The organism is Niastella vici (assembly GCF_002077945.1).
Lineage (GTDB): Bacteria > Bacteroidota > Bacteroidia > Chitinophagales > Chitinophagaceae > Niastella > Niastella vici.
The window spans coordinates 57,672-288,357 of sequence record NZ_LVYD01000042.1 but is presented as its reverse complement, the minus strand read 5'-3'; the positions used below and the strand labels follow the sequence as shown (position 1 = coordinate 288,357).

Annotated in this window: 165 protein-coding genes (2 of these 165 only partly in view); 110 read left to right on the top strand and 55 right to left on the bottom strand. The window is 45.8% G+C overall.

Annotated features, from left to right (window positions below; all coding sequences use genetic code 11):
• Together A3860_RS12460 and A3860_RS12455 are read left to right on the top strand one after the other, a co-directional pair.
• Positions 1–34 carry the final stretch of an alpha-L-fucosidase gene (locus A3860_RS12460; protein ID WP_081147029.1) on the top strand. Its footprint begins 1,403 nt before the window's first position, so the window shows 34 of its 1,437 coding nt (coding positions 1,404–1,437); its start codon lies off the left edge, out of view; the stop codon is at positions 32–34.
• Between the two features lie 128 nt (positions 35–162).
• Entirely contained in the window at positions 163–777 is a 615-nt protein-coding gene (locus tag A3860_RS12455; RefSeq protein ID WP_158085218.1) for a YhcH/YjgK/YiaL family protein, read from the top strand.
• A gap of 153 nt (positions 778–930) precedes the next feature.
• On the opposite strand, the gene A3860_RS12450 is transcribed toward A3860_RS12455, so the two are convergent.
• On the bottom strand, positions 931–2,451 hold the full coding sequence (locus tag A3860_RS12450) for a hypothetical protein (RefSeq protein WP_173820205.1): 1,521 nt from the start codon (positions 2,449–2,451) through the stop codon (positions 931–933).
• 12 nt (positions 2,452–2,463) lie between these two features.
• On the bottom strand, positions 2,464–3,336 hold the full coding sequence (locus tag A3860_RS12445) for an AraC family transcriptional regulator (RefSeq protein WP_081147027.1): 873 nt from the start codon (positions 3,334–3,336) through the stop codon (positions 2,464–2,466).
• Between the two features lie 403 nt (positions 3,337–3,739).
• Between A3860_RS12445 and A3860_RS12440 the strand changes: the two genes are divergently transcribed.
• On the top strand, positions 3,740–5,392 hold the full coding sequence (locus A3860_RS12440; RefSeq protein ID WP_081147026.1) for a UxaA family hydrolase: 1,653 nt from the start codon (positions 3,740–3,742) through the stop codon (positions 5,390–5,392).
• 25 nt (positions 5,393–5,417) lie between these two features.
• On the opposite strand, the gene A3860_RS12435 is transcribed toward A3860_RS12440, so the two are convergent.
• The 3 genes from A3860_RS12435 to A3860_RS12425 all read right to left on the bottom strand — a co-directional run bounded on the left by A3860_RS12435 (position 5,418) and on the right by A3860_RS12425 (position 8,331).
• Entirely contained in the window at positions 5,418–6,371 is a 954-nt protein-coding gene (locus A3860_RS12435; protein WP_081147025.1) for an alpha/beta hydrolase, read from the bottom strand.
• Positions 6,372–6,407: 36 nt separating this feature from the next.
• Positions 6,408–7,238, bottom strand: coding sequence for a rhomboid family protein (locus tag A3860_RS12430; protein ID WP_081147024.1), 831 nt, complete (start codon positions 7,236–7,238; stop codon positions 6,408–6,410).
• 97 nt (positions 7,239–7,335) lie between these two features.
• Positions 7,336–8,331, bottom strand: a complete 996-nt coding sequence (locus A3860_RS12425) for a LacI family DNA-binding transcriptional regulator (protein ID WP_245843531.1) — start codon at positions 8,329–8,331, stop codon at positions 7,336–7,338.
• A 172-nt stretch (positions 8,332–8,503) separates the two neighbouring features.
• On the opposite strand from A3860_RS12425, the gene uxuA reads away from it, so the two are divergent.
• The 16 genes from uxuA (at position 8,504) to A3860_RS12345 (ending at position 28,114) form a co-directional block, all read left to right on the top strand.
• Complete coding sequence (gene uxuA, locus A3860_RS12420) at positions 8,504–9,673, top strand: mannonate dehydratase (RefSeq protein ID WP_081147022.1); 1,170 nt, start codon at positions 8,504–8,506, stop codon at positions 9,671–9,673.
• Positions 9,674–10,407: 734 nt separating this feature from the next.
• Positions 10,408–10,908: a transcription termination/antitermination protein NusG gene (gene nusG / locus A3860_RS12415; protein WP_081147021.1), complete on the top strand. Its 501-nt coding sequence runs from the start codon at positions 10,408–10,410 to the stop codon at positions 10,906–10,908.
• A gap of 28 nt (positions 10,909–10,936) precedes the next feature.
• Positions 10,937–12,235 (top strand): nucleotide sugar dehydrogenase, encoded by a 1,299-nt coding sequence (locus A3860_RS12410; RefSeq protein ID WP_081147020.1) that lies wholly within the window; start codon positions 10,937–10,939, stop codon positions 12,233–12,235.
• Positions 12,236–12,251: 16 nt separating this feature from the next.
• A complete protein-coding gene (locus A3860_RS12405; RefSeq protein WP_081147019.1) occupies positions 12,252–13,253 on the top strand; it encodes an SDR family oxidoreductase in 1,002 nt (333 codons plus the stop codon).
• A gap of 46 nt (positions 13,254–13,299) precedes the next feature.
• Positions 13,300–14,115: a polysaccharide biosynthesis/export family protein gene (locus tag A3860_RS12400; RefSeq protein WP_081147018.1), complete on the top strand. Its 816-nt coding sequence runs from the start codon at positions 13,300–13,302 to the stop codon at positions 14,113–14,115.
• Between the two features lie 11 nt (positions 14,116–14,126).
• Complete coding sequence (locus A3860_RS12395) at positions 14,127–16,484, top strand: GumC family protein (RefSeq protein WP_081147017.1); 2,358 nt, start codon at positions 14,127–14,129, stop codon at positions 16,482–16,484.
• A 127-nt stretch (positions 16,485–16,611) separates the two neighbouring features.
• Entirely contained in the window at positions 16,612–18,420 is a 1,809-nt protein-coding gene (locus tag A3860_RS12390; protein WP_081147016.1) for an ABC transporter ATP-binding protein, read from the top strand.
• Between the two features lie 165 nt (positions 18,421–18,585).
• On the top strand, positions 18,586–19,473 hold the full coding sequence (locus A3860_RS12385; RefSeq protein WP_081147015.1) for a glycosyltransferase family 2 protein: 888 nt from the start codon (positions 18,586–18,588) through the stop codon (positions 19,471–19,473).
• A 77-nt stretch (positions 19,474–19,550) separates the two neighbouring features.
• The gene (locus tag A3860_RS12380; protein WP_081147014.1) at positions 19,551–20,477 is read left to right on the top strand and encodes a glycosyltransferase; all 927 of its coding nucleotides are present in this window, start codon (positions 19,551–19,553) and stop codon (positions 20,475–20,477) included.
• Between the two features lie 26 nt (positions 20,478–20,503).
• Positions 20,504–21,373, top strand: coding sequence for a glycosyltransferase family 2 protein (locus tag A3860_RS12375; RefSeq protein ID WP_081147013.1), 870 nt, complete (start codon positions 20,504–20,506; stop codon positions 21,371–21,373).
• 10 nt (positions 21,374–21,383) lie between these two features.
• Positions 21,384–22,172, top strand: coding sequence for an FkbM family methyltransferase (locus A3860_RS12370; RefSeq protein ID WP_081147012.1), 789 nt, complete (start codon positions 21,384–21,386; stop codon positions 22,170–22,172).
• Positions 22,165–23,358, top strand: coding sequence for a glycosyltransferase family 4 protein (locus tag A3860_RS12365; RefSeq protein ID WP_081147011.1), 1,194 nt, complete (start codon positions 22,165–22,167; stop codon positions 23,356–23,358). The genes A3860_RS12370 and A3860_RS12365 overlap by 8 nt, the downstream gene beginning before the upstream one ends.
• The gene (locus A3860_RS12360; RefSeq protein WP_143774065.1) at positions 23,355–24,437 is read left to right on the top strand and encodes a glycosyltransferase family 4 protein; all 1,083 of its coding nucleotides are present in this window, start codon (positions 23,355–23,357) and stop codon (positions 24,435–24,437) included. Before A3860_RS12365 ends, A3860_RS12360 begins: the two co-directional genes overlap by 4 nt.
• Positions 24,438–24,471: 34 nt before the next feature.
• The gene (locus A3860_RS12355) at positions 24,472–25,635 is read left to right on the top strand and encodes a glycosyltransferase (protein ID WP_081147009.1); all 1,164 of its coding nucleotides are present in this window, start codon (positions 24,472–24,474) and stop codon (positions 25,633–25,635) included.
• Between the two features lie 74 nt (positions 25,636–25,709).
• On the top strand, positions 25,710–26,882 hold the full coding sequence (locus A3860_RS12350; protein ID WP_245843530.1) for a hypothetical protein: 1,173 nt from the start codon (positions 25,710–25,712) through the stop codon (positions 26,880–26,882).
• A 203-nt stretch (positions 26,883–27,085) separates the two neighbouring features.
• Positions 27,086–28,114 carry a polysaccharide deacetylase family protein gene (locus tag A3860_RS12345; protein WP_081147007.1) on the top strand — a complete coding sequence of 343 codons (1,029 nt, stop codon included), beginning with the start codon at positions 27,086–27,088 and terminating at the stop codon, positions 28,112–28,114.
• 153 nt (positions 28,115–28,267) lie between these two features.
• Here the strand turns inward: A3860_RS12345 and A3860_RS12340 are convergent, their stop codons facing one another.
• Complete coding sequence (locus A3860_RS12340) at positions 28,268–29,266, bottom strand: GNAT family N-acetyltransferase (protein ID WP_158085217.1); 999 nt, start codon at positions 29,264–29,266, stop codon at positions 28,268–28,270.
• A 159-nt stretch (positions 29,267–29,425) separates the two neighbouring features.
• Here A3860_RS12340 and A3860_RS12335 point away from each other — a divergent pair, with 159 nt between their 5' ends.
• From A3860_RS12335 to A3860_RS12285, 10 genes are all read left to right on the top strand, one after another.
• Positions 29,426–30,601, top strand: coding sequence for a glycosyltransferase family 4 protein (locus A3860_RS12335; protein WP_081147005.1), 1,176 nt, complete (start codon positions 29,426–29,428; stop codon positions 30,599–30,601).
• Positions 30,585–31,193, top strand: coding sequence for a sugar transferase (locus A3860_RS12330; protein WP_081147004.1), 609 nt, complete (start codon positions 30,585–30,587; stop codon positions 31,191–31,193). The genes A3860_RS12335 and A3860_RS12330 overlap by 17 nt, the downstream gene beginning before the upstream one ends.
• A 104-nt stretch (positions 31,194–31,297) precedes the next feature.
• Complete coding sequence (locus A3860_RS12325; RefSeq protein WP_081147003.1) at positions 31,298–32,668, top strand: DegT/DnrJ/EryC1/StrS family aminotransferase; 1,371 nt, start codon at positions 31,298–31,300, stop codon at positions 32,666–32,668.
• Between the two features lie 213 nt (positions 32,669–32,881).
• Positions 32,882–33,508 (top strand): acetyltransferase, encoded by a 627-nt coding sequence (locus tag A3860_RS12320; RefSeq protein WP_081147002.1) that lies wholly within the window; start codon positions 32,882–32,884, stop codon positions 33,506–33,508.
• Positions 33,509–33,608: 100 nt separating this feature from the next.
• Positions 33,609–34,748, top strand: coding sequence for a DegT/DnrJ/EryC1/StrS family aminotransferase (locus tag A3860_RS12315; protein WP_081147001.1), 1,140 nt, complete (start codon positions 33,609–33,611; stop codon positions 34,746–34,748).
• A 35-nt stretch (positions 34,749–34,783) separates the two neighbouring features.
• On the top strand, positions 34,784–35,821 hold the full coding sequence (locus A3860_RS12310) for a glycosyltransferase (RefSeq protein WP_081147000.1): 1,038 nt from the start codon (positions 34,784–34,786) through the stop codon (positions 35,819–35,821).
• Positions 35,822–36,419: 598 nt separating this feature from the next.
• Positions 36,420–38,405: a polysaccharide biosynthesis protein gene (locus A3860_RS12300; protein ID WP_143774064.1), complete on the top strand. Its 1,986-nt coding sequence runs from the start codon at positions 36,420–36,422 to the stop codon at positions 38,403–38,405.
• Positions 38,406–38,671: 266 nt separating this feature from the next.
• Complete coding sequence (locus A3860_RS12295) at positions 38,672–39,502, top strand: polysaccharide deacetylase family protein (protein ID WP_081146997.1); 831 nt, start codon at positions 38,672–38,674, stop codon at positions 39,500–39,502.
• A 37-nt stretch (positions 39,503–39,539) separates the two neighbouring features.
• Positions 39,540–40,361, top strand: a complete 822-nt coding sequence (locus tag A3860_RS12290) for a polysaccharide deacetylase family protein (protein ID WP_081146996.1) — start codon at positions 39,540–39,542, stop codon at positions 40,359–40,361.
• Positions 40,362–40,981: 620 nt separating this feature from the next.
• Positions 40,982–44,749 (top strand): PKD domain-containing protein, encoded by a 3,768-nt coding sequence (locus A3860_RS12285; RefSeq protein ID WP_081146995.1) that lies wholly within the window; start codon positions 40,982–40,984, stop codon positions 44,747–44,749.
• 157 nt (positions 44,750–44,906) lie between these two features.
• Here A3860_RS12285 and A3860_RS12280 read toward each other — a convergent pair whose 3' ends face one another.
• The 7 genes from A3860_RS12280 to A3860_RS12250 all read right to left on the bottom strand — a co-directional run bounded on the left by A3860_RS12280 (position 44,907) and on the right by A3860_RS12250 (position 49,343).
• Entirely contained in the window at positions 44,907–45,119 is a 213-nt protein-coding gene (locus tag A3860_RS12280) for a YtxH domain-containing protein (protein WP_081146994.1), read from the bottom strand.
• Positions 45,120–45,223: 104 nt separating this feature from the next.
• A complete protein-coding gene (locus tag A3860_RS12275; protein WP_081146993.1) occupies positions 45,224–45,439 on the bottom strand; it encodes a hypothetical protein in 216 nt (71 codons plus the stop codon).
• 26 nt (positions 45,440–45,465) lie between these two features.
• Complete coding sequence (locus tag A3860_RS41855; RefSeq protein WP_245843534.1) at positions 45,466–45,546, bottom strand: hypothetical protein; 81 nt, start codon at positions 45,544–45,546, stop codon at positions 45,466–45,468.
• A 181-nt stretch (positions 45,547–45,727) separates the two neighbouring features.
• Complete coding sequence (locus A3860_RS12265) at positions 45,728–46,192, bottom strand: hypothetical protein (protein WP_081146992.1); 465 nt, start codon at positions 46,190–46,192, stop codon at positions 45,728–45,730.
• Positions 46,193–46,897: 705 nt separating this feature from the next.
• Positions 46,898–47,509, bottom strand: coding sequence for a GNAT family N-acetyltransferase (locus tag A3860_RS12260; RefSeq protein ID WP_081146991.1), 612 nt, complete (start codon positions 47,507–47,509; stop codon positions 46,898–46,900).
• A 360-nt stretch (positions 47,510–47,869) separates the two neighbouring features.
• Positions 47,870–48,613 (bottom strand): uroporphyrinogen-III C-methyltransferase, encoded by a 744-nt coding sequence (cobA, locus tag A3860_RS12255; protein WP_081146990.1) that lies wholly within the window; start codon positions 48,611–48,613, stop codon positions 47,870–47,872.
• 40 nt (positions 48,614–48,653) lie between these two features.
• Entirely contained in the window at positions 48,654–49,343 is a 690-nt protein-coding gene (locus A3860_RS12250; protein WP_081147119.1) for a Crp/Fnr family transcriptional regulator, read from the bottom strand.
• A gap of 331 nt (positions 49,344–49,674) precedes the next feature.
• On the opposite strand from A3860_RS12250, the gene nirB reads away from it, so the two are divergent.
• From nirB to mobA, 11 genes are all read left to right on the top strand, one after another.
• Positions 49,675–52,176, top strand: a complete 2,502-nt coding sequence (gene nirB / locus A3860_RS12245) for a nitrite reductase large subunit NirB (protein ID WP_081146989.1) — start codon at positions 49,675–49,677, stop codon at positions 52,174–52,176.
• 252 nt (positions 52,177–52,428) lie between these two features.
• Entirely contained in the window at positions 52,429–52,779 is a 351-nt protein-coding gene (gene nirD, locus A3860_RS12240; RefSeq protein WP_081146988.1) for a nitrite reductase small subunit NirD, read from the top strand.
• A gap of 276 nt (positions 52,780–53,055) precedes the next feature.
• Positions 53,056–54,597 carry an alginate export family protein gene (locus tag A3860_RS12235; RefSeq protein WP_245843529.1) on the top strand — a complete coding sequence of 514 codons (1,542 nt, stop codon included), beginning with the start codon at positions 53,056–53,058 and terminating at the stop codon, positions 54,595–54,597.
• A 26-nt stretch (positions 54,598–54,623) separates the two neighbouring features.
• The gene (locus A3860_RS12230; protein WP_081146987.1) at positions 54,624–55,847 is read left to right on the top strand and encodes a CmpA/NrtA family ABC transporter substrate-binding protein; all 1,224 of its coding nucleotides are present in this window, start codon (positions 54,624–54,626) and stop codon (positions 55,845–55,847) included.
• 130 nt (positions 55,848–55,977) lie between these two features.
• Complete coding sequence (ntrB, locus tag A3860_RS12225) at positions 55,978–56,760, top strand: nitrate ABC transporter permease (RefSeq protein ID WP_081146986.1); 783 nt, start codon at positions 55,978–55,980, stop codon at positions 56,758–56,760.
• 36 nt (positions 56,761–56,796) lie between these two features.
• A complete protein-coding gene (locus tag A3860_RS12220) occupies positions 56,797–57,663 on the top strand; it encodes an ABC transporter ATP-binding protein (RefSeq protein ID WP_081146985.1) in 867 nt (288 codons plus the stop codon).
• 46 nt (positions 57,664–57,709) lie between these two features.
• On the top strand, positions 57,710–59,017 hold the full coding sequence (locus A3860_RS12215; RefSeq protein WP_081146984.1) for a NarK family nitrate/nitrite MFS transporter: 1,308 nt from the start codon (positions 57,710–57,712) through the stop codon (positions 59,015–59,017).
• 58 nt (positions 59,018–59,075) lie between these two features.
• Entirely contained in the window at positions 59,076–62,594 is a 3,519-nt protein-coding gene (locus A3860_RS12210) for a nitrate reductase (RefSeq protein ID WP_143774062.1), read from the top strand.
• A 22-nt stretch (positions 62,595–62,616) separates the two neighbouring features.
• Positions 62,617–64,104 carry a rubredoxin gene (locus A3860_RS12205; protein ID WP_081146982.1) on the top strand — a complete coding sequence of 496 codons (1,488 nt, stop codon included), beginning with the start codon at positions 62,617–62,619 and terminating at the stop codon, positions 64,102–64,104.
• Positions 64,105–64,268: 164 nt separating this feature from the next.
• Complete coding sequence (locus A3860_RS12200; RefSeq protein ID WP_081146981.1) at positions 64,269–64,556, top strand: SelT/SelW/SelH family protein; 288 nt, start codon at positions 64,269–64,271, stop codon at positions 64,554–64,556.
• Positions 64,557–64,591: 35 nt separating this feature from the next.
• Positions 64,592–65,191 (top strand): molybdenum cofactor guanylyltransferase, encoded by a 600-nt coding sequence (mobA, locus tag A3860_RS12195; protein WP_158085216.1) that lies wholly within the window; start codon positions 64,592–64,594, stop codon positions 65,189–65,191.
• 9 nt (positions 65,192–65,200) lie between these two features.
• Here the strand turns inward: mobA and A3860_RS12190 are convergent, their stop codons facing one another.
• From A3860_RS12190 to A3860_RS12180, 3 genes are all read right to left on the bottom strand, one after another.
• Positions 65,201–66,640 (bottom strand): aminotransferase-like domain-containing protein, encoded by a 1,440-nt coding sequence (locus tag A3860_RS12190; RefSeq protein WP_081146979.1) that lies wholly within the window; start codon positions 66,638–66,640, stop codon positions 65,201–65,203.
• Positions 66,641–67,047: 407 nt separating this feature from the next.
• Positions 67,048–67,731, bottom strand: a complete 684-nt coding sequence (gene rpiA, locus A3860_RS12185; RefSeq protein WP_081146978.1) for a ribose-5-phosphate isomerase RpiA — start codon at positions 67,729–67,731, stop codon at positions 67,048–67,050.
• A gap of 109 nt (positions 67,732–67,840) precedes the next feature.
• Positions 67,841–68,878, bottom strand: a complete 1,038-nt coding sequence (locus tag A3860_RS12180) for a LacI family DNA-binding transcriptional regulator (RefSeq protein ID WP_081146977.1) — start codon at positions 68,876–68,878, stop codon at positions 67,841–67,843.
• 219 nt (positions 68,879–69,097) lie between these two features.
• Here A3860_RS12180 and A3860_RS12175 point away from each other — a divergent pair, with 219 nt between their 5' ends.
• The 25 genes from A3860_RS12175 (at position 69,098) to A3860_RS12050 (ending at position 114,199) form a co-directional block, all read left to right on the top strand.
• Positions 69,098–69,424 carry a hypothetical protein gene (locus A3860_RS12175; protein ID WP_081146976.1) on the top strand — a complete coding sequence of 109 codons (327 nt, stop codon included), beginning with the start codon at positions 69,098–69,100 and terminating at the stop codon, positions 69,422–69,424.
• 330 nt (positions 69,425–69,754) lie between these two features.
• Positions 69,755–72,994 carry a SusC/RagA family TonB-linked outer membrane protein gene (locus A3860_RS12170; protein ID WP_081146975.1) on the top strand — a complete coding sequence of 1,080 codons (3,240 nt, stop codon included), beginning with the start codon at positions 69,755–69,757 and terminating at the stop codon, positions 72,992–72,994.
• A gap of 10 nt (positions 72,995–73,004) precedes the next feature.
• Positions 73,005–74,861 (top strand): RagB/SusD family nutrient uptake outer membrane protein, encoded by a 1,857-nt coding sequence (locus A3860_RS12165; RefSeq protein WP_081146974.1) that lies wholly within the window; start codon positions 73,005–73,007, stop codon positions 74,859–74,861.
• Positions 74,862–74,880: 19 nt separating this feature from the next.
• Entirely contained in the window at positions 74,881–76,521 is a 1,641-nt protein-coding gene (locus tag A3860_RS12160) for a DUF5123 domain-containing protein (protein WP_158085215.1), read from the top strand.
• A gap of 37 nt (positions 76,522–76,558) precedes the next feature.
• A complete protein-coding gene (locus tag A3860_RS12155) occupies positions 76,559–77,959 on the top strand; it encodes a pectate lyase family protein (RefSeq protein WP_216823423.1) in 1,401 nt (466 codons plus the stop codon).
• A 6-nt stretch (positions 77,960–77,965) separates the two neighbouring features.
• Positions 77,966–78,700: a rhamnogalacturonan acetylesterase gene (locus A3860_RS12150; RefSeq protein WP_081146972.1), complete on the top strand. Its 735-nt coding sequence runs from the start codon at positions 77,966–77,968 to the stop codon at positions 78,698–78,700.
• A gap of 167 nt (positions 78,701–78,867) precedes the next feature.
• Entirely contained in the window at positions 78,868–87,228 is an 8,361-nt protein-coding gene (locus A3860_RS12145; protein WP_081146971.1) for a pectinesterase family protein, read from the top strand.
• Positions 87,229–87,365: 137 nt separating this feature from the next.
• Positions 87,366–88,304, top strand: a complete 939-nt coding sequence (locus A3860_RS12140) for an alpha/beta hydrolase (protein WP_081146970.1) — start codon at positions 87,366–87,368, stop codon at positions 88,302–88,304.
• Positions 88,305–88,366: 62 nt separating this feature from the next.
• Positions 88,367–89,350 (top strand): pectinesterase family protein, encoded by a 984-nt coding sequence (locus A3860_RS12135; RefSeq protein WP_081146969.1) that lies wholly within the window; start codon positions 88,367–88,369, stop codon positions 89,348–89,350.
• A gap of 125 nt (positions 89,351–89,475) precedes the next feature.
• Positions 89,476–91,080: a glycoside hydrolase family 43 protein gene (locus A3860_RS12130; protein WP_081146968.1), complete on the top strand. Its 1,605-nt coding sequence runs from the start codon at positions 89,476–89,478 to the stop codon at positions 91,078–91,080.
• 108 nt (positions 91,081–91,188) lie between these two features.
• The gene (locus A3860_RS12125) at positions 91,189–91,779 is read left to right on the top strand and encodes an RNA polymerase sigma-70 factor (RefSeq protein ID WP_081146967.1); all 591 of its coding nucleotides are present in this window, start codon (positions 91,189–91,191) and stop codon (positions 91,777–91,779) included.
• 224 nt (positions 91,780–92,003) lie between these two features.
• A complete protein-coding gene (locus A3860_RS12120; protein ID WP_216823422.1) occupies positions 92,004–93,086 on the top strand; it encodes a FecR family protein in 1,083 nt (360 codons plus the stop codon).
• A 148-nt stretch (positions 93,087–93,234) separates the two neighbouring features.
• Positions 93,235–96,504 carry a TonB-dependent receptor gene (locus A3860_RS12115; protein WP_081146965.1) on the top strand — a complete coding sequence of 1,090 codons (3,270 nt, stop codon included), beginning with the start codon at positions 93,235–93,237 and terminating at the stop codon, positions 96,502–96,504.
• Positions 96,505–96,635: 131 nt separating this feature from the next.
• Positions 96,636–98,345 (top strand): RagB/SusD family nutrient uptake outer membrane protein, encoded by a 1,710-nt coding sequence (locus A3860_RS12110; RefSeq protein ID WP_081146964.1) that lies wholly within the window; start codon positions 96,636–96,638, stop codon positions 98,343–98,345.
• A gap of 685 nt (positions 98,346–99,030) precedes the next feature.
• Positions 99,031–100,677 carry a glycoside hydrolase family 28 protein gene (locus A3860_RS12100; protein WP_081146962.1) on the top strand — a complete coding sequence of 549 codons (1,647 nt, stop codon included), beginning with the start codon at positions 99,031–99,033 and terminating at the stop codon, positions 100,675–100,677.
• 109 nt (positions 100,678–100,786) lie between these two features.
• Complete coding sequence (locus tag A3860_RS12095) at positions 100,787–102,727, top strand: glycoside hydrolase family 88/105 protein (protein WP_081146961.1); 1,941 nt, start codon at positions 100,787–100,789, stop codon at positions 102,725–102,727.
• Positions 102,728–102,891: 164 nt separating this feature from the next.
• Positions 102,892–104,406: a tagaturonate reductase gene (locus A3860_RS12090; protein ID WP_081146960.1), complete on the top strand. Its 1,515-nt coding sequence runs from the start codon at positions 102,892–102,894 to the stop codon at positions 104,404–104,406.
• A complete protein-coding gene (locus A3860_RS12085) occupies positions 104,406–106,061 on the top strand; it encodes a UxaA family hydrolase (protein WP_081146959.1) in 1,656 nt (551 codons plus the stop codon). The genes A3860_RS12090 and A3860_RS12085 overlap by 1 nt, the downstream gene beginning before the upstream one ends.
• 139 nt (positions 106,062–106,200) lie before the next feature.
• Positions 106,201–107,604 carry a glucuronate isomerase gene (uxaC, locus tag A3860_RS12080; protein WP_081146958.1) on the top strand — a complete coding sequence of 468 codons (1,404 nt, stop codon included), beginning with the start codon at positions 106,201–106,203 and terminating at the stop codon, positions 107,602–107,604.
• A complete protein-coding gene (locus tag A3860_RS12075; protein WP_081146957.1) occupies positions 107,604–108,614 on the top strand; it encodes a sugar kinase in 1,011 nt (336 codons plus the stop codon). Before uxaC ends, A3860_RS12075 begins: the two co-directional genes overlap by 1 nt.
• The gene (locus A3860_RS12070) at positions 108,611–109,267 is read left to right on the top strand and encodes a bifunctional 4-hydroxy-2-oxoglutarate aldolase/2-dehydro-3-deoxy-phosphogluconate aldolase (protein WP_081146956.1); all 657 of its coding nucleotides are present in this window, start codon (positions 108,611–108,613) and stop codon (positions 109,265–109,267) included. Before A3860_RS12075 ends, A3860_RS12070 begins: the two co-directional genes overlap by 4 nt.
• A 63-nt stretch (positions 109,268–109,330) precedes the next feature.
• Positions 109,331–110,626, top strand: a complete 1,296-nt coding sequence (locus A3860_RS12065) for an MFS transporter (protein ID WP_081146955.1) — start codon at positions 109,331–109,333, stop codon at positions 110,624–110,626.
• 337 nt (positions 110,627–110,963) lie between these two features.
• Positions 110,964–111,239 (top strand): zinc ribbon domain-containing protein, encoded by a 276-nt coding sequence (locus A3860_RS12060; protein ID WP_081146954.1) that lies wholly within the window; start codon positions 110,964–110,966, stop codon positions 111,237–111,239.
• Between the two features lie 564 nt (positions 111,240–111,803).
• Entirely contained in the window at positions 111,804–112,532 is a 729-nt protein-coding gene (locus A3860_RS12055; RefSeq protein ID WP_081146953.1) for a hypothetical protein, read from the top strand.
• A 272-nt stretch (positions 112,533–112,804) separates the two neighbouring features.
• The gene (locus tag A3860_RS12050; RefSeq protein WP_081146952.1) at positions 112,805–114,199 is read left to right on the top strand and encodes a chloride channel protein; all 1,395 of its coding nucleotides are present in this window, start codon (positions 112,805–112,807) and stop codon (positions 114,197–114,199) included.
• A gap of 75 nt (positions 114,200–114,274) precedes the next feature.
• Here A3860_RS12050 and A3860_RS12045 read toward each other — a convergent pair whose 3' ends face one another.
• The 3 genes from A3860_RS12045 to A3860_RS12035 form a co-directional block, all read right to left on the bottom strand.
• A complete protein-coding gene (locus A3860_RS12045; protein WP_081146951.1) occupies positions 114,275–115,744 on the bottom strand; it encodes an MFS transporter in 1,470 nt (489 codons plus the stop codon).
• A 354-nt stretch (positions 115,745–116,098) separates the two neighbouring features.
• Positions 116,099–116,659, bottom strand: a complete 561-nt coding sequence (locus tag A3860_RS12040; RefSeq protein ID WP_081146950.1) for a YciE/YciF ferroxidase family protein — start codon at positions 116,657–116,659, stop codon at positions 116,099–116,101.
• Between the two features lie 135 nt (positions 116,660–116,794).
• Positions 116,795–117,394 carry a Crp/Fnr family transcriptional regulator gene (locus A3860_RS12035; protein ID WP_245843528.1) on the bottom strand — a complete coding sequence of 200 codons (600 nt, stop codon included), beginning with the start codon at positions 117,392–117,394 and terminating at the stop codon, positions 116,795–116,797.
• Between the two features lie 308 nt (positions 117,395–117,702).
• Between A3860_RS12035 and A3860_RS12030 the strand changes: the two genes are divergently transcribed.
• From A3860_RS12030 to A3860_RS11995, 8 genes are all read left to right on the top strand, one after another.
• Entirely contained in the window at positions 117,703–118,173 is a 471-nt protein-coding gene (locus tag A3860_RS12030; protein WP_081146949.1) for a c-type cytochrome, read from the top strand.
• 133 nt (positions 118,174–118,306) lie between these two features.
• Positions 118,307–120,286, top strand: coding sequence for a Sec-dependent nitrous-oxide reductase (gene nosZ, locus A3860_RS12025; protein ID WP_081146948.1), 1,980 nt, complete (start codon positions 118,307–118,309; stop codon positions 120,284–120,286).
• Positions 120,287–120,327: 41 nt separating this feature from the next.
• Complete coding sequence (locus A3860_RS12020) at positions 120,328–121,350, top strand: nitrous oxide reductase accessory protein NosL (RefSeq protein ID WP_081146947.1); 1,023 nt, start codon at positions 120,328–120,330, stop codon at positions 121,348–121,350.
• Between the two features lie 4 nt (positions 121,351–121,354).
• Complete coding sequence (locus A3860_RS12015; protein ID WP_081146946.1) at positions 121,355–122,599, top strand: nitrous oxide reductase family maturation protein NosD; 1,245 nt, start codon at positions 121,355–121,357, stop codon at positions 122,597–122,599.
• Complete coding sequence (locus A3860_RS12010; protein ID WP_081146945.1) at positions 122,596–123,300, top strand: ABC transporter ATP-binding protein; 705 nt, start codon at positions 122,596–122,598, stop codon at positions 123,298–123,300. Before A3860_RS12015 ends, A3860_RS12010 begins: the two co-directional genes overlap by 4 nt.
• Positions 123,301–123,385: 85 nt before the next feature.
• The gene (locus A3860_RS12005; RefSeq protein WP_081146944.1) at positions 123,386–124,153 is read left to right on the top strand and encodes an ABC transporter permease; all 768 of its coding nucleotides are present in this window, start codon (positions 123,386–123,388) and stop codon (positions 124,151–124,153) included.
• The gene (locus A3860_RS12000) at positions 124,150–124,545 is read left to right on the top strand and encodes a group III truncated hemoglobin (protein WP_081146943.1); all 396 of its coding nucleotides are present in this window, start codon (positions 124,150–124,152) and stop codon (positions 124,543–124,545) included. The genes A3860_RS12005 and A3860_RS12000 overlap by 4 nt, the downstream gene beginning before the upstream one ends.
• Positions 124,546–125,189: 644 nt before the next feature.
• On the top strand, positions 125,190–125,651 hold the full coding sequence (locus A3860_RS11995; RefSeq protein WP_081146942.1) for a hypothetical protein: 462 nt from the start codon (positions 125,190–125,192) through the stop codon (positions 125,649–125,651).
• A 206-nt stretch (positions 125,652–125,857) separates the two neighbouring features.
• Here A3860_RS11995 and A3860_RS11990 read toward each other — a convergent pair whose 3' ends face one another.
• Positions 125,858–128,431: a zinc-dependent metalloprotease gene (locus A3860_RS11990; protein WP_081146941.1), complete on the bottom strand. Its 2,574-nt coding sequence runs from the start codon at positions 128,429–128,431 to the stop codon at positions 125,858–125,860.
• Positions 128,432–128,624: 193 nt separating this feature from the next.
• On the opposite strand from A3860_RS11990, the gene A3860_RS41480 reads away from it, so the two are divergent.
• Positions 128,625–128,795, top strand: coding sequence for a DUF6728 family protein (locus tag A3860_RS41480; RefSeq protein WP_173820200.1), 171 nt, complete (start codon positions 128,625–128,627; stop codon positions 128,793–128,795).
• A gap of 96 nt (positions 128,796–128,891) precedes the next feature.
• Here A3860_RS41480 and lpxB read toward each other — a convergent pair whose 3' ends face one another.
• From lpxB to A3860_RS11970, 4 genes are all read right to left on the bottom strand, one after another.
• Positions 128,892–130,004 (bottom strand): lipid-A-disaccharide synthase, encoded by a 1,113-nt coding sequence (gene lpxB, locus A3860_RS11985; protein ID WP_081146940.1) that lies wholly within the window; start codon positions 130,002–130,004, stop codon positions 128,892–128,894.
• 165 nt (positions 130,005–130,169) lie between these two features.
• A complete protein-coding gene (locus tag A3860_RS11980; protein ID WP_081146939.1) occupies positions 130,170–130,466 on the bottom strand; it encodes a hypothetical protein in 297 nt (98 codons plus the stop codon).
• Positions 130,466–131,257: a 5'/3'-nucleotidase SurE gene (gene surE / locus A3860_RS11975; RefSeq protein WP_081146938.1), complete on the bottom strand. Its 792-nt coding sequence runs from the start codon at positions 131,255–131,257 to the stop codon at positions 130,466–130,468. Before surE ends, A3860_RS11980 begins: the two co-directional genes overlap by 1 nt.
• 112 nt (positions 131,258–131,369) lie before the next feature.
• Positions 131,370–132,020, bottom strand: a complete 651-nt coding sequence (locus A3860_RS11970; RefSeq protein ID WP_081147115.1) for an NAD-dependent epimerase/dehydratase family protein — start codon at positions 132,018–132,020, stop codon at positions 131,370–131,372.
• Positions 132,021–132,369: 349 nt separating this feature from the next.
• On the opposite strand from A3860_RS11970, the gene atpG reads away from it, so the two are divergent.
• From atpG to A3860_RS11945, 5 genes are all read left to right on the top strand, one after another.
• Complete coding sequence (gene atpG / locus A3860_RS11965) at positions 132,370–133,251, top strand: ATP synthase F1 subunit gamma (protein WP_081146937.1); 882 nt, start codon at positions 132,370–132,372, stop codon at positions 133,249–133,251.
• A gap of 70 nt (positions 133,252–133,321) precedes the next feature.
• Positions 133,322–134,476: an SMC-Scp complex subunit ScpB gene (gene scpB, locus A3860_RS11960; RefSeq protein WP_081146936.1), complete on the top strand. Its 1,155-nt coding sequence runs from the start codon at positions 133,322–133,324 to the stop codon at positions 134,474–134,476.
• A 167-nt stretch (positions 134,477–134,643) separates the two neighbouring features.
• Entirely contained in the window at positions 134,644–135,858 is a 1,215-nt protein-coding gene (gene lysA / locus A3860_RS11955; RefSeq protein ID WP_081146935.1) for a diaminopimelate decarboxylase, read from the top strand.
• Between the two features lie 74 nt (positions 135,859–135,932).
• Positions 135,933–136,409, top strand: a complete 477-nt coding sequence (locus A3860_RS11950) for a DUF4442 domain-containing protein (RefSeq protein WP_081146934.1) — start codon at positions 135,933–135,935, stop codon at positions 136,407–136,409.
• A gap of 167 nt (positions 136,410–136,576) precedes the next feature.
• The gene (locus A3860_RS11945; protein WP_081146933.1) at positions 136,577–137,980 is read left to right on the top strand and encodes an MBL fold metallo-hydrolase RNA specificity domain-containing protein; all 1,404 of its coding nucleotides are present in this window, start codon (positions 136,577–136,579) and stop codon (positions 137,978–137,980) included.
• A gap of 1,284 nt (positions 137,981–139,264) precedes the next feature.
• On the opposite strand, the gene A3860_RS11940 is transcribed toward A3860_RS11945, so the two are convergent.
• Positions 139,265–139,957, bottom strand: coding sequence for a LytR/AlgR family response regulator transcription factor (locus A3860_RS11940; RefSeq protein WP_081146932.1), 693 nt, complete (start codon positions 139,955–139,957; stop codon positions 139,265–139,267).
• On the bottom strand, positions 139,954–140,358 hold the full coding sequence (locus A3860_RS11935; RefSeq protein ID WP_081146931.1) for an Hpt domain-containing protein: 405 nt from the start codon (positions 140,356–140,358) through the stop codon (positions 139,954–139,956). The genes A3860_RS11940 and A3860_RS11935 overlap by 4 nt, the downstream gene beginning before the upstream one ends.
• Positions 140,359–140,435: 77 nt before the next feature.
• Between A3860_RS11935 and A3860_RS11930 the strand changes: the two genes are divergently transcribed.
• From A3860_RS11930 to A3860_RS11925, 3 genes are all read left to right on the top strand, one after another.
• Positions 140,436–142,571: a hybrid sensor histidine kinase/response regulator gene (locus A3860_RS11930; protein ID WP_081146930.1), complete on the top strand. Its 2,136-nt coding sequence runs from the start codon at positions 140,436–140,438 to the stop codon at positions 142,569–142,571.
• 246 nt (positions 142,572–142,817) lie between these two features.
• On the top strand, positions 142,818–142,976 hold the full coding sequence (locus A3860_RS41080) for a hypothetical protein (protein WP_158085214.1): 159 nt from the start codon (positions 142,818–142,820) through the stop codon (positions 142,974–142,976).
• A gap of 441 nt (positions 142,977–143,417) precedes the next feature.
• On the top strand, positions 143,418–143,999 hold the full coding sequence (locus A3860_RS11925; RefSeq protein WP_158085213.1) for a DUF4136 domain-containing protein: 582 nt from the start codon (positions 143,418–143,420) through the stop codon (positions 143,997–143,999).
• A 153-nt stretch (positions 144,000–144,152) separates the two neighbouring features.
• Here the strand turns inward: A3860_RS11925 and A3860_RS11920 are convergent, their stop codons facing one another.
• Positions 144,153–146,405 (bottom strand): DUF5723 family protein, encoded by a 2,253-nt coding sequence (locus A3860_RS11920; protein ID WP_081146928.1) that lies wholly within the window; start codon positions 146,403–146,405, stop codon positions 144,153–144,155.
• Positions 146,406–146,979: 574 nt separating this feature from the next.
• Here A3860_RS11920 and A3860_RS11910 point away from each other — a divergent pair.
• Positions 146,980–149,769: a T9SS type A sorting domain-containing protein gene (locus A3860_RS11910; RefSeq protein ID WP_081146926.1), complete on the top strand. Its 2,790-nt coding sequence runs from the start codon at positions 146,980–146,982 to the stop codon at positions 149,767–149,769.
• 632 nt (positions 149,770–150,401) lie between these two features.
• On the opposite strand, the gene A3860_RS11905 is transcribed toward A3860_RS11910, so the two are convergent.
• The 4 genes from A3860_RS11905 to A3860_RS11890 all read right to left on the bottom strand — a co-directional run bounded on the left by A3860_RS11905 (position 150,402) and on the right by A3860_RS11890 (position 164,047).
• A complete protein-coding gene (locus tag A3860_RS11905) occupies positions 150,402–152,315 on the bottom strand; it encodes a T9SS type A sorting domain-containing protein (RefSeq protein ID WP_081146925.1) in 1,914 nt (637 codons plus the stop codon).
• Between the two features lie 407 nt (positions 152,316–152,722).
• Positions 152,723–158,632, bottom strand: a complete 5,910-nt coding sequence (locus tag A3860_RS11900; protein WP_081146924.1) for a T9SS type A sorting domain-containing protein — start codon at positions 158,630–158,632, stop codon at positions 152,723–152,725.
• 462 nt (positions 158,633–159,094) lie between these two features.
• Positions 159,095–162,823 carry a T9SS type A sorting domain-containing protein gene (locus A3860_RS11895; protein ID WP_081146923.1) on the bottom strand — a complete coding sequence of 1,243 codons (3,729 nt, stop codon included), beginning with the start codon at positions 162,821–162,823 and terminating at the stop codon, positions 159,095–159,097.
• Positions 162,824–163,168: 345 nt separating this feature from the next.
• Positions 163,169–164,047, bottom strand: a complete 879-nt coding sequence (locus A3860_RS11890; protein WP_081146922.1) for an AraC family transcriptional regulator — start codon at positions 164,045–164,047, stop codon at positions 163,169–163,171.
• A gap of 322 nt (positions 164,048–164,369) precedes the next feature.
• Here A3860_RS11890 and A3860_RS11885 point away from each other — a divergent pair, with 322 nt between their 5' ends.
• The 4 genes from A3860_RS11885 to A3860_RS11865 all read left to right on the top strand — a co-directional run bounded on the left by A3860_RS11885 (position 164,370) and on the right by A3860_RS11865 (position 170,956).
• Positions 164,370–165,299 (top strand): dihydrodipicolinate synthase family protein, encoded by a 930-nt coding sequence (locus A3860_RS11885; protein ID WP_081146921.1) that lies wholly within the window; start codon positions 164,370–164,372, stop codon positions 165,297–165,299.
• A 200-nt stretch (positions 165,300–165,499) separates the two neighbouring features.
• Entirely contained in the window at positions 165,500–167,161 is a 1,662-nt protein-coding gene (locus A3860_RS11880; RefSeq protein ID WP_245843527.1) for a DUF885 family protein, read from the top strand.
• A gap of 66 nt (positions 167,162–167,227) precedes the next feature.
• On the top strand, positions 167,228–169,582 hold the full coding sequence (locus tag A3860_RS11875; protein ID WP_081146919.1) for a glycoside hydrolase family 127 protein: 2,355 nt from the start codon (positions 167,228–167,230) through the stop codon (positions 169,580–169,582).
• A 687-nt stretch (positions 169,583–170,269) separates the two neighbouring features.
• Positions 170,270–170,956, top strand: coding sequence for an SET domain-containing protein (locus A3860_RS11865; RefSeq protein WP_081146917.1), 687 nt, complete (start codon positions 170,270–170,272; stop codon positions 170,954–170,956).
• 10 nt (positions 170,957–170,966) lie between these two features.
• Here the strand turns inward: A3860_RS11865 and A3860_RS11860 are convergent, their stop codons facing one another.
• The gene (locus tag A3860_RS11860; protein WP_081146916.1) at positions 170,967–171,752 is read right to left on the bottom strand and encodes an RMD1 family protein; all 786 of its coding nucleotides are present in this window, start codon (positions 171,750–171,752) and stop codon (positions 170,967–170,969) included.
• Positions 171,753–172,023: 271 nt separating this feature from the next.
• Between A3860_RS11860 and A3860_RS11855 the strand changes: the two genes are divergently transcribed.
• The 4 genes from A3860_RS11855 to A3860_RS11840 are packed head-to-tail and all read left to right on the top strand — an operon-like array spanning position 172,024 to position 178,508.
• Entirely contained in the window at positions 172,024–175,158 is a 3,135-nt protein-coding gene (locus A3860_RS11855; RefSeq protein WP_081146915.1) for a SusC/RagA family TonB-linked outer membrane protein, read from the top strand.
• A 12-nt stretch (positions 175,159–175,170) separates the two neighbouring features.
• Positions 175,171–177,048, top strand: a complete 1,878-nt coding sequence (locus A3860_RS11850) for a RagB/SusD family nutrient uptake outer membrane protein (protein WP_081146914.1) — start codon at positions 175,171–175,173, stop codon at positions 177,046–177,048.
• Between the two features lie 44 nt (positions 177,049–177,092).
• Positions 177,093–177,491, top strand: coding sequence for a hypothetical protein (locus tag A3860_RS11845; RefSeq protein WP_081146913.1), 399 nt, complete (start codon positions 177,093–177,095; stop codon positions 177,489–177,491).
• Positions 177,492–177,515: 24 nt separating this feature from the next.
• Positions 177,516–178,508, top strand: a complete 993-nt coding sequence (locus A3860_RS11840) for a DUF4466 family protein (protein WP_081146912.1) — start codon at positions 177,516–177,518, stop codon at positions 178,506–178,508.
• A gap of 48 nt (positions 178,509–178,556) precedes the next feature.
• Here the strand turns inward: A3860_RS11840 and A3860_RS11835 are convergent, their stop codons facing one another.
• Positions 178,557–179,102 carry a DUF4199 domain-containing protein gene (locus A3860_RS11835; RefSeq protein WP_081146911.1) on the bottom strand — a complete coding sequence of 182 codons (546 nt, stop codon included), beginning with the start codon at positions 179,100–179,102 and terminating at the stop codon, positions 178,557–178,559.
• A 144-nt stretch (positions 179,103–179,246) separates the two neighbouring features.
• The gene (locus tag A3860_RS11830) at positions 179,247–179,720 is read right to left on the bottom strand and encodes a response regulator transcription factor (protein WP_081146910.1); all 474 of its coding nucleotides are present in this window, start codon (positions 179,718–179,720) and stop codon (positions 179,247–179,249) included.
• A 242-nt stretch (positions 179,721–179,962) separates the two neighbouring features.
• Here A3860_RS11830 and A3860_RS11825 point away from each other — a divergent pair, with 242 nt between their 5' ends.
• A complete protein-coding gene (locus A3860_RS11825; RefSeq protein ID WP_158085212.1) occupies positions 179,963–180,994 on the top strand; it encodes a Kelch repeat-containing protein in 1,032 nt (343 codons plus the stop codon).
• Between the two features lies 1 nt (position 180,995).
• Here A3860_RS11825 and A3860_RS11820 read toward each other — a convergent pair whose 3' ends face one another.
• Complete coding sequence (locus tag A3860_RS11820) at positions 180,996–182,942, bottom strand: heparinase II/III domain-containing protein (RefSeq protein ID WP_173820198.1); 1,947 nt, start codon at positions 182,940–182,942, stop codon at positions 180,996–180,998.
• Between the two features lie 227 nt (positions 182,943–183,169).
• On the opposite strand from A3860_RS11820, the gene A3860_RS11815 reads away from it, so the two are divergent.
• Positions 183,170–184,204: a LacI family DNA-binding transcriptional regulator gene (locus A3860_RS11815; protein WP_081146907.1), complete on the top strand. Its 1,035-nt coding sequence runs from the start codon at positions 183,170–183,172 to the stop codon at positions 184,202–184,204.
• A gap of 19 nt (positions 184,205–184,223) precedes the next feature.
• Here the strand turns inward: A3860_RS11815 and A3860_RS11810 are convergent, their stop codons facing one another.
• Both A3860_RS11810 and A3860_RS11805 read right to left on the bottom strand, forming a co-directional pair.
• Positions 184,224–185,234, bottom strand: a complete 1,011-nt coding sequence (locus A3860_RS11810; RefSeq protein ID WP_081146906.1) for a LacI family DNA-binding transcriptional regulator — start codon at positions 185,232–185,234, stop codon at positions 184,224–184,226.
• Between the two features lie 81 nt (positions 185,235–185,315).
• The gene (locus tag A3860_RS11805) at positions 185,316–185,786 is read right to left on the bottom strand and encodes a RidA family protein (RefSeq protein WP_081146905.1); all 471 of its coding nucleotides are present in this window, start codon (positions 185,784–185,786) and stop codon (positions 185,316–185,318) included.
• A gap of 96 nt (positions 185,787–185,882) precedes the next feature.
• On the opposite strand from A3860_RS11805, the gene A3860_RS11800 reads away from it, so the two are divergent.
• Complete coding sequence (locus A3860_RS11800) at positions 185,883–186,221, top strand: cupin domain-containing protein (protein ID WP_081147114.1); 339 nt, start codon at positions 185,883–185,885, stop codon at positions 186,219–186,221.
• A gap of 42 nt (positions 186,222–186,263) precedes the next feature.
• Here the strand turns inward: A3860_RS11800 and A3860_RS11795 are convergent, their stop codons facing one another.
• From A3860_RS11795 to A3860_RS11785, 3 genes are all read right to left on the bottom strand, one after another.
• The gene (locus tag A3860_RS11795; protein ID WP_081146904.1) at positions 186,264–187,400 is read right to left on the bottom strand and encodes a TIGR03118 family protein; all 1,137 of its coding nucleotides are present in this window, start codon (positions 187,398–187,400) and stop codon (positions 186,264–186,266) included.
• A gap of 180 nt (positions 187,401–187,580) precedes the next feature.
• Complete coding sequence (nrtS, locus tag A3860_RS11790; RefSeq protein ID WP_081147113.1) at positions 187,581–187,775, bottom strand: nitrate/nitrite transporter NrtS; 195 nt, start codon at positions 187,773–187,775, stop codon at positions 187,581–187,583.
• Between the two features lie 117 nt (positions 187,776–187,892).
• Entirely contained in the window at positions 187,893–188,519 is a 627-nt protein-coding gene (locus A3860_RS11785) for an RNA polymerase sigma-70 factor (protein WP_158085211.1), read from the bottom strand.
• 126 nt (positions 188,520–188,645) lie between these two features.
• Here A3860_RS11785 and A3860_RS11780 point away from each other — a divergent pair, with 126 nt between their 5' ends.
• From A3860_RS11780 to A3860_RS11760, 5 genes are all read left to right on the top strand, one after another.
• Positions 188,646–189,695, top strand: a complete 1,050-nt coding sequence (locus A3860_RS11780) for a FecR family protein (protein ID WP_081146902.1) — start codon at positions 188,646–188,648, stop codon at positions 189,693–189,695.
• 16 nt (positions 189,696–189,711) lie between these two features.
• Entirely contained in the window at positions 189,712–192,840 is a 3,129-nt protein-coding gene (locus tag A3860_RS11775; protein WP_245843526.1) for a SusC/RagA family TonB-linked outer membrane protein, read from the top strand.
• Positions 192,841–192,868: 28 nt separating this feature from the next.
• Positions 192,869–194,425, top strand: a complete 1,557-nt coding sequence (locus A3860_RS11770) for a RagB/SusD family nutrient uptake outer membrane protein (protein ID WP_081146901.1) — start codon at positions 192,869–192,871, stop codon at positions 194,423–194,425.
• 181 nt (positions 194,426–194,606) lie between these two features.
• Entirely contained in the window at positions 194,607–197,117 is a 2,511-nt protein-coding gene (locus tag A3860_RS11765) for a TonB-dependent receptor (protein ID WP_245843525.1), read from the top strand.
• A gap of 180 nt (positions 197,118–197,297) precedes the next feature.
• Positions 197,298–198,068, top strand: coding sequence for a rhomboid family intramembrane serine protease (locus A3860_RS11760; protein WP_081146899.1), 771 nt, complete (start codon positions 197,298–197,300; stop codon positions 198,066–198,068).
• Between the two features lie 6 nt (positions 198,069–198,074).
• Here the strand turns inward: A3860_RS11760 and A3860_RS11755 are convergent, their stop codons facing one another.
• Positions 198,075–198,743 carry an FAD-binding oxidoreductase gene (locus A3860_RS11755; RefSeq protein ID WP_081146898.1) on the bottom strand — a complete coding sequence of 223 codons (669 nt, stop codon included), beginning with the start codon at positions 198,741–198,743 and terminating at the stop codon, positions 198,075–198,077.
• A gap of 195 nt (positions 198,744–198,938) precedes the next feature.
• Here A3860_RS11755 and A3860_RS11750 point away from each other — a divergent pair, with 195 nt between their 5' ends.
• Complete coding sequence (locus A3860_RS11750) at positions 198,939–199,502, top strand: porin family protein (protein ID WP_081146897.1); 564 nt, start codon at positions 198,939–198,941, stop codon at positions 199,500–199,502.
• Positions 199,503–199,604: 102 nt separating this feature from the next.
• Here the strand turns inward: A3860_RS11750 and A3860_RS11745 are convergent, their stop codons facing one another.
• Entirely contained in the window at positions 199,605–202,766 is a 3,162-nt protein-coding gene (locus A3860_RS11745) for a TonB-dependent receptor (protein ID WP_081146896.1), read from the bottom strand.
• A gap of 503 nt (positions 202,767–203,269) precedes the next feature.
• Here A3860_RS11745 and A3860_RS11740 point away from each other — a divergent pair.
• A complete protein-coding gene (locus A3860_RS11740; RefSeq protein ID WP_081146895.1) occupies positions 203,270–205,279 on the top strand; it encodes a cellulase family glycosylhydrolase in 2,010 nt (669 codons plus the stop codon).
• Between the two features lie 69 nt (positions 205,280–205,348).
• On the opposite strand, the gene A3860_RS11735 is transcribed toward A3860_RS11740, so the two are convergent.
• Both A3860_RS11735 and A3860_RS11730 read right to left on the bottom strand, forming a co-directional pair.
• The gene (locus A3860_RS11735) at positions 205,349–206,242 is read right to left on the bottom strand and encodes an SDR family oxidoreductase (RefSeq protein WP_081146894.1); all 894 of its coding nucleotides are present in this window, start codon (positions 206,240–206,242) and stop codon (positions 205,349–205,351) included.
• Positions 206,243–206,401: 159 nt separating this feature from the next.
• Positions 206,402–207,658 carry a hypothetical protein gene (locus A3860_RS11730; protein ID WP_081146893.1) on the bottom strand — a complete coding sequence of 419 codons (1,257 nt, stop codon included), beginning with the start codon at positions 207,656–207,658 and terminating at the stop codon, positions 206,402–206,404.
• Positions 207,659–208,362: 704 nt separating this feature from the next.
• Here A3860_RS11730 and A3860_RS11725 point away from each other — a divergent pair.
• Complete coding sequence (locus A3860_RS11725) at positions 208,363–208,827, top strand: hypothetical protein (RefSeq protein ID WP_081146892.1); 465 nt, start codon at positions 208,363–208,365, stop codon at positions 208,825–208,827.
• Between the two features lie 96 nt (positions 208,828–208,923).
• Here A3860_RS11725 and A3860_RS11720 read toward each other — a convergent pair whose 3' ends face one another.
• Positions 208,924–210,369 (bottom strand): S41 family peptidase, encoded by a 1,446-nt coding sequence (locus A3860_RS11720; RefSeq protein ID WP_081146891.1) that lies wholly within the window; start codon positions 210,367–210,369, stop codon positions 208,924–208,926.
• 106 nt (positions 210,370–210,475) lie between these two features.
• Between A3860_RS11720 and A3860_RS11715 the strand changes: the two genes are divergently transcribed.
• The 4 genes from A3860_RS11715 to A3860_RS11700 all read left to right on the top strand — a co-directional run bounded on the left by A3860_RS11715 (position 210,476) and on the right by A3860_RS11700 (position 212,405).
• Positions 210,476–210,826 carry a TfoX/Sxy family protein gene (locus A3860_RS11715; RefSeq protein WP_081146890.1) on the top strand — a complete coding sequence of 117 codons (351 nt, stop codon included), beginning with the start codon at positions 210,476–210,478 and terminating at the stop codon, positions 210,824–210,826.
• A gap of 63 nt (positions 210,827–210,889) precedes the next feature.
• Entirely contained in the window at positions 210,890–211,489 is a 600-nt protein-coding gene (locus A3860_RS11710) for an RNA polymerase sigma factor (protein WP_081146889.1), read from the top strand.
• On the top strand, positions 211,486–211,929 hold the full coding sequence (locus A3860_RS11705; RefSeq protein WP_081146888.1) for an anti-sigma factor: 444 nt from the start codon (positions 211,486–211,488) through the stop codon (positions 211,927–211,929). Before A3860_RS11710 ends, A3860_RS11705 begins: the two co-directional genes overlap by 4 nt.
• Positions 211,930–211,979: 50 nt before the next feature.
• Entirely contained in the window at positions 211,980–212,405 is a 426-nt protein-coding gene (locus tag A3860_RS11700; RefSeq protein WP_081146887.1) for a hypothetical protein, read from the top strand.
• Positions 212,406–212,478: 73 nt separating this feature from the next.
• On the opposite strand, the gene A3860_RS11695 is transcribed toward A3860_RS11700, so the two are convergent.
• On the bottom strand, positions 212,479–213,507 hold the full coding sequence (locus A3860_RS11695) for a glycoside hydrolase family 43 protein (protein ID WP_081146886.1): 1,029 nt from the start codon (positions 213,505–213,507) through the stop codon (positions 212,479–212,481).
• Positions 213,508–213,715: 208 nt separating this feature from the next.
• On the opposite strand from A3860_RS11695, the gene A3860_RS11690 reads away from it, so the two are divergent.
• Positions 213,716–214,423 (top strand): sterol desaturase family protein, encoded by a 708-nt coding sequence (locus A3860_RS11690; RefSeq protein ID WP_081146885.1) that lies wholly within the window; start codon positions 213,716–213,718, stop codon positions 214,421–214,423.
• A 184-nt stretch (positions 214,424–214,607) separates the two neighbouring features.
• Positions 214,608–217,058: an ABC transporter permease gene (locus A3860_RS11685; protein WP_081146884.1), complete on the top strand. Its 2,451-nt coding sequence runs from the start codon at positions 214,608–214,610 to the stop codon at positions 217,056–217,058.
• Positions 217,059–217,071: 13 nt separating this feature from the next.
• Here A3860_RS11685 and A3860_RS11680 read toward each other — a convergent pair whose 3' ends face one another.
• Together A3860_RS11680 and A3860_RS11675 are read right to left on the bottom strand one after the other, a co-directional pair.
• On the bottom strand, positions 217,072–218,544 hold the full coding sequence (locus A3860_RS11680) for a gliding motility-associated C-terminal domain-containing protein (protein WP_081146883.1): 1,473 nt from the start codon (positions 218,542–218,544) through the stop codon (positions 217,072–217,074).
• Positions 218,545–218,727: 183 nt separating this feature from the next.
• On the bottom strand, positions 218,728–219,393 hold the full coding sequence (locus A3860_RS11675) for a hypothetical protein (RefSeq protein WP_081146882.1): 666 nt from the start codon (positions 219,391–219,393) through the stop codon (positions 218,728–218,730).
• 213 nt (positions 219,394–219,606) lie between these two features.
• Between A3860_RS11675 and A3860_RS11670 the strand changes: the two genes are divergently transcribed.
• Positions 219,607–222,024, top strand: a complete 2,418-nt coding sequence (locus A3860_RS11670) for an ABC transporter permease (RefSeq protein ID WP_081146881.1) — start codon at positions 219,607–219,609, stop codon at positions 222,022–222,024.
• Here the strand turns inward: A3860_RS11670 and A3860_RS11665 are convergent.
• The 4 genes from A3860_RS11665 to A3860_RS11650 all read right to left on the bottom strand — a co-directional run bounded on the left by A3860_RS11665 (position 222,021) and on the right by A3860_RS11650 (position 226,373).
• Positions 222,021–222,389 (bottom strand): DoxX family protein, encoded by a 369-nt coding sequence (locus tag A3860_RS11665; RefSeq protein WP_081146880.1) that lies wholly within the window; start codon positions 222,387–222,389, stop codon positions 222,021–222,023. The two genes, A3860_RS11670 and A3860_RS11665, sit on opposite strands and share 4 nt — an antisense overlap.
• Before the next feature lie 69 nt (positions 222,390–222,458).
• Positions 222,459–223,019 (bottom strand): Crp/Fnr family transcriptional regulator, encoded by a 561-nt coding sequence (locus A3860_RS11660; protein ID WP_081146879.1) that lies wholly within the window; start codon positions 223,017–223,019, stop codon positions 222,459–222,461.
• An 11-nt stretch (positions 223,020–223,030) separates the two neighbouring features.
• Positions 223,031–224,338 carry a glycoside hydrolase family 28 protein gene (locus tag A3860_RS11655; RefSeq protein ID WP_081146878.1) on the bottom strand — a complete coding sequence of 436 codons (1,308 nt, stop codon included), beginning with the start codon at positions 224,336–224,338 and terminating at the stop codon, positions 223,031–223,033.
• A gap of 130 nt (positions 224,339–224,468) precedes the next feature.
• The gene (locus A3860_RS11650) at positions 224,469–226,373 is read right to left on the bottom strand and encodes a S9 family peptidase (protein ID WP_081146877.1); all 1,905 of its coding nucleotides are present in this window, start codon (positions 226,371–226,373) and stop codon (positions 224,469–224,471) included.
• Positions 226,374–226,483: 110 nt separating this feature from the next.
• Between A3860_RS11650 and A3860_RS11645 the strand changes: the two genes are divergently transcribed.
• Positions 226,484–227,605: a hypothetical protein gene (locus tag A3860_RS11645; protein WP_081146876.1), complete on the top strand. Its 1,122-nt coding sequence runs from the start codon at positions 226,484–226,486 to the stop codon at positions 227,603–227,605.
• Between the two features lies 1 nt (position 227,606).
• Here the strand turns inward: A3860_RS11645 and A3860_RS11640 are convergent, their stop codons facing one another.
• From A3860_RS11640 to A3860_RS11630, 3 genes are all read right to left on the bottom strand, one after another.
• The gene (locus A3860_RS11640; RefSeq protein ID WP_081146875.1) at positions 227,607–230,129 is read right to left on the bottom strand and encodes an Hsp70 family protein; all 2,523 of its coding nucleotides are present in this window, start codon (positions 230,127–230,129) and stop codon (positions 227,607–227,609) included.
• A gap of 14 nt (positions 230,130–230,143) precedes the next feature.
• On the bottom strand, positions 230,144–230,461 hold the full coding sequence (locus A3860_RS11635; protein ID WP_081146874.1) for a hypothetical protein: 318 nt from the start codon (positions 230,459–230,461) through the stop codon (positions 230,144–230,146).
• Positions 230,462–230,531: 70 nt separating this feature from the next.
• Positions 230,532–230,686, bottom strand: partial view of a nuclear transport factor 2 family protein gene (locus tag A3860_RS11630; RefSeq protein ID WP_081146873.1) — the 3' end only. It continues 322 nt past the right edge of the window; the window shows 155 of its 477 coding nt (coding positions 323–477); its start codon lies beyond the right edge, outside the window; its stop codon occupies positions 230,532–230,534.

The following is a 230,686-nucleotide window of genomic DNA, read 5'->3' as shown; positions in this document are numbered from 1 at the left end:
CGGCGCCAGTGGACTTGGGAACATGAAGGAATAGGGTAAGACATCATTTTTAAAAATTTGATTAGTTAATTGGCGGCATGCTGCAAGGGCGGGATGCCGCCTTTTTAGTATAATGCCCTTATATTTACACCTATTTTAATTCCTGCAAACATGAATGCACGTATGAAAAAAGCAATGGTTCTATCGTTCCTGCTGGTTTTGGTTTCTTTTCTTTCTGTAAATGCGCAACCGGCTGCCGATTCCACGATCTCAAAATCAAAAGCGGCCAAATGGTTTAAGAAAAAAGAATGGTTGAATGGTGCGCCGCTGAAGCCGCATAAATCGATCAACCAGCAGGAATTTGCCCGCCAGTACCGCATCAACAAAACGTATTGGGACAAAGCCTTTGCCTGGTTAAAGGAGAACAACCTGCAAACAATAGCTAAGGGGAAATATCCCATTGACGGCGATAATGTATTTGCATCTGTGACCGAAGATCCCAGCAAGGATTTTGATAAAACAGGCTGGGAATCGCACAAGAAGTATATCGATTTGCAATGCGTAATTACCGGCGATGAAAAAATGGGTAAATGGCCGGTGGCAGAAGTTACTTCGGTTACCAAACCCTACGATGAAACAAAAGATGTAGCTAATTATACCGCTCCGGGAAAATTTTATGTTATTCCTGCGGGAACATTTATCATTTTCTTCCCCGGCGAAGCACACCGCCCGAACATTACACCTGGTGGAAATAAGGTGGTGAAGAAGATTGTGATTAAAATACGAGCAGCGAGTTAATAAGGTGCTGGTTGCTGGTTACAGGTTGCTAGTTTCAGGTTCCAGGTTACAAGTTACAGGGTCGGGAATCAGGTTGATTCAATAATTTTCTACTGCATCTGACTTGTATTTCCTTGCAACCTGCAACTTGTAACTGTTTTTTAAGTTTAATGTTTACTGTTTTCTGGCTTTTAGTTGCGCTAAATACAACGATCCCGGTTCTAACCCTTCCTTATTCTGTCCTTCCCATTCGCCATCGGGGCGGCCAGTTAACCGGCCGGCATATTTTCCGCCCTTTAACCCGATGCAATAATTTTTTCCATTGGCCCAGGGACTTTGAACGGCGGCCCGTTTGGCGGTGCAATTCCAAACGATCTGTGTAACGCCGGCCCAGCCATGACCACTGCCCCAATTGCCACGGTCCTGGATGTTTATTTCTCCATCAGTAACAATATTGTCGTACAGCGTACCCGAAGACCAGCGGTGGTGCGGGCCAATATCGGCATGGGTTTGTTTGGCGCTGCAATTATAAAATACATTCGGTCCGCATACCCGTGCGCCGGTTACATAATCATGACGGCCTTCTGTTGTTTGGCAATTCATGACCAGGTTCTGCTGCCCATCGTTGTTGAACGAATAGCGGCGGCCGCCGGTGATCTTTGATTTGGCATCCAGGCAACGGCTGTCGGTCACAGTGATCCATTTTGCCAGGTCATCCAGGTGAACACAGGCATAGCCAAAATAGCGGGCCGTTACATTGCGCACCCAGCCGTTCTCCATTTTATTCATCTGGATGGCCGTCCAGCCATGCTCTTCAGCCGTATCGCTGGTATATTCCGATTCGCAGCGCAATTGTTCGATCCCCACTTTTTCGATGCGGCCGTTGAAGCTGTATTTATATATATAACCGCCGCCATATTGTTTATCGAGCGACATTACCACTGGGTTGTCAATAAAGACCGTGTTTCCCTGAATGGCAATGATCACGCGTTCGTAGCGCAGATCGTATTCTTTGGCCCGCCATTGTTTGGTGCCGTCCCGTTCATCGATCACATCCATTTTCAGGTCTTTGATCCAGGCATCGGTACCCGGGCGGAATACAATTATTTTATCGCCTTTTTTAAAACCGGCAGCTGATTCAACATGGAAAGAGGCGGCGCCGGTAGGCACATAGGCATCGGTGATAGCTACCCGCGAACCGGTAGTTTCTTCTATATTACCTGTGCCTGAAATAGTAATTAAGGAGCGTTGGGTATTGCCGGTGGCAATAAGCCGGGTGTCCTGCCCGCCATCACCTTCACCGCGCAAAATAATGCCGCTGGTGGTAATGGAAATAATGCCGGGGATCCTGTAAACGCCTTTTTTCAAAAGAATAGCGCCACGGAACCCGTTCTTGTCAGGTGTTCTGTGGCTTACTTCATCAATTGCAGCCTGAATGGTTGCCTGGCTGTTCTCCTCACTGGCCGAAATGGTTTTTACAACCGGCACGTCGGGTATCGGTTGATCGCCCTGGTAATAACCTACCCGGCTGAAATCGGGGAGTATATTTCCTTTTTCATCGGGATGGTATTGTACTGTTCCATTGGGCGCTACGGTAAGGAACTTCGATTCCCATTTGCCGGCCGGTGGTTGAAAGCCAACTACAAGCATAACAATTCCGGCGGCAACTATATGTTGACGAAAGCGTGTGATCATATATTGGGGTAACTACTGTTTTTGGATAAATTCTTTCTGGTAATTCAGGGGACTTTTTCCGGTAATGAGTTTGAAATATTTATGAAAGCTGGTGAAATTGTTGAACCCGCTTTCAAAGCAAAGCTGTTTGATGCTCATTTTATTTTCGATCAGCAGCTTGCAGGCGTAGCCCACCCGTACTTCTATCAGGAATTGAGAAAAGGTCTTTCTTGTTTTTGATTTGAAATAACGGCAGAATGAGTTGGGGCTGATGTTGGCCACCGAAGCGATCTCATCTAACTGAATAGGCCGTTTGAAGTTCTTCAATGAAAAATCGTAAATGGCGTTGATGCGGTCATTTTCGTTATCGGGCAGCTCATGTTTAAAGCCGATAGATGATAATGGTTGAAGGTTGGGGCATTCGGCAATGGCCGTTAATGCCTGGGTAAGCAACAAAATGCGATGCGGCCCTTCGGTATGTAATAATACATCCAGGAACTCGGCAACAACTGTCCTGGTCTTACCTGTTATTTGTAAGCCACGTTTGGCTGCTTCCAGTACGTTTCTGATCTTAATGTTTTCAGGCAGTTGTAAAAATTGTTCTCCCCAGAAGGTCTCATTGAAATGACAAACCCGAACATCAGCGGTGGCAGCTTCATTTTCATCGAAAAACGTATCGTTGAACCGCCAGTAATGGGGTAGGCCTGAGCCAACCAGCACTACATCGCCTGTTTTAAACTGTTTGATGCTATCGCCGATGAACTGGGTTCCTTCCCCTTTTTGGAAATGGATCAGCTCTACTTCCTGGTGGTAGTGCCAGCGGTTATTGATATACGGAACAAGATCCTGACGCACGCTAAACGAGTGGCGGATTTCTTTGGTTACTTTTAATAGCTGGGGCCTCATGTTAAGCTATTTTTACTTCAAATGGCAAATTGGTTTGCAATCAGAGGTAAATTAGGTTAGTTTTTAGGGGTAACGTAAAAAAGTTACGCTAACGTTTCCGTAACAGTTTCCGGTCGGCGGCTTCACTTCATAATACTTTACCCTTAACCCGCATTACCATTCCAGTAAAGACACCGCCCCAATGCAGTGTGGGTTAGTCAGTATGGTAAAATTGATGAATAGTTGGACAATTGGCCGCAACCGGCATTGGGCATAACTTATTTATTTGCTTTTTAAACTGATTGATTCAGAAGGCATAGGTTAATTTTTGCTATTGTTCCTCCCTAAATATCATTTCCGTTGGCAAGCATAACCATAAAACAGGCCGGATGTATTAAATGATCAGATATTAAAACAAATCACCATGACTACAGCTGTCCGGAATCCTTTTCTTAAGATACACACCGATGATAATGTACTGGTTGCTTTGCAAGACCTTGCTGCTGGAACCATTATTTCTGCAGGCGGGCAAAATATGACGTTGCAACACGATGTGCCCGCAAAGCATAAGTTCTTTATAAATGATATGCAAACAGGCGATGAGGTTATAATGTATGGGTCGCTGGTAGGAAAAGTGCAATATGCATTACCGAAGGGAACACTGATGACAACGGCCAATACCCATCATGCGGCCGGCGAGTATGGGTACCGCAACGTAAAAGCATCGTGGCAACAACCCGATGTGTCGAAATTTGTAAATCGCACATTTAATGGATATAAAAGAGGAGATGGCCGGGTTGGAACCGCCAACTACTGGCTATTTATTCCCACCGTTTTTTGCGAGAACAGGAACCTCGATGTTATAAAAGAAGCATTGTGGAACGAGTTGGGGTATGCGGTCACTGATAAGTACCGGCGGTTTACAAAAGAAATGTTGAACGCTTATACAGCGGGTGAAGATGTTGATGACATTTCGTTGAACCCGGTTGCAGCCAATGATCAAACACGGTTCTTTAAAAATGTGGATGGCATAAAATTCCTGAATCACAGCGGCGGTTGCGGCGGAACCCGGCAGGATGCTTCTACTTTAAGCGCGCTGCTGGCCGCGTATGCCGATCATCCAAATGTGGGCGGTGTTACCCTGTTAAGCCTGGGTTGCCAACATTTGCAGGTAGCCGATTTTTTAACTGACCTCAAAAAAAGAAATCCGGCCTTTGATAAACCGCTATACATTTTTGAGCAACAGCAAACCGTGAGTGAAGAAGAATTGATCTGTGAAGCTATTCGCAAAACTTTTCTGGGAATGGCTGAGCTCAATAAGCTGGAACGCACGCCTGCTTCCCTGAGTAATTTATGTATTGGCGTCAAGTGTGGTGGCAGTGATGGATTCAGTGGTATTTCGGCCAACCCTGCCGTTGGGCATACGGCTGATCTGCTGGTTGCCCTGGGCGGTAAAATATTGCTGGCTGAATTTCCGGAGCTCTGCGGCGCCGAACAGGCGCTGGTCGATCGTTGTGTAAGTGAAGAAGTGGCCAATAAATTCATCCACCTGATGCAGGCGTACAACGGCGAGGCGATGAAAGTAGGCTCAGGGTTTCATATGAACCCATCGCCCGGTAATATCAAAGACGGCCTCATCACCGATGCCATTAAATCAACCGGCGCTGCCCGCAAGGGCGGAACATCGCCCGTTGTTGAGGTGCTCGATTATACCGAACGGGTCAACATGCCCGGCTTAAGTTTGGTTTGTACCCCGGGCAATGATGTGGAGGCCACTACCGGTAAAGCGGCCTCGGGCGCCACGTTAATATTATTTACCACAGGTTTGGGCACACCAACCGGTAACCCGGTGGCGCCTACTATAAAGATCGCCACCAATTCCCTGCTTGCCCGCCGCATGGGTGATATAATAGATATAGATACCGGAAGCATTATTACAGGAGAAAAGAATATAGAAGAAGTAGGGGAGGAGATCCTCGAATATTGCATACAGGTGGCCAGTGGCGAAGCCATCCCCAAAGCCGTACAGCTGGCGCAGGACGATTTTATTCCCTGGAAAAGAGGGGTGTCGTTGTAGATGTTGCTATAGGAAATTTAGCCGATTAATGTTGCTGCACAAAGGTTGAGATCGTGCTTACCAGTTCCTCGCTTATTGGTAAGGTGGGCGTAATATAGGCGGCCAGGTTTTCTTTTCTGTCGCCTTCTACTATTCTAAAAACATGATTCATGTTTTTTATAAGGGCCAGCTGCGCTTTTGTATTTGATTTGGCCAGCAAATTGGCGTCATCAACCGTAACCTGCAGGTCGTTGGTGCCTTGCAGTATCAACACCGGCATTTTCAGTTTCTTTATTTCTGTTTGCGGATCGTAATGGAACCACGAGATCATATAGGGTTGCACACTGGGCCTGAACAGGGCAAACAACATTTTAGGAACGTTTTCGACCGTTTTGCCCATCACCAGGCTGTCGATAATGGGGAAAGAAGAATCTTTTACCATGGCGGGTTGGGTGGCCAGTTGTTCTTTCAGTATTTTATCGGCCGAGCGGCCGGCGCCGGCAATGGAAACAAAACCATGGGCCTTGTCCAGGGCGGCGATCATGCCAATGAGCGATCCTTCGCTGTGGCCAATCACATATACTTTTGAGAAGCGCTTGTCTTTTTTCAGTAATTCTATCCAGCCTGCAGCATCATTGATGTAATCTTCGAACCGCAGGTCGGCCTCTTTTTTACCGGCATCCCTGCTTTCACCAATGCCGCGTTTATCGAACCGTAATGAGGCAATATTTGTCACGGCCAGGGCATGGGCCAGTTTCTGCAGGCTCTCGTTTTTCATCATGGGGTTATTGCCATTGCGGTCAGTTGGTCCCGAGCCGGCAATAATTAAAGCAACCGGTATATTACCCGGCCGCTCAGGAAGCGTTAATGTACCGGTGATATCTCCATTGGCCGTATGCAGTACTATGGTTTGTTCACTAAATGTGGTATCGTAATCTGCTGCCATCAGGGTAACATTCAATAGCAGAAAAACGATTGCCGGGAGCCATGCTTTCTTCATAATGCAGTTTGTAGCGGGTGTGTTCGTAAAGGTCGGTTATTTCTTACTGAAGTCTTTCAGCATTTGTTTTTCTTTCTGGCTCAGGCTGTTGATTCCCCGCTTGCTTATTTTATCGAGGATCTTATCGATGTCCTGTTGCTGACTGGTCTTTTTTTCGTTGTATTTGTGATCGATGGAGTAGTAGTCCTTATGCCTGTTGTAAAAGAGATTATCGATCAGTAAAATATGCGGCCGGGTTATGATGAGGTAAATAAATGCCAGCGTAGGAATGGCAATGATCAAAATGTAAATATAATTCTGCATCAGCGCATCCGGTTCCAGGCAAATGGCCAGCAGCATACCGATCATGGCGCCGCCAAGATGTGCTTCATGACCAATATTATCTCTTTTTGAACGCACGCCATAGATCGTGAAACCGATATAAAGCAAACCGAAGATCCAGCCCCGCATCGGAATTATGAAGAACATGATGGTGGAATTGGGGTCGAGCGCAATATTGGCGAATATTGCTCCGCACACCGCGCCTGATGCACCAACCGAAGTATAATCGCCCTGGTTTTTATAGATGAGCAGCGAAAGCAGGTTGCCGCCTATGAGGCTGGCGAAATAAATGAGCAGAAATTGAAATGGATCAAGGGCCCTAGAAAGTGAGCCGGCAAAAAAATACAGGGCCAGCATGTTGAAAATAAGATGCATCCAGTTCACATGCAAAAAGCCTGAGGTCACCAGTCGTTTATAATCCCTGTACAAACGCACTTTGTCGACACCAAATTCATATTTTTCAAAAAAGAAATGGTCTTTAAAACCTTTGTATGAAACAACAACGGTAACCAAAATAAGGATCAGAGTGATCATTCCTGCTGTCATGCGAATAAGTTCATTATAATAAACATACTAACGATAAGAGAAAGTTGCAAATATTTGTTAAATACGGATTGTTCGTTATACGAATGGCTGTATGTAATTATTTGCCTGTTACAGCTGTTGACGCCCGTTCAATTAGTTGTGATGGCAATACCATTTTTTTCTCATATGGCATCAGCATTTTCTTTTCTATGATCTTGAACAAAATATTGGCCGCTTCGCGACCTATATCGTAAGCCGGTTGAATAATGGTAGAAAGCGCGGGATCGAACAGGGCAGCCGCCTGCAGGTTCGAGAAGCTGATCACTTTTACATCCTGCGGAATATGCAGGTGCAGTTCTTTACAAACCTCGTACGCGTTCACGGCAAATTTTTCAATGGCTGCAAAGATGCCATCGGGGCGGGGTTGTTGCTCAAACAGTTGCTTCAATATATCGCGGTTGATATAATCCTTTGCGGTTAATTCAATGATCTGCGGTGGAGCAGGCACTTTATATTTTTCCAGTGCAGTGAGGTAGCCGGCCTTGCGCCGGTTCGAAATAGATAAATTACCCGTCATTCCCAGATACGCTATGTTTCTGCAACCTCTTTTCAGCAGATGTTCTGTTGCTTTAAAAGCCATTTCGGCATCATTGGTCATAATGTTGGGCACATCGAGGTCTTCGCTGGTACGGTCAAAAAGCACCAGCGGTATACCGGCTGCATGCCAGGCTTCAATATGGTCAAGGTTGGTAGTGGTGTTGGAAACCGAAACCATAATGCCATCGACCCGGCCATTGCGCAGCAGCTGTAAAATATCGCGTTCTTTATTATAATCCTCATGGGTAAGGTAAATGAGCACGTGATAACCCTTGTTGGGCGTTACCGATTCTATGCCATTGATGACCTGGGAAAAGAAATTATTTTCAATTTCAGGAATGATGACTGCAATGGTCTTGCTTTTGTTCTGGCGTAAGCTGCTGGCATGGGGGTTGGGTTGGAACCCCAGTTTCTCGGCCAGCTCACGCACCCGTTCCTTTGTTTGCGGACTAATTTCATGACTGTCTCGCAAAGCACGGCTAACCGTTGACACGGCCAGATTCAATTCTTTCGCCAATTTCTTTAAATTCACTTGATCCATAAAGGAGCGCCCCCCGCAAAGATTAGGAAATACACGCTATTTTTGCAACATTTTTCGAAATCGTTTGCAAAGAATTTGAAAAAGGAATTTGTGCATCCTATCCATACAAATTGTAACCTTGTAAAAAAGAGTCATAAACAATCATTTTATGTATCAATTTGAACAAACAATGCGCTGGTTCGGCCCTGCTGACCCGGTTAGCCTGTCAGATATCAGGCAGGCTGGTTGTACAGGTGTTGTGTCTGCGCTACATCACGTACCCAATGGCACCACCTGGACGAAAGAAGAGATCATGCAACGCAAACAGATCATTGAGGCTGCGGGATTAACCTGGTCGGTGGTGGAAAGCGTTCCGGTGCATGAAGATATTAAAACGCAACGAGGCAATTACAAACAATATATTGCGAATTACTGTGAAAGCATCCGCAACCTGGCTGCCTGCGGAATTTATGTGGTTACCTACAATTTTATGCCGGTGCTCGACTGGACGCGTACCGATTTGGCCTACACCTTAGAAGATGGCAGTAAAGCGCTGCGCTTTGAAAAAGCGGCCATGGTAGCCTTTGACGTATATATGTTGAAAAGACCGGGAGCCGAAAAAGACTATTCCCCCGAAGAACTGGCCAAAGCGCAGCAGCGCCTGGCGGCTATGACCGACGACGAGAAAAAATTATTACAACGTAATGTTATTGCGGGTTTACCCGGCAGTGAGGAAAGCTTTACCCTGCAGCAGTTTCAGGCTGCCCTTGATACCTATGCCGGTATTGATGCAAAAAAATTGCAACAACACCTGATCGAATTCTTACAGCAGGTGTCGCCGGTGGCCGATGAAGTGGGCGTAAAGCTGGTGGTTCACCCCGACGACCCCCCATATGCCATCTTTGGGTTACCCCGGGTAGTAAGCACTGCCCAACAGGTACAACAGTTGTTCGATGCGGTGCCCAATGCCAGCAATGGCCTTTGTTTTTGCACCGGTTCCTTTGGCGTACGGGCCGATAACGACCTGCCAGCCATGGTGCTGCAATTTGGAAAACGCATCAACTTTATACACCTGCGCAGCACCCAGCGCGATGCCGATGGCAATTTTTACGAAGCCAATCACCTCGAAGGCGATGTGGATATGTACAGTGTAGTAAAGAACCTGGTGCTGGTTATGCAGGAGCGCAAGCTCAACCTGGCCATGCGTCCTGACCATGGACACCAGATGCTCGATGACCTCAATAAAAAGACCAATCCCGGTTATTCAGCAATAGGCCGTTTGCGCGGACTGGCTGAATTGCGTGGTCTTGAATTGGGTATCGCGAGGTCGATGAAATAATAATCGTGAGTGGTCAATGGTCAATGGTCAATGGTCAATGGTCAATGGTCAATGGTCAATGGTCAATAAATTCAGGAGGCGCAAGATCGCTATTAATCTCAAAATTCGCGAGCTATTCACCATTCACCATTGGCCCTTCACAACACAACCTTTTTTAAAGTTCGGGCTTTGAAAAAGGTTGTTTTGTTTGTATTATGAATAAACGCTATATCACCCTTTACATATTGATAACATAACATCGTTTGCGGGGTAGGGATATGTAATTAATACGACATGATTTATAAGTAGTTATACCATTTTTAAGACAACTGGGTAATTTGTCTGTTACCACATTATGGTATATAAAATTCAACCGTACTTATTGCATAATATCAAATTTCTTTCTACTTTTGAGCGTCTTCATTAACCTCTGATCGTCCAAACATCCTTTGTAATCACCGATCGTTACCCGATTTTCCTTTCGAATCACCCCAAGTGGCCCGATTTCCTTCGAAAGCCTCTGAACCAATCCTTTCGAATAGCCTCTGGTTTACTATTTACTTGTGTACTGTTTTGCTTTTTATTGGACCTCAATGACCTGTTACGATCTGATATTCTCGTGTTGAACGAAGAAAAGATAGTGATTGGCTATTGAATTTAATGGAATTGAATTATTATAAATTTTTGATTCTCAGTGAAACATGTGACTGAGGGAAGCGGGAGCTTTGCATTGAGATGTGCATTAAACTGGTAACATGGATAATTTGCGTTGGTACGCCTTATATACAAAACCCAGGTGGGAAAAGAAAGTAGCCGATTTGCTGGAGTTAAAACAGATAGAGAATTATTGTCCATTGCAAAAGATTGAGCGAAACTGGAGCGACCGGAAAAAAGTAATCCTGGAACCTTTGTTCAAATCGTACGTAATGGTTCGCCTGGCGCCCAAAGCACATATCCCGGTTTTGCAAACTGATGGCGTTTTGGGGTTCGTAACTTTTCAGGGAAAACCCGCAGTGATACGAGATATAGAAATTGAAACAGTGAAACAGTTCCTGAAAGACTATGAACATATTCAGGTTGAAAGAATTGATGTTAATATAAACGATGAAGTGACCATAATAAACGGCCCCCTTATGCAACAAAAAGGACAGGTACAGGAAGTAGGTGGTAAAATGGTAAAAGTGATGTTACCTTCGCTGGGATTTGCCCTGGTTGCTATTGATAAAAGCAATCTTGCAAAGGGTTCATCACAATAAAACTTATAACAACAAATTGAATTATTGAATGGAAGAGAAAAAGCAGTATCATTTGACGGTAATCGGTTTAGGTTACGTAGGATTACCCTTAGCTGTTGAATTTGCTAAAAAATACCCTGTCGTAGGTTTCGATATCAATAAGGAACGTATAGCCGAATTGCGGTCGGGCAACGATCATACGCTGGAGATCACCAGCGATCATCTTACTTCGGTGCTTAAAAATAAACTGGATAATACAACCGGTTTATGGGTGAGCGCTGACCTGGAAGACCTCAAGCTCAGCAACGTTTATATTATTACTGTTCCAACTCCAGTTGATAAGTATAACAGACCCGACCTTACACCGTTGGTGAAAGCCAGCGAAACAGTAGGTAAAGTGCTCAGAAAAGGAGATATCGTAGTGTATGAATCTACTGTTTATCCCGGTGTTACAGAAGAGGAATGCGTACCCATTCTGGAAAAGGTCTCAGGTTTGAAGTTCAATACTGATTTCTATGCCGGTTATTCGCCCGAGCGTATCAATCCCGGTGATAAGGAACATACAGTTACAAAAATCAAGAAAGTAACTTCCGGTTCAACCCCTGAAGCGGCCAAAATAGTTAATGATATCTACAACAGCATTATTGTAGCAGGTACGCATCTGGCCCCTTCTATCAAGGTTGCCGAAGCAGCCAAGGTAATTGAGAATGCGCAACGCGATATCAACATTGCCTTTATCAATGAGCTGTCGAAAATTTTTAACCTGCTCAACATTGATACCCAGGAAGTGCTGGCAGCTGCAGCAACTAAATGGAACTTTTTACCCTTCAAACCAGGTTTGGTAGGCGGTCACTGTATAGGCGTTGACCCGTACTACCTGGCTCAAAAAGCCATGGAAGTAGGATACCATCCCGAAATAATCCTGGCCGGCCGCAGACTGAATGATGGCATGGGTGCCTATGTAGCCGGTGAGGTAATTAAATTGATGGTGAAAAAAAGTATACCTGTTTCAGGTAGCAAAGCCCTGGTTTTAGGGATTACCTTTAAAGAGAACTGTCCCGACGTTCGCAACACGAAGGTTATTGATATAATCAAACACCTGCAAAGCTACCATGTACAGGTTGATATATATGATCCCTGGGCCAACCCCGAAGAAGTGATGGAAGAGTATGGTGTTAAAACAGTTCAGGAATTACCTGCTTCACAAAGTAAATACAATGCCGTGGTACTGGCAGTAGCGCATAAGGAATTCAGTTACGACGCTATAAAGAAATTATGCAGCGAGCATTGCGTGTTGTTCGATGTGAAGTCGCTCCTGAATAAAGAACTGGTTGACGCACGTTTATAACATTTACTATTTAATTATGTACAGTCAGAAATACCATACCCTCGATATTAGCCAGGCCAGCTTTCTTGTTACCGGCGGCGCCGGCTTTATCGGATCGAATATTGTTGAGTATTTAATGAGCCATGGTGCGGGAAAAGTGAAGGTGCTTGATAATTTCAGTACCGGTTCCATGGAAAACATTGACCAATGGATGCCCCGTGCTGAATTTAGTTTGATCGAAGGCGATATTCGCGATCTGGATAGCTGCCGCCGTGCCGTTGAAGGGGTTGATTATGTGTTGCACCAGGCTGCCCTGGGTTCAGTGCCCCGCTCAATCAATGATCCCATTACGAGTAATGAAGTAAACGTAAGCGGCTTTTTAAATATGCTGGTGGCAGCTCGTGATGCCGGTGTAAAAAGAATGGTATATGCAGCCAGTTCAAGTACATACGGTGATCATCCCGGATTGCCTAAAGTAGAAGATAAAATAGGCTACCCGCTTTCGCCTTATGCGGTTACAAAATATGTAAACGAACTGTATGCACAGGTGTTCAGCCGCGTATACGATTTTCATACCATCGGGTTACGTTATTTCAACGTATTTGGCCCCAGGCAAAACCCGCGTGGTCCCTATGCCGCTGTGATACCTTTATTTGTTGAAAGCGCATTAAAAGCGGAAGCGCCGTTCATTAACGGCGATGGCGAAACCAGCCGCGATTTCACGTATGTTGAAAATGCCGTGCAGGCGAATATTAAAGCCTGTTTGGCCACTGATATCAACAAACATGAAGTAGTAAACATTGCAGTAGGAGAGGCCACTACCCTTAACCAGTTGTGGAAATACATCTGTGATTTTATAGGAACCGACCTGAAGCCGCAGTACCGTGAAGAGCGCAAAGGTGATGTTCGCCATAGTTTGGCCAACGTTAGCAAAGCGCAGCAACTGATCGGTTATCAACCTACAATAACCATTCAAAATGGATTGCAAACAACAGTGGAGTGGTACAGGCAAAGTGCTCATTCAAAAGTAACCCCATAAAATATCAGTATTACCAGCAACCGGCTAAAATATAAATTAACGTACAATGAATAGAAACCACATACATCCGGCCACCCTTATCCTCTGTTTTGCAGCGTTCATTCTGATGCTTACCACATCATGCAGTACCAGTAAAAAATTAAATTATTTTAATGATTTACCAAATGCAGAAACGTATGAATTAAAAGCAATGGCCATTCCCGAGCGTATTATAGAACGCGGCGACCGGCTCGATGTAACTTTTCTGGTGAAAGATCAGGAAAGTGCTGCATTTTTTAATAAACACAGTGGTGGCGCTGTTGCAGCAGCTGCTGCCGGCGCAGGTATAGGTGGCACTGCCTCCAGTTCAGATTACCTGGTCGATAATGATGGGGAAATAGAAGTACCGGTTGTTGGTAAAGTTAAGCTGGCTGGTTTAACCGCCAACCAGGCAAAACAAAAACTATTGGGCCTGGTTAGCCCGTTTTTGAAGGATCCCCTGGTTGAATTGAGTTTCAATACCTTCAAGGTTACTGTATTGGGTGAAGTAAAGAACCCCGGCTCCTTCATTATTTCGGCACAGCATTCAACCCTGTTTGCCGCATTGGCAGCAGCAGGCGACCTGCCACACAGCGCCAAACGGTACGATGTACGTATATATAGAGACTATAACGGCAAAAGAGAAATAAGAAAATTTGATTTAAGAAAAGCCAGTGTGTTGGAAGATCCGGATATTTTTCAAATGCGCCCGAATGATGTGATCTACGTACAGGCCCGTTCGGGTTCATTGTTCAAGGAGGATTTTGGTTTATTCGCCTCCGTGTTTACTGTACTGATCTCTGCCGTAACGCTTGGAGTTACGATTAATAATGCAAAAAAATAAAACTTTCCTTCATGGAGCAGAAGTATTTTGAAGAGCCAGAAGAAAGTAAAGGGTTTGATGCCAAACGACTTTTCTCAAAACTGGCAAAAGGCTATTATTGGCTTATTTTATCTGCCGGCGTTTGTTTAGCTGTTGCATTTGTGTACATACGATATACAACACCGCTGTACCAGGTATCTACATTCATTCAGGTGCAGTCGCCCGGTGAGGTAACCACAAATATCCTGGGTGGGTCGGCGTTTGGTGGCAATGGTAGCCCTGCTGCGCAGGCGCAACCTGATTTGAACAGCGAAATATTCAAACTGGAATCAGCAGCGCTTATTCATCAGATCGTTGACTCATTACACCTCGATATAGAAGTGATGACAAAGGGCCGGGTGCTCGATAAGCAACTTCATTTGGATTCTTTGCCATTCACGATCAACCTGAAACGCTGGGATGTTGATGAGGCTACCCCCGTGTATAAGCTCATGGTAACTGATGAAGGCTACAAGATCCAGCACGAAAAAGAACTGGTAAAAGGAGTATATAGTGTGCCACTGGTATTTCACCATGACACCATTACTATTGTGCCCAAACCCTTTATCACCATTCAAAAAGGAACATACCTGCTTCGTTTTCCCGGGAAGGATGGGGCCGTAGCAAAATATGCATCAAGGATCTCGGCCAGTGCGGTGCCCAAAGGTGGTATGGCCATGTTGCAGATTACGGTAAAGGATGAAATTCCTGAAAGGGCCAAACAGATCGTTGAAGTGCTGCTGTATAATTATGATGTGGCCAATTTCGAATTCAAAAGCAAGGCCCTGCGTACAGAGATCGAGTTCCTCGAGAACCGGTTGTCAACGGTATCATCCGAACTGGCGACACAGGCCAATAAAGTAAAAGACTTCAAATCGAACAACAAGGTAAACGATGTAGGTACATCAGCCAACCAGATACTCGGTAACCTGGTTACGCTCGATAGCAAGAAAAGTGAGAACCTGTTAAAAGACAACCTGTTAACCCAGGTTGAAAATAGTATTCAGCAAAGCGGCCAGGAGCAGATCATTCCTAATGTAACAGCTTTGCAGGACCCTGGTCTGAGTGGTTTTGTTGATCAGTTCAACAAACTGGTGTTAAGAAGAAAAGAGATCCTCGACCGTGGTACCCCGCAAGATATTCGCCTGCCCGATATCAATGCCGCCCTGGGTACATTAAAAAGCAGCATTTTTACCAGCATCAACAGTATTCGTCAGCAGTTGAGAACAAGCAATGACTTTATTGTAAACCAGGAACAAAGTGCCACTGGTCGCTTTCAGGGAATGACTGAAAAAGAGAAAGACCTCAATCAAACCAACAGGGTATTGGGTGTTAAAGATGCCCTGTACACCTTTCTGCAACAGAAGATCGAGGATAAGAAAATGGAATATGCATCGGCAGGCATTGCCGGTTCGCGCATCATTGACTGGAATATCAGCAAGAGTGTAAACCCCAAACCTTACATGGTGTATGCCATGGGGCTCATGCTGGGGCTGCTGATACCTGTTATGATCATCGTAGTGCAGTTTATGATGAATAACAAGGTGGAGACCCGGGAAGATGTTCAAAGCGTTACCTCGCTGCCAATTGCCGGAGAAATTATTCTTGATGACAGCAAGGCCGACCTGGTAATTGCCGAAGAAACAGTTTCGCCTATTGCCGAACAGTTCAGGACCCTGCGTACGAATATTTCTTACATGGGGTACGGGCCCGATCAGAAAGTGCTGATGGTTACCTCCAGCGTAAGTGGTGAAGGAAAAAGCTTTGTGAGTTTGAACCTGGCAAGTTCGCTGGCCATCAGTAGCAAGAAAGTGGTGCTGCTCGAATTTGACCTGCGCAATCCCAGCCTGTCAGAACGCCTTGGATTTAAAAAATCGCCAGGTATTACCAATTACCTGCGTGGTGAAATGCAGATTGATGATGTGGTGCAATTAGTGCCTGAAATGGAAAACCTGGTGTTCATCAGCGCCGGTACGCCTTTACCGCTGAACCCGGGCGAGATCATTCTGAATCCCCGCATGAAATCGTTATTCGATTACCTGAGAGCGCATTTTGATTATGTTATAATGGATACACCGCCGGTTGAAGCAGTATCAGATGCATTGTCACTTGGTAAAATGGCCGATATCTCCTTCTTTGTGCTGCGGCATAAGTATACGGTTCGTCCATCGATCAAGCTCATCAATCAATTGCACCTTGATCAAAAGTTACCGCATATATCCCTGATCATAAATGGTATAAAGCCAGGTTACGGATTCCAGCATGTATATGGCTACGGATACGAGTACGGTCAAATGGGCAAATCGAAAAAAAAGAAAAAAAGTTCCGACAGTAAATTGAAAATAGCGTAATAAGCTGAACACCGAATCCCGCCTTAGGCGGGATTTTATATAAATTCAGGACGGCCTTAAGCCCGTCCGAACGGTTCATCCGGGCGGACGTTAACGCTTGAGCCTGCCGCGAAAAATTAAACGAACGATGAAATTCCCTTTCTCTCAGAAAAATGGTTTCCTGACTCATTTCAAATACTACTACAGCATACTTGGCAGTAAAGTATTGTTATTTCTTTTCATGTGCGTGTGCGTAAGTTTTCTCGATGGTATTGGACTGGCCATGTTCATTCCGCTGCTAAAAGCAGTAGGAGATGGACATACACAGGCTACTGCTGATAACCATGAGTCGATGGGGCAAATACAGCACATTGTTACGCTCATTAAAAAAATGGGATTTGAATTAACGATTACCACGGTGCTGGTGGTATTGGTGATGCTGTTTTTGTTCAAAGGATTAATAAAGTATATCATGATGAAATACTACGCGGCTATACGCGAGCTATTCATCAAGAAAGTACGGTATAGACTGGTGAATAACCTGGAAGGCTTATCATACAGCGCATTTTTAAAGATCGATTCAGGAAAAATACAGAATACGCTTACGGTTGAAGTACAGCGGTTGTTTTCTTCGTTCCATTTTTATTTTATTGCGGCCCAGGCGGCAGTAATGTTGCTGACCTATATGTTCCTGGCATTTTTGGCCAATTACCAGTTTGCCGTACTGGTTTGTTTTGGCGCTGTGCTATCGAACCTGATCTACAACAAAGTATATAAGACCACTAAAAATGCGTCGAACGACCTGTCGAAAAAAGGAGCCGACTTCAACAGCTTCCTGATACAGACCACCCATCACTTTAAATACCTTAAGTCAACCAATACCTTTAACCGGTATTCTCTTAAATTAAAGACCGTTATTAACCAGGCCGAAGGGTTGAACAAGAAGATCGGTCATATGACAGCCCTTCTTACCAGTATAAAAGAGCCCATCATTATAGTAATAGTTGCGTTGGTAATATTTGCGCAGTTGAACTGGATGGGCGCCAGTTTGGGTAGCATTATCCTGAGCTTGTTGCTGTTTTACCGCGCGCTGAGCTTCCTGGTAATGACGCAGAATTACTGGCAGGGTTTCATTGAGAACAGTGGCGGTATCAATGCCGTAACTTCTCTTACCAATGAAATGGCTTCCTTACAGGAAGTACATGGCCCCATTGCCTTTAAAACTATGCAGGATAAAATTGAGCTCAAAGACGTTACCTTATCATACGATAGTTTAAAAGTGCTCGATGGTATCAGTATTGAGCTGGAGAAAAAATCAACGATAGCGCTGGTGGGTGAAAGCGGCGCCGGTAAAACAACCGTGGCCAATATGATCGCTGGGTTAATACGCCCCGATTCCGGTGGGCTGTATCTTGACGGCATTCCCATGGATCAATACAACCTCAACACGTACCGCGATAAGGTTGGTTATATTTCACAGGAGCCGGTTGTATTCAATGATACCATCTTTAATAATATCACTTTCTGGGACGAGCCAACGGCTGAAAACCAAAAGCGGTTTAAAGATGTGTTGCGGATGGCGTCACTGGGTGCTTTTGTAGATTCACTGCCTGAAAAAGAAGATACCCGCCTCGGTGATAATGGTATCCTTATCTCGGGTGGACAACGCCAGCGAATCTCCATCGCCCGCGAGTTATACAAAAAAGCTGAAGTGCTGATCTTTGATGAAGCTACCTCGGCGCTTGATTCTGAAACAGAAAAGATCATTCAGGAAAATATTGAACAGTTACATGGTACCTATACCATCATTTTGATCGCGCACCGTTTATCAACCATAAAAGAAGCAGATACCATTTACCTGCTCGAAAAGGGAAAAGTGACAGCTTCCGGTTCTTTCGACGAAATGGTAAATAAATCAACCCGTTTCCAAAAGATGGTTTCTTTGCAGGGTTTTTAGTTTTTGCCTGATTCATAGCTTATAAAACAACTTAAGGAGGCATCATTGACATGCCTGGCATGCTGCTGCCCTGAATTTACTGGGAGGCATATTAATATCAGCGATGCCATAGTCCTGCAGAACGCTTACAGTAATCAAATTCTCGATCTCAATTAACAATAAGTCATGAGTAACAAAAGATTCGCTGCATTTGTAGTAACATTCAATCGTGCAGAAATTTTGATGGATACCATTCAAAAAATCTTTTCGCAAACACTGCCACCCGAAAAGTTATTGATAGTAGATAATGGTGCAACAGATGAAACAAAGAAAAAGCTGGATGAACTTTATCCCCAGGTGGCGTATGTAAGAGTGGGTTATAATGCCGGTCCGGCCGGTGGCGATAAAATAGGGCTCGAGATCCTGTCAAAAGAAGGGTATGAGTGGATCTTCTGGGGCGATGACAATGACCCGCCACCCACGCCCGATACATTTGAGAAACTGATAGAACTGGGCGAATCATATGGCGCTGCATGCGGACAGGTAGGGATGGTTGGCTGCCGGTTCAATAAGTACACCGGCCTTATGCAACGTATAAAGAGTGAGGAGTTGCGCGAAAAGGCCTATGTAGAGGTTGACACAGTTGGGGGCGGGCAATGTAAGATCGTAAACGGCAGGAGCGTACTGGGTGGCATAATAACAGAAGAGAAGTTGTTCTTTGGGTTTGAAGATCTTGACTTTGATCTGTCGCAAAAAAAAGCCGGTTACAAAATTCTTGTGCATAGCGGTTTGTACCTGGCTGCCCGCGACCGCTGGGACCGCCACGAAGTTCCGAAAACCGTTGCCCGTAAAAAAGAGGAAAACGTTTTATGGCGCGATTATTACAGCATTCGCAACGCGTTGTTCATAATGAAAAAGCACCGGCTTCCTTTGGCCTGGCTCTCATTCCTGACTGTTTCATTTGCAAAAAGCCTGTTAAGTTATAAACACGGCTGGCGCTATGGCAACCTGGTAACGCGAAACACATGGAGAGCAGTACTTGATTATAGCATGAGCAGGTATTACAAAAGATAACCCTGCTTTACATATAATTCCTGAATAAAACCACCAAAAGAACCAGCCTCATAGCAGGTGCCTCAAACGTAACGCTTATGACCAACAAGAAGTTTGCTGCATTTATTGTGACGTACAATCGCCCGGATATTTTGATGGACACTATAGAAAAATGTCTCAATCAAACCATGCCGCCTGAAAAGTTGCTGATTGTTGATAATAACGACAATGAGGACACTAAAAATAAACTGGCCCAGTTGTATCCCAATGCAGCGCATATAATGGTTGGTCATAATTCAGGATTTGCCGGTGGTGGCAAAATTGGCCTGGAAACATTGGCAAAAGAAGGATATGAGTGGATACTTTGGGCAGATGATAATGATCCCCCTTATACAGAAGATACATTTGAAAAGCTGTTAAAAATGGCCGAATCGTATGGCGCTACATGCGGCCAGGTTGGGGTGGTAGGACATAAATTAAACAGGCGCACGGGGTTACTGATAAGAACTGCCAATGAAGAGCTGCAAAACTGCGAATACCTGGAAGTTGATACCATCGGCGGTGGTATGATAAAGATCATTAGAGGGGCAAGCGTATTGAAAGGCATTGTGCCGGAACCAAAATTGTTTTTCGGATTTGAAGACCTTGACTTTGATCTGTCGCAAAAAAGGGCCGGTTATAAAATAGTGGTGCATTCGGGTTTGTTCCTTGACCTGCGAAAAAAGTGGAACCGGATGAGTGTTAAGCACACACGCATTCGTAAAAAAGACGAAAGTGTTTTGTGGCGCGATTATTACAGCATTCGCAATTCGCTGTTTGTGATGGCTAAAAACCGGTATTATACGGCGTTTTTTTCTATCTTGTTTGTTTCAATTGGAAAAAGCCTCCTGAACTATAAACATGGCTTCAGGTATGGTTCCCTGGTTACAAGAAATACCTGCAGAGCGATCAGGGATTACGGATTAAGCAGGTGGTACGTAAGATATTTACCTGGTAAACCGACCCCGAAAACGAAAAAGAAATAATTAATCCTAACTCATTTTACCTCTTTATGAACGCAAAAGTGTGCGCGATACTGGTTACGTATAACAGACTCGATACCCTTAAACAGGCATTGGAACATGTATTGGCCCAGGAGCTGAAGCCTGCGACCGTTATAATTGTAGATAACAAAAGCACTGATGGTACGGTTGAATACCTGAAAACAATTGATGGCAGCGACAGTATCCATTGCATTTTTATGGAAAGCAATACCGGTTCGGCAGGCGCTATTGCAGCTGCTATGAAATACGGGTTAAGATCTAATGAGTACCAGTATTTCTGGGTGTTGGATGATGATACTATGTATGCACCCAATGCATTAATAGAGCTGGTAGAAAGTATTGAGCAAAGCGATTTTTCATTGATCGGGTTACATGGTGCCCATCTTAAGTTGGGAAAGAAATACCCGGTACGGGCCGATATTAAATTACAGGAAGCAGATTACGCCATGATCGATGGCGCACTTATAAAAGCAGACGTAGTTCGCAACGTAGGCCCCGTTTGCGAAGAGTTCTTTATGATGTGTGATGATCATGAATATTCGGTACGCATGCAGCGCCGGGGTTATAAAATAGGTGTTTTGAAAAACGGTGCAGATAACCGGTTATATCTTGGTGGCGGAGAGAAATTTTCCCGGGCTACTTTATGGCGGGGCTATTATTCAGCCCGCAATCATATGTTTATTGTAAAGAAACATTTCTCCCTGTTGAATTTAGTGGGATATTGCTGGCAGCAAACAAAATTGTTGATTACTGCTGCCGTTTACGCGCCAGACAGGTTTCAACGGGTAAGGTTAAGGTTAATTGGTATTTGGCATGGCATTACCGGAGTTGGCGGAAGAACTTTAGATCCTGGGACATTAAAATTCAATAAACATTAAATGTTGATCGATGAAGAGGGACAAACTAAACAAAAAGGTGTATGCTATCCTACGGTTTATTTCCCGTATTGGAATTATGAAGTCGCTGATCATTTGTATGGCGATGACAACTGCCGATGCTGAATATGAAGTGAAGTGGAAAGGGCGAAAGGTTCATATCAGAAAAGGCAGTTCCGATTTTAAGGTTTTTCAACAGGTAATGGTGTTCGACCAGTATAGTTATAGTGGTTTGAACGGGGACCCGGTTGAAACAATCATTGACCTGGGAGCAAATGTTGGTTTGTCGGCCATATATTTTAAAACAAAGTACCCCAATGCACAGGTAATTGCCGTTGAGCCCGAAAAACACAATTATGATCAGTTGGTAAAAAATATATCTGGGTTTAGTAATGTGTATCCGCTGAATAACGCCATATGGTACGAAAATAAAGAGCAGGAAATTTATGATGGCGGCCGCGGCGAATATGCGTTTAGAATAGTGGAGGCCACGGGCGAAAAGGTAGGTACAACCACCTGCATTACTATTAACGACCTTGTTAAAAAGTACAACCTTAAAAGGATCGATATACTAAAGGTTGACATTGAGGGCGCCGAAAAGGAGCTCTTTATGTACAACTATCAGAGCTGGTTGCCCATGGTGCGGTGTATAATGGTTGAATTACACGATGGAGATCACCCCGGTTGTACATCGGCATTTTTCAGGGCTATTGCCGACCGGGAGTTTACGATGTTTTGTAAAGGAGAGAACGTAACAATATCATTCATTGAGAATAAAAGCTCCGTTGCCCAGTATGGATAACAATACGCTGGCTGTTGCCGAAGAAATAAACAAGATGGCAGGCAGTAACGATCAATCCCGGCCTTACAAAGTGCTGTTTGTAATTGATACGTTACAAACCGGCGGCGCTGAGCAAAGTCTTTTGGCTAACGTGATCCGGTTTAAGAACATGAAACCTGTTGTTTGCCACTTATATGCCGGTGATCAGTTAAAGCAACGGTTCATTGAGCATGGCATAACAGTGCATTCGCTAGGCCTTAGGAAGAAATATGGATTTCCCCAGGCTTACAAACAATTAAAAGCAATCGTTCAAAAAGAGCAACCCGATATTATAGTAGCTTACTTAACCCGGTCAGAGCTGGTTGCCCGGTTAGTAGGCCGGTTCAGCCACATTCCGGTGATAGGAAACTTCGTAAGCGACCTGTATTCCGACGCTTACAATTCAACACTTTCCTGGAAGGCAAAAGTGCTGGTGCCCTTTTTTAAATGGGCGAATAAATCAACAGCGCGGTATTGTAAAGGGTTTATGGCAATCACCGACGCAGTAAAGCAATCGAACGGAAAGGCATTAGGCATCGATGCCAATAAAATTGTAGTCATACACAGAGGCCGCGATAGTAATATATTCCGGTTCCAGGTTCCACAAACCATTCCGGGAAAGCCACTCCGGTTCTTAAACGTAGGGCGGCTGGTGCCGGTAAAAGGCCAGCGCGACCTGATCCTGGCCTTCAACGAGTTTTTGCCGGCTTGTCCGCAGGCTGTTCTTCATATAGCCGGCGATGGTCCGGTGCGGGAATCATTATCGGCCCTTATAAATGAGCTTGGGTTGCAGAACAAGGTGGTTTTATTAGGAGGCAGAAACGATATACCCCAGCTTATTAATGAGTATGACTGTTTTGTTTTTCCCTCACACAGCGAAGGGTTTGGCGCCGCCACACTGGAAGCGATGTTCGCCGGTTTGCCGGTGCTGGTCAGTGATATTCCGGCTCACAAAGAACTGGTTACCCATATGGAAACGGGTTACTATTTTGAAACCGGATCTGTGCAAAGCATAACGCAGGCATTGTTGTGGTACAAGGATAATTTAGCTGTTGCCAATACGATGGCGGTAAAGGCAAATGAGTATGCCCGGCAACATTTTGAGTTGTCAAAGATCGCTGGCAAAATGGAAAATTATTTACTCAACATGATCATTACAAAAAATTGACAATACTTCATCTGGTTCAAAAACCCCAGTTGCGCGGGGCTGAAATGTTTGCTTCACAACTGGCTACCCACCTGAATGAAAAGGGCCATAAATGCATCCTGGTGTTTGTTTTTCCTGGCAGTGCGCCATTGCCTTTTACCGGCGAAACCAAACACCTGAATGGATCGCCCAAAAAACGTTTCTGGGATATTAAAGCCTGGCGCAACCTGGCGCAGCTTATCAAAGAAGAAAAGCCTGATATAATTCAGGCCAATGCAGGAGATACATTAAAGTACGCGGTGTTGTCGAAATTGTATTTCAAATGGAAACAACCCATTGTCTTTCGCAATGCAAGTACCATCAGCCTGTATATAAAAACCGCACCGGCTAAAATGCTGAACGGTTTCTTTTTCAAATATGCCAGCAAAATTGTTTCGGTGAGCAGCACTTCGGCAACAGATTTTGCAAAGTTGTTCCCGCAGTTCAAAGAACGTATTGTAAAAGTGCCCATTGGTATTGAGGAAACTGATTTCAAAGGAGAGGATCCAATGCAAGGCGCTTCGAAGCCGGTACTGGTACATGTTGGCGGGTTTACTTATGAAAAGAATCACACGCGGCTTATTGAGATCTTCGAGGCTGTACATAAAAAGCAACCCGGCGCCAGTTTGCATTTGGTTGGCAGTGGGCCGCTTCAAAATCAAATTGAAGAGTTGGTAAAACAAAAAGGACTTCAACAACAGGTTCGGTTCTATGGGTTCAGGAACGATGCGATGCAGTTCATTAAAAATGCCGATGTGTTACTGCTGCCCAGCATCATTGAAGGATTGCCTGGTGTTATACTCGAAGCCTTTTATTGCAAAACACCGGTAGTAGCGTATGATGTTGGTGGTATTGGCGAAGTGGTGATCAATAATAAAACCGGTTACCTGGTGCCTAAAGGAAATGAGGAAATGTTTGCAAACAGTGTTTTGGCAGCGCTCGATGAAACGCCTGCAAATGATCAACTGGTGCAAAACGCCTGGCAGCTGGTTATGACTGAATACCTGAACACCAGCATTGCCGGAAAATTTTTAGAAGTATACGAGTCAATAAAGAAATAATTATTGAACCCCCTAAATGACTGTAACTACTTAAATGGATACCTTGAATAAAACATATATCCGTCAAATCTGGCAGGGAAAAGAACCCATACCGGTTTTACATATCATTAAATCACTGGGCCGTGGTGGTGCAGAGATGTTATTGCCCGAAACATTACGTCAGCACGATAAACAAAAGTTCCAGTTTCATTATATCTATTTTCTTCCATGGAAGGATCAAATGGTATCGGCCATTGAACAGGAAGGGGGAAAAGTAGTTTGCATCGAGGCTAAGAACAATGCATCTATTTTATTCGCTGTACGCCGGATTGTAGCGTATGTGCGCAAGCATAATATTCAACTCATTCATTGCCATTTGCCCTGGGCTGGCATGGCTGGCCGGCTGGTAGGCAGGCTTACCGGCGTACCGGTTGTTTATACTGAGCATAATAAATGGGAGCGTTACCACAAGCTTACCTATCACCTGAACAAGCTCAGTTTTTCGAGCCAGCAAAAAGTGATAGCCGTTTCTGAAGAAGTAGCCAATTCTATTAAAATAAACTACCGAAAGGCTAAACCGCCCGTGCAGGTGGTTGCCAATGGAGCCGATACCGGCAAATACGCCCGTACGCAAACTGCTGATAATGAAATTAGAAAGCAGTTGAATATTCCCGAAACAGCCACGGTGATCGGTATTACCTGCGTTTTCAGGGTTCAAAAGCGCCTCGGCACCTGGCTCGAAATTGCCAAAGCACTACATGAGAAACATCCGGATACTTTTTTTATTATTGTGGGTGATGGTCCGTTGCGCGAAGAGATCCATGCAAAAGCAAAGGCCCTGGGAACTGATAAATATTTGTTTTTTGCAGGCCTGCAAGCCGAAACCCGGCCCTATTTTACAGCAATGGATCTGTTTATGATGAGTTCTGAATTTGAAGGATTGCCCATTGCACTGCTTGAAGCTATGAGTATGAATTGTGTACCTGCCTGTACTGCTGCAGGCGGTATACCTGAAGTAATAAAAGATGGCGAAAATGGTGTGCTGGTGCCGGTTGAACAACCCATGCAACTGGTAGAACGCATCTCGCAATTGATACAGCAGCCCGGTGAGGTTGCCAACCTGAAAAAGGCAGCCCGCGAAACAGTTATCAGTTCGTTCAGCATGAAAAAAATGGTGACTGAACTGGAAGATATCTATAACGATTTGATCAATAAATAAAAATCAGGATAGTGATAGGTGGAATACTTTTAGTGGTCCTGCTTTATGTAGCAACGATACCGATGCTGCAAATAATGAAACGGCGTATGCCCTGGTTTCAGGTTGGCATGATGAAAAACCTGTACTGGTTCCATACACTGTTTACGGTCATATACTATATATTTCAGCTGTTTTCCCGGTCCGACTCGCAGGACTATTTCCTGCGGCCGCAACAGAATTATGCCACCTGGTTCAGTGCCTATGATACGGGAACGCCCTTCATTGATTTTGTAGGTTACCCATTCATCAATTACCTCGGCTTTACTTTCGAAATGATGTTTGCGCTGTTTGCCTGGCTGGGCTACTGGGGATTCGTTTTCTTTTATGTTTACTTTAAAGAGAATACAAGATACTCGCATAAGTTCTGGGGCATGGACCTCATTGGTCTTTTGATCTTTTTGCCCAATATGCACTTCTGGACGGTATCGTTGGGTAAAGGATCGATCATCTTCTGGGGACTTGGCATGGTGATGTATGCCCTCAGCCAGTTGAAGACGCGGAAGATACATTTACTACTGGGGTTGCTGGTCATTTATCACGTACGGCCACACGTGTTTTTATTTATGGCAGTTGGTATTGTGGTGGGTTTGTTCACCGGGCGGCAAAAGGTACCAGTATGGCAAAAGCTGTTGGTGTTTGGCGCCAGCGTGGGCGCAATGGCCCTGTTGTACGATAAGATCATGGCGTTTTCAAAAATAGACGGTGATAACGTACTACAAAGTTTTAACCAGTTTTCGGCAGTGCGGTCATACGAGTTGGCAAAAAACGCCGGATCGGGTATCGATATCTCCAACTATCCCCTGGTGCTGAAATTGTTCACGTTCTGGTTCCGGCCATTGTTCGTTGATTCTCCAGGCGCCATGGGGCTCGTAGTTTCTTTTGAAAATTTGTTAACGCTGTCTTTAACAGCCCAACTGTTCCAGAAGGGATTTTTAAAGTTCCTGCGAAAGGGCTCGGCGCTGTTGAAAACAAGTGCAGTTGCATTTTTGGCAACTTCCTTCGCTTTGTCGAACACCATGTCGAACATGGGTATCATCATCAGGCAAAAAAGTATGATCATGTACTTTTTGTTTTTCGTGATTGTAATGTTTATAGATTATAAAAAGCATTTACAGGTAATGAAACGGCAACGGATGATGCAGGCGCGGGAAGAAACCCCACCGCCGCCCATAAAGGAAGTCAAACTGGTTATCGCTGGAAAGGCGTGAGACGGCAAATGTGAAACGTGAATCGGAAATCGGCAACCGGCAATGATTTTTTGCAGCGCCATATCGTTTAGTAATCTCAAAACCCGCGAGCACTTCACCATTGACCATTCACCATTGACGCTGATAACTAAAAACCAAGAACTCTAAATTTTAAACTCTATTCTCTCCGCCAGTTGGCGGACTGGGGGGTAAAACTAAATTATATGCAAGGGATCTTCACCATTTCACTGGATTTTGAATTACACTGGGGCGTATTGGATAAGAGAGACCGGCAGGCACGTGAAGCCTGTTATAAAAATACTTTACGCGCAGTTCCGCAAATGCTGGAATTGTTTGCTAAATACGATGTACATGTAACCTGGGCTACAGTGGGCAGTCTGTTTGCCGACAACGAGCAGGAGTGGAAAACGTTGCTTCCTGCTGTTGAGCCCAACTTTGCCGAAGAAAAACATTCAGCCTATATATGGGCGCAGAAGAATGGCCTGCAGTCGCAGTACAGATGGGCACATTTTGCGCCGGAAGAAGTGGCCATGATCATGAAGTACCCGGGGCAGGAACTGGCTTCGCATACTTTCAGCCATTATTATTGTCTGGAACAGCAAAGCGAGAAAATGGCTTTTGATGCCGATCTGAAAGCGGCCGTTAAAGCAGCCAAAAAGTTCAATGCGCCTATGCGTTCACTGGTATTTCCGCGCAATCAGATCAACCCCCAATGCATAAAGACCTGTTACGAAAATGGCATCCTGGCTGTTCGTACTAATCCTTCAGGCTGGTACTGGAAACCTGTTGCTGATGGTGGCGCTACCTGGTTGCGCAGGGCATTCCGTACCGCTGATGCGTATATACAGGTAGGTGGTGTAAGAACTTCTTACCCGTTAAGTGATATTAAAGTTATACCCGGCGAGCCGCTGCGGTTACCTGCCAGCCGGTTCTTACGGCCCTGGAGCCCCCAGTCGGAGTTGGCCAATAAAATGCGATTACGCAGATCGTGCCAGGAAATTCGTATTGCTGCAAAGCGTAATGAGGTTTACCATTTATGGTGGCACCCTGAAAATTTTGGCGATTATCCCGAACAGAATTTACAGAGTCTTGAAGTGGTGTTACAACAGTATAAAAAATGTAAGGAAATGTATGGGATGACGAGTTGGAACATGGGTGAGTATGTGGACCATTTCCTCGGTAAACAAACTGAAAGCCGGGAAGTGCGAAAAGCGGAAAAGATCTCACAATAGTTCCTTTACAGATCAGATTATTTTAAACCACATAGCCACATAGGGACATGGCAGTCAAAAGTTCTTTAATGGATCCTTTATGAAAGCTGTGTTTCTATGTGCCTATGTGGTACACTATACGATCAGGGTTCCTTTAAAGTAAAATTCAGGCGATTAAAATAATTCCATATCGCCCAAAGAATAGCCCCAGTTTTTAATGTCCAGTAATTTGGGAAATTGCTCATTCATATTAAGATCTCTGAGAGTAACTATGGGACCACGGTTTTGAACAGGTATGATACCCATAAAACCAAGAGCTGATCGATGTGATTGATACTGCTGACCCGAGAATGAAATGACCTTTATTTGATTTTGTTTGCAGTAGGGAAGAACTGCCTTACTTATCTGGGAGTTGATGCGCCTGTTCGTTGAGGCGTTGTTGAAAAGCATACAATCGACCAGGCGCAGCTCTCTGGTAAACGAATGTGATTTTATGCGGCCAATGAGCAGAAAGTTCTCAAAGTCGGTAAAGTAATTATAGTTGAATAAAGGATTATCGGCATAGCGCCACCGGATATACGCAGCCGACAATTCGGTATTTACCAATTCACTGTTGCTTTTGTAATTGTCCATCAAAGAAAATACTTTCGGGTCCCACAATTGGGTGGGCGTTGGGTCTTCGGTTCCCGAACTGGCCGGGCCTTTTTTGAATGCCAGTGCATATGCCAGCCCAATAGGATTGAGCACTTTTAGTTTTAATGGCATGCGGCCCTGTTGCACCCAGCCCATTTTTAAATATCCGGGCCGGCTTTGATCATTGGGAGTATTAAACACAAAATGTATGCCTTGTTGCTTGCATAGTTCCAGCTGCTTCAGGGTAAGCTTTTTAAAAATGCCTTTTCCCTGATGATCGGGATGGGTGGCGGTATCAACGGCGCGAATGGCTTTGTAAACGGTGTTATTCCACTTCCATTGCCATTGCATGAATGCCCTTAACCCTATCAGGGCGCCGTTTTCTTCTGCCAGCAATACAAATGAAGCACCAAAGGGATTTTGCTCGTGTTTCCAGGTCCATAATGCTTCTGATTTGGGTATCAATCCCTCGCCCAGTGATTTTTTCAACAACTCGATCATCGCGGGTTTGTCCTGGGAAGTAGCTGGTCGTATTTGCATGGTCATTATATTATAAGTGATTGAAACTATGTAAATGTATTACCGTTTGTGATGCCAATAAAATACAATTTTTTTTCATCACTGCAATATTGCTGTTATTAAATAATAAGCATTCTTAATAACGTATCCGAATAGCCCGGTTGCTACAAATTGTATAACATGAAATCATCTCATAAACTGGTGCGCATAACTACCGTGCCTGTGTCGTTAAGCGTGTTGCTTAAAGACCAGCTCCGGTATATGTCTGACCATTTTGAAGTGCTCGCGGTCTCATCACCTGATAAAATGCTTGAACAGGTTGGTATACGGGAAGGGGTACGAACGGCACCAATTGCCATGACGCGTGCCATTACCCCGGCTAAAGATCTGAAAGCACTATGGCAGTTGTACCGGTTCCTGAAAAAAGAAAAGCCCACCATTGTTCATACGCATACGCCAAAAGCCGGGTTACTGGGCATGATGGCAAGCCGCATGGCCGGTGTGCCCATTCGCATGCATACTGTTGCCGGTATGCCGTTGATGGAGAATACCGGTTTAAAAAGAAAACTGCTCGATTTTATTGAACGCCTTACATATAGTTGCGCTACGGGCATTTATCCAAACTCGAAAGACCTGGGAAGGTTCATTTTGCAGAACAGGTTCTGTAAAGAGAAGAAAATGAAGGTGCTGGGGAATGGAAGCAGTAACGGCATCAATACCCGTTTTTTTCAACCTGGTGAAGATTTGAATAAAGCGGCCTGTGAATGGAAAAAGAAGTTGGGATTAACCGAAAAGGATTTCGTGTTCGTATTTGTGGGCCGGCTGGTAAAAGACAAAGGCATTGAAGAGCTGGTAGAGGCCTTTGGCCAGTTGAAGGAAAAATACCCGCACGTTAAATTATTGCTGGTTGGCCCGTATGAGCCGGAGCGCGATCCGCTGGCACCGGCTACCAGAAAAGTTATAGAAGAAGATAAGTCGATTTTACATGCCGGGTTTCAACAGGACATCAGGCCGTTTTTAATGATCAGCCAGGCATTGGCTTTCCCTTCGTACCGCGAAGGATTTCCGAATGTGCCCATGCAGGCCGGTTGCTTTAATCTGCCTTCTGTAGTAACCGATATCAATGGCTGTAATGAGATCGTTGAAGATGGAAAGAACGGGCTCATCATTCCGGTAAAGAATGTACCCGAACTGTATAGGGCCATGGAGCGGCTCTTGACCGATCCGGCTTTATATCTAACTTTGCAGTCGAATGCACGGCAGATGATCGTTGACCGGTATGAACAAAAATACCTTTGGGAATTGTTATTAAAAGAATATCACGACCAGTTAAGAACTCATGCAATTATATCGTAATTTTTTAAAAAGAGTGATTGACCTGATAGTAAGCCTGATTGCCTTCTGTTTACTATTACCCTTTTTTATAGTTATTACCGCATTGCTTTTTATTGCGAACCAGGGAAGCCCTTTTTTCGTTCAGGCCCGTCCGGGTAAAAATGAACGCATCTTCAGGCTGGTTAAGTTCAAGACCATGAACGATAAAAAGGATGCAGCCGGGAATTTGTTACCTGATGGGGACCGCCTCACCGGAATTGGAAAATTTATCAGAAGAACTTCACTTGATGAAATTCCTCAATTGATCAATGTCATTAAAGGCGAAATGAGTTTGATAGGTCCAAGACCTTTGTTGGTAGAATATTTACCTTTATATAACGACACCCAAAAGCGGCGGCATCATGTACGGCCAGGGATAACCGGGTGGGCGCAGGTGAACGGCCGCAATGCCATTGGATGGAAAGAAAAGTTTGAGCTGGATGTTTGGTATGTTGATCATGTAAGTTTTTCTCTTGACTGTAAGATCGTTTTGTTGACTTTAATGAAGGTGGTAAAAAGTGAAGGCGTTAGCCAGCAGGGGCATGCAACCATGCCAAAGTTTGATGGCAGATAAGGTTCATTAAAGTTGTTGTAGTAATCGTTTCATACCCTTAAATAATCATGTCTCTAATTGCTCTGATTATATAGTTTGAACTTTTAAAACACCTTAAGAACCGTATGATTCGTTTTTCTCCACCTTACATTGATGATGACATCATCAGGGAGGTAACTTCTATCCTGCAAAGCGGCTGGCTAACCACAGGTCCTGCTACAAAACAGCTTGAAAAGGAAATGGCCACTTTTTGCAATATCGACCATGCGCTTGCTGTAAACTCCGCTACTTCAGGTATGATATTGATGTTGCACTGGTATGGCATTAAAAAAGGCGATGAGGTTATTGTTCCTGCCTATACCTACTGCGCCACTGCACTCGCAGTAATGCATGTAGGCGCCAAACCGGTTATGGTTGATATAGGCAATGATTTCAATATCGATTGCCAGAAGATCAAAGAAGCCATTACCGAAAATACAAAAGCAATTGTTGCTGTTGATTTCGCCGGCTGGCCTTGCGATTATGATAGCATAAACAGCATCGTAAACGACCCGGCCATAAAAGAGAAATTTCAACCTGCAACCAATGAGCAACAGCAGTTGGGAAGGATCCTGATCATGGATGATGCTGCTCATGCATTGGGGGCAACCTATAAAAATAAACCTATAGGCTCCTGTGCCGATATTACCGTTTTCTCGTTGCATGCAGTAAAGAACATAACTTCTGCCGAAGGCGGTGTTATATTGCTGAACCTGCCTGCGCCATTCAATAATGAAGAAGTGTATAATACGCTTCGAATATGGAGCCTGAATGGGCAAACAAAAGATGCCTTTACAAAAACAAAGGCGGGGGCCTGGCAGTATGATGTTATTTATCCGGGCTTCAAAATGAACATGCCCGATGTGCTGGCCGCCGTAGCGTTGGCGCAGTTCAAAAAATATGAGAACCTGTTGCTGATAGAGCGGAAACGGGTATTCGATTTTTATAACAATGTATTTTCAAAATACGATTGGGCTATTTGCCCGCCGTACCAGCAAACAGGCTGTTCTTCCTCGTACCATCTGTATCCATTACGAATTAAAGATATTGCCGAAGAAGAGCGGAACAAGATCATCGAAAGCATTGCCGGCAGGTCGGTAGCGGTGAATGTGCACTTTACACCATTGCCCATGCTCACCGTTTTTAAACAAGCGGGCTACGATATTAAGAACTATCCCAACGCGTATAATTCATATAGTAACGAGATCTCACTACCCATTTACCCGCAATTGACCAACGATCAATGCAAAACGGTCACTGAAGCGGTTATTGAATCGGTAAAGGAATTCAGGCCGGTAAAAATGCTGCTTTGTACCATTTTGTTCCCGGTTTTGATACTGATGGGAAGTTTCGATAGTGCGGTAGATAACGAAGAAACTGATAACGAAGAAACATACTCCTTTGCAGAAGGCTTTGTGAAACGGAAAACCGGACGTTTTTACAAATTGACGGGTTAAACCCCGTCTTTCGCATATTACTATTATATAAACCTATTCTTTATTGTAATTAATACATTTCAGACAGGGGCGTTTGCACAATTTTAATATGAACTTTAAGTAGAAGCATTTATTTTTGTGCGAATTGTCCATAATCCTGCTTTATTAGCTTGCCTGTTTTGTATTGATACATTAGTACTGCTAATATCCTTTTTTTGAAGGCCCAGTTTATTTATGTCGCATATCAACCGAATTTTTTTGTATGGGGCCAGTGGCCATGCGAAAGTGATCTGTGAAATACTGGAATCCCAACACCGCATTCCCTATGGGTTAATTGATGATAATCCGCTTGTAACATCCCTGCTGGACTATCCTGTTTATAATACATTACAACAGGCGGCCCTAACGGCGGATGACCGGTTTATTATTTCAATTGGAAATAATCGCATTCGTAAAGCAATAGCCGCAAAATTGAGTGAGGTAACATTTACCAGTGCCATTCATTCAGCTGCCATCATTTCTGTTCGCAGTGTTGTTGGTGAAGGAACAGTGGTGATGTCGAATGTTTCTGTGAACGTTCACAGCAATATCGGCAGGCATGTTATCTTAAATACGAATTGTTCCATTGATCATGATTGTGTGGTGGAAGATTTTGTACATATTTCGCCCAACGCCGCTTTAGCAGGAAACGTACAGGTGGGGGAGGGAACGCAAATTGGTATTGGGGCATGCGTTATGCAGAATATCAGGATCGGTAAATGGGCAACAATAGGCGCAGGAGCGGTGATCATACGGGATGTACCTGATTATGCGGTGGTGGTTGGAAATCCTGGAAGAGTAATAAAAATGAACCAGTTCTGAAAATTTTAGAAAAATAGTTGCCGGTAATTATAAGGCAATCTGGCCGGCAGCACTTGTTTTATCTGCAAAAGCGTTTTACTTTTAATTTAAGTTGTAATTCATGAAAGAGAAAATCTGGTTGTCGTCCCCGCATATGGGAGAAAAAGAAATAGTTTATGTTCAGGAAGCATTTGCGTCGAACTGGATTGCTCCTCTTGGTCCGAATGTGAATGGTTTCGAACATGATCTCGAAGCTTATTTAGGAAATAATGTGCATGTGGCTGCCCTGAGCTCGGGAACAGCGGCATTGCATATGGCATTGATAATTCTTGGCGTAAAAGCAGGCGATGAAGTTATTTGTCAGTCCATGACATTTGCAGCATCGGCTAACCCTATAGTTTATCAGGGAGCTACCCCTGTATTTGTTGACAGTGAGGAAAGCACCTGGAATATGTCGCCCGAATTCATGGAGCTGGCTATAAAGGACCGCATCCAGAAAGGGAAAAAGCCCAAAGCTATTATTGTAGTTCATTTATATGGAATGCCGGCGCGCATAGATGAAATTATGGCCATTGCCCATAAGTATGAAATTCCTGTTGTGGAAGATGCGGCCGAGGCATTGGGTTCTACCTTTAACGGTAAACCCGTTGGAACCTTTGGCGATATTGGTATTTTATCATTCAATGGGAATAAGATCATTACCACTTCAGGTGGCGGAGCGCTTATTTCAAAGAATCCTGAATTTGTTCACAAGGCCCGTTTTTTAGGTTCACAGGCGCTTGACCCTGCTCCCCATTATCAGCATTCGCAGATAGGTTATAATTACCGCATGAGTAATGTTTGTGCTGGTATTGGTCGTGGACAAATGGAAGTATTGCCATTACGTGTTCAGCAACGCCGCAACAATTATCAATTTTATAAAAAGGCATTTGCCGGTATCGAAGGCATTGAATTCCTGGAAGAACCGGGCAAAGGCTATTTTTCGAATCACTGGTTAACGGCTATTCTCGTTAAGGTTCCCAATTTTACCCGGGAAGACCTGCGTTTATGTTTAACTGGCAATAATATTGATTGCCGCCCGCTTTGGAAGCCCATGCATCTGCAATCAGTATTTGCCGATGCGCCTTATTATGGATCAGATATCAGTGAACGGCTTTTTGAGATTGGGTTATGCCTGCCATCGGGTTCTAACCTTACTGAAGCCGATCTGGAAAGAATAACTACCACTGTGTGCGATTGTGTTGGGGTGCCCGTTTCATAAAGCTGATCTTACATTCAATTTTAAAGCTGTAAAACATGGAAAAGAAGATATTAATGTGCCCTTTGTTCGATCCCTGGTATTATGAATTTTATATAAAAGGGTTGCATGATTTCTATAAAGATTATACCATTGAATTTTCATTCGAAGACAGATTCCTCCGGTTCAATGAATTTGTGAACGGACCGTACAGGAAGGAATTTTTCTATTACGAAATATGGGATAATGGCAACGTGTCGAAAATATGCATCGCCGCTAATGATAAATGTGACGTAAACGATACGGTTTATGAGTGGGTTGATGTGTATGCAAAGGTGAATGTAGATGAAGCCACCCTGCAAAAGTACCCGAAGGTGCTTCCTGTGGGCCCTAATTTTGGGATCAACTATTTCAGCCTTCCGGCCTATCTTAAATTATCCTGGAAGTTGTACCGGAAAGCCGGAATAAAAAATCCTTACTTCAGGGTGTATACACATCAGTCAATGAAAAGATGTTCATTTGATGTGTATGCCAACAGAAAGGCTTCCAGGGACAACTACCTGTTTTATTTGAACTATCCCTGGAAAAAACATACTACGGTAACAAACCTGAGGAAGGAAATAATTACCATCCTGAAAGGTCTTGATAGCGAGAAAGTGATCTCTTTTGAAGGCGGGTTTTCAAGACGGCGGTTAGGGCCATTTGAAGGGTTGGAAAATTATTCGGCCAGCAAACTGTATAACCACAAATCCTATCTTGAGCATTTGAAGTTATCTACAGTAGTGATAAATACGCCCGCCGTGCACGATTGCCTGGGATGGAAGCTGGGCGAATATTTTGCGCTTGGGAAAGCCATTGTTACTACCCCTATTAACAGGATACTGCCCGGTAATTTCATGGCCGGTACCCATTACCTTGAAATAAAAGATATTCATAGCGAATTAAAAGATGCCATTTCCTGGCTGGTTTCCCATAAAGAACAGCGAATGGAATTAGAGCAAAATGCGCTGGCTTATTTTGAAAAGTATTTGACGCCCGGCAAGGTTATTTCGGCCATTCATGCAACTGCTTCCAAAAAAGCATTGGTAGAGGCGTAGTTTTACCTATTCCTTTACAGAATGCAGTACCCGATTAGGGATTAATTCCCGGTCCGGGTTTAAAAATCTACCGGTTAGTGGTATATGGCAATTGGGGATTATTGGTTATGCGAATGTTATTAAGGTATTACACTTAAAAAATGATGCGAAAAATTTATTAAAAATCAAATTTCTTGTGTACCTTTCCCCCTGATTTCAGCCCCCTCTATAATCCTATGAATATCCAGCCTGATAAGCTGATTGTAGCAAATCCTTTCTGATATGTAACCGCGAACCAGGCACTGATTTAGCCTTGCTATATCCAATCGATAATCCTTTGAAATGTCTCCATTTTTCAAATCCATCTTTTGTCCTTTCCATATTTAGTCTCCAGTATCAATATCCTCATGTAAAAGCGTTTATATGTTGTTGTTGTGGTAATCCTTTGAACTTCCTGCTATTTACAATCCATTTTTCTGTGTATTAGGTAACCTTGTATCCATATTTCCTGCGCAATATCCATCGGCGTAATCAATAATTGATTATCGCATGGCAATTCCATTGTTTCCTGAAAATCCGCGTTCAGAACAACCAACATTGTAAACATATTGCTAATAGCATGAAGAAGTTTCTATCATTTTCAAGGCCTGTACCCAGGTGGGTTATCTTGCTTATCGATCTGGTCATAACCGTATTCTCCTTTACGTTGTCTTATTTCATCGTAAAGCAGTTTCAGTTTTCTGCAATTCTGCGCGGCCACTTTTTTGTATATACCACTTTATATTCTTTGATCTCGCTGCCGGTATTTTATTGCATGCGCATTCATACGGGCATGCTCCGCTTTTCGAATGTTTATGACATGATGCGGATCTCCCTGGCGGTATTGATCACCGGTGTTTTATTTCCCCTCGCAGTGGTATTTGTAGTGAACCGCGAATATCATATCAATAGCCTTAACATCCCCGGCGTATTGCTGATAAACTTTTTCATCAGCTGTACCCTGCATATGATGCTGCGCTCAATGGTGCGCGCGTTTTACTATTATGTAAAACATAATGCTATTGTTTTAAAAGAAAATGTATTGATCTATGGCAGTGATAGTGAAGCTATGTGTGTAAAGCAAGCCATTGAATCGAGCATTACCAACAAATTTGTAATTGCCGGTTTTGTTGAAACTGATATCAATAAGGCCAATGTTACCATTCAGCAAAAAAGGGTTTACCATATCAGGGAGCTGCCTTTACTTAAAACAAAGAAGAAAATAGATAAGCTGATCCTGATGAACGAACAGCTCGACAGCCGCGATAAAAAAGTGGTGATCGAAAAATGTTTGCAGTTCGGCATCAAGGTGCTTACGGTGCCGCCTTCTGATCAATGGACCTATGGCAAACTCAGCCTGAAGCAGATCCAGGAACTGCGTATTGAAGACCTGTTGCAACGGGAGCCTATTATCATTAATAATGAAAAGATCTCGAGCGAGCTTACCGGAAAACGCATTTTAATTACCGGTGCTGCCGGTTCAATTGGTTCCGAAATTGTACGCCAGGCATTGTCATTCGATCCTGAAATGGTGGTGCTGTGCGATCAGGCTGAATCACCTTTGCATGAGATGCAGCTTGAAATGGAGGAAAAATTCCCCGGCGCCAATATAAAGATCTTTATAGGTAACATTCGCGACCGTAACCGGATGCAGATACCTTTCCGCGAATACCGCCCGCATTTTGTTTTCCATGCTGCAGCTTACAAGCATGTGCCCATGATGGAACGCCATCCGTCTGAAGCCATTCTTACCAATGTAATGGGAACCAAGATCATCGCCGACCTGTCAGTTCTATACAACGTACATAAGTTTGTGATGATCTCAACCGATAAGGCCGTTAACCCCACCAATGTGATGGGTACTTCAAAACGGATCGCTGAAATGTATGTACAGTCGTTGAGCAGTGTGGCCGATAACCTCGTCGATCAAACCATTATGGGCCTTATCAACGGTGATAGCAAAGCCGGGGTGAATGCAAATGGAAGGACCAAATTCATCACTACCCGTTTTGGTAACGTGCTGGGTTCAAATGGTTCTGTGATCCCCAGGTTCCGCCAGCAGATCCAGAATGGTGGCCCGGTTACCGTAACACACCCTGAGATCACCCGCTATTTTATGACCATCCCCGAAGCGGTGCAACTGGTTATGGAAGCGGCGATCATGGGCAAAGGCGCCGAAATCTTTGTGTTCGATATGGGCAAACCGGTTAAGATCGTTGACCTGGCTTTAAAAATGATCAGGCTGGCCGGTTTAACACCCGATGAAGATATCAAGATCGTGTATTCCGGATTACGCCCGGGCGAGAAGTTGTATGAAGAGTTACTGAACGAACAGGAAAAAACACTTCCAACCCATCACGAAAAGATCAAGATCGCCAAAATAATACCCTGCTCGCATAAAGTGGTAAGAGAAATCGAAGAGCTGATAAGCATGAGCCGCCTCGAAGACAATTACGGCATTGTTAAGAAGATGAAAGAGCTCGTTCCTGAATTCAAAAGCAAGAACTCTCAATACGAGAAACTCGATTTACAACTTAATAAGGCCTATACAGCGGCCGCCGATTGAAACAACCACCAACGACAGGCAGCAACTATAGTATATTTGATGGGACCCGCTTGACAATGTATTATGTTAGTTGTTGCCTGTTTTATTTTTTTACCCCTGAACTTGCTATTTACCATATAAATTTCTTTCTTGCACCCGCACTGACTGATGAACTCCACTGGCCACATTATCTGAAGAAAACCTGAATAGCATCATATTTCCTGAAGACCCCGGTATACGGGGTGTGCTAATTATAAATAATTAACAATTAATCAAATGTCCCAGCCATGGTATATATAATAATACCAGTTGCATTCCTGGTAATATGCTTCATTCTGATGTACTTATATGCAGGACCCTTTTTAAAAGGGATGCCCGTGCTGGTTTATCACCGGTTCAGCAGTACAAAAAAGCCTGATTATTACACAGTTGCTACTTCCCAAATGCGCGAGCAATTGGAATACATCACTAAAAATGGATACACTACCATTTGGCTAAGTGACATGATCGATTACGTTGAAAACGGAAAACCTTTGCCGCCAAAACCGTTGATCATCGCATTGGAAGATGGTTTCAGGGATAATTATACCGAGCTGTATCCTTTATTAAAGGAGTTCAATTGCAAGGCGGTCATGTTCATTGTGGCCGGTTTTGTTCAAACGCCCGACAACCTGGGGCCCCGCGCCGAAGGGGAGTTTATGCTGGTAGAAGAGGTAAAGGATATGTGCAAAGAGCATGTTCAATGTGCCCTGCATTCAATGTACCACAAAAACTACCACGACCTTACTTTGGCCGAGATCGATGAAGATACACGGGCATCGAAACAAAGGCTCGATGACCTTGGAATATCATACCAGCCGGTATTTGCCTATCCATGGGCCTATCATTTTAAGGATGACCTGGTAAAACAGGCTGAAGTGTTCGGTATTTTTAAAAAGCATGGTGTTAGATATGCCTTTAAAGTGGGCGATAGGCTGAACCGCCTGCCTTTAAATCTGTCAAAAAGGTTCCTGCTTAACCGCTTACACATAAATGGCAACTATTCTATGTGGCAATTTAAAATGTCATTGATGGGATTTATAAGGATCACTCAACGGCTTAAAAAGATCCTGAAATAGGGAAGGGCAGCGTACTCAAAAGCTAAAGGAATAAAAGATGATCTATCTGTTAATCGGAATTATCGGGTTGCTTGCGCTTGTATTGATCTTTAAAATGGGCGCTGCGTTTAATGGCTTGCCGGTTTTAAATTATCATAAGATCAGTGCTGCTGAGGCCGATTTCCTTACAGTAAGTACCACACAGTTGCGCCAGCATTTTGAATACCTGAACAAAAATGGCTATACCACACTATTTATTAGTGAGGTGCTGGAGCATGTGGAGCAAAAAAAGCCCTTGCCAGCCAAACCGGTAATGATCACGCTCGATGATGGGTACCGCGATAATTATACCTGCCTGTATCCACTCCTGAAAGAATATAATATCAAGGCGAATATTTTCCTGGTGGCGGGTTTTATTCAGTCGCCAGACAATAACCATGTTTCTCCAAACCCCATGGGTGAATTCATGTCGGCAACCGAAGCCATTACAATGAGCAAAGACATGGTTCAGTTTGGGCTGCACACCTATACGCATCAAAGCTATTCAAAATTGAGCCTGCCCGAGATTGAAGCAGATCTCAAAAAAACAAGAGCCCGGTTGCAGGAACTGAACATCCCGGTTCAGCCCTGCCATGCTTATACTTTTGGCGCCTACAACCAAAAGGACGATCAAAAGCGCCAGGCCATGTTTGAGCTGCTTGCACAAAATGATGTAAGGCTCGCATTCAGGGTAAGTAACTGGGTCGATAAATTACCGGTGAAAAATAAATTCTTTATCAGCCGTATTCACGTGAGCGGACTGTTTCCCTTCTGGAAATTCAAAGTAGCCTTGTGGGGTTTCATTAAAATATTCAACCGGTTCGAAGCAATGCTGAAATAGGGCCGCCGCTGCAAACGGTTGCGAAGTATCCATAAAATATTTTTTGCGGCGATGCCGGTGAGGCGTTCAGTGAATTGTTGCGCTTACAATTAATCGCCACAAACGTTTGTTAGACATTTCTTCTTATAATAGTATATATACAAGCCAGTTTCATTAAGAATAATTCTTATGAAACTGGCTTTTTTGTTTTATTCCCTTCTCAACACATATTCTTTTTTCATACAAATTCCCTTTTTTTCACTTTTCTTATTCTGCTGCTAGCCAGCTGTTTTCCACATTTGGCTAAGAACAAATACTTACGTCAAAATAGTAATAACTCCATAACGAAATAGTACCTTTCTTCCGTAGATATACGAAACATTATTGCTTTTTGAAATCTAGAATTTTTTCTCACACTTTTTTTATGATCGTGCTGTTTATAGTAAAGACTAACACGGAAGCAGGTTCTATAAGAGAAAGAAGTTTGAAAAGGATGAAAAGTGAATTACATATTTCGATTCAGTAAAATGTGTTTGACTTTAGTCTATTTTTTTATGAATCTTTTATCGAACATGTTTTCAGGCACCATAATTGTTAGAAAACCGTGAAACTACTCTTTTAGAAAAACGTAAAATATCCCTATGATGAACACTAATACTCGAAGGAAATTCCTCCGGGATGCGTCGTTGACTGCAACCGGTATGTGTATCGCATCCCAATTGGGAGCAAAAAAGCAAGAAATCCGTGCCGAAGTGATTAAGTGCGCCCCCAGACAGACTTTTGCACTCGTAGGTACAATCTCCACTATTCAATCAGGTAAATGGTCTGATCCCGCCACATGGGGAGGTAAATTACCTGGACCCTCCGACATTCCGCTCATTTCATCTGGACATACAGTTACATACGATTTTACAACAGCGAGCTATGCTGGTGTAAGTGTTAGCAGCGGCGCCACCTTACAGTTCGACAGTAGCAAAAGCACTACACTGCAATCTTCAGGCAACGTTGTGGTTGAAGGAACTTTACAAATGACTCCCTCTTCGGCCAGTGTTATTCAATTATTACAATTCATTAATGTCGACATGACCAAATTTATTGGTGGTGGCATGGATGTTTTGTCAACAGACGTTGGCTTGTGGGTAATGGGATCAGGTGCGCTTAATTTAGTGGGTGCTACCAAAACTTCGTTTACCCGCGCTGCCGGCAGCATTGCATCGGGCACTACTTCTGTTTCATTAAGCAGTACGCCATCGGGCTGGCAGGCAGGTGATAACATCACCATTGCACCTACCCAGTCAACAAGTGTTGGTGACGCTTATCTTACCGGATTTGAAGACCGTACCATCAATAGCATTTCAGGATCGTCAATTTCATTGAACGCCGCAACTGTTCGTGTACATCCGCAGATCAATAATGTTTGGTCGCCCGAAGTTGTAAACCTTACGCGTAACGTACGTATTGAGGGAACAGCCAATGGCCGCATACATATTTTCATTCGCTCCTCAGTTCCCCAAACTGTTAAATATGTGCAGATCCGCTATGCAGGTCCCCGAATCCCGAGCGGCACTGCCTCCGAATTTGTATTGGGAAGATATGGTTTACACTTTCACCACTGCGATGATGGCAGTATAGGATCAATGGTTGAAGGATGTGTAATTCGCGATTGCGATAGCCATTCTTATGTACCGCATAGTTCAAATGGTGTTACCATGAAAGGTAATGTAGCATACAATGTTACCGAAATTGCCTTCTGGTGGGATGTACTGGACCCTGCCCATAGCATTACATTTGATGGCAACTTTGTAGGCATGACCAAATACTTACCAGGGTCAACCAATTCTTTAACTGTTAGCGCCTTCCTGCTGGGTGTTGGTGATGACAACACCTGTATCAATAATGTGGTAGTAGGCAATCCCGGCGATTTTCGTATAGGCGGCGCCTATTTGTGGGATGAAGGAACAGTTGAAAGTCCCTGGACGTTTAACAATAATATGGCCCACAACTGCTCAGGCGGTTTGGTGTCGTGGCAGAACAACGAACAACACCACGTAATTGAAGACTTTGTAGTATATAATTGCGAAGCAGGGATCTTTGGCGGTGCTTATGTGAATTCATACTGCTATCGCAGAGGACAGTTGTACAACGCCCCCGTTCTGATAAGGGCCGCTTCTTTAAGCAGTCAACGCGCGAAATATGAAAACCTCATCATAGATGCTGCCGGTCTTGATTATGCAGTAATAATGGATGAAGGTCCATTAGACGGACCATTCCCCGTATTCATGAGGAATTGCACTATTACCGGTTTTAAAAAAGCAGGTATTATTAACCAGTCGCCCTCCGGTGCCAAAAGACTGGATGTTATTGGATGCACAATAGCTGGTACTGCCGGTGGTACGTTGGTTGCACCTTCAAGCCCGGTTGATTGCTACCTGAGCTCAGATGCGGGTCCTAATGAGAATTTCAGGGTGCAGCCGGCAAGCGGCCAGCCCTGGTTGCTCACCCACTCAGGTAAAACAAATGTAGCCGCGTTTGCCTCCACTGTATGGGGCGACGGAAGTGGATTGAAAGGGGAATATTATAACGATGACAAGCTTTCGAACAAAATATTTGAAAGGGTCGATTGTAATATCTGTTTCCAGGATTGGATGCGCCTGGGTGTACACCATAAAATTTCCGGAAATGTTTATTCAATGCGTTGGACCGGTCAGGTAATGGCCCAGTTTTCTGAAGCCTATACCTTTAGGTTAAACGCAGGTGGCGGCCATCGCCTTTGGGTGAATGGTAATCTGGTCATCGATGGCTGGCAGGAAGATTATCCAAACTCATATTCTTCTTCGCCCATTTCAATGGTGGCCGGACAGAAATACGATATCAAGCTGGAATATTTTAACAATGATGATCGCAGTGTGCTGGAAATGTACTGGTCGAGCCCCAGCACCATTGAGGAGTATGTTCCCATGAGCCAGCTGTTTGCTTCAACAGTAAGCCAGCCACCAGCCAATCAGGCGCCTGTAGCCAATGCCGGTACTGATATAACTATTACGCTGCCTACAAACTCTGTTACGCTCGATGGTTCAGCCTCTAAAGATGCTGATGGCACCATTGCCACCTGGGCGTGGACAAAAATTGCTGGTCCTTCACAGTTCAGCATCACCAGCGCTGGTGTAGCCAATACAACCGTTACAGGTTTGGCAGTTGGTGTGTATGTGTTCAGGTTAACAGTGACTGATGATAAAGGTGCTACTGGTACTGATGATGTTACTGTAACAGTGCTTGCAGCCAACCTGGCACCTGTTGCCAACGCAGGGTCTGATATTAACATTACCCTGCCTACCAACAGCACAACCCTGAATGGTGGTTCTTCCAGCGATCCTGATGGAACTATTGTGAAGTACGCCTGGTCAAAAGTAAGCGGTCCTTCAACGTTTACAATTGCCAGTGCAAGCCAGATAACTACTGCATTGACTGGTTTGATTGCCGGTACATATGTTTTCAGATTGACAGTAACCGACGATAAAGGCGCTACTGCTACTGATGATGTAAATGTGATCGTAAATAATGTCAACACACCGGCTAATCAACCACCGGTTGCCATGGCGGGAACAGATGTTGTGATCACCCTGCCCACCAGTAGCGTTACATTGAATGGTTCCTCTTCTTACGATCCTGATGGTACTATTTCAAAATACGCCTGGTCAAAAGTGAGCGGACCCACACAATTCCTGATCGGTAGCTCTGGCTCTGCAATCACTACAGTTAGTAACCTTGCTGTTGGAACTTATGTGTTCCGTTTAACAGTAACCGATAATTATGGCGCAACCGCCAGTGATGATATTAATGTTATCGTAAATGATACGGCATCACCTGGTAACCAGGCTCCAATAGCCAATGCCGGCAACGACATCACCTTGCAGCTTCCTACGGCGGGCATAACCCTCGACGGATCGGCTTCTTATGATGTTGACGGCAAGATCGTTTCGTACAAATGGGTGAAAGTAAGCGGTCCTACCACCTTTACTTTATTAACACCGCTGGCTTCTACAACGGTGCTCAATAATCTGGTGGCCGGTACTTACGTATTCAAGCTCACTGTAACCGACGACCTGGGTGCAACCGCTACTGATACCGTAACTATAACTGCGCTTGAACTGAAGGCGCCGACCCTGGGAATTTTAACTGTAATTCCTTCTCCCAACCCAACAACCACTTGTTTCAAACTAAAGGTAACCAGTTCCAATACTGATCCGGTTTACATTTACATTTACGACGCTACAGGCGGGTTTATGAAGATGTATGAGGTTTCTAACAATTCAACTTTAACATTAGGGTTGAACTGGCCAAAGGGATATTATACAGCATTCTGTTTACAGGGATCTCAAAAAGTAACTCTTAAGCTGCTGAAGAATTAATGAGTATTTCGAGTTTAAATAAAAAAGGCTTCCCGCTGTATTGGGAAGCCTTTTCTTTTAGCGTACAAATTGTTATTGTTTTAGCAGGCATATGGGCAAAAAAAGAGCAGGCCTGAGGCCTGCCCGGATATGGTTTCGGAGCTTAAACCGGAATATTTTAAATTTCGGTTTGCATCCGTGAAGAGGCTTTTTCGGCAGTTTTTTTACCATTTTGCCACATGTCATTTAGTTTATCGCTCCATTTTCCAGCCTGATCTTTAATGTTCTTTCTAAGATCACTTCCTTTTTCCGGTGCTAATAACATTCCAACCGCAGCGCCAACTGCAGCTGCGCCTACCAGGCCCAGGATAACTTTAGTTGTTGTAGTCATGATTATAAATTTTAGAATAAGTAATAGATGTTTTAGTGAATTTAATTGTATCAAATCCTGTTCCGGGGGGACTGAGCATTAAAATCCCCATTGAGGGAATACCCTTAGGGCGCCGTTTTTCGCGATGCCAGTAATACCACCACCCCAATGACAGCTACGGCAATGCCGCCGTACAGTGGCCAGGCCACTGTTTTCTGTTCTTTTTTATTTAGTTCAATGGGGCCCAGGTCGGCCACTTTTTTTTCGGTGGTAAAGTTTATTTCCCTGACTATTATCATGGCAATGCCTATGACAATCAATATAATGCCGAGTGTTTTCATTGTTGTTGTTTTAAGTGTTAATGATCTCACCGCCATTGGGGGTGAAGAACCTGTTCGTTCATATAGGAAGCTTCATCAGAAGCCAGGAATACATAACAGCCTGCAATTTCAACCGGTTGCCCGGCGCGGCCTAACGGCGTGTTGGAACCGAACCCGGCAATACTCCCTTCTCGACCACGACCTTTACATTAAAGGTACCCAGTTTCAGATGGTGAAAACGGAAAGGAGGTGGGTATAATAAGGGGTGTCCACACCGCTCTGGGAGCCACGGCATTCACCCATGTTGTATTAATACATTGTTTTACCCTGTTCGGTTTTTTGGTCCTTCTTCACTGCGGTGGAACCAATTACAGCCGCAAGCGCCCCTAATACCGCATTAACCCCAATGGTGTTCGATAGGATGGTGAATAGTACATCGCCCCGGCCGCTTTGCGGCGGGTTGCTGGCATCGTTTAAACCGGTGACCATGGAATTGATCAATAATACTATTCCACAAAACAGCGAAGCCAATAAAATACCGTAGATGGTGATCTTGATCCCCATCATGGTCGATGACCGTAAACTGGCGGTGTCATGTACCCGGTGATAACCTCTGAATACCCCCATCAATACCACTGCACAGAATAAAAGGTTACCGATGTATAACCACCAGGCGTTTTCATAACGGCGGCTCAATAAATAAACAACAATGCTTGCCGTATTGAGTATGGCCGCCCATAAAGAATACTTCCAGTAGAATGCTTTCAGCGTCATATTCCTTTTTATGTAAGAGCTAAAAATTCGTGCCTGCACCCCTTCAGGGGGGTGTAGAGATTAATCTACAGCATTGCGAGTGAGCACATTAGCGAACGGGTGGTTTCAACGTGAGCAAAACATACGGCGTAGTGGAGAATGATTTAAATGAAAAGGGCGGGTGAAAACTTTGTAGTGACAATAAAATAATAAAGGAGGAGATCTATGGCCGATCCCCTCCTTTATAGGTTTAATAATTCATATGAATTCTGCTTCATAAACCCATGGCATTTACATGGGAGGACAAGGTATAGAGGATAAGGCAGCTTTTGAGAGTCTAGTACCAGGTGTTACATCGATAAGAAGCAAAGAGCGTTATCCGGAATTTCTCTTTACCATGCTTTATCAACGCTGTCGCCTGGGATTGCTAAGGACAAGGTTAATTGAAGCTAAGAGCGTCAGGGAATAAAAGAGTAGAAAGAGATTTATGGAAAGCGCTCAATACCGCTGTTATTCACTTTCTGCTCTTAGCTTTCAGGACAAGGTTAACAGTAATGGCTAAGAACATTAAAAGAAAGGATAAAGAACCGTGATGATCACTTCGTCCTTTACTTTTTTTGTACTCAGTTTTGTTGGACAAGGTTAATGGTGACACCAGAAATTGAAAGAAAACTTAAAAGAGGAGTGTGGTAGCTCTTACTAAATTCTCCTATCGGTTTCCTGGCTTTATTCTGAAATAAAGCTTTGCCGTGTACATACAAACAGGTTGCATAGTGTATATTGGTTATGGACCTGTTCTTCAAACTGAAATCCAGCCTTTAACAATATTTCATTGTAGGCTTTGTTATCGGTTTCGGGTTCTGCAATGATCTGTCGTATCTCGGGGAATAAAAAGAAATATTCCACACAGGTTTGTAAGGCTTTGAGGTGAAGCGGGCGAACGGTCTTCTTATTGGTATTCATCAAAAGACGGATGATGTAATCGCCTGAGGAAGTTGGATAAGCATCATAGAGTTCGTCTTTATCTGCTGCGCAGATATCAACCTGGCAAATAGCGAACCGGTTACTCAGCATTACCATAAATGAGCGGGCAAAATCGGAATTGCCGGCATACTGATAACTTGCTGCCAACGTTTTAGCCGCCCTGCCTGGTTTCCATGCCCAGCTGAATATCGCATGCATGTCGCGCGAAACGCTAAAGGGGCTTAAGGATAAGGTACACGTAGGATGTTGAAAGTGTTTTGCAAAAACTACTTCCTTTTTCATGTTCAGGCCGGTAGAAGCAATCAACCCATCCTTCAGGCCTGTTAATCCTGGTATAGAGCATAAAATTTCCATAATGAAAAATTTAAGCTCCCGGTTTTTTTATCCGGGAGCTCTTAGTGCCTAACCAGAGCCTTTGTGTTAACTTCAAGAAATTTGAGGCGCAGTAATCGTTAACCAGCTTTTACTGCTGCTATTAAAAGCAACACACGTTATAAACACCAAAACATTAAGAAAGGACAATAAAAAAAATGCGAAAGTTCTTAATATACGACCCAACCCGTATTGGGCGCTACATAGAATCACTTAGCATAGCTGTTGCAGCCAAAGCATCGGTAGGAATCCTTCAGTAAAGTACGATTTGTACTTTAATTTTATTGTAATATATAACGGTTTATGATATTCGCTAGTATATATTAAATGGATTTTTGCTGGCTATTCGGTTCCAATCAAATTATCGATATTGGTAACCGGGCCAATTATGATCAATGATGGATGCGTGATGTGTTGTTCTGTTGCCAGTAGCGGCAGGTCTTTGATCATACCCTTCGCAATTTTATGATAGGGGAGCGAAGCATAATGAATAATAGCTGCAGGCATATCGCCATATCCTTTATCAATATATATGTTTGCAATCTCGGTAAGTTTTTTCATTCCCATGTATATCACTACTGTTGCTTTGCTTTGTATGGCGAGTTGAAGATCGGCCGATAAAGAGCCATCTTTTTTTGTACCGGTTACTACCCAAATACTTTCACTGATATTGCGGAAGGTTAAGGGAATATCGTACAGCCCGCTCGCCTGCATACTGGTAATGCCGGGGATGAAAGTTGTTTTTATACCTTGTTGCCGTGCATACAGGATCTCTTCGAACCCTCTTCCAAAAATAAAAGGGTCGCCGCCTTTCAGGCGCAATACTTTTCCTTTTGCAAAGGCTTTCTCTTTGATGAGCGCATTTATTTGTTCCTGCGGGGTGTAATCACCATAAGGCAATTTGCCCACATAAATGTTTTCGCAATCCGGCTTTGTATATTCAAGCAAAGATTTATTGACGAGGTTGTCGTACAACACAACAGGAACTTCCTGCAAAAGGCGGTACGCTTTTAATGTGATCAGTTCAGGATCGCCGGCGCCGGCTCCTGCTACAATTAATTCAGGTTGAACAAATGATGCTGCCACTAATAGAAAATTTTATATAAAAACGGAACAGATGGGATGCCTATTCTTCACTCGCATGAGCATTCAACTTCCCCGCATCCAGTACACAAATATGTTTGCCCGATAAAGATATGCTGCCTTCCTGTACCAGTTCATTAATGGTACGGAATACCGTTTCATAAGTAGTGCCGGTATACGATGCCAGGTCCTGGCGGCTGAGGTTAATATCTATAAAACCTTCGGGGTTGGTCCCAAATTTTGCGTGCATGGATAATAAAGCCTGGGCAATTCTGCCCTTTACGGTCATATGGGCCAGGTTGCGCATCTTTTTTTCCGACTCCTTCAGCTCTCCGGCAAAGAACAGCATCAACTCGTACAGGAACTGGTAGTTCACTTTAAGGGTCGATTGAAAAAAGCCAAGGTCTATAAAACATACTTCCGAGGCTTCCAGGGCAGTGGCCGAAACCGGGTAATATATATCATTACCCAAACCGCGATGGCCCAAAATGGCGCCGTTCTTGGCCAGCCGAACGATCAGCTCCTTGTCATCGGCCCATTTTTTATGCACTTTAAAAGTTCCCTTATATATAAAATATATACCGGTTACCTCGCTGCCTTCGGTAAAAAGCAATTCACCCTTGTTCACGTGAAAGCTTTGGCGATGTATATCAATTGCCGGCAGCCATTCTTTTGAACAGAGTCTGCATAGAAAGCAGCTCTTTAAATCACATCCATTTTTGTTTCGTTTCACAAGAATAAATTTATATGTAAATAAAATTAATATTAATTCTCGTGGCAAGCTGACCGTGCAAAACCGCATTAGCTACAGAAATTGTTGATATGGTCTGATTCTGCCCTCAAAATTGAGAGAAAATCTTAAACAATTACGCATAAATAAAATAAATATATTACTCATATAGGAATACACTATAAAAATAATATTAAAAATGACTATTTTTATTACACAGATCACAAAACAGCGGTAAATTTTATAGCGAATTGCCATTTAGATATTATATGTGATTTTATTTAATGTTTAACGATTGCCTGCGATAAATTGATTGATCCAAAAAACGCAGTTTATGAAAATAGTAGTTATTGGCAATGGAATGGTTGGTTACAAGTTTTGTGAAAAACTGACAGCCAAAGCCCAGCCAGGGCAGTTTGAGATTGTTGTTTTTGGGGAAGAAACCCGTCCGGCCTACGACCGCGTACACCTTAGCGAATACTTTGCCGGAAAAACAGCCGATGACCTTACCATGGCCGGCCTCGATTGGTATGCTGAAAATAATATCAGAATTTATTTGGGAGATCCCATTTCTTATATAGACCGCGATCAAAAGACCGTTCGTTCTCACCACGGCATTAATGAGTCTTACGACTATCTGATCCTGGCTACCGGTTCAGCTGCTTTTGTGCCACCCATTCCCGGCGTTGAAAAAGAAGGCGTTTTTATCTACCGCACTATTGAAGACCTGGAAATGATGACCACTTATGCTAAAAAAGCTAAGACCGGTGCAGTAATAGGTGGTGGTTTGTTGGGTTTGGAAGCCGCCAAAGCCATGATCGACCTCGGCGTTACCAATACCCACGTAATTGAATTTGCTCCCCGCTTAATGCCCCGGCAAATTGATGAAGCCGGTTCCAACATATTAAAAGCAAAGCTCGAATCACTCGGGCTCTCCATTCATACCAGCAAGAACACTTCCGAGATCCTGGGCGACCAGTTCATTACCGGTATGCAGTTCAGTGACGATACCAAACTGGATATAGATATGCTAGTGATCTCGGCCGGTATTAAACCCCGCGATGAGTTGGCTAAACTGGCCGGACTGGAAACGGGTCACCGCGGCGGTATTGTCGTAAATGACCGCCTGGCCACTACCGATCCGTTCATTTTTGCCATTGGCGAATGCGCTTTGCATGGCGGAATGATCTATGGGCTGGTAGCGCCTGGTTATGAAATGGCCGAAGTAGTAGCCACCAACTTAATGGGCGGCGACAAGTCGTTCACCGGTTTCGATATGAGCACCAAGCTGAAACTGATTGGTGTTGATGTGGCCAGCTTTGGCGATCCTTTTGTGTCGGTTGATGAGGGCCGCAGCATTGTGCTGGAAGACCGCATGAAAGGTGTTTACAAACGCGTAAATATTTCACCCGACGGAAAATATTTATTAGGTGGCATTCTGGTAGGCGATGCAGAACAATACAATATGCTGCTGCAAACCACCAAGAACAAAGTGGTGTTACCGCCAAACCCCGAAGATGTGATCCTGGGCGCCCGTGGCGGCGCTGGTAATGAAGGTGGCGCCGGTGTGGCCAACCTGCCCGATGATGCGTTGATCTGCAGTTGCGAAAGCGTTTCAAAAGGCGATATCTGCAAAGCAGTTTGCGACGGAAATGAAACCATGGATTCAATTAAAAAATGCACCAAAGCCGGAACTGGTTGCGGCGGTTGCGTTCCCATGGTTAAAGACCTGATCACCCATACACTTAAATCGCAAGGTAAATATGTACGCAACGTACTTTGCGAACACTTTAATTACAGCCGCCAGGAGTTGTACGACCTGGTGAAGGTGCATAAGCTGCAAACATTTGACGAAGTGCTGAATAAACTGGGAACCGGCGATGGTTGCGAATTGTGTAAACCTCCGGTGGCCTCCATTCTCGCCAGTTTGTGGAATGATATGATCCTGGCAAAAGGAAATGATACCGCACAGGACAGCAACGACCGTTTTTTAGCCAATATTCAAAAAGGCGGAACCTATTCAGTAGTACCGCGTATACCTGGTGGTGAGATCACGCCCGAAAAACTGATCGTAATAGGTCAGGTTGCTCAGAAATACAATCTCTATACAAAAATAACCGGCGGTCAGCGTATCGATCTGTTCGGCGCGCACGTAAATGATCTGCCGGCCATCTGGAGCGAACTGATAGAAGCAGGTTTCGAAAGCGGTCATGCATACGGTAAAGCCCTGCGCACAGTGAAAAGCTGCGTGGGCAGCACCTGGTGCCGGTTTGGCCTGCACGACAGCGTTAGCTTCGCCATTCAGATAGAAGAAAGATACCGTGGCCTGCGCGCTCCGCATAAATTAAAGTCGGCTGTTTCGGGTTGTATACGCGAATGCGCCGAAGCACAAAGCAAGGATTTCGGTATAATAGCTACCGAAAAAGGCTGGAACCTGTATGTATGCGGAAACGGCGGTTCAAAACCACAGCATGCCTTACTGTTGGCAACTGACATCGATTCAGAAACCTGTATAAAATATATCGACCGCTTTTTGATGTTCTACATCAAAACAGCCGATCCATTAACCCGTACAGCTACCTGGCTGAACAAAATGGAAGGCGGCATCGATTACCTGCGTAATGTTGTAGTGAATGATAGCTTAGGTATTGCCGAACAACTGGAAGCAGAAATGCAAACGCTGGTTGATAATTACAAATGCGAATGGAAAGAAGCGGTGGAGAATCCTGAGATCCGCAAGCGGTTCACGCATTTTGTAAATGCACCTGAATCAAAAGATCCTTCGATACAATTTGAACCCATGCGGGAACAGAAAAAAGCGAAGGAGTGGAAATAAACTAAAACACAACAGGCAATACTCATGCATCACGTTGCCTGTTGTCTCTGATAATCTTCTGATACTAAAACACTCACACACATTTGCCATGTAGCTGACCGGCTATTGCCGGTACTGGCTGCGTATTTCTAACGATTGTTTGTCTGCATCAACCATGCAGCGGGTTTTTATTTCCCCCATTTTGAATGCCATTGGAAAAATGATCAGTGAAAGCTGAATAGGGAATTTTTTGTAAAACACAATGTTCATGTTATGATACAAGAAAAAGTACTTACCTGGTTTTTAGCCTGCCGTACTACAGATGTACCCGAAAACGGTGGCGTATGTGTAAAATACCACGACGAACAGATCGCCCTGTTCAATTTCAGTCGCCGCGGAGAGTGGTACGCATCACAGAATATGTGTCCGCACCGCCAGCAAATGGCCCTGAGCCGTGGGATGATCGGAACGCAAAACAATGAACCCAAAGTGGCCTGTCCGTTCCATAAAAAAACTTTTTCACTGGTTACGGGTCAGTGCCTGAGCGGCGATGATTGTGGTGATATCAAAACATATCCCGTAAAAATTGAAAATGAACTGGTTTATATAGGAATAGAAGAATAATTGAATGTAAGAGAGGCCCCGCCAGAGCAATGGCTCAGGGGCAAATGGTTTTAGAGAGATGATGCTAACGGTTGCCCGCTTATGAGTTCCAAACGATTGCCTGCCATGTATTAAACCAAATTGCTTAATAAAATTCACTGCATGGCTATATTAACAAGTAACCCAATCAATTAAAAAACCCCGGCAGATGGCAGTCTAACCGGGGTAAGCAAATTTTAAAATGAATCATCATCTTAAAAAAACCAAAACAAAAGTATGAGGAAAAAATTAATTTTCATGGCAGGAACCGGAATTGTGTGTTTTTTATGTAAACCGTTCAACAGCACCGCGCAATTTTCATTGCAGGGGCAACTGAGAACACGTACCGAATTACGTAACGGGTACGGAACACTCAATACAACTGGGTCCGACGCTGCTTTTTTCACCTCTCAACGGGCCCGTTTAACTTTTGGGTACAAATGGGACCGTTTAAACTTCAATTTCTCTGTTCAGGATGTACGGGTATGGGGGCAAGACGCTTCTACCATTAATAATGCCGACGGAAACAGGCTGATGGTGCACGAAGCCTGGGCAGAAGTTACCCTCATGAATTCGCTCGATACCACCATAAAAATGAAAGGTATCGACAATCTTTCCTTCAAGATCGGCCGTCAGGCTTTAATATATGATGATGTGCGTTTGCTGGGCGACCTCGACTGGTTGCAACAGGCCCGCCGTCACGACGCCTTACTGTTAAAAGCAATGCACCATGGCTGGCAGGTTGACCTTGGCGTTGGCTTTAATCAAAATTCCGATGGTGCCGGTGTAACAAATGCCTTCTATACACCCGGTAATGTACCGCCTTATGTTACCAATTCGCTCGGTAACCTGGTGGCAACACCAGCAGGTCTCATTCCACTTTCGGCCAATGGCACTATGGGTGCAAAAAGCAGCTTATCGGGTTCTCCGGTGCTGAACAACACTATAAGCACCAATGGCATGAACCAGCAATATAAATCCATGCAAATGGCGTACATCAGCCGCAAGTTCGGCCAAACGAAATTTGCAGGACTTTTCTTTAAAGACGATTTCTCAAAATACCGTCTCGATTCAGTAGGCGGCGCTTCAAGCGGTTATGTATTCGGTAGAAGATATGACGTAAAAGGCGTGAACCGCCGTCTTACTTACGGATTAATGATCAATGGAACCATTGGTAATGCTTCCGGTTTGAAAAAGTCATGGCAGGTAGGCGCTTATTTCCAAAGCGGAAAAGACCGGGATGGAAAGAACCTGAAGGCTTCTCATTATACCGCCTCGATCAATTTGCAAAAAGGCAAGATCAGCTTTGGTTTGGGATATGATTATTTATCAGGTAATGATTCTTCTACTGCAGCTACCGATAACCATCGCTTTGATCCCCTGTACGGAACACCGCATAAACATTGGGGATACATGGATTATTATTATGTAGGAACCGGTTCACCAGTAGGCGGTCTGCAGGATGCATACTTTAAAATAAAATACCAGTCGAACTTGTTCTCTTTGTCGGCCGATGTTCACAATTTCCAACTGGCTCAAAATATGGTGAACACGCTGGATGCTGACAAAAATTATCTTAAAAAAGATCTTGGATACGAATTTGATTTTATAGCCAACTATGCATTGAACAAGTTTACTACGCTGGAGCTTGGTTATGCTTTCATGCTCGCAAACAACAGTACCGAGTATGTTAAAAAATCAACGATGGACGCAACCAATCATCGGCCTACATGGGCTTACCTGATGATCAACATCCGTCCTGATTTCTTTTTCACCAAACCAGTGGCAATTAAACAATAATAAAGAGGTTATTAAAATCAAAAGACATGAAAGTTCTTAATATATTAAAAATAGGGATCGTTGCTCTGGCGGTTTTTGTGGTGTCAACATCATTTGTTCTGCATACAGCCAATAAACCAACACGCACCATAAAACTGGGTTTCATCCCATTGACCGATTGCGCTCCGCTCGTGATCGCCAAGGAAATGGGGTTCTTTCAAAAATATGGATTGGATGTACAGGTAACCAAAGAAGCATCCTGGGCCAATGTGCGCGACAAGATCCTGAATGGTGAGCTGGATGGGGCGCATTGTTTGTTTTCCATGCCTTTCTCGGTATATGAAGGCATTGGCGGCAAAGCCGGTTCTGAAATGCGTATCGCCATGGTATTAAGTAACAATGGCCAGGGTATTACACTTTCAAAAGATTTCTGTGGCCTGGTAGGTTTTAAAGAAATTAAAAAAGTAGCTGCTGCAATAAAATCAGTGCAATCGAGAAAAGAAGTGACGTTCGCCATGACCTTTCCCGGCGGTACACACGATATCTGGTTACGTACCTGGCTGGCAGCCTGTGGTGTAAGCTCCAAATCAGTGGGCATCATCACCATTCCGCCACCGCAAATGGTAGCCAACATGCGGGTCGATAACATGGAAGGCTATTGTGTTGGGGAGCCCTGGAATGGCGTGGCTGCTGCACAGAACGTTGGGTTCACCCATATTGCTACACAGGACATCTGGAAAAATCATCCTGAAAAAGCCCTGGTGGTTAACAAAGCGTTTGCCGAAGGCAGCCGCGAAGACCTGAAGAAAGTAATGATGGCCATACTGGAAGCCTGCAAGTGGCTCGATAATATGGGTAACCGCAAAAAAGCAGCACAGATCCTTTCGCGGCCCAATTACGTAAATGCACCGGTAACTGTGCTGGAAGCGCGCCTGATGGGCAGTAATGATCTGGGTTGCGAGCTGGGCGTGCAGAAATATAAAGATGATTACATGTTATTTCATAACAACGGCTTTGTAAATGCGCCGCGCCTGTCACATGGCGTCTGGTTCATGGCGCAATATGTTCGGTTTGGCTATATCCCTGCTTTGCCGGCTGATTACAAGGAGATCGTTAATAAAATAATAATGGACGACCTGTATGATGAAGTGGCAAAGAGCATGAACATTGGGGTTCCTACCGATGACATGAAGCCGTTCAAGTTGAACATAGAATCAGTACCGTTTGATCCGAATAACCCGAAAGCGTATATCGCTGCTTCGCCAAGGTAACCCAATTAACTAACCATTCAATTGTAAACAATGAAACGGAGCATGAAAAAATATTTTGCTTATTCGATATCTAAAGATTTTTTCATGCGGAGTTCCATCTGGCAATTTTAAAAAAATTAAAAATATTCAGATGAAAGCAAAAGCAATAAAGATAGGGTGGTCGGTATTGTATTTCGTGGCAGGCATGCTGTTGTTGCTGGGTATGTGGGATATGGTCTCGAAAATAACTAAAGGTGAGATCCCTTCTCCCCTGGCAACCTGGGACACCTTTAAAGAAGTAATGACCAATCCGTTCCAGAACGACCCCGATTATAAAGGCATCGGTACAAAATTAATAAGCTCTTTGGCACGTGTGGGTATTGGTTTTGGTTTGGGCAGTTTGATCGCCATACCATTAGGGTTTGTGCTGGGCAGCAACCGGATCATCATGAATATCTTCAACCCCATTGTACAGATCTTAAGGCCGGTGTCACCACTGGCCTGGTTTCCGCTGGGGTTGGCTATTTTTCAGGATTCGCCCAAGGCAAGCATCTTTATGATCTTCATTTGTTCATTGTGGCCCACGCTCATCAACACTTCGTTTGGCGTGTCACAAATACCGCAGGATCATAAAAATGTAGGCAAGGCATTCGGATTCTCCCTTTGGAAATACATTACCAAAATAATGATACCCTATAGCTTACCACATATTTTCACCGGATTGCGTTTGTCGATCGGTGTGGCCTGGATGGTGATCGTAGCCGGCGAAATGTTATCGGGTGGCATTGGGTTAGGGTATTTTGTTTGGGAAGAAGGCTTTAACGGCGGAAGTATAGGAAAGATACTGGTGGCAATTTTGATCATCGGAACGGTTGGGTTACTGCTCGACAAGTTTTTTACCGGTTTGCAAAAGCGGTTCACCTATGCGGTGTAATCAATTAATTTTTTAAACGCGTTAAAGCCGACAACAATGAACTCAACTACTAAAATAGCAACACAAACCATTGTCGATTCCATTTTGGAACCGGTATTAACACCAGCACCTGCAATAGGTATTAATAATGTTACGGTAAGTTTTAAAACACCGAAAGGAACCTATACCGCGGTGAAGGAAATTTCACTCACCGTACAAAAGGGAGAGATCATCTCTCTGATAGGTCACTCCGGTTGTGGTAAATCGACCCTGATGGGAACCATCAGCGGCATGGTAAAGCCCACCACCGGTGAAGTGATCGCCAATGGTAAAAAAGTAATGGGCCCTGGCCCCGACAGAGGCATTGTTTTTCAGAATTATTCCCTGCTACCCTGGCTAACCGTGTACAGGAATATTTATGAAGCCGTTGACTCTGCATTAAAAGATCTTTCAAAAAGCGAAAAAAGAGAACTCGTTGAACGCAATCTGAAGACCGTGCATTTGTGGGACCATAAGGACAAATTGCCCGGTCAATTATCAGGCGGCATGAAACAGCGGGTGGCCATTGCCCGTGCATTCGCCATCAACCCGTCGATTCTGTTGCTCGATGAACCGTTTGGCGCGCTCGATGCATTGACCAAAAGCAATATGCACGTTGAGCTGCTGAAATTATGGAACCTCGATAACCGCGAAAAAACGATCGTTATGGTAACCCATGATATTGAAGAAGCCATCTTTTTGAGCGACAGGGTAGTGGTGATGAATAACGGTCCGGAAGCAACGATAAAGGAGATCGTACCTGTTCCCCTGGAACGGCCGCGCAATAAAAAAGAGATCGTGCACGATCCGGTTTACATGAGCACACACGATAAATTATTGAACCTGTTGATAGATAAATTTTCTATTGACGACATCAAAGAATAAAAACAACCAACTAACAGCTATTAATAACAGATTTAATTTTTGAATCATGAATCAACCGCTTGCAAAGCTGAACATTTTCTCGGGTAAGGGCATACAGATGCGCACTTTTCACATTACCTGGCTTACTTTTTTCTTTTGCTTTTTTGGCTGGTTTGGCATTGCACCGCTGATGCCACTGGTACGCGAGCAATTGCATTTAAGTAAAGAACAGGTAGGTAATATTACCATTGCATCGGTTTCAGCTACCATTATTGCGCGGTTGATCATCGGCCGTTTATGCGATACACTGGGGCCCCGGTTATCATACACCATTTTGCTGGTGTTAGGCGCTATTCCCGTAATGTGTATCGGGTTTGCCAATAGTTATGAATCATTTTTGTTGTTCCGATTGATCATTGGCATCATTGGCGCTTCTTTCGTTATTACCCAGTTCCATACTTCAGTAATGTTTGCCCCCAATGTGGTAGGGACGGCCAATGCCGTTGCCGGTGGCTGGGGCAACCTGGGCGGCGGTGTTACGCAAATAGTAATGCCATTGATCGCAGCTGCTTTTGTAGGCGCCGGTTATATTGATAAAGGCAACTCCTGGCGCGTTGCCATGGTAGTGCCTGGCGCCATATTGCTGGTAATGGCATTTGTGTATTACCGTTTCACCAAAGACACACCAAACGGTAACTACAATGAGATCGTTCGCCAAACAAAAGAAAAGAAGAAAGGCACTTTCATCCTGGCGTTAAAAGACTACAGAACATGGATACTGGCAGTTGCCTATGCCGCCTGTTTTGGTGTTGAGATCACGGTTGATAACGTAGCTGCCACTTACTTCGTTGATAATTTCAAAGCTACCCTTATTATGGCGGGTGCATTGGCGAGCATATTCGGTTTTATGAACCTGTTTGCCCGGGCAATGGGTGGTATTATCAGTGATAAAGTTGGCAATGCGTACGGCTTGCGTGGTAAAGGATTGCTGCTGGCCGGCTTTTTACTGCTCGAGGGAATTGGCATTATGCTCTTTGCCAAAGCAGGCACTTTGCCCGTAGCAATTATTTCTATGTTACTGTTCGCCATGTTCCTGAAAATGGCCAATGGCGGAACCTATTCAATAGTGCCATTTGTGAACCGGGAGGCAATTGGTAGTGTGGCCGGTATCGTGGGCGCCGGTGGTAATATAGGCGCTATGTGCATTGGGTTTCTTTTCAAATCAAAGAACCTTACCTATTCGCAGGCCTTCCTGTACATTGGTATTGGAGTGGCCGTGGTAGGCTTGCTGGTGTTGCTGGCACATTTACGTGCATCACAAAAAGTTGAGTCAGCAACAAATATAAAAGACGAAGCGGCTTTGGCGAGAGCTTAGTATACTGAAGAGAAAGATCATAAGATAGTTAGCATAGAGATTTATCAAAAGCATGAACATGAATAATCAGCATCCCGAATCAGTGACCACCACCTGCAGCTACTGCGGCGTGGGCTGTGGCATCGTTGTAAATAAGGACAAAAGGGGGATCATAACTGTTGAAGGCGACAAGCAACATCCGGTAAACAAAGGCATGTTGTGTAGCAAAGGCATGAATCTGCATTATACTGTTAATGACAGAAGCGATCGCTTGTTGTACCCGCAAATGCGTTACAATAAGAATATGCCCTTGCAACGGGTTTCCTGGGACGATGCGCTGAATCGCACTGCTGCCGTATTCAAGACCTTTATTGATAAGTATGGGCCTGATTCCGTTGCTTTTTATGTATCGGGGCAATGTTTAACTGAAGAGTATTATGTTATCAATAAACTCATCAAAGGGTTTATTGGAAGCAATAACATCGACACCAATTCGCGCCTGTGTATGAGCAGCGCCGTGGTTGGTTACAAGATGTCGTTGGGTGAAGACAGTGTGCCCGGTTGCTATGATGATATTGAACTGGCTGATTGTTTTTTTATTACAGGCGCCAACCCCGCCTGGTGTCATCCCATTTTATGGCGCCGGATAGAAGCGCATAAAGCGGCCAATCCGCATGTAAAGATCATTGTGGCCGATCCGCGTAAAACAGATACCTGTTCCCTTGCCGATGTACACCTGCAGTTGAATCCCGGTACTGATATTACGCTGAACCATGCTATTGGCAGGTTGCTGATCGAGAATGGCGATGTTGATCTTGATTTTGTAAAGAACCATGCCGAAGGGTTTGAGCAATATAAAAAGATCGTTTTCCAACGCACGCTGGCCGAAGCGGCCGGGATCTGCGGTATAGATGTAATGAGCATCAAGCTGGCTGCCCAGCACATTGGCAATGCAAAAGGGTTTATGAGCCTGTGGACGATGGGGCTGAACCAAAGTGCTGTTGGCGTAAACAAGAACCTCAGTTTAATAAACCTGAACCTCATCACCGGACATATTGGCAAACCCGGTTCTGGCCCATTCTCTTTAACAGGGCAGCCGAATGCCATGGGTGGCCGCGAGGTAGGTGGTTTAGCGAACCTGTTGCCGGCGCATCGCAACCTCGCCAACCCTGAACATCGTGCAGAGGTGGAGAAATTCTGGGGCGGAACCAGTATATCGCCCAAACCCGGGCTTACTGCCACTGAAATGTTCGATGCACTGAACGATGGCCGGTTGAAAGCCATCTGGATCATTTGCACCAACCCGCTGGTTAGTTTGCCGAACGTACGGGTCGCAGAAGAGGGTTTGAAGAAAGCGAAGTTTGTAGTGGTACAGGAAATGAGCAACCAGCCCGAGACCCTGAAATATGCCGACGTTATTTTGCCCGCCGCCACCTGGACGGAAAAAGAGGGCACCATGACCAATTCGGAACGACGCATTTCTTACCTGAACAAGGTGGTGGATGCGCCCGGTGAAGCCCTGCCCGATGCAGAGATCATTTGCCGGTTTGCCCAAAAAATGGGTTACCATGGTTTCGATTATGCCGATGCATCGGCCATATACGATGAGCATGCAAAGCTCACCGAAGGAACCAATATTGATGTTAGCGGATTAAACTACTCAGTTCTGAAAAACAGGAGGTCAGTGCAATGGCCGTTTCCAAAAGAGGAAACAGGCCAGGGCACTGTACGCTTGTTTACAGACAAGACCTTCTATACACCTTCTACCAAAGCCATCATTCACCCGGTGCCCGATGACCTTACGAGTGAAAAACCCGATGGCGATTTCCCGTTCATTCTAACTACCGGCCGTATACGCGATCAATGGCATACGATGAGCAAAACCGGTAAGGTGAATAAGTTGAAGCAACATATTTCGCAGGCATACCTTGAAATTAATCCCGAAGATGCTCGCCGCCTGCATTTAAAAGACGGCGATATTGCCGTCGTGAGTTCGCGACGGGGCGAAGTGCGGGTAAAAGCATCGGTATCGAACACCATTAAGAAAGGCGTTGTATTTCTGCCCATGCACTGGGGAAAGATCCTGAACAACGACCTTAACCGGGCAAACAATGTGACCAGCCCCATGGTTGATCCCATTTCAAAAGAACCTGATTTCAAATTTTGTGCAGTACAGGTAGCGCCGTATAAAAAGCCAAGGCAGCGCATTGTGATCATTGGCGCCGGCGCCGGGGCGTTTGGTTTTGTGAAATCGTACCGCGAAATGAACAGTGAAGATGAACTGGTGATCTTCAGCAAAGAGAATTTTCCGTTTTACAACCGGGTGATGTTGCCCGATTATATCAGCGGCACCCAAAGTTGGGAGCAGCTGATCAAGATGAAAGAATCGGAAGAACCCAACTATAATATCAAATTGTATAAAGGAGTAAGTATTGAAAAAATAGACCGGGAGAATAAATATGTGATCGATTCTACCGGCCGTACAACTTATTACGATGTGCTGCTGATGGCTACAGGTAGCCGCGCAGCGGTTCCGCGCAACGTGCCTGCGTTAAAAGGTATTTTCACCATGCGCAGCCGTACCGATGCCGATGAGTTCAAGAACCACGTACCGCGCGATGGTCATGTAGTGATCGTAGGTGGTGGATTATTGGGGCTCGAGCTGGCCGCTTCCCTGCGCGAAGTAGATATAAAGGTTACCATTGTACAGCGCATTTCCCGCTTCCTCGATCGGCAGTTAGATCCGTTGGGAAGTCAGATGTTGCACGAAGAAATGGCCGATCAGCATTGCGATATTTATTACGACGATGAGGTGCAATTGTTCTATGGCCGCAGTGAGCTTACCGGCATCCGCCTCAAAAGCGGTGTGGTGATCGATTGTAATGCCCTCGTATTTGCTATTGGTACCGTGCCCAATATTGAGCTGGCCAAAGAAACCGGACTGCATTGCCAGCGTGGCGTTATTGTGAACGAGCGCCTGCAAACCAGCGATCCCAATGTTTTTGCAATAGGAGAGATTGCCGAGTTTGAAGGCACGCTGTATGGAATTACGGCCGCAGCTGAACAACAGGCGCATATTGTAGCCCGCTATTTAATGGGTGATATTGCCAGCCATTACAAAGGCAGCCTGTTCATGAACATTATCAAGATCCATGGCTTCGATCTGTGCAGTATTGGAATACCTGAATGTCCCAACGACGAATATGAAGAGATCATCTTCCTGGATAAAGCAAAACGCTATTACAAAAAATGTATCATTCACCAGGACCGCCTGGTGGGCGCCATATTGATCGGTGACAAAACTGAGTTCCAGGAATTCAGGGAGCTTATCGCCAATAAGATAGAGCTCAATGAAAAACGTTTACAATTGTTGCGCAGCGGCAAAAAAGCTGAACCGGTATTGGGTAAGCTGGTATGCAGCTGTAACAACGTGGGTAGTGAGAATCTGAAGAATAAAATAAACGAAGGCTGCACCGACTTTAAACAATTGTGCTCGTCAACAGGGGCCGGAACTGGTTGCGGTTCGTGCCGGCCAGAAGTGCAAAGGATCCTTGAGGAGACATTGGCTGGTGTAACAAATAGTCTGTTGGTGAAATAACTGATAATTAAGAACTGAAAACATGCGAAAGTATCATCATATAAAGATCAATCTTCCCGGCGGTATAGTAGCTGCCGGTGACCTGCATGCGTGGATGGAGGCTGCCGAACGTTGTGGAGTTGACCAGGTTCAATTTGGTAACCGGCAACAATTGTTTTGCCGTGCCGACAGCAATAATGAAAAAGAATTCCGCACAGCGTTGGACCAGCTGGGCGTTGTATATGAAGTGAACAGGGATGAGTATTCAAACATCCTTACCTCCTATGTGGCAGAAGATGTGTTTCAGAATTCCAACTGGTTAAGCGAAGGCGTATATAAAGATATTCTTGGCCTGTTCGATTATCGCCCGCGGTTGAAGCTGAACCTGGTTGATGCCAACCAGAGCTTTATTCCCTTCTTTACCGGGAATATCAATTTTATTTCATCACCGGTAAATAACTACTGGTATTTATACATCCGTTTTCCCAAAACCACGGTCATCTATTGCTGGAAAGGATTGATATATTCAGATGATATTCCGCGTATGACCCGGTTGCTCGAAGAAGCCATCATTGACAACAAAACGCTTACCGATGGCGATGTGTTGTATGAAATGGTGCATAAGAAGGAACAGTTCATAATGCAACCGGTTACTGCCGAACTGAGCATACCCAAATTTGCCCTGCCTTATTACGAAGGTTTTAACCGCTATGGCGAAAAGACCTGGCTGGGCATTTATCGCCGCGATGAATGTTTTCCGGTTTCGTTCCTGAAAGATATAGCCTCCATTTGTTTGAAGACCAAGGTAGGGCAGTTGTATGTTACACCCTGGAAATCGCTTATTGTAAAAGGTATTGCGCAAAACGACCGCACGGCCTGGGAATATGTGCTGAACACGTACCGCATCAATGTGCACCATGCGGCCAATGAGCTCAACTGGCAGGTAGAAGACCTGAGTGAAGAAGGCCTGAACCTGAAACGGTATATCATTCGTCAGTTCGATAAAGATGATGTACGTACGCACGGATTGAGCTTCGCTATTAAAACCAAACCCAAGAGCGGTTTATTTGGTTTGTTTGGTGCAGTAGTGATCGCAAAGCAAAACAATACAAGCCGTAACAAGAGCGCTTCAATGAACCGCTACGATATTATGTACACCAGGGATTTTAATCCCAATTCCCGGGAGTATATCTTATTTCGCAAGGCAGTGCAAAAGGAGGAACTGGGCGCTTACTTAATTTCGCTCTGCAAATATTTTTATGATCTCACTACCGAGGCCGATAAAATTTTGCACAGTGTTTACCGGCAGGAAGTGGTACAGGAGCCCACCGTTAAAACGGCGGTAAATGTGCCCGTTATTTATCAATGTAAGCATTGTTTTACCGTGTATGATGAACAGTATGGCGATAGTATAAATGATATTGCCGCGGGTACCTCATTCAGCCAGTTGCCCAATACGTATAGTTGCCCGGTATGTGAATCGTCAAAATCTGAGTTTCAGGCGGTAAAAGCAGAAGGGGCTAAGGTATAGGCAAACTTGCCAATAAATCATCATATTTAACATACTTTTTACCTGCAGGCCCTGAGGCCCGCCGCCGGAAGGCCGAAGTGTAGAAACGTTCACCTCCCCAAATTGTGACTTATACCAGGTTCCGGGTGCTTGTGCTATGGCCCCTGAACCCTTATCTTTGTCGCATGAAACCTACTATTACAATAGAATATTGTCCCAAATGCGGATGGTTGCTGCGTGCCGCGTATATGGCACAGGAGTTGTTGACAACCTTTGCCGATGAATTGCAGGGCGTGTTGTTGATGCCCAGTGAGGTTAGTGGCCGGTACACTATTTGCATCGGAGACCAGAAGGTTTTTGATCGAAAAGAAATAGGCGGTTTCCTTGAAATTAAAGAAGTTAAGCAGTTAGTGCGCGATGTGGTGGCGCCGGGCAAAAGCCTGGGACATGCCGATCGCAAAGTGCATGACTGATTGCTTTAATTGATCACCTTACCAGTATGTATATTATGGAAAACCTGTTAGGTGTAATATTATGTGGTGGCGAAAGCAAACGCATGGGTGCTGATAAAGGCCTGTTGCCAATTCGCAATACCATCTGGGCCAAACATATGCATGAGAAGCTGGCCATGTTCCATTTACCGGTGGTGTATTCGGTAAATACACAACAGGTACATACGTATTGCGAAGAGGTTTCTCCCGAATTACTCGTGGTTGATAATGCTGAGGTGGAAGGCCCGTTGAAGGGGCTGCTCAGTGTTCATCAACAATTTCCCGATAAAGACCTGCTGTTACTGGCTTGCGATATGCTCGATCTGGATGCCGGTTCCATCGATCACCTGTTGCAGGAATATATGCGCGATAACCAGTACGATTTTTATGTATACCAGGACGTTGATTTTGCACAACCATTTTGTGGTATCTACACACGTACCGGTTTGGAAAAAGTGGCGGGCCGTATTATGATCGGCCGCCTGAAGAATTACAGTCTGCAGGCCATATTTGATGAAGGTTGTACGCAACGTTTGCAAATGCGCACCCAGCATGTATTCCGCAATTATAATTCAAACGCCGATATAGAAGCGTATTTTGAGCACCCACCGGCCTGAAGTCTCACCTCAGCCCATTTTTTTTACCAATCCGCCTAATATTCGTAATCCCCGTTCAACCCCATCATTCCACGGCTGCCCATAGCCGATGCGCATATAATTGCTGTACCGATCGCGCATGGAGAATATTCTGCCCGGTGCTACCGATACCTGGTATTTCATAGCTTCCTGGTACAATTGGAACGTGTTCACCTTTTTATTCAGCTCGAGCCACAGCACAAAACCACCCTGCGGCCGCGATACCTTGGTATTTTCAGGAAAATGATCGAGTATGCCCTGTACATACCGCAGTTGTTGGGTATGCAGGGCGGTACGTAATTTTTTCAAATGATAATCGAACCGGCCTATGCTAAGAAAGTGCGCCATGGCCTGCTGCGTAATGGTAACCCCCGTAATGGTATGCCGCATTTTTAACCGCGTTAGTTGTTCCCTGAACCGGCCGGGAATGCACCACCCGATGCGATAACCCGGCGCCAGTGATTTGCTGATGGAAGCGCAATACAGTACCCAGCCTTCGGTGTCATAAGTTTTGCAGCAGCGCGGCCGGTGTTGACCGAAATACAATTCGCCATAAATATCATCTTCTATAAGGGGAATGCGGTGTTTAGTGATGAGCTCAACCAGCGCCTTTTTATTTTCATCGGGCATACAACAGCCGAGCGGGTTGTTAAAGCTGGGCACAAACACACAGGCTTTTATGTTCGATGTTTTAATGGCCTGCTCCAGGTAGTTGAGATCTATACCGGTTACCGCATCGGTGGGTATTTCAATAACGTGTAAGCCAAGGGTTTCCATCACCTGAAAAATGCCAAAGAAAGTAGGCGTTTCAATGGCTACCGTATCACCTGGGCGGGTAACTGCCTGCAAAGAAAGAGACAGCGCTTCCATACAACCGGCGGTGATCACCACATCATTGGCGCTGATCTTTCCGCCCCAGTTAAAAGCCATGCGGGCTACCTGTTTGCGCAGTTCCAGGTTTCCCTGGGTGTCTTCATATTGTATACAACTGGTTGGCGAATGGCGGAATGCATGCACAATGCTTTTATTCAATTTGGCTGTAGGCAATAGTTCCTTGGCCGGGGCCGCAATGGCCAGGTTGGTGATGTCGGAGGCGCTCAGTTTTTTAAAAACGGCTGCTACCATTTCATCAACACTGATTGTGCCGGCAAGGGTTTCGGGTTTGGGCGCCGCGGGCAGGGCGGGGAACCGCTTTTGGTTAAAGCGAACATAATAACCCGATTTGGGGCGGCTCTCGATCAGTCCTTTTCCTTCGAGGTAATAATAGGCCTGAAAGGCCGTACCCATGCTGATGCCGTACTCATCGCTCAGCATGCGTACCGAAGGCAGCTTGTCGCCGATCTTCAGGATCTCATTGTGGATCATCTGTTCAAGGCTGCCGGCGATCTGCAGGTACAGGTGATCGGTGCCGTTCAGTTTGTTCTTTTGCATCTGTGGTTGGGATCTGATATAGTTAAAGTTACAAAAACCGTATCTGATACACAAATGGGTGTGATTCGGAGGCTACTCCTCCAACGGCTGGCGGTGGCCGGGGGCACTTCGGTTAGGTTGTGGTTTGGTTGTGGTCGTATTGTGGTAATATTAGGTTAACCTTTTGTTTACCCCTTAGGTAAAAAAAAGGAAATGAAAAGGTAAAGGCAATATTACCCTAACATAGAGGGTACCTGAAGAAGGGAGAAGAAAAGCCAACCAGGGGGTAATGAAAAGGAGAAGCGGGGGTAACCGGGAGGTAAAGAATACCTAAGCAGGAGGTAACCAGGGGGTGAAGAAATGATTTTGCTGATGTTGAAAATCAGCTGGTTGCGAAGCGGCGAGGTAACCAGGAGGTAAAGAAACCCCTATCGGTGCATCGTTTCCGTTTTGCCATCAGGATAACCTATCAACGCCAGGTCGGCCATGTTTACGAAGAGGCCATTATCAACAACCCCGGGAATGGCATTGAGCTCATAGGTTAATACATCGGGCTGTTCAATACGTTCAAAGTGGCAATCCAGCATGTAATGATTATGATCAGAAATAAAAGGCTGGTTATCCTGCATGCGAAGGATGGCTTCCACATTATAGGTTTCCCTGATGTTGCGTTGAACCTGTTTCCACCCGAAGGGGATCACTTCAACCGGTAAGGGGTATTTACCCAGTTGGGGTACCAGTTTTGACTGGTCGGCCAGAATAAGCAGTTCGCGCGAAGCCGCGGCCACCATTTTTTCCTGCAGCAGGGCGCCACCGCCGCCTTTTATCAATTGCAGTTGCGTATCAATTTCATCGGCGCCATCGATGGTAATGTCTATACGGTCAATATCGTTTAGTTCGGCCAGGGCAATATTCTGTTGGGCGGCCAGTGAAGCCGTATGTTTTGAAGTGGGAATGGCCCTGAAGAAAAGTCCTTTCTTTACGCGTTTACCGAGCTCCATAATAAGCCAGTAAACCGTAGAGCCGGAACCAATACCAACGGTCATATTGTTTTGAACCAGTTGAGCTGCTTGTTGGGCTACCAGTTGTTTGATCTCATCCTGCGTAAGCATAGAATGAAGATAATTTGAAAATTTGTTAATTGAGCAATCGTGAAAAATATTATGATTCACTGGTTTTACCAATGGAAAAAATCATTGTAAGGAGTAATTAAAAATTACTTTAGTGGCTGGGGGGCGTCGAACTCTCCCTGGTAAACAACTCCGTATCCAGTATCCGGGTCTCAAACTCAGTAACGGGGCGTTTGCTTTCAATGATAGAAATAAGCAATTCCGTAGCGGCCTGTCCCATGTCAAAAGCCGGCTGGCGCACGGCAGAAAGCGGCGGGTTAAACAGCTCGGCTATATTGGTATTGGTAAATCCGATAATAGAAATGTCATCGGGGATCTTTTTGCCGGCGGCTTTCAGGGCTGTGAGGCAGGAAGTAGTAATGCGGTCGCTGGCCGTTACAATGGCATCGGGCTTTTGGCGGCCGCTGAACATTTTCTGGATCTCGCCTTCAATTTCCTCATAGATCATACCCCCATGCAGGGTATAATGCACCAGCTTTTCATCATAAGGCAGGTTATTCTTTTTCAGGGCTTCTTTATAGCCCTGCAATCTTTCCCTGGTAATTGACAAATTAGGCGAATTGGTGATATGCGCAATACGCGTAAAACCCTTGTTGATGAGGTGCTGGGTAGCGTCAAAAGCGCCTTTTACGTTATTGGCTGTGACCTTATGGGTATTTATTTCATCGGTGATGCGGTCGAAGAAAACAATGGGCAGTCCTTTATCGTGCAACTGTTTCAGATGCGAAAGGTCTATCGTTTCGTTCGAGAGGGATACCAGCAACCCATCAACCGAGCGCGAGGCCAGGTGTTGAATGGTAACTTTCTCCCGTTCGTACGATTCGTGGCTCTGGGAAATAATAACATGGTACCCCCGGTTGTAGGCAATAGATTCAATCCCGTTGATCGCCTGCGAAAAAAACGTATTAGCAATCTCGCTGACGACCACCCCGATCGACCGGCTTTTGCGCTCTTTCAGGCTTAAAGCGATCGGATTGGGCCGGTAATTTATCTTTTCGGCATACTCGAGTACCAGTTTTTTTGTTTCAGGACTTATCTCATAGCTTCCGCGCAATGCACGCGAAACCGTAGAAGTTGAAAGTCCCAGTGCCCTGGCAATATCTTTTATGGTTACAGTCTCAAATTTCACAGTGTGTCAGCAAAGTACAACTAAAAATAGTCTTTTTTCTATAAGGGTGATATATACCTTTTTAAAAATATGGTGGGGCGCCGAAAACCGGTAACTATGAAGAAAGTGCTATGAACTGCAAACTGTAAAACTATTGGTAGGGAACCGGCAACTATGAACTGTAAACTTTGAACTGAAAACTTTGAACTGAAAAACTGAGAACTAAGAAACTGTATTCTTTTGACGGTTCCAGCCTGGGCAACAACTCCCCTTACGGCCGACGGTATCATTATACTGCCTGATTATTTTTATGCCTTTGATTCGGTTAATACCCGCCGTGATATTACAGTTACCTGGTGCAAGGTAACTTCGGCCACGAACGTTAAATCAATGCGCTGCCTCGCTGAATTGAATACCGGCGCTACTGGCGACCCTTATTGCCCGGCCATGCGTGCCGGAATGGCCTCGTATTTCGTAACAGGTAAAAGCGAATTGTTCCCCTTCGGCCAGGCAACCATTGATTCGTGCCAGGGCAATCTGATACAGAACCCGGGTATCAATAAATAATGTGTGTCAAACACTTATCCCGATGCATCGGAACGTTTTTTATTTTATGTGCTACATCTTGCTTCCTGTTTTTCATTTCATGCATTGGTTTCAACCCGGTAATCACAACATACTCATACGCTGCACTTTACCTTAAATATTTTTCTGACCTCGTTGCCGGGAACGATTGCATAGAAAAATGCATACGGATTGTCTGATTTTAGCAAATAACTCTCTAAAATTGACATTGGATTATAGTTAAAGACGATTGCAAAAAAAAATGTGTACGAGGTTTCTGGCCCTTCATCAGGTATCCGGAATCTATTAGAACCCCCAAAATTGAACTGCCATATGAGTAGAATTACTTTGGTGATCCTTCTATGTGTGTCCCCATTCTTTCTATTTGCCCAATCCCGAATAATCAAAGGAACTATTACCGATGAAAAAGGTTTACCGATGGCCGGTGTAAGTGTGTTGCTCAAGAACACACAGAGCGCGACAAACGGTACCCAAACAGATGCTGCAGGTAAATTTACCCTCACAGTAAATGCTGCCGGCAAAGTAACCTTGGTGTTTAGTTACCTGGGCTATAAAAAAACCGAAGCATCGACAGATGGTTCCAAACCACTGGAAATTCAGCTGGATAAAGAAGACAACAATCTCGATGATGTTGTCGTGATAGGTTATGGTAAAGCCAAAAAAAGAGACCTCACCGGTGCGGTGGGAATCGTTAGCGGTAAAGACCTCATGAAGACGCCGGTAGCCAATGCTGCCGAAGCGCTTACCGGTAAAGTGGCCGGTTTACAGATCACTACTACCGAAGGTTCGCCCGATGCAGAAATAAAAGTTCGGTTGCGTGGCGGTACTTCCATCTCACAGGATAACTCGCCCTTATATATTGTGGATGGGTTCCCGGTAAGCAACATCAATAACATTGCTGCTTCCAGCATCGAGACCCTAACCTTTTTAAAAGATGCGGCTTCTACCGCTATTTACGGTTCACGCGCCAGTAACGGGGTATTCCTGATCACTACGAAGGAAGGTAAGGCCGGAAAATTAACGGTTTCAGCCAATGCCTATGGCGGGTTCCGGAAAATAACCAAAGAATTGAATGTACTGAACCCATATGAGTATGTTAAATACCAGTATGAAGTAGATCCCGATCCGGCTTCCACTACTTTCGAAAACTATTACGGTGAATTCAAAGACCTGGATATTTATAAATCAATAAAAGGCACCGACTGGCAAAAAGAAGTATTCGGCCGCAGTGCTCAGCAACGGTATTACAATGTGAATTTGAATGGCGGTTCTAAAACAACGCGTTTTAACCTGGGCCTTACCCGCAATAAAGAAGAAAGTATCATGTTGGGCTCAGGGTACGAACGCAATAACCTCGACTTTAAACTCAATGGTGAAATAACGCCAAAGCTCACCTTCGATTTTAATACCCGCCTCGGCTATATGAAGATCGATGGCGCCGGTGTGAACGTAGGGGCAGGGTCAGTTACCCGTTTGCGTAACTCTATCAAGTATGCGCCAACCCGTGGGTTGAGTGAGTTTGATCAAAGTGCGGTTGATGATAATACCGTTACTGCCGAAGACCAGAGTTTGCTGTACGACCCCGTAGCTTCTGCCAATGATGAATACAAAAAGCAAACGCGTCTGAACAGTACGTTCAATGGAGGCCTTACCTGGAAGATCATGGAAGGCTTAAGCTTCCGGTCTGAAGGTGGTTTTGAATTCAGGAATGAACGCACCGATAATGTGTGGGGGCCGCATACGTATAATGCCCAGCAATATGCCGGTCAGCCTATTGGTAATATTTATACATTGGGTGGAACCTCTTATCGTATTTCCAATTATGTGACCTTCGACAAACCGAACCTTTTTCCCGGCCAGAATTTAAACGTGGTGGCGGGGCAGGAAAGCATGTCGAGCGGATACAAGGAGATCACCAACGAATCGCGGTTCTTCCCCGCACTGATGAAATATGAAGAGGTGCTGGCCAATATGAACTTTGGTACGCCCATTCCAACCGTAACCTATATTGCCGCTAATGATCGTATGAACTCCTATTTCGGCCGGCTTAATTATACCTTCAACAATAAGTATATCTTAACGGCCACCTTCCGTGCCGATGGATCCAGCAAATTTGCAAAGGGACACCAGTGGGGTTATTTCCCTTCCGTAGCTGGTGCCTGGAAAATATCTGAAGAAGAATGGTTGAACCGGCAAGCCTGGCTGAGCCAGTTGAAACTGAGGGCCAGTTATGGTGCAACTGGTAACAACCGCATTCAGGCCGGTCAATGGCAAATGAAGTATATCACCAGCAATGAAAATAAACCCTATTACCTCGGTGAAGCGGAAGCCCGCAATTTTATTCCCGATAACTTATTATACAACCCCTTGTTGAAATGGGAAACTACCCTGATAAGAAATGTGGGACTTGACTTTGCTTTCTTCAATAACAGGTTAAGCGGTACCGTTGATCTGTATCAGAACACAACAAAAGATCTGTTGATACAACAACCGGTTCCACCGATATCAGGCTATACCGGTCAGTTGCAAAATGCGGGACAAACAACCAACCGCGGTATTGAATTAACGCTCGATGGAGCACTCGTAAATACAAAAGATTTCAGCCTGTCGGTTGCTTTTAATATTGGTTTTAACAGGAACCGGGTCGATAAATTCAAAGTGGGCGATTTAAATTATAAAGCATACAGCTCAGGCTGGAATGGTACCGCTCAACCGCTGGAAGATTACCTGGTAAAAGAAGGCCAGCCCGTTGGACAGATGTACGGCTATGTAACCGATGGCATGTACACCTTTGATGATTTTACCTTTAACAACAGCACCAAAAAATGGGAGCTTAATAAAGGGGTGCCTGATAACAGCGCCCTCATTTCGCCCGGTTATTTTGGTCCCGGCATTCTGAAGTTCAAAGATATCAGCGGCGCAAAAGGCGAACCCGATGACAGTATTACTACCGCCGACAAAACCGTGATTGGTAATGCCAACCCCAAACATTCGGGTGGTTTTAACCTGAATATGCGGTTTAAGGGTTTTGACTTCCTGGCATTCTTTAACTGGACCTACGGAAACAAGATCTATAATGCCAATAAGATCGATTATACAACCTTATTGCTCAGCCGTAAATACCAGAATGTGCTGGCTGAAATGGACCTGAATCACCGGTTCACTATCATAGACCCTGAAACCGGATATAATGTAGCAACCGGCGCCAATGCCAATCCCGAGCGCCTGATGCAATTAAATGAGAACGCTACTATCTGGAGTCCTTTAATGACGGTAACACCCTTACATTCCTGGGCTATTGAAGACGGATCGTTTTTGCGCCTGAACACTGTGACGGTGGGCTACACAATTCCCCGGAATTTGTTGCGCCGCGCTCACATCGCCAACGTGCGGGTATATGTAACAGCGTACAACCTGCATACCTGGACGAACTATTCAGGCTTCGATCCCGAAGTAGATACCCGCAGAAGTCCGCCCCTGACACCAGGTGTTGATTTCTCTGCTTATCCAAAAAGCCGCTCATTTGTAGGTGGTATTAACGTAACATTTTAATTGACTTGCTATGAAGAAAAGATTATCTATACTATTAATAGCTGCCGCAGGCTTATCTATAACCGCATGTAAGAAGGATTACCTGAATACTTCTTCACCCTCTGAATTTACCCCCGACCTGGTATTTTCATCAACACAGTATACTGATTTTGCCCTCACCGGAACCTATGCCCTCCTTACACAGGATTACCTGTATTCGGCCCGGTTACCGTTGAACTATGCAACCAATTCAGATATTGAAGTAGCAGGCGCCGACAACACCTCATACAAAGAGAACAGTACCCGCGGTTTGTCGAACTACCTGGGTACGCCCGATAATTCGGCCCTTGCCCGCGAGTGGACGACCATTTACAAAATGATTGAGCGCGCCAATTTGTGTATAGACGGCATTCGAACCAGCGCCATCATGAAAACGGCTGATTCATCAACCATGAAAGCGTTCCTGGGCGAAGCGATCACCTTACGGTCGCTGGCTTATTTTGAACTGGTGAAGAACTGGGGCGATGTACCCTACAAAGCAGAGCCCACCAAATACGATCTGTCGAATGTGTACCTGGCGCCCTTGGACAGGGACTCTATTTATGATCACCTGCTCACCGACCTGCAGGAAGCAGAGAATTATGTTCCCTGGGTGGGCAGCGGCACCGGTACATATGCTACTGTAGAAAGAGTGACAAAAGGATTTATAAAAGGATTGATCGCCCGTATTGCCCTGTTCCGCGGCGGTTACAGTTTGCGCAACCGCAATGGCAACTATGTCACCGAGCGGGGCAGCAACTGGCAAACCTATTACACGCTGGCGCGTACAAAATGCCAGGAGATCATGACCTATGGCAAGCACAAGCTGAACACCAGCTATATTGATATCTGGAAAAAATTATGCGCCCTGCAACTGGACGCTACCTACCAGGAAAACCTGTTTGAAGTGGCCAACGGATTGGGACGCAGCGGTGAAATGGGTTACTCTATAGGCGTACGTTTTTACACCAATGCAAAATATGGATTTGGTAATAACGCCAACGTGGTGAATACCACCGCCTGGTATTTCTATATGTTCGACAGGCAGGACCTGCGCCGCGATGCTACGGTTGCCTATTATACCTACAGCAATGGATCTGCCGACATTAAGGAAGTATTTCAAACCAATCCCATGTCGTATAACTTTGCCAAATGGGACCAACGCTATATGGGCACCAGCTGGAGCGCCATAAACAAAAGCGCTTCCGGAAAATTTGGTTATGGTATAAACTGGTCGGTTATGCGGTATTCAGATGTGCTGCTGATGTTTGCCGAAACCGAGAATGCCCTCAATGGACCAACCAATTTGGCAAAAGATGCATTGAAACAGGTACGTAACCGGGCCTTTCCCGATTCAGTAAAAGCTACCAAAGTAGAGGCCTATGTAAATGCACTCACAGATCAAACTTCTTTCTTCAACGCCCTTGTAAATGAAAGAGCGTATGAGTTTGGCGGCGAAGCCGTTCGCAAATACGACCTCATTCGCTGGAACCTGCTGGTGAGCAAAATACAGGAGCAACGCGATGGGTTTAAAAAGATGCTGAATGGCCAGGCGCCTTATGATGTGTTGCCAACTTACCTGTTCTATAAATACAATTCAGATAACGAAACCCTCGATAAAGCAAACATTAATTTCTATGAAGACAAAGGGTCGGCCGATATTACCGGTTACACCAGGGTGACCTGGTTGTCGACCATGGCCGCTTCAACCAAGACCACTTACTCAGACCGCGTTGACCTGTTCAGCAGCGGGTTGAATTCAGTTATTCCGAACCGGCACCTGTATCCCTTTGCGACTTCGACAATCGCCGAATCACAAGGCACTTTAAAGAACGCATATGGATTTTAAACCCTTAATCTTCGTAGCAATGAAATCAACCAATATAAATAAGATCTTCCTTACGGCAGTAATAGCCGGCCTTATATGCACGGGAATTATATCGTGTAAGAAATTCAACGACTGGGATGCAGATGCCAGCTATAACCGGTTGTTCACACCTTCTGACCTGGCTGCCAGTGTTGACGGGGTTAACGTTACGCTGAAATGGAAAGCGAAACCCAATACCGACTCCTATACAATAGAGTTTAGTAAAGACAGCCTGAAGTTCACCACAATAATTAGAAAGTATTCAACCCGTGGAACTAAAAATACAGATGGCTACACCTATTTTGCGGTACCCGACCAGTTCGATCAGGTAACGCAATACTCCGTACGTGTAAAAGGTATTGATTCGGCCGGAACGCCGGAATCGAACTGGGCAGCCATTCTTTTCAAAAGCGGCAAGTTCCCTTCCATTCTTAATTCGGCTACCATCAGTGACATTACAGATGTGGCCATCAGGGCAAGCTGGACGAACACCGGCGATGCCGCAACAACCATTAAGATCCTGAAAGCCGGCGATAGTTCTGTGGTAAAAACAGTAACGCTTACCAGCACTGATCTCACCAATCAGTATACAGTTATATCAGGGTTAACCCCGGCTACCGGCTATATACTCTATATTTACAGTGGTACAAAAGTGCGCGGCTGGTACGATTTCTCCACCAAAGCAACACTTTCGGGTAGTGTTATCGACTTAAGAAGTATAACCGGTGTGCCTTCCATTTTGGCTGATACCCTGCCAGATATTGCAGCGGGCAGTACGGTTATCCTGAAAAAGGGGACCACTTATGAAATGACAAACTCTTATTCTTTCAATAAAACAGTTTCAATCATCAGTGGTGACGATCTTACTACCACCACGCCGGCTACTATCTATTTTAAAGGAACTACCGGCAATAACTTCGATGTTGTAAGCGGCAGTGTCATCGACTCTATTTCATTGACCAATGTTATTATAACGAGTGATGATGTGAGCGCAAGTGCCAAATATGCATTCAACATCAGCCAGCCCTGTACAATAGGAAAGATCTCACTTGAATCGTGCACCGGGCAGTATTTCAGGGGTTTGATAAGAACGAAGGACAATACAATGAATATTTCAACCATCTCCATCAACAATTGTATTGTCAGCGATCTGGGAAGTTATGGTTTAATAACAGTCGATAATGCCGCCAATAAGATTGATAACATTCTGGTGACCAACTCAACGATCTACCGGGTGGGTGCAACGGTTGTGAAGAATGTGCGCAACAGTTTGACCAGTGTAATTAAAATTGAATACTGCACTGTCAATGAAGCGCCATTATACGCCAACTACCTTATTGACCTGAACACGTTTACTGTAACAACAGGCATCAGCATAAACAATAACATTTTTGGTGTAGGTAAAGCAAGCGGCGCCAATGTCTCTGTAAAAGGGTGCCGTTCGGGCACTACTGCCACAGGTACCGGCAACTATACCACATCAGATTATATTTCAAGCGGAAATGCCTTACCCGGGGTTACAGCCTACGCGGGGGCATCAACTGCATTGTTTACCGATGTTGTAGGCGGCAACTTTAAAGTTACCGACGGAACGTTCGGCGGAAAAAGTTCAGCAGGCGACCCCCGTTGGTGGTGGCACTAGTTCAGGAGAAAAAGTTTCGATGTAAATGAACAGGTACATGATAAACTACAAAAGAAAGCAGTTGTTATTTTTATTTGGTATAGTTATAGGCATCGGCGTAAAAGCCCAGCCCATAGCTTTTCCCGGCGCTGAAGGTTTTGGTCAGTATACCACCGGCGGCCGGGGTGGTAAAGTGTTTGTGGTAACAACCCTCGATGATGATGGCGACGGCAGTTTCAGAAGGGCCGTGCAGGCTAAAGGTGCGCGCATTGTTGTATTTGCGGTTTCAGGCACCATTCATTTACAATCAAAGCTCGATATAAAAGGCGACGTTACCATCGCCGGGCAAACTGCGCCCGGTGATGGCATCTGTTTGGCCGACTATTCCGTTTTTCTCGCTGGCGATAACATCATTGTGCGCTATCTGCGGTTTCGCATGGGCGATAAAAACCAGAAAGGCGGCATGGTAGATGGCAATGGCGGGGATGACGCATTTGGCGGAACCAAACGCAGGAACATCATCATCGATCATTGCTCCATGAGCTGGAGCACCGATGAAGCGTTCTCTGTTTACAACGGCGATAGCACCACCCTTCAATGGAACCTGATTGCAGAACCATTGAACTACAGCTATCATTTTGAAACCGGCGATAAAGATTATGAGCACCATGGTTATGGCGGCATTTGGGGTGGCAAACATTTATCGGCCCACCATAATCTCTTTGCACATTGTAACAGCCGCAACCCGCGGTTCAATGGAATCAGGAATTCGCCCGAAGATAATGTTGATTTCAGGAACAACGTTATATACAACTGGGGCGGTAATAGTGCGTATGCCGGTGAAGGTGGCAATTATAACATTGTGAACAATTATTACCGGTATGGCCCTGAAACAAAAAAGAATGTGATGTACCGGGTGGTAAATCCCTGGAGTAAACCGCCTAAGATCCCCTATGGTAAATTTTTTGTAGATGGCAATTATGTTGACGGCTCCTATGAAGTAAGCAACAACAACTGGCTGGGTGTACAACTGGGCGAAAAGAATGGCGATGATCCTGCGCTGGCAAAAGCGGCCGCGCCCTTTGCCATAGTACCGGTTACCACTCAAAATGCCAAAGACGCGTTTGAGCTGGTGTTGAACCAGGTGGGTTGCAGCTTACCGGCAAGGGATACACTCGATGAACGCATCATCAATGATGTAAAACACCGGAAGGGCCGGTTTGTGGATGTACAGGGCGGTTACCCCCATGGTACAGAATATGCAGCCACCGTAAATGCATGGCCGGCATTACGATCATTGCCCGCAGCACCCGATAAAGATCAGGATGGTATGCCCGATGACTGGGAAACAAAAAATAAATTGAACCCGGCCGATACCAGCGATGCAGCTGCCAACACATTGGATAAACAGTATACGAATATTGAAGTGTATATAAATAGTCTGGCCGATAAAAAATAAACAAACATGAAGAGACTGGCAATTATTGGATTGATGTTATTGATAGCTTTTGCCCTGCCGCCAAAAAAGAAGATCACGGTGTGGCTGATAGGCGATTCAACCATGTCGGTAAAAGCTACAAACACCTATCCCGAAACCGGCTGGGGAATGCCCTTTGTTTATTTTTTTGATTCAACCGTAACAGTTGATAACCGGGCGCAGAATGGCCGCAGTACCAGAACGTTTATGGAAGAGAACCGCTGGGCGCCCGTGGTGGCGGCTATGCAGGAAGGTGATTATGTGTTTGTTCAGTTTGGACATAATGATGAAGTAAAAACAAAGAAGAGCTATACTACAGAAGCGGAATTTAAAGCCAATCTTGTAAAATACATTTCCGATACCCGCAACAAAAAGGCCAACCCGGTATTGCTAACGCCGGTAGCACGCCGCAATTTCGATTCAACAGGTCATGTGGTTGGCACCCATGATGTGTATGCACAAATTGTGCGCGATGTGGCCAAAGAGAACAATGTACCGTTGATTGACCTGGATAAGGAAGCACAGGCGTTGTACCAGCAATGGGGAGTCGACAAATCAAAACTGTTGTTCAATCACCTGGCGCCTGATGAGCATCCGAACTATCCAAAAGGAAAAGAAGACAACACTCATTTCAATGAACTGGGCGCCAGAATGATCGCAGAGATCGTTCTGAAAAATATTAAAACCCTCGGGTTGGAGTTAGCGGAGAGAATAAGAAAGTAGGGGATCCCATTTTACTGCTGTACGAAGTATGAAAAAAATGCCGGTAAGGTACTCGTTTACCGGTAACAATATCCTATTGGCCATGTGCGCCGAATCCGCCAGCGGGCGGAGTAGGTGGCCCAACCATTCCCGGAAATTGATTGATCACTATATACTAACGTTTGCTTATGCAAAATTTTACCCGTCGCTATGCACTTGTATTGTGCAGCTTTCTGATTTTTATCGCTGTACGAACACAGGCGCAACAACCAGCCTTCCCGGGTGCCGAAGGAGCCGGTATGTTTACCACCGGTGGCCGCGGTACTTCAACCGATGCAACCACTGTTTTTGAAGTTACCAACCTGAACGATGACACCAATCCCGGTAGTTTGCGGTATGCGTTAACGGCCACTGCCACGTACCGTACCATCGTTTTCAGGGTATCGGGTACCATTCACCTCGCTTCCAAATTAAACATCAGGGCCAATACCACTATTGCGGGGCAAACAGCTCCTGGCGATGGTATTTGTATAGCCGATTATCCCGTGGTCATCAGCGGTGACAATGTAATAGTTCGGTATATGCGCTTTCGAATGGGCGATAAGAACCAGAACAAAGGCTATGTCGACGGCAGTGGCGGCGATGACTCTTTTGGCGGAACCGGTGTAAGTAATATCATCGTTGACCATTGCAGCGTAAGCTGGAGCGATGATGAAGCCCTCACCATTTACCGGGGAGATAAGCTTACCATACAATGGTGCTTCATGAGCGAGCCGCTCAATTATTCCTATCACTTTGAAACCGGCGATGCAGATTATGAGCACCATGGTTATAATGGTATACAGGGCGCTATGCACGGTACCATACACCACAACCTGTATGCGCATGCCAAGAACCGTAACCCCCGCTTTGCCGGTATTTCAACCTATTCGCCCAGTACAGTAGGGATTGAGAATGTAGATTTCCGCAACAATGTTATTTATAACTGGGAGATCAATACCGTATATGGTGGCGAAGGCGGTAACTATAATGTGGTGAACAACTATTACAAATGGGGACCTAATACCAATTCAGGTGTAAAATACAGGATCGCCAACCCAGGCTACAGCACCTCATCGCCGGTGATCCCCTTTGGGAAATGGTATATAGATGGAAACTATGTTGACGGTAGCACCCAAAATACCAATAACAACTGGTCGGGGGTGGTAATGCAAACCAATGTAGCTGCCGATACGGTTCAGTCGAAAGTGACCACGCCATTTAATCTGGGTTATACAGTGACCACTTATTCGGCTGTTAATGCGTATGATTCGGTATTAACGAATGGTGGCGCCATATTGCCCCGCCGCGATACGCTCGATCAGCGTATTGTAAACGATGTGCGTAACAGAACGGGCCGTATTATAGATGTGCAGGGCGGCTATCCACATGGAACAGCGTACAGCTTAACGTTTAACGCCTGGCCTACATTGAATTCAACAACAGCGCCAACAGATACCGACCACGATGGTATGCCCGACACCTGGGAAACCAGTCATGGCCTAAACCCGAACGACGCTTCTGACCGCAATACGTACGACGGCACCGGCTATACGATGCTGGAGAATTATTTGAACGGTGTAGAGAACAACGATCCGGCAATTGCCGTAGGCGGTTCATTAAAATATTTTTCACAATCATCAGCCACTCCATCGGCTGTGCAATCTTATACTGTAGCCGGATACGACCTTACCGGTAATGTAAGCATTACTCCGCCGGCTTCCTATGAACTATCGCTCGATGGAACAACCTGGTACAGCAGTGCCAGCCCCATCGTGTTAACGCCAACAAACGGCACACTGGCAAGTACCACCATTATGGTGCGGTTAAACGCTGCCGCACAAGGCACGTATGCCGGGTACATTACCCATTCAAGCGCAGGCGCCGTTATCACCAACGTGCAGGTAAATGGTATTTATACCACCATTGCCAATGGATTAGGATTCAATGCAGATATGGATGGCGGTTTTGAACGCCAGACCGCTGGATCGTATACCGGTACGAGCACACATACCTCAACCGTGAATTGGGAAGAGTCGTCTGGCTGGACCATAGTTTCTTCCGGCGCCCGCACTGGTAACGTATATTTTCACCATAACGGGGCCAGCACCAGCAATAAATATATTTTCAGTCCGGTATGTACCACTACGCCATTGGCGGCAAGTACTTCCTATGTAGTACAGTTCTGGTACCGGGTGCCATCAGCGTTAAGTGCTACCACCACATTATCGGGCTGGACAACCGTAGCCGGTGCAACAGGCGGAACAAACAGTTCCACTTCATCATCGACTGCTTCATTGAGCGCCACTACCACCCCAGGTACCTGGTACCTGTATACAGGTACGGTTACCTCGCCCAGTGGTACACCTACAAGCACCTATGCGGGAATAAAAACGGCCAATCCGCAATCGCCTTATTTCGATATTGATGATTTTGTGGTGTATGCCGGCACGGCTGCCGATGTAACACCGCCCGATGCGCCAACATCGCCCACTGCTACCGGTAATGCCAATAATAATACCATTACCGTAAACTGGACGGCCCCAGCCACCGGGGTTGATGGGGGCGGCTATATAGTGGTGCGCAGCACTTCTTCTACGGCGCCGGTGCCCAATGCGAATGGCGTATATATTGCCGGCAATACCATGGGCACAGGATATACAGTCGTATACCTGGGTAACAATACAACTTTTACAGATGCAGATGCTACGTTGTCTGCATCAACCACTTATTACTATTATGTATTCACGGCAGATAAAGCGTACAACTATTGTGCAGCGCCGGCATCAGTGAACCTGCAGATCGATCAGTCGTCAACGCCACCACCGGCCATCACGGCAAGCGGTACCTTAACGGCATTTACGCAAACAGTAGGCTCGCCCTCATCGGTTCAAACCATAACCGTATCGGGCACCAACCTCACTGCGAATATCATTGTAACACCGCCCACCAATTACCAGTTATCGACTGATAATGGCACTACCTGGAGCTCTTCAGCTGTTTCAATAACACCAACCAGTGGTACTGTTTCAGCAACAACGGTGTCGGTGCGGCTGAATGCAACGGTGGCGGGAACTTATGCAGGCAATATTGTGGTGAGCAGTACTGATGCCACTTCCATTAATATAGCTGCCAGTGGCACTACCGCCAATGCCGGCAGTACGCCCCCAAGCGGTACAAAAGCCGTAGTGGCCAAAGATGGCAGCGGCGATTATACCACTATTCAGGCGGCTATCAATGCAGCGCCTGCAGCACAAACTGCACCCTATAAAATATATATCAGGAAAGGCAAGTATGTAGAAACTGTTACTATACCCAGTAATAAACCGTTCATACAACTGGTAGGGGAAAGCCTGGCCGAAACCATTATCTCTTATGATAATTATTCCGGTAAAGCCAATCCCGCCGGTGGTACCTATGGTACGTCTACCTGTGCCACGCTGATCGTGAATGCCCCGGATGTAATGTTCATGAACCTTTCCATTGAAAATGCCACCGGTTATGGTATTGATGCCAATGCGGCAGTGCCTGCGCCGGGCGATGGTCCGCAGGCCGTTGCAGTGTACACTACATCAGACAGGGTAGTGTTTTACAACTGCCGCATGAATAGTGGTCAGGACACTTATTACGGTGGCAACAATCCGGCAACAAGGTGTTATTTCAAAAATTGTTATGTTGATGGTAACACCGATTTCCTGTTCGGTTCTTCCACCATCATTTTTGATACCTGTATCATTTATCCCCGTACAAGGCTCGATTTGGGCACCGGCGGTTATGTAACTGCCGTGAACACCAAGGATGCTTCAAAATATGGTTATGTGTTCCGCGACTGTAAGATCACGAAGAACCGGGGTACTACGCTTTACTCATTGGGCCGCCCCTGGCAGAACGATGCCGGCACAGCCGACGCCGCCAAATCGCGCAACAAGACCGTATTCCTGAATACCACTATGGGCGCTTCTGTATTGCCCACAGGCTGGAGCACCTGGGATGCGGGTACCAATACCAGTTATATTACCTATGGCGAATACAATTCGAAAACCTATACCGGAGCAGCGGTAAATACCAGCAGCCGCGTATCATGGTCTCTGCAGCTGACAGCTGCCGATGCCGTTAAATATTATAATAACGATACGGTGTTCGTAAATGCCAATACACCGGCCATGACCACCTGGAATCCATATACTACCTGGACTGACCTCAGCAACACCTTTAAACCCGAACTGGCGGTATCGAACCTGATCGCTAAAAAAGGCGCCAGCACTTCAACCATAACCTGGAATATGTCGTGGCCCATGAGCGGCATTACATGTGCATTATACCGCAGTAATGATAAAACCAATTTCTCGCTGCTCAGCACACAGGTAAGTACCGAAGACTCTGCCTGTAACTTCAGCTATTCAGAAAATATTCCGCCGCCCGGTCAAACGTATTATTATATAGTAAAAGCGTCAAAGTCTGGCTATACCAGCACAACATCAGATACTACTTCTGTAATAAGTACACCAACAATTACGGTGTCAGGTACAATGGGCAGCTTCTTACAGGGATTGGGGGCGCCTTCGGCCACGCAAACCTTTTTGGTATCGGGCGCCAACCTGTTGGATAATATTACCATTACGCCGCCAGCCAATTATGAAGTATCGGTTGATAACAACAACTGGTACACCGGCGCTTCGCCGCTCATTATAACACAAACGAGTGGGGTGGTGGCCAATACCTATATCTCTGTGCGGCTTAACGGTACCGTAGCAGGAACCTACAGCGGCAATATTGTAAATGCATCAACCGGGGCTGCCAGTGTGAACGTGGCCGTGAGTGGTACCATACAGACCGATCCGCTGGGCAGCGGCGCCACGCTGCTGGAACATTGGCCTTTAACTACGAACAACCTCGATAGTACCGCTGTGCGGGCTACGGGTGTTGTGGGCACGGCGCCTGCTTTCAACAACCTGGTGCTGGCAGATGGAACAACGGTACCTACCGTACCGGCTTATTCCGGATTACACGGCCAGGCATATGCAGTAACAGCCGATGGGTACTGGACAGCCGCAAAAGGCGGCCCGGGTGGTACGCTTAGCAGGAGTTTCTATGAGCAGTTTACCGTGGTGGCTGCGGCTACTCACACCCTTCGGGTAGACTCGATCCTGCTGAAATCATCTTTCTATAATACATCGAGTGGTACCAAAATAGCGGTATTGTATTCGAAGACCGCTTTCAGAAGCGATTCCACCGAAATAAAGGTCGTATCTAAGAACGGGTCACCGCTTACTGCCGGCACCAGTGGTACCTTCACCAATGCCTTTGATGTAAGCAATCAAACCGCCGGCAATCCCGATGTGTTTGCCATGTTGCTGAACGGCTCTGCCGGGGTTACCGTAAAAGCCGGTGATACCCTTTCATTCAGAATATATAATTGCACCGGTTCTTCCAGCAATGGCCGGTATGTGAAACTGAAAGATGTGATGGTGAAAGGTGCATCAACCAAAAACCCTGTCGCCGGTGATTTCCGCACGGTTAAATCGGGGGAATGGAGTGATACCGCCACCTGGCATAAGTATGATGGCGCCAATTGGGTGGCAGCTGCTGCATTGACCGATTATCCGGCTTATGATGGCGGCGTTAATACTGCCACCATTCAAAACGGACATACTGTGAGCTACACCACTGCTTTCTCTAAAGGCTTTGGCTATATTCAAAAAACAGTAATTGCCAGCGGCGGACAATTGATCGTAGGCGCCGGCAAAACATTAAGCGTGGCCGGTATTGATGGCTCAACTGTAGTACTGCAGATAGATGGTACGCTTACCAACCTGGGCACTATTGGCACCAATACTAAAGTGGTTTACCAGGTAAATGGTAAAATGGTGAACTCGGGAACACTCAGCTTTAATACAGCCGACTCCGTTGCGGTTACAGCTGCCGGTACCTACCAGCACGATATGAACGGCGGATTGCCTTCACGCATTTCGTTTGCATCGGGCTCTATTTTACTGGTAACCGGTATTAAAACAGCCCAAACCAATTTATTTGCTTCCCCAACTACTGTAAGCAATATGGTGTGGAACTGTCCTTCTCAACAGAACTATTTCGCATTGCGTAATACCCTGGTTGCGGTTACCGGCAACCTCACCATTCAAAGCACCGGAAGTACCTACGTTGCTATGTCGCAGGGTTCGGCTGCTGTACGTATTGGCGGTAATTATACCCAAACCGGTGGCAGCATCTATTTCAACGAAAGCGCATCGGGTGTAGTTGATTCGCTGGTAATAGCCGGTGACTTTATTGTGAGCGGCGGCACCTTCACTGCCAATATGAAGAACACCGATCCGCTGTATATTAAATTGAACGGTAGTAATAAAACGTTCTCCCATTTGGGTACATTGGGTAATACCAATGTATTGGTGAATGGTTATTATACCCTGGGTAGCAATGTTACATTGCCCACTGCAGGCTTTGGCCTGGTAGTGAATGGCACCCTCAATACCGGCACTTATGTAGTGAGTGGTTCAGGTGCAACAACGGTAGCCGATGGCGCTATTGTAAGTTTTGGCCATGCAGGCGGTATTGATGGTAACTTTGCCAACAGCGGAACAAAACAATACAGCACCAATGCCAATTATACCTTTAATGGCGCGGCAGCGCAAACCACCGGAACTACCATGCCGGCTGGTGTGCATACACTCACTGTTAATAATAGTACAAACGTTACCCTGTCAGCAGCGTTAACGGCCGGTGTGGTGAATTTAACTGCAGGTAAACTGTTGCTGGGAAATAATACGCTGGCCGATACTTCCATCGTTGGAAATGTGCCTTCAAGCTATATCGTTACCAATGGTACGGGTAAGCTGAAACAAATGATAGGCGCAACATCGGGCAACATATTGTTCCCTGTAGGTTCATCAGTGTCTTCTTACACCCCGGCAACGCTGAGCAATACCGGTACAACCGATAATTTCAGCGTAAGTGTAAAAGATAACTTTGATTATGTCATCAATGATACCACAAAGGTGGTGCGTAAACAATGGACGGTAACACCCGATAATACCTCAGGTGCGGCAAATGTGGCCATGACATTGGGTTGGGTGGCTACTGAGCAGGGTTCAGTCTTTAGTGTGGCAACTGCCAATATCTTGAATTATCGTACCGGTGTGTGGACTGGTGCAACAGCCACCACTACAGGTAGCGGTACTGTTGCTTCCCCGTATGCAGCAACTGCTTCCGGCTTTACCCAGTTCGGCGTATTTGTGGTAGGCAGCGCCATTCAGCCGCCGGTGATTACCACTAATGGTACACTCAGTGCCTTCTCTCAATCAATAGGCGCGCCTTCGGCTGTACAAACCTATACCGTATCGGCAGGTAACCTTACGGGTAATATGACCATTACGCCACCGGTTAATTACGAAATTTCAATAAATGGAACTACCTGGTATACCAATACAACCCCGTTGACGCTTACGCCAACAAGCGGAACTATAGCAACAACCACTATTAGCGTACGCCTGAATGCGACCGGTACCGGAACTTATACCGGTAACATCACGCATGTAAGCATAGGGGCAACCGCACAGAATGTAGCGGTGACCGGTGTAACAGTTTTCCCGGCGGTTATTACCGCAACGGGAACACTGACGAAATTCCAGCATACAGTAGGTACGCCTTCAGCAGTTCAAACCTATTTGCTAACAGGCAAAAACCTGACAGCCAATGTTACGGTGACAGCACCGGCTGGTTTTGAAGTGAGCGCCGATGGAAGCACCTGGTATACCAATGCTTCATCACTGGTGATAACCCGGGATGCCGATAGTATAAAACCGGTTACTGTACGAGTGCGGATGAATGCCGCTGCTGTAGGAACTTATAGCGGTAACATAGCTCATAACAGTGCAGGTGTTACTACCGTGAATGTGGCCGTTACCGGCCAGGCCTTCGCTGCACCGGCCATCAATACCAGCAATTTGTTACAACCTTTCTCGCAAACAGTAGGCAAGCCTGCAGATGCGCAAACTTTCATTGTAACAGTGACTAGTGTAGCAGGTGCTGTTACGGTAACACCACCCGCAGGCTATGAATTGTCGGTAGATACCGGTAAAACCTGGTATACTGCAACTTCAGTGCCTTCATTAGCGGTGGGCGCTATAGGCACCACTTACGCGAGGCCGGTGATGGTACGGTTGAATGCGTCGGCCGCCGGCCTTTATGAAGGAAATGTTTCAGTGCAAAGCACCAACGCAGCGCCGGCAAATGTATCGGTTACCGGATGGGTGTATTCAGCATATACCATCAGTCCGAACCCGGCTCGCGACTATGTAAATATTTACCATGCGAAGCTGTATACCCAGGCAAACATCAGGATCTATAATTTGAATGGGTACCTGGTTGGAACTTATCGCAGTAAGCGCGCTACCAATTTCACCAGTATTAACATCAGCGCATTACCTAATGGTATGTATTTTGTAGAAGTAGAACGGTTATCAGATAAAGTGCTGTTGCGGTTTATTAAGCAATAATTGTAGTAATTAGCAACTATAAAAAGGTGTGTTGCGTCTTAATCCTGAGCGTAGTCGAAGGAGAACGTAACACACCTTTTGTTATCCTGACCGGGCGGCCCTGAGCGTAGTTGAAGGGCAGCATAAAAAATGTATTCATGACGTATAAAACAATGTATCTATTGGTTGCCACTGTCATTGGTTCATTGGCGATGAAGGCGCAGGATTTTATTCCCTTATGGCCTTCGGGCAAAATGCCCAATACAAAAGGCATGCGGTTAAAAGACAGCATCAATAATGAACGCGTGTACCAGGTAGGTACGCCGGGCATGTATGCCTTCTTTCCATCGTTACAGGAGAATAAGCAATGTGCCGTGCTCATTTGCCCCGGTGGCGGCTACCATCATTTAGCCTACCAGATCAGTGGCTTTCAACTGGCCAAATGGTTTAACACCATGGGCATTAGCGCCTTTGTGCTTAATTACCGCTTACCTAATTCACCCGATCTGGTGCATCGCGAAACCGGTCCGCTGCAGGATGCGGAACGCGCCATACGCATCATTCGCGCCAATGCGGGCCGCTGGAATATTCAACAGAACAGGATCGGTATCATGGGCGTGTCAGCGGGCGGGCATCTGGCTGCTTCTCTCAGTAACAGTACCGATGATGTGGCTGCCATTGGCGATTCGCTCAATGCAATTAGCTTTCATCCCGATTTTACCATACTGGTATCGCCGGTTATAACCATGGGCGCTTATGCCCATAAAGGCAGCCGGGAAAATTTACTGGGAAATGATCCGGCTAAGGAATTAGTCGATAAATATTCCATGGAATTGCAGGTGAAGCCAACCACGCCGCCCTGTTTTATTGCAGATGCCTTTAATGATAAGGGCGTAGACCCCCGCAATAGTTTGTTGTTTTACCAGGCATTGCTCGAAAAGAATATAACAACCAGCTTTCATGTTTTTCCGCAGGGCGGGCATAACATTGCGCTGCGTAATAATCCCGGTTCAACCCAATTGTGGACGGAATTGTGTGAACAGTGGTTAGTTGAAATGGGATTTTTATCCCCGGCCCCTAAAGGGGGGAATAATTAATGACAACTCCCACTTGCTTCGCCGGTTGGCGGATTGCCGATTCACAAAAAGTAGTTTAGTTTATGAAGAGATTCTATGTTTTATTGATGGTCCTTGTGTCATTATTAACTGCCACCGCCCAACAACAAACGTACCCGAAATATTTAACGGTGGCGCAGGAGGGCAGTGGCAATTACAAAACCATTCAGGAAGCAGTAAACGCCGTACGCGATTTTTCGCAGGAACGCGTAACCATCTTTATTAAGAAAGGGATTTATAAAGAAAAGCTGGTGATACCCTCCTGGAAAACGAATATTTCGCTGGTGGGGGAAAGCCGCGACAGCACCATCATCACCAACGATGATTATAGCGGCAAACCATTGCCGGGCGGAATGGATGTAACAAGCGGCCGCGACAAGTTCAGTACATTTAATTCGTACACCGTATTGGTGAAGGGCAATGATTTCAGGGCCACGAACCTGACCATACAAAATACAGCGGGCCGGGTGGGGCAGGCGGTGGCCCTGCATGTAGAAAGCGATCGCTGTGTAATAGAAAATTGCCGCCTGCTGGGCAACCAGGATACCCTGTATGTAGGTATCGATAGCAGCCGTCAGTACTATAAAGATTGTTATATCGAAGGCACTACCGATTTTATTTTTGGTCCGGCCACGGTAGTGTTTCAGCATTGTACCATCAAAAGTCTGGTGAACTCTTTTATAACAGCGGCCTCCACCACACCAGCCCAGGCATTTGGATTTGTGTTCGTTGATTGTTCCCTGGTGGCAGATACGGCGGCGAAAAAAGTATTGCTTGGTCGTCCCTGGCGGCCGCATGCCCGAACTGTTTTTATCAATACAAACATGGGCGAACATATTGCTGCAACCGGTTGGGACAACTGGCGCAATCCCGAAAATGAAAAAACAGCTTATTATGCCGAGTACAATAGCCAGGGCGCAGGCGCCAATCCAGCGGGGCGCGCAAACTGGTCGCATCAGCTAACCAAAAAGGAAGCGGCGCAATACACCCTGAAGAATATCTTCAGGGATTGGGACCCGCAGAAATGAAAAATGAAGAATTAATATTTGAGAAATGAAAAGTATGCTTAACAATTAAGCAATTAATTTGCATGCTGCATATTCACCATTGACCATTCACCATTGACGACTTAAGATCTCTCAAAAACACCATAATGAAAAAGTTATTTGTTCTGGGTTTCACCTGTATTAGTTTATACGCAACCGCCCAACAGCCCTATGTGTCAAAAGTTTGGGTGGCCGATAATAAAAACGGTACCTATAAAAACCCCGTTCTGTATGCTGATTATTCCGATCCCGATGCCTGCCGCGTTGGCGATGATTATTATCTCGTGGCCTCCAGTTTCGATGGCATTCCCGGGTTGCCCATTCTGCATTCAAAAGACCTGGTGAACTGGACCATCATTGGTCATGCATTAAAACGCCAGCCCCCCTTTGATCATTTTTCGCAACCACGCCATGGCATGGGCGTATGGGCGCCGGCCATCCGGTTCCATAATGGTGAGTTCTACATTTATTATCCCGATCCTGATTTTGGTATATACGTAGTAAAAGCTAAGAGTATCAACGGGCCCTGGACGGAGCCCATGCTGGTTGAAGGCGGTAAAGGATTGATTGATCCCTGTCCGTTGTGGGATGATGACGGCAAGGTTTATCTCGTACACGCTTATGCGGGCAGCCGCGCTGGTATAAAAAGTATTGTGGTAGTAAAACGCCTCGATGCCACAGGCACCAAAGTGATGGATGGCGGCGCCATGGTATTTGATGGTCACGATCAGGACCCCACGCTCGAAGGCCCCAAGATCTATAAACGCAATGGCTATTATTACATTTTTGCCCCGGCCGGCGGTGTAGCTACCGGCTGGCAACTGGTGCTGCGGTCAAAGAGTATCTATGGTCCCTATGAAAGAAAGGTGGTGATGGACCAGGGCGGTTCAACTATTAATGGCCCCCACCAGGGCGCCTGGGTTGATACCAAAACCGGCGAAGACTGGTTCCTGCATTTCCAGGACCTGGAAGCATATGGACGTGTAGTACACCTGCAACCGATGAAATGGGTCAATAACTGGCCGGTGATCGGGGTCGATAAAGATGGAGATGGAAAAGGCGAGCCGGTATTACAATATAAAAAGCCGAATGTTGGAAAAAACTATCCCGTGCAAACCCCACCCGAGTCGGATGAATTTAACGGCCATACCATGGGCCTGCAATGGCAATGGCAGGCGAATCCCAAACCATACTGGGCATTTCCCGGTAATGGATACCTGCGGTTGTTCAGTGGCCAGGTGTCTGATACGGCAAAGAACCTTTGGTTTGTACCCAATGTGCTGATGCAGAAATTACCGGCCCCCGAATTCACCGCAACGGTGAAGCTTGATTTTAAACCGCGTTTGGCAGGTGAGAAGACCGGGTTAATTATAATGGGATCTGATTATGCATACATCGGGCTCACTAAAAAAGAAGATGGAATTTATTTGTCTTACGTGATCTGTAAAGGAGCCGAAGCAGGCAAACCCGAACAGGAAAAGATCATTGCGAAGATCACCAGTGCTACTTCGTATTTACGCGTGCAAATAAGTAAAGGCGCCAAATGTAGTTTTACGTACAGTGAAGATGGTCAGCATTTTTCCGAAGCAGGTGAAGTGTTTACTGCTGTGCCCGGCCGGTGGATCGGCGCTAAGATAGGTTTATTCTGCACCCGCACCGTTGTTACCAACGATTCGGGTTTTGCCGATGTTGACTGGTTTAGAATTGAATAAAATATTGATGTGAAGTTGCGCCATGATTGAAAGAACGATCGTGGCGTGGCTTTCACAGTATCTAAAAAATGCCTACATTTATTGCCGCTAATTGCCTTGTGAAAAAATATGACCATTGGCCTGCCACATATTCAAGAGGGTATACATGCCGGAAATGAACAATGCCTGGCAGAGTTGTACCGGTTATTCAGCAAACGGCTGCATCATTTTGCCCGTGTAATTACCCGCTCACCTGAAATTGCTGAAGAAATAGTGGAAGATGTGTTCGTGAAACTGTGGAGCAACCGCCATCGCATAAACGAAGTAGAAAATCTCACCGTATATTTATATGTAGCTGTAAAGAACCGGTCGCTGAATGCCATTTCACAAAAAGCGACTGAACTCATCAGGGCGCCCTTCGATGATCTGGATATAGAAGCTTCCCAGGTAACTACTGATCCCTACAATCTCCTGATCACTGCCGAAATGATGAAACGCATGCAACAGGCAGTTGATAATTTACCACCCCGTTGTAAAATGATCTTCAAGCTGGTACGCGAAGATGGCCTCAAACACCGCGAAGTAGCCGAAATTCTCAATATTTCCCTTAATACGGTCGATGTGCAAATGGCTATCGCAATTAAGAAAATATGTACTGACCTGAATATTAACAGAACGGCAAAAAGTTTTGGCGAGGCCGCTGTCAGGCGTGAGTCGTGAATCAGCAATCGACAATCAGCAATCTGCAATAAATTTCGGGCGGTACAAGATAGATATTCTGCTCAACCTTCTTCCATTATCAAATTATCCCAGTAATCCCCTCATCCCATAAATCCCGGTCCAAAATATTTTTCAAAAACCTTTAATGGTGTTTTTAAATTCTGCTGTCCTTATAGGCATAAATGCATTAGGCGCAAATGGAAACACCAGAAAGAATTTGGTTTTTGCTGTCTCGCAATTTGAGCGGAGATGCTACGGAACAGGACAAAGACGAACTGAATAATTTACTACAACAGCATCCCGGGCTGATGCAGCAATACGACCTGCTGCACCAGTTATGGGGTGCGCATACACCTGCCCAGGAAGAACCGGTAACCGGCGACAAGATCAATCGCATTTTACAATTGGCGGCTGCAGAACCTGACACAGAATTGGGTGCACCGCCCGTTGTACCACGCGTACGAAGTATCAGAAAATGGCATAAGTTCTATTGGGCCGCAGCCATTGTAACTGCTTTGTCAATTAGCGCCTGGTTGTTTGTAACCTGGAATAAAAAGCAAAAAGATATTGCCGCCAATGAAGTGGTAGCGCCCAAAGGCAGTAAAATGCGCACCATTTTACCCGATGGCTCTACCGTATGGCTGAATGCCGGCTCTCGTATTGTATATGCCAACTTCAGCGGGCCGGTTCGCGAGATCACCCTCGAAGGCGAAGCCTTTTTTGATGTGGTATCTGTTGTGTCGGCCACCACGCATCAGAAAAAACCGTTTATCGTTCACGCGGGTACCATTGATATCAAAGTGCTGGGAACAGCCTTTAATGTGAAATCGTATCCCGAAGAAAAAACAATAGAGACCACCCTGCTCAGGGGGCTGGTGCAAATCACGCGTAAGGGCGATACAAAAGGCGGTGCGGTGTACCTGCATCCCAATGAAAAGATCGTGTTACCGGTGAAAGGACCGGATACAGGTACCCATAACAGTGCGGTAACCACTGCAACAACAAAACCTGTAACACAGCAAATCATCCGAATAGATAGCACGGTGCAGGAGAGCGAACATCCTGAAACAGCCTGGGTGTATAACCGGCTCGAATTCAGGGGCGACAATTTTGAACAGCTGGCCCTGAAGCTGGAAAGATGGTATAATATCAGGATCTATTTTGAAGACGATGCCGCCCGGCAATTGGTATTTAACGGTTCCCTTCAAAATGAAACAGTTGAACAGGCTTTCGCGGCATTGAAAATGGCTGTTCCGTTCAATGTATCAATCAATAACAATGAGGTATATATTAAATCGATAAAATAAAATGCATCCTACATAATTAAAAAAAAGCGGAGAATGTTGGTAGCATTCTCCGCGCATTACAGGTTAATTTTTTCGGTGTTGTTTTCTCCCGGTCCCGCTTGCAGGCGGGAAAGGGAAGTGATTTCTTAACCCATAATAATACTAAAGTATGAAAAGTTTTAGAACGGGTGGAAAAAACCCGTTGCTTTCCAATGCACTGCTTGTTATGAAAATAACTACTTTCTTTCTGCTTGTTGGTGTGCTGCAGGTGTCGGCCCGGGGCTTCGGTCAGGACAGGCTGAACCTCAGGTTCCGGAATGCCGAAATAGCCGGTATTTTAATCAACATTGAAAAACAAACGAATTATAGGTTCCTGTACAACAACCAGTTGCCAGGCATCAGACAAAAAGTGACCATCAACCTGGAGAATGTCGACATTCGCCAGGCCCTCGATAATCTGTTCTCCCAAACGGTGCTCACCTACCGCTTTATGGCCAATGGCCTTATTGTGATCAATGAAACCGGCCGCCAGGAGGCAGAAAAAAAGGTCACCGGAAAAATAACCGACCCAAACGGAGCGCCGCTCTCAGGCGTAACGGTAACTATAAAAGGATCAGCAAAAGCCACCACCACCAATGAGCAGGGCGTGTTCACCATCACTGCCGATGAAAATGATGTGCTGGTGTTTTCGTATGTAGGGTACGAGCCGCAGGAAATAAAAGTGGGCGATAAAACGCAGATCACCCTCTCACTGGTATCGGCTGCTTCGAGCCTCGAGAACATTGTAGTGATCGGTTATGGTACAGTGAAGAAGAGAGACCTTACCGGTGCTGTTGTTTCGCTCAAGGGCGATGAAGTAAAAAAAGTACCCGCAGGCAACGTAATGGAAAGTGTGCAGGGTAAAGTGGCCGGGGTCGATATCACCCGTACCAGCGGCGGCGCCGGTTCAAACGTGAACATTACTGTAAGGGGTAACCGGTCGATCCTGGCGCAGAATACACCACTTTTTATCGTAGATGGAATTCAATACGCCAACTTCCAGGATATTAACCCCAACGATATTCAGTCGATGGAAGTGCTGAAAGACGCATCTTCCACTGCTATTTATGGTTCACGCGGCGCAAACGGGGTAATTATCATTACCACCAAACGCGGCGCCAGCGGCAAAGTAAGAGTAGGCGCCAATGCTTATTATGGCGTGAACGAAGCCGCAGGTTATCCAAAACCCATGAACGGCCCGCAATATGCCGAGTTAAAACGCCAGGCAAGCCGTACAGCCGGCGCCTGGAATTCTTCGGCCGATGATGCCAGTGTGTTCAAGGCCGATCTGCCATATGTACAAAATGGAACTTCTACTTACTGGCCCGGTTTGTTATTGAATAAAGGCTCGCAACAGGATTATGGCGTAAATGTGGCCGCCGGCAGTGAAAAAACAAGAGTGTTCTTCTCTTTCGATTATTTCAGGGAGAAAGGGGTGCTGAATAATGATTACTCAGGCCGTTATACGTTGCGCCTGAACATCGATCAAACCATCATCGGCACCTTTAAAGTGGGCTTGCAAAGCCAGTTAACTTATTACGATGAGAACAGGCGTACCGATAACGTATTGACTGTTGCCAATAAAGTAATACCCTATTACACACCTTATAATTCGGATGGTTCACTGATTAAGTTTCCCGGTAATGCCAACCAGGTTAACCCCTTGTTGGAAGAACAGCCGGGAGCATATATCAATAAGACCAATACCACGCGCATTTTATCTTCTGCCTATGCAGAATGGAAACCCTTTAGCAGCCTCACTTTGCGCAGTAACCTCGGCATCACCAACAGCAGTTCAAGGAACGGGATGTTCCTGGGTGAAAATACGGTTACCCGTGTAACCTCAACCGGTTCGCTGGCAAAAGTTACCAATGCCACCCAGGCCGATCTTATTTGGGAGAACATTATTACCTGGAATAAGAAGTTCGGCGATCACAGCATTGATGTAACCGCGGTGACCAGCTATATTTCAAGCAAACAGGATAGCTCGTATGCACAGGGAACAGGACAGCTGTTGCCGGGCCAGTCGTGGAATGCCTTATTGGGCAACCCGCTCAACCTCGGCATTTGGAGTAACTACATTGGCAGTAACCTGTTATCGGGTGCAGTAAGAGTGAACTATGGATATAAAGGAAAATACCTGTTAACACTCACCGGCCGCGAAGATGGTTCTTCTGTATTGAACAAAGCGAACCGTTGGTCTTTCTTCCCCTCGGCAGCCATCGCCTGGCGCGTGATAGATGAAAATTTCATGAAGTCGCAGAATATCTTCAGCGATCTGAAACTGCGCGCCAGTTATGGAGTTGCCGGTAATGCCGCCGTTAAACCATACTCAACCAACACCGGGCTCATCCTTATTCCATTTTCCTGGAACGATGTAAGTGTTCAGGCTTATGGCTTTGATCCCCAGAACGGAAACCGGGACCTGAAATGGGAGCTCACCGGTACACAAAATATCGGGTTGGATTTCGGGTTGCTGAAAAACCGCATCAGCGCCAGCGTTGATTATTATGATTCAAGAACGCGCGACCTGTTGCTGCTTCGTCCATTGCCCAGTACCTCAGGCCACACCAAAGTGATAGAAAACGTGGGTAAAACCCGCAACAACGGTATTGAGGTCTCATTGCGCACGGTAAATGTGCAGAACAAACAAATAACCTGGACAAGCGCCATTACCTATACCCGCAATAAAGAACGCATTACCGACCTGGTGAACGGGCAAAACGATATCGCCAGCGGACTGTTCATTGGCCACCCGGTAAAATCGTTCTACGATTTTCAGAAACAGGGCATCTGGCAAACAGCCGATTCAGCTACTGCCAAAAGCTTTGGTTATAAACCCGGCGACATACGCGTAGCCGACCTCAGCGGCGCCAAAGGCGAGCCCGATGGTAAGCTCGATGCGACCTACGACAGAACGGTAGTAGGTTCGGCCGTGCCTGATTACACGCTTGGTTTCAGCAATGATGTGAGCTATAAGAATTTCGATCTGAACATTTATGTGTTTGCCCGGGTTGGACAAACATTCGTTTCAGATTATGCCAACAAATTTGAGCCCAATGCCATTGAAAATGGCGCCAATGTAAACTACTGGACACCGGAAAATCCTACCAACGATTATCCGCGCCCGAATATCAATATTTCAAGAGCCTCCATGCCCTTTGCTACCACGCTGGGTTATAAAGATGGCTCCTTTGTAAAGATCAGGAATATCACCCTGGGGTATACGCTTCCCAAACCGCTTAGCCAGAAACTGCATGTGAGCAATTTGCGGTGGTATGTAAGCGCCAAGAACTACTTCACGTTTGCGAAACAGAAAGATTATGACCCCGAAGGCGAAGGTTCTTTTGAGCGTCCGTTGACCAAACTGATCGTTACCGGGTTAAATATTGAGTTCTAAATCTTATTAACTATCGAATTAATTACTGAAATATGAAATGAGCCATAAAATTTTCGAGGTAACTATATCATTCACCGATGAAAATTTTATGGCGAATTCCATGAGGCAAAAACAACAATAAAAAATAACTCATGAAATACAGCATAAATACAGTAGTGCGCTTGTTGCTGGCCGGTTCAGTGGTATTTACATCATGTAATAAAAAGCTTTCTGAATATAACCCCAGTGGTTTAACGCCCGACGTTACCTATTCAAATGCCAAAGGTTTTGAAACCCTGGTGAATGCCGCCTATACCTATACCCGTTTCTGGTATGGAAAAGAAGAGGGATACAGTTTATCGGAAATGGGTACCGACATCTGGACCAATGGTACCGGTGATGTGTTCCCGCAATTATCGCGGTACGATAACCTGCAGGGCAGTAACACTTCGGCCCTGAACGTGGAATGGGACAATTTTTATGAGGCCATTTATTTATGTAATACCGGTATTGCCAAAATTGGGGACGTGCCCGATTATACTGCTGCACAAAAAACAATCCGTGAAGCGGAACTGCGCTTTTTGCGCGCCTTTTATTACTGGCACATTGTAGAAACCTGGGGTGGTGTTCACTTTACAACCCAAGCCACCAAACCCGGTGAAATTGAATCAACCGCCTACAAATCACCGGTAGATACTTTTTACAAACAGATCTTTACCGACCTTGATTTTGCGGTAAAGAATTTACCCGAAAAAGATAAAGTAACTGACTATGGGCGTGTTTCCATTCCCGTGGCCAAGGCCTTTCTGGCCCGCATGTATTTGACCCGCGGCATGAACGACCAGGCATTGGCGATGGCTACCGATGTAATTAATACTTCCAAATATGGTTATGGGCTGTTGCCCAAATACGCCGATCTATGGAACATGGCCAATCTGAAGAACAAGGAAGTGATCTGGGCAATTGATTACTCCACCAACCTTTCGAATAACGACCTGGCTACTTCAGCCTACCCAACCGGGCATAGCCGGGGTAGCAACAGCGGCCATATGTTATTTCTGCAGGTGTATGACCAGGTGAATGGGAACATTCTGGCGCGTGATATAAACAACGGCCGGCCATTCAACCGCTATATGCCTACAAAAGCATTCCTCGATCTGTTCAATGACAATGACGATTCGCGGTATCAGTCGAGCTTTCAAACGGCGTGGTACTGCAACAAGGCAGGCCGCGCAGTAGGTAATACGTTCATTAAAGACAGCTTTGATTACAAAGTGGGGGATACAGTATGTTATACGCCCAAGAACACACAGTCGGCGGCTGTGATGAATGCCCAAAAGTATACTACCTACGATATTTCCCGGGTGTATAAGGCCGACGGTACGCCAAGCCAACGGAAGTTCTATGTATCGTTGAAGAAGTTTAAAGATTCAACCCGCACTTCGGCTAATGAAGCGCAGAGCGTTCGCGATGTGTTTGTAATAAGGCTGGCCGAAATGTACCTGATAGCAGCGGAAGCCGAGCTGAAAAGAGGAAATACGGGTACTGCCGCTACTTACCTGAATGCCATTCGCACCCGCGCCGCCATTCCGGGTCATGAAGCCGCCATGCAGGTGACCAGTGCACAGGTTACCCTTGACTTTATTCTCGATGAACGGGCCCGGGAGCTGGCCGGTGAGCAATTGCGCTGGTTCGATCTGAAGCGAACCAATAAACTGATCGACCGGATCAAAACAAAGAACATGAACCCCGATGCGGCCCAGTATATAAAGGATTATCAGGTTGTGCGGCCCATACCGCAAACACAGCTTGATGCCGTTACCAATAAGAGCGAGTTTACCCAAAATGATGGGTACCAATAGGTCAATGGTGAATGGTCAATGGTCAATAGTTTCCGACTGTGCGAGCTTCGATAATAATAGCGAAGCTCAAAATTGAGAAGCCAATTCACCATTCACCATTGCCCATTCACCAAGATCAATACAGTGGTTGTTCCCAGGTGGGCAGTTGAGGAGGAGTTCTGCCCACCAATTTTAAAAATTTCGGTATCAGATGGGTTTTACACATGAGAATTGGATGAATTCACAAATTGACAATTAAGCCTTAAATGGCCTCAATCTTCTTGCTGGCAGTCGCGTAAAGGGGTATGGTTCTGGGTAATTTTACGTTGATTGCCAGCATTTTATTTCCTCCCCTTCTGTAAACGTTGCCGGTAACGTTTGCGTAAATAAAATTCCATATTCGTTTCGGTGGGTATAAATATCTGTGTACACTTGCCCTTGAAAAACAGGTATTAAAGAGTTACAGGTTACAGGTTTCAGCCCTTGTTCAGGTAAATCGGGTTCATTGTCCCGGCAATTTCGGGACAGGTACTGCAACTTGTAGCCTGTAACTTACATCTTTTGAACGATTGACTTGCAGCGCGTTTATTGCATTACCTTTTCCAAAAACTACTGCAGGCGTACGTGCAAATCGTAAAATCACCGGGGTGATTCTGCGGGGCTAAATACCTTTGCATTCTTAAAATCTATTGTAAACAACGTGTAAATGAATAATTGGGTTAAAGCAGCAGCAGTAATTGGGTTAATGGGTTTTTCTACCGGTATATGGGCCCAGGGCAAATTACCGGTTATACAACAAACCAGTTTTAAAAAGGATTCAATCTATATCACCAAATACGGCGCTGTTGCCGATGGGCAAACGTTAAACACGCAGCCCATTAATGCCGCCATTGAGGCCTGTAATAAAAAAGGCGGTGGAGTGGTGGTTATACCTGCCGGTTTATGGCTTTCTGGCCCCATAGTATTAAAAAGCAATGTGAACCTGCACCTGAAAAAAGGCGCGTTGTTACAATTCACCAAAGATTTTGATCAATACCAGCTGGTTGAAGGCAATTGGGAAGGAATACCCCAAATGCGCAATCAGTCGCCCATATCGGCCACCAATGCTACCAACATCGCCATTACCGGTTTCGGTATTATTGATGGTGCGGGAAAAGCCTGGCGTCAGGTAAGAAAAGAAAAGCTTACCGATAGCCAATGGAACGAATGGGTGGCATCGGGCGGTGTGGTAAGCGCCGATGGCAATTCGTGGTATCCCTCAGAACAATGGATGAAGGCTTCCAAAATGAAGAACCCCGGTGAGATCACCCCTGATAAAACCCCGGAATTCTATAAAAGCATTAAAGATTTTCTGCGTCCTAATTTGATCGTTCTTACCAAATGCAAAAAGATCTTGCTGGAAGGCGTAACCTTCCAGAACTCCGCAGCCTGGTGTTTGCACCCGCTCATGAGCGAAGACCTTACCGTACGCAACGTAACGGTAATAAATCCCTGGTTTGCGCAGAACGGCGATGGTATTGATGTGGAAAGCTGTAAGAATGTGCTGATCGAGAATTCAAGATTTGATGTAGGCGATGATGGCTTGTGCATCAAGAGTGGCCGCGATGAGGCCGGAAGAAAAAGAGGCATGCCTACCGAAAATGTGATCATCCGCGATTGTAAAGTATATCACGCACATGGTGGTTTTGTAATTGGCAGTGAAATGAGCGGCGGCGCCCGCAACATGTGGGTCAGCAATTGCACCTTCATTGGCACCGATATTGGTCTGCGGTTCAAAACTACGCGTGGCCGTGGCGGAATTGTTGAGAACATTTATGTGAACAACATCCAGATGATCGATATCCCCGGCGAAGCCATTCTCTTCGATATGTATTATATGTCGGTTGATCCCGTTGCGCTGGCTGGTGAAAAAAGAGAGCTGCCGAAAGTAGAGACCCTGCCCGTGACCGAAGCCACTCCGCAGTTCAGGAATTTTGTAGTGAAGAATGTGGTTTGTAACGGCGCAGCCAAAGGCATTTTCATTCGCGGTATTCCCGAAATGCATGTAAAAGATGTTCGCCTCGAGAACATGGTATTGCAGGCCGATAAAGGCATCGATTGCCAGGAAGCATCGGGTATTACCTTTAAAAATATCAAAATACTGAGCAAGCAAACCAATCCGGTGGTTGATATCATCAACAGCGACCATCTCACCTTTGATAAGCTGGAATATAAAAATAATTCGGAATTATTATTCCGGGTAGCTGGCGATAGAACGAAAAATATCAATATCCTTAATACCGATGCCTCAAAAGCCAAAGAAAAGGTCCAATATGAGTTTGGAGCATCAGAGCAAAATGTTACTATAAAATAAAAAACAGGCATTAAGTAAATAAACGGCCGTTACAGGTAGCAGGTTTCAGGTTACAGGGTACTTGTAACTTGCAACCTGGAACCTGAAACCGGAAACAAAAAATTCTATCATGAAGTTTTCACGCGCTTTGATTGCTATATGTACAACTGTTTCACTTAACACTTTCGCCCAGCAGGGTATATCCATGCCCGGTGTAGTGCCGGCAGGTAAAGAAAACTGGTCGCAGGGTATGGCCGCCTCGGTGATGAGCTGGTGGAACGATTCGCTGGCCAAAAAGCCCGCCAAATGGAGCTATGATATGGGGGTGGTATGTAAGGGTATGGAAGCATTATGGTATGCCACCGGCGACGCCAGTTATTTCAAATATATTCAGAAAAGCATTGATGCCTGGGTCGATGAGGATGGCAATATAAGAGGATATGAACCCGACGAATTTAATATTGACCATGTAAACAATGGTAAAAATGTATTGCTGTTGTACCGCGTAACCGAAAAGGCCAAATATAAAAAGGCCGCCGACCTGTTGCGCAGCCAGTTAAAAAATCACCCCCGCACCAAAGAAGGCAGCTTCTGGCATAAAAAAGTATACCCCTGGCAGGTATGGCTCGATGGTTTGTATATGGGCCAGCCTTTTTATGCAGAATATGCCATGTTGTTTGGGGAAGATTCCGCCTTCAACGACATTACCCGGCAGTTCGCTTCAATTGAGCGGCATGCCCGCGACCCCAAAACAGGGTTGCTGTACCATGGGTACGATGAATCGAAAGAACAAAAATGGGCTAACAAACAAACCGGTACTTCGCCCCTTTTCTGGGCGCGTGCATTAGGCTGGTACGGTATGGCCATGGTTGATGCGCTGGATTATTTTCCCGCCAATCACCCCGGCCGCGATACCATTATCGCTATCCTGAACCGGTTCACCAAAGCCGTAACAAAAGTACAGGACGCCAAAACCGGCTTGTGGTACGATATAGTGGATATGCCTTCTACCCCAAAAAACTACCTCGAAGCATCGGCTTCCAGTATGCTGGTGTATACCATCGCAAAAGGCATCAGAAAAGGGTATCTGCCTGCTACTTATTGGGCAAATGCCAAAAAGGGATACGAAGGCATTTTGAAGACCTTTGTTGATAAGAATGCAGAAGGACAGGTACAATTGAAGGGAACCGTAAAAGTGTCCGGCCTTGGTGGCAATCCCTACCGCGATGGCAGCTTTGCCTACTATATGAGCGAACCGGTTATCGTGAACGACTGGAAGGGGATAGGCGCTTACCTGCTGGCAGGTGCTGAAATGGAGAACCTGCCCGCCGAAATGCCCGGTAAAGGCAAAACCGTTACGGTTGATTATTATTTCAACCACGAAGACAAAAAGAACCTGAACGGGTTTCAGTACCCCACGCATTATACCTGGAACGAAATGAGCTATAACGGGTTCAGTTTCCTGGGCGGGGCGTTCAGCAGTTACGGTGCAACGCTCAATACCCTTGAAGCCGCACCTACTGCCGGCAACCTGGCTAAAACCGATGTATACATCATTGCCGACCCTGATAACTTACATGATAACAAGAACCCCAATTACGTGGATGAAACCCATGTAAAGGCCATTAGCGCCTGGGTGCAAAAAGGTGGTGTGCTGGTCTTGATGGCGAACGACAGCGTAAATTGCGACCTGGCCCATTTTAATAAGCTGGCCAATGCATTTGGTATCAATTTCAGCAACCGGGGCCGCAATTTTGTGCAGGGCAATCAATACGAAACCGGCGCCGTACCCATTCAGCCCGGCAACGAGATCTTCAAACAAACCAAAAAGACCTATTTGAAGGAGATCAGCATCATTGAAACAAAGGCCCCGGCCAAACCGTTGGTTAAAGTGGATAATGACGTAATAATGGCGGTAGCCAAATATGGTAAAGGAGCTGTATTTGCCGTAGGCGATCCCTGGCTGTACAATGAATATACCGATGGCCGTAAAATACCGGCCGAGTATGAAAATGCCAAGGCAGCTTACGAACTGGCCAAATGGTTATTGCAGCAGGGAACACGGAAATAATATATTAGCCGCTGGTTGTCATCACAATGAGCGTGGTTAATAGCATGTGAACAAGGTCAGTGCAGGATAGAAATTAATGGAATACAACAGATATTGCATAATTGGCCGATCCTAAAACAAACAACGGTCATAAATTGATTATTAAAAACTTAAACGCGTAGAGTATGATCCTCTCGAGGTACAACCTGAAAAATATCAGTGCGCAGGATATAGCAACGCCTGCTGAAACAGTTTTTGAACTTCCTGAAAAAGTATTGCAGTTTGGCACAGGCGTGCTATTACGTGGGTTACCCGATTATTTTATTGACAAGGCCAACCGCCAGGGCGTGTTCAATGGCCGGGTGGTAGTGGTAAAATCAACCGACAGCGATTCTTCTGCATTCGATAAACAGGATGGCTTGTATACTTTATGCGTTCGTGGTTTGGAAGGCGGAAAAAAAGTGGAAGAGAACATCGTTAATTCTTCTATCAGCCGCGTATTGAGCGCAAAAGATGAGTGGAGCGAGATCTTGCAATGTGCGCATAATCCCAATATGCAGATCATCATTTCAAATACCACCGAAGTGGGCATTCAGCTGGTGCAGGATGATATCCACCGCCTGCCGCCGGTTTCTTACCCCGGTAAATTGCTGGCGTTTTTGTTGGAACGCTACAAGGCTTTCGACGGCAGCCGCCAAAGCGGTATGGTCATAGTACCTACCGAGCTGATCCCCGATAACGGTAAAAAACTGGAATCCATCGTGCTGGAGCTGGCCCACCTCAACGGCCTCGACGATACCTTCATTCAATGGCTCGAGAACTGCAACTATTTCTGCAGCTCCCTGGTCGACCGCATTGTACCCGGTAAACCCGACAGCGCCATTCGCGAACAACTGGAAAAACAATACGGCTATAAAGATGAGCTGCTCATCATGTCAGAGGTATACCGGCTTTGGGCTATCGAGGGCGGCGAGCACATTAAATCGGTTCTTACTTTTGCCTCGGTTGACGAAGGCGTGGTAATTGCCCCCAATATCAACCTGTTCAGGGAATTGAAGCTACGTATGCTCAATGGTACACATACATTGTCGTGCGGATTGGCCTACCTGGCCGGTTTTGGAACCGTAAAACAGGCTATGGACGATGCCGGGATGCAAACATTTATCAGCCGGCTGATGTTAAATGAAATAGCCACCGGCATTCCTTACAATGTAGAAAATGGCGTGTCCCAATCGTTTGGTCAAAAAGTATTAGACCGTTTCGCCAACCCGAATATTGAACATCACTGGATCAACATTACCATGCAGTATACTTCAAAAATGAAGATGCGTAATGTGCCCGTGATCCTGAAATATGCAGAGCGGATAAATGCGGTGCCTGAGAATATTGCTCTGGGATTTGCTGCTTATCTGTTATTTTTGAAGCCCGTAAATAAGAAACAGGATAAATTTTACGGCGAATGGCAAGGTAAAGAATACCATATTCAGGACGATTTCGCCGCCTATTTCTTTGAAAAATGGAGCAAGCTGGAACCGGCGCAACTGGCCGATGAAGTGTTGGCCGATACCAACCTGTGGGGAGCCGATCTGAGTGCCATCCCCGGTTTTGCCCAGGCAGTAAAAGATAATATGGCTTCGTTGCTGGAATCCGGTGTTATAAATACAATTAAAACACATCAGACCAAAAAAGTATTGGCGTAATGAAGAAAAAGGTTTTAAAAGTTCATGAAGATGATAATGTGGTGGTAGCATTGACCAACTTATCAAAAAATGAAACAGTATCATTGAATGGCCAGGATTTTACGCTGCAGGAAGATGTTGCAGCCAAACACAAATTCGCGGCTACTGAACTGCAAACCGGCGACTCTATCATCATGTATGGCGTATTGGTTGGAAAGGCCCAGTCACTCATTAAAAAAGGCGGCCTTATTTCAACAGCCAATGTAAAACACGCTGCAAACGATTTTGAAATAAGCGAAAAACGCAACACCGAGTGGAAGAAGCCCGATGTATCGAAATTTAGCGGCCGCACCTTTATGGGCTATCATCGCCCCAATGGAGAGGTGGGAACAGCGAACTACTGGCTGGTTATTCCCATGGTGTTTTGCGAGAACCGCAACCTCGATGTATTGCAGGAATCGCTGGTGCGCGACCTGGGTTACGGCCGTAACAGGAAATACAAGTACCAGGCGCAGCAACTGATCGATCTGTACAAGACCGGTAAAAGTGTGGAAGATATCCTGAATGCCGATATCCGCACTGAATCGGGTGATGAGCAGGGAAAGCGTTTATTCCCCAACGTAGATGGTATCAAGTTCCTTAACCACGAAGGCGGTTGTGGCGGTACCCGGCAGGATGCACAGGCATTGTGCGGATTGCTGGCCGGTTACATTACCCACCCCAACTGCGCCGGTGCAACCGTGCTGAGCCTTGGTTGCCAGAACGCACAGGTGTCCATTCTGGAAGAAGAGATCAAAAAACGCGATGCCAACTTCGCCAAACCATTGTATATACTGGAGCAACAGAAGATCGGAATGGAATCGGATCTGCTGGCTGCAGCCATTAAACATACATTCGCCGGTTTAATACTGGCCAATCAAAACGAACGCCAACCCGCTCCGCTGAGCAAACTGTGCATTGGTTTGGAATGTGGTGGCAGCGACGGTTTCTCAGGTATTTCAGCCAACCCCGCAATCGGTTATACCTCCGATCTGCTGGTGGGCCTCGGCGGTTCAGTAATTCTTTCCGAATTCCCTGAACTGTGTGGGGTAGAGCAGGGCCTCAGCGACCGCTGTGTTCAGGTGGATACTGCTAAACGCTTTTCGCATTTGATGAAGACCTATAATGCAAGAGCTGTAGCCGTAGGCAGTGGGTTCGATATGAACCCTTCGCCCGGTAATATCAAGGATGGCCTTATCACCGATGCTATTAAATCGGCCGGCGCTGCCAAAAAAGGCGGTACTTCACCGGTAGCAGATGTATTGGACTATCCCGAAAAAGTAACCAAATCGGGTTTAAACCTGCTGTGCACACCCGGTAACGACGTGGAATCAACAACTGCAGAAGTTGCCAGCGGCGCCAATGTAGTGTTGTTCACCACTGGTTTGGGTACACCAACCGGTAATCCCATTGCACCGGTAATTAAACTGAGCAGCAATACCGTTTTGTATAATAAAATGCGTGATATCATTGATATCAATACCGGCACCATCATCGAAGGGGAGGAAACCATTGAGCAGGCCGGTGAACGCATCCTGGATTATGTGATAAAAGTGGCCAGCGGCGAGCTGGAGATCAGCGCCGTACGCCATGGACAGGATGATTTTATTCCCTGGAAGCGCGGGGTGTCTTTGTAAACCTTGAGCGGGCTTGCTTTGAGCGGAGCCGAAGAGTAGAAGGGCGGAGATCAAAAAAAATAAATTTTAATAGCAGGTCAATGGTGAATGTAGTGAGGCAACTCATCATTCACCATTGACCATTCACCAAATCGGCCAAATGAAAAAGTTTGTTGACGAGCATTTTTTACTGCAAACACCAACTGCACAGAAGCTGTATCATGAGTTTGCCAAACAAATGCCTATTATCGATTATCATTGTCACTTACCTCCCGATCAAATAGCCAATGATACCCGTTTCGAGAACCTGACCCAGATCTGGTTATATGGCGACCACTACAAATGGCGCGCTATGCGAACCAACGGTATAAATGAAGAGTTCATCACCGGCAGTAAAAGCGATTACGAGAAGTTTGAAAAATGGGCCGAAACAGTTCCCTATACATTGCGCAATCCGCTGTATCACTGGACGCATCTCGAGCTGCAACGTTACTTTGGCATACACGATATTCTGGATGGCAGAACCGCTAAAAAAGTTTACGAAGAGGCTACTGCAAAACTGCAAACAAAGGATTACTCTGTTCGCGGCCTGTTGCGCAAGATGAATGTAAAAGTGGTGTGCACTACCGATGATCCTGTCGATAACCTCGAGTTCCATAAGAAAATAAAGGCCGACAACTTTGAAGTGAAAGTGTTGCCAGCCTATCGTCCCGATAAAGCTATGAACGTTGACGATGCCGCTACCTTTAATGCGTATGTGGCAAAGGTGGAAGCCGCTTCCAATACCTCAGTTGGCAGCAACTACGGCGATTATTTATCGGCGTTAAAAAAACAGCACGATTTCTTTGCTACCATGGGCTGCTCGGTAAGCGACCATGGTCTGGAGCAGATCTATGCTGAAGACTATACCGAAACCGAGATCAGGAACATCTTTACTAAAATAAGAAGTGGAAAAGAGCTGACGTTTGAAGAGAACCTGAAATTCAAATCGGCCATGCTGGTTGAATTTGCGCGTTGGGATTGGGAAAAAGGCTGGGTACAGCAATACCACCTTGGCGCGTTGCGTAACAACAACAGCCGTATGTTGAAACGCCTTGGACCCGATACCGGCTGGGATTCTATCGGCGATTTCTCACAGGCACGCCAGCTCGCGAAATTCCTCAACAGGCTCGATGCAGAAAATCAACTGGCAAAAACAATCCTTTACAATTTGAATCCTGCCGACAATGAATTGATGGCTACCATGATCGGTAACTTCAATGATGGCAGTGTGGCCGGCAAGGTACAGTTTGGCTCTGGCTGGTGGTTCCTCGATCAAAAAGATGGCATGACCAAACAGATCAATGCCCTTTCGAACATGGGACTGCTGAGCAAGTTTGTAGGCATGTTGACCGATTCAAGAAGTTTCTTGTCATTTCCCCGCCACGAATACTTCCGCCGCCTGTTGTGTAACATGTTCGGCGATGATATCGAGAATGGCGAAATGCCCGCAGATATTGACTGGGTAGGAAAAGTGATCCAGGACATTTGTTTTAACAACGCTAAAAATTATTTCAACTGGTAATGGGCAACGTGCTAAGCTTTGGAGAATTACTGCTGCGGTTATCGCCTGATACAGAAGGACAATGGCTGGCAAATACATCAATGCCCGTACATGTTGGCGGCGCTGAGCTCAATGTAGCCCGGGCGCTGGCCCTCTGGAACATACCGGTGAAATACTGCACAGGTTTACCCGATAATTATTTATCACAACAGATAGTCAAGTCCCTGCAGCAAAGTAACATCGATACCTCGGCTATTCAGTATGGCGGACAGCGTATCGGGTTGTATTACCTGCCACAGGGGCTCGATGTAAAGAATGCCGGTGTTATCTATGACCGTGCCGGATCATCATTCGCCAGCCTGCAAAAAGGCACTATCAACTGGGATGCTATCCTCGATGGAGTTAGCTGGTTCCATGTAAGTGCTATTTGTCCGGCCCTGAATGCCGATGCGGCCGATGTATGTGAAGAGGTAATGCAGGTATGTAACAAAAAAGGCATCACCGTTTCCATTGACCTGAACTACCGCGCCAAATTATGGCAGTACGGAGTACCGGTACATGAAGTAATGAAACGCCTGGCCCCATATTGTGACCTTATCATGGGTAATGTATGGGCTGCTGAAAAAATGTTACAGGTGCCGGTTCATCCCGACCTGGTTACCACTGACAAAAAAGAGATGTACCTCGAACAGGCATTGATAAGCTCCAAAGAGATCATCAAACAATACCCACGCTGCAAGGCAGTGGCCAATACCTACCGGTTCGATCATAAAGGCATTTTATATTATACAACTTTATATACCGGAGATCAATTGCATGTTTCACAGGAATACACCACCGAAACGGTAATTGATAAAGTAGGCAGTGGCGATTGTTACATGGCCGGGTTGATCTATGGTTTTTACAAGAAGCAGGCACCGCAGGATATTCTTGAATTTGCCACCGCAGCCGCCTTTCAAAAACTGTTCATTAAAGGCGACGCTACCAATAAATCGGTTGAAGACATAAACGCATCTATAAAAAAAGCATGACGCAACAAGACATATTAGGACAGATAACGCAGCAGAAAATGTTGCCGCTGTATTTTCACAAGGATACAGAAGTAAGCATAAATGTATTAAAGGCATTATACGCAGCCGGCATTAAGGCGGTGGAATACACCAACCGTGGTGCAGAAGCCGTAGAAAACTTTAAGGCATTACGTAAAGTAGTGAACGAAAGCATGCCCGGCATGCTGCTGGGCATTGGTACGGTGAAAACTGTGGCCGATGCAGAAACGTTCATCAATGCCGGCGCTGATTTTATTATTAGTCCGGTAGTATACCCGCCTGTTGCCAAAGTGGTGCAGGATGCAGGTTTATTATGGATTCCCGGTTGTTTAACACCTACCGAGGTCTTCACCGCCGAAATGAATGGCGCTAAAATGGTGAAAATATTTCCGGGCAGTGTGGTTGGTCCGTCTTATATTTCAGCAATTAAGGAATTGTTCCCCGGTATGTTGTTTATGCCTACCGGCGGTGTAGATACCACAGCCGAAAACATTAAAGAATGGTTTAGTAATGGGGTGGTAGCCGTAGGAATGGGCAGCAAACTGATCAGTAAGAGTGTTCTACAAAATAAAGAATATGATAAACTGACGACGCAAACAAAGCAGGTCTTGGAAATACTAAATAACATACAATAATAATTGAAAGGAAGTGCCACGTTACAACAGCGTGGCACGTCTTTCTTCCCTAAAAGGACTGACATGCAAGCTATAGGAAAATACCGGTGGACGATTTGCGGTTTGGTGTTCTTTGCTACCACAATTAATTACCTCGACCGGTCTGTAATCAGTTTATTGAAATCGACCTTTACTAAAGATCTGGGTTGGAATGATGGTGATTATGCGAATGTAGAGATTGCCTTTAAAGTGGCCTATGCTATTGGTTTATTATTGGCCGGACGTGTTGTTGACAAGTTAGGAACAAAGATCGGGTATGCAGTAGCTACCGGTTTATGGAGTTTGGCAGCTGTGTTGCATGCGTTGGCTAATACTGTATTTGGTTTTGGCGTGGCCCGTGCTGCATTGGGTGTAACAGAAGCAGGTAATTTTCCTGCAGCGATAAAAACAGTAGCCGAGTGGTTCCCTAAAAAAGAAAGAGCGCTGGCAACAGGTATCTTTAACTCAGGCGCCAACATAGGCGCCATTATAGCACCCGCGGCCGTTCCTTTTATTGTGGAAAAGCTAAACTGGAAATGGGCATTTGGGCTTACCGGCGGATTAGGTTTTATCTGGTTGGTGCTTTGGTTTATTTATTATGAAGTGCCCAAGCGCCATAAGAAATTAACACAGGCCGAATTCGATTATATTCACAGTGATAAGGACGAAACGCCTGCGCTGGAGCAGGTAAAACCCAGCGTTTCATGGTTTAAATTACTCTCCTTCAGGCAAACCTGGGCCTTTGCCATTGGTAAACTGCTTACCGACCCCATCTGGTGGTTCTATCTCTTCTGGTTACCCGATTTTCTCGAAAGTCAGTATGGATTGAAAGGAACAGCGGTATCATTACCTGTTGCCCTGGTATATACCATTTCCACTATAGGAAGTGTAGGCGGAGGATGGCTTCCCATGAAGTTGATCAATAATAACTGGGCAGCTTTCAAAGCCAGGAAAACTTCCATGCTCATTTATGCATTCTTTGTAATTCCCATCTTTTTTGCACAGGTAGCCGGAGGTGTGAACATGTGGCTGGCCGTTATTGTGATCGGTATTGCAGCATCGGCACACCAGGCATGGAGCGCCAATATTTTCACTACGGTAAGTGATATGTTCCCCAAGCATACAACAGCTTCGGTAACCGGTATTGGTGGTATGTTTGGCGCATTGGGTGGTATATTGTTTACCGCTGCTGTGCAAAAGAACCTGTTTGTACACTATCGCAGTATCGGGAAAATTGAAGTGGCCTACTATATCATGTTTGCAGTGTGTAGCAGCGTTTACCTGCTGGCCTGGGTCATCATGCACTTCCTGGTGCCGAAAATGAAACGGGTAGAATTGTAATAATTTCGAATTTATAATAAGAGAACGGGGAAGGAACCGAATGCGGGTCCTTCCCCGTTTCTGTTATGAGCCAAGTCGAATAATTGAACAGAGCCAAGTGCTGAGCGGAGTCGAAGAATTGCATAAATCCATTTAGCGCATTTACAGGCTTATGAGGGGCTTTAATTTGTCGGGATCACTATTAATATTTGATTAGAAAAATGCGTAAAAAAGCCACATTAGGGGCAATTTATGACCCATCTTCAGCTATTAATTTAAAAAAATCGGAAACAATTGCCAATCGGTGCTCATCATTTGGAAGAATTTTGTAAATTAGAAATATTCTAAATCGACTGTTATGGAAAGAGCCTACAAATGCTGTCAATCCTGCGGTATGCCTATGAAACGGGATAATGGTGGCACCCATGCAGATGGCACCAGAAGCACCATGTATTGCAGTCACTGTTTCCAGGATGGAAAATTCACAGTGCGGAACATTACAGTTGATGATATGAAAGAACGGGTAAAAGGCAAATTAAAAGAGGTTGGCTTTCCTGGTTTCCTGACCGGCTTTTACACCCGTAACATACACAAACTGGAGCGCTGGAAATCACATCCCCTGGCTGTTGAGTAATAGAACAACAGCGGGCGTTTTATGCGTACTGATAACTTGAAAAATCTTCACCCGAAAATTTTTTGTACTGCTCTATAATTTGAGTGGTAAAAGTCTGCACGTGCTGTATCAGAAATGAACTTTTTACTGATACTGCCCGCAGCCTCTTTTGTTAACGCACAAATGGGTTCGTTAAGCGCCGTTGTTTTCTTCTTCTGAATAATAATTATATCTTGCGCCCCATTACCAAAGGGCGCTTTTCGACATCAGTTCCTTTAATACTACTACAACTTATAATGAATACGTATTTATTTCTCCCGGTAATGTTTATACAGGCAGTGGGCCAATTGTGATTGCTCCACCTCAAAAAAGAAAATTTAAACTGGGGTCTGTAAATGCCCAGGCTGGCGTGGGGCTTAGATTATAGGCTCAACGGCTGTCATATCTTATCCTGTTTTAGCGATTTATAAGTAATCGTTAACTGCCACTTTCATTCCTTCTTCATAATTATTTCTATCTTGCCCCTATAACCAGTAAGGACAGGGGAAGTATCATGTATGGAGATATTATTCTAAATTATTACTCATGAAAAGAACTATAACCCTGTTTACCGCTTTCCTATTGCTTACTATTGCTTTGCATGCACAGAAAAAGCAACCAAAGTTCCTGGCCGAAATAGGCGTCGGCCCCTCTTTCCCCATTGGGCGATTTGCTTCGACAAAATACAAAGACGATGAAGTACCCGGGTTTGCAAAGACGGGATTGGCTGCACATCTTTCTGTAGGGTATTATTTGCGTCAAAATGTAGGTGTTTTACTATCATATGGGTTAAGCTCACATCCACAGGATAAGGATGCTTACAGGAAAGATATAGAATCGCAAATTCCTGGTGTGAAGTTGACTCATATGGATTTCACAAACTGGCAGACGTTCAAGCTGATGGGTGGAGGTTTCCTGGTTACCCCTTTAACTTCGGAAGGGGAATTGGTGTTGCTAACCAAACTGACTGCCGGCGTTAGCAAAATTGTTATCCCTAAACGCGATTTCTATGGTTCTAATCAAGACGGAACATCGACTGTCAGTAGTATGGATACAGGAAGATCATTGCCCTGGTCATTCTGTTACCAGGTGAGCCTGGGACTGGAATATAAACTAAACCGCAATCTGTATGTACTGTTAGATATCAGTTCTTTTAATACAACAGGCAAAATGGAATGGACATATACTGCCATACCTGGCGGAGATATAACTATAAAAAATAAATACAAGCAAGGAACTGTAAATACATTGGCAGGGATAGGCTTGCATTTTTAGGTCTTTCCTGAGCTTCAACTATTTAACCCCGTTCCGGTTCAGCCGGGATGGAGCTTTTTATTTCTCATACGATTCTAATGTCTGCTTCCTACGCGTGCGTCTATATTTGTGCCCGAATAGATCCTGTTATAATTTTACACACCGACCTGCTGCCATGCATGCCATACGATAAACCCGGCGATTTCCCGGCTGCCCGCCAAAGTGGGGCAGGCATTGGGCCTGGCCCGGAATTTTGACCAGCTATTTTTTCAATAACAGGTACAGTATCAAATATGAAGCATCTTTTCACTGCCCTGCACAAACGCCTTAAACGCGTATACGACCGGTTGCATAATGAACGGTTCAAGGATAATTTATTACAGGCTATTCCTTTTTGGGTGGCATCGGTAATAACAGGACTTGTAGCCGTATTCTATGCCAAATTATTTTCCTGGGCCGAAATGGGTACCGCCTGGATGTTGCACCACGGCGTATGGTGGCTGTTCATTGTTATGCCGGTTTGTTTTATTACTGCCTGGTGGCTTTGTTATAAGTTTGCGCCGGCCGCCAGAGGCAGCGGCATTCCACAGGTGATTGCGGCGGTAGAATTGGCCACCCCTAAATATATTGATAAGGTTAAGAATTTACTGAGCATACGCATTATCATAGTTAAGATCGTATCGAGCATTATCATGGTGTTTGGCGGGGGTGTGGTTGGAAGGGAAGGGCCTACCATTCAGATCGCCGGCTCGGTGTTCAGGGCCATCAATCAATGGCTGCCATCGTGGTGGCCGAAGATCTCGAAACGGAATATGATCATGGCGGGCGCTTCGGCCGGACTGGCGGCGGCTTTTAACACACCGCTGGGTGGGGTAGTATTTGCCATGGAAGAAGTAACCCGTACCCATATCAGTTATTTTAAAACAGCCCTGTTCACGGCCGTGATCATTGCCGGTTTAACCGCACAGGGTTTACTGGGCCCTTATTTATACCTGGGTTATCCCGATGTAAGCAATTTATCGGGCTATATTTTCTTTGGCGTTATTGCTGTGGGGCTTGTAACCGGCCTGCTGGGCAGCGGCATGGGCCGGGTTATATTATCGATCATGAAATGGACGCGTTCCCTGAAATCGATACCCAAAAGAATTATTTACCTCACCGCCTGTGCCCTGGTGCTGGCCTCATTGGCCTATTGGGTGAGCGAAAGAACATTGGGTTCGGGAAAGGAGATCATGACCCATACCCTGTTTACAGCCGATAAACATTTGCCCTGGTATATGCCCATCATCCGTATTGTTGGTCCCGTATTATCATTTACCAGTGGAGCAGCGGGTGGGGTTTTTGCACCTGCCCTAACCGCAGGCGCCACTGTTGGCGCCGTTATGGCCGAATGGTTCAATGTATCACCAACCAATGTAAACCTGCTGATACTGGCCGGCATGGTGGGCTTTCTTACCGGAGTTACCCGTACGCCATTCACCTCGGCCATCCTGGTGCTTGAAATGACCGACCGCCACAATGTTATCTTTCATTTGTTGTTGGCGGGTATGGTGGCCAGTCTGGTGTCGTACCTGGTTGATCGCCATTCATTTTATGATCACCTGAAAGCGCAATACATTCACGATATACATCACGAAGCGATACCGCCTGAACCGGAGGAGAAGAAGGTTGAAGAGGTGAAAGGTTGATGCTGTGATCACCGGCTTGCACGCCGGGGTGTTGGTGTGTAGGTGCATTGCCGGTTCACGATTTGCGGCTGCCGGTTATGGCTTCTCCTTCCAACCCTTGAATTGAATGAGCTCATCGAGGTGAAGGAACCGTCCTTTTTTAAAGGCTACAGCAGTGCGCAGGTAGAACCAACGGCGTAACACAGGAAGATGATGCCAGTTGCGTACCCGTCTTTTGAAAAGGTGTTGCAGTTCGGCAACGAGTAATTTTTTATCGAGCTCGCCATTTTCCTGTACGGCCCTTAACAGCTTCATGGATAAAACACCAACCACGGCGCCGGCCATAAAGAACAGGTTCCATTGGCCACGGCCAAACAAATGAATTACAAAATGGCTGGTAAAGAAGTCGGCCAGTAACCCACCCACCAGGGGAGCGGTGGCTGAAAAAACAGCGGTAACAATATTCTTGGTGACCAGGTAAACAATGCCTTCGTCGGCAGGCGCCAGCTTAAGGCCAATGTTCTGCAGGGCCAGGGTGATTCCGGCATTGGAAGCACCCATTAGCATATGTATAACTACCAGCAAGGGCAGCATAAAGGCTGAGCTCATAACGCCGATCACCGACCAGGCCATGATGCAGCCAATATATACCGGTGCGCAAATGCGAATAATAGTTTTATTGCTGTACCTGTCTGAACAGCTTCCCCACATTTTTATAGAGGTAATGCTGCTCACCTGGCTAACGATGGTCAAACTGATAACATACACCAGGGGCAACCCCAGGGTCTTCATCATGTATACCGAAAAGAAGGGTGTTACCAGGTTGAAGGCAAAGATCCAGCAGGAGTTAAACACCAGCAGCTTTCTGAAATTGCTTACAGTAAGCGGTTTGGTGAAAAGCTTTACAATATTATCGTTGATTGGTTTTGATTTGGGTTCGGGGGTACGGGCCAGGGCATATACACCCCACATACCGGTAACACCGCTGATGATAAACATCACTGCATAAGCGGTGATCTCATGTGCAGGGTAATGTACCTTAATATAATCGATGCTCATGGCAATGCACAGGCTGAGCGTTACATTCAATATCTGCATCAGGCGGCTGCGGTGTGAAAAATAGCTGCCCAGTATTTGTTGGGGAATAAGGTCGCGCATCCAGGAGTTCCAGCTGCCGCCGGCAATAGAAGCAAACAGGTATTGGAACGAAAGCAAAAAGATTAGGGCGCTCACACTGGCACTGTTGCTGAACAATAAAGGCAGTGTGCCTATCACCAGTAAAGGTATGCGGGCGCAAATGGCGCCGGTAACAGTAATGGCGCGGCGGTTATTGAACCGTTGAACCAGCCATACAGATACCAGTTGAAAAATATTGGTGAGGGTGGGCAGGGCCGCCAGTATACCGATCTGAACGTTTGAAGCGCCCATATACAAAGCTATGGCTGTCAGGAAGGTGCCTGCAGTAAGCGTATTCATGGTTTCGGTAGCCAGGCCGTCCTTTAAGATCAGGTGCAACCCGGTCTTTACCTGTGCGTTGGTTAATTGATCAGATGGTAAAAGTTTCATCACACTGCCTCTTAGTGAATACAATATTAACGCGTAAATCCAGAACGCATTTCAACTGTGGATATTATTCCGGCCTGGTACTTATTGACACTTAGTATGGCATAAAACCATTATTTATAATTTCGTTAACGTATGGGGCTTAGGCCCTGAGGGCGTGTACGCACGCCGGTGAAAGTTGAAGGGGTGGGCTAAAAGCGTGGAGCGGGCTTGCAGGGATCCCGATAACTATCGGGACGAAGTGTTGAAACGTAAAAGAGAAACCACCCCGGCTGAAACAGGGTGGCTTCTGTTGTAATAAAGACAGTCCTGAAACGTCTTTATTGTTTATCGCCGACTACTACTGATTGGTTGGGATCAACTTTCGAATTTTTCATTACTTGCTTTCACATTGGCCTCTTCTTCAGCGATCTTGGTCAGCAAGCTGTCTGTAACCTTTTCTTCTGCCAGGGTTTGATCGAGCAGCTCAGCCGCATCATCGTGCCCCATAGTGCGGGCTAACGTTACCAACCCACCGTAAGTAGCTATTTCATAGTGTTCAGCTTTTTGTGCTGCAAAAATCAAACCCACATCACGCTGGGCGCTGCCGTTATCTGTTTCATCGATAATATCTGCACCTTCATCAATAATGCCCGCCATAGCCGGGCATTTCAATGCCCTGGGTTCTTCGCCCATCAGGTTAAATACATGTTCAAGCCGGGTAACATGGTTAATGGTTTGTTCAAGATGGTCGTTAAACGCCTGTCTCAGGCGGGCGGATGTAGCTGCTTCTGCCAGCTTCGGCAATGTTTTCACCAGTTTCTTTTCTGCCCAGTATACATCCTGTATTTGTTGCATAAAGAATTGATGCAATTTTGAATCGGGCATAACCGACGCACGGGATGCTGACTTTGAGCCTGCATTGGTTTGAATAGCCATAGATAAGTAATTTAGGTATTAAGTAAATTAATGGGGCAGGGTTTAATTCCTTTTAACAGTGTGCTTGCCGTTCTCAAGGTTGCAATTATTATACCTCTGTAAAATGTGGATCAATGTTGTACCTGTAGATAAGGATCAGGAAGCATACACTTTCCCCTTATCAATAACCAATTCTCCTTTATCGTGCAAATGCCGCATGGCCCTGATCACTGTTTCAACCCGCAGCCCCGTCATATCTGCTATTTGCTGGCGGGTAAGCTTTACCTGCTTGCAGTTGGGACAGGTATGCTTGCTGTTCTTTTTAAAATAATTCAGCAGCGTGCTGATGCGGTGTTCGGGATTGTAATAAGCCAGCTCGCGAATGGTGAGGAATTTGAACCGCATGCGTTCGGCCAGCAGTTTTGTAAAAGCAAAATGAATATCGGGGTTGTCTTTGACCAATTGCAGGAAATTGCTTTTATGTAACCTTATTATTACTGTGTCTTCCTGCGCAATGGCCGTGGCGGCATATGGCCCATCATCGAACAAAGGCAGCTCACCAAAGCTTTCGCCTTTTTCTAACATCAGCTGAATGAATTCGCGGCCTTCTTCATTAATACTTACCCATCGCACAGAACCACTTACCACCTGGTAATAAAAACTGGCAATGCCGCCTTCATGAAATATGATCTCATCGCGTTGCACTTTTTTATAAGTAGCGCCCCAGGTGAGCAGGAGGTCAATATCGATCATCATAAGTGGGTTATTAACAGCATCAAAACTAGACCCGGTGTTCCCGCTTACACATGATCTTATGCAGCAATGGGTATGATTTATATCAGCCGGTACCAGCAGCCTGCCCCGGCGGCAGACAGCCTGCGTACCCTGAAAGCCGCCACCACACTTGTTTTTGTGATTATGCACCGCCCAAAAAGTACATGATGAATGTCAGTTCGCAAACAGTTAACGGTTAAATGAGGTTCTCTTCATCCCCATTTATGACTTCAATCATAAATACCCCCTGTAGGGCGGCGTAATCTTGTGGGGTAATACAAACAACGTATATGAATAAAATGATACTGATACTGAGCATCGCCGTTGGTTTATACGCCTGCTCGGGTAATGCACCTAAAAAAGAAGCGACTGCAGATCAAACTGCCACAACAACAGAAAATGGTAATCCGTCTTATGACCCCGAAAGAGGTACAGGCAAATTTACCAACGTTACTGTTAGCCCCACGCTCGACAATGCCCTGGCCACTGCCGGACAAAAAGTGTATGATGTAAAATGTTCCTCCTGCCACAAGCTGACTGAAGAAAAGCTGGTTGGCCCGGGTTGGAAGGATGTAACCAAACGCCACAAACCCGAGTGGATCCTGAATTTCGTTACCAACACCGATGAAATGTTGCAGAAAGATTCCAAAGCGCAGGCCATGTTGGAAATATGCCTGGTGCGCATGCCCAATCAAAATCTTACCGATGAAGAAGCCCGGAATGCCTATGAGTTCATGCGGAAGAACGACGGGGTGAAATAGGATTTCTGATTGAGCGATTTAGAGATTTTGGGATTTCATTTATTTCAGGCAGGCTGTACTATTTCTAAATCTCAAAATCCCGAGATCTCAAAATCCAAAATTTTTTAAAATAATCTTCTAATAAAATAGATTTATGAAACCCTTCAATCAAACGTTCCTCATAATATCAGTTGCGGCTGCCTCCTGGCTAACCGCCTGTAAACCCAACAACGCGGCTACCGCCGTAAGTGGCGATGCTGCTATCAAAGCGTATGTAGCCCCCGGTAAGTACGATGAGTTCTACAATTTCGTTTCCGGCGGCTTTAGCGGACAAATGTCTGTATATGGCTTGCCCTCGGGCCGGTTGCTGCGCGTGATACCCGTTTTTTCAGTAGACCCTGAAAAAGGATATGGTTATAGCGAGAACACCAAAGCTATGCTGAACACTTCGCATGGTTTTGTACCCTGGGACGACCTGCACCATACCGAGCTGTCGCAAACCAATGGGGAAATAGATGGCCGCTGGGTATTTGCCAATGCCAACAACACTCCCCGTGTTGCCCGCGTTGATCTCAAAACGTTCCGTACCGCCGAGATCATTGAATTGCCCAACAGCGCCGGTAACCACTCTTCTCCCTTTATTACCGAAAACACCGAATACGTGGTAGCTGGTACCCGGTTTAGTGTGCCCATCGGCGATAACCAGGATGTGCCCATCAGTTCCTACAAACAGAACTTCAAGGGCTCGCTGAGCTTTATCAGTGTTGACAAAACTACCGGTAACATGAATATCGCCTTCCAGCTGCAAACACCAGGCGTTAACTTCGACCTGAGCCACGCCGGTAAAGGCCCAAGCCATGGCTGGTTCTTCTTCAGCTGCTATAATTCAGAACAGGCCAACACCCTGTTGGAAGTAAACGCTTCGCAGCGCGACAAGGATTTCATTCTTGCAGTTAACTGGAAAAAAGCAGAAGAATACCTGAAAGCAGGCAAAGGCGTAAAGAAAGCATCAAAGTATTCACACTGCCGTTACGATGAAAAATCACATACCGCCACTTCTGAGACCCTGAATGAAGTTACAGTGCTCGATCCCGCCGTATTGAAAGACATCTGTTATTTTATTCCCTGCCCCAAATCACCACACGGTTGCGACGTTGACCCCAGTGGTGAATACATTGTAGGCAGTGGTAAACTGGCCGCACTGATACCCGTGTTCTCTTACACCAAAATTCAAAAGGCCATTGCCGACAAAGCTTTCGATGGCGAGTTTGAAGGCATCCCTGTTATCAAATATGAAGCAGCCTTGTATGGTGAAGTGCAGAAACCAGGCTTAGGCCCCCTGCACACCGAGTTTGACGGAAAAGGAAATGCCTATACCTCTTTCTTTGTGTCGTCAGAGATCGTAAAATGGAATATCAAAGACCTGAAAGTGCTTGACCGTGTGCCTACTTATTATTCCATTGGTCACCTGTGTATACCAGGTGGCGACAGCCGTAAACCGAATGCCAAATATGTAATTGCCTATAACAAGATCACCAAGGACCGCTATTTGCCTACCGGGCCCGAACTGGCACAAGCCGCACAGATCTTCGACATCACCGGTGATAAAATGCAGCTGATCCTCGACTTCCCCACCATTGGTGAACCGCACTATGCACAAGCAGTTTCAGCCGATCTCATCTCAAAGAATTCTACCAAATTCTACCGCATCGACGACAACGCCAATGCCTATGTAACCAAAGGGGAGAAAGAATCAAAAGTAGTACGCGAAGGAAACAAAGTGCATGTATACGCAACTTCTATCCGCAGCCACTTTGCACCAGATAATATTGAAGGCGTGAAAGTAGGCGATGAAGTATACTTCCATATCACCAACCTTGAACAGGATTGGGATATTCCACACGGCTTTGCAGTAAAAGGCGCCAACAATGCCGAGTTACTGATAATGCCCGGTGAAACACAAACCCTGAAATGGATTCCCGAAAAAGCAGGCGTTTATCCCTTCTATTGTACCGACTTCTGCAGTGCCCTGCACCAGGAAATGAGTGGTTACATCCGCGTGTCGGGCCCCGGCAATAATGTACCCATCAGTTTTAGTTTGGGTAAGACAAATGAGGCAGAAGCTGCCAAATAAAAGCGTTCTGTCAGCTTTTGTAACCGATAAAAGTTTTTATTATGAACAACAGGTTAACAACTACGTCAAGAATAATAATAGCAATTTGTGCGCTGTCACTGATAGGAGTTTTATTCCTGCCCATCTGGCGTATTGAGTTAAGCGCCCCCCAATATCCTGAAGGACTGGCATTGCAAATATTTGCCGGCAAGCTGGGCGGAGATGTAGAGGTCGTGAATGGGTTGAACCACTATATAGGCATGCGCACGCTACACGCAAATGACTTTATTGAATTTACCGTGTTGCCTTATATCATCGGCGGTTTTGTAGTGTTTGGCTTACTGGCAGCCATTGTTAACCGCCGATGGGTCTTTTATACTTGTATAGGAAGTTACCTGTTGTTCGCTATTGTTGCCATGGTCGATTTCTATCGTTGGGAATATAACTATGGACATAATCTTAATCCTGCTGCGCCCATTCAGGTACCGGGCATGTCGTATCAACCACCATTGATCGGGTATAAACAGTTGCTGAACTTTGGCGCCTGGAGCGTACCCGATGCCGGTGGCTGGATATTTGTTGGCGCCGGTGTGTTAATGGTTCTGGCCGCCTGGCTGGAATTGCGCAGAAAGAATAAGAAGTCGTTTACCAATATAAGGACGGCTTTAAGCACTGCCGCTGTATTCATGCTGATCTGTTGCAGCAGTTGCAGTACCGGTCCGCAACCCATTGAGTTCGGAAAGGATGCCTGTGACTTTTGCAAAATGACCATCCTCGATCAGCGGTTTGGCGGTGAGGTTATCACCAGAAAAGGGAAAGTGTATAAGTTCGATGACATACACTGCATCACCTCGTTTTTAAGATCCTCCAATATGCGAAAAACCGATCTGGCAGGTATATACCTGCTTGAGTACTCCACGCCAAAAGAGTTTGTACATGCCAGTGAAAGTTTCCTGTTACAAAGCAGCGACCTGCACAGCCCGATGGGGAGTAACACCGCTGCTTTTTTGAACGAAGGAAACCGCGAACAAGCCAAACAACAAGTGAACGGAAAAAATGTACACTGGAATGAAATCGCTCAATAGTCATATGAGAAAATGCAGCCTGGTCCTAAGCCTCATAGTGCTGGCTATGACGACTTATGCCAAAACATGGATCGTGCGTCCGGCAGGCCCGTTACAATCGCTTCAGGAGGCTATTGATAACGCAATGCCGGGCGATACTCTCCTGGTTGAACGCGGCGTGTACCGGCAGCCGACCATCATCGTAAACAAGCCGCTTTACATTAAAGGCATCGGTTATCCCGTGCTCGACGGCCAAAAGAAATACGAGATCATGGTCATTAAAAGCAGCCGGGTAGTGGTGGAAGGGTTTGCCATACAACATTCAGGTTACTCAGGGTATAATGATATTGCCGCCATTCGCATTCTCAACAGCCGGCACGTCATTATCCGCAATAACAAGCTCGATGATACTTTCTTCGGCATTTATTCACAGCATGCGGTTAGCTGTACCATCTCAAATAATACGCTTCACTCCAATGCGGTGAATGAAATTACCTCAGCCAATGGCATCCATTGCTGGAAGAGCGACAGCATGCAGATCCTCAACAATACCATTACTGGTCACCGCGACGGCATCTATTTTGAATTTGTGACCAACTCGCTCATTAAAAATAATATTAGCACGGGCAATGTTCGGTATGGATTGCATTTTATGTTTTCGAACGACGATACCTACATGGCCAACCAGTTTAAGAATAATGGCGCCGGGGTGGCGGTGATGTTCTCAAAAGGCGTTACCATGTTGCAGAACCTGTTTAGTGAGAATTGGGGCGGCGCTGCCTATGGCATATTATTAAAAGAAATCAGCGACAGCCGCATCGAGCGCAACCGGTTTGTGCGCAATACCACCGGTATTTATATGGAAGGAACCAACCGCATTCACATAGCACAGAACTTATTTGATAATAATGGTTGGGCCCTGAAGGTGCAGGCAAGTTGTAACGACAATACCATTACACAAAATAATTTTCAGGGCAACAGCTTTGATGTGGCCACCAACGGCACGCTGGTATTGAACACCTTTAACAACAATTACTGGGATAAATATGAAGGCTACGACCTGAACCACGATGGAGTGGGGGATGTGCCATACCGGCCGGTAAGCCTGTATGCGATGATCGCAGAACGTAACCCCGTTACCATGATGTTGTTCAGAAGCTTTATCACCGGCCTGCTCGACAAGGCAGAGAAAACAATTCCCGGTTTCATTCCCGAGAATTTGAAAGATGATCAACCCAGAATGAAAGCATTTAAAAATCTCAGCTTATGATCATTGCAACAAGTGTTACCAAAAAGTTTGGAAAGCTGACCGCGCTCGACAACATTAGCGCCACCTGTAACAAAGGACAAACCATCTCGCTTATAGGACCAAACGGTTCGGGCAAAACCACCTTTATTAAATGCCTGCTGGGCATGGTGGTACCCGATAGCGGCTTTATCACTTTCAACAAACAGAACATCGCGCATAACTGGCAATACCGGTCGGCCATTGGGTATATGCCGCAGATCGGCCGCTATCCTGAGAATATGACGATTGCCCAGGTGCTCGATATGATGAAAGACATTCGCAAACAATCGGCAGTGCAGCTCGATGAAGAGCTTATTCATTTATTCAAACTTGATGGTATGCTGCACAAACGCATGGGTAACTTGTCGGGCGGCACCCGGCAAAAGGTAAGCGCCTCGCTGGCCTTCCTGTTCAACCCCGATGTACTGATACTCGATGAGCCAACTGCCGGGCTCGATCCGCTGTCGACCGAAATACTGAAAGAAAAGATCAGGAAAGAAAAACAGGCAGGCAAACTGGTGCTCATTACCTCGCATATCCTGAGCGACCTCGACGATATTGTTACCGAAGTGATCTATATGGAAGAAGGCAGGCTGCGCTTTCATAAATCGCTCAACCAGTTACAGGAAGATACCGGCGAAAAGAAATTATCAAGGGCCATTGCGCAGGTAATGGGATCGTGAACGTTCTGAGCGTCCTGAGCGAAGTCGAAGGATCGAAGGGCGGTATAAAGCGCTGAGCGAAGTCGAAGCGCATAAATAAATTAACATGAAAAAGATCATCAAATACGTATTGCTCGATCTGTTGCGGAACCGGATCGTTATTGCCTACACGCTGTTTTTAGCGGTAATATCGATGAGTGTGTTCAACCTCGAAGACAATCCATCGAAAGGCATCCTGAGTTTGCTGAACCTGGTATTGATCATTGTTCCGCTGGTGAGCATTGTGTTTTCCACTATATATGTATATAATGCGTCAGAGTTCATTGAGCTGCTGGTATCGCAACCATTGCGGCGGGTGAATATCTGGTTAAGCATCTTCACCGGACTGGCGGCTTCGCTGTGTGTGGCATTTTTAGTGGGCTGTGGAGTGCCGGTGCTTATTTATGCCCCTTCAGATGTGGGCATTATGATGACGGCCATGGGTTTGCTGATAACCATCATTTTTGTGGCCATTGCCTTGCTGGCTTCGGTATTAACCCGCGATAAAGCAAAGGGAATTGGAGTGGCCATTTTATTATGGTTTTATTTTACCCTTATTTTTGACGGTATTGTGTTGTTCCTGTTGTTCCAGTTTATGGATTACCCTATGGAAAAACCAATGATCGTGTTCAGTTGTTTAAATCCCATAGACCTGGCGCGTATCCTCATATTGTTGAAGCTCGATATTTCGGCACTCATGGGAGCTACCAGCGCAATATTCAGGGATTTCTTTGGTTATCAATGGGGTATAGTAGCAACCTTGTTGATCATGACCACCTGGGCCGGTATGCCTTTGTGGTGGTCGGTCAGAAAATTTAACCGTAAAGACTTATGATGCAAGACATAAAGGACAGAGCAGATATAAAACAACTGGTAGATACATTTTATACAAAGGTGCGGGCCGATGAAACCATCGGATACCTGTTCAATGATGTGGCCAAAGTGAACTGGGAGCAGCATTTACCCCGCATGTACGATTTTTGGGAGAACATCCTTTTTCAAACCGGCGGGTTTAAAGGCAACCCCATGGTGGCTCATGTGCAGCTGCACCAGAAATCGCCGCTGAGCGCAGCCCATTTTGCCCGTTGGCAGGAGTTATTCCTGGCCACTGTAGATGAACTGTTTAAAGGCGACATGGCCGAGCTTATAAAACAACGGGCCCGCTCCATTGCCACCATGATGCTGATCAAAGTTTCTCCTTCAAACGATCCGAAGTCGATTATTTAGCACCTGTACATAAAAAAATCCTCCCCGCCATCCCGGTAGTTACCGGGAGGCGGCGGAGGACAATCTCTTTTGGCGGATTTGTTTTCCAAAAGGATGGTTTTCAGGGATCTTTCAGTAGGATTGGATAGCGATAAGGTTTCAGTTTTCGGGTTCGGATTATAAACGGGCTCTGGTTGGGAACTTCAAGGGTACGCTCCATCAACGGTTTAGTTTTTCAAAGGATCTTCGGTCGGGATAAGGTTTTGTTGGTTTCAGCGGGCACTTGATCTTGTTTCCTGGCTTGCTGATGTAAAAATAGCACAGCCAACAGGCGGTTTGCAAATTTCGGCTACCCTGTTTGTGTAGAATGACCGTATTGTTTAAGCGCGGCTAAACGGTAGTACGTAGTGTTAGAGAGAATGTGATAATTTAATAAGGTGCTAATGGAGTCGTGAAACCCCGACACGTCGGGGCAGGCTGTGAAACGGTCCCGCCTAGGCGGGATGAAATGAAGCGCAGTAACTGGTAATCGGCAACTATACTCCCCCTTTAGGGGGCAGGGGGTAAATTATTTTTCTATATTACGGGTATTAGTTATATTTAACATACAAAGTAGCCTCTGATTAATAGCATAGCAATTGATTCACCATCAAAACCAATGAGCTATGCAACGTTACAGTCTGCAAAAACACCTCGGCCCTTACACCCTGGACAAATCATTATTTCAACGGATCGAGAGTTACATTAACCAGAATATTCCCCGCATTCTGCTGTTGAATCTCGAAAAAGGAAGCGACAGGCCCTTAAGCCCATTCATTACGCTCACCATTCAAAAACAATCAGGAACCGAAAAGCTGCGCTCCATTAATGATTTCGGGTACGAACAATTTGATGAAAATGTAGAAGAAGTATCAATTGAGCTGGTGCATAACAATGCTTTCAATTTCTGGGGGCAAAAGGTGATCGTGCTTATTATGACATTTAATCTCGAAAGCGGTTATTGCGATCTGTCGCTTGCCCTTAATGATGAAGAACCGCGCGATAAGGTGTATACTATTGAGAAAGGATTGAGATCTACCATGAACCGCAATAAAAAATCACTTCCCCTGGCAAGGTTTTTCAGGTAGCATTCTGCTTGTGTTGTTTTGATGTTTACAAATAAAAAACCATCTCCCGGTATATCGGGACGATGGTTTTTTTATTGGTGATAGTTTGGTCCTCTTTCAGTGAGGGCTCACCTTTTATGTTTATGAAGGTGAGCTTTCCGCCTACTGGCGAAGGGACCCTCCTTTATTGTTGATGAAAGTGCCCCCGCAAGGTAGGCACTCCTCGTTTATTTTACTTCCAGTGCTTTATCGATCATGAACAACAGGTTGGCGCGGTGGGCCTTTGTTTCATCATTGGTCGATACAGCAGTGGCCAGTTGTGTTTTGATCTTTTTCAGCGTATACAGCGCAGCTGCTTTTGACACATCATCAACACCCTGGTTTTGCGGATTTACAATAGACACCAGTTGCCGTACAAAATAGGTTTGCAGGTTCTGGCGGTATACGTTTACGTTGGTGGCAATGTCGGCACTGAAAATGCCTTTCTGCAGGTCGCCCATCATGGTGGCAACGCTGTATTGATTGCCATATAAACGGCTGTTGGTCATACGCAACAAAGTGGCTGAATGCAATATGTGCGAAAGTGCCGCATCTGTTTGAATAGATAACAGGGTACTCGTTGCCCTGAAATCATCGCCTGAATTGTTCTGGTTAAATCCCCGGCGTTGCGGTTGCAGCCAGGCAAATACCTGGGCGTCGGCATCAAAGGCATCGGGAGCAAATACATATTTATTCAGCACTTCCATGGCCCGTTTTTGCGTAGCCAGTGGAACAGGTGTATACGGTTTAACCCCGGATTTTTGTTCAGGGAAGCTTCTGTCGATCTGCACGCCGCCTATATAGCGGCTTACGGCTGCCACCATGCTGTACCGTTGGCTCAGCAGGGTGCCATAACGCGAGCGCAGCTCGGCATACGACTGGCCATCCTTCGAATACTTTTGCACCAGTTTGCCCATGGTCTGGTTCACCAATTTAAACCGGTCTTCTGCATACCCGATGGCATCACTGGTTAGTTCATTCACATTCACCCGTGGGTCCATGGCTTTACCCGGGGAACGCATATCATCGCCATCGTTGCCGAATACGAGTTGGGGATCGGTGCTGCGGGCAACGATTGTTTTAAGTCCGGCCGCTTCTTCTCCTTCATTAAAAGGCGTATAACCATATTCAATAGCCCAAAGATCGTAGGGACCGGCCTTGGTGGTATAATAATCGCCCTGTTTGCTTCTGTCTAAAGCAATATTGATGGCGGGATAATCCATTACAGAACCAATAAGACCCAGCTTGTGGGTGATCTCGGTATTGTTGATTTCGGTGGGCGACAGCATTTGGCTGGCCTTCATATTATGGTTCAGCCCCAGTGTATGACCCATTTCATGCATAATGAGGTAGGTAAGGAACTGCTTGTGCATTTCCTTTATGTCATTGGCCGAAGCGCCGGTGGCATCGAGAACGGTCATACCCGTGAGCAGTTGGCTTTTCAGTTCACTGGCCAGGGTACAGTTTTCTTCATGCTGCGGGTTCATACCGGGAAATTGCAGGGTATTGCCATTAGCTGAAAAACCTCTGAACAGCTCATCATAGATAGGCGTTGCGCTGCCCGAGAACCATTCGATAGTGATATCGGCGCCAATGATCTGCCCTGTTTTAGGATTTACAAAGCTGGGCCCTATAGCACCGTATACCGGTTGTGCCGATGAAACCCAGCGGATCACATTATAACGGATATCGGCAGGGTCCCAGTCGGCATCATCGGGCATTATCTTCATTTGAATGGCGTTCCTGAACCCGGCCTTTTCAAATGCTTCGTTCCATTTTAACCCGGCATCGATGATGGTTTGGCGGTATTCAACCGGGGTGGTATTCTCGATCCAGTAAACGATGGGTTCAACCGGTTCGCTCAATGCTGCATTCGGGTCTTTTTTCTTCAGGTACCAGCGATGGATAATGTCTTTATACGGAACAGGGCTGATGCTTGTTTGGTCGGTGATCTGTTCTGAAAAATAACCTACCCGCGGGTCGTCGCGGCGGGGGTGGAAATCGTTCTGCGGCATTTCGATAAGGCTGTGTTGCATGCGCACCCGCACATAACGGGCATCAGTAATGTCGTTGGTGCCATTATTGTAAGGTGCGGGGTTGTCATAAGCCAGATCGACTATAATATCTGAATTATGGGGGAAGGAGCGAACGTTTGAATAACGTGATTTGGCCGGGTTCAGGTTACCCAGGTTAAAGATGGCCGTGGGTGGAATGCCGGGCGGCAGCAGCGGTTTCACCGGATCGAGTTTTTCGCTGATGAACAATCCGTCGGCACTGATGAGGTAGCCATCTGCATCTTCGGCAACCGTTTTTTCAACCAGGAATACGGCCTCGGGTTTGTCGACACCCGCCGTTTTACTGATGGGGTTATTGGCATCGTACCAGAAACGGGTATTAACGCCGGAGAATTCCAGTTTGTCGAATGCTTTTTCGATCTTGAACACCGCGGTGGCGCGGTGCATGCTCTGGTTCAGGTACAATGAATTGGGGCCGCTGAGCGAAAAGCTCTGGTAAATATACTCTTTGCCCAGCTGGCTCTTCTTTACATACAGTTGAAGCGTGCCGGTAGCCGTGTCCTGGTACATGGTGAAAAGGCCATCGATCTTGCGGCTGCTTTTTACTTTATCGGTAATGCCGGCCGGTTTTTTCTTTGTGGTATCGACTGCGGGTGGGGGCGCCGCAGCCCCTTTTTTGTCCTGGGCCCGGGCAGCGGTTAGCAACAAACCCGGCGAAAGGATAAGGAGAAGCAGTGTTTTCTTCATACTTGAGTTTTTAGGTTTATCAATTTACTGATGCTTTTAAGTAAGCCCTCATTTTTTAGGATGGAAGCGGGAAATTTAGGGATAGATTAACTGCATGGCTGTCTGGCGGCTGGGCAACAGGCAACAGCATTCGTTGGTACGCTTCTATAGATATTGTAAATTTGTATTTCCGCTAAAAAAACAGTGTCATAATATGGGAGTCTGGAGACAATTGCAGGAGTATTTTTATTTAAAGAAACGTGACCCGAACGCACCGCATACCACCTGGATGCGCTATATGCATGGCATCAACAGAATATCGCTGTTCATGTTCCTGATAGCGTTGATCGTGATTATTGTAAAGCTGGTCATGATGAAGAAATAGTTACAGGTTACCGGGTGCCGGTTGCCGGTTGCCGGGCCTTGAATGCCGTCCGAATTATTGCCTGGTAACCTGAAACCGGTAACTGGTAACCAGTTCTTATTTTTGCTCAAGATATTCTTTTATGATTTGTGCAGCTCTCGAAGACGCGTGCCCCCCTTCGCCCAGCAAATGCCGCAAGCTGGCATAATCGTCCCGCAGTTGTTGCTGGGTAGCTTCGTTGGTAAGCAGGTCGTCGAGTTGTTTACGCAGATTGCCCGGCGTTAGATCGTTCTGGATCAGTTCTTTCACCACCAGCTTATCCATGATCAGGTTCACCAGCGAAATGTATTTTACTTTAATAAGCCGTTTGGCGATCTGGTACGAAATATTGCTGCCCTTGTAGCACACCACTTCGGGAACACCGAACAGGGCAGTCTCCAGCGTGGCGGTACCCGAGGTCACCAGCGCGGCCCTCGATTGCAACAGCAAGGCATAAGTGGAGTCACGCACCGATGAAACATTGGGGTACATCGCTAACACCGACTCGTAAAAACTATCTTCCTGGCCGGGGGCTTTGGCCACAATGAACTGGCAGGCGGGGAACATGCGGCTAACTTCCAGCATAATGGGCAGCTTTTTCAGAATTTCCTGTTTTCGGCTGCCGGGTAACAGGGCAATAATGGGTTTGGTGGCCAGGGGCGTACTGCCTGGCGCCAGTTGCGCTTCTTCCACCACCTCTATAAGCGGATGGCCTACGTATTCAACATCCCAGTTCCATTTGTTTTTGTAATAATCTTTTTCGAACGGAAGTATCACCAGCATTTTATCGATGCACTGTTTCATCTTGTGCACGCGGTTCTCCTTCCAGGCCCATACCTGCGGCGAAATATAATAAATGATCTTATAACCCTGTTGTTTGGCCCATTCGGCTATGCGTAAGTTGAAACCGGGGTAATCGATGAGGATGAGCGCATCGGGTTTGTATTTGGTAATATCATCTTTGCAGAACTGCAGGTTCTTCAAAATGGTGCCCAGGTTCTTGGCCACTTCCCAAAAGCCCATAAAGGCCAGGTTGCGGTAATGCTTCACCAGTTCGCCACCTGCCTGTTGCATTCTGTCGCCGCCCCAGCAACGGATCGAGGCTGCGGTATCTGATTTTCTGATCTCTTTGATAAGATTACTGCCATGCAAATCACCCGACGCTTCACCGGCTATAATGTAATAACGCATGGGGTAAAGATAAGAGAAAGTTGCCGGTTACCAGTTGCCTGTTACCTGTCACCGGGCAAAGAATTCGGAGAACCCGATTTCAGGTAGAGTGATCGACATTCAAGGCCCGGCAACCGGAACCGGGTAACCGGTAACAAAATCATAATTCACTATGGGCGCACTTTTTTACAAAATAAACTTCATTAACAACGCCGTTATCGCATAAACCAGCGTGATGGCAAAAATGCCTTTGGCGGTTTTGTCGCGGTGAGTGTTGATATAAAATGTGAAAAGGGCAATATTCAAGATCAGGCAGGGCACCGAAATGGCGGTGATCTGGTTCTTATTCTCGCTAACAAAGTTTATACAGTCCTTTACACTGTATAAGGGGTAGAACTTGATAAAATAATAGGCAACAAGGCTTATCAGGGGGGCAATAAAGCCCAGCAAAATGCCAAAACGAAGGTTGTCTTTTTTGAACATTACAGTTTCCAGGTTTTTTCGAGCTTATCTTTCAGTTGATAATTGGTAAGGTCAAATTGCACCGGTACAATACTCACGTAATTATTTTTAAGGGCCCACACATCGGTATCTTTTCCTTTATCGAAATTCACAAATTCACCGGTAAGCCAGTAATATTTGCGGCCGTTAGGGTCGTTGCGCTCAACAAAATCTTCTTCATATTTCGCATAGGCCTGCCGGCAAATACGAACGCCTTTTATGAGTTCGGGTGCAACAGGGGGAAAGTTTACATTCAGTACCGTATGTTTTTCCGGTATTTTCTTCAGCATTTGCTCCACAATGAGGCGGGCATATTTACGGGCTGCGGTAAAATCGGCATCGATGCTGTAATCGAGCAGGGAAAAGCCAACAGAGGGAATGCTTTCAATAGCGGCTTCCACAGCGGCCGACATGGTACCCGAATATATTACATTGATCGAGTGATTGGCGCCATGGTTAATACCGCTCAAACACAGATCGGGTTTGCGATGCAGGATCTTGTCTACTGCCAGCTTCACACAATCAACCGGGGTGCCTGAGCATTGATACGCTTCCACACCTTCAAAAAAAGTAGTCACTGAGCTCAGGCGTAAAGGTTGGCCTATAGTAATAGCATGGCCCATGCCTGATTGCGGTTTATCGGGGGCTACAACAACTATCTTTCCGAGATCCTTCACCGCTTCAACCAGATTGTGTATACCCGGTGCTGTTATACCATCGTCGTTCGTTATCAGGATAACGGGCTTACTTTTCTTCGTTTTTGCTTTTGCCATATCTTATAACAAAAATGCTGAAAAATTCTGTCAAATACGTTAATTACACGAAATAACTGCGAGGCCATGACTGGTTTAGTCGGGGCTGCTGCCAGGCAAGATGCATGGATATCTAGAACGCTTTTATGTCAGGAACATTATAAATGCGTACACCATTTTCTGGCGGATGATTGATGGCAAAGTAAAGGGTGTGGATCATTTGATTGATGGTGACGAGGTCCTGTTGCCGGCTTTGTTCCCTGGTAGCAGGTATAAGCCGCGTCAACATATACAAAGGCGTGAAAAGTACAGGCCACCAATGGCCGGGGCCCAAAACGTACCAGGGCCTGATGAAAGAGCAGCGGGCGCCGCTTGTTGTCAGCATTGATTCACCGGCTGCCCGCACTTCGCGGTATTCCTTCATGATACGGCCAGGGTACTGGCTAACACTCAGGTATATTACATGAGGCAGCTGGTTGTCGCTGATGGCCCGGGCCGCCTGTTGAACCGACACCTTATCGATGGTTTCAAATTCGGCTTTTTTGGCCGGGGAGGGGTGGGCAACACCGATCAGGTGAATAAAAACATCAGCACCGGCGGCGGCAGCTGTGTAGGTGGTGGCATCAAGGGCATTGCCGATGACCAGTTCGCAACCGGGTGGCAGTTTATGCTCAGAACCTTTTCGTACCAGCGCCTTAATGCGGAATCCGCCAGACTGCAACAGGGCTTTTATGAGCCGGGAACCAATGTATCCGGTTCCACCCGTAATAAAAATAGTTTGCATATTCATTCAGTGGTGTTTCAAAGTGATTTATTTACGAAAGTGGCTGGTTGGCAGATTTGAAAATGAGTTTTTGAGTTTGTGAGTTAGTAAGTTAATGAGTTCATGAACCGTAACCGTGAACCGGAACTAAGAACTTAAAAATTAAAAACTTAGAAACTGGATCACTGGCTTCTGGCAGGAAACTCACATCCAATACGGAATTTTACACAGAACAAGGAATTTTCCCCTGTTTCCGCTACCTTTGCAGCCGATTAAAAGTACAGGACCATTTATTGTCTCTATATCGCTGATTATTAATTCGTTATAGAGCTAATTGCCTGGCACCAAATCAACATTATAACTTTGCAACATGGCAGGTCAGTTAAAAGAAGTTCGTAATAAGATCAAGGCTACGCAGAATATGCAGCAAATTACCAAAGCAATGAAAATGGTAAGCGCTGCCAAATTAAGAAAGGCACAGGATGCCATCATTCAGATGCGCCCTTACGCCCGCAAGCTGCAGGAAGTGCTGAGCAATATTGTCAGCGGTGCCGAAGGCGATGGCGGTATGGCCCTGGCTGTTGAACGCCCTGTAGAGAAAGTGCTGTTGATCGTTATTACCAGCGACCGCGGTTTGTGCGGTGCTTATAACACCAACGTAATAAAACTGGCCCGTACCACCATCCAGGAAAAATATGCTGCCCAAAACGCCAGGGGCACCCTGCAAATCTGGGGCATTGGTAAAAAAGGCACTGAATTCTTCCAGAAAAATAAATACAAGGTCAACGATACCCACAGAGACCTGTTCCTGCACCTGAAATTTGAGAACGTTCAGGCAGTGGCCCAGGCTGCTGTAAAAGCTTTTGAAGCAAAAGAATTTGATGTTATTGAACTGATATACAGCGAATTCCGCAATGCAGCCATGCAACGGTTCACTGTTGAGCGCTTTTTGCCCATTCCGAAAGTAGAAAAGAAAGAAGGCGGCAAAAAAAGCGATTTCATTTTTGAACCAGCCAAAGATGAGCTCATTGCCGAGCTGATGCCCAAGATCCTGAACACGCAATTGTACAAAGCCGTACTCGATGGCAATGCTTCGGAACATGGCGCCCGTATGACTGCGATGGATAAAGCCAGCGAAAACGCCAACGAATTATTAAAGCACTATAAAGTATCATACAACCGGGCTCGCCAGGCAGCCATTACCACCGAATTGACTGAGATCGTGAGCGGTGCAGCTGCATTACAAGGTTAAAAGTTTATGGTCCCGTTCGGCCGGCCAACTTACGGGGACAGGAAACTGCGGATAACTATAAACTAATACGATGGAAATTTCCAACCTGATACCTCATATAGAGGCGTTAATCTTTGCCAGTGAAAAGCCACTGACCACTTTGGAGATCACTGATCTCATTAATCAGGCCTTTGGCTTTATGGAAGATAAGATTATGCTCGATCAGATTGAATCGGCCATTGAAGGGATCCTGGAGAAGTACAAGGCCGAATTCTATCCATTCGAAGTGCGGGAGAGCGGTGGCGGTTGGCAGTTCCTTACCAAAAGAGATTTTCATAAAACGGTTGCCCAGCTGAACGGCGATAAATTCCTGAAACGCCTGAGTACCGCGGCGCTGGAAACCTTAAGTATCATTGCTTATAAACAACCCGTTACAAAGTCTGAAATTGAATCCATTCGCGGGGTGAGCAGTGATTACGCCATTCAGAAATTACTCGAAAAAGACCTCATTGTTATAACAGGCCGAAATGAAGCCCTGCCCGGTCACCCGCTGGTGTATGGTACTTCCAAAAACTTCATGGATTATTTCGGTTTGAACTCAGCCGAAGACCTGCCCAAGCTGAAAGAAGTATTCGACGACAGTATGGTGGCGGCGCCCACGGCTATTGGAGATGTGATCATAACTCCTTCCACCGAAGGCGAGGATACTGAAGAAACTACCCCTTCCCTGAACGGCATCCACCTGAATGGTACCGATGTAACAGACAGCGAAGAAAATGAAGGCGGGGAAGGTGGAGAAGAAGAAGGCACTACTGCCGCCCTGGGTCAGGATATTGTTGATGAGAACGCCGAAACAACTGATGAAGGCTATGAACTGGATACCGATGAAGAAGCCATAGCCGAGGAAGCCGAAGCGCTGGATGAAGAAGCCGGCGAAGTGCTGGATGAAATTGCCGAAGAAGGTTATGATGAAGAAGGGGATGAAGAAGAAGCCTTCAATAATGAAGGAGAAGAAGAGGAAGAAGGGTTTGAGGATGAAGAGCCCTACATTACGCCCGAAGAAGAGGAAGCCTATGCCGATGATGATTCAACCACTTTCAAGGTTGGTGAAGACGGCGAGCTGATCGAAGAGCACAACGGTTCAGATGACGATGAAGCAGACGAAGAAGAGGCGATTGATGAGGAAGATGAGGAGGAGCCTGGCGATGAGGATACCGAACACGACAAAGACGACGAAAAGAAATAACCCTCATTTTTTGAAATAGCATTAATGCGCATTCGCCAACCGGCAGATGCGCATTGTTTTTTAGTTCGCCTTCAACGTTTAAAGTTCACGGGCCTCAATCGCCGGGCAACGCTGAAACTTTGAAGGGTGAACTGTAAACTGGCCAACTGTTCTTATATTCGCATACTATGTCACAGCAATTATCAAGAGAGTTTTTAATTCAGTTAGCAAATGAATATGGTACCCCCCTGTATGTGTACCATGCCGAAAAAATTAAAGAGCAATACGATAAGCTGAAGGGTGCATTTGGAAAGATCAATGCCCGTTTTTACTATGCCTGTAAGGCACTTACCAATATAAATGTTTTAAAGTATGTCAACAGCCTGGGCGCCGGGGTTGATTGTGTGAGCATTTATGAAGTAAAGCTGGCCCTGAAGGCTGGCTTCGATCCCAAGAACATTTTGTATACACCCAATTGTGTCGACTTTCAGGAAATTGTGGCGGCAAAGGACCTGGGTGTAAATATTAATATTGATAATATCTCCATTCTGGAGCAGTTCGGTAACAAGTTTGGCAGCAGCTACCCGGTTTGCATCCGGCTCAATCCGCACATTATGGCCGGTGGCAATTTCAAGATCTCTACCGGGCACGTAGATAGCAAATTCGGTATCTCCATACACCAGATGCGGCACATTGAGCGCGTTGTAAAAAGTACCAAATTAAAGGTGACTGGCGTGCATATGCATACCGGTAGTGAGATCAAAGATATTGGCGTGTTCCTGGAAGGGTTGGATGTAATGTTCGAGATCACCAGCCATTTCCCCGACCTGGAATTTATTGACCTCGGCAGCGGCTTTAAAGTGCCGTATCAGCCCGATGATCCGGAAACCGATGTAAATACGCTGGGCCAGAAGATGGCCGTGGCCTTCAAGAATTTTGAAAAAGAGACCGGTAAAAAACTACAGGTTTGGTTTGAACCGGGCAAGTACCTCGTAAGCCAGTGCGGTTACTTTGTGGTAAAGACAAACGTGGTAAAACAAACGCCGGCTACCGTATTTGCAGGTGTCAACAGCGGGTTCAACCACCTCATACGCCCCATGTTTTACGAAGCGTACCATCATATCGAAAATATCAGCAACCCCAACGGGCCCGAAAGGATCTATACCGTGGTAGGGAATATTTGTGAAACCGATACGTTTGCCTGGGACCGCAAGTTGCATGAAGTACGGGAAGGCGATTACCTGGTATTTTACAATGCCGGCGCCTATGGTTTTGAAATGTCGTCGAACTTTAACTCGCGCCTGAAACCGGCCGAAGTGCTGGTGAAAGATAGCAAAGCCCATCTTATTCGCAAACGCGATGAATTTGAAGACCTGCTGAAGAACCAGATCGAAGTTTTATAAATTATAGATTGTCCCGACGGTTACCGTCGGGATTTTTTTTACATTCATTGAAGAATGTAACTAACCTTTCCTCCATGCCAAATAAATTCATACAACAACTAAGTAATCCTGTAGCTTTCAGGTTATACCTGTTTTGGAAGCTGCCCGCCGCCTTCTTTTCGGGTGTGCGCATCAGAGAGATCGATGAACAGCATTGTGTGGTGACGGTTCCGTATAAATGGTTCTCACAAAATCCTTTCCGTTCTACCTACTTTGCCTGCCTGGCCATGGCGGCTGAAATGAGCACCGGCTCACTGGCCATGGCGCATGTGTACAAGCGCAAACCGCCCGTATCGATGCTGGTAGTGAAGTTTGAAGCCAGCTATTTCAAGAAAGCAACGGGGCGTACCCGGTTTGAATGTAAAGACGGCGCCTTGTTGTTGAACGCCATAGAACAAGCCGTTGCCACGGGCGAAGCACAAACCTTTGTAGCTACGGCAACCGGTACCAATGAACAGGGTGAGAAGGTAGCGGAGTGTTTGATTACCTGGTCGTTTAAAAGGAAAGGATGAATGGTTAATGGACAATGGGCAATAACCGGCGGTGCAAGATTGGTTATTAATCTCAAATTTCGCGAGCGATTTCACCATTCACCACTCACCATTCACCATTCACCATTGACCATGAAAGTTCTTGAGCCAATGATGGAATTGAACAACAAACAAAACTTTTTACAATAATGAAGATCGCATTTCACGGTGCTGCACGTACCGTTACCGGTTCAAAGCATTTACTTACTTTGAACAATGGCAAAAAGTATTTACTCGATTGCGGCATGTTCCAGGGCCTGGGCCAGGCCACCAATAATTTGAACCGCAACTGGGGCTTTAACCCGGCTGAGGTGGATTGCCTTATATTATCGCATGCGCATATCGACCACAGCGGATTGATCCCCAAGCTAACCGCCGACGGTTTTAAGGGTACCATATTTTGTACACCGGCTACCAAAGATCTCACCGAAATACTGCTGGTTGATTCGGCCGAAATACAGGAAGACGATGTGAAATACCTGAACAAGAAAAGAGCAGCCGAACACCAGCCTTACCTGAAACCCCTGTATACCCGGGAAGATGCCGAACAGTCGTTCCAGTTCCTGAAAGCGGTTGAATACGGGCAATGGCATGCAGTAGATGAGTTTGTAGAGCTGATGTATACCGATGCCGGCCATATTATTGGCAGCGCAGCTGTAAATCTGAAGATAACCGAGAATGGAAAGGTCACGCATCTTACATTCAGTGGCGATGTGGGCCGTTATCGCGATGTGATCCTGCGTTCCCCTGTTGAATTTCCGCAAGCCGATTATATTATATTGGAATCAACCTACGGCAACAGCCTGCACGAGCTGAATGTTACCACACCCGATCAGTTGTTGCAGTGGATCGAAAAAACCTGTTTGCAGAAAAAAGGCAAGCTCATTATTCCCGCTTTCAGCGTGGGCCGTACCCAGGAGATCCTGTATCATTTAAATCAGCTGGAACTGGAGCGCCGGCTGCCCGATCTGGATTATTTTGTGGATAGTCCGCTCAGTGTAAAAACAACTGAACTGGTTAAACGATACCCGCGTTATTTTAACAAGACCATTCAAAAGGTGCTGGAGTCAGATTCGGACCCCTTTGGCTTCAAAGGATTGAAGTTTATAAAAACAGTGCAGGAGTCGAAGCTGTTGAACTTCCGTAATGAACCCTGCGTCATTATTTCGGCCAGTGGTATGGCTGAGGCCGGCAGGGTGAAACACCATATCAGCAATAATATAGAGAACAGCCGCAATACTATTTTAATGACCGGTTATTGCGAGCCTGAGTCATTGGGTGCACGCCTGTTATCGGGCAGAAAGGAAGTGCACATCTATGGCGTATTGCATGAAGTGCATGCCGAAATAGGCGCCATCCACAGCATGAGTGCACATGGTGATTATGAGGACCTGAGCCAGTTTTTGTCCTGTCAGGACCCGCGCCAGGTAAAACGCCTGTTCCTGGTGCATGGCGAGTACAATGTGCAGCAACAGTTTCGCGAGCGGTTAATTAAAAAAGGGTTTGGCGATGTGGAGATCCCGGAATTACATTATGAAATAGGGCTGACTTAGTTAATAGATTTGACAGGGTCACCAAGTTGAAGATATTTTATAAAGAGCCATCTTATTGTAAGGTGGCTTTTTGTTTTGAGTGGCCAATCGGTCTTTGATTATTCCCTTTAAAGCGCGATAGCCGAGCTCCCCTTTAGGTTAGAGGGCCGGAGGTAAGCAAAAAGCCGCCTCACGGGGCGGCTTTTTTAATTCAATAATCTTTGGGTAGTCTCTAAGTAAATTTAATTCATCTATAGGCTCAGATTTTCTTGGGTAGTTCTCCTTTCAGATAATGGATTTTAAATTCTTGGACTTTTCATCGGAACTGGATGTTTAGGGTTTTTTCTCGAGGAGATTTTCGGTTGGTTTTCATGGATTGTTGGAACAAAACGGGTCTATGGTTTTTCTTTGGATATCAGGCTCCGTGAAGCCTTCAACTGGATCTCCCCTTTCGGGGTCTTTCGGTTTTTTATAGGAACTTTCGATCGTTAACAAAGATGGTCATTCTTTGTCCCGGGGACAATTTTATTCGACAAATAAGGGGAAACCTTCGATGGTAGGGGTTAAAACACGGGGGGAGTAAATGGTTTCTCTAATATGTGAGATAAAATCCAGGGTGATTGGGTAGCTAAAACGGTATAAGCTGAGCTGGAACCGCATTATTTCCCGATCACCATAATAATAAACACTTACAATATAGCGGCGCAGACAGTAGTGTAATGGTACCTATATGCCGAAACTGGTAGCCAGATGCCCTGGGCGGTGCATTGGGATACTCTGGGGCCCCTACAGGAATCCAATGGCTGCAGTGCAACCCCAAGGGAGTCTTCAGGCAGTCCGCAGGCAATACCCAGGCCATTCACCTAGAGTCTAACACCCATTCTTGGTACCATTTTAACAGGGCAGTGCACGAGTCAGCCCTAAGTAACATCCATTTGGGTAGCCTTCAGCATCCAGGGTTGTAGGGTTTTCGCCCTGAAAACAGCATAGAAATAATTATAAAAAAAGAAACCGGACCCTTTTTGGGGCCCGGCAGCTTTTTAATGAAATCCGTTTCATGAGCAGGCTGGAGATTAGTTCACACTAGTTTTCATAGTGTTGAGGGATTCCACTTTTTTCTTCCGTTCAGGGATAGGGTTTATAATTGATAACCGTCACAATTAATAAGTTACACAGTATATTAAGGGTCTGCGTTTTATGTACTTTTCTGCTATAACAAAGATGGTTACGAACACCGGCAAAGAGAAAATTATTAGCTATTTGGGGCCTTTATGCCGGTAAACAGGATGAAAATATCGATGAAGATCAGATGATGTTTAAACGCTTTAATACGTCGGCCTTATGGGCTTTACTAACCGGGATCTCGTTCCCTTTAATAAACAGGTCGTTTTCGCGGATATCGTCTATCTTATTGATATTGATTATGTACGACCTGTGAACCTTGATAAATGTTTGCCGGTTCACCTTTTCTTCCAGGTTCTTGATGGTATTGTGGGTAATGAACTTTTTATCGGTGGTCACGAATTTTACATAGTCGCCCATGCTTTCGATAAACAGGATTTCATCATTATTCAGCCGAACCAGCTTGCCATCGCATTTAATGAAGATATGATCAGAGGCTGTGCTGCTGATGTTATTTTCCCCGGCAGGGGTAGTGAGTTTATTCAGGGCCTCCTGAAAACGTTGATAGGTGAACGGTTTTTTCAGAAAGTCGGTGACATTGTATTCAAATGCGTTATAAGCGTATTCCGATTTGGAAGTGGTAAGAATGACCTTGGGATAATAAGCAAGTTGATCGAGCAGGTCGAACCCGGTAGCGCCGGGCATCTCTACATCCAGAAACAATATGTCAACGGAATTTTTATTCAGGTAATCAAGCGCCTCTTCCACGTTGGTAAAATGTCCTTTCACCTGTAACAGTCCGCTTTTTTCGCAGCATTTTGCCAGATAATCTGCGGCTACCTGCAAATCCTCTACTATGACACAGGTCCATTTCATAAAAAATTGGAATTGAATTCTTTCAACTTATTGTACTCCGTTGCGATCAGGTCTTTACTGGCTGCTAAAGTAGTTACAATTTGTTGATATTCTGTTTTTAAATCATTCGAAGACCCTGCCCTTTGACACTGATCTTCAAATTCTTTGCAAATATGTTGTACTAACGGCAATCCTACAAATCCAAACGTTGGTTTGATTTTATGTATTGCCTTTTTTAGTTCTAATAAATTATTTGATTCGTAAGCTGTTCTAATTGAATTATAATCTTCATCAAAGTGTGCCAGCGTGGTCTGGAATATTTCTTCTATATACTGGTAATCATCCTCATACAGGCTATAAAGATAATCGCTGTCGATTTTTTCATTGAAAATGAATTTTTTAGAGAAATTTGCTCCGCTCATAGGAAAATAGTTTATCCATTTTTTCGTTTAATTAATTATCCGTAGAATGAAACCTTTCGTTCTAATCCAATAACTCTATGAAGGAGAAAATATTATATCTTGTCTGGTCTATTTACCGGGATATAGTTCATACGGGCTTGTATGAAGGCGTTTCTAAAGATCTGCGTAAGCGCATCATCCGCTTCAACCAGTTTATTCTGCTTGCCCTGCTGCTGAACTTTATTTCCGTTTTCTCCTATTTTTATCACAAACTATATATAAGCGCGTTAGTAAACATTACTTCGGCTTATTTCTTCCTGCTGGCATTTTATTTCGGTTCCAAACGAAAGCTCGAAACAGGCCGCATTATCGCCGTGATCAATATAAACCTATACCTCATCGTAATAAGTTATATCGAGGGGTTGCGGGCGGGGGAGTACCTGCTGTATTTTCCTTACTTCGTGGTATTAACGTTTGTGGTGAGCATTCGCCGTAATTTTAAAGAGCTGTTATCAATATACTCCATCACAGTTATATGCTCGTTGGTTTGTGTAAAGATCTGTCCGTACATCAATAATGTTCAGGTTATCAACGAAGCCCTGTATGCGCAATTGTACAGCGGCAACCTGGTAATATCGCTGGCCATGACCATCATTTTCTCTTATTCCATATTACAGGTGAATAAAGACAATGAGGTAGCCATTTTGCAGGAAAAAACATTCGGCGATACCATCTTCAATACCTCGCTCGACGGGGTATTTATTATTTTCAGCCAAAGCAACATTATTGCCAGTTGTAATAAACGCGCCCTGGAGCTGTTTGAGGTGAATGAAAAACGCGAAATTGAAGGCACCAATATTGAACACTGGTTCGAGGAGCATCACATAAAACAGTTCAATTCCATAAAAGAAGCGCTGTCGGGCGAATCAAAGCCCTGGCAGGGCGAACTTACTCTTACGGCCAAAACAGGCCGCACTTTTTACGGCTTTGTGAGTGTGGTGCCCTTTATTTACAAAGATACCGGTTATACGAAGATCAGTATCCTGGATGTATCGAACGTGAAGATGGCCGAGTTTGAATTAATGAAAGCCAAGGAAAAAGCAGAATCGGCCGCCCGCACCAAATCGCGCTTCCTCAGCAACATGAGCCACGAGTTACGCACCCCGCTGAATGGCATCATTGGCGCCAGCAATCTGTTGTTGCAGGAAGAACATTTATCAACGCAGGAACAACACCTCGATATTTTGAAGTTTTCTTCTGAGCATATGATGATGCTCATCAACGATATTCTGGATTATAATAAAATGGAAGCCGGTAAAGTGGAGCTGGCCGATGTGCCGGTGAATATAAAAGAGTTCATGCAAAAACTGGCTTCGCAGTTCTCGCCCCAGATAAAATTGAAAGGTCTGGAGTTCAAAGTTGATATCGACGACCGCCTCGATGCGGAGTTCTTTACCGATGAAACCCGGTTGAACCAGGTGCTGAGCAACCTGCTGGCCAATTCACTCAAGTTTACCCACCAGGGCGCCATCACAATGGCGGTTCGAAAGTTGTTCTCATCGAGCGCCAAGTCGACCCTGCAGTTTATTGTAATGGATACAGGTATCGGCATTCCCAAGAACAAGCATAAAGAGATCTTCGACAGCTTTACGCAGGCTGATGTAAATACTACCCGTAAATATGGTGGAACCGGATTGGGGCTCGCCATCACCAAGCGCATCGTAAATATGTTCAACAGCGATCTGTTGCTGGAAAGTGAGGAAGGAAAGGGGAGCGCTTTTCACTTTACGGTTGAGCTGAAGATCTGCGAAAACAGGAAGCGCTATATCAATGAAGACAACATTAAACACCTCGATTCGCTGGAAGGCATCCGGTTGTTGATCGCAGAAGATAATCCGGTGAACCTTTCTATCGCCAAAAGATTTTTAACCAAGTGGGGCATAAAAGTTAGTGAGGCAACCAATGGCCGCGAAGCGCTGACCCAGTTTAAAAAAGGCACGTACGATCTGTTACTGATCGATCTTGAAATGCCTGAAATGGATGGCGCGACTGCCCTGAAAGAAATACGTAAAATTAACACGTCTATACCCGCAGTAGCATTTACAGCTGCGGTTTATGATAATATGCAGGCCGATCTGCTGCAAAAAGGATTTACTGATTTTATTCATAAACCTTTCCGGCCCGAAGAGTTACACTCAAAGATTTCTTATTTAGTGTCGGCATTGAGAGCGTAGCTTCGATTTTGAGATTTCGGGATTTTGAGATTTAGAGATTTCCGGACTTTTCGCAAGGTTCAAATTAAAGGAAATCGAAAAATCTCTAAATCGCAAAATCAGAAATTACCACTTAGGAAACTCGGTAACTTGAGGCTAAAAGAAAACGAAAGGCAAAAAAACTCAGCAAGTATTCCACCAACTTTGTATCTTGCATGCCTGTTCAATTGAGGAGCATAGTTCAGTATTAGCCGAAAAAACAAAGCCATGAGAAAGATTCCATTGAATATTTCTTCAAGCGATCAGGAATTGCTGCCGTTTCAGGCTTGGCCATTCACCAGCCATAACACCCAAAATCAGACAGGCTGGTCACTGATTAATCCAATTTGTTTTATCGCTATTATTTCAAATGCATTTGCGGATTAAATTCTGTAGTGAGCAGGTTGGCTTTTGCCGACCCCCGAACCATACCGACCACCTGTCCTAAGCTGATTACGAACGATAATTCACCTTATCATACATTTTTTCCGGGTAAAACATAGCCGCAGCAATCACCCGGGAACAACCACGGTTGCTGCATAATTTTCTCATGTGACTCGCAGCCCTTAGTCTTAGGGGCTGCCTTTTTTTTATTACCCACCGAAGCCCTGACGTAGGCGGTTTAAAAGAGCGCAGGCGTGTCTTCATCCTCCTTTGTGGAGGCTTCGGCCAACGAATCAGTGGCATTTGAGTCCCCAGATGAGCTTTTGGTTCCCCACCTCAAATTCTAACATTTCCTTAAACATACTTTCACAAAGCCTTAGATACCGGCATAGCCTTTTCAACGTAAATTATATAGGTGATTTAAACCCAAAAAGGAGGCGTGAGATGCGAATATTGAGAGCAATACCAGTTCTTATTTTACCAATCATACTGGCGGTTGGCTGTGCGGCCCCGGCCTATGTTGAAAAGGACGAGTCAGCCGATTTTAGCCGGTATAAGACCTATGCCTGGATAGAAAATACGGATAAGAAGAATGAGCGGCACAGGCAGAATGAGTTTATGAAAAGTCATGTACATGAAGCTGTGAATGCGCAGCTGCAAAAAGAAGGATGGCGTGAAGACAGGAGCCGGCCCGATGTATTGATCAGCTATGATCTGCTGGTTGAAAAAGCAACCCGGGAACAATCGAATCCTGTTTATTCAATGCCTTACCGGCGTATTTATTACAATCCGTTTTATGGCCGGTATGGGACTATTTACTATCCTTCTTCGTTCATGGGATACGATTATAATACTGCCGAAGTACAAGAGGGCACATTGACTATAACAATGGTAGATGCAAAAACAGATAAAACCATTTGGCAGGGCTGGACCACCGATGAGGTCAACAGCCGCAATGTGACCAAAAAAGAAATACAAAGCAGTGTGCACTCCATCTTCCGCAAGTTTGATGTGGTGAAGAAATAATTTGAGAACTGGTGAAAAACGATTAGCAATCGGCAATAGACAATTGGCAAGGAAGACTGAACGTTAAGCATTGCCTATTGCCCAAAATCAAAAAGCCCCGACGGTTCCGTCGGGGCTTTCTTGCAAATTGCCTATTGCAAATTGCCAATTTATTTATTGATAGTTCAAATGCAGCTCCACGCGGCGGTTCTTCTGACGGCCGGCCGCAGTGGCATTGGTGGCAATTGGTTTTGAATCGCCAAAGCCCTGGGCCGAAATACGGTTTTCGGCAATACCTTTTTTGATCAGGTATTTCTTCACCGCTTCAGCACGCTTAGCGCTCAGCTTCAGGTTGGTTACCTGGTTTCCTTTGTTATCGGTATGCCCTTCAATGCTGATCTGTAATGCAGGGTCGGTTTTCAATACCTTAACTACTATATCGAGTTTGGGATAAGAAACCTTTTGAATGATGTCTTTGCCCGACATGTAGTAAATGGCTTTTGCCGCAATGGCTACTTTCTTCACCACTTCCTGTTTTATTTCAGGACAGCCATTGTTGGCCGGTTTACCAGGTGTATTGGGGCATTTGTCCTCTTCATCATTAATGCCATCGCCATCGGTATCGGGTATGGGACAGCCATTGTATTTGGCAGTACCGGCTACCTGCGGGCATTTATCTTCTTCGTCGTTGATGCCATCACCATCGGTATCGGGTATGGGACAACCATTGTATTTGGCAGTACCGGGCACATCGGGGCATTTGTCGTTTTTGTCGGCAGTACCATCTTTGTCCTTATCGGGGCAGCCGGCCAACGTAACCTCACCCGGTACATCAGGACATTCGTCTTTTTCATCAACAACCCCGTCATTGTCTTTATCGTGGGTAACTTCTTTTATTACTTCCACCTTTTTTTCAACGGTATCAATTTTTGTTTCAACCACGGTTTGTGGCTTGGGCGTTTCAACCGGTTTCGGTTCTTCTTTCTTTTCAACAACTGCTTCCTGTACCATTTCCGGGGCTTTGTGGCGTCTTGTTTTTACGCGTTGGTAAATCGACGTGGTTATACCTATATGGAAATCGGCGGCAGTTACATTTTTGTTGGAGAAGAAATTCGACAGGATCGAAGATGAACCTACAAATACCTGTCCCAGGCGAAGACCTGCACCCCAGGCCATTTTTTTATTCAGCGTATTATAAAAGAGGGGCGAATAAAGGCTGAACCATTTTTTCTCGAGGCGGGGTGTAATTGTGAACGAAGTTGCGTAATGCGCGGTGTACTGGTTCTTGTCTTTGTTAAGAAGGTTCACTACGGTACCTGCATTAATGAACAGCCGTTTGTAAAGATGATAATCGGCATCAAAGCGGAAAGTACCGGGCAGTTTAACCTTGAAATTGTCGCCATGTGCCTGCTTGGTGATGATATGCATATTCTCGAGCCGGGTAAAATAGTCATCGATGCTTTCACCATCTTTTTTATCGAGGTCATCGGTGCTTAATCCCGATGCATTCATGGTATAGCTGTTGCCATGCTCTGAATTGCTGTATTTTACCGATCCGATATCGTTTACTGAAGCGTTTATGCGCAATTTATAGGGCGTTTGATCGGTGGCAAGCCAGCCGCTGTTGTCGGGCCGCCATTCGTACTGGAAACCCAGATCGAATCCCCAGCCATAATTGTTGGTAGATTTTTTCAGTACGTCCAGGAGCTCGTTATCCTTATTGTCCATTGCATCGAGGTTACCCGAATAGCGTACGTTCACATCGCCTTCGAGCTGGTTAATGTGATCGTTCTTGGTAATATTTACCAGTGCTTTATTCGAATATATGGAGGCGGCCGCAAGCCCCATCACAAATTTTCCGGTAATACCCATTTTCAGCAGGTGATTGGGCGAACTGTATATAATACGGCCATAAGTTAACCCGGCATCGGCAAATGCATGGGCCTTTGCCTGCAGGTTATTTTCCTGGATGGTGGTATTGTAGAAGGCTGAATCGTTGCCGAACGAGCGGAACGTTTTATCGCTCAGGTTGAATTCATTCACCAGCGTACGCACGCGGGTGTACAGGCCAAAACCGCTTTTTTTACCGGTAGTGATCATGAGCGAGGGGCCCAGGATATCGGTATTCATCCACAGCGTCTTGTTATTGTTGTTGGGCGATTTAAAGTAATCCCTGTTCTCCTGAAGATCTGAAAATTTGAAATGGGTGAAATTGTCTTTCTTAAGCTCATAAGCAGTATTGCCTGCCATGGCGCTCATTGAAAACCAGTTGATATTCACTTTATACTTGCTGGCTGCCACCGAGGCGGGGTTTTGCAACATGCCGTGAACACCCGAGTAATTGTCGTAGGTGTAACCCGTAAATTGTTGTGATAAACCAATCAGGGGTACGCAACTAATAAGGCCTGCTACAAGGCTTTTTTTCATGACTTGGGTTTGGATTAAGCGGTTAAAATATATTGTTACTGCTGCATTCAAAAACGTCGCAAGGTAAAATAAATTATATGTAATATGAAATGAATAGGTTATATATGTTACAAATCAATTTACAGCCTGCTAAATAGCGATTTGTGGGGGTGTGTTGAATGGTGCGACAGTGTTGGGGGTACTCATTGTTCCCATTGGAGGAATGGTTCCCACCTGGTAGTGTACCCGCCCCTGGGCGGGCTTGCACTGGGCAAAGTTGAAGTGTTGAAGGGGCCCGGCGATAATAATTATTTTACATATTTTATTCCTGCCATTGTTACCTGCTTAATAATGAACGGGCTTTATATTCATATGTCGACGCTTTATATACATGGAATGAATATGCGAAAACAGGGAAAGTAACTACATTTAACGTTGCATCATTAAAGAATAATAACCCTGGATCGAAGAACCCTTTAGCTGCAAATAACCTTGCAGTGTTCCTGACATCTTCTTCATATTTCCAGCCACCATTGATCAATGATCTGCTGATTTAGAAATCAAATACCTGACCTATTTAAAACAATCCGTACGTATGAAAATTTTTACACCTTCGGCCCCGAAGGCTTACCTGGGGCTATTACTAAAAATTATTCTGTGCATGTTATGGCTGTTGTGCATTATATCAGCAGCCTTTTCGCGTGAGCTGCCTTTTCTGCCGGTATTGGGCCAGCAGCCGGGCAATCAAACGGTTTGCGCCGGTTCAAACCCCGTCTTTACTATTGGTACGGTAAGCGGTACCAGTGGCACCGTCACCTACCAATGGCAGGTGAGTGTGAACAGTGGCGGCAGTTACAGCAATGTTGTAGATGGCGCCAGCTATAGCGGCGCCTCGGGCGTTACCCTCACGGTGCTGAACGTTTCCACTGCCCTGAACGGGAATTTATACCGTTGCCGGGTCACCGATGGAACTGGTACTACCACTTCAAACGGGGGCCTGCTTACCGTGAATGCCACGCCGGCTGTTTCATCGGCCACCAGGTCAACCACTGTGTGCGTGGGCGCTACGGCTGGTTTGGCGGTGACCAACGACGCTACCCTCAGCTACCAATGGCAGCTGAGCACCGACAATGGCGTTTCATGGGCTAATGCTACTGGTTATTCCGGCAGCAATTCCAACGATTTAACCTATCCCGCAGCAACCCTGGCCATGAATGGTTATTTGTTCCGGTATATTGCCACCAATACTACCACTTTGTGTTCTGCTACCAGTGTTGCATTGGATACATTAAAAGTATTGTCGAAGCCGGTATTTTCGGGTTTAGGTGTTGTGGCACCAACGCTGGCTACTATTTGCCCCGGCGGCGATACTTCCTTTATTGCAACGCCTTCCGGTGCTGCTACCATGGCCTATCAATGGCAACTGCGGCAATTGCCCAGTGGTACCTTTGCCGATATAACCGATGGCACAGGATACAGTGGTTCACAAACCAATAATTTGCATATAACCGGTTTTGCCGGGGCTGCCGGTACAAGCTGGCAGGTGCAATTGATCGCCAGTTATCCCAGTACACTGGGTTGTGCTTCTTCGAGCCTCGGCGCTATCTCGGTTCGTACCATGCCTTCCGTGGCGCTTCAACCAAAAGATACCACGGTTTGCGCCAACAGCCCGGCCGGTTTTAAAGTAACGGCTTCGGGTAGTATTACCCTGTTATACCAATGGCAAACAGATAATGGTACCGGTGGTGTTACCTGGTCAAATTCAACCGAAGCCTCCGCTAATACCAACACACTTAGTTTGGGTACTGTTACCACTGCCAAAAATGGCTGGCGGTACCGGGTAATTGTGAGCAACAGTTTTTGTGGCGCCCCTACAACTTCCCAGGATAAAGTACTGACGGTTCGCCGTTCAGGTACCTGGCTGGGTGCAAAAGATACTGCCTGGCAGGAACCAATGAACTGGTGCGGTGGTGTTCCTGATAATACCATCGACGTGCTGGTGCCCAACTGGCCAACCAAAATGCCGCTTATCAGTGATGGAACCAATACTGCTTTCTATAAAAGCCTTGAAATTGAAAATGCGGCCCGTCTTACCATCAGTGGCGGTACAATTGATAATATGACCGGTCCTTTTAATTTGGCAGGAACCGTAGCTTATACGGCTACACGTGATCAGGAAATTTTCCCGGCCAACCACGGCTCGCTGGAGATCAACGGCACCGGTAATAAATATTTAAGGAGCAATGTAGATATAAGTAATAACCTGGTGCTGGGCGGCTCGGCCAAACTGGCTACGCGCACTAATTTCCTTACCATGAAGAATGGCAGCAATACCATTGCTACCAATGGGTTTACCGGTTCTGCTACCAGCTGGGTAGTTACCGGTGATGGCAGTACCGGCGCCGCACATACAGGTATAGGTGGATTACGTATTGAACAAATAGATGCCACGGATGGCGCTGTTTTGTTCCCGGTAGGGCCAACGCCTGCTGCATATAACCCCCTCCGGCTCAGCAATACCGGTACCATCGATAATTTTACCATTGCAGTTAATGACCAACGGATACCTGGTGGTATAATTAATGCGGGTGTCGACAGAACCTGGAGTGTAACGGAAGCTGTGCCTGGTGCAAGCAATGTAACGCTTTCATTGAGATGGCAGGGCGGTGAAGAGCAATCTGCTTTTGACAGAACCAAGGCTATGGTCATCAGGTCGAATGGTACATCGATCGTTGAGTCGAGCAGTGTGTCGGCCGCCAATGGCGCCAACCCGTATACCAGTGCCGATGGAATTTTTACCACGCTTACGCTGTTCAGTGTGGCCAGTAATACAAGTGTATTACCAGTGGAGTTAAGATCGTTCACTGCGCAAAAAACAGGTACTGCAGCGGTGGGCTTAAACTGGAATACCACCGGGGTACTGGAGGCGAAATATTTTACGATACAAAGATCAACGGATGGAGTGAAGTTTGTGGCTATCGGGAAAGTGAATGGCGAAACAGGTAAAACGGCTTATAATTATACCGACAACCTGCCTGGCAGTGGCATGGTGTATTATCGTTTGCAAATTGTAACACAGCAAAATGAAATGGTGTACACCGGTATTCAGTCGGTTTTATTAAACAGTGCCGGCCTGGTTCAACTGAGACCCTCGGTTACCAATGGGGCTGTAACCAATGTATATGTATATACGCCTGAGCAATCGATGATCAGTTTGTATATAACTGATGTTTCGGGCCGTATTCATGTCCGCCAAACGTTACAACTGACCAAAGGAGCGAATCAGTTGCCGCTCTGGATAGGATCGCTTGGCAAAGGAGTGTATTATGTACATGTGAAAGATGGAAGCGGCAATGCCAGCGTGACGACGTTGGTGAAGCAGTAAAAAGGTGCATATAATGATCTTCGTACAATAGAAGAGGCTGTTTGCCAACTGGCGAACAGCCTTTTTTGTTACTTACGGGCTTATCTACCCCGGGTCCGGGTAAAACTTGTTCCGATAACCGCATTTCGGAATAACTAAACGGCATACCTGACTTAAAATGTAACATTTTGATATAAAGATGCCGCATTTTGATTCAACTTTTCGTCTTACCCGACCAACTTTAGTGCATGGCAGCCCCGGGTTGGGTCATACCTGAATGGAATTTCATCATACCAGACTCGATTTTCATCATACCCGAATGGATTTGCTCCATCCCGGGCTAAGATTATACCATACCTTCCTTAGGTATAGCCAAATCTTATTCCGGGACGTCGAATTCTTTGCTACTGATATCACAAAGTAGCCTACTGACGCTCCATAATAAGATCTGGCTACAATATAATGAGTGCCGGATACACTATAGTGATATCGGGATATTATATTGTTAGTACTGAAAATTGTATATCTACTCCCTGATGCGCCATAATAACCAATTCATGATGCATTCAACCCAACCCCGTGTCACCAACACTTTAAAAAATAAAAAAGCCCCGATAAATATCGGGGCTCTATTCAGTCCACTCAAAAACATATTATCGTATCATCAACTTACCCGTTTGCTCGTATCCTTCGCTCGTTATTTTAAAGATATACAAGCCCGGTTTTAAGAAATGTGCCGGCGTTACGGTTATGATGCCGTTTGCCGGTTTGTAGTTATTTGTGTACATCAATTTACCGGTAAGATCAGTAATAGTGACCTGGTGAGCTTTGTTATTGTATTCATTGTTCACCCTGATGCTGAAATGATCATGCGCCGGATTAGGATATGCCACCGCAACACTTTGAGCATCCGTTATATTCACTGATACAATGCTTGAGTAGGTGGTGCGGGTTCCGGGATCGCCTGTGATCTGCAGCTGGTAATAATTTATACCGGGGGCAGGGTTAGCATCGGTAAAGCTGTAATTGGTGGCCGCATTGCCATTGCTGTTACCTTTTACCGTTCCAATGGTTGTAAAGTTTATCCCATCTGTGGCATGTAGAACAGTGAACACGGTATTGTCTTCGCCGCTGGCCGTCCAGCGTAATAATGCTTTCTGGTCGTATTTATCGGCACCAAAATAGATCAGGTGCACCGGCAATATTATTCCAATACCGCTAATAACCCCTGAATTGGCAGTGCCTGCGCCGCTGCCTGCATGGGTGGCCCCGCTTGCGCTGCTGTTCAAACCTCCTGTGCCGGGTGTTGTGGTAGTAGTGACGTTGGTTGTAGGTGCGGCGTTCGCGAAAAGAACAGCGCCCTGGCCACCACCGCCGCCGCCGCCATGGGTATCGGTGTTGATCACATTACCGCCATCGCCGCCATTGGCCTGTATTTGCAACGGGCAGGTAGAAGGAACGGTAAAACTGTTTACCTGGAAAAGAATGGTGCCACCGGCTCCGGCTCCGCCGGCTCCATCGCCACCGCTGTTGGCAGCAGTAGCGCCATTGGCCGAAATACGTACGTTAGAGGAGCTGCAACTGGTTGTAATGGCATTGGCTTTTATAATAACAATGCCACCACCGGCCGCGCCGGCTGTTTGAGTACTGTTATTACCCTGGCCGCCGCCGCCGCCGCCACCCATGAACAGGCGGGTGCCTGCCAGCAGGTAAGTGTTGAGTGCAATACCACCCACCCCACCCGAGGGGGTGCCGCTGCAGGTATACCCTGCCCCACCATCGCCACCGGCAGAATAATTACCGCCACCGGCGCCGCCGGCATTGTTAAAGTTGCCGCCGCCGCCCCCATTCAATAAATGGCCCCGGGCATAGTTATACCAGGTGCTGGTACTTAAATAGATCCCTTGTCCTTTGGCGCCATATCTGGTAGAGTTGATGCGGTATACACCCGGCGCGCAGGCGCTATCGTTAACGGTCGAAATGTTGCCACCGGCAAAACCCTGTCCATCGGCGGTGATATTGTTCTTCAGTGTCAGCGTGCCACCAACCTCAATGGCCACTACTCCACCCGTGATCCCATTCCATGCTACAGCGGGAATGTTAGCCGTGGTAGTGTAATTGCCGGTGCTGAGCGTGGTAAGGCTTACCACCTGTACATTGCTGTTTGTCCCGATCGTAAAGGTGTTGGGCATAGCTGCTGTCAGCGTAATGATGGTTCTGCCTGTGTTGATGGCGCTGATAACGCCCATGTAGTAAAAGCCGGCGTTGGAAATGGCGCTCAAATTACCAAAACTCGCATTGTTCGAAGTGTTGGTGCCTATAACATTATCCTGCATTTGCAGAACGATCACTCTTTCATTGGCTGCAAACGTGTGATAGGTTTCATTAAGATTGTCGATCGTCAATTGCGTTCTGGCAGTATTGATAGCCGTAACGCGGGCATAGGCATTTACCTGTGCCTGGCTGGTTGCGGTTAACAATAAACAGAGTGAAAATGAAAGGGCTGTCAGAAGCGTGGTACTTTGAATACGGCGGGGGATACCGTATAAACGGTAGATTTGTTTCATCGGTTCGGATTTTAATTGGGTTCTCGCTTTGGGTGATAACAGGAACAAAGTAAGGCAATTATTCATTTCAAACACACTATTCTTTTTATTCTACGTATATATGTTTCTGGTATATGTTTATACATTACTGATTGCCGTTATTTATTTCTCGTTTAAATACGATGTTTGCTGAAATGTATGCTGCTACTGCGTTTCAGGGGATTTTAAAAATGCGGAAGCTTATACGTGAAGTATGCACACGTTTGCAATTATTACAATGTGTATGGTGATTGCTGAATGATCGCTGGTTGTTCTACGAATTGTGCTTCGTGTAATTCCGTTTACGCAAATAGTATTATGTGTTGTAAAAAAAGGAGGTTATCGCAATTTGCGATAACCTCCTTTATGTATAAGTGAAATCCGGAAACTTATTTCACGATCATCAGCTTCCCGGTATATGATTTTCCACCGGTATTGATGATATAATAATAAGCGCCTGCCGGTAATTGGGTGGCAGGTACTGCTACCTGGTACGGGCGATTGGCGGTTATAACGCCTCTGAACAGCACTTTCGCACAAGTGCCCAGCGCATTGTACAGGCTTACACTGGTATTGGCACTTTGTGGCGAGGTGAATTCAATAACACCGTTTGTTGCTACCGGGTTGGGATATGCTTTATACGTAAAGCTGGTAACAACTGATGCTGGCGTATTTTGTGTGGTGGCGCCTGTTGCTGTGCCAGTGGTTGATTTGCGGCCGCAATTTGAATAGTCTTCTTTTACTTCTGTAAAGTCGGTTGCATTACATCCGTTCGATGGGTCTGTTACGGTGATGTAATAAATACCGGCTCCAACAACTGTTGCCGATGGGTCAACACTTACAAAGTCAGGGCCTACCCACATAAATTGAGCGCCAGGCGTGGTGGTATTGGCCGTAAGCGTAGCACTTGGGTTAGTGCACGTTATTGGGCTGGTATTACTAATAGTGAACGCCGGTGCGGTAGTGTTTTCCACTACGTTGGTCGATTTGCTCGATTTACAACCATTACCGGGGTTGGTGGCGGTAAGGGTATAAACACCACCGTGCATAACGTTGGCCGATGAGGAATTGGAAGAATACTTATTAGGGCCTTCCCAAACATAGTTCACTCCCGATGAAGAAGAATAACCCGAGATGGTTATGCTGGTATTCAAACAGGTAATGATACCGGAGTTATTGATAGAGATCTCTCCCGGCGGCGCCGTATTCTCTTCAACAATGGTGCTGGCGGTGGCAAAACAGCCATTTGTTGGGTTGGTGGCCGTGATAATATAAGTACCACCTTTGTTTACTGATGCATTTAATGTAGTAGCGGTATACCCGTTCGGTCCGCTCCAGCGGTAGGTTAAGCTGGGTGATGAAACCGTGGCGCTGATGGCTATGCTGGGGTTGTTACAGGTGATAATACCCGTGTGCGATGCCGTTACACCGGTTGGGGTTTCTATATCCTGCGTTACAATAACCTGGCTGGTTGATAAACAGCCGTTGGCCGGGTTGGTAACTGTTAACATATACGTGCCGGGTGTTGTTACTGAAGTAACGGGCGTGGTGGCTATTACGCCAACGCCGTTGCTCCAGCTATAGGTAACGCCCGATGTTGTAGAGCTGCCGGTTAAGGTAGCGGGCGTAGCCACGCAGGTAAGCTTTATAGGATTGGCTGTAGCGCTTATACCGGGGCGCGTTGTATCCTTTGTAACAGCAGCTGTTGCGGTGGCTGTACAGCTTCCCAGGGCAACTGTTAAGGTATAGGTACCTGCCGTTGTTACAACCGGGTTCTGTGCCGTGGATGTATAACCATTCGGCCCGCCCCAGGTATAGCTTGCGCCTGATGCCGCAGTGCTGCCCTGAAGCGTGACCGAATTATTAATACAGTTCATAGCGCCGCCGGTTGCACTGGCGGTTATATTACTGGGGCCTGATGCTATGGCCTGTACATCATCGAAATAATAAAACTCATCGTTGCCGGTAGCCTTTGCCCTTACCACGATCTGCAGCGTGCTGGCATTCAGTCCTGAAAGGGATATGGAAACGGGCGTTGGTGTAGTGCTGTGATTATTTATGCCAGCGGTTTTTTCGGCAAATAATACCTCAGTACCATTGTTGAGTTTGTAATAGAACCGGATGTAATCACCATATAAAGGATCGGTGTTCATCACAGCGCCATTGATAACGGCACTTCTTACAGTAGCCGAGATAGCAGCATTGGTTTTTCCTGTGATGTTGATGGCTCCCGAGGTCCATACACCTTCAGCACCCGTGTTGGTAGAACTGTTACTGACACGGAACTCATTATTGAGCACAGAGAACAGGGCTGTAGATGGGTTTACGCTGGTCGTCCATGGGGTGGTGCCTGCATCTGCTGTGGTGCCATTGGCCAAAGTGAAATCTTCCAGCCAGGTGCTCGAAACAGTGTTGCTTTGGGTAACAGTAGCTGTTGCGGTGCTGGTACAACCATTTACAGGATTGGTTACCGTTAAATAATAAGTGCCGGCTGCAGTAACTGCAGGGTTCTGGGTGGTAGCTGTAAAGTTGTTCGGGCCCGTCCAGCTATAACTTACTCCCGAAGTGGTAGAAGAACCCGACAAAGTAGTCGAACTGCTGGTGCAGGTAAGTGCACCGTTGGCTGCCGCCGTGGCGCCGGGTGCTGTATTGTTTAATGAAACCAGCGCAGTATCACTGCCGGTACAACCTGTTGACGGGTCGGTAACGGTCAATGTATAAATACCTGCGGTGGTAGCCGATGGATTTTGCACGGCGCTCGTAAAGTTGCCAGGGCCCGTCCAGCTGTAATTTACAGCCGATGTAGCCGAGGTGCTGCCGGTCATTGGCACACTGTTTCGGGTACAGGTAAGTACATCGGTAGCCGTTGCCACTGCATTCAGCGCAGACTGGGTGGTTCCTGCAACCTGTACATTATCGAAATAATACCGCTCGGCAGAACCGGAATTGCTGGTTTTGATGATCACCTGCAGGGTGCTGCCATTGAGCGCTGCGGAGGTGAAGGTAGTAGAGGCTGTGCCGGTGGTGGTTGAACCCAGGCCTGCAAGGTCTTCAAATACCAGCGTCTCTGCACCGCCGTTCAATTTATAATATACGCGAATATAATCGGCTGTTTCAAATGAGCCGCTGGTTACTTCACTGCGCAGGTCAACCGAGAAGGTTACATTCGTTTTGCCTGCAATGTTTATTGCCTGTGAAGTCCATACTCCTTCGTACTGATCGTCGAACGAAGTTTTGAATTCATTGTTTTGTACTGAGTAGGTACCGCTGCCGCTGGCAGTGGACGTCCAGGCGGTAGTACCCGCGTCGGAGGTAGTACCATTGCTCAGACCTGAAAAATCCTCGAGCCAGAAGGTGCCGGTACTGCTAGTGCTCATTGTAACAGTAGTGTTTGCCGTACTGGTACAACCGTTTGCTGGATTTGTAACAGTTACAGTATAAGTGCCGGCCACAGTAACTGCCGGGTTTTGTGCAGTAGAAGTGAAATTGTTCGGGCCCGTCCAGCTGTACGTAACGCCGGAAGTAGAAGAACCTCCTGAAAGAGTAACCGAAGATCCGCCGCTACAGCTGAGCGTTCCGCTGGCGCTGGCTGTGGCGCCTGGCGCAGTGGTGTTCAGGGCAACAAGGGCCGTATCGGTTCCACTGCACCCGGTAGCAGGGTTTTGAACGGTCAATGTATAAATACCGCTTGCAGTTACAACAGGGTTTTGTGCAGTAGACGTGAAGTTATTCGGGCCTGTCCAGCTATAGCTTACGCCGCCAGCTGTTGAATTGCCAAGCAAAGTGACCGATGAAGTGGTACAGGTAATTGTACCGCCGGTTGCAGTAACCGTCTCCGTGGCAAGACTGCTTCCTGAAAGCTTTATATTATCGAAATAATACCGCTCGGCAGAACCGGAATTGCTGGTTTTGATGATCACCTGCAGGGTGCTGCCATTGAGCGCTGCAGACGTGAAGGTAGTAGAGGCTGTGCCGGTGGTGGTTGAACCCAGGCCGGCAAGGTCTTCAAATACCAGCGTTTCTGCACCGCCGTTTAATTTATAATAAACGCGGATGTAATCGGCAGTTTCAAATGAACCGCTGGTTACTTCACTGCGCAGGTCAACGGAGAAGGTTACATTCGTTTTGCCTGCAATGTTTATTGCCTGTGAAGTCCATACACCTTCGTACTGATCGTCGAACGAAGTTTTGAATTCATTGTTTTGTACTGAGTAGGTACCACTGCCGCTGGCTGTTGACGTCCAGGCGGTAGCGCCTGCGTCGGATGTGGCGCCATTGCTGATGTCGGAAAAATCCTCGAGCCAGAAGGTGGCGGGCGCCGATGAACCTGCCGTTACTGATACCGATTGCGAAGCAGTACAGCCGTTTGCCGGATTGGTTACGGTTGCGGTGTAAGTGCCTGCTGCGGTTACGCTGGGGTTTTTCGAAGTGCTCGTAAAACTATTAGGTCCCGTCCATTTGTAGGTAGCGCCGCTGACTGTTGAGCTTACATTCAGTGTAATGCTCGATAAACAGGCCAGGTTTCCGCCAGTAGCGGTGATATCAGGCGCTGTTTTATTTTCAGGAACGGTGATGGTAGCAGATGCCGCACAGCCCGAAGCCAGGGTAGCGGTTACAACATATTGCCCGCCTGCACTTACTGCCGGGTTTTGTACAGAAGAAGTAAACCCGTTTGGCCCCGTCCAGGCCCAGGAACTCACCGAGCTGCTGGCAGTTGCCGACAATTGCGCCGTGGCGGTACAGGTTACAGTTCCGTTTACTGTTGGCGTAACGGTAACGGTTCCGGTACTGCTGCTGGTGCCGGTTACTTTGATATTATCAAAGTAGTAACGTTCCGTAGGATCTGAATTACTGGTTTTAATGATGATCTGCAGGGTGCTTCCGTTCAGGGAAGCCGAATTAATGGTAGCAGAAGCATTGGTGTTGGTGGTGCTTCCAAGGCCGGCGAGGTCTTCATATACCAGGGTCTCGGCGCCGCCGTTCAACTTGTAATAAACCCGGATATAGTCTGCGGTTTCGAAGGCATCACTGCTGCTGGCTAATTCACTGCGCAGATCAACCGAAAAGCTGACATTCGTTTTTGAGGAAATGTCTATCGACTGGGAGGTCCAGATGCCTACGCCCTGGCTGCCGCTGAACGAAGTTTTGAATTCATTGTTTTGTACTGAATAGGTTCCAGATCCGGTAACAGAGGTTGTCCATGCAGTGCTTCCTGCATCGGAGGTAGTGCCATTACTCAGGCCGGCAAAATCTTCGAGCCAGAAGGTGGTGGCGGCAGATGAACCCGCCGTTACCGATACCGATTGCTGGGCGCTGCACCCGTTTGTGGGGTTCGTTACCGTGACCGTATAAGTGCCGGCTGTACAAACGGTGGGGTTTTGAGCCGTCGACGTAAAACTGTTCGGTCCCGACCATCTATAGGTAGCGCCGCTTACATTGGAGGTGGCGCTGATGGTTACGCACGACCCGCAGGCCAGTGCGCCACCGGTTGCGGTGATCACCGGCGCCGTTTTATTCTCTGTAACAGCAACACTGGCTGATCCGGTACCACTGCTGTTGGTAGCCACTACAGTATACGTACCGGCTGCTGTAATAGTGGGATTTTGTGCCGTGGAGGTATAGCCATTAGGGCCCGACCAGCTCCAGGTGGTAGTGCCCGAACCGGTTGCCGTGGCAGATAAACCCAAAGAGGGACTGGCGCAGGTTAATATGCCCCCATTTGCTGCAGTGGCTGTTACATTGATAGCAGAAACCGCGCAGGGCCCTTTTTCTTTAAACACCCGGTACTCTTCAATGTAGTACTTGGAGGTTTGCGAACCGCCATTATTATAGTTATAGATCTTTACCACCAGCTGCACATTGCTGCCGGTAAGCGTGCCCGAAGTAAAGTCGATGGTGCCGAAATTACCGGTACGCGAATCCAGCAGCGTTTCGGCGCCGCCGTTAATTTTGTAATAGATCTTTACGTATTCCGAACTGTTCATATCGCCTTCAGAGGAGACTTTTACAGCTACCTGGAAATCGGAATACCCCGCGGTTGAAAATACCCGCGAATACCAGATGCCTTCACCACCCAGCTCCTGGGCATGCACGCGTTTTGATTTTACGGCAAAAATGCCGGTGGAGGCTACTTTCGATGCATCGAGGTACCATCCTGTTGCCGATGCATCGGATGTAGTACCATCGGCCAACTCAAACTTACCCGAAACAATGGGGCATTCGGGCGTGGCGGACAGGTAATTACTAAGTAAAAAGAAAAATAGTAATAAAGTAAACGGTTTAGGTAATCGTCTTTGCATATTTATGGGTGTTTATCTACGGTTGTGTGCATAGTATTCCCATTCCCGCTCCACACAGAACAGGTTAGGGTAATACCCATAGGTTTTGTTAATGTGTTTGGCCATGCCTCATTGGCACGGCGCAGTTGATGATGTGTATGCTTATCAGTTGTCCGCTTTGTAGGAAAAGGCAGGTAGCTTGCTTATACTACCTTATGTGCAGGTTATTGAAGACGGTCAAATTAATAACAAAGTTTTGGGGCAAACACATTTATTTTACGTGTATTCCTTTGCGTATGCGAATCAGTCGTTGATAAGTTAGAATAATCTGCCACATAACGTTTGAACATAGATATTTACACTTATTAAGAGGAATTATAAATTAAGAGACTCTTTAATTTGAATAACGGTAGCTGGTAGTTGATCTTATAGAATAAAAAAGGCCCCGTGGTAAACGGGGCCTGACAATATATTCAAAATGGCTTATTTCACGATCACGAGTTTGCCGGTATAGGACCTGCCGCCACTATTGATGATAAAATAATAAGCGCCTGCCTGTAATGTAGTAACCGGTACAGCAACCCGGTATAGCTGGTTGGCCGTCACGGTTCCGTTAAACAATACTTTTTCACAGGCCCCCATCATATTGTATATACGCAGGGTAGCCTGGGTGTTTTGGGGCGATGCAAATTCAATGACGCTATTGGTGGTAACCGGGTTCGGGTATGCTTTATACGTAAAGCTGGTTACCATGGCGGCAGCTGAATTTTGCACAGCAACCGCTGTTGTCCCTTTCCTGGCGGCGCAATCGGAATAATCTTCTGTAACCTCGGTGAAGCTGGTTGTATTACAGCCATTGACATTGTTGGTCACTGTAATGAAGTATAAACCGGCTGCGCTGGTGGTAGTTGATGCTGCCACATCTACAAAATCAGTACCTAACCATAAATAAGATGCATTGGTTGCATCGGTAATGGCCGTGAGGGTAACTGTTGGGTTGCCACAGCTGATGGGGCTGCTGTTCTCAATTGTTAAAGAGGGGGCTGTGGTATTCTCTGCCACTGTTATTGACTTGCTCGATGTACAGCCGTTATTGGGGCTGGTCGCCGTTAACGTATAAGTGCCGCCATGCGTTACCGTGGCCGAGGAAGAGGTGGCGCTGTAATTGTTGGGCCCCTGCCATAAATAATTCACGCCTGTTGTGGAAGAACTGCCCGAAATGGTTACGCTGTTGGTAAGGCAGGTAATAGTACCGGAGTTATTAATAGAGATCTCACCCGGTGGCGTGGTGTTTTCTTCTACTGTGGTAATGGCAGTTGAAGAACAGCCGTTGGTTGGGTAGCTCGCTGTAAATGTATAGGTACCGCCATGGGATATTGTCGCTGTTAAAGTGGTTGCACTGAAACTATTTGGCCCGCTCCAGTTGTAATTCGTGCTTGTTGATGAAGCCGTAGCCGTGATGCCAATGCTGGGCGTTAAACAGGTTATGCTGCCATTATGCGTGGCAGTTACAACGGGGTGAGTAGTGTCGCCGGCAACAAAAGCGGTGTCGCTGCCGCTGCATCCGGTTGAAGGGTTAAGTACCGTTAAGGTATATATACCGGGAATAGTTACAACCGGGTTTTGTTGGGTGGATGTATATCCGTTCGGCCCCGTCCAGCTATAATTTACCCCAGCCGATGCAGCCGAACCGAATAGGGAGGCCGATGCATTGGTACAGGTAATGATACTGGTTGCGGTGGCGGTAGCGGTTTCGCTTAAATTAGCGGCGCCGGTCAGTTTTATATTATCAAAGAAATACCGTTCGGTAGGGTCTGAGTTGTTGGTTTTTATGATCACCTGCAGGGTGCTGCCGGTAAGGGCTGCAGATGTTACCGTAACAGAACCTGTGGTATTGGTGGTACTACCTATGCCGGCCAGGTCTTCATAAACCAGTGTTTCGGCCCCGCCGTTCAATTTGTAGTATACTCTTACGTAATCGGTGGTCTCAAAATAATCGCTGGTAGAGGCGGTTTCACTACGCAGGTCAACCGAAATAGTGGCGCTTGATTTTCCCGAAATATCAATCACCTGCGAGGTCCATACGCCTTCGGCCTGGCCGCTGAAAGAAGTTTTGAATTCATTGTTCTGTACAGAATAAGTGCCGGTTCCGCTGGTTGTTGCCGTCCAGGCAGTGGCGCCCGCATCTGAAACGGTACCATTGGCGAGGCCTGAAAAATCTTCTACCCAAAAGCTGGTAGCTGCTGCGGCGCCGGAAGTTACGGTTACCGATTGCGAGGCCGTGCAACCATTGGCAGGATTAGTTACCGTAGCAGTATAGGTGCCTATGGTACTAACGGCTGGGTTTTTGGAAGTACTGGTGAAATTGCCCGGGCCGGTCCAGGTATACGTTGCGCCACTTACTGTTGAACTCACGTTCAGGGTAATGGTTGGCAAACAGGCTATGGTTCCACCGGTAGCGGTAATATCGGGAGCCGTTTTATTTTCTGTCACCGTGGTAGTGGCCGATACTGTACAGCCTGAAGAAAGGGTGGCTGTAACTATATATTGGCCGCCTGCACTTACTGTTGGGTTTTGCAGGGTAGAAGTAAAGCTGTTTGGCCCCGTCCAGGCCCAGGCCGATACGGTGCTGCTGGCCGTTGCCGACAATTGCGCCGGTGCCGTACAGGTTACGGTGCCGGTCACTGAAGGTGTAACAGTCGCTGTGCCTGCGGTGCTGCCGCTTACTTTGATGTTGTCAAAAAAGTAGCGCTCGGTAGGGTCACTGTCGCTTGCCCTGATGATGATCTGCAGGGTACTGCCATTAAGGGTTGCAGAGCTTATGGTAGCGGAACCTGTTGTATTGGTGGTGCTGCCAATGCCGGCCAGATCTTCATATACAAGGGTCTCTGCGCCGCCGTTCAGTTTATAATACACCCGTACATAATCGGCCGTTTCAAACGCATCGCTGGTACTGGCCAGTTCACTGCGCAGGTCAACCGAAAAGCTCACATTGGCTTTTGAGGAAATGTCAATTACCTGCGAGGTCCAGGTAAGCACATTCTGACCGCTGTATGAGACCTTGAATTCATTGTTTTGAACCGAATAGGTGCCGGAAGTGCCGGTGCTTGAAGAGGTCCAGGCGGTTGTGCCGGCATCGGAGGTGGTGCCATTGCTTAAACCGGTAAAGTCCTCAAGCCAGAAGGTCGTTATGGCGCTGGCTGATACTGATACTGATTGCTGGGTGCTGCACCCGTTGGCCGGGTTGGTGGCCGTTACAGTATAGGTGCCGGCTGTACAAACAGTGGGGTTCTGGGCCGTTGAGGTAAAACTGTTCGGCCCCGACCAGCTATAGGTGGCGTTGCTGATATCGGAGGTAGCACTGATGCTTACACAGGAACCACAGGCCAGGGCGCCGCCGGTGGCTGTAACTACAGGCGCGGTTTTGTTCTCTGTAACGGTAACGCTGGCCGAACCGGTGCCCGTGCTGTTGGTAGCAACCACTGTGTAAGTGCCTGCCGTGGTGATGGTTGGGTTTTGGGCGGTTGACGTATACCCATTGGGGCCCGACCAGCTCCAGGTGGTAGTGCCTGAACCGGTAGCAGTGGCCGACAGGGCCAGGGATGCGTTACTGCAGGTAAGCACGCCTGAATTGGCTGCCGCCGCCGTTACCGAAATGGCTGAAACCGCGCAGGGGCCTTTCTCTTTGAATACCCGGTATTCTTCAATATAGTACTTGGAGGTTTGTGAGCCGCCGTTGTTATAGTTATAGATCCTGACTACGAGCTGCACATTACTGCCCGTAAGTGTGCCGGAAGTAAAATCAATGGTGCCGAAATTACCGGTGCGTGAATCAAGGAGGGTTTCGGCCCCGCCATCTATTTTATAATAGATCTTTACGTATTCCGAACTGTTCATGTCGCCTTCAGCAGTGACTTTTACGGCCACCTGAAAATCGGAATAACCTGCCGTTGAAAATACGCGTGAATACCAAACGCCTTCGCCGCCGAGTTCCTGTGCATGCAGGCGGTTCGATTTTACGGCAAAATAGCCGGTAGAAGCTACATGCGATGCATCGAGATACCAGCCGGTTGCCGAAGCATCTACGGTGGTGCCGTCGGGCTGGTTGAACTTGCCGCTGATAATAGGGCATTCAGGCGTAGCCGATAAATAGTTGCTAAATAAAAAAAATAATAAGAGGAACGCTAAGAGTTTAGGTAGTTGTCTTTTCATATCAATGGAATTTAATTCTAATATGGCAATACTATCCCAGGACGTTCTTACGCCGTTGGTGTGTTAAGCTGATAAGGTTATGAAAATGTAGATTAGCGGTGTTTCGTGTAACTGTTGGTGTTTGTGTTACTTTATGAAGTGCAGGTTATTGAAGGCGGTCAAATTAATGACAAAGTTTTCGGGGAAACACATTTATTTTCAACTTATCCTTTGGGGAGTGCCAGTCAGGCGATGATAAGTTATGAATATAAAAGATGTGTGGTTGGCAGCTATATAAAAAAGAAGCGACCCGCCTGGTGCATGTTATTGCGTACACCAGGCGGGTCGATCAGCTTGCAAAAGCATCTAATTTACTTTTTGCATATACTCCGTGAGGAATTTCTTGGGTGGTTGTCCGGTTATTTTTTTGAATACCCGGTTAAAGGTAACGGCATTATTAAAGCCGCTTTGATAAGCAACGGCAGCCAGGCTGTCGAAATTTTCTGCCACGATCTTTTTGCAGGCTTCATTGATACGCACTTCATTCAAAAAGGCCACATAGGTTTTCAAGGTGTGCTTTTTGAAATACCGGCAAAAAGCCTGTGGGGTAAGATGGGCCACATCGGCAATTTGTTTCAGGGTAATGTTCTCGGTATAATGCGTCATGGTGTACTGGTAAATATCATTCATGCGCAATCCTTCCGATTCGGTGATAGAGCTTTCAGTATGGGTTGTAGACAGTGATTTATATTGTTTGATGCGGCTGAGGTTTTGCAGCAGTTGAATAAAGAAGGACAGTCTGATGCCGTTGCGGGCTTCCTTCACCAGCAACATTTTTTTCATAATATCGTGCTGGTGCGAGGCCGGAACCTGTAAACCCTTGCGGGTGGCTTCCATAAACTTTTTAACGTTGCTCATTTCGGGCAGATCGAGGATCTTGCCGAATGGGCCGCGCAGGTCAACAAACAGGGTAAGTGCATGGATGTCTTTATGGCTGTTCTTCTCAAAATAAACCGGATCGCTTTTAAACAGGTGGGGCTGGTTGGCGCCCAGGATATAGATATCACCCGATTGAAAGCGCTGCATACAGGTGCCGGCAATGAGCGTTCCCTCTCCTTTGATGATCCATGTAAGCTGTGTTTCATTGTGGCGGTGCAGGTGATTGTAAAAATGTGGTAACTTATCTTCCTGTACCATGATAGAGGATTCTGAAGAAACCGGTATCGTGAACTGAACGACTTTCATCTGCAATTATTTGTTTTTAGTTTTGGCCAGCTGAAAACTCCCCACGACAAAATTCATGTGCAGTGGCCTGGCTGTTTAACCAATATTACCAAATTTTTCCCGTATTGTGATCAATGAGGTTAATATTGGTAAAAAACTGATTAATTGTAGAGCGGACACGAGCACTGATAGAACAACGGTTTAATACTGATCAGGAACCTGCAATAATAGAAACCCATTCACCATTGACCTTCCCCACCTTGTTAAAATCGGTAACAAACTGATTAAAAGAGGCTATCCTATACTAACTGCTTCATAATACCTTTATTAAAAATTAATACGAATGAGTATATCATGGAAAGGTGTTTTTCCTGCCTTCACAACCAAGTTTACAGCAAATGATACCCTCGACCTGGCATTGTTTAAAAAAGGCCTGCAATCGCAGCTGGATGCCGGTGTTGATGGTATTGTGCTGGGGGGCAGTCTCGGGGAAGCAAGTACCCTTACTACCGAAGAAAAAGAAACGCTGGTAAAACTGGCCATTGAAATAGCTGGTCCGGTTCCGGTTGTACTGAACATTGCAGAAGGCGCAACCAAAGAAGCCGTACGGCAGGCTGCATTGGGCAAAAGCTGGGGCGTAAAAGGACTGATGTTATTGCCACCCATGCGTTACAAGACCGATGCCCGCGAAACGTTTACGTTCTTTAAGGCCGTTGCCCAATCAACCGATCTGCCTATTATGATCTACAACAATCCGGTTGACTATAAAATTGATGTTACCCTCGATATTTTTGAACAACTGCTTGAATTCGATAATATCCAGGCGGTGAAAGAATCAACCCGTGATGTGTCGAATGTGACGCGGATGATCAATACGTTTGGCGATCGCTATAAGATCCTGTGTGGGGTTGATACCCTGGCCATGGAGGAGTTGCTGATGGGCGCCGATGGCTGGGTGGGCGGACTGGTAACTGCTTTCCCCCGCGAAACCGTTGCGGTATTCCGACTCATAAAAGCCGGTATGATTGAGGAAGCCCGTGCTATTTACCGCTGGTTCCTGCCATTGCTCGAACTGGATATTCATCCCAAACTGGTGCAGTACATTAAGCTGGCCGAAGCACAGGTGGGATTGGGTTCAGAATATGTGCGCGCACCACGGTTAACACTGATTGGGGAAGAACGGGAACGTATTTTGGCAATCATCAACGAGGGTATTGCAAACAGACCAGAATTACCTGAATATATGAAGTATGAGGTAGGAAGTATGAAGTAGGAAGTATGAAGTAGGTGCCAGTTACCGGTTACCAGTTGCCGGGCCTTGAATTTCGATCACTTTACCTGTTGTGGGGGTCTACGAATTTTTTCACCTGGTAACCGGGACCCGGTAACCGGAAACAGTAACATTGACCATATACGCTTATGAGAAAGAATCATTTATTAATCCTTGGCTGCATGCTAACCGCCTTGTCATCTATGGCTCAAACCGCTCTTTACCAGCAAACCAGTGAAGTAAATAATGTGATGGTGCAATACGAAGCCGATCACGGCAGTTTGAACCGGTTCTATTTTGTAGAAAATTCACCTGAACGGCGCGACAGGCTGGCAACCCTGGTCACTGACTACCTGAAACAGGTTCAGCAGTTGAATTATGAAAGCCTGCCCACCGGCAGCCGCGTAGATTATATTCTGTTTAAAAGGAATCTCAATGAAGAGCTGCGGGTGCTCGATGTGGAGAAAAAAGAATACGGGCAGCTCGACGCCTGGTTTACGTTTACGCCCGGCATTTATGACATGGAAAAATTCCGCCGCCGTGGTTCGCAACCCGATGCGCAGCAATGGGCCGCCAGTATGAAAAGTATTGCCGGCAGCATTGATAAATTATCCAAAACCCTGGAAAAAGATACCACCATAACCATTAACCTTATCCGTCGGGCCCAGGGTATTGTGCGGGGGTTGCAGGCCGCGCTGAAAAGCGTGAATGAATTTTATGCCGGCTACGATCCTGGCTATACCTGGTGGATGCCCGATACCTTCAAGCACCTCGACAGCGCCCTGGAGGCCTATGGAAAGCTTTGGCAACAAAAAGGAAAAGCCGCGCCCGGTGGTAAAGATGATGGTAGTGGCATAGTTGGTTATCCCATCGGAAAAGAAGAGATCATCCGCCAGCTGCAACAGGAGTTCATTCCCTATACCCCGGAAGAACTGGTTGATATTGCCAATAAGGAATTTGCCTGGTGCGATGCAGAAATGTTGAAAGCTTCACAGGAAATGGGTTTTGGCAAAGACTGGAAGAAAGCACTTGAAAAAGTAAAGAACACTTATGTGGCGCCGGGTAAACAACCCGAGGCCATCATGAAAATATACAACGAATCCATTGCCTTCCTGAAAAAGAATAACCTGCTTACCATTCCACCCATGGCCGAAGAAACCTGGCGCATGATCATGATGACGCCCCAGCGGCAATTGGTGAATCCTTTCTTTACCGGTGGTGAAGAGCTGAGTATTTCTTACCCAACCAATACCATGGAAGAAGACGACAAAATGATGAGCATGCGGGGGAACAATCCGCATTTTTCCCGGGCAACAGTACACCATGAACTCATTGCCGGTCATCATTTGCAGGGCTTCATGAACAGCCGGTATAAAGCATACCGCAATTTTGATACGCCATTTTGGGTTGAGGGCTGGGCCCTGTACTGGGAGATGTTGTTGTGGGATCTTAAATTTCCGCAATCGCCCGAAGACCGTGTAGGTATGTTGTTCTGGCGCATGCACCGTTGCGCCCGCATCATTTTCTCATTAAACTATCACCTCGGTAAATGGACGCCGCAGCAGTGTATCGATTTCCTGGTCGATAGGGTAGGGCACGAACGCGCCAATGCCGAAGGCGAAGTGCGCCGTTCATTTGTGGGCGGGTATAGCCCGTTATACCAGCTGGCGTATATGATCGGCGGGTTGCAGTTCTATGCCATGAAAAAAGAACTGGTCGACGGTGGCAAAATGACCTATACCCAATACCATGATGCCGTGCTGCGCGAGAACGCCATGCCGGTTGCCATGGTTAGGGCGATAATAACGAACCAAACGTTGCCGAAAGATTATAAAGCGGAGTGGAGATTCTACAATAGGCAATAAGCAATATGCAAGGGTTGTTAGAATTTTTGTGCATTGCCTATTGTCAATATATACCTTATACCAATTATGAAAAAGTATACCCTCTCATCATTGCTGTTGCTGACTATGTATTGTAATGCACAATCATACGTGCCCGAAAAGCAACAACCCAAAATGAAAATAAAACCGGTTGTTCCGGTGAAGGCATACAGCTTTAACCTGCAGGATGTGCAATTGCTCGATGGCCCGTTCAGGACCGCCATGGAAGCAGATGTGCGATATTTGCAGTTGATAGAACCAGACCGCCTGCTGTGTGATTTTCGCGAGCATGCCGGCCTGAAAGCAAAAGGCGAACGTTATGGTGGCTGGGAAAATTCGGGGTTGGCAGGTCATACGTTGGGTCATTACTTATCGGCCTGTGCCATGCATTACGGCGTTACGCACGACAAACAGTTTCTCGATAAAGTAAATTACATCGTGAATGAGTTGGCCGAATGTGGGCCCAAGCGCAATGGGTATGTAGGCGCTATTCCAAAGGAAGACAGTATGTGGGCCGAAGTGGAAAAGGGGAATATCCGCTCAAGAGGATTTGACCTCAACGGCGCCTGGTCGCCCTGGTATACCGTGCACAAGATCATGGCCGGACTGCTGGATGCTTATCTGTATTGCGATAATAAGAAAGCCCTGACGGTTGAAACCGGCATCGCCGACTGGACGGCACACCTGCTGAGCAACCTGCCCGACAGCTCGCTGCAACGCATGTTGTTTTGCGAATACGGCGGTATGAATGATGTGCTGGTAAATACGTATGCATTGACCGGCGAAAAAAAGTACCTCGATCTTTCTTATAAATTTCACGATAAACGCATCCTCGATTCGCTGGCTCTGCAAAAAGACATTCTGCCCGGCAAACATTCCAATACCCAAATTCCTAAAGTAATAGGTTGCATTCGCCGCTATGAATTAACCGCAAGTGATAAAGACAAAACCATTGCTGATTTCTTTTGGCAAACCGTGGTAAACAATCATACCTATGCGCCGGGCGGTAACAGCAATTATGAATACCTGGGGCCGGTGGGTAAATTGAATGATGCGCTCACCGATAATACCATGGAAACCTGCAATACCTACAATATGCTGAAATTAACCCGGCATTTGTTTGCTTTGCAGCCTTCGGGCCAGTTGATGGATTTTTATGAGCGCGCCCTGTATAACCATATCCTTTCTTCCCAAAATCACCACACCGGTATGATGTGCTATTTTGTACCGCTGCGCATGGGCACCCAAAAAGAGTTCAGTGATTCCTTCAACACTTTTACCTGTTGCGTGGGGTCGGGTATGGAAAATCATGTGAAGTATGGCGAAAGCATCTATTTCCAGGGGGCAGATGGCAGCCTGTATGTAAACCTGTTCATTGCGTCGCGGTTGAACTGGAAAGAAAAAGGCGTGGTAATAGAACAACAAACGCAATTGCCGGCCAGTGACCGGGTGCTATTGACAATAAAAGCGGCAAAACCGGTATCGTTCCCATTGTGTATCCGCAATCCATACTGGTCGAAACAGCGGATATGGGTGGCTGTGAACGGAAAGCTGGTAAATGCAACCGCCGATGCCAATGGCTACTTCACCATCACCCGCAACTGGAAGACCGGCGATACCGTTGAATTTAAACCGGAGCTGTCATTGTACACCAGGGCAATGCCCGATAATGCCGGCCGTGTTGCCGTGTTTTACGGGCCGTTGGTATTGGCGGGCGTATTTGGTAACCAGGAACCCGACCCGGTGACCGGTATACCGGTACTGGTATCAACGGAAAACGATCCGCAAAAATGGTTGAAGGCCGATGATAGCCAGCCGCTGGTCTTTCATTCGGTGCATACCGGCCAGCCGCAGGAGGTTACGCTGATCCCTTTTAACCAGGTGCAAAAAGAATTTTACAGTGTGTACTGGGACCTGTTCACCCCCCAGGGCTGGGCCGAACAACAAAAAGTTTACGAGGCAGAACGCAAAAGAAGGCATGAAATAGAAGTAAAGACAGTTGATCTGTTGCGCCTGGGTGAAATGCAGCCCGAAAGAGATCATGATTTTGGCGGGGAAAATTTAAATACGGGCGAAGAACATAACAGGAAATATCGGGTGGCCTATCCCGGCGGTTATTTCTCTTTTAACCTGAAGGTTGATTCTGCAGCTGCCAATACCCTGTTATGCACCTACTGGGGAATGGATAACCGGGGCAGAACATTCGATATACTCGTGAATGATGTGAAAATTGCAACGGAAGACCTCAATAAATACAAGGCCAGTAAGTTCTATGAGATTGTATATACCATACCTGCTAATGTTACCAGGGGTAAAGTTACCGTGAAAGTGACCTTCAAGCCGGCCTTACACAATATGGTGGGCCCCGTATATGGCGAAGTGCGGATGATGAGAGGGGAGTAGGTTGATAAGATTGACCAGTTAATAAATGAACAGTCCGTTCCGGTTTGGCCGGGACGGACTGTTGCTTTTTGGGGGCTTTATAATCCCGGCTGACGGGGCAGGCTTTTATTGCACCCTTTTATAATAGCCAGCCCGGTGCCGGGTTGTAAATAGTTTACTTTTAAGAATTTAGCATACAAAGGGAATGTTGAGCTTCAGGCATGGGATTTTATACCCGATAGGGTGCTCCCGGGAACGGGAACATGAGTGAAAAGTGTTCAACCGGTGCTAAGCATAATTTTGCATGCTGCGGGTGAGGTAAATGCCGGCTTTTGTCGTCTGGTATGGTGCAACAGCAAAACAGCTTATCCTGTTTTAGCAGGCTTATTGGTGATTGCTGGCATTTCCGGGAACGTTGCCGGAAAAAAATGGCAGCCGGTTTTGTTGAGGAACGGAAAAAATTTCAGTTGACTTTGTTTGTATTTTTTATATAGAGCCTATGGATTATCCCTGTTCAATTCAACAGCATATAAAAAATATAAGTTTAGTTCTTATCTTCGACGCCTGTTTAACCATTATTTCGGTTACTGGCAAACGGAATATTATTATCGTACTTAAACACAATAAACTAATATAGAGTACGGTTAATGGCCTGTTGGTTTTGAACTATAGTAAAAGCATCTTTTAAACTACTTATTTTTTTATTGAATGGCATTCCTGGAGAAACAGTTGTACGTTAAAAAGTCTACCTTACCCAACGCTGGAAAAGGATTATTTACCAAAAAATTTATTCCTAAAGGAACCCGTATTGTAGAGTATAAAGGCAGAACAAGGACCTGGAAAGAAGTACAGGCCGATGAAGCAGAGAGCCCTTATATCTATTACGTGACACGCAATTTTGTAATTGATGCACTGAACGATAAAAAGGCCCTTGCCCGCTATGCCAATGATGCAAGAGGTCTTGAACGTGTAAAGGACATTAACAACAACGCGGAGTATGCTGAAGATGGCAAGCGTGTATTTATTGAAGCTGCCAAAGATATTCCGGCCGGTGGTGAAATACTGGTAAGTTATGGACCTGAATACTGGCAGGTGATCCGCCACAACATTCGTATTGATGAAAAGGAGAAAAAGAAATTACTGGCCAATGGCGCTAAAGTTAATGGCGTGAAATTGAATGGCGTAAACGCCCGCCCGGATGATCCGTTCGGACGGGGCAAAACGAATGGCAAGAAAGTAAATGGAAAGGTTGCCAATGGGAAGAAAGTAAATGGCAAGGCTGCCAATGGGAAGAAAGTGAACGGGAAAGCAGTTAATGGGAAGGCCGCCAAAACAAATGGCAAAGCTCATAAAGTGAAAGTGAATGGCAGCAAGCTGAATGGCGTAATGGCCTGATGCCCGGTTGCTATTTCATTAGCTTCTCTATAAACAAATTGATGACTTCAACCAGGATCAGGATAATGATGATCCACTCCAACACAATGCTGTTCCTGTATTGAAGCAGATCTTTAAACAAGTCGAGGTTCTCTTTTACAATTTCCAATCCCTCGCGAATAGTTCTGAACCGGGCCTGGAGGTCGAAGGTTTTTTTAAGACCGATGTCCAGCCGGTTCAGGTCTTCATGTTCCCAGGTTTCTTCGGGTGAATCAAAAATATACAGGTTGGCCTCAATGCGGTTTTTGAGGTTCAATGTGCGGCCAATGTATTTTTTCAGATTGGTGCCGCTCAGGTCGAGCCGGCCTTTTTTTTCCAGTTGCTGGGTATGATGCGTGGTTTCTTCGAGCAACAGGTTGGTTTGCTGGCTGAAATGGTCCAATGCTACAGATTGCGAAACGTTTAGCATGATCAGCCGCAGGCTATCGGTACTGGCCCGTTCTATTTCAATCTTATTATAGCCGAAATTATTTCTGCTCGCATTTACTTCAATATCAAACTCGTCGCTGATGTGCTGGTCGAGCGGGTTTTTGCAATAAGGCGTAATGGCCTGAATAAAGGCCATGGTCTCCACTTCATTGTATCCCAACAGGCTTACGATGCCGTATTTGAAAATATAGGCAAATTTCTGGGTATGCGAATTTACCCGGTAAAACAATTCGTCTGAATCCCCATGCAGCAACTCGGCCTTGAAAACAGTTTTAAATTGTTTAATATCAATGCTGTCGGCAATTTGTAAGGACAATACTTTTAGCATACATCGTCTGTTTGGTTGATCTCCGCTCCATAATTAAAGTTAACTCTTACTGGTCAATGGTCAATAGTCAATGGTCAATGGATTCACGAAATTTCTGCTTTTCCTATTAATTATCAGGCTTGCGAATCGGGTTCTATTCACCATTCACCATTGACCATTCACCAATCCTAACTTAAACGTTTCAGTAAATAAATCATTCGTTTCTGAAAACGATTCCAGCTTTTTTTATCAAGTTTGGGGTGCTACGATATAAAACCAAAACAGATTGCTTATGCCATTTACTTGCTACATGCGGGCCAGGGTTCCCCTGCCCGTTCCCAGGCTATTATTGCCTTTTTTGCTACTTATTCCCTTATTTTCCGGAGCGCAACTGAAAACGATTTCAGGAACAGTTATCGACGAAACCAATGCGCCGGTTCCCGCCGTTACGGTGATCATCAAGAACACCAACACTGGCACAAAAACAAATTCCAAAGGTCAATTTACGCTCAGTGCGGCTGCAGGTTCTGTGCTGGTATTCACCTCAACCACTTATGAAACCATGGAAGTGCCGGTTGACGACCGCACCGAATACCCTGTTACCCTGAAGCTGAAAGTGTCTTCCATGGCCGATGTGGTAGTGGTTGGTTACGGCCGCCAGAAAAAGGTGAACCTGGTGGGCGCGGTAGGCACCGTAAATGTGGATGACAAGATCACCACCCGCTCCCTGCCCAACGTATCGGCCGGGTTAAGCGGATTGGTTCCGGGACTGGCCGCCACGCAAAGCACCGGTATGGCCGGCCGTAACGGCGCCAACTTATTGATTCGTGGATTGGGGACCGTTAATAACAGCAACCCGCTCATTGTGGTCGACGGAATGCCCGATGTTGACATCAACCGCATAAATGTTAATGATATTGAAACCATTTCGGTTTTAAAAGATGCCACCTCTGCCTCGGTATACGGATCGCGGGCCGCTAACGGCGTTATTCTTATTACTACCAGAACCGGAAAAGGGGGTAGAAAAACTGCTATTAATTTAAACACCAATATGGCACTGGAAAAACCAGTGAAGGCCTATTCCTTCATGGCCGATTACCCGCGGGCCTTAACCCTTGAGCAACGCCGGGCAGCCACCAACACCCTTCCTGCCAACCAGACATTCAAGAACGGAACTATTGATCAGTGGATGGCATTGGGCATGATAGACCCGGTTCGGTATCCCAACACTGATTGGTGGAATGTCATCATCCGCGACGGTTCGTACCAAAACTATAACCTGAGTGCTTCGGGTGGTAATGATAAATCGAACTTTTTTGCATCGGTTGGCATGCGTGATGAAGCCGGTTTGCAAATCAACAACGATTACAAACAGTTCAATGCCCGGTTCAATTTCGATTACAAAGTGCGCAACAATATGAATACGGGTGTGAAGTTCAACGGCAACTGGTCGAAGATCACCTATGCGTTGGAAGAAGGCTTTACCGATTCAGACCCTAACAATACGGCCGGCACCGATATGCAATATGCCATTGCCGGTATTTTACCCTATGATCCCACTTCTGGTAAATATGGCGGCGTTATGGCCTATGGCGAAGACCCGCAGGCATACAACCCCTATACCCTGTACGTAAACAGCTTAAACCGTCAAAACCGCCAGGAAGCCAACGTAATGATGTATTACGACTGGACGCCCATTAAGGGACTGACCGGTACCATTGATTACGCATTGAATTATTACAACCAGTTTGCCTATAACGCCAATATGCCCAACCAGGCATTCAATTTTCAAACCGGCACGTATGGCAGCCGCGTGTATGTGGGGCCCAATGCAGGGATAAGTAATAACACCGCTACCGGGTACAAGACCATGATGAACGGCCGGGTAAATTATCACACTACCATTAACGCCAATCATGAGATCAATGCGTTGTTTGTATATAGTGAAGAATACTGGTACGATCGTTTACAGGGCAGCTCGCGTAACGACCGCCTGTTCCCGGGTTTAAGTGAAGTAGATGCCGCCCTTACCGGTATTGTATCTTCCAGTGGAAGTAGTAATACCGAAGGATTGCGTTCTTATATTGGCCGGCTTAACTATACCGCATTCAACAAGTACCTGCTCGAAGGGAATTTCAGGGTTGATGGTTCTTCCAAATTCCTGCCCGGTCACCAGTATGGCTTCTTTCCATCAGTTGCATTGGGCTGGCGCTTTACCGAAGAGAAATTCATCAATAAGTTTACTGATAAATTCTTAACAAATGGAAAGCTGCGCGTATCCTATGGCGGGTTGGGTAACAACAGCGGGGTAGGCCGGTACGAACAACAACCAACCCTGGCGACCAATTTGTATATGATCAATGGCAGCGTAACCCGGGGTTTTGTGAACAGCAAGCTGATGAATACCGATCTGTCGTGGGAAAAAACAAGTGTATTCAATGCCGGGTTGGAACTGGCCTTCCTCAACAACCGGCTCACTGCCGAGCTGGATTATTACGACCGCCTTACTACCGGTATGAACCGTCCTTCAGATCTTTCGATCATGCTGTCGGGCGCTTACAATCCGCCGCGTAAAAATATCGGTAACCTCCGCAACCGCGGTATAGAAGGCAATTTCACCTGGAAGGATAACATCCGTACCCTGAATTATGCCGTTACCGTGAATGCATCGTATAACAAAACCCGGTTGGAAAAATGGAACGAGTATATTGGCCGGGGTTCTGCAAACTCGGGCGCCAATATTTTTGTTGACATGCCTTATAATTATGTGTATGCCTATGAAGCCATTGGCATTGCACAAACCTGGGAAGATATTTATAACAATACGCCGCAGGGCGCACAACCGGGCGATATTCTTCGTAAAGACATCAATGGCGATGGCCGTATTGATGCCAATGATATGCGGGCTTACAGCAACTTTACCCGCGACCGGCCTTCCACCTATGTTACGCTCAGCGGTTATGCCTCGTGGAAAGGGTTCGACATGGCCTTCATGGTACAGGGCTCATACGGGCGAAAAGACTTCTGGTTAAACGCCTTCAATAATACCAACTTCAGCACGGCCCGCTATGCATCTACCTGGGACCACTGGTACCGGCCCTGGTCGTGGGATAACCGCAGTGGCGACTGGCCGCGTTTGGGCGGCAGTGGTAACAACCAGGCAACAGGTACAACCGGCGCCGGTATGTCAACCTTCTGGCTCGACAATATGAGCTTCATCCGCTTAAAGAACGTTCAGCTGGGTTATTCCCTTCCGAAAAAATTGATCGGTAAAGCCGGCATCAGCAGTTTGCGTATTGCCGGAACGGCCGAAAACCTGGGTACCATTACTAAATACCGCGGGCTCGATCCTGAAAAAACGGGTAGTAACAATAATATGTACCCGCTGGTTAAATCTTATGCCCTGTCTGTTCAATTAGGTTTATAAACTGCTGCAAGTATGAAAAAAAGAAACTTACATATAATTATAGGAAAACCCGTGTTAATCATTCTGGCAGGTTGTATGCTTATGACAGCTTGCCGCAAGGGACTCCTCGATCAGGATCCAACCACAGAGATCCTAATATCCCAATACTGGAAGACCGAAGCCGATGCTACGTACGCGCTGATGGGAGCTTATGCTTCCATCAGGCCCTGCTTCGACCGCGATTATTATTTCGATGGCCAGGGTGAATATCTGCGCGACCGCAGCGGTACCAACAGTACCACCAGCGGCGATCTGCGCCTTGGCGATGCGTACAATAATGGTAACTACAATCCTTCCGGTTATGGGTCTTCTTTCGATAAAATGTTCCGCTACCTGTATGGCGGCATAAACAGGACCAACTATGTAATTGAAAATGTAAGCAACATGTTGCAAACGGCGGCGCCTTCATCGGTGGCCAACCTCGAAACCATTATTGGTGAAGCAAGGATGTTGCGTGCCCTGTGTTATTTCAGGCTCATCACTATGTGGGGCGATGTACCGTTCCTCAGTCATACCGTACCCAATGATGTAAATGACGCCAATATTGAAATTGGCAATCTGGCCCGCATGCCCATTGCCCAGGTAAAGGATTCCATTCTGTCTGACCTTACCTATGCGTATGAGAAGCTGCCTGCAAAGCCTTCGGCATTGGGTAGAACCGGAAAACCCGGCGCACTGGCATTGCGCGGAAAAGTACAATTGTACTGGGCTTCCTGGAAAAAGAATGGCTGGCCCGAACTGGATGGCTTTACGCAAAATACGACAGAAGCACAGGCTGCATATACGGCTGCTGCGGCCGACTTTAAAAAAGTGGCCAACGATTATGGCCTTACCTTATACAAAGGCGGCGACCCCGGTGAAATAGATACCCTGGGCAAAGCCGATAAATTACCCAACTATTATTACCTGTTCACACCCAAAGCCAATGGCGATCCTGAAATGTTGCTGGTGTTTACCCATGGAGGAACCGGTACCAGTCAGGGGGAAGAACTGATGCGCGATTTTGCCGGCCGTTCACACGAAGGCTCGCAATGCTGGGTATCGCCCCGTTTTGAAATAGCCGACCGCTATCAGTTGCTCACCACCGGTGATTTTGCACCCAAGCTCATTGGGTTAAACCCAACTACGGTAGCAGATGCCCGCACCCGCACCAATTCTGCAGTTAACCCGGCCAGTTATGCCAACCGCGATTACCGCATGAAATCAACCATTCAATGGGATTATGAAATGAGTGTGGGTATGGTGTCGCTGGCGTCAACAGGTATGTGTCCGTTCATTTATAAAACCTGGGGTTCGGCAGTTACTATCGACGGCATAAATTATATTACCTACAATACCGATGGCGTTAACTCGGGTTATGCTTTCCGCAAATTCGTTCGCAATTATGCGGGGCAGGGCCGTAGCGATGGCGATTTTGCCTGGCCGGTGATCCGCCTGGCCGATGTGTACCTGATGTATGCCGAAGCTACCAATGCAGTGAGTGGTCCGCAGGCCGATGCCATTGACCTGGTGAACCGGGTACGGCATCGTGGTAACCTGCCTCCATTGAGCGCAACTAAAACAACCAATGACTCTACCTTCTTTGCCGCTATTGAACAGGAAAGAATAGTGGAGCTCATTGGCGAAGGACAGCGGCCATTTGATCTTCGCCGCTGGCGCTTTATTGAAAAAAGATGGGCGCCGCCTGGCGATGCTGCGGGTGTCTGGCGCAACGATACCTGGGGCGCCAACCAATCAAGGTATTATCAGAACACTTCGTTCAGGGAGTATCAGCAGAATTATATTTTCCGGATACCGCCTTCTGAACGGGACCGAAACCCTAACCTCACGCAGAATGCGCCGTGGAGGTAACCAGTTTGTAAGGTTTTAGTTTTTTAGTTCTCAAAACAAGAAAAATGAAACATCTGATTATAATAAGTGCGCTGATAATGCTAAGCGCAACAGCATGTAAAAAAGATTATCCCGTTGACGATGATGGGTTGTTAATAACTCCGCGGGCAGAATGTTATGTGAGCAATTTCGAATTGCTGGGTGCAGACTATGTGACCGTGCTCACCAAATCGCCGGTGATCGATACAACGGCTCAAACGGTAAATGTAACCGTGCAGTTTGGTACCGATCTTAAAAACCTGTTCCCGCAATTTACACTGGCCACCGATTGCAAGCTGGACCCCAAGATCGTAGGCAAGGTCGATTTTTCTGACCTCGCCAATCCGAAACAATACACGGTGATCTCCGGGAACAGGCAGATCCAGAAAACATATAAAGTATTGATCACGGTTCAACCGAGATAGTCACTCACGAAAAAAGCGTCAATTATGCAACTTCAATCAACATATATCAGAGACACGTTTTTGCTGACCGCCCTGCTGCTAATAATGGCCGGTTGCAAAAAGAAAGATTACGAGCTGCCGGTGCCAAAGGATGTACTGCAAAACGATTGTATAAAAAGGACCCAGGGGCCTAACATTGTAGGGCAAACTATTGAGTTTGCCTATGCCATGGCCATACTGGCCGAAAAAGGAAAACTGGTTTCGGCCCACGTAGAAGCCACTATTGATGGCGCCGCCGGTACCTGGATGGAAAATAAATCGTACTACACCAACAACAGTGGGGTAGATGTAGGCATAACAGTGGGTAGCACTTCCGTCACAACCAAGAACATCACTACGGTTAGTTTTAGCAAAGACACCAATGCCGCAACCCTGCGCTATTATTATATTATTCCCGATGCAGCCCGTGGACAATCCGTATCCTTTACTTTTTCTGCCGAGAGCAGCAATGGCGAAACAGTATCCTACAAAATGGGTCCGTATACGATTGCTAAAATGGATATGAAGCGTAACATTGCTGTTTCTGACGGCAACCTGGCGTATATCTCTATCGCCGACATGACAGCGTACAATGCAACCGATGCTGCAGCCAAAGCCGGCAGCATTGACCTGGTGTATCTGTATCGCAATTTAACCACCAGCGCCTTTAATCATGCGTTGGTATCACCGGCTGCCGATGCACAATATTTACCGGGTATTACATTGCCCGGCGGCGTGAACCGTAGCACCAATGAGCGCAAGGCGTTTAACCTGCAGGATTATAATCTTGCGCAATTACAGTATGGCATCTATATCGATGACCTGGATTTTCAACAGTTGAATATGTCGAATGAACCTAATTATGCCATAAACCTGAAGCAGGAGGCTGGTGTATGGGTTGAGACCGCCGATCATAAATACCGGGCGTATATCTATTTCAACTCTGCCAATAACACCAGCAAGAGTGCGGTGCTTAGCATTAAGCGGTACGCTATGTAAGATTGATTGAAAAGTTGGCTCCGGGTAGCGGGGCCGACTTTTTGGTCATTAAGCGATCGTAGCAGCCAGGCCTCCGGGTCTGGCTTTTCTTTTTAAGATCAGGGCGCTGATGAGGGAGATCACCAAACCAACGGGCAGCACTTCAACATAGGTCAGCAATACTACAAACAGTGGGTTCTTGTACATTTCCCTTAATGTATTCATTTGGGCGTTTGTTTTGTTCAGCTCCAGTTGGGTAACGCCGCTTTGTTTAGCTTCATTGATCATATGGGAGCAGTATTTGTCTAACCAGTCGGGAAAAAAGACATAATATTCAATGACCCAGGTGAGTACATAAAAAGAGGAGGCAATGAGCGTAATGAACAACCCTACTTTAAACGCCTTGCCAAAACTGATAATGCCATTGTTGAACTTGTCGCGGTAATTTTTAATGCCCAGGAAGATAAAAGAAAAAGCTACCAGCATGCCGGCATAACCAACCACTTCATTGGCTTTGAAGTTGGAATTATAATAGCAACTGATGGAGGAGTATACGGCAAAGCAGGTGATGACCAAACCGGATAGCAATCCAAATACTAATACATTTTTTTTCATGTGTGAGGTGTTAGGTGAGTGAATCCCGGCCGGGTACCGGCAGCCGGTTATGACACAAAAATGGCGGGTTAAACGATAGCGTCGTTCATACTTTCGGGTGATTTTGGTGTAAACCCCGGCTTTTATACCAATGGGTGATTGAATTTAAGGGATAAGGTTCAGTCTTTTAGCTTTTTCAATGGCCTGGGTGCGGCGTTTTACATCCAGTTTTTCGAAGATGCGGGAAGAATGTGTTTTCACCGTGTTCAATGAAACAAATAAACGGGCGGCGATCTCCTGGTTGCTCAATCCTTCGGCGATCAGTTGCAGTACTTCCAGTTCCCGTTTGCTTAAACCAAGTTTGGCTAGTTCTGCTTCATTGGTGGCAAAATCCCGGGCAGGTGTTTTGTACACTTCTTTTTCAACCACAATGGTTTGAATTTTCGGGCGCGCCAGTTTTAGTGCCAGCCATATGCCCAGGGCGGTAAAAATAAGGGCGATGGCCCCAATGTATACTTCCAGGGCATGGTCGATGATCATAAACCGGAACTGCAACCATTTTAATATAAATAATAGTACGGCCATTGATATGCCGTACAGGATCGGGTGTTTATATTTTGCCAGTCGCCTGAGTGTCATTTCCCGAAGTTATGTCGTGATCGGTATTATAAAAATAAGGTATTTTAGGTGGCGTCTGTTCCTTTCCGGCTGATTTACGGTTTTCATGATCATCGACATTTATAGATTCCCCCACCACACTCATCTACCCACAACCCCCGTTGATCGATTTTAGAATGAAATTGGCTATGCGGGTCAATGGTTTTACGCAACGTTTTTGTCAGGCTATTATCAACACGACAAAAACCATAAAAAAACTTCTCATGAAAAGTGCGTTCACCAAACCCGTACTGTATGTGATGATCTGCAGTATCAGCGTTGCCTGGAAATGTAACAAGAATGATAACGAACCTGAGTTAACTACCGGTAACTGGAGCGTTTCCACCGATTTTAAAGGCGACCCACGAAGCGATGCCGCTGTATTTGTTATTGGTGACAATGCGTATGTTCTCACAGGAACAAATGACAGAGGACCTTTTAAAGACATGTATATGTTTGATGCCAACAACGGTAACTGGACTAAAAAAACACCCTTAACTGGTAATGCCCGTACTGCAGCCGTAGCATTTTCCATCAACGGAAAAGGGTACGTTGGCACGGGGTATAACGGTGATGTGGACCTACAGGATTTTTGGGAGTACGATCCGGGTACAGAAACCTGGACGCAGAAAGACCCCCTGCCGGGTGATGCCCGTCACGATGCCGTAGGGTTTGCTATTAGTGGTAAAGGATATGTATGCGGTGGTTACTCAACCAGGGCATATAACGATTGCTGGGAATTCGATCCCACAGCGCCTGCCGGTTCTCAATGGAAAGAAAAAGCCGGCTTTCCGCACAAGACAAATGCAGCCGCTGCATTTGTGCTGAACAATAAAGGATATATTGTTACCGGCACCAACAATGCAGAGATACAAAGAGAGTTGTACCAGTTTGATCCTTCTGTATCTTCCGGCGGTCAATGGACCACCAAAAGACCGCTGTATAATTATAGCAACGACTCGTACGACGATCACTATACTTCCATTATTCGCCAGAATGCCGTTGCTTTCGTACTAGGCAATCGTGCATTTTTAGCCACCGGTCAAAATGGTGGTTATGTAACCAGCACCTGGGGCTATGATGCAGAAACAGATACCTGGAAAGAATACACCGGCTTTGAAGCAAAACCGCGCGAAGGCGCCGCTGCCTTTACCGTAAAAGACCGCGCCTTTGTGTTAACAGGTAAAACTGGCACCCTGTACCTGGATAATATGTTTGAGTTCAGCCCTTATATTGAAAAAGTAGATGGCGATTAAATTATTTTGGGGCGATCATTAACTGTATCGCATCATTGGCCTTTGGCGCTGTAACGGCAAAATTGATGCGATAAATGTTATCGCCCCATTTCTCCTGTACGCCTTTGTCTTCCATACTGGTTAAAGCAACTTTCTCCACTGTTGGTTGCATTTGCCGGGCGTTGTATTGAATAACAAAATCTTTTGGTTGGCCATTTTTTGGCTGGTAATGAATGACCAGTTCGCCCGGTTTTATTACTTCGGCCGGGTAACAGGTCATCAGGTGTTCGGTAATGGGGCCTGCTGTTTTCAGTGTGAAGAGGTCTTTAACCACAACGTTCTTACCCCGGTTCAGCCGAACGGCGCGTTGCCAGCTGGTGATGCCCGCCTGTTCAGGATAGGCGGCTGCTATATTGAGCGACAGTTCGGCAAATGTTTTGTTTGTAGTATACGCTACCTGGTTCGCTTTGTATTGGGCGCCCGGCAATTGATTGGCGCCATTGATAGTGGGGGTATTGTGGTAGTCGGAACAGTTGAACCAGATCTCGTACCGTTTATCGCTAAACGTTTTACGGGTATAGGTGCCGCGGCCGACATCGATGAGCACCGGGGCGCCATTATAATACACAATATAATTGCCTACATCGTTGTGGTTATGGCTTTCGTCGTTGTGACCGCCCTGGGCCGCAACAAACAAACCCGCTGTTGTGCCTTGTTTGTCGCGGGCGATCATCACCTGTATGCCCGGAAACCAGGCATCGGCCGGCAACGGCAAACGCTGGGCGCTTTGTTGAAATGCATCCTGCATAAACAGTTCAAACAGGTTCCTGAAATAATGGAACCTGCCTGCCTGGCCACTCGCCGGTTTGCGGTAGAAGGCGCCAAACTGCATCATGCTGGTATCGCGAATGGCTTCGCCAAAACGGTAGATCATACTGGCTGCCATGCCGGGTTGCGGATCGGCATCGGCAAAATCAAGGAAATAGTTTTCGCTTATTTGGGCCCGGTAAATAAAGCGGGCCATGTTCTTTATTTTTTCATTGTCGTACACATAGCTGAAGGCATTATTGGTGGCCAGGTTCAGCATGGAAATATTATCATATAAAGAGGCCGCTGCGGCTCCCCAGTAGCCCGGGCCCTCATCGCAGCCGCCATCCTGCGGATATGGATTTACAAATGCATCCAGCACGGTGAGCAGTTTGGCGATCATATTGGTGCGCTTGGTGGCGTCCTTTTCCAACAACAGGGCCGCATTTAACCAGTTGGAACAGATCCATGGGTTCCAGTTATTCGGTGGACGGCCGTTGGCGCTGGCAGCCATCCAGCCATGTGGTTTGTTCATCAAGGGCTGAAAGATGCGGTTATTGGTTTCGTAGTAAATGCGTTTTCTGATCTGCGGCGATACGGCATCCAGTTTGTCGCCTACAAAGTAATCGGCCCATGCCAGAAAGGTGGCCGTTTCTGCACTGAACAGTTCTACGAAGGGTTGCGAAACATCCATCAATCCCGAATATTCTTTATTACGGGGCAGGTGTGCCGGCACGCCCCAGAACGATTCTTCACAAATACTCCAGATACCATTAATGATAGCATCGGTGAACCGCCCCTTGTTCTCAAATACTTCGGCCAGCACCAGGGTTCCCAATACGTTGCGCTTTTCAAAACTCACGCGTTCGTATTTTTCCCGGTCGCCGGTACGTTCAATGAGCAGGGAGGTGGTGGCCGGAATAGATGGCCATTGATAGGTAAGATAGGATTCAGCCTGTTTTACGGTAGCCTGCATCATAGCGGTACTGGCTTTGGTCCAGCCGGCCCGGTCGGTGATGCGTGGAAAGGGGGTAAAGTTGGCTATTGGAATAAGCAGCTCCTGTAATTGTTGGGTAGAATATTTGCCGCTCAACAGGTTTTGTTGTGCGGTTATCTGTAGGCTCACCAGGGAAACAGCCAGAAAAAGCATTGTTTTTTTCATATAGCAGCAGCGTGAATAATGTGAAATGATCGGTATGGGAAGCCCAACACCGGTATTTAAATTTATCTCTTATAGATGGCAGACCCGGTAAAAATAGTTGCTCGCCGCCCGTTTTTTTACGAAAACGTTTCAGTAAATAAATAAGTTATATCTGAAAACGATTCCATCAATTTTTCCCAAGTTTGATCAAGCATTACCATTAAACTTTTCCGCAAACGATTGCAGCCATGAAGACCCCGAAACAAACCAAAAAAAACTCCATACAGGAGCTCGCAAAAGCGCTTCGGTTGTCGCCGGCTACTATTTCCCGGGTATTGAATAATCATCCTCATGTACATACGGCCACCCGTAACCGGGTGATGGCTTTTGTAGAAAAAACCGGCTATACGCGTAATGTAATGGCCTCAGGCTTGCGTACCAATAAAACCAATACGGTAGGTTTGATTGTTCCCCGTTTTTCGATGTTTGTGCATACCGAAGTGATCACCACCGTTCAGAACGGATTACATGCGCATGGCTATAACCTTATCATTTGCCAATCGAACGATTCTGTTGACATTGAAAAAGACCTGGCGCGCACTTTATATGCATCGCGGGTTGATGCGGTGATTGCCGCCTGTACCATGTTTACAAAAGACTTCAGTCATTTTGATATTTTAACGGAGAACAATATACCGGTACTCTTTTATGATCGCGTGCCGATGCAATCCTATGGAGCCTGTATCATCCGGGGCGATGATTTTCGCGGTGGCTTTCTGGCGGCATCGCACCTGGTGCAGCTCGGCTGCAAACGCATTTCCTATATCTCAGGACCGCTCACCTGTAATATTTATATCGACCGTTATGCCGGTTTTGAAAAAGCACTCACCCAACACAAGGTGCCGGTACGAAAGGATTGGATCTTTTATCACGAATTAACGGCCGACAATGCCCGCAAGGCCATGCACCGGTTGTTTGCCAAACCGCCTTACCCCGATGCCATCATGGCGGCCAATGATGTAACGGCTATCGCAGTGCTTGAATATGCAAAAGAAACAGGCATTCCCGTTCCTGAAAACTTACGCATTGTGGGTTATTCTAACGATCCGCGTTCTGCCATCATTACTCCTTCCATAACCACCATTGAGCAATTCCCACGCAACATCGGTAATGTAATAGTGGCCGAAGTGCTGAAGCTGCTGAAATCCGATGGCGGGAAATCAGCAGTGGAAACAGAGCCTATTATCATTCCGGTAGAGTTGATAAGAAGAATGAGCACGTAAACACGTAAAAAAGCATGGGTTAGTTCGCTGTTGACTTACGTGGAATTAACTTCGACTGAATAACAATTGTCTCATTGGGCAACTGAAAATTTTTCTTCTCCAGTTTTTTTAACAGCAGGGAAGCGGCTTCGCGGCCTATTTCAAATGCCGGTTGGGTAATGGTCGACAGGGGAGGGTTTAACAACGAAGCGGTTTGCATGTTCGAGAAGCTGATGATCTTCACATCCTTTGGAATGTTCAATTGCATGGCTTCACACAATTCATAACAAATAATTGCATACCGTTCCACGGCGGCGAAAATGCCATCCGGTTTTATATGCAGTAAAAGATCTTTTATGAGTTCAGTATCCTGAACATTATCATTAACGCATTCGATCAGGAACGATTCCCCGCTCATAACGTCATGGTTCTGCAAAGCCTGTAAATAACCTTTGGCCCGGTTGCTGCCGATGGAAAGGCTGGTTGAAATGGCCAAATGAGCAATGCGCTTGCAACCCTGTTCTATCAGGTGTTTGGTAGCCAGGTAACCGCTTTGGTAATCATCGGTGGTCACTTTTACCGTGTTGAAATCTTCACAAACCCGGTCAAAGAAAACAATGGGCAGGCCTTTCTTCTCCAGATCGTGCAAATGACTGTAATCTGTGGTGGTGCTGGCAACTGAGATCAGTACCCCATCGGCCCGGCCGCTTTGCAAATGCCGCGTGAACGCCACTTCCCGCTCATGATCTTCATGCGATAAATAGATGATCACATGATAGCCTTTCTCATGCGCTTCCGATTCAATACCATTGATAGCGAGGGTGAAATAATTATTGGCAATTTCCGGAAGGATCACCGCAATGGTTTTACTGCTGTGCTTCCGTAAAAAGCTGGCATGTGGGTTGGGTTGATAGTTCAATTCTTTGGCCAGCTTCATCACTTTGTCTTTTGTTTCCTGACTGATGTCGTAGCTATCCCGTAACGCCTTTGATACTGTAGCAATAGAAAGATTTAAAAGCTGGGCCAGCTTTTTTATATTGACTGATTCCATGAAATGGGTGCACTCTGATTCGCATATAAATTAATTAATATTTACGGAAAACTGCTTGATCGTCCTATTTATTATTGGCATTTATTTGGGTATGACCGCCGTGGCCTCGATCTCAATCAGTATATCGTCGCGGAACAATTTATTTACCTGAACCAGCGTACTGGCAGGCGGGGTCTTTGTATTGATGAACCGGTCGCGGATAGTACGGATATCCTGCAGGCGCGACACATCGGTGGTAAAATAACCCAGCTTCACCAGGTGATTCATGTTACCACCAGCGGCTTCCAGTATGCTCTTTATATTCTGGAAAACCTGCTCCGTTTGTTTACCAATATCATTGGCGCCTGTAAGATTTCCCTTTGCGTCCAGGGCAACCTGTCCGCTCAGGATCACCATTTTGCAATTGCCGAGGTCAATAACGGCGGCATGGGAATACCCGTGGGGCGTGGCTACGGTGGCAGGATCGATGAGTTGTACGTTGGGGGCCGATTGTGCTTTTGCCTGGGTAGCCAATGCTGTTATCAGCACGAACAGGATGGTTATTTTTCTCATGGTCAGGTATTTTTTCAGAGAGTAAATGTAACGGTTATGCCGTAGGATGAAAAAAGTTATCCCTATTTTTGAATGAACATAAATAACCAGTTCGTCATGTTACAAAGCAAGGAATTCCAGTTCGAGAGCGAAATACCCTGGGAGGATGTTGGCAATGGCGTTCAACGCCAGATATACGGTTACGACGACCGGGTGATGCTGGTAAAGGCAAAATTTGAAAAAGGCGGGGTAGGAACCCTGCATCAACACCCGCATTCGCAGGTAACGTATGTGGAAAGCGGTGTTTTTGAAATGACCATCGGTGATGAAAAAAAGATCATCCGGAAAGGCGATGGATATTATGTACCACCGCATGTAATGCATGGTTGCGTTTGCCTCGAAGCGGGCATGCTCATAGATGCATTTACCCCGCACCGGGAAGATTTTCTGAAATAAAAGAAAAACCTGCCAGACCAGCGCGTCTGACAGGTTCATACATTACTTGATTATATATCCGAATAAACCTTCTTTTTCGTCATCGGGCCCTGCGGTAAAATACAGCCGGTTGGGATCGATGGTAGAAGTGGAAGGCGGAAACATAAGGGCCCATAAGCCTTCTATTTCAATGGGGTTGCCATGAGCTCTTAACTGACCCTGAAAATCGCCATCCTTGTTATATACATTAATATGGCCATCACCAAAATTGCCTATCAAAATAGCATCCTTTGCGTCGCTGTCTTTAAAGAACGCAGCCGGCGCCCAGGCAACACCCCAAGGCGCATTTAGTTGTCCCTTCGAAACAAGCCTTTTTTCCAGGTTGCCATTGGCGCTATAAATATCTACATAACCTAAACCTGGTCCTTTTTCTTCATCGCCATCGGGACCAACTTTGGCATACATTACATACAACAAGCCACTTACCGATTGAATATTAAAAGGAGCATAGCCCGACGGGATGCCCGGATCGTGGAAGGCCATTTGTACCGAAACAAAATTTGTATCCCACACGTCGATCTTTCCGGTTTTGAAGTTGGCTGCATATAAGTAGTAATGCCCGGCACTGTTTTTCGCCATGGTAAGTCCGGTGTAAACTGAAGTTGCCGAATTATTTTTTATGACCAATGCATTATTACCGGCACCGCCGTTCCAGCCAGAGAGAACTCCATCACTGCCTGCAAACAAGAACCGGCCCGAGCTGCCATTTGATAATTTAAAATGTGTTGAGTTGGTATCTATGTTAAGTGTTTGGCCGGTAGGACTTCCGCCCGTTGTACCAGTAGGTGAGGGAATGGCCACTTCGGGGCGTGCCGCAAGCATATTCCCATCCCTGTCATAAACGGCAGAGATGTGCCCTACTTCTGCCGACACCCAGGCAATGCCACCGCCGCTGAATGCAATGCCCCAGGCATTGATGAGGTGTGGGTCAACATGGGCAGGTTTATACTCATCGTTATTACCAACAAGGTTCACCTGGTTAAAGTCTTTAAGCGCCTGGGGCGTTTTGTCGTTTTTCTTTTCAAGGTGGTCTTTAATCGCCTCGCCTAGCTTGTTACAGCTTTGGTTTACAACAGCCAAACACAATAAAGCCGCTGCCATCAGATAGAGTTGGCTGGTTTTACGTAATGTCAAGTGCATACAATCCGTTTTAGAAGTGAATAATAAGCCGGTACTGCAGGGTGTATAGAGGTTTCGAAAGGCGGGAAGATGAGATAGGGAGCGGTAGCTATTAATGTTAATACGTTCCTGTTCTTAAAAAGTTGCCTGAATTTATCTTATTTGATAAATGTCTATTAAAGGTGCACCACCGGCTTATTGCTACGCATTTTTGGTGGCTTTGATGGAAGAATACAGCGACACGCAAAAAGGGGTGATATATGTAAGAACGATCCGGATCATATTTCTTGCAGTGAAATTCCCATTCCAGAAAACATCATAACTGTTGATGGTATTCAACAAACTTCCAACTACAATAGCAACCTTAATAGCCCTTTTAATATTCTTATTGATCATATAAAAGTTATTAATGGCTGCAACCGGAAACTGTATCGTGAATGCGGTAATCAAATATGCGGTAATCAAATATAATGCAGGGGAGAATTGCTTTATGTCGGCTGAACGACATTCGTTTTACAGCCTGGTACTCAATAAAATCAGCGTGATCCCGATCAGCTTTTCTTCATTCAGCTCTTTCCTTAATACCTGTAAGGCCTTACCGATGTGTTTTTCTACCGTTTTTACAGAAATGCCCATTTCTTCGGCAATGGCCCTGTAACTCATGCTGCCATAATGGTTCAGCATGAATGCCTGGCGGCATTTTTCAGGAAGCGTATCGATGCTGGAGCGGATGCGTTTTTTTAATTCAGTTTGCTCATAAGGGACCGGTTGTGAAAAAGCAGTGCGCAGTTCGTTTTGTAAAATGGTAACATGATGCGTGTTTCTCGAAAGCTGGTCGCGCAAATACGTTGATACTTTATACCTGACTGCATTGGTCAAATAGCCAATTATATTAAGATCGGCCGGTAATTCATGCCGCCTTATATACAGGCTTGTAAAAACCTCCTGCAGGATGTCTTTGACCAGCTCTTTGTCTTTTAACAGGCTGTACGCCTGGTTGGTGAGTGATACAACGGTATTGTTATACAACCCTTCAAAAGCTTTTTCATCGCCCTGTCGTATGGCAGTCCATAATTGATGGCAGGTATGGTCGCTATTATTACAGATAGGTTGCAGTTTGGCAGGCAAAAGTATCTGCAATATAAAAAAATGCAATATTATCTTACTGTAAACCTTTAATAAACTTAAAATTAATTAAATTTTTTTGTGGGGAACGCATGGGGGGAAATGCCGGGTTGGGAGATAATGATTAAAAGCGCCAGTTGAATGACTAAAGAACGGTTGCAATATTTGCTCAACAGGTATCTAACAAATACAGCTACGGAAGAAGAATTGCAGGAGTATACCAATTGGTACCAGCAGCAGGGCGCAGCAGGCCGCCCCTGGTTTGAGGAACTGGAGCATTCGCTCGCAACCACTTATAAGCAGGAACTGTTCAATTCAATAATAAATAATATACATTTTGTTGAGTACGAACAGAAACAGCGCGTAGCGAAGCGCCGTTCGTTGTATATAAAAATTGCTGCGGCTGCTATGGTGGTAGTTACCGGAACACTCGTATTATATTATGGACTTTCATTGAAACCGGCAACTACAGTAGCCGGCAATGAAACCATTGTTCCTGTAAGGAAGGAAGCTATTATTGCTGTCAGAAACCATACCGCAGAAAGCATGGCCGTTCATTTGCACGACGGTTCCGAAGTGCAATTGTTTGCCGGTAGCGAATTACGGTACTATGAACCCTTCTGTCCCACACACAGACAAGTTTATTTGAGTGGAAAAGGTTTTTTCAAAGTTGCGAAAGATCCCACCAGGCCATTTACGGTGTATAGTAATGATATTGCCACAACGGCTTTAGGTACTTCGTTTACCATTACTGCATGGCCCGGCAATAATAATATCTCCGTGGCGCTGCATACGGGAAAAGTGGTGGTGCAACAGGTGGCTGCCGCCAATACAGCGTCTATGAAAGATGTGTACCTGGTGCCGGGTCAGCAGGTAACCTGTAACGTGGCCACCGGAAAAGCAACCATGCAACAACCGGTGCTGGCAGGCAATCGCGCTCCCTCATTGGGATCACGCACCGGGCTGGCTGCAACATTTGCTGATGAGCCTGTTGCCAATGTGCTGGCTGCAATAGAAAAAGGATATGCCGTTCAATTGCAATACAATAAAGAAGCATTAGCCGAAATGATCTTCACCGGTCGCATCCGGGAAAAAGATTCCTTATCCCAGGTTTTAAATCGTATGTCCATATTGTACAACCTGAACATCAAAGCTACCCGTAACGGTTTTAGTATTCAGCAATCTCATTAATTAAATATTAAGTAAGATGACACAGCGCTACAATGTAGTGAAGGGGTATGCCATGCCCCGCACAAAAAGGCGGTTTACCTTAAGATGGGTACTGCCGTTATTGATACATTTCCTGTTGGTTTTGCCAGCCCAGGCCCAGGAAAAGAAACCCATCAAAGGGTTGGTAGAGGATGAACAGGGTGGGGCCCTGGAAGGCGTAACGATCGATATGAAAAGTGAATCGGCTGATATAAAGCGTTCCGCCGTAACGGATAAGAAAGGGGTATTTACCTTCGAAAACCCGGGTGTGAAAGGCACCTATGTGTTTACCTTCTCACATGTTGGTTATGTAACACAGGTGGTGCGCAAAGAAAACCTCGATCCGCAAAAAGAGGAAGCCATCTATGTTTCAATGAAATCAAGCACGGCTAACCTCGAAGTGGTGGTGGTAAGCTATGGTAAACAACGTAAACAGGAGGTGACCGGTTCCATTGTACAGCAGGACGCCAGTGATATGAAGGATATGCCGGTAGGCCAGTTTGCCCAACAGCTGCAGGGAAAAGTGGCCGGCGTACAGGTGGGCCAAAACAGCGGTACACCGGGCCGCGGAATGGAATTCCGTATCAGAGGCGCTGCTTCCTTATCAACAGACAACCAGCCGTTGTTTGTAATAGACGGAATACCCATTACCGGTAGTATAAACAATATCAATCCATCTGAAATTGAAACGTTCACTGTTTTAAAAGATGCTTCGGCCAGTTCCCTGTATGGTTCCAGAGCTGCCAATGGCGTTATATTAATTACTACCAAACATGCTAAATCGGGCGATGCAAAAGTTGAATTCACTACGTACTACGGGTCACAGGTTATTCCGCAAAAAGGAAGACCGCGCATGATGAATGCCCGGGAATGGGCTGAGTTCCAAAATGAATATTACGAAGACCGGGTAAAATATGAAGGGTATACCGGCTCGTTGGCAGCAGAATACAAGAACCCTGAACGCTATGGCGAGGGCACCAACTGGTTCAATGCGCTGACCCGTAAGGCGCCCATTCAGAACTATGACCTCCTGGTTTCTTCAGCAACCGGTAAATCGGCTTCCACCATTATGGCCGGCTACCAGGAACAGCAGGGTGTGGTACTGAATACGGGCACCAAATTATTTTCCTTCCGCTTTAACCAGGATTTTACCCTGGTGAACAACAAATTGAAAATGGGATTTAGCCTGGCACCCAGTTACCGCATTGATCATAATAACCGGTTGACGACCGAAGGCGTGGGCGGATTGATTGAAAAGATCGTTGAAGCCAGTCCGTTGATAGCGCCCATCGATAGCAATGGCAATATGCCGCTGTATGTGCATTCGGCGGGCATGGTATCGAATGTAAATCCATATGCACAATTAACGCAGGTAAAAGATGATTATAAAACCACCCGTATACTGGCCAATGCCTACGCGAATTATGAATTGCTGAGCGGGCTGTTCATTAAAGGAAATCTGGCGTTGGATAAAGGGGCCGAAACACGTAATTATTATTCGCCCACTACCATCTCCACCACTGCTACGGCAACCGGTACCAGTAGTTCGGTTGATAACTATTCCTGGACGGCAGAAGCCATGGTGAACTATACAAAAACCCTTTTCCACGACCATCACATTGAGTTGCTGGCAGGTTATTCGGCACAAAAGTTTTCACAGGAAAGCAATGGCGTTACCGGCACCAATTTTCCCGGCGATGATGTGGAATACCTGAGCGCCGCTACTTCCATCACTACAGGCGCCAGCAACACAACGGCTTATTCGTTGCTATCGGCCATTGGCAGGTTGAACTATAATTACCGCGGCAGGTACTTTTTGTCGGGCGCCGTTCGCCGTGATGGTTCTTCGCGTTTTGGCGCCAATACGAAATGGGGCGATTTCCCTTCTGTATCAGCCGGTTGGATCATCAGCAATGAATCCTTTATGGAGAACATTCCCGACGTCAGCTTTATGAAAGTACGCGCCAGTTATGGTATTACCGGTAATAATAACATCGGTAACTATACCAGCATTGCCCATATAACCAACAGTAACTATGTATTCAACGGGGTGCTGGTACCCGGCGCTACCATCACTACTTTACAAAATCCCATACTTCGTTGGGAGCGGAACAAACAATGGGACCTGGGTTTTGATGTAACATTATTTCACAACCGGGTGTCGTTCACCTACGACTACTATCATAAAATTTCTGATGGATTGATCCAGAACCGGCCTATTCCCCGCGCTTCGGGGTATACAAGCGTTTCTTCGAATGTGGGCGTGCTGGAGTTCTGGGGACATGAGTTCACGCTTAGTGGCGCTGTTCTTAACGGGCCGGTAAAATGGAATGCTTCTTTTAATATCTCGTTCGACCGTAACAAAATCAAGACCTTGCTGGCGCCGGGTTACTTCCGCCGCAACAATACCATTACATCTGATTATTACCGCAACCAGGAAGGCCATGTATTGGGAGAATTTTATGGATTTGTGTTTGATGGACTGTATAAAGACCAGGCCGATCTCGACAATTCCCCTAAATACGGTTCTGCTTCTGCTATAGGTACTATTAAAATGAAAGATGTAGTGCCCGATAAAGTGATCAATGAAAGCGACCGCACCTTCATCGGTAATCCCAATCCCGATTTCCTTTTCGGGTTCAGTAATCAGGTAAGCTATAAAAATTTCGATCTGTCGGTAACAATGGCCGGTTCGTATGGTGGAAAAATATTGAATCCTTCCAAATGGGCCTACCTCACCAACCTCGATGGTGCGCGTGGCCTGCTGGCCGCGGTAAAAGACCGCTGGCGTTCAATTGATAACCCAGGCTCGGGTATTTATCCAAGAACATTGACCGGCACCACTGCCCTGGGAAGATCGGTGAACAGTCAGTGGGTAGAAGACGGTTCTTACCTGGCTGTTAAGAATATTACATTGGGCTATACGATGCCGTTGAAGAATAATCTGGCATTGAAGAACCTGCGGGTATTCGGTTCCATACAACATGCGTTGATCTGGACGAAATATACCGGTATCAATCCGGAAGTAAGCCTGAACGGATTGAACGGTACCAGTATTGGTATTGACGAGAATTCGTATCCCGTTCCCCGGGTATTTGCGATCGGTTTATCAGCAAGCTTTAAATAATTAATCCTGGTCATTATAAAACAATATTATGAACAAGATATTTTTGATAGCGGTACTGGCCTGCACCGTTATATCCTGTAAAAAAGATTTTATTGAATTATCGCCCGAAGATGAGATAGCGGAAGCCAGCTTTTATAAAACGGAAGCGCAGTTCAGGATGGCGCTCACTGCCGCCTACCAGCCTTTGCGCGATCTGGAAACAAACGATTTCTATACCGGCGAAATGCGTTCCGATAATACGCATTACCAGTATTACCAGATCAATCGCGGAACCGCCTATACCATGCGGGAAAACATCGCCGACTTTATGGATGATCCTTCCAACGATTACAGCAACGCGGTTTACTTTCATTGCTTCAGGGGCGTATCAAGGGCTAATATTATTCTCGACCGTATCGATGGCGGTACGCTTACCGATGCAGCAAAGAATGATATTGTTGGACAGGCAAAATTCCTGCGCGCTTTTAACTTCTTTAAACTGGTGCGGTATTTTGGCGGCGTTCCCCTGTTCGTTCATGAAGTTACAGATGCTGAACAGTCGTTTCTTCCACGTTCAACCGCTGATCAGGTATATGCGCAGATCGTTGATGATGCCAAAGACGCCATAGCCAAACTGGCTAACCCGGTATTTACTTCAGGCAAACAAAACGGGCAGGCAACCAAAGGTTCGGCGACCATGTTACTGGCAGAAGTATATATGGTGCAAAAGAAATATGCCGAGGCCGAAACCCTGCTCAATACCCTGCCAGCTATGGGCTACGATCTGCTGGCCAATTACAGCGATGTATTTTCAACCACCAATAAGAACAGCAAGGAATCGCTTTTTGAAGTGCAATACCTTGAAGGCTTACAGGGCGGGCAGCAAAGCCAGTTCATCTATTTCTTTCTTCCCCGTTCAAGCAATACAACCGTGATCACCGGCGTGAAAACAGATAACAGCGGTATTGGTGGCTGGAACACACCTACCCAGGACCTGATCGATGCTTATGAAGCAGATGACACCCTTCGCAAAAATGCCTCTATTGCAGTGGCAGAAGGAACTTACAACTCAAGTAATATCTTCACCTTCTCTGCTAATAAAAGCATCATCAATTATAAACCTGCTGCCGGCAAGGTGGGCGTGCCCTATATCAGGAAGTACCTGAACCCGCATGCCAATCCCAATAATACCAACGACAACTGGCCGGTGTACCGCTACGCCGATGCGTTGTTGTTGCTGGCCGAAGCAAAGAACCTGCAGGGAAAATCAGCCGAAGCGTTGGTGCCTTTAAACAAAGTACGCGCGCGGGCATTTGGAAATGTAACGCATAATATCACCACCACCGACCCTGCGGCATTGACCGATATCATTGCCCACGAAAGAAGGGTGGAGCTGGCATTCGAAAATCACCGCTGGCACGACCTGGTACGCACCGGCAAGGCCATTGATGTAATGAATGCGTTCGGCATAAAGCAAAAAGCATTGTACAGTTATTTATCACCAGCCTCATACCAGGTTGATAAAAACAGGTTATTATATCCTATACCCCAATCAGAGCGGGATTTGAATGTTGATCTTACCCAGAATGATGGATATCCGCAGTAGGTAAGCAGTACGCAGTAGTAAGGTGGGTCTTTCTTCAAGGGAGGCCCACTTTTGTTTTTACTGGGGAGTTTCCCCTATATTTGTGTCGTTATGTACGGAAAGAAATAACGAAACAACTGCTTATATTATGCATATTGCCCGGCTTTGTGCTAACCTATCTGCCAAAAAAATAATATCTGGTGTGGTGTGTTCGTTCGTGTCAACTGCCTTGGTTGCACAGGAAAAACAACCGGAACCAGATACCGTGCGCAAAGTGAATGTATTGCAGGAAATAGTTATTTCGGCTTCCCGCCTGTCTGAAAAACAGCTCACTGCCCCGGTGAGTATTTCAAAACTGAGCAATTCCCAGATACAGCAAACAGCCGCGCCGGGTTTTTTTGACGCCATCGGCAGTATGAAAGGCGTACACATGATTGTGCCGGGTATGGGATTTAAAATTATTAACACCCGTGGCTTTTCAAATACCACCAATGTGCGGTTTGTGCAAATGATCGATAATATCGATAACCAGAGCCCCCATATTGGAGCGCCTATTGCCAATGCTTTATCGCCGGGCGACCTCGATATAGATCATGTAGAAGTGATCCAGGGCGTAGCTTCAGCTTTGTATGGGATGAATGCCACGAACGGACTGGCCAGTTTCACTACCAAAGATCCCTTCACTACACAAGGGTTCAGCATACAACAACAGGTGGCAGTGAACCATGTCAGTGATCCCAACGATGTAGCACCCCGGGTGTATAACCAAACAGATCTTCGCTGGGCCAAAGTAGTGGGAAAGAAATGGGCCTTTAAAATAAATGCCGGTTATAACCGCGGGTACGACTGGATAGCTGATAACCACGACGACCTGAACCCCTCAGCCAATCAAACTGTTGGCTTAACGGGCGCCGATAATCCGGCTTATGATGCAGTGAACGGATATGGCAATGAATCTTCGAACAGAAAAACATTGACCCTGGGTGGTAAGAATTATGTGGTGTCGCGCACCGGTTATTATGAACGCGATGTGGCCGATTATCGTCTGCAAAATGTAAAGGGTGATGTTTCCCTGTATTACCGCCCCAATGAAAATTCCCAGATCTCTTATACGTATCGCACCGCTTTTTTGAATAATACCTATCAACGCTCGAACCGTTTTAGATTGCAGGATTATTTATTGCAGCAACATATTGTTCAATTTAAAAACGCACTGTTACAGGCAAGGGCATATATCACCTCTGAGAATACCGGCCATTCATACAACCTGCGTTCGATGGCTGAGAACATGGATGTTAGTTTTAAAGATAATAATAAGTGGTTTGCAGATTATACCACTGCATTCAATAGCGCTGCTTCATCACATGATGTAGCCACTGCTCACCATATGGCAAGGGACGCTGCCGATTACGGCCGGCTGCAGCCGCGCACACCCGAATTCAAAGACAAGCTGAAACAATTACAGGAGATCAATAACTGGGATATAGGCGCTGCCTTAAAAGTGAAAGCGCATTTAGTACATACAGAAGCAGCATTTGACCTGGGGAAATTATTGCACACAAATTATAACCTGCAGATAGGCGCTGATTTCCGGGATTATATCATTGTGCCTGATGGTAATTATTTTATTAACCCAACCGACTCAGGTCATAATCTCAATTATACCAGTTATGGATTCTTTATTCATGCCTCAAAACGACTCCTGCACGATAAGTTGCAGTTGAGTGCCGTTTTGCGCGGAACCGGATACGAATATTTCAATTTGAAATGGAATCCCCGGCTTACTGCTGTATATGAATTAACCCGGAATGATTTTGTTCGGTTCAGTTACCAGAATGGATATCGTTTCCCCAGCATCTTTGAAGGATTTTCCAACATCAACAGCGGTGGGGTAAAAAGGGTGGGGGGATTGAAAGTGATGTCGCATGGGGTGTTTGAGAGCTCCTGGTTAAAGAGTTCCATAGATGCGTTTACGACGGCTGTTAATAAGGATGTAAATAGCTCGGGGTTAAGCCAGGCGGCTGCCATTGAAAAGGAAAAAGGTATTTTGCAGCGCAACACCTATACCTACCTGAAACCAGAGCAAATGCATTCATTTGAAGTGGGATACAGAAGTATTTTTAGCAGCCGGTTTTCGGTAGACGTAGATTTTTATTACAATTTCTATTCGAATTTTATTGCGCAAATAGAAGCAAGTATTCCCAATACCAGCGACAACGCGCAAATACCAGCTTATTTGTATGACAAGAACAAACAGGGCCGCTATCGCCTGTGGACCAACTCAAAGACCATTGTGCATAATTATGGAGCAGAGATCGAGTTGTTGTATCTGATCAATAATAAGTATTCTTTATCAGGGAATGCCAGTTATCAAACTTTGAAAAGAACAAATACCAATGATGGATTGGAAGATGGATTTAATACGCCGGGCTGGATGGTCAACGCTGGTGTTAGGGGAACTAACGTTTATAAAAATCTCGGCTTTAATGTGGCCGCCAAATACCAAAGCAAATTCTATTATCAATCGTTTTTGGTGAACGGTAATGTGCCGGCCATTTTTAATGCAGATGCCATGGTGCAGTATACTTTCACCCGGCCGGGGCTGAACATAAAGCTGGGCGCCACCAACTTCCTGAACCATTCTTATTATTCCATACTGGGCGGTCCGCAGATCGGTGGGTTTTATTATACTACAGTTACGTATTCGTTGTAATTGGTGAATAGTGAGTGAAGAAGCGGTTGCAAGTTGCAGGTTGCATGTTTCAAGGAGAAGCGGTTTCATGTTTAAAAGCCCTGGAACCTGGAACTTGTAACCGGAATTTCGCGAGATGCGAACTGGTATCTGGCTCCTGGTAACCGGTAACTCTCTTTTGCCTATTTTTGATAAAAAAAGATGGTCTTTCCTATTGGCGATGATAACCGCGACCGGAAAACGGTTCCCATAGTTAACTATCTTCTTATAGCGCTGAATATTTTTGTATATGTATACTGGCAAAGGCTGGGCATGGACAATCATTTTACTTATGGCTACTCTGCCGTACCTGCCGAAATATTATCCGGACACGATATCATTACACAATCAGTAGTTCAGGTAAACCCCGCTACCGGTGATGCCGAAAGGGTACCGGGGCTCGAAGTGACCAATATTCCTGTTTTTTTAACCCTGTTCACCTCCATGTTCATGCATGGTGGGCTGGCGCATATTGCGGGCAACATGATGTATCTCTGGATCTTTGGCGATAATGTGGAAGATGCATTGGGCCATGTGAAATACCTGATCTTTTATTTACTGTGCGGCATGCTGGCCGGGTTGAGCCATGTGTTCAGCACCCTGGTATTCGGTTCCAGCCTGCTGATCCCCAGCCTCGGCGCTTCCGGCGCTATCTCGGGCATATTGGGCGCCTACCTGCGATTGTTCCCCGGCAAGGGCGTACACCTCTGGATCTTCTTCCTCATCATTTCTGTACCGGCCTTTGTTGCCGTGGGTGTTTGGTTTGTTTTTCAGGTAGTGGATGGTTTGGGTGCGCTGGGTGGAAAGGAAACCAGTGGGGTTGCTTATGCCGCGCACATCGGCGGATTTATTTTTGGTTTACTGCTGATTGGTGTGTTTGCGAAAGATTTTATTGCCCGCCGGCGGAAGGCTTCAGGCAGAAGATTTAGATGAACGTTTTTATTTTTCAAAAACAACATTATCTGCAGAAGCCCCCAGCTTCTCCAGTGCTGCATTAATATCCGCGATCATCTTGTCGGGGCCGCATACATAAAAATGTTTGCTGAAATCGGTTGCCTGTGAACGCAAATAATCAGCATTGATAATACCATTTTCATAACCCGCCTTTTGTTCCCGGCTAAGAATGTAATGGGCGTTCTTGCCCAACATGTTGCTCAATTCCTTTTCATAAATAACATCGGCTGCTGTTTTATTTGAAAAGAACAACGTATTACCTGCAAGCTGGTTGTCGCGGTGTAATTGTCGCAGGATGGCAATGAAGGGTGTAATACCGGCGCCCCCCGCAATAAAATAACCCGGCCCTTTATATTCAATTGCGCCCCACACATCATGCAATATGAGTTCATCACCTGCCACCAGTTGATGTATCTGGTTGGTAACGCCATCGTGATCGGCATATCGCTTTATCGTAAACTGAAGCGTTGGTTCATGGTTCAGCGAGGTAAAAGTAAAAGGTCTTCGTTCATTTTGCCAGCCTTCTTTATTGATGGCCACTTCGGTCGCTTGTCCGGGAACGAAAGTATAACCCGCCGGTTTTTCGAGGCGAAAACTTTTTACATCGTGCGTTACCTGTTGAATGTCTACTATTTTAACAACATGCGATTCCATAAACAATGCTTTTAGAATAAGCAATCTACATATTAAAAATCATATTTATTGGGGATGTGGGGTATAATGTCCCGATTATTTGCCAAAGTGGGAAATTTCTATTAGTCAATTGGTTATAATATTTAAAAGCATGTTTAAAGGCGGTGGTATTGCCTTTGCAGTAGTGAATATGTATTGTTAAATTAAACCAGCTTTATGAAGAGAATTATTATTTCAGCATGTATGTTATTGCTGATCAAAGGTGCGTTTGCACAGCACGTTGAGTATGGTATTAAAGGCGGTGTAAACTTTTCGAACATTAGTAATGATGCCGCTGATACAAAGGCCGACACAAAAACCGGATTTCATCTCGGCGGGTTGGCCCATATTCATCTCACCCGGTCTTTTGCTATTCAACCCGAAATAGTATATAGTACACAGGGCGCTGAATACAGCGATGGTAAATTGAAATTGAATTACATTAATATTCCTGTGTTGGCCCAGTATATGTTTGGCCGGGGTTTCAGATTAGAGACAGGTCCTCAATTAGGAATTTTAACTACTTCTGAATTTAAGAGTGGGCATTTGTCAACAGACGTTGATAACTTCAGCAACGCTGACTTTTCCTGGGCTTTTGGCGCCAGTTATCTTGGCCATTCGGGTTTAGGTATTGATGCCCGTTATAATCTGGGTCTTACTGATGTAACAAAGAGCACCACGACCGATTTTCAGAACCGTGTTTGGCAGGTTGGACTGTTCTATCAGTTCAAACATCATTAGTGCTTGTCGTATTCAAAAAGCTAAACTTTAAAAAGAAAGCGGCGCAGCTTTGCAGAACCCGTTCTGCCGGCTGCGCCGCTGATTTATAAGTACAGGCCTTAATTAAAAGCCGTATCGAACGCCTATTTGTATTTGCCAGGGATTGCCACCACGGGTTACGATCCCTGTATTGCTACCAACATTATAGTTGTAGTTCTTTGTGGTTTGATCGAAACCATTCGTCGAAGTTAATGAATAGATGTTTTGTTTGCCCAGGTTCTTTGAAGCGCCCCAGGTTTTGTTGATCAGGTTTTCTACATTGAAGATGTCACCTGATAATTCTACGTATTGTTTTTTCCAGATGGTGAACTTTTTGGCAACCCGCACATCCCATACACCATAAAAAGGATTGATGCCGCCATTGCGTTCGGCAACCTTGCCAAAACTTTTTTCGATATACTTCTTCGCGCTCTTACTCACTTCAGGCTTATTAAGGATTGTAGAGATGCCGGTGCGGTAAGTCTCGGCAATTTTAGGATCATTGATGTCGAAGATATAGGCCAGGTCGTTGGAGGCCACAAAGTCGCCATTTATGTTTCCATTTACAGCCAGTGAATAACGGGTGCCGCCGATGCCCGAATAGCGTACGCCTACGCTTATACCATAGAAGGTTGGCAACGTACCATAGAACACTACTTTATGACGGAACTGATTGTCGCTGTAGGACATGGTGCTCAGGTTGCGGGGATCATCTTTAACCATGAGTGAAAGTGTGGCTGTGTTGGCTACATCACCATTATAGGAAGTATTGTCTTTTGAATCGTTCCAGGTATAGCTGAATGATACTTCGCCATCTTTGAAATAGCGCCAGGTTCCATCGACCACCACGGCAAACTGGTTTACCTTGCCCTCGCTGTTCAGCTCAAGCACCCGGCCCACTCTGGTGCTTTTGCGTCCCTGCATCCAGTCGGTGGCGCCGGAAGCAGAGATCGTGTTTGCCGGAACATATACGCCTCTGTCGCCCTCATTGCTCAGGCGGAAGTACGGATCGTCGACCATGTTCTTATCTACATACATATAATTATTACGGGCAAGTGTGGTATAGAATGTTACGCCCATTTTTAAGTTGTTGGTGATAAAGCGGCTGTACGAAAGATTGGCTTTATATACAACGGGGATGCGCGCATCTTTTCCATTCATATTAATGGTGGGAACCGCCCGGTTCAATAATTCTTTACCCGGTGCTGTAGATGGGTCGTTGCGATAACCGGGAAAATTGGGTTTGGGAATATCTGTTTGAATATCTACAGACTGCACTTTGGTTCCATCAAAAACCATGTTGTTGATCATGGCGTAGTTGTTAATATCTGAACCGAAGATGCCGGCGCCAAAGCGTATATAATCGCGGTGTTTTTCGTTGATGTCCCAGTTGAACTGGATACGGGGTTGCAGTTGAAACGTGCCGAGGGAGCGGTTGGTAACAAGCCCGAGGTCATCAAAAACCACCGGGTTGAAATTGGGTTTGTTGAAGTAATTCGTGTAGTCGGCACGGATACCTGCGGTCATTTCAAACCCGGTGAACAATTGGGTTTTCAGCTGGGCATATAAGGCCGCGTTGAGGATATTCTGATCTACACTGGGGTCGTCGGCCAGGGCTACTTCACGGGCGTAGCGGTAGGGAGTAAGGTTATCGAAATTATTCATGCCGGTAAAGTAATACCGTCCGTTCATTTCGCTGCCATACAACGAATTCATATGCGTGTACTGGATATCGGTTCCAAACGTATAATTGAACTTGTTGGTGTTGTAATAAACGTTGTTCACCAGTTGAAATACATTGTTGTAAAAGTGCTCCGGCGAATACCGTTGTCCGCCCAACTGGATGGTGGTATTGTAGCTGGAGCCGTCAATTTTACTGGCAACGCGTTCTACAATACCCCGGGGAATATTTTGTTTGGGTAACTGGCTGCCCGGCGTGCTTTCTTCGAATGTATACAGGTGCTGGAATTTCAGCTCATTGGTGAATTTTGAATTTACCACGGTGCGCAGCGTGGCCAGGAAACTGTTGTTCCACGCATGCGCATCGGCATACACTTCGTACAGGTTAATGGCGGAATTGTCGTCGCGGCCAAGTGGCGCGCGGTCATTTACATAATTGTCCCTGAGGGTGAGCAGGTTCTTTTGATTCAACTGCCAGTCAACACGTAAAAAAGCGGCGTCGGTATGTCTTTTCTTATCAAACGAACCGGTTTGCGGTGAATTGGCAACGCCATATTTGCTTCTGGCAATTCCAAGAAAGCGGCTCAGGGTATCGGGGTGAATACCAAGGCGTACGGCATCGGCTGTGGTTTGTATATCGGCGATCTGTAAAGGCCGGGCATCGTCCTGGCGGTCCCAGGCTATAAAGAAATGGGCTTTATTCTTTATGATGGGCCCACCTATTGAAAAGCCATATTGATTGGTGGCGAAATCATTTACGCGGCGTGCGCTCTTCATATCATATTTGCTCGATAGCCAGTCGGCCCGGGAAAACATAAAGGCACTTCCTGATAAGGTATTGGTACCTGATTTGGTAACAGTGCTAACGGTACCGCCGCCGCTGCGGCCATAGGTAACATCGTATTGGTTGGTCACTACTTTGAATTCCCTGATGGCTTCCATGGAAATAGCATAGGGGCCACCGATACGGCTATTGGTACCGCTGCTTGAAGTAGGATTTTTAGCTGAGGTGCCATCGATGGTGATGTTGGTAGAAGAACCCAACTGACCGGCAAGGTTGCTGCCGCTGCTCAGGGGCGACAGGTCGATCAGTGAGGTGAAATTGCGGCCATTTACCGGCAACCTCGAAATGTCACGCGCCGATACGGCGGTAGCCGCGCCAAAATTTTCGGTTTTCTTCCGCTGGCCGGTAGCCGTAACCGTAACTTCATTCATACTGGCTGCAGTAACCTGCATGCTGATGTTCACCCGCAACAGGTCGCCCTGGTTCAATGAATAATCAGTGCGCTTTTGTTCGCCGTAACCAACATACGTAGCCTTGATGGTGTAAGGGCCGCCGAGGGGCAACTCCTTAAAAATGTACTCACCTTTTGCATTGGTGAGTGTGGCTGTAGTGAAGCCGGTTGATTCGTTCGTTAGCAGCACAGTGGCTCCATGAACCGGTTTCCTGTTCTCATCGGTGATGGTACCGGTAATGGATGCCTGGGTGGTTTGCGCAGCCAGTTGGAGGCCTGTTAAGCTTGCCAGTAGCAGGAATAGCAGGGTCGTTAAGAATGGTTTCTTCATTGCAGGGTTTGCTTTTAAAATATATAAGAAAATGTAATGATTGAGGGACAGGAGTACGTTTGTCAGGCAGGGAATGCCTGTTGGTAAATAGACGGACAAAACAATCGGTGGGTACTATTGTAACGCGAAAATAGGGTGTGCCTGAACGAATGAATGCAGGAAGTGAATTGATAACAGGAAATTCATTTTTTGTTCACACTAAAAAAACACAATCGATTGCGTTAGTTATAACAACTATGAATAATGTTAACAAATAAAGTAAATGCGGGTATCATGAGTAATTGGCCGGTAAGTTAAATTTGTTGGCCAATGTGCCCTTCTTCTGCATTGTTGAAGTCAGTTCATGCAAGCTGGCTTTTATAACCCCGCCTGTCTTTCACCACATTAACCATTGTTGTGCCATTGCTGGCAGCAAATGGCCCTGTATGCGTATGCGTCATCCTTTGCTGTAACCTGGTTACGGCCGGGAGAGCTATTTCTTAATCTTAAACAAACACAAGGAAATGAGAAAGATGTTTACTTCATGGTGTATGCCACACCATAGGATCTGTATTGTATTCGCCTGGTTGCTTGGTATTGCTGTTGTAAATATGCAACAGACCGCCCGGGCGCAGTTGACCCGGTTAAGCGCCAATGGTTCAAAAATTGTCAATGCTGCAGGCCAGGAGGTATTTTTAAAAGGAGTGGGGTTGGGCGGCTGGTTGCTGCAGGAAGGTTATATGATAAAACCTTCTTTTTCGGGCGGCGGTACCCAATGGTCAATAAAAAAACGTTTATACGATCAGGGTATTTCTGATGCCGATGTGGAAACCTTTTATCAAAACTGGCGGAATAATTTTATTACGAAGGCCGATATAGATTATCTGGCATCCATGGGTTTTAACTGTTTGCGGCTTCCCATGCATTATGAGTTGTTTTTAACGGCTGCACAACGGGCCGTACGTAACAGCGTGGCGCACAATTCGGCCACCTATAATAATTATGTAAGCAACCTCACTACCTGGTATAATAGTAATGCTTTGTTCAACGATGCGGGGCTTGAAGGCTTTCGCATTATTGACAGCCTGCTAAGCTGGGCCGGCGCCAATAATATGTATGTGGTGCTCGATCTGCATGCAGCCCCCGGTGCGCAGGGTACAGATGCCAATATTTCGGATGCCTTTGTAGGCAATGATCTCTGGAATAAAAGCATTTACCGCGATATTACGGTGCGGCTTTGGCAACGGCTGAGCACCCGTTATAGTAATGATAACCGCGTGGCTTTTTATGATCTCATCAATGAGCCGAACAACGTGCCTTCAAACAGCCAGATCCATGACCTGTTCGAGCGGCTTATCAATGCCATCAGGGCGCAGGGCGATTCGCACCTGTTGATGATCGAAGGTAATGGATGGGGAAATAATTACGATTATATGGAACCATGGACATTCACCAACAGTACCAACCTGGTGTACAATGCCCACCGTTACTGGATCACCAACTCTACTACCACCACCGATCCCAATCCCAACCAGATAAACCAGATTGCCAACCTGGTTAATTTTCGCAATACCTATAATGTGCCGGTATGGGTGGGTGAAACAGGTGAGAATAGCAATGACTGGTTGCGGGAAAATATTGCGGCCCTCAATTCAAAAGGAATTGGCTGGTGCCACTGGACCTACAAACGCTTCGATGCCGGTGAAAATGCGGCGCTCATGCATATCAATCCGCCTTACCTCATGGATGGCGCCGGTAACATGAGTGCAGTGCTCAATAATATAAAGTTCGTGAATTGTGTGCCCAACTCCGGAACGATTGCCGCAGTGGCTCCCGGCAGATCATCAATAGCACCGGTTAATCAAACCATTTGGATGCAGGGTAATAATGGATTGTATGTAAGTTCAGAGAATGGCACCAAGGCAATGAATTGCAACCGCGCCACTGCCCAGGGCTGGGAACAATTCTATGTAGCAGATGCCGGCAATGGAAAAGTGACCTTGTTAAGCATGGGGAAGTATGTGTCATCAGAAAATGGCGAGCAATCGATGACCTGTAACCGCACTGCGGCGCAGGGTTGGGAACAGTTTGATTGGATCACCAATAGTGATGGTACTTTTTCGCTGCGGGGCAACAATGGGTTATATGTAAGCTCTGAGAACGGGGAGAAGGCCATGAACTGCAACCGCACAACTATTGATGGCTGGGAAAAATTCAGGTATGGTGCAGCTTCAACGGCGAAGATGATCACTGCACCCGTTTCTCCTGCAATTTTGGCGAACAGCCTTAACCCGGCCGGACTTATTTATCCCAACCCGGTACATCGCGGTGCTTTGTATACGATAAAAGTAAAAGAATACAATGCCAATGCGCCGGTACAGATTACGTTACTAGACCTGAATGGCAGAACAATAGCGCAATACAATGCCGGTAAAGCAACATTGAATATACCCGCCGCTAATAATGCAGGTGTGTACATGCTGAAAATAAGAAATGGAAATAACAGCTATACCGAAAAAATAGTAGTTAGATAATTGTGAAATCAATAAAGAAAGGCAGGTAATGCGTTTGCACTTCCTGCCTTTTTGATTTTTCATATACAATTAAATAGTAGGCATGCCACCTGTAACCTGAACGGTAGCGCCTGACATATAACTTGCTTCTTCAGAGGCGAGTAATACATATACTGGCGCCAGTTCAGTCGGTTGACCGGCCCGTTTCATGGGTGTGTTATGACCGAATTCTTTTACTTTATCTGCTTTAAAACTGCCAGGGATCAGTGGTGTCCAGATAGGGCCTGGAGCAACGCCATTTACCCGAATACCTTTTTCAGCCCACAATTGCGCAAGGGTTGAGGTAAAGTTCTGGATGGCTGCTTTGGTAGCTGTATATGGCAACAGCGTTCTGTTGGGGGTATATGCATTGACCGAAGTGGTATTAATGATTGAGCTGCCTGGTTTCAAATGTGGTTCGGCAGCCTTGCATATATAAAACATGGCAGCTACATTGGTTCTGAAAGTATAGTCCCATTCTTCTGCCGTGATCTCCTGCAACGTTTGGTGCTCCATCTGATACGCTGCATTGTTTACAATTATATCGAGCTGGCCAAATTCCTGTATGGCTTTTTCCACCAGTTGTTTGCAATGCGTTTCATTGCTGATATCGCCGGGCATCAGTATTATTTTTTGGCCAGCGGCCTTTACGTATTCGGCTACCTCTTTAGCGTCTTCCTCTTCATTCAGATATGATATTAATACATCTGCCCCTTCACGGGCAAAAGCGATGGCAACTGCTTTCCCGATACCTGAATCACCCCCTGTTATAAGCGCTTTGCGGCCGGTTAATTTTCCGCTGCCCCGGTATGAAGTTTCTCCATGATCTGGTTTAGGGTCCATTTTCTGTTCAGAACCCGGCATTTCCTGTTCCTGTGCGGGATACGGAGGTTGTGGATATTTATCAACCGGATTTTGTTTCGGTGCTTTTATTGTTGTATTCATAACGTGTCATTTTTTATGAAAACACGTATTATTATGCCATAGTCATAAAGGCATAAAAGGGAAGACGAGGCAGGAAATTATTTTACAAATGGGGGTGCAGGGTATCAATTTGCCCAGATTGCAGGAGGCGTAGGGTGGAATTATTTCCGCAGATAAGTATTACCAGATCAACGGTTGCATTTCGTTCTTCCAGAGAATAACCCTGAATTCTTCAAAATGATTACCATTGCCGATGGTGTGATTGTCTCTTTGTCCTGCATCGAGGGTAAGCGTATGGATCATGCCCGAGCAGGAAGCAACCCACAGTGTTTTTTCATCATCGGAAATTGCCATACTGATGACGGTGTCGCCTAAAAAATAAGTCCAGCTATTTTTTCCTTCCTTATCATAAGCTTTTATATAACCGCCGGCATCGCCAAAAATGTAATAATTTGATGTCGCGACTGCTGTATACACCCTGCAATTTTTATCGATGACTGTATGCTTGTAATTTTCGGTAGTAGCTTCGGTTTGTAATTTATGAATGTCACCCGTAGGAATGCCAATGGTGATGCCATTATAGAAATGGCAGGAATTCAATACCACCTGCTGTTCATCTTTTGAGAACAATGCAAAATGGGGGTAAGTCGACTGGGGTGCAAAAGCCGCTATTTCCTGTCCGTACCGGTTTAAGATCCGGTGGGCCGAGCACTGATCGCCGAGGGCGATAAATGTATTGTTATGCGATAAAGCAGCATGCTCCATGTCGATGTAGGCATTCCAGTCTGAATTATAGGGATCATTAACCGGATGAATTTTGGAGTTTCCCCGGGTGCTTAACAAATAGATGCCTTCGGAGGAGATCAGAACAACAGATAACCCGTCATTGAACGGAATGACCTGGGAAATGGCCAGTTCTTTTACCAAAGGAAGTTTGAACTCAAATATTTTTCTTCCTTCCCAGCCTTTATAAGTTGTTACAGTAGTATTGTTTGCTATGGCGAAGATGCCGTTTTGCGGTGATTTACCAATGGATACTATGGTGTCGGAAAGCTTTACCAGAGTTTTGTCATTTAATAGCCAGGCTTTTCTTTTTTCATAGGCAGTGCCAATAACGAATGCAATGGTTTTGTCGTGTATGTAGCAAAGGTTTTCAATGCTTTGCCCCTGTTCCTGAATAATATTTATGAATGGGGCGTAGGCGGGGGGGAACTGTGCTCTGAATGCCTCGATGGTGCCTTCTTTGTTCGCCTTTTTTAATAGTGACAGTACTTCCACTGCCAGTTCATGTCGTTGGTCGGCAGGTATTCCGCCATTCCAGTTGTCACGAACCTGCAACCCGCCCGATTCTATCATAGCATTCATCTCCCTGGCATAAGAATGCCCCATAGAGTTCCATGCTGATTGTAATGTATGGTTTATGTCTGCCAGGTTCATGCAGAAGGTCTCATTTTTTATCCCACAAAAGTGACTGTTTGCTCGGATATTCAGTTTAATAAAAAATAAAAACTGGCAATCCCCGGCAGTAAACGATCAAGTAGGTTGTGTCGTCAAAGCGGTAAATCTATAACAGTTTTTTAGATTGTATCGTATCTACTTAATAAGTGTGCCGTTTTCGACAATAAGCGTGCGTTTTTGGGTGATAAGTGTGCAGTAAAATGCGCGGAGTTTTACGGCAAATGCCGGCAACAGATAAGATATTTTTTATAATAGTAATCATGACTTTCATTTTATCACTTCTTTATGGACGGCTATCATAGATCAGATGGCGACGCCAAGAATTGATTTTTGTCAATACATTTTTTATTATGGGCCATAAGGTGCTCGCCAAAATAGGTGATAGCATTCATGGTTACTGCCGGGTTGCCTGTATACCCGGCATCAACTGATCCCCTTTTTGGGGGATGTCGTGTACCTTGTATTATCATTTGTAACAAGATAAATTAAGGCTTTTATTATAACCTTTATGTGCACACTTAATGGCAATGCATACTTTTAGTCAAATTTTGCGCAGATAATAAATGATGCTTGTTAATAAAGGGGCGTTCCAGTGTATTATAAAACCTAGCTGGCTATATTATCCCGGGGGGAAGGCTTTTTTATTATTTTTGGGTTTTATAAACCCTTTAAACAGCTAAAAAATGAACGACACTCATGTCGCCGGATTAATACAGATCTTGTTACTTGTACTTTTCCTTGCCGTTGCTATATTTTTCCTGCTGACCCAGGTGCGGACTTTAGATTCAATACGTCCTGAAAACCGGTGCATGTCCCCTGGACAGGTTTGGCTCCAGTTAATTCCATTATTCGGGTTGTTTTACCAGTTTTCTGTAATCGAAAGGATTTCAGATTCTATTCGAAATGAATTGAACAGCCCAACCGGCGATTCTATATTTGCTGAAGAAACCATTCCTTCAAATCACAGGCCGACTTATTCAGTTGCTAGGTCGTATGCGATCTTGTTTTGTATTTCAATTATACCTTTCCCACTCTTAAAAGAGCTTGCTTCTTTGGCCGGATTAGTACTGTGGGTTGTTTATTGGGTACAGTTAGCAGGATATAAGAAACGGATTCGGGAACGTATTCAGTTGTTGGGCGGGCAGTAGGTTAATGTTCTTTAACTCGTATCAACATAAAACAGGCTGCCGTATTACTGGCAGCCTGTTTAAGTATTGTAATTAAGCTATTGTTTTGTGTTTTTCCTACCACTTCCTCATCAGCTCATCAAGCCAGTGATCGGTGGTAAGGTTAAGTGGGATCGTTGGTTGTATGCCTTTATTATCTATTCCAAGCCCAACGTCAATCCGGCGCGAGCGGGTAGTTGGATAAACAAGGGTAAACGGCGGATAAGAAAAATCCTTGCGCACCACATTTGAATAATCCAGTCCGCCCTTTGAATGTTCTCCTGCAAATGTCACTTTATTGCTTTGGCGGGCAACCAGCAAAAACTCTTCAGTGGCGCTGCCACAGCCGCCATTGATAATAATAGCTACTTTGGCCGGATTGGGCCATACCCCAGGCAATGTATCTATGTAGTCCGGTACGAAATTTATAAAGGCCCTTGCCTTGCCATCTCCCTGGTGTATTTTTTTCAGGGCATCATCGAGATACCTGTCGGGTAGCTGGCCCCGGTATTGTTTAATAGCACGTTCCCACGCTGCCGTATTATCAGGGGTTGTTAACAGATCGACACCGATATTTTTAACCGGGTTGGTATATAGCATGGGCCGCAGGAACGACATACTATAATCGCTTCCGCCACCATTCCCCCGCAGGTCGATGATCAGCCTGGGCATTGATTGTATGTTTTGCTTATTGGCAGTGAGTACCGAATCAATGCCGCGGGCCTGGGAACCATCAAAACTTTTAATACGCAAATAACCGGTTGAATCGTTCAGCTTTTTAAAGAAGGTGCTTAGTTGTTTCTCTTCTTCAAAACGATTAGGGATGGCAACTGCTGCTGTCGCTGTTCCCTTTTTTATAGTAGTGCCATGTTTGTACCAACCTTCCGCACTCAGCCCCTTTGCGGCGGTAAATTGAATAGTGGTATAACGTATGAAATGCGCCCGGTTATACCAGATGCCCGTAAATTGATTGATGCCTGTTTCAATAAGCTCAAACTTCAGCTGGCCTGTTTTCCATAAAGGTGTTTGGGAACTCAGGATAACACCGGCATAAGAGCGGATGCCCTTTGTATTTTTGATCACCGCTACTTTATAAACCGAGTCGTCTGAATAGTAAATGCCGGCTATGCTGGCGGGGCTTGTATGATACAGTTGTTGTATCTGCTTTTCATCGACGGGAATTTTTTCAGTATGAGCGGTGTCTGGGAAAAAATCAATATAAAGATGATGGTCTTTAAAGAAGTCAAGCCAGTTTTGAATGATATAATATTGCTCTGCGGGGGATTGCGTCCGTTTGGCATATTCGGATAAACGCTTTGTAAGCGCCTGATAAGCTTTTTGTGTTTGGGGATTTACTTTATCGGCAAAACCAGCATAGTTTTTTTCTATATATGATTGTAGGCTGTCGAACGTTTGGGACCCTGAAGCCTGCTGGCTGAAAGAACTATAAGTACAAAAGAGAAAAATGAATGCCGGCAGAACCAATTTTTTACATAAAGCGGATAGGGCAGTTGGTTGGGTCATTAAAAAAAAGGTTTAAATCATTCTAAAACGGAAAAATAAAACATATTTCTTAAACAGGGTCATTCAGCAATAAAATGCGAAATTGTAAAATCAAAACAGCAGCAGTATGCCATATGATACAAAACTCGCCGACCGCATCAGGGAATACCTGGTTCAATTCCCCAAACTGAAAATTGAAGAAAAGGAAATGTTCAGGGGACTTACCTTCATGATAAACGGGAAAATGTGTGTTAGCGTAAGCGGAGAAAATTTGATGTGCCGCTTTGATCCTGCATTACAGGATGAGGTGGCTGAGAAGAATGGCTTTCAGCCCATGATCATGAAAGGAAGGGAATACAAAGGCTACTGCTATATTGATCCAACCGGGTTCAAATCAAAAAAAGATTTCGAATACTGGGTGGGGCTGTGTTTGGCATTCAATGATAAGGCAAAATCATCGAAGAAGAAGAAAAAATAGGGCGCCGGGAAAAAAGCTGAAAAATTATGCAACATTTGTTTTGCTTACCTGTCAAATGGCCTGGTGACCCACATACATGAAGATAAACACGATGACCAGTTTCTGGTAAAACGGGTACTGGACGGCGATACCAGCGCTTTTAGTATTATTATAAGGAATACGGAAAGGCTGGTTACCCAAATTATTTTTAAAATGATCGCTACTGAAGAAGACAGGAAAGACCTTGCCCAGGAAGTATATTTAAAAGCCTTTAAAAACTTAAAAGGGTTCCAGTTTCAGTCGAAGTTGTCTACCTGGATAGCCCAGATCACATACAATGCCTGTATAAATCACCTCAGAAAGAAAAAACTGACGCTCGTCGACAATGATGCCTGGGAACTGGATGACACAGAAATTTTGCAAAGCAAAGAACATTCGGCATGGAATGAGATGGAAAGCTTTATCCTCAATAAAGAGATGATCCGGATCCTACAATTTGAGATTGAAAAGCTGCCTTCCCTTTATAAAACCATTATCACTTTATACCATAATGAAGAGTTGAGCTATAAAGAAATAACGGAGATCACCGGATTGCCAGCCGGTACATTGAAAAACTACCTGTTTAGAGCAAGGAAAATACTGCGCGACAGGATCGCACTTCACTATAAAAAGGAGCCTTTATGAAACATCTAACCGATTCGCAAATACAGCAATTCGTATTTGAGCCAGCTGCGTCAGACAATGCCTGCAGCACTCATATTGAACAATGCGCAATATGCAGAAGCAAGGTCGGGGAATACCAGATGTTGTTTGCTGAAATTGAAAAGCTGCCTGCAGATTCTTTTGATGTGAACCTGGAAGCAATAATAATGAAACAACTTCCGCAACCTTCCATTCATAAGAAGGAAGATAAAATGCTTTGGTATGGAATTGCTGCTGTTTGTTTCTTATTTGTTATATCCGTGTTCCTTTTCTTTGGCAAAGAACTGGCGGTTCTTTTTGGTGGAGTGGAATGGCTTACCACTGCACTCATTGGTACAGCGGCAATTTGTTTACTGGCCTTCCTCGCGTTCGACATGTACCGGGCTTACCGGGTTAAACTAAAAGCGTTCAATTTTGAATGATCACTGCAACCTTACTTTGTACAATTTGTCTAATGAGTTAAACAAGAAATATGAAAAAAGTTTTTAGCATAATTGGAATAATCGTTACTCCCTGTTTGGCCCATGCCCAGGGCGGGTTATTGCCTGAAATTAATATGGAAGTCTTTCGCATCTGCTCATCCATTGTAGCAGTAGGGTTGTTTATGCTGTTCATTCTTGCCATTATGAAATATGTCATAAACTACAAGCTGAAGAACAGGATCGTAGACAAGGGGGTGCCTGAGAGTGTTGCTGCTTCCATTTTGCAAACCAACACCAAAGAAAACCTGAATAGCAATATTAAATGGTTTGCCATTTTAACCGGTATTGGAACCGGGCTCACCATTGTGTATTATACGCTGCCTTTACACATTCATTCTTTGGCAATCATGGCGTTTTCAATAGGCATCAGCTTCCTTGGTTATTACCTGTTTCTGAAGAAATTCGGCGGAAAATAAACTTCTTTTCATTCGTTACTACCAATAAAAATCCCGGACCTTTCAGCCCGGGATCTTTGATTTTTGGATCAGCTCACTTCGCGACGCTCCATTTCTCTTTCCATTCTATTTCAGGAATACCCTTGCTGTTCATGTGCAGCGGCAGCCATACATAGTAGGAATGTTCAAGGTCAAGCTTGTTCCACCGGTCGGCCATAAATATATAACTGTTCGCTTGTCCCTGTACAGGGATCACATAAGTACTTTGTGATGCCCAGGTTTTATCACCGCCAGCACCTGTGCAGGGGTTGGTACGGGGCGCCCATTGGCCCATGATAGAATCTGCCACCGCATAGGCTGCGGGGTTGGGGCCCCATCCTGTGCAACCTGATGTAATGAGGTAATACCTGTTCCCGTTTTTAAACACCGCAGGGGCCTCGCGTGATTCACCGATCAGGATCCTTTTTTCGATGGTGGTATGTTCGGTATAATCGTCGCTTAGCAAACAAATATGCATGGTGGCATTTTCTTCAGATGAATAAAAATGATAGGCTTTTCCATCATCATCCTGGAAAATGGTCATATCCCGCGCCATGTTGCCATTGGGTCGCTCGCTTCTGATGTATTTGAACGGGCCTGCCGGGTTATCGCTCACTGCCACGCCCGCCCGGGCATATTTATAATCAGCGGCATCAATATGCAGCCACATTACAAACTTGCCGGTGTTCTTATTAAAGATCACTTTCGGCCGCTCAATTACTTTCGAAATATGCAGATCGTTGGTTGAGTCGGTTGTGTTGGGCGACAAGGCCACGCCCTCGTATTTCCAGTTTACCAGATCTTTTGACGAGTAACAGGAAACTCCACCTGCATTTACCCGGTAATTTTCCCAATTGGAACCAGGCACAAACCAGGTTTTCCCTTTCTTGATCTCACCATACCAATAATAACTGCCATTATAATACAGGATTCCGCCACCATGCGCATTGATGGGGTTGCCTTCTGTATCGGTCCAGATCTTGCCAGGTTCAAATGCCGTTTTGGATTGTGCGGCGCAAAGCGTGCTAATAAGTGCACACGCCATGCAACTAATAGTGATCTTAAGGGATTGAATCGTTTTCATTTTTTAATGCCCGGTGAATAGTTTAAAAGTTTGGATTTAACTGATTGTAGCTGATAGGATATTAGATATTACAATTTTACCCCTTTTTTCAGCGGAAGAAGAGGGGTAAAGTTGTTAAAGAAGGGGTGTAAAATGGTATTTTGTTCAGGGCTGGCGGAACTTTACTTATAAACGATATTTGACTATTTTTAGGCCGATTATCGTTCCTATGCAACAATTCCTGCAATCTTTCGCCACCTTGTATGAACCGCTTATATGGACCATCTTCCTGGTTGAAAATGTGCTGCTCACTGTTTTGGTGCTGTTATTGGGCAGGTATATTCAACGGCGGCTGTCGGCACAAGGGGTAACGCCTGTTGCCGCCAGCCGCAAAGAATGGTTTATTTGTGCAGGTACTAATGTGCTGAATACAGTAGTTACTTACGCCGGTTACTGGCTGTGGAAGCAGGGATTTATTACCATCAGCTATGAAATTTCATGGACCATTGTAACGCATTTACTGCTTTTGTTGATGGCCATGGACCTGCTCATGTTCCTCTTTCATTATCTGATACACAAAACTTTTCTTTACAAAGCCATTCACGGGTTGCATCACCAGGCCATCCATCCCAAACCAATGGACCTCTTCATTCTGCACCCGGTAGAAACCGTTTGTTTTGGCGCTTTGTGGCTGGTCCTGCTTGTGATCTTTCCTTTTAATATTTGTGCCATTATTCTGTACCTCACGTTGAACCTTGCGTTTGGGCTTACCGGGCACCTGGGTATAGAACCGCTACCGGCTGCCATACGCCAATGGCCGGTGCTCAGGTACCTGGGCACATCTACCTTTCATCATGATCACCATGAGCACGTAGGTTACAATTTTGGTTTCTATACCAACCTTTGGGACAGGTTGTTTGGGACTTATAAGAGATAGCGAAAGTCAATCTGCCGCATAAGTGCGACACCTGGGTTTCCAGCTTATCCTGACTCAAAAACGAACAAGCCCTGTATCAAAAACGTACAGGTAATGCAGAACGCTGCAGCACAATTTACTCGTAATCAATTTACAGTTAAATTGGCTTATTTTCAGCTATTTAAGCGGAAAGCACAACCGCCACATGTTTAAAAACTATTTCAAAACCGCCTGGCGCAATCTGTTAAAGAACAAGCTGTTTTCCCTTATCAATATTGCCGGACTTTCTGTAGGCATTGCAGCCTGTTTGCTGATCCTGCAGTACGTAAGCTTTCAATTAAGCTTTGACCGGTTTAATAAAAATGTTGACAACATTTACCGCGTAACCAATGACCGGTACCAGAATGGAAAGCTCATTCAACATGGCACCATTACCTATTCGGCCATCGGCAAAGCCATGCAGGATGATTTTCCGGAGGTAATAAACCATGCGCGGGTACGGCCATCTTACGGCATCCTCATTAATGGCGAAAAAAAGCTGGGTGGACAGTCGGGGTTTGGAGTAGACAATTCTTTTTTAAGCATGTTCTCCTATCCTTTGATAACCGGAGACAGGAACAACGCTTTAACCAACCCCAATACTATCATACTTACTGAAACGTTGGCGCGAAGCTTATTTGATGTTCGGGGCAGCGATTTCCAGGGGGTAATTGGAAAAATGATCCTGATAGATAATGGAAAGCCTTATAAAATAACCGGCATCTGTAAAGATGCGCCTGAAAACTCGCATTTGTGGTTTTCTTATCTTTTATCTTATTGTACTTTTTATAAAACCTGGGAATGGAAGCAGGCTGACTATGATTTTACAGATTCTGATTTCTGGCATTACATACAATTAAAACCAGGTACAGATCATAAAGCGCTTGAAGCGAAACTGGATGCGTTCAGTCAGCGGCATTTTCAGGGGAACAAGATCTCGGGCAGCGATGAAAAATTTCTCTTACAGCCATTGACCAAAGCGCATTTGTATAGCGATTATGAATACGAGATAGGTAAAATAGCCAGCGCCCGGGTCGTATGGTCGATGTTGATCATTGCAGCCCTCATCATTTTGATTGCCTGGGTCAATTACATCAACCTGGCTACTGCAAAATCTGTTGAACGCGCCAAAGAAGTGGGCGTGCGAAAAGTATCCGGCGCCACAAAAACCCAACTGGTAAAACAGTTCCTCACAGAATCTTTCCTTATTAATTTGATGGCCCTGGTTATTGCGTTGTTAGTGGTGCTATTGGTGCAACAACCTTTTAATGAGCTCATACATCAACATCTTTCACTGACCTACTTGTTCCATAACGGCCTGAGAGGGTTTAACGTAGTTGCTTTATTGATTGGCATTATTGGATTGGGAATTTTTATCTCAGGGTTTTACCCGGCCTTTGTACTTTCTTCTTTCAGGCCCATCCTTGTTTTAAAGGGGAAATATTTTTCCTCTTCAAAAGGTATTCATTTACGGCGTGCATTGGTGGTAACCCAGTTTGCTATTACGGTGGCGCTAATCATCGGTTCTCTGGTGGTGTACAGCCAAATGCGCTTTGTAAGCAAGCAAAGTTTGGGTATAAATCTTTCCCAGGTATTGATAATACGGCCGCCACAGTTGACGCAGTTTGATTCAACTTTTATTTCAAGGGAAAGCGCGCTGCAAAATGAGTTGAAACGAATACCGAACGTTCACCTGGTGGCTAATTCATGGTCGGTGCCTGGTAATGAAATGGGGCGTGATTTTGATCTTAGTTTACCTGGAAACAAGGAAGCGGCGCATTTTACTACCCGGAAGAATGGTGTTAGTCCGGAGTATATTCCTGTGTATGATATAAAATTACTGGCAGGAAGGAATTTCGACAATGCTGATTATAATGCCGACTGGAAAAATATTCATAATATCATACTCAATGAAAATGTAACGCGATTACTGGGTTTTAAAATACCGCAGGAGGCAGTGGGTAAACAAATTCACGTGGAAGGCAGGGAATGGGACGTAGTGGGGGTGGTTGCCGATTTTCATCAAAAGTCTTTGCGCTATCCGTTGGAGCCACTGGTGCTGTTCCCGTTGTTTAGTACCTATAGCGCTCTTTCTGTAAGAGTGAATACGAAAGATGTAACCCAAACAATGGCTGCCATTAAAACAAAATTCGATCAGTTTTTCCCGGGTAATTTATTCGATTATTATTTCCTTGACGATAGTTACAATCAGCAATATGCCAACGATATATTGTTTGGAAAGATCTTTGGCATTTTCTCTGCTTTTGCCGTGCTCATCGCCTGTTTGGGTTTATTAGGCCTGTCATTATTTGCCACGCTTCAACGCACCAAAGAAATTGGGGTACGAAAAGTATTGGGCGCTTCTGTGTCGAATATTGTGCTCCTGCTTTCGAAAGATTTCATCAGGCTGGTGTTGGTGGCATTTATCATTGCATCACCTGTTGCCTGGTTCGTCATGAATAACTGGCTGAATGATTTTGCCTACCGTATTCAAATAAGCGCCTGGATCTTTATCGCAGCGGGTTTAACGGCCGTGGTCATTGCACTGGCTACCATCAGCTTTCAGGCTATAAAGGCGGCGTTGGCCAACCCGGTAAAAAGTCTTCGAACTGAATAGGCATAGTCCGCGATTACCGTATCAACGCCAGCGGCCCTTTCAATATCCTTTTGCCGTTTTCGATATTGACCAGGTATACGTACAGGCCTACAGGCTGGTCGGTGCCATTGAATTTTCCATTCCAGCCAATAAAATTATTGCGCGTGTGAAAGACAAGCTGCCCATAGCGATTGAAAACACGTATTTCAAAATTGGGAAGGCCTTTTAATGCCGGAATATTCCAGGTATCATTGATGCCGTCTCTGTTGGGCGTAAATGCATTGGGTACAAAAAAATCTTTGAGTACAAAAACATGCATGGTGTCGGTAACCGTACCGCAACCAAACTTCGAAACAACAGATAGTACATAATCGGTACTGGTTGGGGGTGTTACTTCCGGATTCAATGACTGCGCATTGTTCATATTCAATACCGGCGACCAGGAGTAGTCAATATTACCGCCGGTTGCAACGCCCTCCGGTTGGGCCACATCGCCTTCGAGGATCGTTTTATCGGGCCCTGCATTGGCATATGGCGTTGGGTTAATAATGATGGATATGGGATTGGCGGCAGTTCGACAGGCGGTTGAACCTATATTGTCGGTTTCTACGGCGGTGAGCCGGTACATATAAGTGCCTTCTTTCATAGAAGAAGGCAGGTTGACAGCAAGGGTTGTTGCATGGGCGCCGGGAATATCGACCCAGCCACTGTCATTAAAATTTTTCTGCCATTGAAGCGAAGGATTGGTATAGCCGGCCATTACAGTGCCCGTAAGCGTATAGGTATGCGCTTCACCTTCGCAAAATGACACACTGTTAGAAGAAGCGCCAACAATGGAAGTTTTAATATCAGGGCCACAGGGCCGTAAGGTAATATCATCCAGGGCAATATCATTGCCACAACCGCCCGGGGCATTGTTCACCATCCGCAATACAACGTCTGTTACCCCAACCGGGGTAGTGAAAAAGAAGCCAACCTGTTTCCAGGATGGGCTGGACGTTGTGGGAATATTACCCGTGTTAAAGGTTGATAGCACCGTGCCATCTGTTTTTTCGATACTGAAGGTGAGATTGGGTTCTATGCCATTGCCTGAACAGGCTGAAGGTCTTAGTAAATTGCAAACCCAGGCGGCAAACTCAAAAGTAGTATTACTGCAAATTCCCCGAACTGTATCTAAATAAAATGCACCAGGCTGGTAAGATGCATTAACGAGCATAAAATAGCCATTGGTATTACCGGTATGATCAGCTGAAAGTGTATGCCAGCTATCGCTAAAGCATCCGGAGGTGCTATTGCAAACGGTATAAAAACCGTCGTTGGGGCATACGCTTGCCTGATATTGATAGGTAGTGGCAGCTGCAATCAGCGATTTTCCCGGGTTGGTGCCGGAGCCAAAAGTAATATTCACAATGGGATCGCCAAGGCTGCCCTTGCAAAGCTGGGCATTTGTTGTTTGAAACAGGAAGATCATTACTGCAATGGCAAACACGCTACAAACCGGTCGCATAATACATTTTTATTCGGGAAAAGAGTTTATTGCCGGATATTCAATGGACAATGTATTTAACCTGTAATGTAAAAAAGAAAATATGTTTATCCTAAAAATACATAGTAAATGCTGGTAATCACCAGGCGATTTATATACATTATAATAATTGTAATGTGTGGGCGGTGCATCGGTGATCTGCAATTAAGCTTTTTTCAGGATCATTCTTCTGATCCTTGTTCTTACAACCAGGTACCTGTCTTTTTGGGCAAGGGTCCTGTAGGTATGATCATCAAGGATAAGAAATCCATCCTTTGTAAGTGCCACGATAGTCGATGCGGACTTTACAGCTATCTTTTTTGTAACCAGGTACTTGCCGTCTAAAATTTGGTATGATCCTTTTTCATTGGAGTACTCATCTATATTTTTAAAATCCAACTGCAACTTATTATTTGTGAAAGTAATGGTGCCGGAAGGGTTGTTGTATTCCTTTAATTTTAACAGTTGTCTGTCAATGGTTGGCTGATCCACTACCATGCTATCCACCACTTCAAAGGTGCCAAAGTGAGTCAGGTTCCAGGTGCCGATTAATTTGTCGGGGGGTATATTATGCAAGGTGGTGTCCAGTTGCACCTGACCCATAGTTGTGTTAAAGCAAAACCGCCCACGGGTAGAATCGGTTTGAGTGAATGTACAGACCTGAAATTTGTTAGCCTTTGAAGATTGATTGGCATTCAGGGCATCAAAATCTTTCTCCCAATATGCGCTGTCTAATCTTGGAAAGATCAGGTGATCTGTTAATTGAATGGTTTGTGCGGTTGACTGTATTTTAAAAGAGATGCAGGTCAGCAATAAGATATAATATTTCATTTTCAAAAGGTGTGTTGTAAAGTTTGATTTTTCATTTAGATAATCGGTAGAAATTGATGTTTGATTGTATCATTAATGCGCAAATACTGTATCATTAGCGAACAGCCAGCTTTTGACGGTTGTGTTAAAATGTTGAACGCCATTTGTTTATTGAAATGGCATATTTCTTATTAAAATAATCAATATTTTGTTACCCCGGCAAACTAACTGGTTATGGCGTATCATTATTTACAGCTTGCGTTCCGTTCTCTTAAAAGGAATCCTTTTTATTCAATAATAAGTATCGTTGGTATTGGTATTGGACTTTGTGCCTATGTGTTGCTGATGAATTATACCCGCGTGGAAAAAGGCTTCGACAATTTTCATGCAGATAAGGACAACATTTACCGCGTAGAATCTTACTTTGAAAAGAACGGGCAGGTAACCGACTCCTGGCCAACCAGCTCATTTGGCTATGCGGCTGCTATGAAAAACGAAATACCTGAAGTAAAGGAAGCCGTGCGGATAGATAATTATGATTGCGAGCGGGTGGTACGTTTCGAAAATGTAAAGTACCGTGAGCCCAGGGTAGTTTTTGCCGACAGTAATTTCTTTTCCTTTTTCTCTTATCCATTGATTCAGGGAAATGCCCGCGAAGTATTGAAAGAACCTAACAGTATTGTGATCTCGGAATCTGCGGCCAGAAAATATTTCGGTAATAGCAACCCCCTCGGGAAAATTCTCCATATCAGTACGATCAAAAAGAACTACGACTGTGCTGTTACCGGAATATTTAAGGATTTTCCGGCCAATTCAACGCTTCAGCTCAATCTTATAATGTCTTACATGACCGCCTCGCAATGGGAACAGCAAACCTGGTATATGCACCAGGCATATACTTATGTGAAGGTGGATGGTGGGCAGGCGGCGAAGACCATTGAACGAAAATTTCCTGCTCTTGCAGAAAAGTATAAGACCGAAGCGGCCATGAAGGAACACAAATGGGGTATACACCTTGTTCCGCTTGTTGCTATTCATTTGAATCCGGCAAAACCATACGAACTGGAAACCAAGGGCAGTGCTTCAGCTGTTCGTATGTTGTTTGTAATTGCCCTGGTAGTATTGGTTATTTCATGGGTTAACTATATTAATATTTTTATTTCGAGAGCACTGGAACGGGCAGGGGAAATAGGCGTAAGAAAAATGGCCGGCGCAGGCATCGGGCATATTTTTATGCAGTTTATAGCTGAAGCCCTGGTCGTAAACCTGTTGTCATTATTGTTATTCTTTGCATTGATGGCAACAGTGATCTCGTTCGCCCCTTCGGCCTTTTTCAGCGGCTGGCTAAAAGAACCATTCATATGGCAGGTAACAGCAGGCACCTTCATTGCAGGTACGTTGATAACCGGGGGTATTCCCGCCATGATATTAAAGAGCCTGAATACGGCCCAGGTATTGAAAAATAAAATGTCGTTCCGCAGCGGACTGGGCAATGGACTTCGTAACGGGCTTATCCTGTTTCAATATGCGTCGTCAATTGTGCTTATTGTATCAACGCTTACAGTACATAAGCAAATACGGTTTATGCAGTCGCAGGACCTTGGCATTTCCACCGGGCAAACCCTGGTGTTTAAGGCGCCGCCTAAAAGCGAGGACCACTATGAAGACAGAATGCTTCAGTTTGCAGAATCACTTACAGGCATAAGCGGTGTTACTTATGTAACACAATCCAGTGCCGTGCCGGGTGTAATGGCTGGTTATGATATGGCCAACCGGCGGGCGGGCGACCCTGATAATACCAACAAACTGTGCCAGATGATCAGGGTGGATTATAATTTCCTGCCGGCTTATGGGTTGAAATTGATCGATGGCAGGAATTTCAGCAAATCGTATCCTACTGACACACTTGAAACTGTGATACTGAATGAAACCGCCATGCGGTTATTTGGATTTCATAGCGCCAGCGAAGCGCTGAATGGAAATATTCACCTGGAAGGGCATGGTGATAAAAGATTCAGGGTAATTGGTGTTACCAGCAATTTTCATCTTGAATCTTTGAAAGAAAATTACCGGCCCCTCGTTTTACTGATGTACAATCCGTGGAAATGGATCGATAATCAGTTTGTTAGTATAAAACTGGGTACAGCCTCTGTTGACCAGGTGGTAAACAGGGTACGGAACGAGTTCAGATCGCATTTTCCTGAATCCTCATTTGATTTTTTCTTCCTCGATGATTTTTATAACAGGCAGTACCAGCAGGAAATGCTCTATGGTCAAATAGTTATGTATTTCAGTTTGCTTGCGCTGTTCATTGTGTGTCTTGGCCTGGTTGGGTTAAGCAGTTTTATGTTGCTGAAAAGAAAAAAAGAAATAGGGATCAGGCGGGTGATCGGGGCCGGCATCTTTGATATTTTGAAGATCCTGAATACGCATTTCCTTAAGCTGGTATTGCTGGCCGTTTGTATAGCCTCCCCGCTCGCATGGTGGGGAATGCATGTTTGGCTACAGGATTTTGCATATCGCACTTCAGTTGGCGTGCTCGAATTTTTGGGTGCAACCGCCATTACCTTGCTGATCACTATTTTTACGGTGACGTGCCTGTCATTCAGAGCTGCAAGCGTGAAACCGGTTAATTCATTGCGGTATGATTAAATGGCCGGCCACCTGCCCCAGGCTACAAAGGCGCTCAGGATGAACAGGGTGATATTGATCATTACACTTTTGGGTTCTTTTAACCTGTTATGTATTCGCATGGCGAAGAGCATCAACACGCAAAACAGTATAGCGGTAATAGAAGTAAGCGCGGGTAGTATATTCAGCCAGGTTGGTAAAATGATGCCGGCAGCTCCGGCTATTTCAGAAATACCGATGAATCTGGTGAACCATAGGGGCAGTCCCGCAACGCCTGTTTGACCATGGGTGACCAACCATTGTTCCGATTTAATTGATTTGCAAATACCTGAATATAATAAGGTGAGGGCTAACAGGCATTGAACGGTGATAAGTGTCGTGTTCATAACTTCTTTTTTTGTTTACACAAAGCTATAAACAGCGATCACCAGTATTTTTGACATTTATCAAAAACTTCAATTGGCCCTGATGCGGCTTAAAGTTTCCTGGGTTATGCCTAAATACGAAGCGATCATCCCAAGCGGTACCCGTTGAAGAAAGCTGGGGTTTGTTGTAAGTAAAGTGTGATAGCGGTTTACTGCGGTTTCAAAATGCAGGTCGTCAAGTTTTTGTTGTAATTGAACCATGCCCATACTGATCAATTGCCGCATTAACCGTTCAATATCGTGATGTTCGTAGCATAATTTTTCCAGGTCGTTGTAATGAAGTGAATATAGCACAGATGGCTCCAGTAACTCAATACCCCGCCTGTCGGGTTTTCTGGTGATAAAACTTATAATTGAAACAGCAAATGAATTTTCGGCACTTATCCAGTCTGTGATGTCTTTGTCGTCTTTGAAATAAAATGTTCTCGACAAACCCTGTTCAATAAAATACAGGTAGTTGCAAACAGCCCCGGGCTTTACCAGTATATGGCCTTTTTCAAATTCATGGTATTGCATAACAGCGGCAAGTTTTTCCTGGCTTTCGGCCGAAAGCGGGGAAATGTGAATCACTGTTTCAAAAAAGGACTGCATGTACTGTTTCTTTATTGATTCTTCCCGTCAATGGATACCCCCGAATTGGTAACAGCCAGTTTATTCCTGCCTTCGCGGGTATTGATCTGGCAATTATCGAACTGTATTTGCTGGCCATTGAATACGGCGAACGTATTGTCGGCTGTAATTTTTACATTTTTAAAACTGATGTTTGATAAGGGCGCTTCCGGCAGGCCCCACACTAAACCGGCACGCTTTCCATCCTGGGTAGTGGCCGTAATATTCTCGAAGGTGATATTCTTATAAACGGGTGTAAGTTCGCTAACCGGGGCCGGGGGATAGGTGGAAGCAATTTCAGGCGTCATCTTTTGCAGGTTCCTGAATTCCTTTTCTTTTGCATTGTATGCTGCATATATCAAAATGGGAATGCCAACGTTGGTCATTTTCAGGTTGCGATAAGTAAGGTTTTGTACCAGGCCACCGCGGTCACGATCTGATTTTATTCGAATGCCACACTCTGTATTGTTAAACGTACAATTTTCGATCAGGAAGTTTGAAACGCCGCCTTTGGTATAACTGCCAATCGATAACCCGTGACCATAGCCATAGGTACAATTCATTATATGCACATTGGAAGTGCCGCCGCCACAGGTAAAATCATCATCGCCGGTGCTGATGTCACAATCTTTTATCAGGATATCTTTTCCTGAAACATCACAGGCATCGGTATTATGGCTGGGGTTTGCAGGGTCAGTGGAAGCTGGTGCACGAACCGTGACGCCGCTAACTGTTACATTAGCCGATTTACCGCTAATGGCCATATGGAACATGGGAGAATTTTTAAGGGTAACATTTTCGATCAACACTTTGTTACATTCTTTCAACGCGATCATTCGTGGCCGTTTGGCATTTTTATCTTTGGCTAATGGCCACCAGGCCGACCCCTGTCCGTCAATGGTGCCTTTACCGGTAATGGCAATATCGTGCAGTTTGGCGCCGCTGATAAAATCGGTGCCGGTGGTGGTGCCACCGGGGTATTTGTCTATTGGTAATAGCAGAATGACTGCTTCTGCATCTAATTGCAAATTCAGGTTGCTGTATAATTGTAAAGGGCCGCATAAATAAGTGCCGGCCGGAACGATCACTTTTCCGCCGCCCGCATTATTGGCAGCATTTATGGCGTTTTGAAAAGCCGTCGTGTTATCAGTATGGTCATCGGCAACAGCCCCATAATCTTTAATACTGAAAGTTTTATCTGGAATAGATGGGAGTAGTGGGGTGGTAAGTTCAGATTGGGCTTTACTCTGTTGAAAAGCCAGCAGGCAACCAGTGATCAAAAAACAAAGATGCAATTTCATTGGGATTCAATTAATAAACGCACAATATATAGTATAAATTCATAATCGCTTGTTAATGGATGCCTGCCCGAATAAAAAGAGGGCGTATTCTACATAGAATACACCCGCTAACTTTTTTTATACTTACGTGCTAGAAACTTTTCTTTCCATCCGCTGCATAACCGGGGCCGCTGAGGTATTTGTCGAGAAACTCAAGGGTTACTCTCGCTGCCTTCATTTGGTTTTCCTTTTTTCTGAACCCATGTCCTTCGTCGGGGAACAGCACATACTCTACAGGAGTGCCATTCTTTTTGGCGCCAGCAACAATTTCATCACTTTCGGCCTGCAATACCCGGGGATCGTTTGAGCCTTGCAGTACGAGCAGCGGGGTTTTGATCTTGTCGGTATTGAAAAGCGGGGAAATGGAACGCAGGCGTACCGAATCGGTGGCGGGGTCGCCCAGTTCTTCGTACAGGGCCTGGCGAAAACTTTCCCAATAAGCCGGAATGCTTTTCAACGTTCTCAACCAGTTGGTAACGCCAAAAAGGTCAACGCCCACTTTAAATTCATTGGGATATTGTATGATGCCCGAGAGCGACATAAAGCCGCCATAACTGCCGCCGTAGATGCCAATTTTAGTAGGCTCGATAAAGGATTGTTGCGCCAGCCATTTCTTTCCCCATACACAATCTTTCAGGTCCTTATCGCCATGATTTCTGTTGTCCATTTTGTAATAGCTTTTGCCATAACCACTGCTGCCCCTGTTGTTTACCGCCAGTATAGCATAGCCATGGTTCACAAAATATTGAATGCTTTGTGAATAACCTGCCGTGCTTTGTCCGCCCGGGCCGCCATGCACCCATACCAGGGCTGGTACTTTACTGCCGGCGGAAGCATTTTTGGGTTTATAGAAGATCGCCGGGATCTGCAGCCCGTCGAAAGATTTAAAACGCACCACCTGTGCATCCACCAGGTCGTTTGCATCGATCTCGGGGTTTAAAGAATTGGTGAGTTTCTCCAGTTTTTGTGAAGCGAAGTTGTATGAATACAGGTTCACAGGCGATCGGTCGCTCATAACGTACACGACCATATTTTTTTCGGTGGGTGAAATGCTCACGCCCTGTACGTACCCTTCGGTGAGCTTTGGGAACGACAGGGGTTTGCCGGTCTTATGATCGAATAGCAATATTTTGTTCCTGCCATCTTCATTAACGCCAATTACCCGGTACTTTCCATTATTACTGGTGTACATATACATTACATCCCATTTGTCGGCGAAGATTTTTTGTTGTTTGCCTGTGGCCAGATCATACTTTACCACATAGGCAAATTCGCTGCCTTCGGTTGTGATGTAATAAAAAGCGCTGTTATCCAGTTCAAAGCTTTGCGGGGAATAAGTGGCTTCTACCTCGGCAGACAATTTTTTTATTTCATTGGTTTTGCGATTCAGCAAATACATTTCACCCTTGTCGGTGGTTATGGTTTTTGTTAGCACCAGCCAGTTCTCGTCGGGTGAAATACTGGCAACATCCAAACCTTTTTCATTTTGATAGATCAGGGTTGGTTTCCAGTCGCTGGTATTCATCTTATATACATCGAAAAATTTGGGGTCGCGCAAATTGCTGGTATAATAAAATGCAGTTCTTGGGCGGTTCCAGCCAAAAAATCCGGCTTTCTCCTTTTCGCCAGGTGTAAGGTCGGTTACAGAACCAGCTGCTTTTTGCAGGTAGATATGCGAATTTTCGTTGCCGCCTTTATCGGCCGAATACAGGAAGTCGTTAGTGCCCGGCACATAACCGATCTCGTAATAGGATTCTTTTTCAGATTGGGTCAATGACTTTTTTTCTTTGGTTGCCAAATCGATCTCGTACACGTTGAAGATGCCGGTACTGTTGTCGTGGACCAGGATCTTGTTTTCCTGGTTATTAAAATCACCACCGCCGAAAGCCACCGTTTTATAAAATTGTTCAATGGTATATTGCTTTACGGCTGTTTGCGAATAGCTGATAAAAATGCAGGAGAGGAGGACAGAAAAAGTTAAAAGGATTGGTTTCATGATTAGCGTTTTAATGCCATAATTTACAGATTTCCGCCGAAACAGGCCGCCATTTGTATCTGTAGGGAATATTCCTTATTTTTCGCCGTCTCAACCTATAATCGACCCTGATGCAATATTTGTCACCAAGCACCTTCACTGGCGAAACTATATCCGGCCCCCTCGATAAAAAAGCCATTCAGTTAGGAAGAAAAAAACTGTTTGCAGAACTGGAGCTCAGTGGCGAAACTACCATCGACTTGCAGGGAAAGCCTTTTACAAAGAATGATATTATCAAATATTTTGATGATCTGTTGAAGGAAGACGCCCTTACCTATCACAGTGCAATAGGGGACGACCCCGTATTACTGGGTTTTCTGGAACATTCAGGGATGGGAAAGAAAGAGAAATTCGGGAACAATCCGCTGTATAAAGAGGAACAATTTATTCAATGGGTAAGTCCGTATTTCTGTCATTCCTTCGCTGCTTTCACGAAGGGTTGTTTTCAGCAACCAGATGAAGATGGAATGACCTCTTTAATGAGCAACAGTCTGCTGATGACTCCCGGCGATACGGAAAAGGCCTGGAATACGGTCATCCGTATTATTATGGACAATATTGCCACCCTCGAGCGTTTTATTGCACAGGATAAAAAGCGGAAAGCTGCCGGCAGTGTAACCCCCGCACAGCTTAAAGCCCTGATGGAGTTCAATTACATCAGAATGATACAGCTGCTGCCGCAGGGCAGGTTTGCCCCCATCAGGGATAAATATGCCTATTGCATGATGAATGCCTGCATTGATGTTTTTAATGCGAATGTCCGCAACCGGTCGTACGCCAGAAACTGGATGGAAAATGCCATATTGCTGGCCGTTTCGCCGAATGTGAAAGACCAGCTCTCCAAAAAACTGCAGGAAATGGAATCCCTTGGTATGCCTGAGCCGGGCAGGGGCGTAAGCAATAGTTCCTCCTCCTCATCATCAACTGCGCCCTGGAAAATTGTTTTGATCATCATTATAGCAATAGCCAGAATAGCTACCTGCCGATCAGACTCATCATCGAGTTCCAGCTATTACTATAAAAGTCAAAACTCACCAATATACAAGATCGACCAGCATTTATTCGATTCGCTGATGCATAGCCAGGAGGGTACCACTGAGGTAGAACCGGGTTCCACCACTCCGATAAAAAAAGCTGTCGCGGATACACCTACGTTCATTTATAAAATAAAACGTCATCCAAAACATAAATAGATCAGCGGCTGAGCCCCGTACCTTTCATGGTTTCATCGCCCTGGTTTTTATCGATGAGCAGGTCGTACATGCGGTATACAATGCTTAATATTTCATCGGGGTTCCTTCTGGTCAGCGCTTCATCGCCGCGCTTCTTCAGTAACCTTATTTCGCTGAGGTTGCTATAGGCATCGTCGGGTTTCATGGAATAATACATGTATATGCTGGTAACATAGGAAATGTCTTTTTTCCTGATGTCCCAGGAAAGCCGGTCCATTTCGCTGATCTTTAACCGCAGGTATTGCGTGCTGCAGCTGTTGATCCAGGTGTTTTCTTCGGCCTTCATGTGCTCATAACGTTGCAGCATATTCTTGTCGCCCGTTTTTTCGATCAGGTACCTCAGGGACTCCCTTTTGTCATAGTATTCCTCTTTCAGCTCCAGCAACTGGTCGTCTTTTTCTGTGGAATCAATTACCTGCGCCAGCCGCCGCTTTTGATCGTCGAGCTGGTATTTGGTATCTGTTACATCATCAGTTGACAGGTTCCGCAGTTTTTCCTGGATAACTTCCAGTTCTTTCAGGGCTTGTTGCAAGGCCGCGCCTTCTTCATACTTCTCCTGCTTCAACAGCTTCTCGAGTTGCCGTTTGCCTACCCGGTGCAGGTAGTCGGTCTCCTGTTGAAGACGGGTAATGTTCACCGAGCGGGAAGAAGGACTGAAGGCCTGTTTGAATTCTTCGTCGATCATGCTGATATAGGCAGTCACAGTTATATCACGGCTTTCGCTGATCTCGAAAGTGAGGTCTATGTCGGAACCTTTTACCAGATCGGTTTTGAGCTGCCTGCCGGTGATACTTACAATGCCTATTGGCAGGTTCGATGACGGCGATGCATAGCGGCTACCCTCGAGCACGTTTATGAGCAACTGGTCATCGCTTCCTTTAACGATGGTCCTGCTCAGGGTTTTTGTGATCGATTTCTTGATGGGAAGAATGGCATTCCGCTCGAAGATCAGTTCAAGATGGGTGGTATTATTGTCGGTATCATCCACTTCGAGACAGATATCGTGGGGCAGGGGCTGCCCGTAAATAGAGAATTTCCCCTGTACGATCATGATCTCGGGAATGGATACCTGTAACGGGAATCCTTGTTTGTCGAATAGTTTCAGGCTGAAGATGTTCAGGCTGTTTGGCAGCAGCAACAACATTTCGCTGATCTTTTCTGCTGCGGGTTTAAGACCGCTGTCGAACCCGCCATCTGAACGCGTAATACGGTAGTTGCTGCCGGCAGGCGCATTTTTGATGGTGGCGGCTAAATATTCTTCCAGGTCCCGGCTATTTGCCTGGTAAGCGGTTTTTACTTCAATAGCCGTAGCGTTCGGTACATTGCTTCCTGAAGGGGTGCTTGCCGATTGTTGGGCTGCCGGCGCCGGTTCTGCCTTGCCTGGCCTTCCGCCTGCATACCAGGCTGCACCTTCCACAACAGCCGTAGTGGGGTCAATGGAGGTATTTACCTTAATGCCCAGTTCCTGTGTCAGCAGGGTTCTTACCAGGGGTATATAGGTGCTGCCGCCTACCAGCACCACTTCAGAAATAGCTGAAGGCTGCAGGTTATTCCGGCTCAGCAAATTCCGGATGAACGAAATAGAGGCGGCAATGCGCTCCCTGATGATGCCCTCGAACTGGTCGCGGGTGATTGAAAAATATACCTCATGGGTTTCGCCGGCCTCATCGGTAAAATCGAATTCAATATCTACACTGGTATGACTGCTTAAACCGATCTTCGCTTCTTCGGCTTTATAGATGAGCTGATAGTACAACTTGTTATACCTGCCATTTGCGCTGAGCATTTTGGAAGAAAGGTCACTGATGTTGAACCGGCCTTCGAGGTAAGGGATGAACAATTGCGTGATGATGCCGTTGTCGAAATCAACGCCGCCAAAGAAATTATCACCTTCATGGTCAATGACCTTCATTTCGTCGTCGTCAATAACGACCAGGGCTACATCAAAGGTACCGCCACCCAGGTCATATACCAGCCATTGCCCTTCCATGCCGGCTTTGCCTTCCTTGTTGGCGAACGCGAGGCTGGCGGCTATGGGTTCCTGTAACAACAGTACCTCGCGAAACCCCGCGGCATAGCCCGCCTCTTTTGTGGCGTTGCTTTGTACGGTATCAAAACTCGCAGGGATGGTAATGACCACGCTGGCCGGGGTTTCGCCGGTAAAAATGAAGTTTTTCAATTCCTGCAGAACGATCGTGCTTAATTCGATGGGCGTTTTAAAGGAACCGTTGTTGGGAATAAAAAAGCTTTCTCCCGTACCCATCTTTCTTTTAAAAGCAGCAAATACATTGGCGGGGTCCTTTTCAACATATTCCCGTGCTTTGTCACCAATGAGAATGCGGTCTTTGCGGAAGGCTACCACGCTCGGCAGGGTCACCTTCATTCCTGAGGGGTTCTTGAAAATATCCACACTTCCGTTATTCGCCTTTGCGATCAGGGAGTTGGTAGTGCCCAGATCGATGGCAAAATTGATAGTCGACGACATATATAGCAATTATTTTATTTATTACCTACGATCACCACGCCCTTTTGCAATAAGGAACGGCTTCCTTCCTGTTGGGTGTATACGATGGGTTTAATAACGTCCAGCACATGGAGTTTGCCGGTTGCTTCCCCGGTAATACTTGCTTCCAGGTCGGTACGCGCCTCATTATACGGTTCGCCCAGGGGATTGAGCAACAGGAGCCCGGCCTCTTCCAGCACGGTCTTCATGCGGTCTATATTTCGAACAATGCCCGTAGAGGGCTGTGAAGTGGAAAGCTTTTTTTCGAGCTCGAAGACAAGATTGGCCATTTTTATCCAGAGGTGCTGGGGCATGATAGGGTATTTGTTTACAATATAGAAGGCTGGTGCCAAAACTCAAAACTTTTCTGCTGCCATTTCAGGATCAGTGCAAACTGATTATTCTTGTCATTTTCCATTGTCCGTTTTCCAAATGCCAGATATGAATAAACCGGGCATAGTTCGACATGGTTGAGTCGTTCCGGGTATGAAAGCGGTGATACCCCATTTCAACAGCGCCGTAGTTGTTTATTGGATACA

Excerpts from the sequence above, each read along its gene's own strand:
- A3860_RS12455 (WP_158085218.1), top strand. The coding sequence starts at position 163 with ATGAAAAAAGCAATGGTTCTATCGTTCCTGCTGGTTTTGGTTTCTTTT.
- A3860_RS12450 (WP_173820205.1), bottom strand. The coding sequence starts at position 2,451 with ATGATCACACGCTTTCGTCAACATATAGTTGCCGCCGGAATTGTTATG.
- A3860_RS12445 (WP_081147027.1), bottom strand. The coding sequence starts at position 3,336 with ATGAGGCCCCAGCTATTAAAAGTAACCAAAGAAATCCGCCACTCGTTT.
- A3860_RS12440 (WP_081147026.1), top strand. The coding sequence starts at position 3,740 with ATGACTACAGCTGTCCGGAATCCTTTTCTTAAGATACACACCGATGAT.
- A3860_RS12435 (WP_081147025.1), bottom strand. The coding sequence starts at position 6,371 with ATGAAGAAAGCATGGCTCCCGGCAATCGTTTTTCTGCTATTGAATGTT.
- A3860_RS12430 (WP_081147024.1), bottom strand. The coding sequence starts at position 7,238 with ATGACAGCAGGAATGATCACTCTGATCCTTATTTTGGTTACCGTTGTT.
- uxuA (WP_081147022.1), top strand. The coding sequence starts at position 8,504 with ATGTATCAATTTGAACAAACAATGCGCTGGTTCGGCCCTGCTGACCCG.
- nusG (WP_081147021.1), top strand. The coding sequence starts at position 10,408 with ATGGATAATTTGCGTTGGTACGCCTTATATACAAAACCCAGGTGGGAA.
- A3860_RS12410 (WP_081147020.1), top strand. The coding sequence starts at position 10,937 with ATGGAAGAGAAAAAGCAGTATCATTTGACGGTAATCGGTTTAGGTTAC.
- A3860_RS12405 (WP_081147019.1), top strand. The coding sequence starts at position 12,252 with ATGTACAGTCAGAAATACCATACCCTCGATATTAGCCAGGCCAGCTTT.
- A3860_RS12400 (WP_081147018.1), top strand. The coding sequence starts at position 13,300 with ATGAATAGAAACCACATACATCCGGCCACCCTTATCCTCTGTTTTGCA.
- A3860_RS12395 (WP_081147017.1), top strand. The coding sequence starts at position 14,127 with ATGGAGCAGAAGTATTTTGAAGAGCCAGAAGAAAGTAAAGGGTTTGAT.
- A3860_RS12390 (WP_081147016.1), top strand. The coding sequence starts at position 16,612 with ATGAAATTCCCTTTCTCTCAGAAAAATGGTTTCCTGACTCATTTCAAA.
- A3860_RS12385 (WP_081147015.1), top strand. The coding sequence starts at position 18,586 with ATGAGTAACAAAAGATTCGCTGCATTTGTAGTAACATTCAATCGTGCA.
- A3860_RS12380 (WP_081147014.1), top strand. The coding sequence starts at position 19,551 with ATGACCAACAAGAAGTTTGCTGCATTTATTGTGACGTACAATCGCCCG.
- A3860_RS12375 (WP_081147013.1), top strand. The coding sequence starts at position 20,504 with ATGAACGCAAAAGTGTGCGCGATACTGGTTACGTATAACAGACTCGAT.
- A3860_RS12370 (WP_081147012.1), top strand. The coding sequence starts at position 21,384 with ATGAAGAGGGACAAACTAAACAAAAAGGTGTATGCTATCCTACGGTTT.
- A3860_RS12365 (WP_081147011.1), top strand. The coding sequence starts at position 22,165 with ATGGATAACAATACGCTGGCTGTTGCCGAAGAAATAAACAAGATGGCA.
- A3860_RS12355 (WP_081147009.1), top strand. The coding sequence starts at position 24,472 with ATGGATACCTTGAATAAAACATATATCCGTCAAATCTGGCAGGGAAAA.
- A3860_RS12350 (WP_245843530.1), top strand. The coding sequence starts at position 25,710 with ATGAAACGGCGTATGCCCTGGTTTCAGGTTGGCATGATGAAAAACCTG.
- A3860_RS12345 (WP_081147007.1), top strand. The coding sequence starts at position 27,086 with ATGCAAGGGATCTTCACCATTTCACTGGATTTTGAATTACACTGGGGC.
- A3860_RS12340 (WP_158085217.1), bottom strand. The coding sequence starts at position 29,266 with ATGCAAATACGACCAGCTACTTCCCAGGACAAACCCGCGATGATCGAG.
- A3860_RS12335 (WP_081147005.1), top strand. The coding sequence starts at position 29,426 with ATGAAATCATCTCATAAACTGGTGCGCATAACTACCGTGCCTGTGTCG.
- A3860_RS12330 (WP_081147004.1), top strand. The coding sequence starts at position 30,585 with ATGCAATTATATCGTAATTTTTTAAAAAGAGTGATTGACCTGATAGTA.
- A3860_RS12325 (WP_081147003.1), top strand. The coding sequence starts at position 31,298 with ATGATTCGTTTTTCTCCACCTTACATTGATGATGACATCATCAGGGAG.
- A3860_RS12320 (WP_081147002.1), top strand. The coding sequence starts at position 32,882 with ATGTCGCATATCAACCGAATTTTTTTGTATGGGGCCAGTGGCCATGCG.
- A3860_RS12315 (WP_081147001.1), top strand. The coding sequence starts at position 33,609 with ATGAAAGAGAAAATCTGGTTGTCGTCCCCGCATATGGGAGAAAAAGAA.
- A3860_RS12310 (WP_081147000.1), top strand. The coding sequence starts at position 34,784 with ATGGAAAAGAAGATATTAATGTGCCCTTTGTTCGATCCCTGGTATTAT.
- A3860_RS12300 (WP_143774064.1), top strand. The coding sequence starts at position 36,420 with ATGAAGAAGTTTCTATCATTTTCAAGGCCTGTACCCAGGTGGGTTATC.
- A3860_RS12295 (WP_081146997.1), top strand. The coding sequence starts at position 38,672 with ATGGTATATATAATAATACCAGTTGCATTCCTGGTAATATGCTTCATT.
- A3860_RS12290 (WP_081146996.1), top strand. The coding sequence starts at position 39,540 with ATGATCTATCTGTTAATCGGAATTATCGGGTTGCTTGCGCTTGTATTG.
- A3860_RS12285 (WP_081146995.1), top strand. The coding sequence starts at position 40,982 with ATGATGAACACTAATACTCGAAGGAAATTCCTCCGGGATGCGTCGTTG.
- A3860_RS12280 (WP_081146994.1), bottom strand. The coding sequence starts at position 45,119 with ATGACTACAACAACTAAAGTTATCCTGGGCCTGGTAGGCGCAGCTGCA.
- A3860_RS12275 (WP_081146993.1), bottom strand. The coding sequence starts at position 45,439 with ATGAAAACACTCGGCATTATATTGATTGTCATAGGCATTGCCATGATA.
- A3860_RS12265 (WP_081146992.1), bottom strand. The coding sequence starts at position 46,192 with ATGACGCTGAAAGCATTCTACTGGAAGTATTCTTTATGGGCGGCCATA.
- A3860_RS12260 (WP_081146991.1), bottom strand. The coding sequence starts at position 47,509 with ATGGAAATTTTATGCTCTATACCAGGATTAACAGGCCTGAAGGATGGG.
- nirB (WP_081146989.1), top strand. The coding sequence starts at position 49,675 with ATGAAAATAGTAGTTATTGGCAATGGAATGGTTGGTTACAAGTTTTGT.
- nirD (WP_081146988.1), top strand. The coding sequence starts at position 52,429 with ATGATACAAGAAAAAGTACTTACCTGGTTTTTAGCCTGCCGTACTACA.
- A3860_RS12235 (WP_245843529.1), top strand. The coding sequence starts at position 53,056 with ATGGCAGGAACCGGAATTGTGTGTTTTTTATGTAAACCGTTCAACAGC.
- A3860_RS12230 (WP_081146987.1), top strand. The coding sequence starts at position 54,624 with ATGAAAGTTCTTAATATATTAAAAATAGGGATCGTTGCTCTGGCGGTT.
- ntrB (WP_081146986.1), top strand. The coding sequence starts at position 55,978 with ATGAAAGCAAAAGCAATAAAGATAGGGTGGTCGGTATTGTATTTCGTG.
- A3860_RS12220 (WP_081146985.1), top strand. The coding sequence starts at position 56,797 with ATGAACTCAACTACTAAAATAGCAACACAAACCATTGTCGATTCCATT.
- A3860_RS12215 (WP_081146984.1), top strand. The coding sequence starts at position 57,710 with ATGAATCAACCGCTTGCAAAGCTGAACATTTTCTCGGGTAAGGGCATA.
- A3860_RS12210 (WP_143774062.1), top strand. The coding sequence starts at position 59,076 with ATGAATAATCAGCATCCCGAATCAGTGACCACCACCTGCAGCTACTGC.
- A3860_RS12205 (WP_081146982.1), top strand. The coding sequence starts at position 62,617 with ATGCGAAAGTATCATCATATAAAGATCAATCTTCCCGGCGGTATAGTA.
- A3860_RS12200 (WP_081146981.1), top strand. The coding sequence starts at position 64,269 with ATGAAACCTACTATTACAATAGAATATTGTCCCAAATGCGGATGGTTG.
- mobA (WP_158085216.1), top strand. The coding sequence starts at position 64,592 with ATGGAAAACCTGTTAGGTGTAATATTATGTGGTGGCGAAAGCAAACGC.
- A3860_RS12190 (WP_081146979.1), bottom strand. The coding sequence starts at position 66,640 with ATGCAAAAGAACAAACTGAACGGCACCGATCACCTGTACCTGCAGATC.
- rpiA (WP_081146978.1), bottom strand. The coding sequence starts at position 67,731 with ATGCTTACGCAGGATGAGATCAAACAACTGGTAGCCCAACAAGCAGCT.
- A3860_RS12170 (WP_081146975.1), top strand. The coding sequence starts at position 69,755 with ATGAGTAGAATTACTTTGGTGATCCTTCTATGTGTGTCCCCATTCTTT.
- A3860_RS12165 (WP_081146974.1), top strand. The coding sequence starts at position 73,005 with ATGAAGAAAAGATTATCTATACTATTAATAGCTGCCGCAGGCTTATCT.
- A3860_RS12160 (WP_158085215.1), top strand. The coding sequence starts at position 74,881 with ATGAAATCAACCAATATAAATAAGATCTTCCTTACGGCAGTAATAGCC.
- A3860_RS12155 (WP_216823423.1), top strand. The coding sequence starts at position 76,559 with ATGATAAACTACAAAAGAAAGCAGTTGTTATTTTTATTTGGTATAGTT.
- A3860_RS12150 (WP_081146972.1), top strand. The coding sequence starts at position 77,966 with ATGAAGAGACTGGCAATTATTGGATTGATGTTATTGATAGCTTTTGCC.
- A3860_RS12145 (WP_081146971.1), top strand. The coding sequence starts at position 78,868 with ATGCAAAATTTTACCCGTCGCTATGCACTTGTATTGTGCAGCTTTCTG.
- A3860_RS12140 (WP_081146970.1), top strand. The coding sequence starts at position 87,366 with ATGACGTATAAAACAATGTATCTATTGGTTGCCACTGTCATTGGTTCA.
- A3860_RS12135 (WP_081146969.1), top strand. The coding sequence starts at position 88,367 with ATGAAGAGATTCTATGTTTTATTGATGGTCCTTGTGTCATTATTAACT.
- A3860_RS12130 (WP_081146968.1), top strand. The coding sequence starts at position 89,476 with ATGAAAAAGTTATTTGTTCTGGGTTTCACCTGTATTAGTTTATACGCA.
- A3860_RS12125 (WP_081146967.1), top strand. The coding sequence starts at position 91,189 with ATGACCATTGGCCTGCCACATATTCAAGAGGGTATACATGCCGGAAAT.
- A3860_RS12115 (WP_081146965.1), top strand. The coding sequence starts at position 93,235 with ATGAAAAGTTTTAGAACGGGTGGAAAAAACCCGTTGCTTTCCAATGCA.
- A3860_RS12110 (WP_081146964.1), top strand. The coding sequence starts at position 96,636 with ATGAAATACAGCATAAATACAGTAGTGCGCTTGTTGCTGGCCGGTTCA.
- A3860_RS12100 (WP_081146962.1), top strand. The coding sequence starts at position 99,031 with ATGAATAATTGGGTTAAAGCAGCAGCAGTAATTGGGTTAATGGGTTTT.
- A3860_RS12095 (WP_081146961.1), top strand. The coding sequence starts at position 100,787 with ATGAAGTTTTCACGCGCTTTGATTGCTATATGTACAACTGTTTCACTT.
- A3860_RS12090 (WP_081146960.1), top strand. The coding sequence starts at position 102,892 with ATGATCCTCTCGAGGTACAACCTGAAAAATATCAGTGCGCAGGATATA.
- A3860_RS12085 (WP_081146959.1), top strand. The coding sequence starts at position 104,406 with ATGAAGAAAAAGGTTTTAAAAGTTCATGAAGATGATAATGTGGTGGTA.
- uxaC (WP_081146958.1), top strand. The coding sequence starts at position 106,201 with ATGAAAAAGTTTGTTGACGAGCATTTTTTACTGCAAACACCAACTGCA.
- A3860_RS12075 (WP_081146957.1), top strand. The coding sequence starts at position 107,604 with ATGGGCAACGTGCTAAGCTTTGGAGAATTACTGCTGCGGTTATCGCCT.
- A3860_RS12070 (WP_081146956.1), top strand. The coding sequence starts at position 108,611 with ATGACGCAACAAGACATATTAGGACAGATAACGCAGCAGAAAATGTTG.
- A3860_RS12065 (WP_081146955.1), top strand. The coding sequence starts at position 109,331 with ATGCAAGCTATAGGAAAATACCGGTGGACGATTTGCGGTTTGGTGTTC.
- A3860_RS12060 (WP_081146954.1), top strand. The coding sequence starts at position 110,964 with ATGGAAAGAGCCTACAAATGCTGTCAATCCTGCGGTATGCCTATGAAA.
- A3860_RS12055 (WP_081146953.1), top strand. The coding sequence starts at position 111,804 with ATGAAAAGAACTATAACCCTGTTTACCGCTTTCCTATTGCTTACTATT.
- A3860_RS12050 (WP_081146952.1), top strand. The coding sequence starts at position 112,805 with ATGAAGCATCTTTTCACTGCCCTGCACAAACGCCTTAAACGCGTATAC.
- A3860_RS12045 (WP_081146951.1), bottom strand. The coding sequence starts at position 115,744 with ATGAAACTTTTACCATCTGATCAATTAACCAACGCACAGGTAAAGACC.
- A3860_RS12040 (WP_081146950.1), bottom strand. The coding sequence starts at position 116,659 with ATGGCTATTCAAACCAATGCAGGCTCAAAGTCAGCATCCCGTGCGTCG.
- A3860_RS12035 (WP_245843528.1), bottom strand. The coding sequence starts at position 117,394 with ATGATGATCGATATTGACCTCCTGCTCACCTGGGGCGCTACTTATAAA.
- A3860_RS12030 (WP_081146949.1), top strand. The coding sequence starts at position 117,703 with ATGAATAAAATGATACTGATACTGAGCATCGCCGTTGGTTTATACGCC.
- nosZ (WP_081146948.1), top strand. The coding sequence starts at position 118,307 with ATGAAACCCTTCAATCAAACGTTCCTCATAATATCAGTTGCGGCTGCC.
- A3860_RS12020 (WP_081146947.1), top strand. The coding sequence starts at position 120,328 with ATGAACAACAGGTTAACAACTACGTCAAGAATAATAATAGCAATTTGT.
- A3860_RS12015 (WP_081146946.1), top strand. The coding sequence starts at position 121,355 with ATGAGAAAATGCAGCCTGGTCCTAAGCCTCATAGTGCTGGCTATGACG.
- A3860_RS12010 (WP_081146945.1), top strand. The coding sequence starts at position 122,596 with ATGATCATTGCAACAAGTGTTACCAAAAAGTTTGGAAAGCTGACCGCG.
- A3860_RS12005 (WP_081146944.1), top strand. The coding sequence starts at position 123,386 with ATGAAAAAGATCATCAAATACGTATTGCTCGATCTGTTGCGGAACCGG.
- A3860_RS12000 (WP_081146943.1), top strand. The coding sequence starts at position 124,150 with ATGATGCAAGACATAAAGGACAGAGCAGATATAAAACAACTGGTAGAT.
- A3860_RS11995 (WP_081146942.1), top strand. The coding sequence starts at position 125,190 with ATGCAACGTTACAGTCTGCAAAAACACCTCGGCCCTTACACCCTGGAC.
- A3860_RS11990 (WP_081146941.1), bottom strand. The coding sequence starts at position 128,431 with ATGAAGAAAACACTGCTTCTCCTTATCCTTTCGCCGGGTTTGTTGCTA.
- A3860_RS41480 (WP_173820200.1), top strand. The coding sequence starts at position 128,625 with ATGGGAGTCTGGAGACAATTGCAGGAGTATTTTTATTTAAAGAAACGT.
- lpxB (WP_081146940.1), bottom strand. The coding sequence starts at position 130,004 with ATGCGTTATTACATTATAGCCGGTGAAGCGTCGGGTGATTTGCATGGC.
- A3860_RS11980 (WP_081146939.1), bottom strand. The coding sequence starts at position 130,466 with ATGTTCAAAAAAGACAACCTTCGTTTTGGCATTTTGCTGGGCTTTATT.
- surE (WP_081146938.1), bottom strand. The coding sequence starts at position 131,257 with ATGGCAAAAGCAAAAACGAAGAAAAGTAAGCCCGTTATCCTGATAACG.
- A3860_RS11970 (WP_081147115.1), bottom strand. The coding sequence starts at position 132,020 with ATGCAAACTATTTTTATTACGGGTGGAACCGGATACATTGGTTCCCGG.
- atpG (WP_081146937.1), top strand. The coding sequence starts at position 132,370 with ATGGCAGGTCAGTTAAAAGAAGTTCGTAATAAGATCAAGGCTACGCAG.
- scpB (WP_081146936.1), top strand. The coding sequence starts at position 133,322 with ATGGAAATTTCCAACCTGATACCTCATATAGAGGCGTTAATCTTTGCC.
- lysA (WP_081146935.1), top strand. The coding sequence starts at position 134,644 with ATGTCACAGCAATTATCAAGAGAGTTTTTAATTCAGTTAGCAAATGAA.
- A3860_RS11950 (WP_081146934.1), top strand. The coding sequence starts at position 135,933 with ATGCCAAATAAATTCATACAACAACTAAGTAATCCTGTAGCTTTCAGG.
- A3860_RS11945 (WP_081146933.1), top strand. The coding sequence starts at position 136,577 with ATGAAGATCGCATTTCACGGTGCTGCACGTACCGTTACCGGTTCAAAG.
- A3860_RS11940 (WP_081146932.1), bottom strand. The coding sequence starts at position 139,957 with ATGAAATGGACCTGTGTCATAGTAGAGGATTTGCAGGTAGCCGCAGAT.
- A3860_RS11935 (WP_081146931.1), bottom strand. The coding sequence starts at position 140,358 with ATGAGCGGAGCAAATTTCTCTAAAAAATTCATTTTCAATGAAAAAATC.
- A3860_RS11930 (WP_081146930.1), top strand. The coding sequence starts at position 140,436 with ATGAAGGAGAAAATATTATATCTTGTCTGGTCTATTTACCGGGATATA.
- A3860_RS41080 (WP_158085214.1), top strand. The coding sequence starts at position 142,818 with ATGAGAAAGATTCCATTGAATATTTCTTCAAGCGATCAGGAATTGCTG.
- A3860_RS11925 (WP_158085213.1), top strand. The coding sequence starts at position 143,418 with ATGCGAATATTGAGAGCAATACCAGTTCTTATTTTACCAATCATACTG.
- A3860_RS11920 (WP_081146928.1), bottom strand. The coding sequence starts at position 146,405 with ATGAAAAAAAGCCTTGTAGCAGGCCTTATTAGTTGCGTACCCCTGATT.
- A3860_RS11910 (WP_081146926.1), top strand. The coding sequence starts at position 146,980 with ATGAAAATTTTTACACCTTCGGCCCCGAAGGCTTACCTGGGGCTATTA.
- A3860_RS11905 (WP_081146925.1), bottom strand. The coding sequence starts at position 152,315 with ATGAAACAAATCTACCGTTTATACGGTATCCCCCGCCGTATTCAAAGT.
- A3860_RS11900 (WP_081146924.1), bottom strand. The coding sequence starts at position 158,632 with ATGCAAAGACGATTACCTAAACCGTTTACTTTATTACTATTTTTCTTT.
- A3860_RS11895 (WP_081146923.1), bottom strand. The coding sequence starts at position 162,823 with ATGAAAAGACAACTACCTAAACTCTTAGCGTTCCTCTTATTATTTTTT.
- A3860_RS11890 (WP_081146922.1), bottom strand. The coding sequence starts at position 164,047 with ATGAAAGTCGTTCAGTTCACGATACCGGTTTCTTCAGAATCCTCTATC.
- A3860_RS11885 (WP_081146921.1), top strand. The coding sequence starts at position 164,370 with ATGAGTATATCATGGAAAGGTGTTTTTCCTGCCTTCACAACCAAGTTT.
- A3860_RS11880 (WP_245843527.1), top strand. The coding sequence starts at position 165,500 with ATGGCTCAAACCGCTCTTTACCAGCAAACCAGTGAAGTAAATAATGTG.
- A3860_RS11875 (WP_081146919.1), top strand. The coding sequence starts at position 167,228 with ATGAAAAAGTATACCCTCTCATCATTGCTGTTGCTGACTATGTATTGT.
- A3860_RS11865 (WP_081146917.1), top strand. The coding sequence starts at position 170,270 with ATGGCATTCCTGGAGAAACAGTTGTACGTTAAAAAGTCTACCTTACCC.
- A3860_RS11860 (WP_081146916.1), bottom strand. The coding sequence starts at position 171,752 with ATGCTAAAAGTATTGTCCTTACAAATTGCCGACAGCATTGATATTAAA.
- A3860_RS11855 (WP_081146915.1), top strand. The coding sequence starts at position 172,024 with ATGCCATTTACTTGCTACATGCGGGCCAGGGTTCCCCTGCCCGTTCCC.
- A3860_RS11850 (WP_081146914.1), top strand. The coding sequence starts at position 175,171 with ATGAAAAAAAGAAACTTACATATAATTATAGGAAAACCCGTGTTAATC.
- A3860_RS11845 (WP_081146913.1), top strand. The coding sequence starts at position 177,093 with ATGAAACATCTGATTATAATAAGTGCGCTGATAATGCTAAGCGCAACA.
- A3860_RS11840 (WP_081146912.1), top strand. The coding sequence starts at position 177,516 with ATGCAACTTCAATCAACATATATCAGAGACACGTTTTTGCTGACCGCC.
- A3860_RS11835 (WP_081146911.1), bottom strand. The coding sequence starts at position 179,102 with ATGAAAAAAAATGTATTAGTATTTGGATTGCTATCCGGTTTGGTCATC.
- A3860_RS11830 (WP_081146910.1), bottom strand. The coding sequence starts at position 179,720 with ATGACACTCAGGCGACTGGCAAAATATAAACACCCGATCCTGTACGGC.
- A3860_RS11825 (WP_158085212.1), top strand. The coding sequence starts at position 179,963 with ATGAAAAGTGCGTTCACCAAACCCGTACTGTATGTGATGATCTGCAGT.
- A3860_RS11820 (WP_173820198.1), bottom strand. The coding sequence starts at position 182,942 with ATGAAAAAAACAATGCTTTTTCTGGCTGTTTCCCTGGTGAGCCTACAG.
- A3860_RS11815 (WP_081146907.1), top strand. The coding sequence starts at position 183,170 with ATGAAGACCCCGAAACAAACCAAAAAAAACTCCATACAGGAGCTCGCA.
- A3860_RS11810 (WP_081146906.1), bottom strand. The coding sequence starts at position 185,234 with ATGGAATCAGTCAATATAAAAAAGCTGGCCCAGCTTTTAAATCTTTCT.
- A3860_RS11805 (WP_081146905.1), bottom strand. The coding sequence starts at position 185,786 with ATGAGAAAAATAACCATCCTGTTCGTGCTGATAACAGCATTGGCTACC.
- A3860_RS11800 (WP_081147114.1), top strand. The coding sequence starts at position 185,883 with ATGTTACAAAGCAAGGAATTCCAGTTCGAGAGCGAAATACCCTGGGAG.
- A3860_RS11795 (WP_081146904.1), bottom strand. The coding sequence starts at position 187,400 with ATGCACTTGACATTACGTAAAACCAGCCAACTCTATCTGATGGCAGCG.
- nrtS (WP_081147113.1), bottom strand. The coding sequence starts at position 187,775 with ATGATCAATAAGAATATTAAAAGGGCTATTAAGGTTGCTATTGTAGTT.
- A3860_RS11780 (WP_081146902.1), top strand. The coding sequence starts at position 188,646 with ATGACTAAAGAACGGTTGCAATATTTGCTCAACAGGTATCTAACAAAT.
- A3860_RS11775 (WP_245843526.1), top strand. The coding sequence starts at position 189,712 with ATGACACAGCGCTACAATGTAGTGAAGGGGTATGCCATGCCCCGCACA.
- A3860_RS11770 (WP_081146901.1), top strand. The coding sequence starts at position 192,869 with ATGAACAAGATATTTTTGATAGCGGTACTGGCCTGCACCGTTATATCC.
- A3860_RS11760 (WP_081146899.1), top strand. The coding sequence starts at position 197,298 with ATGGTCTTTCCTATTGGCGATGATAACCGCGACCGGAAAACGGTTCCC.
- A3860_RS11755 (WP_081146898.1), bottom strand. The coding sequence starts at position 198,743 with ATGGAATCGCATGTTGTTAAAATAGTAGACATTCAACAGGTAACGCAC.
- A3860_RS11750 (WP_081146897.1), top strand. The coding sequence starts at position 198,939 with ATGAAGAGAATTATTATTTCAGCATGTATGTTATTGCTGATCAAAGGT.
- A3860_RS11745 (WP_081146896.1), bottom strand. The coding sequence starts at position 202,766 with ATGAAGAAACCATTCTTAACGACCCTGCTATTCCTGCTACTGGCAAGC.
- A3860_RS11740 (WP_081146895.1), top strand. The coding sequence starts at position 203,270 with ATGAGAAAGATGTTTACTTCATGGTGTATGCCACACCATAGGATCTGT.
- A3860_RS11735 (WP_081146894.1), bottom strand. The coding sequence starts at position 206,242 with ATGAATACAACAATAAAAGCACCGAAACAAAATCCGGTTGATAAATAT.
- A3860_RS11730 (WP_081146893.1), bottom strand. The coding sequence starts at position 207,658 with ATGAACCTGGCAGACATAAACCATACATTACAATCAGCATGGAACTCT.
- A3860_RS11725 (WP_081146892.1), top strand. The coding sequence starts at position 208,363 with ATGAACGACACTCATGTCGCCGGATTAATACAGATCTTGTTACTTGTA.
- A3860_RS11720 (WP_081146891.1), bottom strand. The coding sequence starts at position 210,369 with ATGACCCAACCAACTGCCCTATCCGCTTTATGTAAAAAATTGGTTCTG.
- A3860_RS11715 (WP_081146890.1), top strand. The coding sequence starts at position 210,476 with ATGCCATATGATACAAAACTCGCCGACCGCATCAGGGAATACCTGGTT.
- A3860_RS11705 (WP_081146888.1), top strand. The coding sequence starts at position 211,486 with ATGAAACATCTAACCGATTCGCAAATACAGCAATTCGTATTTGAGCCA.
- A3860_RS11700 (WP_081146887.1), top strand. The coding sequence starts at position 211,980 with ATGAAAAAAGTTTTTAGCATAATTGGAATAATCGTTACTCCCTGTTTG.
- A3860_RS11695 (WP_081146886.1), bottom strand. The coding sequence starts at position 213,507 with ATGAAAACGATTCAATCCCTTAAGATCACTATTAGTTGCATGGCGTGT.
- A3860_RS11690 (WP_081146885.1), top strand. The coding sequence starts at position 213,716 with ATGCAACAATTCCTGCAATCTTTCGCCACCTTGTATGAACCGCTTATA.
- A3860_RS11685 (WP_081146884.1), top strand. The coding sequence starts at position 214,608 with ATGTTTAAAAACTATTTCAAAACCGCCTGGCGCAATCTGTTAAAGAAC.
- A3860_RS11680 (WP_081146883.1), bottom strand. The coding sequence starts at position 218,544 with ATGCGACCGGTTTGTAGCGTGTTTGCCATTGCAGTAATGATCTTCCTG.
- A3860_RS11675 (WP_081146882.1), bottom strand. The coding sequence starts at position 219,393 with ATGAAATATTATATCTTATTGCTGACCTGCATCTCTTTTAAAATACAG.
- A3860_RS11670 (WP_081146881.1), top strand. The coding sequence starts at position 219,607 with ATGGCGTATCATTATTTACAGCTTGCGTTCCGTTCTCTTAAAAGGAAT.
- A3860_RS11665 (WP_081146880.1), bottom strand. The coding sequence starts at position 222,389 with ATGAACACGACACTTATCACCGTTCAATGCCTGTTAGCCCTCACCTTA.
- A3860_RS11660 (WP_081146879.1), bottom strand. The coding sequence starts at position 223,019 with ATGCAGTCCTTTTTTGAAACAGTGATTCACATTTCCCCGCTTTCGGCC.
- A3860_RS11655 (WP_081146878.1), bottom strand. The coding sequence starts at position 224,338 with ATGAAATTGCATCTTTGTTTTTTGATCACTGGTTGCCTGCTGGCTTTT.
- A3860_RS11650 (WP_081146877.1), bottom strand. The coding sequence starts at position 226,373 with ATGAAACCAATCCTTTTAACTTTTTCTGTCCTCCTCTCCTGCATTTTT.
- A3860_RS11645 (WP_081146876.1), top strand. The coding sequence starts at position 226,484 with ATGCAATATTTGTCACCAAGCACCTTCACTGGCGAAACTATATCCGGC.
- A3860_RS11640 (WP_081146875.1), bottom strand. The coding sequence starts at position 230,129 with ATGTCGTCGACTATCAATTTTGCCATCGATCTGGGCACTACCAACTCC.
- A3860_RS11635 (WP_081146874.1), bottom strand. The coding sequence starts at position 230,461 with ATGCCCCAGCACCTCTGGATAAAAATGGCCAATCTTGTCTTCGAGCTC.